Here is a 225,656-nt window from a genome sequence, read left to right on the forward strand (position 1 = left end):
CCTGATTCTGTCCGGGTTCCTGCATTTCCAGGAGGAAGTGGCGTACTTCGGTGAGCAGGTGTTGCCATTGGTCAGGGCGCTGGAGGCAGAGAAGGCAGAGGAGCAGGCTGTCGCCTGAACTGCACACTACTCAGGGGGCGCCGGCAAGCGGGCGATGAGGCCGGTAGTAACATCACATTTCCAGCGACAAGAATGCTCACACCGTCAGTATTGGCCCTGGCGGTCAAACCCGTTAAGGTGTCGCCCCCAGCAAGGAACGCCGCGACCCCAGGGAGTAGTTGATGTCGCTTTTCAATCGGGCCAGCCCGCCTTTCGGCCTGCGCAATGGCTGTACTTTCACACCTGCCCGAACGCTCGAACCGTTGCTCGACGGTTACTCTGAACTCCAACTCCCCGGCCCGGAAACAGTCTGCGCCTGTGGAGAGGTCGACCTTGGCCAGTCAGTACGCCTGTTGCGTTACTACCTGGACAACGAAGATTACTGGCTGCAAGTGCTGATGCACGGCAGCCAGCCGGGCGATATCGTGCTGTTCGGCTACCACAGTGCCATTGCCGTGCGCGACGATGCGCACCGGCAGTACCTGGTCGGCTGCCTGTCCAAGGTCGGCCTGCCGATCTATACCCATGAAGGCTGCCTTTACTCCCGCCAATGGGGCCAGGCCCAAGGGCAGGCTGAGCTGGTCCAGTTCCATGAGCAGGTGGTCAACCCGCAAGCCCGCTATGGGGTCCAGCACCTGTCGATGCTTTATGCCCGCGACACGGGCCTGCTCGACCGCCGCGAATTCCTGCTGTTTTCCCTCGAAGAAGATGAGCACGGCGCGCTCACCTTCACCACCTCGCTGGGCATCACCCTGTTCCCCACGGACTTCAACGTAACCTGACAAGGATTCACCATGCTCGACGCGCTTCGTCTGTCACTCAATGCTTCGGCGGTGACCGGCTTCATCCTCTATATCAGTGTGGCGCTGCTGTTGTTCTGGCTGTTCCAGTTCATCTACACACGCATTACGCCCCACCGCGAGTTTTCGCTGATCCGTGAAAACAATCCGGCGGCCGCCATCGCCCTGGGTGGCTCGCTGATCGGTTTCTCGCTGCCGGCCAGCAACATCATCGCCTACAGCGTGAGCATTCTCGACTTCGTTGCCTGGGTGGTGATCGCAGCCGTGGTGCAATTGCTTGCCTTTGGCCTCACCAGCCTGGTGCTGCGCGACCTGTCCAGGCGCATCGTCAAAGGCGAACTGGCTGCGGCCATTTACGCCGCCAGCGTGGCAATCAGCGTGGGCTTTCTCAATTCGGCCTGCATGACGCCGGCGGCCTGAAGTGCAAGGATTCCCGATGAAGCCACCTATTCGACGCAGCTCCGTCAAGTTGGTGCTGGCCGGCTCGCTGCCGCTGGCGCTGACCGCTTGCGGCCCGCAGGAAGAGCTGTACACGGTTACCCAGCAAAGCAATTACGACAGCGTGGCGGCCTGCGTGGCCGACAAGGTGCCCGAAGCCGCCTGCAACGATGCCTTCAAGCGGGCGCTGGCGGATTATCAGCGCAATGCGCCGACGTTCTTCACCAAGGCGGAGTGTGAGGCGCAGTTCACCCCGGACGGTTGCCAGATCACCGTCGGTGGCCGCTATATGCCGCGCATGAGTGGCTTCGAGTTGCAGACCAGCGCTGAGGTCACGCAGTCTCAGCTCGACGCAGGTTATGCCCAGGGCGGTGGCTACGGCCATGTGGCCACCGCCGCAGTGGCCGGCATGCTGCTTGCGCAGATGGGCAACAGCGCCGGCCGCCAATACAACGCGCAACCGTTGTATGCCTATCGCGACGGTGCAGGCCAGCGGCACGGTTTGCTTGGCCAGCGTTACGCTGCCACGGGCGGCGGCATTCAGCGAGTGAAGCAGGACGAAGAGACCAGCAGTTCTTCGAGTGGGGGCGGAGGTGGCTACGTCGGCTCAAGCCGCAATGAATCGCGTTCCGCGACCTCGGCCTCGGTCATACGCGGAGGCTTCGGTGGCCAGGCCACAGCGCGCAGCGGTTGGGGCGGCAGATCCGGCAGTTTCTTCGGGGGGTAGGCATGCGCAAGGTCGAACTGGCGGAGCGCCCCGATTGGCGCACGACAGCCCTGCGCGAGGGCTTTGCTTTTCACACTATCGACGGTGAGCGTTACTGGGACGAACGTGGTTACTACCAGTTCAGCGAGGCCCAGGTGGTGCAAGATCTGCATGCCCCGACCACAGAGCTGCACGCGATGTGCCTGGATGCGGTTGGGCGCATCGTAGAGAGCGAGGCACTGATGGCGCGCCTGGCGATTCCGCCAGCCTTCTTCGATCTGGTGCGTCGCTCATGGCAAGAGGGGCAGGCGCACCTCTACGGGCGCTTCGACTTCAGCTACGACGGCAACGGCCCGGCGAAGTTGATCGAGGCCAACTACGACACGCCCACCTCGCTGTATGAAGCGGCGGCGTTTCAGCTGATCTGGCTGGAGGAGCAGATCCAGAGGGGCGTTCTGCCCGCCGATGCGAGCCAGTTCAATACCCTGGCAGAGGACCTGGTGCAGGCATTTGCAGCGATGCCGGGGCATGGCGAGTTCCATTTCTCGACCATTTCCGGTTCGCTGGAGGACCGCGGCACCACCGACTTTCTGCGCAAGATGGCCGAGCATGCCGGCATCCGCACCCGGCATATCGACCTGGAGGACATCGGCCTGAACGGCGAGGGCCGCTTCGTCGACCTGCAGGGGCGGGCGATTGCGCGGTTGTTCAAGCTGCATGCCTGGGAGCACATCTTCCACGAGGACTTCGGCCAGGCGATTGCAGGTTGCGACACGCAGTTCGTCGAGCCACCCTGGAAGGCGTTGATTTCCAACAAAGGCATTCTGCCGTTGCTCTGGGAGTGGCATGAAGGCCATCCGAACCTGTTGCCGGCCTTTGTCGACGACAGCCCGCAGTTACCGGTGCCCAAGGGCTGGGTACGCAAGCCGTATTTCTCGCGGGAAGGGGCCAATGTGGATATCCGCACCGCCGAGGGGGAGCGGGTATTCGAGGACGGGCCATACGATGATGCGCCGTACATCCTGCAGGCGTTTGCACCACTGCCGAAGTTTGCTGACAGCTATACCCTGATCGGGTCCTGGGTGGTGGGGGGCAGGGCTTCGGGGATAGGCATCCGCGAAGATGATTCGCTGATTACCAAGGACAGTTCGCGGTTCTTGCCCCATGTGGTGATTGGCTGAAGGGCCTCTTCGCGGTTTGCCCGCGATGGGGCCAGCAAAACCAGCACAGGCCTTCAGGTCGGTTTCAGGATGCGCCTGGTCGCTCGCATACAACCCCCCGGCGCCACAAGTGCCATGCTTGTGGGATGCCCATGAGCCCAGTGCGCGCAGACGCACGGCCATCGGCAAGGAGGCCCCCGTGCCCACGCCACCGTGACGTGGCCGGTGTGCCGCAGCAGAACACGCCGGATACCTGCCCTCCATAACAATTCAGGCCGGGTCCGTGATGCCGAGGTCCGCTGTATGCCTGATGAACTGCTCCACCTGCCCGTTATCCAAAGCATCCTGAACCGTGACAAGGACACCCCCGGCGCGCTGTTGCCGATCCTTCACACCATCCAGGAAGCCATCGGCTTCATCCCCGAGGCCGCCGTCCCGGAAATTGCCCACGCCCTGAACCTCAGCCTGGCCGAGGTGCGCGGGGTGATCAGCTTCTATCACGACTTCCGCACCACACCGCCCGCCCGTCACACCTTGCGCCTGTGCCGCGCCGAATCGTGCCAGAGCCGTGGCAGCGAAGCCCTGGCCGCGCAACTGCGCGAACAGCTGGCGCTGGATGACCACGGCACCAGCGCCGACGGTGCCATCAGCCTGCGCCCGGTGTATTGCCTGGGTGCGTGTGCCTGTTCGCCGGCGCTGGAGCTGGACGGCCAGCTGCATGCACGGCTTACCCCCGAGTGCCTGCGGGCGCTGGTGAACGGTTGCCTGGAGGGCGAAACATGCTGAAGTTGTTCATCCCCTGTGATTCGGTGGCACGCGCGGTTGGTGCCGACCAGGTAGCCGCCGCCATCCTTTCGGAAGCCGAACGCCGCCAGCTGCCGGTCGAGATCCAGCGCACCAGCTCACGCGGGCTTTATTGGCTGGAGCCGCTGGTGGAGTGTGAAAGCACGCAAGGGCGCCAAGGTTTCGGCCCGGTCAGCCCGGCAGATGTACCGTCGCTGCTCGACGCGCTGGTCGGCCAACCCGGTGGTCATTCGCTGGCGCTGGGCCCGGTCGAAGAAATGGCTTACCTGAAAACCCAGCAACGCCTGTTGTTCGCCCGCGCCGGCATCACCCGCCCATTGTCGCTGGACGACTACCGTGCCCATGGCGGCTTCAAGGGCCTGGAAAATGCCGTGGCGCTGGACGGCGCCGCCGTGGTCGCCAGCGTGCTCGATTCCGGCCTGCGCGGTCGGGGTGGCGCGGCGTTCCCGGCGGGCATCAAGTGGCGCACCGTGCGCGACGCAAGGCCTGGGCAGAAGTACGTGGTGTGCAACGCAGACGAGGGCGATTCTGGCACCTTCGCCGACCGGATGCTGATGGAGGGCGACCCCTTCCTGCTGATCGAAGGCATGATCATCGCCGGCCTCGCCGTCGGGGCCGACCAAGGCTACATCTATGTGCGCTCGGAATACCCGGATGCCATCCGTGTGCTCAACCAGGCCAGCGCCATCGCCCGCGCCGCCGGGTACCTCGGCAGCGATGTGGCCGGCAGCGGCCAGGCCTTCGACCTGGAAGTACGGGTAGGTGCCGGTGCCTATATCTGCGGCGAGGAAACGGCGCTGCTCGAATCCATCGAAGGCAAGCGCGGCATCGTTCGCGCCAAGCCGCCACTGCCCGCGCTCGAAGGCCTGTTCGGCCTGCCGACACTGGTGCACAACGTGCTCACCCTGGCCTCGGTGCCGACCATCCTGGCCGAGGGCGCGGCGTTCTACCGCGATTTCGGCATGGGCCGTTCGCTCGGCACCATGCCGTTCCAGCTAGCCGGCAATATCCGCCACAGCGGCCTGGTGGAACGCGCCTTTGGCCTGACCCTGCGCGAGCTGGTGGAAGGCTACGGCGGCGGCACCGCCAGCGGTCGCCCGCTCAAGGCAGCCCAGGTCGGCGGGCCGCTCGGCGCCTGGGTACCGCCCAGCCACTTCGATACCCCGCTGGACTACGAGGCCTTCGCTGCCATGGGCGCGATGCTCGGCCACGGCGGCGTCGTGGTGGCTGACGACACGCTGAACATGGCCAGCATGGCGCGCTTCGCCTTGCAGTTCTGCGCCGAGGAATCCTGTGGCAAGTGCACCCCGTGCCGGATCGGCTCGACCCGCGGCATGGAGGTGGTCGACCGGCTGATCGCGACCAGCGACTTCAGCGAGCGCCATGACCAGGCCCTGCTGCTGCGCGACCTGTGCGACACCATGCAATACGGCTCGCTGTGCGCCATGGGCGGCATGACCGCCTACCCGGTGGCCAGCGCCCTCAAGTATTTCCCCGCCGATTTCGGGCTGACCACCACGGAGGCCGCGCAGTGATCAATTACTTCGACCCCGAAACCGATCTGGGCACGCCTGCCCGCGACAGCGACGTGCAGGTCAGCCTGAATATCGATGGCCGCAGCATCAGCGTGCCGGCCGGTACCTCGGTGATGCGCGCCGCCGCGCTGCTGGGCACCAGCATCCCCAAACTGTGCGCCACCGACAGCCTTGAGGCGTTCGGTTCGTGCCGCATGTGCATGGTGGAAATCGAAGGCATGCGTGGTTACCCGGCCTCGTGCACCACGCCGGTTGCCGAGGGCATGGTGGTGCGCACGCAAACCTCACGCCTGGCCGACCTGCGGCGCAATGTGATGGAACTGTATATCTCCGACCACCCGCTCGACTGCCTGACCTGCTCGGCCAACGGCAACTGCGAACTGCAGACCGTCGCGGGCCAGGTCGGCCTGCGCGAGGTGCGCTACGGCTACGATGGCGCCAACCACCTGGCAGAGAAAAAGGACACCTCCAACCCGTATTTCAACTACGAGCCGAGCAAGTGCATCGTCTGCAGCCGGTGCGTGCGTGCCTGCGAAGACATCCAGGGCACCTTCGCCCTGACCATCACCGGGCGCGGGTTCGATTCGCGGGTAGCGGCGGCCGGCGGCGACAACTTCCTCACTTCCGAATGCGTGTCGTGCGGCGCCTGCGTGCAGGCCTGCCCGACGGCGACGCTCACCGAAAAGAGCCTGGTCCAGCTGGGCCAGCCCGAGCGTGCGGTGATCACCACCTGCGCCTACTGCGGCGTAGGCTGCTCGTTCCGCGCCGAGATGAAGGGCGACCAGCTGGTGCGCATGGTCCCGGACAAGAACGGCGGCGCCAACCATGGCCACGCTTGCGTCAAGGGCCGCTTCGCCTGGGGCTATGCCACCCACCCCGACCGCATCACCAAACCGATGATCCGTAAACGCCTGGAAGACCCCTGGCAGGAAGTCAGCTGGGACGAGGCGGTGACCTACGCCGCCAGCGAGTTCCGCCGTATCCAGCTCAAGTACGGGCGCGACTCCATCGGCGGCATCACCTCCAGCCGCTGCACCAACGAAGAAGCCTACCTGGTACAGAAACTGGTGCGCACGGCGTTCGGCAACAACAACGTCGATACTTGCGCGCGGGTGTGCCATTCGCCTACGGGTTATGGCCTGAAGCAGACGCTCGGTGAGTCGGCAGGCACCCAGAGCTTCGACTCGGTGATGCAGGCTGACGTGATCCTGGTGATCGGCGCCAACCCTACCGACGCCCATCCGGTATTCGGCTCGCAGCTCAAGCGCCGTCTGCGCCAGGGCGCACGGTTGATCGTCATCGACCCACGGCGCATCGACCTGGTCGACTCGCCCCACGCCCGTGCCGACCTGCACCTGCAGCTGCGCCCCGGTACCAACGTGGCCATGCTCAACGCCCTGGCCCACGTGATCGTCAGTGAGGGCCTGCTGGCCCAGCGTTTCATCGACGCCCGTTGCGAAACCGAGGACTTCGCCCGCTGGCGCGATTTTGTCAGCCTGGCGGAAAACGCCCCGGAGGCCCTGGGGCCTGTATGCGGCGTGCCCGCCGAGCAGATCCGCGCCGCCGCCCGGCTGTACGCCACCGGCGGTAACGCGGCCATCTACTACGGGCTGGGTGTGACCGAGCACAGCCAGGGCAGTACCGCGGTGATGGGTATCGCCAACCTGGCCATGGCCACCGGCAACATCGGCCGCGAAGGGGTAGGGGTGAACCCGCTGCGCGGACAGAACAACGTGCAGGGCTCCTGCGACATGGGCTCGTTCCCCCACGAGCTGCCCGGCTACCGGCATATTTCCAACGAAGGCGTGCGCGCCGAGTTCGAGCAGGCCTGGGGCGTGACCCTGCAGCCCGACCCGGGCCTGCGCATCCCCAACATGTTCGAGGCGGCGCTGGACGGCAGTTTCAAGGCGCTGTACTGCCAGGGCGAGGACATCGCCCAGAGCGACCCCAACACCCAGCACGTCACCGCCGCCCTGCGGGCGATGGAGTGTGTGGTGGTGCAGGACATCTTCCTCAACGAGACGGCCAAGTTTGCCCACGTGTTCCTGCCGGGCAGCTCGTTCCTCGAGAAGGACGGTACCTTCACCAACGCCGAGCGGCGCATCTCGCGGGTGCGCAAGGTCATGGAGCCACTGGCCGGCAAGGCCGACTGGGAAGCCACCGTGGCCCTGGCCAACGCCCTGGGCTACCCGATGAGCTATCGCCACCCGGCCGAGATCATGGACGAGATCGCCCGCCTGACGCCGAGCTTCCACCGCGTCAGCTATGCCGAGATCGACCGCCACGGCAGCCTGCAGTGGCCCTGCAACGACGCCGCCCCGGACGGCACCCCGACCATGCACATCGACCAGTTCGTGCGTGGCAAGGGGCGCTTCATGCTGACCGGTTATGTGCCCACCGACGAGAAGGTCAACAGCCGCTTCCCGCTGCTGCTGACCACCGGGCGCATCCTCAGCCAGTACAACGTCGGCGCCCAGACCCGGCGTACCGGCAACACCGCCTGGCACGATGCCGACCGGCTGGAGATCCACCCCAGCGACGCCGAAAGCCGTGGCATCCGCGAGGGCGACTGGGTGGGTATCGGCAGCCGCGCGGGGCAGACCGTGTTGCGTGCCAGGGTCAGTGCGCGGGTGGCGCCGGGGGTGGTATACACCACCTTCCACTTCCCCGAGTCTGGCGCCAACGTGATCACCACCGACAACTCCGACTGGGCCACCAACTGCCCGGAGTACAAGGTCACGGCGGTAGAGGTGGTGAAAGTGTTCCACCCGTCGGAATGGCAGAAACGCTACCAGGACTTCAGTGACGAACAGCGGCGCCTGCTGAAGGAACGCCGCACTGCGGAGAGAGCCGAGGTGCGCCGATGAGCAGCGACAACCTGGTCAAGATGGCCAACCAGATCGCCCACTACTTCGACAGTGAGCCAAACCGGGCGCTGGCGGTGCAGGGGGTGAGGCAGCATCTGCAGAGCTTCTGGACACCGGCGATGCGCCGGCAGCTGGGGGAGTGGATTGCTGTCCATGGTCAGGAAGGGCTGGATGCCAAGGTGGTGGAGGCATTGGCCTAGCGCTCGCCTGTTCTGGCCCCTTCGCGGGCAAGTCGGGGCCGGAACAGGAAAATGAAATGTCCGTCATTTATGCAAGACGAATCCCCCCGCGATGCTACGCTCGCGGAAACACTCGTCACGGATATTTCCCATGGACATGAACTGGCACGAGGCCCTGCAAGAGAGCCTGAGCTGGCTCGCAATCGCCTCGTTCGTCACCCTCATCGGCTTTACCACCGCTGCCTGCCTGGCCGTGCGCTACACGCGCTGGGGCAGCCAGTTCTGGCAGCTGGCCGGGCCTTACTTCACCTTCCGCCGCAGTTGGCGCCCGCTGCTGGTGTTCGGCCTGCTGCTGGTGCTGACGCTGTTCTCGGTGCGCCTGAACGTGCTGTTCTCGTTCTGGTACAACGGCTTCTACAGTGCCCTGCAGGCCCTCGACCAGACTGCCTTCTGGTACCTGTTGGGGGTGTTCGCAGTGTTGGCCACCATCCACGTGTTGCGTTCGCTGTTCACCTTCTACGTGACCCAGGCCTTCAGCATCCAGTGGCGGGTGTGGCTGACCGAGCGCCTGACCGGGGACTGGATGAAAGGCGATGCCTACTACCGCGGCCGCTTCCTCGCCGAGCCGGTGGACAACCCCGACCAGCGTATCGAGCTGGACGTCAGCGCGTTCGTCAGCAACTCGGTGTCGCTGGCCTTGGGCGCGGTCAGCGCACTGGTTTCGCTGGTGGCCTTTACCGGCATCCTCTGGGGCCTTTCGGCGCCGCTGACGGTGGCGGGGTACGAGATTCCCCGGGCGATGGTGTTTGCGGTGTACGTTTATGTGCTGATCGCCACCTGGATTGCCTTCCGTCTCGGCCAGCCGTTGATCCGCCTGAATTTCCTCAACGAAAAACTCACGGCGAACTTCCGTTATGCGCTGATGCGCCTGCGCGAGAATGCCGAGAACATCGCCTTCTACCAGGGCGCGCCGGTCGAGCGGGCGACCTTGCTGGGGCGCTTCGGCGCGCTGATCGTCAACGTCTGGGCGCTGGTGTTCCGGAACCTGAAATTCAGCGGTTTCAACCTCGGCGTCAGCCAGGTAGCAGTAGTGTTCCCGTTCATCCTCCAGGCGCCGCGCTTCTTCAGCGGGGCGATCAAGCTGGGTGACGTGATGCAGACCTCCCAGGCGTTCGGCCAGGTGCAGGATTCGCTGTCGTTCTTCCGTGAGTCCTACGACACTTTCGCCCAGTACCGCGCCACCCTCGACCGTTTGACCGGTTTCCTCGACGCCAACGACCAGGCCAGCGCGCTGCCACGGGTGTTGACCGAAGACCAGCCACGGGCGCTGGACATCATTGGCCTGCAGGTGCTGCGCCCGGACGGCCATGCGCTGATCGCCGACCTCGACCTGCGCCTGCACGGCGGCCAGGCGCTGTTGATCAAAGGGCCGTCAGGCAGCGGCAAGACCACCTTGCTGCGCGCCTTGGCGGGCCTCTGGCCCTATGCCGAAGGCGAAGTCCGGCGGCCGTTGGGCACCCAGGCGTTGTTCCTGTCGCAACGGCCTTACCTGCCGCTGGGCGACCTGCGCACCGCCATCGCCTACCCGGCCGACAGCCAGCCGGCGGACGAAGCACGCATGCAGCAGGCCCTGCGCGAGGTCAACCTGGCGCACCTGGCCGAGCGGCTGGCGGTGACTTGCGACTGGTCGAACATTCTGTCGGTCGGTGAGCAGCAACGCCTGGCGTTTGCCCGGGTGCTGTTCAACCGGCCGCAGGTGGTGTTCCTCGATGAGTCCACCTCGGCGATGGATGAGGGGCTGGAGCATGCGATGTATGCGTTGTTGCGCAAAGAGATGCCCGAGACCTTGCTGGTAAGCGTGGGGCATCGCAGTACCTTGGCCGATTTCCATACCCACCGGCTGGAAGTGGACGGGCAGGGTGGCTGGTCGCTGCGCCAGCAGGAGGTCTTGGCTTAACCTTCAACAGCCCGGTTGCCAGTGCCGGCCGCTTCGCGGGCAAGCCCGCTCCTACAGGTTTTTCACAGCTGTTGAGAGCTGCGCACTACCTGTAGGAGCGGCCTTGCGTCGCGAAAGGGCCGCGCAGCGGCCCCAGATCAACCCGCCCAGGTCAGGCTGATCTGGCCTCTTCATGGGCAAGCCTGCTCCCACAAGGTCCTTCACAACGTTGTTGAGAGCTGCGCACTACCTGTAGGAGCGGCCTTGCGTCGCGAAAGGGCCGCGCAGCGGCCCCAGATCAACCGCCCAGGTCAGGCTGATCTGGCCTCTTCATGGGTAAGCCTGCTCTCACAAGGTTCTTCACAGTTGTTGAGAGCTGCGCAATACCTGTGGGAGCGGCCTTGTGTCGCGAAAGGGCCGCGCAGCGGCCCCAGATCAACCCACCTACCTGCAGCCAAGCTTTCAGGGCTGATGCTCGGCATCGAGCATCACAATCAGTTCAGCCCCTTCGTTTCGCACGTTCCCCACTTCCTTGCCCACCGCAAACCATTCGAACGCCTCCACCGGCAAGCACTGCTCCCGCGCCAGGCGTTCGGCCTCCTCGGCAGGTACCTCCGGGTCGATCCACGCCCGCGCATGTTCCGGGCTCAGCACCAGGGGCCGGCGGTCATGTATATCGACCATTCCCGCATCACTGGCGGCCGTGATGATCACGAAGCCGTCCCCTTCATTCGGCTCCAGCCCCGCATGCACCTCGGCCAGCGCCGCCATGAACATCGGCTCCTGGCTTTTCAGGCGAATGAACCACGGCTGCTTGCGCTTGGGATCGTGCGGGTCGGTCACCCATTCATACCAGCCGTCGGCCATCACCAAGGCCCGCCCTTGCGGCCACAGGGCCTTGAAGAACTTGCCGGTGGTCACCGTCTCGACCCGCGCGTTGATCGGTGCCGGCCGTTTGCCCGTGGCCCAGAACGGCGCCCACCCCCAATGGCAAGGGTCGATGCGCAGGCCATCGGTGGCGTGATGCAGGATCAGCACGCGGCTGCCGGGGGCGACGTTGTAGCGGCCGACCGGCACGTTGTCGTAGCCGCTGATCACGTCCTGCTCGGCGTCCAGTTCACGCAGGTAGTCGGCCAGGCCCTGGTACTGGGCGAAGCGTCCGCACATGGCATGTACCCCCACTTGTCGAAATATCCTACGGCGAAATTGACCGGATACTCGCTACGTCGTTTACTGTATATACATACAGTTTAATATCAAGGCCGTCTCATGACTTCCATCCTGGGTCCCATCACGGGCGGCAGTGCTGCCGTGCCGCGCTATCTGTTCCGCATCCCGGCGGGTTTTCCGTCGCCAGCCGCCGACCACATGGAGCAGCCTATTTCGCTGGACGAGCTGCTCAACCTGCGCGCACCGCATATCTATCTGGTCAGAATAGACGGCGACAGCATGCAAGGCGCCGGTATCTTCGATGGCGATCTGGTGCTGGTCGACCGCTCGATCGCGGCGCGCCATGGCCATATCGTGATTGCCGCCGTCAACGGCGAACCGTTGTGCAAGCGCCTGCAGCGGGTTGCCGGGCAAGTGCTGCTGCGCTCCGAGAACCCACGCTATGCGCCACGCTACATCATGGAGGGTGACGACTTCACGATCTGGGGCGTGGTGACCTTCAGCGTGCGCAGCCATGACCCGGCCGCCTGAACGGGCTCAGCGCAGCAGCGTCACGCCCAGCAACGTGGCACCGGCAAACCCCGCCCCGACCAGGAAGGTCGCCTGGAACCCGGCGCCATCCCACAACAGCCCGGCCACCACGCTGGCGGCCAGCAGCGCCACCCCCGTCAGCAGGTTGAACAGGCCGAATGCCGTGCCGCGCAGGTTGGCCGGCGCGCTGTCGGCGATCAGCGCAGCGAAGATGCCCTGGGTGAAGCCCAGGTGCAGGCCCCAGGCCGCCACGCCCAGTGCCAGCCCGGCCCAGCCCGGTGCCAGGGCCAGCAACAGGTCGGCGCCGATCAGCAGGCCCAGCCCCATCATCAGCACGCCACGGCGGCCCAGGTGGTCCGACAGCGCGCCGGCCGGGTAGGCCGACAGCGAGTAGGCCAAGGCCATGAGCACCAGTACCGCGGGTGCCCACAACGGCGCCAGTCCCATGTCCTGGGCGCGCAGCAGCAGGAACGCCTCGCTGAAACGGGCCAGGGTGAACACCATGGCCAGGCCGATCAGCCGCCAGTAGGCCGGCCCCAGGCGTGCCAGTTCATGCAGTGCCAGGGGCGAGCGCACTGGCCGCGCACCGGGCGCTACCTCAGGTTCGCGAACGAAGGCGATGAGAATGGCCACTGCGACGAACGCCGGGATCACCGCCACCCAGAACACCGTCTGGAAATGGCTCGCCGTCAGCCACATCAATGCCATCGCCAGCAACGGACCGAGGAAAGCGCCGACGGTGTCCAGTGCCTGGCGCAGGCCGAATGCCGCGCCGCGCAGTTCGGGCGGGGTCACATCGGCCACCAGCGCATCGCGGGGGGCGCCGCGGATGCCCTTGCCGATACGGTCGACGAAGCGTGCAGCCATCAGCCACTCCAGCCCGGAGGCCATGGGGAACACCGGCTTGGTCAACGCGCCCAGGCCATAGCCAAGCACCGTCAGCAGCTTGCGCTTGCCGAGGCGGTCGCTGAGCGCGCCGGAGAAGACCTTGGTGATCGACGCGGTGGCTTCGGCGATGCCCTCGATGACGCCGACGGCGACCACCGAAGTGCCGAGCACGGTGACCATGTACAGCGGCAGCAGGGCGTGGATCATCTCCGAGGAAATGTCCATGAACAGCGAGACGAAGCCCAGCGCCCAGACGCTGCGAGGGATCTTCGGCATGGCCTTGGCGGTGGCGGCTTGCTCGGTCTTTTCGGCGCTGCGCATCGGGAGCCTCGGCGGGGTTGTCACAGTTCGAAACTGTAGGAGCCTGTGCGCAGGATGCAAATCGGATGAGTGGCTGGAGGCATCGGCGGAGCGTTGTGGTTAACTGTATATAAATACAGTATTGTTGATGTCGCCCGATGAAACCCACACCTGTCTTTGCCCTGATCGACTGCAACAGTTTCTACGCCAGCTGCGAGCGGGTGTTTCGCCCCGACCTGCAGCGCACGCCCATTGTCGTGCTGAGCAACAACGACGGCTGCATCGTCGCCCGCAGCGCCGAGGCCAAGCCGTTGGTGAAAATGGGCCAGCCGTACTTCCAGGTGAAGGACCTGCTGCGGCGGCACGGGGTGGTGGCGTTTTCCTCCAACTATGCGTTGTACGGTGACATGAGCCAGCGGGTGATGACGGTGATCGAAGGCATGGTCCCGGCGCTTGAGGTGTATTCCATCGACGAGGCCTTCGCCGACCTGGCCGGCATGCCTGGCGACATGGAGCGCCTTGGCCGCGACATCCGCGCCCGGGTGCTCAAGTACACCGGCATTCCGGTTGGGGTTGGTATCGCGGGCACCAAGACCCTGGCCAAACTGGCCAATCACGCGGCCAAACGCTGGTCGGTGCAGAGCGGTTGGGTAGTCGATCTGCGCGACCCGCTGCGTTGCGAGCGGGTGCTGAAGCGCTGTGATGTGTCCGAGGTCTGGGGCATTGGCAAACGCCTGACCGCGCACCTGCAAGGGATGGGCATCCGCACCGCCTGGGACCTGTCCCGCGCCAACCCTGGCCTGCTGCGCAAGACGTTCAGCGTGGTGGTGGAAAAGACCGCCCGTGAACTGGCCGGCACGCCGTGCCTGCAACTGGAAGAAGTCGACCCGCCACGCCAGGAAATCTGTTGCAGCCGCATGTTCGGCCAGCGCCTGACCGAACTCGCGCCGCTCAAGGAAGCCGTGGCCACCTACGTGATGCGCGCGGCGCAAAAGCTGCGCAAGCAGCGCTCGCTGACGCAGCGGATGCGGGTGAGCATCCGCACCGGCATGTTCAACCCCGACGAGCCGCGCTACGCCAACGGCGTGGTCGTGCAGTTGCCATACCCAACCGATGACGAGCGGCTGCTGACACGCATGGCGCTGGAGGCGGTGGAGCGGGTATACCGCGAGGGGTTTCGCTACAGCAAGGCCGAGGTGCTGCTGATGGAGCTGTGCCAGCGAGGGGAAGTGACCGGTGATCTGTTTACGCCGACGCAGAGCGTGAAGGCCGAGCGGGTCATGCAGGTGATCGATGGCGTTAACGGGCGCTGGGGGAGGGGGACGCTACGCAGCGCGGCGGTGCCGGCGACGGCGCAGTGGGCGATGCGGCGGGAGTTGATGAGTGCGGGGTTTACCACGCAGATGGCAGGGTTGTGGCGGGTCAATCCTTGAGTCCGTTGGCTCTGCTACGCGGATCGAGTACTTCAGGCACTTTCACCTGGTGTATTGCGCCGTGGTGATCCGCTTTTACATCACGGGTGGGCTTCAGCAGTTCTTCGCCGATGTCGCGTTCGGCATCGCGTATCTTCAACTCATTCTCAGTAAGCGGCCCCGGCGGTCTCAAAGGCTCAACCGCACTGCCAGCGCCGCCAAGGTCACCAGCAGCACCGGCACCGTCAGCAGCACGCCGACCTTGAAGTAGTACCCCCAGCCAATCGTCACCCCCTTGCGCGCCAACACATGCAACCACAGCAAGGTCGCCAGGCTACCGATCGGGGTAATCTTCGGCCCCAGGTCGCAGCCGATCACGTTGGCGTAGATCATCGCCTCGCGGATCACGCCGTGCGCCTCGCTGGCCTGGATCGACAGCGCGCCGATCAGCACGCTGGGCAGGTTGTTCATCACCGAGGACAGCAGCGCGGCAATCAACCCGGTGCCCAGCGAGGCGGCCCACAGGCCATGCCCGGCAAGGCCGTTCAGCACGTGGGTCAGCGAGTCGGTCAGGCCGGCATTGCGCAGCCCATAGACCACCAGGTACATCCCCAGCGAAAACACCACGATGTGCCACGGCGCCTCGCGCAGTACGCGGCGGGTCATGATCACATGGCCGCGTGCAGCTACCGCGAACAGCACCAGCGCCCCGGCAGCGGACACGGCGCTGACCGGAATGCCCAGCGGCTCCAGCACGAACAGCCCGGCCAGCAAACCCACCAGCACCACCCAGCCGACGCGGAAAGTGGCGCGGTCGCGGATGGCCAGGGCCGGTAGTTTGAGATCTTCACAGGCGTAACAGGCGGGAATGTCGCGGCGAAAGTACAGCCACAGCACCAGCAGCGTGGCTGCCACCGCCACCAGGTTCACTGGCACCATCACCGCCGCATAGGCGTTGAAACCCAGGCTGAAGTAGTCCGCCGAAACGATGTTCACTAGGTTCGACACCACCAGCGGCAGGCTGGCGGTGTCGGCAATAAAACCGGCGCCCATGACGAAGGCGAGGGTCGCGGCGGAGGAGAAGCGCAGGGCCAGCAGCATCGACATGACGATGGGGGTGAGAATCAGCGCCGCCCCGTCATTGGCGAAAAGTGCCGACACCGCGGCCCCCAGCAGCACCATGAAAGCAAACAACCGGCGCCCGTCGCCACGCGCCCAGCGCGCCACATGCAGCGCTGCCCACTCGAAGAAACCCGCTTCATCCAGCAACAGGCTGATGACGATCAGGGCGATGAAGGTGGCGGTGGCATTCCAGATGATCGTCCACACGGTTGGGATGTCGTGCAACGAGACCACCCCGAACAACAGCGCCAGCACGGCGCCGAGGCTGGCGCTCCAGCCTACGCCGAGGCCTTTCGGCTGCCAGATGACCAGCGTCAGGGTGAACAGGAAGATCAGCGCGGCTGGGAGCATGCAGGTAGGGGCTCGAAGCAGATGGGAACAGTGCTGACTGTAGACGGCCTGGCACCACGCTGCCGGCCGGCGCGCGCTCGTGCAGGCGTTCGGTGTCGCGCCGCGCAGTCAGCGTGCCGGTGGGGTTGTTGGGGTTGCACAGATAGATCAGCCCAAGGGCGTTGTCGGCCGCCAGCATGGCATCGATGTCATGGGCATGGCGTGAATCCAGGGCCAGCCTCGAGCCACAGAACACCTGCACCTGCGACGATGCCAGGCCATTCGGTCATGAATCGATTTCCTTGTTGTCACGGGGTGCAGCAAGGAACGAGAGCCGGCGCTGTGAATTAACAGGGGCAACACGCCAAAAAGCGACCAGTGCAGGCTCTAATTCAAGACATTGCGCTGGCCGAGCCACGCTTCGAAATGGCCGAACGTGTCGATGGCGGCCTGTACCGTGGTGGCCTGTGCCGGCGCTGCCGCCGATGCCTGGCCAAGCCTTTCGAGGAAGCTTCGCCAGTAGCTGCCGGTCAGCTCGCCGTACACGTCGAGGAAGGCTGCACCGCTGTCGTGGCCGATGCCCAGGCGCTCGGCCATCGCTCGCTTGAGTACCTGGCCACCCAAGGTCGAGCCTTCCAGGACGTACATAACACCCAGCGCGCTGGCCTCGTCGCGGATGGCGGGCAGTGCCTGGCACAGTGGCAGGGCGCCAATGTCGGCTTCAGTCAGGTCCAGAGCCCGCAGATCGCGGGCCAAGGCCGCAGCCTTGCGGCGCTCTGGACCCTGATAGTCGCTCAGCTGATTTTCCAGAGGGGCATGAAAGCCATAGTAGGCCTGCAGCAGGCGACGGTAAGCCGCGCTATCGAAGCCAGGGCTGAAGAAGGGCAGGCGCGCCTCCAGCGCCTTGTGGCAGTCGCGGGTGCCTTCGCGCAGGGCGAGCAGCAAGGGGCTGGGTGTGGTGCTGGGCATCGGTCTGTCTCTGCTGGCATTTCGCCTGATTGGAGTGGCGATGCTAACCCGACGTTCCGCGTTGGCGTGACTTTGTTGCGGTAAAAATGCGCCTGGCGTGTTAAACCAGTCGGCCTGACTTTCTGTGAAGAACGCCCTGGTGAAAGCCGTACGCCTGACCTTGCTCTGCCACGCCCTGACCCAGGCCCAGAAAAGCGGGCGTCTGGCGCAGCCCGACGACGGCATTTTACCCTTGGCCGGGGAGCCTTTGGCGATCGCCCCCGGCACGCAGCTGCTGGCTGCGCCGGAGCGGCGTGCGGCACAGACGGCGGCGTGGCTTTCGTCGCAGGTGCAGAGCGAGCCGGCGTTGGCCGATTGCGCCCTCGGCCATTGGCAGGGTTTGCCGCTCAAGCAATTGCAGGCCGAACAGCCGCAGGCGTTGGCACAGTGGCTCAATGACCCATTCTGCGCGCCCCATGGCGGTGAGTCGTTCGCGCACGTGTGCGAACGCGTGGGGGTGTGGTTGATGGCCTTCGACAGGCCGGGGGAATGGCTGGCGGTGACTCACCCCTGGGTGATTCGCGCTGCGCTGGTGACGGTGCTGGAGTGCCCGCTGGCTGCCGCGCAGCGGATCGATGTGCTGCCGTTGTCGTGTATCGAGTTGAGCTTTACCGGGCAATGGCGCTTGCGTCTGGGCTGAGCAAGCGCCGTTTGCCGGGTCAGAATGCCAGCTTGTAGCCGATCAGCAGCAACATGGCCGCCAGGCAAGGGCGCAGCACGCGGTCGGAGATACGCCCGGTGAGGTGGCTGCCCATGTAGATGCCCGGCAGCGAGCCCAGCAGCAGGTAGCCCAGCAGCGACCAGTCCATGTTGCCCATGCCGGCGTGGCCGATACCGGCGACCAGGGTCAGGGGCACGGCGTGGGCGATTTCGGTACCGACCAGGCGGCGTGTGGCAAGGAACGGGTAGAGCAGGAACAGCGCCACGGTGCCCAATGCCCCAGCGCCGATCGACGTCAGGGTGACCATGACGCCCAGTACCACGCCGGTCAGCACGGTGAGGGTGTTCAGGCTGCGGTCGCTGAGGTGGTAGTGATCACCGGCGTGGCGGCTGGCAAACGCTTGCAGGCGCGACTTGAACAGGATCGCCAGCGCAGTGAGGATCAGCACCACCGCCAGGCCCTGCTTGATGATTGCGTTCAGCGCCGTGGTGTCGGTATGCAGGGTACTGAGGAACCACAGGGTGAGGGCTGCTGCCGGCACGCTGCCGAGGCTGAGCAGGCCGGTGATCTTCCAGTCGATGTTCTTCTGCCGGGCATGTACCCAGACGCCACTGCCCTTGGTGATGGCGGCATACAGCAGGTCGGTGCCCACGGCTGTTGCCGGGTTGATACCGAACCACAGCAGGATCGGGGTCATCAGCGAGCCGCCACCGACGCCGGTCATACCGACGATGAAGCCCACAACCAGTCCGGCAATGGTGAAACCGAAAGAACCTACATCCATACGCTACTCGACTGCCCAGCTTTGCCCGTTATCGGATGGGTGCCAGCATATAGGGAGTTTTTATAGCCAAATAGACTTGTTCGTTATTAGGTTATAACCGGCATCAGCGATCGGTCATCACCACCATCACATGGGCATCGCCGCCATCCTCGCTTTCCGAGAGGTAGATGTGCCCGACCTGGCTGTCGAAGTACGCCGTTTCCTGCGGGCCGATGCTGACGGCCTCGCCGGTTTCAAATTCAATACGTACCCGGCCGCTCAGCACCACCGCGAACTCCTGGCCCGGGTGGCGGATAAAATCGTCGAACTGGCCGCGTTCGCGAGCGATGATGCGGGCGTAGGCGGGAGTCATGCGCCGCTCCGGGAAGGCACCGGCGATCGGGTGGTAATCGTAGGTGCCTGTGGAATACCCGGCGGCAGCGGGCAACGAGTCGACCACCACGGTCACCGGCGCCGCGACGGCTTGCACCACTGGGCCGCTGGCGCGGAACAGATGGGCAATGTCGACATTCAGGGCGCGGGCGGCGGCAGCCAGTTTTTCGTAGCTCACCGAAACTTGCGCCAGCTCCATCTTCGACAACGTCGACACCGGCACGCCACTGAGCTCGGACAATTGCTTGAGGGTCATCTGGCGTGCCTTGCGCACCTGGCGCAGGCGTCCGCCGACTTCGGCGCGGTCTAGCAAGGGCAGGGCAGCAGGGCGGGCATCAGGCATTCGCGGGTCTCGGCATACGTCGTTGGTCGCGCATCTTACCTTGCGCGCTTGCATGTTTCGAAATTCTCATATATTAGAATTCTCATAAATGATAATTCTCGCAGCAGGAGCGTGCATGACCCAGATCTACGACACCCTGATCATCGGCGCCGGTATCGCTGGCGCCTCACTGGGCTATCGCCTGGCCAGTGAACGCCGCGTGCTGTTGCTCGAACGCGAATCGCAACCGGGCTACCACTCGACCGGGCGCTCGGCTGCGATGTTCATGGAGGCCTACGGTACCCCGCAGATCCAGGCCCTGACCCGTGCCAGCCGGGCCTTCTACGAAGCGCCGCCAGCCGGCTTCTGCGAGCACCCGCTGCTCGAACCGCGTGGCTGCCTGTATGTCGCCAGCCAAGAACAACGCGAACTGCTTGAGCAAACCCATGCGCAGAATCTGGCAAACGGCACTGCCGTCAGCCTGCTCGACCGCGACGCGGCGCTGGCGCTGGTCCCCAGCTTGAACGCCGACAGCCTGGCTGGCGCGGTGCATGAGCCGGGCGCCATGGACCTTGACGTGCATGCCCTGCATCAGGGCTTCTTGCGTGGCTACCGCGCCGCTGGTGGTGAATTGCGCTGCAACGCCGAACTGCTTCGGGCCCGCTACCTCGATGGCCTGTGGGATGTGGAGCTGGCCGATGGCAGCCATGTGCAGGCCAGCACCCTGGTCAATGCCGCCGGTGCCTGGGCTGACCGAGTGGCCGAGCAGTGTGGCGTGGCCTGCGTCGGCCTGCAGCCATGCCGGCGCAGTGCATTTACCTTTTCCGGCCCGGCCGACCAGGATTTTGCCCACTGGCCTGCGGTGATAGGCGTTGACGAGAGCTTCTATTTCAAGCCCGACGCCGGCCAGCTGCTGGGGTCACCGGCCAATGCCGACCCGGTCGAGCCCCAGGATGCCGCACCCGAGGAGTTCGATATCGCTTTGGGTATCTACAACATCGAGGCGATGACTTCGCTGTCCATTCGCCGCCCCAGCCATACCTGGGCGGGTTTGCGTTCATTCGTCGCCGACGGTGACCTGGTGATCGGCTTCGATCCCCGGATGGCAGCGTTCTTCTGGCTGGCGGCACAAGGTGGCTATGGTATCCAGTCGGCCGCCGGCGCTTCGCGCCTGGCTGCCGATCTACTGCTCGGGCAACCGCTGTGCCCGAGCCTGACCGCCCAGGGGGTGGCGCCCGAGCGCCTGTCCCCGGCACGTTTCCAGCAACCCTGAAAGGAGTTTGTCATGAGCAATCAGATCCAGCGTTTTCCCAGCAGCTTGCCGTTTCCGTTTTCCCGTGCGGTGAAGGCCGGCGGTTTCCTGTTCCTGTCTGGCCAGGTGCCGATGAGCACCGCTGGCGAGGTGGTGCGCGGTGACATCCAGGCCCAGACCCGTGCCGCCTGCGAGCGCATCGCCGAGAGCCTGGCGGCGTGTGGAGCGCGCTTCGACCAAGTGGTCAAGGTGACGGTGTGGCTGTCGTCCATGGACCACTTCGGCGGTTTCAACGAGGTTTACAAGGAGTTCTTCGGCGCCGCGCTGCCGGTGCGTTCGACCGTGGCTTCGGCGTTGGCACTGGGGGTGGACGTGGAGATCGAAGTGCAGGCGTTCGTCGGCGAAGGCTGAGCCAGCCGCGGTTCGCGGGCAAGGCCAGTGGGGCCACAACAACAATAACCAGAGGTTCACATGCAAGAGCAACTGAAGATCGCCGGGGCCTTCGTCGGCGTGATCGTGGGGGCGGGCTTTGCGTCCGGGCGGGAACTGCTGTTGTTCTTCGTCGATTTCGGCCTCTGGGGGCTGCTTGGCGCCCTGGTCAGCGCAGCGCTGTTCACCTTCCTCGGCATGGCCTTGGCCGGGTTGGGCAACCGCCAGCGCGCCACGTCGCACAAGGATGTGATCCAGGCCATTTGCGGGCGTCATCTGGGCCTGTTCGTCGACTGGCTGATCACCTTCTTCATGTTCGCCGTGACCGTGGTCATGCTGGCAGGGGGCGGTGCATTGCTGGAGCAGCAGTTCGCCATTCCGGCGCTGACCGGCAGCGTGCTGGTGACGCTGCTGGTGGTGGGTATCGTGTGCCTGGACGTGCGCAAGGTCATCGTTGCCATCGGCGCCATTGCCCCGTTGCTGATCCTGGTGGCGTCGGCGATTGCCCTGTACGCGGTGTTCACCCGCGGGCAGAGCCTTGCCGCGCTTGACCAGCTGGCCAGCCAGCAGCAGGCGGGCACCCGGCACTGGTTGCTGGGGGCGTTTCTGTATGTGTCCTACAACATTGTTGCCGGTGCACCGATCCTGGCGATCCTTGGTGGTTCGGCCAAGGGTGAGAAGGCCGCGGTGTGGGGCGGGCTGCTGGGTGGTGCCGCACTGGGCGGGCTGATGCTGGTGATGAGTGCCGGGCTGCTGTCGCGCCTGGACAGCGTTGCCGACTTGCCGATGCCGATGCTGTCGATTGCCAATGAAGTGTCGCCGCTGCTGGGCCTGGTGATGTGCCTGATCATCTTCGGCATGATCGTCAACACGGCGGTTGGCACCTTGTTCTCGTTCCTCTCGCGGCTGCTGCCAGCGGGCACGGCCAAGTTCCGCTGGGGCTCGGTGGTGACCGGAGCGGTGGCATTCGTCTGTAGCCTGGTGGGGTTCATCAGCCTGGTGGGCCAGGTGTATCCGCTGTTCGGCTATCTGGGCTTTGTGTTGATGGCAGCGGTGTTGCTGGCCTGGGTGCGGCGCGGCAGGAGCGCCAAGGCTGTGGTCGCGTAGTGCTGAGGGGCCTCGTCGGCAAGCGCGTGCTTGCCGACGAGGCGTGCTGCATCAGATGCGGAAGCTGCCCACCAGCTGCTTCAGGCGCCCGGCCTGCTGAGCCAGGGCATCACAATGCTGCAGGGTCTGGTTGAGGTTCTCTACCCCTTGCTGGTTCAGCGCGTTGATCTGGGTGATGTCCAGGTTCAGGCTCTCGACCACCGCGGTCTGCTCCTCGGTAGCGGTGGCCACCGACTGGTTCATGCCGTCGATTTCGCCAATGCGCTGGGTCACGCTGGCCAGGCGCTCGCCGGCCTGGTTGGCCACCTGCACGGTCTGTTCGCTGGAGACCTGGCTGGTGTTCATGGTGTGTACCGCCTCGCGCGAGCCAACCTGCAGGCTGGTGATCATGCGGTGGATCTCTTCAGCCGATTCCTGGGTCCGGTGTGCCAGGTTGCGCACCTCGTCGGCGACCACGGCAAAACCGCGCCCGGCTTCCCCGGCACGAGCGGCTTCGATGGCGGCGTTGAGTGCCAGCAGGTTGGTCTGCTGGGAGATACCCTTGATCACGTCGAGGATCTTGCCGATCTCGTCGGTGCTGGCATTGAGGGTTTCGATCTGTTCGCACGACTCGCTGATGCGCTGCGACAGCGCGGTCATGGCGCTGATCGCCTGCTCGACCACTTCACGGCCACCATGGGCCTGGTCGCTGGCACCGCTGGCGTGTTGCGAGGCATCGGCGGCATTGCGGGCGATCTCCTGGGTGGCGGCGCCCAGCTGGTTGATCGCCGCCGCCACGCTGTTGGTGCGCATGCTTTGTTCTTCGGAACCGATGATCGAGGCATTGGACGCACTGACCACTTTTTCCGACAGGTCGTGCACCAGGCGGGTGGCCGAGGACACTTCGCTGATGGAGGTGTGGATGCGTTCGACGAAGCGGTTGAACGAGCTGGCCAGTTCGCCGAATTCGTCCTTGTGCTGCACGTCGAGGCGGCGAGTCAGGTCGCCTTCACCTTCGGCGATGTCGCGCATGGCGCGGCCCATGGTGGTCAGCGGGCGCATCAGCACCGGAATCAGCAGGCCGAGCAGCACGGCAATGGCGGCCACGGCGATGAGCATGGCGATGATCGCCGAGGTGCGGAACTGGCTGAGTGCGGCGTAGGCCTTGTCCTTGTCGATCGACAGGCCGATGTACCACTGCGCCGACGGCAGGCCCGATACCGGGGCGAACGAGATCAGCCGTTCCTCGCCGTTGAGGGTGACATCCTGCATGCCGGCGGTCACGCGCAGGCCGCTGCCGGGGTAGATGTCCTTGAGGTTCTTCATCAGCTGGCCTTTGTCCGGGCTGACGATCACCTGGCCACTGCTGTCGGCGAGGAAGGCGTGGCCGATGCCGCCGAAGTCGACCGAGTTGATGATCTCGACCAAGGTGTCGAGGGTCAGGTCGCCGCCGACCACGCCGATCAGCTCGCCGCTGTGCTTGCTTTTAACCGGTACCGCGATGGTCACCATCAGGCCGCCGACTGCGCCCTGGTACGGGGCGGTGAGCACGGTCTGGCCAGCGCTGACCGCGCTGCCGTACCAAGGTCGCTGGCGCGGATCGTAACCGGCCGGCATCTGCGTGTCAGGGCGCTGGGTGAATACGCCGTTGGCTTGGCCCAGGTAGGTGAAAAGGAAATTTCGCGTGTAGGAAGGCTGCTCGATCAGCCCGCCGAGGGTCGCTCCTGCCCCTTGTTCGGCAATGTCCTGCGCCAGGTTTTCCAGCACCAGAATGCGCCCGCTCATCCAGTTCTGCACGCTGCTGGCGGTCAGCGCGCCGGCCTGTTGCACGGAAGACTCGATGTTCTGGCGAAGGGTATTGCGTTGCAGATAATCGTTGTAGAGCGTGAACAGCGCAAAGGCCAGCACCACGACACCGCAGGCGCTGAGGAGGATCTTGTGGCGAAATTTCAGGTTCATGTTTCGAGACCTTGAGCCATGGAGGGGAGGGCGCCGCGCGCTTGTGGCGCGATGGCGGGGCCTGTCTCCTGGCATATCGGCTCGGCCGATAAAAGGTTGAAACACTTACCTATTTTCTTTGGCCCAGGTCGACGGACGGCGGGCTAGCCAGCGGCCAGCAGGTCGATCAGCAAGCGTGTGCCCTGGCGCAGTGGTTGCTGCTTGCGCCAGAAGGCATGTATCGGCAGCTGCAGCTCGTTGCGGGTGTTGCGAAATTGCAGGCGCACCAGACGGCCGGCATCGACCAGTGGCGCCACGCGTGCCAGTGGCAAGTCACCCCAGCCAAGGCCGGCTTCGACCATCTGCAGGGCCAGGTCGAAACTGTCGGTGGACCAGTGCGTGGCGCCGATCAGCGGGCGAGGGTCGAGCAGCGGCAGGTCGCGGCTGCGCACCAGGATCTGGCGCACATTGACCAGGTCCTCGAGGTAGTGGATGCGGCCTTGGAGCAGGGCCGGGTGGGCCGGCGCCAAGGTGGCTACCAGCGACTCCATGCCGATGTGCTGGAAGCTGCGGCGGGCATCGACCTGCAAGCCGGCGAAGGCCAGGCACAGGTCTGCACGGCCGCTGTCGAGCAGGTGCAGGGCTTCTTCCTGAGGGGCACTGAGCAGCTGGATGTCGAGCAGCGGGTAGCGTGCGCCCAGGCTGGCAATGGCCGCCAGCAGCGGGCGATGGTCGATATCGGGGACCACGGCCAGGGTCAGGCTGCTTTCCAGGCCTTGGGACAGCTCCAGCGCGTGCACCTGCAGCAGGCCCAGCTGTTCGGCGATCAGCCGCGCATGGGGCTCGAGGGCCAGGGCCTGGGCGGTGGCGCGGACCTCGCGTGGGCCACGCTCGAACAGGCTGTAACCCAGTTCGGCTTCAAGGTTGCCGATGGCCATGCTGACCGCCGAGGGTACGCGCTGCAGGGCGCGGGCGGCGGCGGAAAACGAGCCGCGGTCGAGCACGGCGAGAAACAGCTGGATGTTGTCGCTGGAAAAATTCATGGCAGCCTCCTGTCAGCCAATCTGAAAGCTGCTGACTTTTTCTGTCAAGCAGATTGAATCATCCTTGCGCCTCATCGCATTTCGACACATGAGGTAACCCGTGCAGGGCGTCAAACGCAAACTGGTCTATGTGACCGCCTATGAACTGATCGGCCTGTGCATGTCGACGCTGGGGCTGGCCTATCTGTCGGACACACAGGCGTCGCACACCGGGCCGCTGGCGGTGATGATCACCACCATCGCCATGCTCTGGAACCTGATCTACAACAGCCTGTTCGAGTACTGGGAGAGCCGCCAGGCCAAGCGCGGGCGCAGCGTGGCGCGGCGGGTGGTGCATGCCGTCGGCTTTCAGCTGACCTTGGTGGTGTATCTGATTCCGCTGATCGCCTGGTGGCTGGACATGAGCCTGGTGGAGGCGTTTTTGGTGGACCTGGCGTTCATCGTTCTGATCCCGTGCTACACCTTCGCCTACAACTGGGCATTCGACCGGATCTTTGGTTTGCCGACTTCGGCAATGGCTGCTGCCTGAGGCGACCTGTCCTGGCCTCTTCGCGGGCTTGCCCGCGAAGAGGCCAGGGCAGTCTGCTACGGCAGGCGTATCAGCAAAGGCTCCTGGGGTGCTGGCGCTTGCCGCTGTTGGCTCTGCTGCAGCATGGATGGCTGTGGCGCGGTGGCCAGCAGGCTGTCTTCGACCTGCCCCGACAAGTAGTACACCCCCGCCAGCGCGCCGCTCTGGCGGTTCTCCATCAGCTCCTGCCATTCCTGGTTGAGCGCGACGTTGAGGATGACCCGCAACTGCTCGACCATCTGCGGCTGGTCACGGTTGTGGGTCATCATGCCGTAACCGGTCGCTGCAATCGAAATCATGGCCCCGGCCACCTTGCCCACGGCGCTGGCCACGGCGCTGGCGATGCCGCGCGGCGCCAGGGTGGCACCGAGTTTTTCGCTGGCATTGGTCGCCACGGACGACAAGCCCACGTCGGTTTTCCCCGGGCCTTTGCTGGCCTGCTTGTGCAAGTGCTCGCGCAACGCCAGCCAGGCTGGCTGCTGATCCAGTGACTTGGCGCGCAGCAATTGATACAGCGTGGCATTGCGGGCCTGCGGTGGCCCCAGGTTGATCGCCGGGATGCGGTTCAGGCGCTGGCTGAAGGCTTCGGGCGCGGCATTGTAGCGCTGGATGATGGCCGGCAGTTGCTGGCCGAGCAGTTGCACGTAAAGCTCACAGGCACGATCGCGGATGCCTTCGGGGTTGATCTGCTCGGCCACCGGTTCGATCACCCGCTCGTGATACTGCTCCTGCAGATACAGCGCCAGGCGCTTCTCAGCAGGTTCACGGCCTTCGCCGCTGTCGAGCTTGTACCAGGCCACCTTCATGGTCAGCCATTGCTGGGTCCAGTAGCCGGTGAACCAGGGGATGAAGTCGTTTTCGGTGCGCTGCTGCACCTGCTCCTTCCACACCCGCATCGAGCGCCGCGCATAGTCGTTGGCAGAGCCGGCGGCGCCGACCGACGCCTCGATCAGTTCCTGGTCGATGCGCTGCCAGGCCGCAGGATCGAGCACCGCCGGTGGCGGAGCGGCTGGTGGGCGTTTGCCGGCGCAGCCGGCGATGGCCAGCAAGAAGCACAGCAGGATCAACAGGCGTGGGCTCACTCGGCTGCCTCCCTTGAGGTAGAGGCTGGGTGGTTAACCGAGTATAGGGCGGTGCTGATGGGGCTGCCCTGCAGCCCATCGCTGGCAAGCCGGCTCAATCAAGGTCAAGCTTGTCTTCCAGGCGGTCCAGGTGTTCATGCATCAACGTCAGTGCCGCACCCGAGTCACCAGCCTCGACGGCATTGATGATCGCGGCGTGTTCTTCCCAGGCGCAGTGGTCGCAGCAAGGCGATTCATAACGGGCGATGATCAGCGAAGTCATCGGCACCAGGCCGTTGAGAAAGCGCGCCAGCGGCGCATTGGCCGCGACCTGGGCAAGTTTGAGGTGGAATTCGCCACCCAGTCGGATGGCGGCGCAGCGCTCGCCGCGTTCGTGGTGCTGGCGCTCGCGCTCGACCAGCTGGCGCAGCTGGCGGATCTGCGCTGGCCGGGCACGCTGGGCGGCCAGGCTGATCAGGGTGGTTTCGGCCAGGCGCCGGGCGCTGAGCACCTGGCGTGCCTGCTCAGGGTCGGGGGCGGCCAGGTGGGCGGTGTGGCTGGGGCGCTGCACCACCACTTGCTGGTCCGACAGGCGCCCGAGCACCCGGCGGATCACCGTGCGGCTCACCCCGAAGGCATTGCCCAGGGCCTGTTCGGGCAACAGGCTGCCCGGCGGCAGGCGCTGCTCGAGGATCGCGTCGAACAAGCGGGGGTAGATCTGCTCGGCCGAAAGGCGGGTCTCGCCGGCGGCGAGCAGGGCAGGCAGGCGGGGGGCGGCGTGGGCGCAGGCGGTCATGGTCGCTCTCCTGGTGTCATTGGCCGGGCTGGTCGTCCGGGATGTTGAGTTGAATGCCCATGCGCTGGCCCTCGGCGAGGATGTGCTGGCGCATCTGGGCGCTGGCCTGGGCGCTGTTGCGTTCGCGAATGGCGCGCACCACGGCTTCGTTTTCCTTGAGCCGCGCGGCCAGGTGCTCGGGTGAGTTGCGCAGCATGCTGGCGCTCTGCTTGAGGGCGTTGCCGGTCTGCTGCACCACGCTCTGGAAGATCGGGTTGGTGGTCAGGGCGAACAGTGCCTCGTGAAACGCAATGTAGGCCTTGACCCCGGCTTCGCTGTCATCGGCTTCCAGGGCCTCGCGCATGTCCATCAGGGTCAGGCGAAGCTGGCCGATGTCCTGGTTGTTGGCCGATTGCGCGACCAGGCCGACGATGAACGGTTCGAGGGTGTAGCGCAGCTCCAGCACATCGGCCAGGCTGGCCGCTGCGGTACTTTCGGTGGTGGGGTCCTGGGGCGCCGGCTCGGCGTCCAGCACCAGCACCCCCTTGCCCGGCAGCGCACGCACCAGGCCCAGGGTTTCCAGCACGGTCACGGCTTCGCGCAGGCTGGGGCGGCTGATGCCCAGTTGCTCGGCGAGTTCGCGCTGGCCGGGCAGCATGTCACCGGAGCGCCACTGGCCACGGGCCAAGGCCTGGCGCAGTTTTTCCACCACTGAGTTGACGACGGTCGATGAGCTGATCACGGTTTGCTCCTGGAAGGGCCGGCGTCAGCGCCGGCCACTTTGGCTCAGAATTCCTGTTGATGGGGGTTGGCTTGCTTGCGTGGCGCAGGGGCGAAGCCGGGTTTGCCATCGAGTACGTTCTGTGCACGTTCCAGATCGATGTCCTTTTCCCAGCGGGCAATGGCCACGGTGGCCACGCAGTTGCCGATCAGGTTGGTCAGTGCCCGGCCAATGCCCATGAACCAGTCCACCGCCAGCACCAGTACCAGGCCCACCACCGGGATCGCCGGCACGGCGGTCAGGGTCGCGGCGAGGATCACCAGCGCCGAGCCTGGGATGCCGTGAGCACCCTTGGAAGTCACCAGCGACACCAGCAGGATGGTCAGCAGGTCGGTCATTTCCAGTGGCGTGCCGGTGGCATTGGCGATGAACACGATGGCCAGGGTCAGGTAGATGGAGAAACCGTCGAGGTTGAACGAGTAGCCGGTGGGGATCACCAGGCCGACGGTGGAGCTGCCGATGCCCAGGTGTTCCAGCTTGCGCATGATCTGCGGCAGCACGGCGTCTGACGAAGCAGTACCGAGGACAATGGTCAGTTCTTCACGCAGGTACTTGATGAACGGCAGCAGTTTCAGGCCCGACACGCGCATCACGGTACCCAGTACGATCAGCACGAAGCCGGCGCAGGTCAGGTAGAACAGTGCTACCAGGCCACCCAGGTGCTGCAGCGATTCCAGGCCGTACTTGCTGGTGGTGAAGGCAATGGCACCGAACACACCGATCGGCGCCAGGCGCACGATCATGCCCATGATGCGGAAGATCACGTGGCTCAGCTCGTTGATCAGTCGCGAGATGCCAGCGGCCGATTCGCCCACCAGGTTCAGGGCGCTACCGAAGAGCACCGAGAACAGCAGCACCTGGAGAATGTTGTTGTCGGCGAAGGCACCGACCACCGAGGTCGGGATCAGGTCCATGAAGAACGCGGTGGCGCCATGGATATGCTGACCGCGCTCGGCCAGGCCGTTGGCGTCGGCAGTGGAGAGCTGGTCAAGGTGAATGTTGGCGCCGGTGCCGATGCCGCTGCTGAAGGCGAACACCAGGCCGATGACCAGGGCGATGGTGGTCAGTACTTCGAAGTAGATCACCGATTTAAGGCCGATGCGCCCGACCTTCTTCAGGTCGCCGGCGCCGGAAATGCCGCTGACCACCACGCAAAAGACGATCAGGCCGATGAGCATCTTGATCAGCTTGATGAAGCCATCGCCTAGGGGTTTGAGTTGCAGGGAGAGGTCGGGGAAGCTGAGGCCGCAGGCGATGCCGAGGGCAAGGCCGAGCACGACTTGCAGGAAGATCGAACGCGAGCACCATTTGAGCATGGGAGTGATCTCTGATCGGTGTCCTTGCTTCGGTGCCGCACGGGGCGAAAGAGCGCAGGACTTCATTATTGTTGTGGTCTTACCGGTTTGTTCAGTGCGGGATCATAAAACCGCGAAAAATCCTACATTGCAAGGGATTTTGGCCTTACCGGTCTGACCAGTTGTGGGGCATTTGCGCGGGCCAGGCTCTAGTTCGGTGCATGGGGGTAAACAGCGGCGCTTTCGCGGAGGGGAAATCAGGGCGCTGGCCGGCGCGAAGGGTGTCTTTGCAAGCAGCTTGCCAGAGGCAGGGGGCGGTCACTGCCCGAGCGGCGGGGCCATGTGCTTGACCGCAGCCAGTTCTGGGTGTGCCACCAGCTTGTCGATGTGCAGTGCGTCGTCGTTCATCCAGCTTTCGCTCAGCACCCGATAGTGCTCCATGTCGCGGCAGCGCAGGCGCAGGCTGTAGTCGAAGTGACCGCTGATCAGCTGGCACTCGTACACTTCCGGGCAGGCCAGCATGGTGGCTTCGAAGGCCTTCTGCGCGGCGCGCCCGCTCTGGTTGGACAGGGCCACCAGCACCAGCAGGGACAGCCCTGGGGCGAGTTTCTGCAGGTCGATGATCGCGCCGTAGCCGCGGATCACGCCACGTCGTTCAAGTTTGCGCACGCGCTCCAGGCAGGGGCGTGGCGTGAGGTGGACCAAGGTCGAGAGCTTTTCGAAGGTGATGCGGCCATCGTGGCGCAGCACCTCGAGAATGGCTTCATCGATGCGGTCCAGAGGTTGTGCATTGGCGTCCTTGGTGTCCATGCGCGGGGCTTCTTTCAAAAGTGGGCATGGACAGGGTAGGCGTAATCCGGGGCCGCTGCGCGGCCCCGGGGTTTATCAGGCGCAGGCAGTGTCTGCCTTGCGCATCGAGCGCACGCCAACCACGCGCGGTTGCAGCAGAGAGTAGAGGTCTTTCGGGTTCTCAAGCTTTGGCACCAGCGTTATGTCCTGGCCAATGCCCAGCATGCGCGCGGTGTCCAGCACATAGCGCAAGGCCGAGTAATCCTCCAAGGCAAATCCGACCGAGTCGAACAGGGTTACTTGCCCTGCATCCTCACGGCCTCGGACAAGCCCGGCGACCACCTGCCAGAACTCGACCACCGGCGAGTCGGCCGGCATCTGCTGGATCTCGCCTTCGACCCGGCTCTGTGGTTCGTATTCGACGATCACTCGCGCCTGTTCGACGATGTCACGGTGCAGTTCGGTCTTGCCCGGGCAATCGCCACCCACGGCGTTCAGGTGCATGCCCGGTTCGATCATTTCCGGCGTGAGAATGGTCGCGTAGGCCTTGTCTGCAGTGACCGTGGTGACGATATCGGCACCGCGCACCGCTTCGGCAACGGAGCTGGCAACGCTGAGTTTCAAGCCCGGGCGGCCGGCCAGGTTGGCCACCAGCTTGGCCGTGGCTGCCGGATCGATGTCATACAAGCGGATCTCGTCGATACCCAGCAGGGTGTTGAAGGCGATGGCCTGAAACTCGCTCTGCGAGCCGTTGCCGATCAGTGCCATGCAGCGGCTGTCTTCCCGTGCCAGGTAGCGGGCAGCCAGCGCCGAAGTGGCGGCGGTGCGAACCGCCGTGGTCAGGGTCATTTCGCTGAGCAGCAGCGGGGTGCCGGTGTCGACATCGGCCAGGGTGCCGAAGGCCATCACGGTGGGCAGGCCATGTTGGGTGTTCTTCGGATGGCCGTTGACGTACTTGAAGGCGTACAGGCTGGCGTCTGACACCGGCATCAGTTCGATGACCCCGCCGGGCGAGTGGTTGGCCATCCGTGCACATTTCTCGAAGGCCTGCCAGCGCAGGTAGTCCTGGCGGATGTACTCGGCCATCTCCACCAGGCAGGTGGGCAGGCCTTTGCGGTTGATCAGGCGGGCGAGGTCTTGCACATCGATATAGCGGGTCATGACAGGTCTCCTTGCGGCGACGCCTCCAGCGTGGGTTCTGGTGATATTGTCGGGCTTGGAGCGTGGCGATGCTGGCTGAAGCAGGGGCTGGCGGCAGCGGTAGCGGTTGATTTCGCGGCAGGCCACAGCCGAATCGGCTGTGCTCAAGTGCCGGAGCCGTGGCAGGCGGCAAGAAGGCTTGAGGCAAAAAAAACGGCACCTGCCAGAGGTGCCGTTTTCATGTCACGCGGTATTACTTGTGCAGCTCTTCGGCGGCATACAGCGTGTTCTCCAGCAGGCAGGCGCGGGTCATCGGCCCGACACCACCTGGAACCGGAGTGATCCAGCCGGCGCGCGGCAGGGCAGTTTCATAGACCACGTCGCCCACCAGCTTGCCATCTTCCTGGCGGTTGATGCCGACGTCGATGACGATGGCGCCTTCCTTGATCCACTCACCCTTGACCAGGCCCGGCTTGCCGGCGGCCACTACCACCAGGTCGGCGCGACCGACGTGGCCGGCCAGGTCCTTGGTGAAGCGGTGGCAGACGGTCACGGTGCAACCGCCCAGCAGCAGCTCCATGGCCATCGGGCGGCCGACGATGTTGGACGCGCCGACGATGACCGCGTTCATGCCGTACAGGTCCTGCCCGGTGCTTTCCAGCAGGGTCATGATGCCTTTTGGCGTGCACGGGCGCAGCAGCGGAATGCGCTGGGCCAGGCGGCCGATGTTGTACGGGTGGAAGCCGTCGACGTCTTTGTCGGGGCGGATGCGCTCGAGCAGCAGCGAGGCATCCAGGTGCGCTGGCAGCGGCAGCTGCAGCAGGATGCCATCGACGGCCGGGTCGTCGTTGAGGCGGTCGATCAGCTCGGTCAGCGCTTGCTGCGTGGTCTCGCTAGGCAGGTCGAATGCCTGGGAAATGAAGCCGACCTCTTCGCAGTCCTTGCGCTTGTGCGAGACATAGACTTGGGAGGCGGGGTCGGTGCCGACCAGGATCACCGCCAGGCCTGGCGTGCGCAGGCCTTGCTGGCGACGCTCCTCGACACGTTGAGCGATCTGCTTGCGCAGGTTGGCGGCGATCGCCTTGCCATCGATTAGGTGTGCAGTCATAGACGCGTGATTAACCATCGAGAAAGGAACAATAAAGAGGGCGCATTCTCGCACGACATCGTCCAAGGGCAAAGGCGGGTGGTCGGGCAAATCCCCTAACCCCTTAAATAATTTAAATTTTTTGGAGAAAGGTGTTGACGACCTCCGGGCTCGCCTATAAGATTCGCCGCACTTGTCGGGCACAGCCTAGCACTGGTTGGCGAAGTCGGGCAGAATGAGTGGTTTAGCAGTTACCTGTTAAGGCCTCGTTCGGTTAGGCTTCAAGCTTAAGCGCCCGTAGCTCAGCTGGATAGAGCATCCGCCTTCTAAGCGGATGGTCGCAGGTTCGAGTCCTGCCGGGTGCGCCATTTAGGCAGCTTGGGCAAACAAGTAAGGCTGTAATGCAATATGGTGGGCGTAGCTCAGTTGGTAGAGCGCTGGATTGTGATTCCAGTTGTCGTGGGTTCGATTCCCATCGTCCACCCCATATTCGACGAAGGCGCCTTTGATTGAATGATCTGGCGCCTTTGTTTTAAGCGTTACGCGGACGTGGTGAAATTGGTAGACACACTGGATTTAGGTTCCAGCGGCGCAAGCTGTAAGAGTTCGAGTCTCTTCGTCCGCACCATGCTTCTGTAAGTTGTATCGCAGCACTGCAACACCGCAATATGGTGGGCGTAGCTCAGTTGGTAGAGCGCTGGATTGTGATTCCAGTTGTCGTGGGTTCGATTCCCATCGTCCACCCCATATTTTTCAAAGGCGCCTTGATCGTGAGATCGGGCGCCTTTGTTGTTTCTGGCGTTGCATGTCTTGGGTCATGTGTCGCCATTGAGATCGAGCGCCCGCGCGGCGCATCGCGGATAAATCCGCTCCTACATTTGCTGCAATGTGGCCATGCCTGTGAGGTCATGGTTGTCAGCCTTGTTTGCAAGGATCGAGACATGCGCCAAGGCTGGCAACCATGGCGTGACAGGTTCGGCACGTTGCAACAAATGTAGGAGCGGATTTATCCGCGATGCGCCGCGCGGGCGGCGCTCGGTCTCGCAGGCGCTAAAAGGCTCAAGTCACAAACTTCACAGCCATCACTCATTTCCCCCTTGCAATACTCTGGTGACACCCCAATAAAAGCTGTTAGATTTCAGCCGGTTGAAACGCCGGCCCAGATTTGGCTGGCAGAGGAATGACCAATGATTGCAAAAGAAGCCCGCCAGGCCCTGGCGCTGCAGCGCTTCGCTGAAGCCAACCCGCAACTGCTCGAGGAAATTCGCGAGCTGGATGCGCGTGAGCAGGCCCAGCAGATCGAGTGGGCATTCGAGGATGCTGCCGATGAGCAAGGGATTCAGCCCTGGGAGCTGGCGTTGCAGTTGATCGCCGAAAGCCCCGAGCAGCTGCAGGCCATGCGCCTGGAGACCCATCGCGAGGTGGCTGAGGCGCTGGGTATGGAGTGGGAAGAGTACTGCCAGTTCAACGAGATCGACCCCGAATAAGGCGTCGTCGCTTTTGTACCGGCTGTTGTATCACAAGGTATTTCGGTTGCGTGCCGCCAGCGGGCGTTGCGCTGCCTTCTATATATAGAGGCCTGGCACTTCATTGTGCGGGCCATGCAAGTTAATCGACCGGCGAGGTATCCCGTCGTCCCGGGTGGGGTGACTTCTGGTGCGTGACTCACTAGAATGTTTGCCCTTGATTCTGGAGTCGGGCTATCGCCGGCTAACGTCTGTGCAACGAGGAATATCCATGCAAGTTTCTGTTGAAAACACTTCCGCTCTCGAGCGCCGCATGACCATCGCCGTTCCGGCCGAGCGCGTCGAGAACGAAGTCAACAAGCGTCTGCAACAGACTGCCAAGCGCGCCAAGGTCGCGGGCTTCCGTCCAGGCAAGGTGCCGATGAGCGTGATCCGTCAGCGTTTTGAAGCCGATGCCCGCCAAGAGGCTTTCGGTGACCTGGTCCAGGCTTCCTTCTACGAAGCCATCGTCGAGCAGAAGCTGAACCCGGCTGGCGCTCCGGCCGTTGAGCCGAAGTCCTTCGAGAAGGGCAAGGACCTGGAATTCGTTGCCATCTTCGAAGTGTTCCCGGAGTTCACCGTTGCCGGCTTCGACTCGATCAACGTCGAGCGCCTGAGCGCCGAAGTGGCTGACGCCGACCTGGACAACATGCTGGAAGTCCTGCGCAAGCAGAACACCCGCTTCGAGGCCGTCGAGCGCGCTGCGCAGAACGACGACCAGGTCAACATCGACTTCGTCGGCAAGGTCGACGGTGAAGTGTTCGCCGGTGGTTCCGCCAAGGGCACCCAGCTGGTACTGGGTTCCGGCCGCATGATCCCTGGCTTCGAAGACGGCCTGGTTGGCGCCAAGGCCGGTGAAGAGCGCGTTGTCAACGTGACCTTCCCTGAGGACTACCAGAACCTGGACCTGGCTGGCAAAGCCGCCGAGTTCACCATCACCGTCAACAGCGTTTCGGCACCTGCGCTGCCAGAGCTGAACGAAGAATTCTTCGCCCAGTTCGGCATCAAAGAGTCGACCCTGGAAGGCTTCCGCACCGAAGTTCGCAAGAACATGGAGCGTGAACTGCGCCAGGCGATCAAGACCAAGGTCAAGAACCAGGTCATGGACGGTCTGCTGGCCGCCAACCCGATCGAAGTGCCGAAGGCTCTGCTGGAAAACGAAGTCAACCGTCTGCGCGTGCAGGCTGTTCAGCAGTTCGGTGGCAACATCAAGCCTGAGCAACTGCCGGCCGAGCTGTTCGAAGAGCAAGCCAAGCGCCGTGTGGTGCTGGGCCTGATCGTCGCCGAAGTGGTCAAGCAGTTCGAGCTGAAGCCAGACGAAGGCAAGGTTCGCGAAATGATCGAAGAAATGGCTTCGGCTTACCAAGAGCCTGAGCAGGTCATCTCCTGGTACTACAAGAACGACCAGCAACTGAACGAAGTGCGTTCGGTTGTGCTGGAAGAACAAGTTGTAGATACTGTTCTGCAGAAAGCGACTGTGACCGACAAGTCGGTCTCGTACGAAGATGCCGTTAAGCCAGCACAGGCTCCTGCCGAAGCTGAGTAATACGGTTCTCTCGTAGGAAACCCCACAAGCCAGCCTTCGAGCTGGCTTGTGCGTTATCAAGCCATGACTATTTGGGAGTGAGCGCAGGACATGTCCCGCAATTCTTATATTCAGCAGAGCTCTGACATCCAGGCCGCAGGCGGCTTGGTCCCGATGGTTATCGAGCAGTCCGCCCGTGGCGAACGCGCCTATGACATCTACTCGCGCCTGTTGAAGGAGCGAGTGATCTTCCTGGTTGGCCCTGTAGAAGACTACATGGCCAACCTGGTAGTGGCGCAGATGCTTTTCCTTGAGGCGGAAAACCCGGACAAGGATATCCATCTTTACATCAACTCCCCAGGTGGTTCGGTGACGGCTGGCATGTCGATCTACGACACCATGCAGTTCATCAAGCCGGATGTGTCGACCATCTGCATCGGCCAGGCCTGCAGCATGGGTGCCTTCCTGTTGACCGCTGGTGCCAAGGGCAAGCGTCACTGCCTGCCTAACTCGCGGGTGATGATTCACCAGCCGCTGGGCGGCTTCCAGGGCCAGGCTACCGACATCCAGATCCACGCCCAGGAAATTCTCAGCATCAAGGCACGTCTCAACGAGCTGCTGGCCTACCACACCGGCCAGGACCTCGAGACCATCCAGCGTGATACTGAGCGTGACAACTTCATGAGCGCCTCGCGCGCGGCCGAGTACGGTCTGATCGACTCGGTATACGACAAGCGGCAACTGGCCTCCTGAACCCAGGTGCCAGAGCAGGTAGGTGCGCAAAGTGCCTACCTGCGGACTTGAAAAAGCCCGCAATTGCCTTCATCTTGTGTTGCAAGCCTACCGGATTGGATCGATCGAATGACTGACACCCGTAACGGCGAGGACAGCGGCAAATTGCTTTATTGCTCCTTCTGCGGCAAAAGCCAGCACGAAGTGCGCAAACTGATTGCCGGGCCCTCGGTATTTATCTGCGACGAGTGCGTCGACCTGTGCAACGACATCATCCGTGAGGAGGTGCAGGAAGCCCAGGCCGAGAGCAGTGCGCACAAATTGCCTTCGCCGAAAGAAATCAGCGGCATCCTGGACCAGTACGTCATTGGTCAGGAGCGCGCGAAGAAGGTGCTCGCGGTAGCGGTGTACAACCACTACAAGCGCCTGAATCAGCGTGACAAGAAGGGCGACGAAGTCGAACTCGGCAAAAGCAACATCCTGCTCATAGGGCCTACCGGCTCGGGCAAGACCCTGCTCGCCGAAACCCTTGCACGCCTGTTGAACGTACCGTTCACCATTGCGGACGCCACCACCCTGACCGAAGCCGGTTATGTGGGTGAGGACGTCGAGAACATCATTCAGAAACTGCTGCAGAAGTGCGACTACGACGTGGAAAAGGCCCAGATGGGCATTGTCTACATCGACGAGATCGACAAGATCTCGCGCAAGTCGGACAACCCGTCCATCACCCGTGACGTTTCGGGTGAGGGCGTGCAGCAGGCGCTGCTGAAGCTGATTGAAGGCACCGTCGCTTCGGTTCCGCCGCAGGGCGGCCGCAAGCACCCGCAACAGGAATTCCTGCAGGTCGATACCCGCAACATCCTGTTCATTTGCGGTGGCGCCTTCTCTGGCCTGGAAAAGGTCATACAGAACCGCTCCACCAAGGGTGGCATCGGTTTTGGCGCCGAAGTACGCAGCAAGGAAGAGGGCAAGAAGGTCGGTGAATCGCTGCGCGAAGTCGAGCCGGACGATCTGGTCAAGTTTGGCCTGATCCCTGAGTTCGTCGGCCGTCTGCCGGTGCTGGCGACCCTCGACGAGCTGGACGAGGCTGCGCTGATGCAGATCCTCACCGAGCCGAAGAATGCCCTGACCAAGCAGTACGCCAAGCTGTTCGAGATGGAAAGCGTGGACCTCGAGTTCCGCACCGACGCCCTCAAGGCCGTCGCGCGCAAGGCTCTGGAGCGCAAGACTGGCGCCCGTGGTCTGCGTTCGATCCTCGAAGGCGTGCTGCTCGACACCATGTACGAGATTCCTTCGCAGAAGGATGTCAGCAAGGTGGTGATCGACGAGAGCGTCATCGAAGGCACCTCGCAGCCGCTGATGATCTACGAGAACAGCGAGCCGCAAGCCAAGGCCGCGCCCGACGCCTGATTTCAGGTAAAAGCCGGTTGATGGCAGCAAGCAAGAAGGGGGCCTACGGGCCCCTTTCTGCTTTTCCTATGCAAGCGCTTGTAATTTCCCAAGCGTGCCCCCACATTAGGTCCAAGCATCATTTCCACCGGTTTCCGGCCATAAGGCCGCTGTAGAGGCGAAATCATGAAGACCACCCTCGACTTGCCTCTTTTGCCATTGCGCGATGTCGTCGTCTATCCGCACATGGTCATCCCACTGTTCGTGGGGCGTGAGAAGTCTATCGAAGCCCTAGAGGCCGCGATGACGGGCGAGAAGCAGATTCTGCTGCTGGCCCAGAAGAACCCGGCCGATGACGATCCAGGCGAAGATGCCCTGTATCGGGTCGGTACAGTCGCTACCGTATTGCAACTGCTGAAGCTGCCAGACGGCACTGTGAAGGTGCTGGTCGAGGGCGAGCAGCGCGGTGCGGTCGAGCGCTTCACCGAAGTAGAAGGGCACATCCGTGCCGAAGTTTCCCTGATCGACGAAACCGACGCCGCCGAGCGCGAGTCGGAAGTCTTCGTGCGTACGCTGCTGTCGCAATTCGAGCAGTACGTGCAGCTGGGCAAGAAAGTCCCGGCCGAAGTCCTGTCGTCGCTGAACAGCATCGAAGAGCCTGGGCGCCTGGTCGATACCATGGCCGCGCACATGGCGCTGAAGATCGAGCAGAAGCAGGAAATCCTCGAGATCGTCGATCTGGCGACCCGTGTCGAGCACGTGCTGGCACTGCTGGATGCCGAAATCGACCTGCTGCAGGTCGAAAAACGCATCCGTGGCCGAGTCAAGAAGCAGATGGAGCGCAGCCAGCGCGAGTACTACCTGAATGAGCAGATGAAGGCCATTCAGAAAGAGCTCGGCGATGGTGACGAAGGCCACAACGAAGTCGAAGAGCTGAAAAAGCGCATCGACGCGGCTGGCCTGCCGAAGGACGCCCTGGCCAAGGCCCAGGCCGAGCTGAACAAGCTCAAGCAGATGTCGCCGATGTCTGCCGAGGCTACTGTGGTGCGGTCCTACCTCGACTGGCTCGTGCAGGTGCCGTGGAAGGCCCAGAGCAAAGTGCGCCTGGACCTGACAAAGGCCGAAGAGATTCTCGATGCCGACCACTATGGCCTGGAAGAGGTCAAGGAGCGCATCCTTGAGTACCTCGCCGTGCAGAAGCGGGTGAAAAAGATCCGCGGCCCGGTACTGTGCCTGGTTGGCCCGCCTGGCGTGGGCAAGACCTCGCTGGCTGAGTCGATCGCTGCCGCGACCAACCGCAAGTTCGTGCGCATGGCCTTGGGTGGCGTGCGTGACGAGGCCGAGATTCGTGGTCACCGTCGCACCTACATCGGTTCGATGCCTGGCCGCCTGATCCAGAAAATGACCAAGGTGGGTGTACGCAACCCGCTGTTCCTGCTTGACGAGATCGACAAGATGGGCAGCGACATGCGGGGCGACCCGGCCTCGGCGCTGCTGGAAGTGCTCGACCCGGAGCAGAACCACAATTTCAACGACCACTACCTGGAAGTCGATTACGACCTCTCGGACGTGATGTTCCTGTGCACCTCGAACTCGATGAACATTCCGCCGGCGCTGCTCGACCGCATGGAAGTCATCCGCCTGCCGGGCTACACCGAGGACGAGAAGATCAACATTGCGGTCAAGTACCTGACGCCCAAGCAGGTCAAGGCCAACGGTTTGAAGGCCGAAGAGCTGGACATCGACGTCTCGGCGATTCGCGACATCATCCGTTATTACACCCGCGAAGCGGGTGTGCGTGGCCTGGAGCGCCAGATCGCCAAGGTCTGCCGCAAGGTGGTCAAGGAACATACCGGGCAGAAACAGGTCAAGGTCAAGGTTGCCAGCGAACAGCTCGAGCACCTGCTCGGCGTGCGCAAGTTCCGCTACGGCCTGGCCGAGCAGCAGGATCAGATCGGCCAGGTCACCGGCCTTGCCTGGACCCAGGTGGGCGGCGAGCTGCTGACCATCGAGTCGGTGGTCATCCCCGGCAAGGGCCAGCTGATCAAGACCGGCTCGCTGGGTGATGTCATGGTCGAATCGATCACTGCCGCACAGACCGTGGTCCGCAGTCGCGCGCGCAGCCTGGGGATTGCCGCCGACTTCCACGAGAAGCACGACGTGCATATCCACATGCCTGAAGGCGCCACGCCGAAGGACGGCCCAAGCGCCGGTATCGGCATGTGCACCGCCCTGGTGTCGGCGTTGACGCAAATTCCGGTACGTGCCGACGTGGCCATGACCGGTGAAATCACCCTGCGTGGCCAGGTATTGGCAATCGGCGGGTTGAAGGAAAAACTGCTGGCCGCACACCGTGGCGGGATCAAGACGGTGATCATTCCCGAGGAGAATGTTCGCGACTTGAAGGAAATTCCGGAAAATATCAAACAGGATCTGCAGATCAAACCGGTCAAATGGATTGACGAAGTCCTGCAAATTGCGCTGCAATACGCCCCGGAGCCCTTGCCAGATGTGGCTCCGGAGATTGTCGCGAAAGATGACAAGCGCGACGGCGATGCTAAGGAAAGAATCAGCACGCATTAGTAGTTTTTGGCCGGGGGGCTTTCCTTGACAGTTTTTTCGGGGCCTTGCTATAAAGCGGCACGCTATTGTCAAACTGCCACCCGGCACACGTTTCATAAGCTTTTCATTACATACTTAGAAACAAACTCAATAGAGAAAAAAGGGGACTTAGAGTGAACAAGTCGGAACTGATTGACGCTATCGCCGCATCTGCTGACATCCCGAAAGCTGTAGCCGGCCGCGCGCTGGATGCAGTCATTGAATCCGTTACCGGTGCCCTGAAGCAAGGTGACGATGTGGTACTGGTTGGCTTCGGTACCTTCTCGGTCAAGGAGCGCGCCGAGCGCACCGGCCGTAACCCACAAACCGGCAAGGCGATCAAGATCGAGGCTGCCAAGGTTCCAGGCTTCAAGGCTGGCAAAGGCCTGAAAGACGCCGTCAACTAAGTCGTCTCTTTCAGCCGGACCTGGCCTGGCCAGCTCCGAGCACGCTGACGGCGGGCCGCAAACGTTCCCGCCTGACACGTTTGCTAAGAAAAGGCGCATCCTCGGATGCGCCTTTCTTTTATCAGGATTCTACCCACGCTCCGCGGTTGTCGACGCAGTGGTACAGCCGTTTCTGGGGGACGCATGCTGCAAAATATCAGGGACAATTCACAAGGTTGGATTGCCAAGACCATCATTGGCCTCATCGTCATGTTGATGGCGTTGACCGGTTTCGAAGCCATTTTCAAAGCCGCCACCCACAGCCAGGACGCGGCCAAGGTAAACGGCAACACCATCAGCCAGAACGAGCTGAGCCAGGCCGCCGACATGCAGCGCCGCCAGCTGGTGCAACAGCTGGGCAAGGATTTTGACCCAGCGCTGCTGGATGAAAAGTTGCTGCGCGACGCTGCGCTCAAAGGCCTGATCGATCGCAAACTGCTGCTGCAGGGTGCCGAAGACGCCAAGTTCGCCTTCTCCGAAGCCGCGCTGGATCAAGTGATTCTGCAGACGCCGGAATTCCAGGTCGATGGCAAGTTCAGCGCCGATCGTTTCGACCAGGTCATCCGCCAGATGGGTTACGGCCGCATGCAGTTCCGCGACATGCTCGCGGAAGAGATGCTGATTGGCCAGCTGCGTACCGGTATTGCCGGCAGCAGCTTCGTCACCGATCAGCAGGTTGACGCCTTTGCCCGCCTGGAAAACCAGACCCGTGACTTCGCTTCCCTGACCTTCAAGGCCAACCCGGCAGCGGTCAAGGTCAGCGATGACGAGGTCAAGGCGCATTACGACCAGCACGCCAAGGAGTTCATGACTCCGGACCAGGTGGTCATCGACTACATCGAGCTGAAGAAGTCGGCGTTCTTCGACCAGGTCAAGGTCACCGACGAAGAGCTCAAGGCCCAGTACGAGAAGGAAGTCGCCAACCTCGCCGAGCAGCGCCATGCCGCGCATATCCTCATCGAGGTCAACGATAAGGTCACCGACGCTCAGGCCAAGGCCCGCGCCGAAGAGGTCGAACAGCGTCTGGCCAAGGGTGAAGATTTCGCCAAGCTGGCCAAGGAGTTCTCCCAGGATCCAGGTTCTGCCAGCAATGGTGGTGACCTCGGCTTCGCTGGCCCGGGCGTGTATGACCCAGCCTTCGAAGACGCCCTGTACAAGCTCAACGATGGCCAGGTATCGGCCCCGGTGCGCACCGAGTTCGGCTACCACCTGATCAAGCTGCTGGGCAAGCAGGCGCCGGAAGTGCCAAGCTTCGCCAGCCTGAAGGACAAGCTGACCCGCGACTTGAAGACCCCGCTGGTCGAGCAGCGTTACGTCGACGCCAGCAAGCAGCTGCAGGATGCTGCCTACGAGGCTTCCGACCTGGCGCAGCCAGCTCAGGACCTGAACCTCAAGGTGCAGACCTCCGCCCCGTTCGGCCGTGAAGGCGGCGAGGGCATTACGGCCAACCGTGGCGTGATCCAGGCCGCGTTCTCCGAAGAGGTGATGGATGAAGGTGCCAACAGCACCGCCATCGAGCTCGACCCGGAAACCACCGTGGTGCTGCGCGTCAAGGAGCACCGCAAGCCGGAGCAACTGCCGCTGCAGGCCGTGGCCAAGAACATCAGCGAACACCTGGCCAAGGAGAGGGCGACTGCCGAACTCAAGACCAAGGCGGACAAGCTGATCGCCGGTCTGCGTGACGGTTCCATCGCTGCCGCTGGTGCTCACGACGGTCAGGAGTGGAAGGCGCACGAGGCTGTGACCCGTGGTCAGGACGGTATCGACCCGGCCGAGCTGCAGGCGCTGTTCCGCCTGGCCAAGCCGCAAGCCAAGGACAAGCCGGTGTACGGCAGTGTGGTCCTGGCCGACGGCAGCCTGGTCGTGCTGCAGCTCAAAGGCGTCAATGAAGGCGCTGCCGCCAACGACGAGGAGAAGCAGCAGATCCGCCGCTACCTCGCATCGCGTGCTGGCCAGCAGGACTTCGCGGCCTACCGCAAGCAGCTGGAAGGCACTGCCGACATCACCCGCTACTGAGTGATGGACGCATGATGAAACAGGCCGCTTGATGCGGCCTGTTTCATTTCTGTCGTCTGCACCGGCCTCTTCGCGGCACTTCGGCACTCCGATAAACCCGTTCCCACAGGTACAGCGCAGGGCTCAAGTCCTGCACAGTACCTGTGGGAGCGGGTTTACCCGCGAAGAGGCTGGCACAGGCAGCCCAAAACCTAGCGTTTTTCGCCCTCGTAATTATCCAGCGTATCCCGCGCAATCTCCCGCCCCAAGGCAATCAGTTCCGGCGCCTTGTAGAACTCGAAAAACCGGCACACCCGCTTGGGCACGTTGATCAGCACATCCGGCGGATACCCGGCAATCTTGTACTGCGCCAGCGAAGTCTGCATCACCTCGAAGCTCTGGTTGATCAGGTCGAGCAGTGAAGCTGGGCCGACGTTGTCGATGATGAATGAGCCGGTCGCCGATTTCGGCGCACCTTCACGCTCGGGCGCCGCTGCGGGTTGCTGGGCCTCGGGATCGGCCGCGTCGGCCAACCACGGATTGGGCGGTGCAAGCCCTTCGGCGACGATCTCCTGCTCGATGCGAATCAGCTCCTCGGCCGGCTTGCGGCGAAACGGCAGCCGCGAGCCGAGTGAGCTAAGCAGGGCTTCGAAACGCATCTTGAATGCCGCCGGCCGTTCGATCACGGGTAACTGATACTGCTTCTGGTTGGTGCTGTTGAGATTGACCGCAATGATCAGGTCGCAGTGGCTGGAGACCACCGGCACGATCGGCAAGGGGTTGAGGATGCCACCATCGACCAGCATGCGATTGCCCTGCATCACCGGGGTGAACAAGCTGGGTATCGCCGCCGAAGCACGCATGGCCTGGTGCAGGCAGCCTTCCTGGAACCAGATTTCCTGCTGGTTGGTCAGGTCGGCGGCCACCGCCGTGTAGGGGATGCGCAGCTGTTCGATGTTGATCTCGCCAACGATCTTGCGAATCTGGCCGAACACCTTGTCGCCACGGATGGCACCGAGGCGGAAGCTGACATCGACCAGGCGCAGCACATCCAGATAGTCCAGGCTTTCGATCCAGTTGCGGTACTCGTCGAGTTTGCCGGCTGCGTAGATGCCGCCAATCACCGCACCCATGGAGCATCCAGCGACGCAGGCGATGTCGTAGCCGCGCCGTTCGATTTCCTCGATCACGCCGATATGGGCATACCCACGAGCGCCTCCTGATCCCAACACCAATGCCACGCGTTTGCTCATGAGCTTCCCCCGGCTTGTACAACCATGGTCCTACAATGCTCTCATTGCTGCCTGTGCTTCAATCCAGAGCGTGCTGAACTACTCTAAGCAAAGCATATCGAACCGGGCACTTTTCAGTTGCACGGGCGTCGAACAGCCACTCTTTTGACCTTTGAGGTATTACCGATGAAAGCCTGGATCTGCCTTCCACTGATCGCCCTGGCCCTTGCTGGCTGCGCGGGCAAGACGGCCTACCGTGACAGCTGCGCGACTCAGCTGGATGCCGCCTGGAAGGAGCTGGACCTGGCCAAGGCCGAAGGCTTCGCCGGTACCGTCAGCTATTCCAAGGCCCTGTCGCTGCTGACCGGTGCCAAGACCCAGCAGCAGTTCGAAGGGTACGAAGGGTGCACCCACAAATCCGAAAAGGCCCGTTTCTACATTCGTGAGTCGCGCGCCGGGCGCTGACCAAGGAGCGTCACATGTCCGCCATGCTCGATCATGTCGTTGCCCAGTTACTGGCCTTGCAGGTGCGTCTGCTGGCATGCCGCGAGCGCCTCGCCGCCGATACCGACAGCGAGGCGCTGCACGACCTGCGCACCAGCCTGCGGCGTCTTCGCAGCCTGCTGCGGCCATTGCAGGGGCTGCCTGGGGTCGAGCAACTGGAGGAGGCGGCCAAGTCATTGGGCACATTGACGACACCGCTGCGTGATCGTGAGGTGCTGGCAGCGGAGCTCATCGGGCGCGGCCATGCCCAGGCCGGGCAACGGCGCCTGGCAGGGCGTGACAGGACATTCGCCAGCATAGCCGCCAGCCCGCAGCTGACCCGGGTGCTGGCAATTGTCGATGCGTTCCCGCTGTTTCTGCGGGCAGCGGATCGCGAGGGGCTGGCCAGGTCGCTGGGCAAACGAATCGACAGGCGACTGGTCAAGCAGTGGCACAAGCTGCGTGAGGCTCTGGAGGACCCAGACCATGATCGCCATCGCTTGCGCCTGCTGATCAAGCGTGCGCGTTACGGCGATGAGGCCTATCCGCAGCTCGATCATGCCGGCAAGAAGCTGCAGCGCCTGCTGAAGAAGGCCCAGGGCGATCTGGGCGATTGGCACGACCGCTTGCAGTGGTTGCTGCAGGCCAAGGATCACCCTGACCTTGCGCCTTGCAAGGTCGACTGGGAGCAGGAGCTGCACGAGGCTGAGCGCCAGTCGGATGTCACCCTGGACGCGCTGCAGGCGGCGCTCAAGCGGCGTTAGCCCGGCAAATGACCGATTTGCGGGCTGATCGGCAGGGGTTTGCTGGCTAGTATTGGCGGACCTTTCGCTTTATAGCCAGGAGCCAGGAGCCGGCCGATGAATTTCAACCAGTTGCTCAACGCCGTGCGGGAAACTCCCGACGCAGTCAGCATTCCGCCCAGCTGGGCACAGGGGCGTGCCGTGTTCGGTGGCCTGATGGCGGCCATGGTTTACGAAAGCATGCGCCTGAAGCTCTCCGATGCTCGCCCGGTGCGTTCGCTGGCCATCAGCTTCGTCAGCCCGGCTGCAGCGGATGTGCCCATACGTTTCGAGGTCGAGGTGCTGCGTGAGGGCAAGGCGGTCAGCACACTGCTGGGTCGGGCCATTCAAGAGGGCCAGGTGGTGACGTTGGTGCAGGGCAATTTCGGTGCGGGCCGGCCATCGGTGGTCGATGTTGCGGCTGCGCCCGCGGCGGAAATGAAACCACTCGAGCACGCGGCGCCGGAGTTGCCTTACATCAAGGGCATTACCCCGGAGTTCATGCGCCATGTCGCTTTGCGTTGGGCGGTGGGAGGCCTGCCGTTCAGTGGCAATCAATCGCGCCATATGGGCGGCTGGGTGCGCTTGCGCGATGTTGCCGAAGAACAGGTCAACGAGGCGCACCTGCTGGCACTGGTAGATGCCTGGCCACCGAGCCTGATGCCGTTCCTCAAACAGCCGGCGGCGGGCAGTACGCTGACCTGGACCATCGAGTTCATCCAGCCGACGGCGCAGCTGTCGACGCTGGACTGGTGCCGCTACCGTGTCGAGACCGAGCACGCGCGCGATGGTTACGGGCATGCAGCCGCAGCGTTGTGGACAGCGGACGGTGAATTGCTGGCCTTGAGCCGCCAGACGGTCACAGTCTTCGCCTGAGCATCAATGCCGCTGCTTGTGCCGCTCGCGCCAGGCTTTCCACCAGGCGCCACTGAGGACAAAGCGCGGGAAGGTGATGAACTGTTCGGTCAGCAGCCGCTGCACGGCGTCCTTGCGGTTGGCAAACGGTTCGGGCTGTTCGGCTTCCAGACGGTGCCCGTGGCGCTGCAGGCCCAGGCCGGCAATCAGGGCAATGACGCCGACGGCAATCTGGCCCAGGTCCAGGGCGAACAGGCCTGACAGCACCAGCAACGCACCGAGGATGAACAGCGGCACGGCAATCAGGTGCAACACCAGGTTGGTCGGGTGCCGGTGATTGTGGTGGTAGCCACGCCATTGCCAGGCGTGCAGATTGGGTAGTCGCTTGCTCATGGGCATTTCCTCGCGGTCATGCCCAAAGCTTAGTGCGGCCCCGGGAGCGGGGCCAATCGAGGCTGGCTATGGCGACTATAGCTTGAGCTGGCCAATGGCTTTGCTCAGCGCGCCGGCAAGGGTTGCCAGTTCGGTACTGGTGGTGGCCGAGCCGACGGTCTGCTGCACGGTCTGTTCGGTGACATCGCGGATGCTCACCACCGCGCGGTTCATTTCTTCGGCTACCTGGCTTTGTTGCTCGGCAGCGACGGCAATCTGCGTGTTGCTCTCGCGCATCTGTGCGACCGCGCCGGTAATCTCGGCCAGCGCCGCACCGGCCTCCTGAGCCTGCCGCACACAGTCGTCGGCCTTGTACGAACTTTCCTGCATGAACTCCACGGCATCGCGTGTACCGGCCTGGAGATCGGCGACCATACGGGTGATTTCGTCGGTGGACGTTTGCACGCGCTTGGCCAGGTTGCGCACCTCGTCGGCGACCACGGCAAAACCACGGCCCAGGTCGCCCGCGCGGGCGGCTTCGATGGCGGCATTGAGTGCCAGCAGGTTGGTCTGCTCGGCAATGCTGTGGATGACTCCGACCACGCTGTTGATCTTCTGGCTGTCGTCGGCGAGCTGACGAATCATTTCGGCGGTTTGCTGTACGCCGCTGGAGAGCCCGGAGATGGAATCCTGTACCCGGCAGACCACTTCCTTGCCGCTGCCGGCGAGGGTGTCGGCGGTTTGCGACAAGTCGCGAGTGGCGCCGGCATGCTGGGCAATATGGTGCACGGTGGCGGACATTTCGTTGATCGCTGTGGCGGCCTGGTCGGTCTCGCTCTGTTGGCCGAGCATACCGTGGCGCACTTCGTTCATGCTCGCGGCCAGGCGCGCGGCGCCGGAGTCCAGTTGCGCAGCGGTGTGGGCTACGGTGCTGACCACGCGGTGGTAGGTAGCCTGCATGGCATTGAAGGCACCGGCCATCTGGCCGACTTCGTCGCCGCAGGCCAAGGGGACGCGGGCCGACAGGTCGCCGGTCTTTTCCACATGCAGCATCACGTCCTTGAGGGTATTGAGCTGGCTGAGCAGGAAGCGGATCAGTAACTGCGAGGCACCGAGCATCGCCAGCATCAGGATCAGCACGCAGAAGGCGTAGTTGCTGAAGCGGTCGAGGAACACCTGGCGCAGGCTGGGGGCGGCTGCCAGCACGGCCAGTTGCTGGTCGCCATGGCGAAGCACCTGTGCGCCGCGCAACGGGTTGTCGCCGAGGATCCAGGCTGCAGGCAAGGCAACCCAGCCTTGCCCGTTGGCCAGGGCTTCGAGGTTTTCACCCGCGTAAGTCGGGGTCTGGCCAGGTTGCCAGGCAATCAGGTTGGCCTGGTGGGGCAGGGGCTGCCCGGCGGGCCAGGCCGCCAGCAGTTCGGCCTGGGCTTGCGCCTGGGCCTGGGCGCCATCGGCGCGGGCGCGTTGCTCCAGGTGCACCGCATAAAGCACCAGCAGCAAGGTCGTGACAAAGGCCACCGCGTTGACGGCCCAGAATTTGTACTTCAGGGAAATATTGCTAAGCCAGGCACCCATGGGCAGGTCTTCTCTGAGTTGAGCGGAAACATTATTGGCAAGGTGCCATCATTGTGCCCACTCACACGAGAAACTCTCATGACATGCGTCAAGGAAGCTGGAAGAAGGCTCTGGCCGTATCGCTGGTGTGCCGGGCACACTGTTCGAGGCTTTCGTTGCGATGCAGTGCCACTTCGCGCAGCACCTCGGTCAGGAATGCCGGCTCGTTGCGGCCATTTTTCGGCTTCGGTCGCAGGCTGCGTGGCAGCAGGTACGGCGCGTCGCTCTCCAGCATCAGCCGGCCTTCGGCAATGTTGCTTACCAGTGGGTGCAAGTGGGTGCCACGACGCTCGTCGCAGATCCAGCCGGTGATGCCGATGTGCAGGTCCATGTCCAGGTAGGCGAACAAGGCTTCCCGTTCACCAGTGAAGCAATGCACCACGGCGGCTGGCAGGTGGTCGCGGTAGTCCTTGAGGATGGCCAGCAGGCGCTCACTGGCATCACGCTCGTGCAGAAACACCGGCAGGCGCAGTTCGGCCGCCAGGGCCAGCTGTGCTTCCAGGGCTTTTTCCTGCAGTGGGCGAGGGGAGAAGTCGCGGTTGAAGTCCAGCCCGCATTCGCCCACGGCACGTACCCGTGCCTCACCCAACAATTGGCGCAGTTGCCGCTCGCTGTTGCCATCCCATGACTTGGCATCGTGTGGGTGTACGCCGGCCGTGGCGAACAGGTGCTGGCCGTCGCCATCGAGCTGCTGGCACAGTTCCAGTGCCTGTTCGCTGACCTCCAGGCTGGTGCCAGTCAGGACCATCTGTAGTACGCCGGCCTCGATGGCGCGCTCGACGATGGCGGCCTGCTGGCCGTGGAAACTGCTGTTGGTCAGGTTGACGCCGATATCGATCAGTTGCATGGTGCTACCTCGTGCCGCGGGGCGGCCAGCATAGCAAAAAGCGTGATATTCGGAAAAAACCAAGAACTTCAGGCGTTTGCCGTGGTCTTTTGCCGTCATTTCTCAAGATCGCACGCTCCACCATGGCTGCCGCCCACCGACCACGGACACGATTTCGCATGCTGCGATACCTGCTGACCCTGTTGCTGATGCTTGGGCTGACCACGGTCGGCCCGGTCTACGCACGCCTGCCGGGGCCACAGCAGAACGTGCCAGCGAGCAAGGACCGTGACCTGCAGCAGATCCGCAGCAGCAAGGTGCTGCGCGTACTGGTCAACCAGAGCCGCAACAGTTCGGGCGAGATCAAGGGCGAGCCGGTGGGGATCGAGTATTACCGGCTGCGCGGGCTCGAGCATTACCTTAATGCCCGTGCCGGTGACGGTCAGCAAATCCGCTTGAAGATCATTCCGCGGGCCAAGGAGCAATTGCTGGGCGCCTTGCAGCGCGGTGAGGGTGACCTCGCCGCGCCAGGCGAGTTGCTCGACCCGGCGGTGACGGGCGGGGTCAACAGCAGTTCGCCGGTACTCGACCAAGTGCCGTTGCTGCTGGTCGGGCGCAAGGGCGAGCGCAGCTATACCCGCGCCGAGCAACTGTCGGGGCGTACGGTGGCATTGACCAGCGCGAGCGCGGCAGGGGCGGTGATCCAGCAGCTCAACCAGCAACTGGCGTTGCGCAAGCGGCCTCCGATCAAGGTCGAATGGGTCGATTCGACCCTGGCGGTGGAAGATGTGCTGGAGATGGTTCAGGCCGGCATCTATCCATTGACCATGGTAGAGCGCCCGATCGCCCAGCGCTGGGCCAGGGTCATGCCGAACCTGCGCCTGGACAACCGGGTGCAACTGGGGCAGGCACAGGCCATGCGCTGGTATGTGCGGCGTGATGCGACCCTGTTGCTGGCCACGGTGGACCGCTTTCTCCAGGGGTATAGAGCACCGGAAAACCAGGATGCAGCCTTCGAGCGCATCTACCGGCGCCAGTACCGCGTGCACAACCCCTTGGCGCGCAAGGACCGACAACGCCTGAATGCACTGCGCCCGGTGTTGCAGAAACATGGCGAGGCGCAGCAGATCGACTGGCTCAACCTGGCGGCCCTGGCCTTCAAGGAATCGACCCTGAACCCTGCGGCGCGTGGTAGCGGCGGGGCACACGGGCTGATGCAGATCACCCCATCGGCTGCGCAGCGGGTGGGGGTCAGCGATACCGGCTCGGTCGATGGCAATGTCCAGGCCAGTGCGCGCTACCTGGCGCTAATCCGTCGCAAGTTCTTTGCCAGCCCGCAAATCAACGAGCGCGAGCGCATGGCGTTTGTGCTGGCAGCCTACAACCTTGGCCCGGAGCGGGTTCAGGCCATGCGCGCCGAGGCCCGCAAACGCGGCCTCAATGGTAACCAGTGGTTCTTCCAGACCGAGCGCATCGCCATGGAGCAGGTCGGCATGGGGCCGGTCAACTTCGTTAACAGCGTCAACAAGTACTTCCTTGCGTTCAACCGCGAGCGCACAGCACTGGAGCGTGTGGTTACTCGCTGACAAATCAAATTTGTCGATTGTTATGTTGGGTTTTTTGCGGTTTTCATATCTATTGATTGGATTATGATGGCGCTCATCCCAACACAACATTCCGGTTTCAAGGACGCTTCGACATGAACAACGCAATCAACAAACTGTTCCACACCCACGCCGGCCTGGGCCTGAGCGTGATTCGCATCCTGGTCGGTGTGATCTTCATGGCGCATGGTGCGCAGAAACTCTTCGGCCTGTTCGGCGGCTACGGTCTGGAAGGCACCGGCCAATGGATGGAGAGTATCGGCCTGGCGCCGGGCTACCTGATGGCGCTGTTGTCCGGTAGCGCCGAGTTCTTTGGCGGCCTGGCCCTGGTGGTCGGCCTGCTGGCTCGCCCGGCAGCACTGGCACTGACGGTGACCCTGGTCGTGGCGATCTTCTCGGTACACATCAACAACGGCCTGTTCATGTCCAACAACGGTTATGAGTTCGCCCTGGCGCTGCTGGCCGGCACCGTGGCGGTACTGATCGAAGGCGCGGGCCGCTGGTCCCTCGACCGCCTGATCGCCCGCTGACAGGTCGCAAGCCGCAAGCTGCAAGCCCCAAGCCGAAACGCATTTCAGCTTGGGGCTTGCAGCTTGCGGCTTGTCGCTCTAGCATACCGCCTGCGCCGATTTAAACAGCTACTTGCGGGGCGCGGGACGGGCCCCTTTGTGGGTCGTCCGAAATACCGCTAAAGCGCTGGTTCGGTGACGCCTCCCACCGCTGCCCAGCGGGATTCGCGAGGCGGAGAGAAACTCCATGAGTTGCCCACGTACCAGTGTCTGTTTGAGCCCACTGCCTGCAAGCCAGGCTTCCCGCACACCGCGCATTCTGCTCGGTGGCCAGCATCAGCCCACTCTTTTGCGTCATCTTGAAGGCTTGTCGCGCCGCAAGGGGCAGGCCCGCGCCTTTCTCATCCAGTTCGCCGAAGATACCTGCCGCCTGGAACAGTTCGGCACTGACCGCTTCGACCTGGCAGTGATCCAGGCGCCAGTCGGCGAAGACGCGGCCGAAGTCATTGGCCAGCTTACCCGTATCGCGCGCCAGGGCCTGATCACTCGACGCTGAGGAGCGCGCTGTTGAGCACCAACATCATCACCACGGAAGGTCACGAGGCCCTTAAGAAGGAACTGGACCATCTGTGGCGGGTGTATCGCCCGGAAATTACCCAGAAGGTGACCTGGGCCGCTTCGCTTGGCGACCGCAGCGAGAATGCCGACTACCAATACAACAAGAAGCTGCTGCGCGAGATCGACCGCCGGGTCCGCTATCTGCGCAAGCGCCTTGAAGATGTGAAGGTGGTCGCCTATTCGCCGGAGCAGGAAGGCAAGGTGTTCTTCGGCGCCTGGGTCGAGATCGAGAACGATGACGGCGAGACCATGAAATTTCGCATTGTCGGGTATGACGAGATCTATGGCCGTAACGACTACATCTCGATCGACTCGCCGATGGCCCGGGCCCTGCTCAAGAAGCAGGAGGGTGATGAGGTGGTGGTGAATACACCAACCGGTCAAGCGACCTGGTATGTGAACAGCATCCACTACGGGCAATGACTGGATATTGCCCGTACTGGCCTCATTGCCGGCAATGAGGCCAGTATAGCGGTCGGTATCAACTCTCCCGCAGAACCGCCAAAGGGCTGGCATTCAGCGCGCGTCGCGTTCCCACTACACCAGCCCCGCCCACCAGCAGCGCCCCTACCAGCGGCAACACCAGCAACCACGGGTGCGGGCTCCACTGCAGGTCGAATGCAAAGCGATACAGCACCAGTGTGATCAGCTCGCAGCCCAGCGCCGCCAGGGCGCCACTGGCCGCCCCCAGCAAGCCGAATTCGATGCGCCGGGCCCTGACCAGCAAAGGCCGCGCAGCCCCCAATGCGCGCAGCAAGGCGCCTTGGCGAATCCGCTCGTCCAGTGTCGCCTGCAACCCGGCGAACAACACCGCAAGCCCCGCTGCCAGCACGAACAGCAATACATACTCGACCGCCAGGGTGACCTGGGCGAGGATGCTGCGTAGCTGTTCGAGCAGGGCATCGACCTGCAAGATGGTCACAGCCGGGAAAGCCCGCGACAGTGCAACCACGTCCAGGTCATGGCCTGGAGCCAGGTAGAAGCTGGTCAGGTAGGTGACTGGCAGCCCTTGCAGGGTGCCCGGCTGGAAGATCATGTAGAAGTTTGGCTGGAAGCTGTCCCAGTGCACGCTGCGCAGGCTGCTGACCCGTGCCTGGCGCTGCTCGCCGCCGATGTCGAAGGTCAGCAGGTCGCCCAGCTTCAGCTTGAGGCTGGCGGCCAACTCGGCCTCGACCGACACGCCGGGGATTTCATTGCTGGCAGGCAACGCTTGCCACCAGTTGCCCGCGCTCAGCGAGTTGCCCTCAGGCAGGTCGGCGGCCCAGGTCAGGCTGAGGTCGCGTTGCACCGCTCGCTCGCCGGCGGAATCCTTGCTGACGATTTGTTGCACCGGTTGATCGTTGATCTGAATCAGCCGGCCGGGCGTTACCGGGTAGAGCGGTGCCGAGCTGGCATTCACCTCGTGCAGGCGCTGGGCGAACGGTTCGCGGTCAGCGGGCAGGATATTCAGGGCAAAGTGGTTAGGCGCGTCCTTTGGCAGCTGTGCCTGCCAGGTGTCGAGCAGCTCTGCCCGTAGCAGTGCAACCAGGGCCATGGCCAGCAGGATCAGGCCGAAGGCCAGGGCTTGCCCGGCCGCTGCCATCGGGTGGCGCAGCAGCTGGCCAAGCCCCAGGCGCCAGGTCAGCGGTGCGCCGGCGAGTGCCTTGCGCAGGCTTTGCAGGCCGAGCAACAGCAGCCCGCCCAACAGCAGTGCAGCGATCAAACCGCCGCCCAGCAGGGCGAAAGTCAGTAACAGGTCAAGGCTCAGGCGCCACATGATCAGGCCCAGCGCGAGCAGGGCGGCGCCATAGACCAACCAACTGCTCGGGGGCACGGGTAGCAGATCGCGGCGCAGTACGCGCAGCGGTGGCACCTGGCCCAGAGCCGCGAGCGGCGGCAAGGCAAAACCGGCCAGGGCCACCAGGCCGGTGGCGACGCCGGCCACTGCGGGAAAAATGCCCCCGGCCGGCACCACGCTGGGTAGCAGGCCGTGCAGCAGGCGGAACAGCCCCAGTTGCGCCAGCCAGCCGAGCAGGGCGCCGGCCAGGGCGGCGACCAGGCCGAGCAGCGCCAGTTGCAGGCAGTACAAGCCCAGCGCCTGGTGCCGCGACAGCCCCAGGCAGCGCAGCAGGGCGCTCGCGTCCAGGCGGCGCGCAGCGTAGCGGCTGGCCGACAGCGCCACGGCCACGCCTGCCAGCAGCACTGCGACCAGGCTGGCCATGTTCAGGTAGCGCTCGGCTTTGCCCAAAGCGCCGCCGATCTGCCGGTTGCCATCGCGGGTGTCGAGCAGGCGCTGGCTGGCGGCGAGGTGTTTTTCCACGGCCTTGCGATATTGCCCGAGGGCTTCGGCATCGCCGCGCCACAGGTCACGGTAGGAAACCCGGCTGCCGGGCTGGATGACCCCGGTGGCCTGCAGGTCAGCCAGGTTCATCATCACGCGGGGAGTCAGGCTGTAGAAGTTGTTGGCACGGTCCGGCTCGTAGGTCAGCACGCGGCTCATGCGCAAGGTTTTCATGCCGACGTCGATGCTGTCGCCGACCTTCAGCCCCAGGGCTGCGAGCAGGCGCGGTTCGACCCAGGCCTCGCCAGGTGCCGGGCCGCCGCCTGGGGTTTCTTCGGTATAAGGTGCGGCGGCGCTGCGCACCTGGCCGCGCAGCGGGTAGGCACCGTCCACCGCCTTGATGCTCGATAGCTGGATGCCGGCATCGCCACCCACCACGCTGGTGAACTCCACGACCTGGGCGTGCCGCAGCCCCAGGGCCAGACCACTGCTGAGCTGCTCGTCACGGGCCGGTGCGCTGCCTTGCAGTACCAGGTCGGCGCCGAGGAATTCACTGGCACGCAGCTGCATCGCGCCATTCAGGCGGGCGCCGAAATAGCCGATCGCGGTACTTGCGGCAACCGCCACCAGCAGGGCAAAGAACAGTACGCGCACTTCGCTGGCGCGCAGGTCGCGCAGCAGCTGGCGCAAGGCCAGGCCGCACAGGCGGGACAGCGGCATATGCTTCATCAGGCCTCCACCGGTGCCACCAGGCGGCCGGCTTCCAGGCGGATCTGGCGCCGGCAGCGGCGGGCCAGGCGCTCATCATGGGTGACCAGCACCAGGGTGGTGCCGCGTTCCTTGTTCAATTCGAACAGCAGGTCGCTGATGCGCTCGCCGGTGTGGCTGTCGAGGTTGCCGGTGGGTTCGTCGGCGAACAGCACTGCCGGTTGTGCGGCGAAGGCGCGGGCGATGGCGACTCGTTGCTGCTCACCACCGGAAAGCTGCCGCGGAGTGTGGGTCAGGCGCTTGCCCAGGCCGACCCGCTCAAGCAGGGTACGGGCGTGCTCGCGGGCGTCGCGGCGCCCGTCCAGTTCCAACGGCAGCATCACGTTCTCCAGGGCGTTGAGGCTGTCGAGCAGCTGGAACGACTGGAAGACGAAGCCGACATGCTCGGCACGCACCCTGGCGCGCTGGTCCTCGTCCAGTGGGCCGAGGTCGTGCCCGGCGAGGATGACCTGGCCGGCACTGGGGCGGTCGAGGCCGGCGAGCAGGCCGAGGAGGGTCGACTTGCCCGAGCCCGAGGCGCCGACGATGGCCAGGCTGTCGCCCTGGGCCAGGTCGAGGGAGAGGGCATGCAGGATGGTCAGGTCACCTTCCGCACTAGGGACCACTTTGCTAAGGTTCTGAGCAACGAGAATGCTGGGGCCCATGGAGAATCCAATGCGAGTGTGGTGGTTGAGTGCCGGTCTGGCCCTGTATTGCCTGGCCCAGAGCGCGGCAGCGGGAACACTGCTGGTTGTCGGCGATAGTATCAGCGCCGGTGCTGGCCTGGATATCCGCCAGGGTTGGGTCTCTCTGTTGCAGACCCGGCTCAAGGACGAAGGTTTCGACGATCAGGTGGTCAATGCATCGATCAGTGGTGACACCAGTGCAGGTGGCCAGGCACGGCTACCGGCGCTGCTTGCAGCGCACAAGCCGAACCTGGTGGTGCTGGAGCTTGGGGGCAACGACGGCCTGCGCGGGCAGCCGCCACAGCAATTGCAACAAAATCTTGCCTCGATGATCGAGAGTGCCCGCCAGGCAGGCGCCAAGGTCGTGTTGCTGGGCATGCGCCTGCCGCCGAACTATGGCGTGCGTTACAACACTGCCTTCGCCAACGTCTACCAACAGCTGGCAATGGAAAAGCAGGTGGCGCTGGTGCCGTTTTTCCTCGAGGGGGTTGGCGGTGTGCCGGAGATGATGCAGGCCGATGGCATCCATCCGGCGCAAGGGGCCCAGCAGCGTTTGCTGGAAAATGCCTGGCCGGTGATAAAACCCTTGCTGTGACGCTTTAAACGGGGGCGGCTTTCGGCTAATGTTGCGCCCCCCGTTTCGAGAGCCCCCGATGCCGCGCCCTGCCTGGTCCTTGTTTGCATATCAACTGATCGAGCCCGATGAGCAGCTCGACCTGTTCGCTTGCCAGGAAATCCGCGTCCACCTTGTGGCCCGTCAGCTCGAACTCGGCGTGCCGGTCGACCGTACCTTGTGCGGCGGCCTGCTGCCTGCGCAACCGCGTTGGTCCGGTGTGCCCCGCACCATCTACCGTGACGGGCGCCTGTGCAACCTTTGTCGGGCGATTCTAGACGCTCAGCGCCGCGGCATGCGGCCGGTCTGGCCCGAGCTTTGAGGTAAACTTGCGGCGCGCAACTGCGCGCACCTTTCATCATCTGAAACGCTTGTAAGGCGCCAATGCCTCCCGCTTGCAGCGAGGCGGGTGTACAATCGTGCTTCTTGACCACCTTTCGAAGGATTTACCGGATGTTGCCGCGCTTTCCCGCCGTCACCCGTTGCCTGTCCCTGGCCGCCCTGCTGGTAGCGGGTCCCGCTGTTGCGCTGGAACTGCCATTGCCACCACCCGGTGAAGACGTCGTTGGCCAAGTCCAGACGATCAAGGCCAAGTACGAAGACACCTTCGCCGACATCGGCACCGCCAACGACCTCGGCTACCTGGAAATGATCGCCGCCAACCCGGGCGTCGACCCGTGGCTGCCAGGTGCCGGCACCGAGATCATCCTGCCGACCCGCTACATCCTGCCGCCGGGGCCGCGTGAAGGCATCGTCATCAACCTGGCCGAGTACCGCATGTACTACTACCCGAAAGGGCAGAACGTGGTGCACACCTTCCCACTGGGTATCGGCCGTGAGGGCTGGGGTTCGCCTGTCGCGATGACCAAGATCACCGCGAAGACTCCGAATCCGACCTGGACGCCTCCCGCATCCATTCGTGCCGAGCACGCCGCAGACGGTGACATCCTGCCGACCGTCGTACCTGCCGGCCCGGACAACCCGCTTGGGCCGTTCAAGTTCACCCTGGGTGTACCGGGCTACCTGATCCACGGTTCGAACAAGAAGTTCGGTATCGGCATGCGCACCAGCCATGGCTGTTTCCGCATGCTCAACAACAACGTGCTGGAACTGTCGAAGATGGTTCCGGTTGGGACGCCAGTGCGCATCATCAACGAGCCTTACAAGTTCGGCATCAGTGGTGGCAAGGTTTATCTGGAAGCGCACACGCCGCTTGATGATCACGGCAACCCTTCTGTGGTCGACAAGCATACGGCGGTCATCAATGCCTTGCTCAAGCGTGAAGACCTGGCCAACAACCTGCGCATGAACTGGGACATGGTGCGTGATGTGGTAGCTGCGGAAGACGGTATGCCAGTGGAGATTGCCGTGCCCGTCAATAACCAGGGTGCCGCGCCAATGGTTTCGAGCATTCCGCCCGAACTGCAGTAACGCGTTTGCAACACCCCGGGGCCCGCTCAGGTAACAGCCTGCTGCGGGCCTCTTCGTTTTCGGGGGAGGGCTTTCGTCCAGGCAATAAAAAAGCCGACCCACAAGTGGGTCGGCTTCATAACAATCCGTGAGGATTATTACTTGCGGCTGGCTTTGTCCAGCATACGCAGAGCGCGCTCGTTGGCTTCGTCAGCGGTCTGCTGAGCCTTCTGAGCGGCTGCCAGAGCGTCGTCAGCCTTACGGTAGGCTTCGTCTGCACGGGCTTGAGCGCGAGCTGCTGCGTCTTCAGTCGCAGTCAGACGAGCTTCGGTTTCTTTGGATACGCTGCTGCAACCGGTAGCCAGAACTGCGGCCAGAGCCAGAGCAGAGAATTTCAGAACGTTGTTCATCGTGTTCCCCTTCAAGGACTTTCTATTAAATAGCCATCTCTCGGAAAAGAGAAACTGGCCGGCGTACATAGTACCCATTACTTGTAGTAAGTAAACTGACAGAGCGCAAGAACTGCAAAAAAAATGTTGCCAGGGGTGATGCCGACAAGATTTGCGGGGGGATTGTGAAAAAACCGTGTAGCGGGCGCAAGCGATTGTAGTACAGGAACTTTTTTGTTGAACTAACGGTGACTTTAACTGTCCTTCAGCGTCTTAAGCACAACAACATCCGGTTGCTGTTGCGGGGCATGCCAGGGGCAGGTTCCGGTGCGGGTTCCTGCTACTTTTTAACGCTAGCCACCTTGAGCAATCCTGCCCTCGGCGCCTACTATTTGGGAGTGCCCGGCCCGGTCGAACGATTGCCGTCGGCTTATGGTCCAAGGGGCAAGAGGTGGCGTAGAGGTTCCTCCGCCGGATAAACCACATCGGTTAAGGTAAAGGGCTGCCAGAAAGGCCTGCGAGGAGTAGTGATGAGTGAAACGCTGACCATCCACCATGACCAGGCCGGTCATCAGTTCGAAACCAACGTGGACGGTCATCGTGCCTACCTGACGTACATGGACCTGGGCAAGCAGACGCTGGATATCTATCGCACTTTCGTGCCCAACGCCCTGCGTGGCCGCGGGATCGCAGCAGCGCTGACCGAGAAGGCCCTCGAGTACGCCGACCAGATGGGTTATACGGTGATCCCTTCCTGCTCGTACGTGGAGCGCTACATGGAGCGTCAGCAGCGCCACTCGAGCAAGGCTTGAACTTGTAAAAAGCGGGGCCGTTTCGCGCCCCTTCGCAGCATTGCCTGCGAAGGGGCGCGAAACGGCCCCGCTTTTTTGTATCAGCCGCGCTTGCGCTGTGGCAGCACATCCTTGAGCTTGGCGTGCATGCTGCGCAGGGTGTTTTCGGTGGCCGACCAGTCGATGCAGGCATCGGTAATCGACACGCCGTACTGCAGTTCTTCGAGGTTTTTCGGGATCGACTGGCAACCCCAGTTCAGGTGGCTTTCGACCATCAGGCCGATGATCGACTGGTTGCCTTCGAGGATCTGGTTGGCGACGTTCTCCATCACCAGCGGCTGCAGGGCCGGGTCCTTGTTGGAGTTGGCGTGGCTGCAGTCGACCATGATGTTGGCCTTGATCTTGGCCTTGGCCAGGTCCTGTTCGCATAGAGCGACACTGACCGAATCGTAGTTTGGCTTGCCGTTGCCGCCGCGCAGTACCACGTGGCCATACGGGTTGCCTTTGGTGGTGACGATCGATACGCCGCCTTCCTGGTTGATGCCGAGGAAGCGGTGCGGCTTGGACACCGACTGCAGGGCGTTGATGGCCACGGTCAGGCCGCCATCGGTGCCGTTCTTGAAGCCGACTGCCGAAGACAGGCCCGAGGCCATTTCGCGGTGAGTCTGCGATTCGGTGGTGCGGGCGCCGATGGCCGACCAGCTGATCAGGTCCTGCAGGTACTGCGGGGAGATCGGGTCGAGCGCTTCGGTGGCGGTCGGCAGGCCCATTTCGGCCAGGTCCAGCAGCAGTTGGCGGCCGATGTGCAGGCCATCCTGAATCTTGAACGAGTCATCCAGGTACGGGTCGTTGATCAGGCCTTTCCAGCCAACGGTGGTGCGTGGCTTTTCAAAGTACACACGCATGACCAGGTACAGCGTATCGGACACTTCTTCGGCCAGCACCTTGAGGCGCTCGGCGTATTCGTGGGCGGCCTTGATGTCATGGATGGAGCAGGGGCCGACCACCACGAACAGGCGATGGTCCTTGCCGTCGAGGATATTGCGCACCACTTCGCGGCCGGCAGTAACGGTCTGCAGGGCCTTGGCGCTGAGGGGGATTTCCTTCTTGAGCTGATCGGGGGTGATCAAGGTCTCGTTGGAGGCAACGTTAAGGTCGTCGATCGGTAAATCAGCCATCGTGTTACTCGTCAGGTCACGGGTGCCGGCCGCCAGCAATCCCCGTGCGGCCCAGCAGCAATAATGTTCGCAGCGGGGAGCCGAACCTTAGCGCGTTACAGGGGGCGCGACAATGGGATTTGGCGCGTGTTGGCACACTTGTGTATGCCTGGCTGGCCGTGAAGGTGTAAAAAAGCGGTTCAACCTGACCAGGAGATTTACATGGCTGCTCGCAACCCACGTATTGGCATCATCGGTAGCGGTGCTATCGGTGGCTTCTATGGACTGATGCTGGCGCGCGCCGGTTTCGATGTGCATTTCCTGTTGCGCAGCGAATATGACGTGGTGCGCGAGCAGGGCCTGAAGCTTGAGCATGCCGTGCATGGCGAGTTGCAGATACCGGTCAATGCCTACGCCAGCGCTGCCGACATGCCGCCCTGTGACTGGCTGCTGGTGGGTGCCAAGTCCACCAGCAATGCCGAGCTCGCACCGCTGATTGTCCAGGCCGCCGCTGCCGATGCCAAGGTGGTGCTGTTGCAGAATGGCCTCGGCGTGGAGGAGCAGTTAAGGGCCGTCTTGCCGGCCAATCTGCACCTGCTTGGCGGCCTGTGTTTCATCTGCGTCAATCGCCAGGCCCCCGGGGTGATTCGCCATCAGGCGCTGGGGGCGGTCAACCTCGGCTATCACAGCGGGCCAGCCGAAGCGGGCGGTGCGCAGATCGTCGAAGCCGGCGCCGAACTGTTCCGCGCTGCTGGCATCGACTCTCAGGCCATGGCCAATCTGGGTGAGGCCCGCTGGCAGAAGCTGGTGTGGAACGTGCCCTACAACGGCCTTTCGGTGTTGCTGGGGGCCAGTACCACGCCGCTGATGGCCGACGCCGACAGCCGTGAACTGATCCAGGCACTGATGGCTGAAGTGGTGCAGGGCGCCGCCGCGTGCGGGCATGAACTGCCGGCGGGCTACGCCGAGCACCTGTTCCGCATGACCGAGCAGATGCCCGATTACTGGCCGAGCATGTACCACGACCATGCCCAGCAACGCCCGCTGGAGCTGCAGGCGATCTATGCCGAGCCACTTGCGCGTGCGCAGGCGGCCGGTTGCAGCCTGCCGCGGATGCAGATGTTGCACCAGGCGCTGGCCTTCATCGATCGCGCCAACCGAGCCGGCTAACTCCTCTGCAGGCCGCGGCAGCAGTGCGCCGGACGGCAAAGCGCGTGTCTGGTGCGCTGCTAAGCTGAAGCTTGCTCTGCCGCAACGGCAGTCGAGGAGGTCGAATGATCCGCTCCATGCTGTACGCCACCGACCTCGGTGTCTATGCACCTTTTGTCATGCAGCACGCCCTGACCCTGGCTCGCGCCTTCAGCGCAGAGCTCTATGTGATTCACGCGGTCGAGCCCATGGGGCAGTTCGCCGAGTCCCTGCTGCAGAGTTACCTCGATGAGCAGACGCTGGATGAATTGCACAGCGAAGGCGTCAATACGGTGATGGCCAACATCGAACAGCGGGTGTTGGAAAACTTTCGTGACGAATTGGGCGAGGACGCAGACCTGGCACTGATCAAGGCGGTGCGGGTGCGTCAGGGTGATCCCGCCCAGGTCATCCTCGAGCAGGCGCAGCGGCTGAGCGTCGACCTGCTGATTTTCGGCAGCCACACTGCCGGCGCCGGGGTGGATGTGCCGATCGGGCGAACGGCGGTGCGCCTGCTGCAGCTGTCGCCGGTGCCGGTGTACATGGTGCCGCTCTCGCAGCACCTCGGGCGTAGGAAAACGTGAAGCTGGCAGTAGGCTATCTCGGAGGCGCGTGTAACAAAATAGTTCTAGTTTTATTTCGAGAACCACTAATATAGTTATATCTCGTCGCTGCCTGCTGCCGCTGACTTACCGCCGATTCGAGGGAAACCTATGAAGCTTCAACAACTGCGCTACATCTGGGAAGTAGCGCACCATGACCTCAACGTCTCCGCGACGGCGCAGAGTCTGTACACCTCCCAGCCGGGGATCAGCAAGCAGATCCGCCTGCTCGAAGACGAACTGGGTGTTGAAGTCTTTGCCCGAAGCGGCAAGCACCTGACCCGCGTTACCCCGGCTGGCGAGCGGATCATCAATACCGCTGGCGAGATCCTGCGCAAGGTCGAGAGCATCAAGCAGATCGCCCAGGAGTTCTCCAACGAGAAGAAGGGCACGCTGTCTATCGCCACCACCCACACCCAGGCTCGCTATGCGCTGCCACCGGTGATCAGCAGCTTCATCAAGCAGTACCCGGAAGTGGCCCTGCACATGCATCAGGGTTCGCCCATGCAGATCGCGGAAATGGCCGCCGACGGCACAGTCGATTTCGCCATCGCCACCGAGGCGCTGGAGCTGTTCGGCGACCTGATCATGATGCCGTGCTACAAGTGGAACCGTTGCGTGGTGGTGCCGCAAGGCCACCCGCTGACCAAGCTGCCGAAGCTGACCCTGGAAGCGGTTGCTGAATACCCGATCGTTACCTACGTGTTCGGCTTCACTGGCCGCTCTAAGCTGGACGAGGCCTTCAACCACCGTGGCCTGACGCCGAAAGTGGTGTTCACCGCCGCTGACGCCGACGTGATCAAGACTTATGTACGCCTGGGGCTGGGCGTGGGCATCGTGGCCAAGATGGCGGTCGACTCCAAGCTCGACAGCGACCTGGTGGCCCTGGATGCCAGTGAATTGTTCGAAGCCAGCATCACCAAGATCGGCTTCCGCCGTGGCACCTTCCTGCGAGGTTTCATGTGCGATTTCATCGAGAAGTTCGCACCGCACCTGACCCGTGAAGTGATGGCCAAGGCCATCCAGTGCCACAACAAGCAAGAGCTTGAAGAGCTGTTTGAAGGCGTCGAGCTGCCGGTGCATTGAGTGCAGCAACCCTGATGTACAGGTAAAGAAAAACCGGCCCTTGGGCCGGTTTTTCTTTACCTGCGGATCAGACCTTGCTGATCAGGTTGCCGGCGTGCAGCCCGCACTCCTTTTGGGTCGACTCTTCCCACCACCAGCGGCCTTCACGTTCGTGCTGGTTCGGCAGTACCGGGCGCGTGCAAGGTTCGCAGCCGATGCTGATGAAGCCGCGTTCATGCAGGCTGTTGTACGGCAGCTCGAGCATGCGGATGTAACCCCAGACTTCCTCGCTGGTCATCTGCGCCAGCGGGTTGAACTTGTAAAGGGTGCGCTCGGGCGTAGAGAAGGCGCCGTCGATTTCCAGCGCTGCCACCTGGCTGCGGGTGCCCGGGCTCTGGTCGCGACGTTGGCCGGTAGCCCAGGCGCTGACGGTGGCGAGCTTGCGCCGCAGTGGTTCGATCTTGCGGATACCGCAGCACTCACCGTGGCCGTCCTTGTAGAAGCTGAACAGGCCTTTTTCCTTGACGAACGGGTCGAGCTTGGCGCGGTCCGGGCTGAGGATTTCGATCGGCAGGTTGTAATGCTCGCGCACCTGGTCGATGAAACGGTAGGTCTCCGGGTGCAGGCGGCCAGTATCAAGGCTGAACACCTTGACCTGCTTGTTCAGCTTCCAGGCCATGTCGACCAGCACCACATCCTCGGCGCCGCTGAAGGAGATCCACAGGTCATCGCCAAAGTGCTCGAAGGCCAGCTTGAGGATGTCTTGCGGGGACTTGTTGGCATAGGTCGCGGCCAGGGCGGCGACGTCGAAGGGTTGGCTCATCAGGCGGTTTCCATCTTGGCTGTGGCGCTGTGCGCTCGTAATGGGGTGATGGTAACAAAAAATGGCGGAGTAGACGGGCTGATATCGGTGTCGCCCACAAAGCAGGCGACGCCGATCACAAGCCTTGCAAGGTCTCCATCAGCACCCGCACCTTGGCAATCGACTCTTCGTATTCAGCCTGCCAGTTCGAGTCGGCCACCACCGCGCCACCGCCCCAGCAACTGACCTGGCCATCCTTGACCAGCAGGCTGCGAATGGCGATGGAGCTGTCCATTTCGCCGCGCACGTCCACATACAGCAAAGAGCCGCAGTACAGCGCGCGGCGGGCAGGTTCCAGCTCGTCGATGATCTGCATGGCACGGATCTTCGGTGCACCGGTGATCGAGCCGCCGGGGAAACTGTCGCCGATCAGGTCCAGGGCGTCCTTGTCGCGGGCCAGCTGGCCAGTGATGCTGCTGACCAGATGGTGGACGTTGGGGTAGCTTTCCAGGCTGAACAGCTCTGGCACCTTCACCGAACCAATCTCGCAGGTGCGCCCCAGGTCGTTGCGTAGCAAGTCGACGATCATCAGGTTTTCCGAGCGGTCCTTGGGGCTGTGGCGCAGCTCTTCGGCATTGCGTGCGTCTTCGGCCGGGTCGGCCGAGCGCGGGCGGGTGCCCTTGATCGGGCGGGTTTCCACCTGGCCCTGGCTGACGCGGATGAAGCGCTCTGGCGAGAAGCTCAGCAGCGCGCTGCCGTCAGCCAGTTGCTGGTAGCCGGAGAACGGCGTCGGGCAGGCTTGGCGCAGGGCTTGGTAGGCGTGCCACGGGTCGCCCTGGCAAGGCGCGCGGAAGCGCTGGGTGAGGTTGATCTGGTAACAGTCGCCGGCCTGGATGTAGCGTTGTACCTGGTCGAAGGCGGCCTTGTACTGCGCCGGTTGCAAGTCGCCTTGCATGGGGGCGAGCAAGTGGAAGTCGCCGCAGCTCGAATTGTCGACAGATTCAAACAGGCTGATCAGGCGCTCGCGCTCATCATTGGCCAGGCTGGGGTGGAACACCAGCTGACTGGTACCAAGCTGGTGATCGCTGACCATCGCCCAGGCATACAGGCCCAGTTGCGCGTCGGGCAAACTCAGGTCGTCGCTCGACAGGTTGGGCAGCTGTTCCAGGCGTCGGCCGAAGTCATAGCTCAAGTAGCCAATCAGGCCGCCGGTAAAGGGTAGCTCGATGCCGGTGGGCAGCTGTGCTTCACCCAGTTGTGCAAGGCTGGCGCGCAGGCGTTGGAGGAAGGCGCGGCCGTCCTCGTCGGGCTGGGCCTGCAGGTGTTGCACGGGCCAGGCGCTGAGCAGGTCGAAGCGGCCACGCTCTGCGCCGGGGCGGGCACTGTCGAGCAGGATTGCGCCGGGGGCCTGGCGCAGGCGGGCGAAATAGGCAGCGGGAGCGGGCTGGTAGGGCAGGGGGTGGAGCGTACAGGTCGGCATCAGTGTGGACGGCGATGTAAAAGCGAGGAGGGCGATTGTAGACTTGTGTAGGAAAAGCGCCTAGCACTCGGCGCGACATTAAACATTGTCTGGGGCCGCTTTGCGGCCCTTTCCGACCGGTCCGGCGCCCCGGCAAGGCCGCTCCTACAGGGAGACGCGAAAACCTGTAGGAGCGGCCTTGCCGGGGCGCCGGACCGGTCGGAAAGGGCTGTGCAGCAGCCCCAAGGGGCTTAGCGCGGATGCACGTGCCCGAACAGGTTCTGGGTCACCCTCACTCGCTGTTCGGCATCCTCGGTGATCCCTTCCTTGGCCAGTGCCTCGATATGCGCTTCGATGGCATGGGTGCGCTGGGTCAGCCCGGTGTCATTGGCGATCTGGATGTTCAGGCCAGGCCGGGCGTTGAGTTCGAGAATCAGCGGTCCCTTGTCCTGGTCCAGCACCATGTCCACGCCGATGTAGCCCAGCCCGCACAGCTCGTAGCAGCCGGCGGCCAGTTTCATGAAACCGTCCCAGTTCGGCAGCTGCACGCCGTCCACCGCGTTGGTGGTGTCCGGGTGCTTGCTGATGATGTTGTTCAGCCAGGTGCCGCGCAGGGTCACGCCGGTGGCCAGGTCCACACCGACGCCGATGGCGCCCTGGTGCAGGTTGGCCTTGCCGCCGGACTGACGGGTCGGCAGGCGCAGCATGGCCATTACCGGGTAGCCCATCAGCACGATGATGCGAATGTCCGGCACGCCTTCGTAGCTGATGCTCTTGAAGATCTGGTCCGGGGTTACCCGGTACTCGATCAGCGCGCGGTCGCGGTGGCCGCCGAGCGAGTACAGCCCGGTGAGGATGCTCGACACCTGGTGCTCGATTTCCTCATGGCTGATGATCTTGCCCGACACGGTGCGGTAGCGGTCCTCGAAACGGTCGGCGATCACCAGGATGCCGTCACCGCCGGCGCCTTGCGCCGGCTTGATGACGAAGTCGTTGCGCCCGCCGATGATCTCGTGAAGCTTTTCGATCTGCTTCTCGGTCTCGATGATGCCGTACATCTCCGGCACATGGATGCCGGCGGCCAGGGCGCGCTCCTTGGTGATGATCTTGTCGTCGACGATCGGGTACAGGCTGCGCTTGTTGTACTTCAGCACATAGTCCGCGTTACGGCGGTTGATCCCCATGATGCCCCGGGCCTCCAGGGCTTTCCACGTCTTGATCAGGCCAAACATCAGGCGTCAGCCTTCTTCAGGAATGCCTTGAAGCGCACCAGCTCGGTCAGGCGGTAGCCGCGGTAGCGGCCCATCGCCAGCATGAAGCCCACCAGGATCAGCAGCACGGCCGGGAAGGTGAAGACGAAGTACACCAGCTCCGGCACCATCATAAGCAGGTGTGCCAGGGAGGCGGCGAACAGGGTGCCGATCGCCACTTTCATGGCATGGCCACCGCCGCGCTCTTCCCAGGTGATCGACAGGCGTTCGATGGTCATGGTCAGGATCACCATCGGGAACAGCGCCACCGACAGGCCGCGCTCCAGGCCCAGCTTGTGGCTGAACAGGCTGATGGCGGCAATCAATACCACGACGAAGGTCAGCACCACCGACAGGCGCGGCAGCATCTGCAGCTTCAGGTGTTCCAGGTACGAGCGTAGCGACAGGCCCAGTGCGGTGATCACCGTGAACAGCACGATGCCAAAGCCCAGCTGGGTCTCGCGGAAGGCCAGGGCGATCAGTACTGGGGTGAAGGTACCCAGGGTCTGGATGCCGATCAGGTTGCGCAGGATCAGGATCACCAGCACGCCGATCGGGATCATCACCATGATCATGAAGGTCTGCTGGGTCTGCAGCGGCAAGCCGTACAGCGAGTATTCGAGGAAGTCGGCGTCGGTGTTCTCGTCGGTCAGCTTCGCCAGGCGGATGGCGTTCATCTCGCTGTTGTTCATGCTGAAGGTGACGTTGGCCTTCTTGCCGCCATCGACGGTGATCAGGTTGTCGTCACCAGTCCACCACAGCAGGCGGTCGGCCGGCAGGCCCTGTTCGCCAGTGTCCGGGTTGAAGTACAGCCAGTCGTTGCCGTTGAAGCTGCGCAGCCACAGTTCAGGCGTTTGCGGGGTGTCGGCGACCAGGCGAATGGTGTGGACCTTTTCCATCGGCACGTGGGCGATCGACAGCAGCAGGTCGATGACCTGGGCCTTCTTCATCGGCGAGGTGTCGCCGGCCAGCAGTAGCTTGACGTTGTCGTCGTTGAGGTTGTTGACCCGCTTGATGGTCTCGCTGACAAAGGTCTCGACGTCGGCCGAGTGCTGGCGGATCGGTGCCATCAGGGCTTCGGCGGCGATTTTCTCCGGGCCGTCGATGGCCAGGCTGTCACGGAAGGTAGGGCCCTTGATGGCAGACTTTTCGTTGCTGTAGCGCTTGGTCAGCACCAGGCGGTAGTACAGGGTCTGGTTACCGCTGACGCGGCGCGCCGACCAGGTCACCTTGCGGTTGCCATCGGCACGGTTGACGCTCACCCCATAGTTGTTGGAGATGAAGCTCTCGTTGAGGCTGACGTAGTCACGGTTCAACGGTGGCACGAACATCTGGATCTTGACCGGGTCTTTGGAGCTGGCGACGAACTCGACCTTGGCGTCGATGTTCCACAGGTCGTCGGTTTCGTCTTCGGTCACCGGGATGCCGAGCACGAAGATCTGATAGGCCGTGACCGCCACGCCGAGCAACACCAGCACGGTGATCAGGACTTTCAGATGGAGGGTAAGAGAGCGCATCGGGATTACTCTGCTTTGGGAGCGTCGGTGGCACAGGCAGGTTTGCCGGCCGCGTATTTAAGGCTTGGGTCGACCAGCGCGTCGAAGTGCTTGAGCGCCTCGGAGCCGATCAGCAGCGGGAACTGGAAGGCGCTGCGGTCGGTGAGGTTGACTTCGATGGTGCGCCGGGCCTGGCCCATGCAGATTTCGAGTTCGATGACCGGGCGGGCGGTGTAGGCCTTGCCGGATTCCGCATCATAGTCGCCGGCGCGGCGCTTGATCTTGCTCACGCGTGCCAGGGGGCGTTCGATGGGGTGCGAATGGGCGGCGTCGATGGCCAGATAAAAGCGCACCCAGCTTTCGCCGTTGCGCTTGAAACGCTTGATGTCGCGGGCGCTGAGCGACGCGGTCTTGGCGCCGGTGTCGAGCTTGGCGGCCACTTCCAGGTCAAGGTCGCCGAGCCGGGCGTATTCGTTCAGACCGTACACGGTCTTGCCCGCCGCCTGGCCAAGGGCCGGCAGCAAGGTGAGGCATAACAGCAATAATACGGGTGTAAGTCTCATAATCCTGGCGCGGTGCTGAGCTGTGCAGGGTTCGGGGGCAAAGGTGACTGGCAACGACTGCGCAAGCTTCCTCGTTCATCTGTCAACAACATGAATTGATGACAAATACACTATCCATACTCCGTTGGAGGCGCGGCATTCTATCACGCCGACGTCTTGACGCCAGCGTGCCGCGATCTGACAACGCCATCACTGGGTAAGTTCGTTCTTAGACGATTGTCGACAATATTGATTTTGTCTTTGACTGCGAGCCTCTGATTCGCTAGTTTCTGCTCAAGCGATTAGCAAGGTGTCGACAATATGCTGGACCTCACCACCCCGAGCCCGGCCGAGGCAGACGAAACGGAAACCTTGTCCGAGAATGTCTTCCGGCGCATCCAGGCGGCAATCGTCAAGGGCGACATCGCCCCGGGCAGCAAGATCTCGGAACCTGAGCTGGCGCGCACCTATGGCATCAGCCGCGGCCCGTTGCGCGAGGCCATTCATCGGCTGGAGGGTCAGCGCCTGCTGGTGCGCGTGCCGCATGTCGGGGCGCGGGTGGTGTCGCTCAACCATGCCGAGTTGATCGAGCTGTACGAGATTCGCGAATCGCTGGAAGGCATGGCCTGCCGCCTTGCGGCCGAGCGCATGAGCCAGGCCGACATCGACGAGCTGCGCCGGGTGCTCGATACCCACGAGCGCGATGCCGCGTTCCAGGCCGGGCTGGGCTATTACCAGCAGGAAGGCGACTACGACTTCCACTACCGGATCATCCAGGGAAGCGGCAACCAGACCCTGGTCAAGATGCTCTGCGGCGAGCTGTACCAGCTGGTGCGCATGTACCGTATCCAGTTTTCCGCCACACCCAACCGGCCGCGCCAGGCCTTTGCCGAACACCACCGCATTCTCGATGCCATCGCCGACCGTGACGGCGAGCTGGCCGAACTCCTGATGCGCCGCCACATCGGCGCGTCCAAGCGCAACATCGAGCGTCACTACCTGGACGCCAACAACAACAGCCCACGAGGTGAGAAATGACTGTGAAGAGCACCCCCGGTCAGCGTTTCCGCGACGCCGTTGCCGCCGAACACCCCCTGCAAGTGGTCGGCGCGATCAACGCCAACCATGCACTGCTGGCCAAGCGTGCCGGTTTCAAGGCCATCTACCTGTCCGGTGGCGGTGTTGCCGCGGGCTCCCTGGGCCTGCCTGACCTGGGCATCAGTGGCCTGGATGACGTGCTGACCGATGTGCGCCGCATCACCGACGTCTGCGATGTGCCCTTGCTGGTGGATGTCGACACCGGTTTCGGCGCGTCGGCCTTCAACGTCGCCCGCACCGTGCGCTCGATGTGCAAGTTCGGCGCTGCGGCCATCCATATCGAGGACCAGGTCGGTGCCAAGCGCTGCGGCCATCGCCCGAACAAGGAAATCGTCACCCAGCAGGAGATGGTCGACCGTATCAAGGCCGCAGTGGATGCCCGCACCGATGACAGCTTCGTCATCATGGCGCGCACCGACGCCCTGGCGGTGGAAGGCCTGAACGCTGCCCTGGACCGGGCTGCCGCGTGCATCGAGGCTGGCGCCGACATGATCTTCCCGGAAGCCATCACCGAACTTTCGATGTACAAGACCTTCGCCGACCGGGTGCAGGCACCTATCCTGGCCAATATCACCGAGTTCGGCGCCACGCCGCTGTACACCACCGAAGAACTGGCCTCGGTCGATGTGTCGCTGGTGCTGTACCCGCTGTCGGCGTTCCGCGCCATGAACAAGGCCGCGGAGAACGTCTATACCGCACTGCGCCGCGACGGCACGCAGAAGAACGTGATCGACACCATGCAGACCCGCATGGAGCTCTACGATGCCATTGGTTACCACGCCTTCGAGCAAAGCCTCGACGCGTTGTTTGCCCAGAAGAAAGGTTGAATGTGTGCTGGCTTCTTCGCGGCTGAACCCGCTCCCAGAGGTAGCTTGTAGGAGCGGGTTTACCCGCGAAGAGGCCGGCCCAGGCAATCACCCGAATTAGCCAGATCGCTTCCTATAACAAGTTCAAGAAAGGAGAAACACCATGGCCGAAGCAAAAGTACTCAGTGGCGCTGGCCTGCGTGGCCAGGTGGCCGGCCAGACTGCACTGTCGACCGTGGGCCAGGCCGGTGCCGGGCTGACCTACCGTGGTTACGACGTCCGTGACCTGGCCGCCGGTGCCGAATTCGAAGAAGTCGCTTACCTGCTGCTGTATGGCGAACTGCCGAGCAAGGCGGAACTGGCCGATTACAAGCGCAAGCTCAAGGGCCTGCGTGACCTGCCGCAGGCGCTGAAGGAAGTGCTCGAGCGCATCCCGCGTGATGCCCACCCGATGGATGTGATGCGCACCGGTTGCTCGGTGCTGGGTACCCTGGAGCCGGAGCTGACCTTCGACGCCCAGCGTGAGAAAACCGACCGCCTGCTGGCGCTGTTCCCGGCGGTGATGTGCTACTGGTACCGCTTCACTCACCACGGCGTGCGCATCGACTGCACCAGCGACGAAGACACCCTCGGCGGCCACTTCCTGCACCTGCTGCACGGCAAGAAGCCGAGCGAGCTGCATGTCAAGGTGATGAACGTGTCGCTGATCCTCTACGCCGAGCACGAGTTCAACGCCTCGACCTTCACCGCGCGGGTCTGCGCCTCGACCCTGTCCGACCTGTATTCCTGCGTCACTGCCGCCATCGGCTCGCTGCGTGGCCCGCTGCACGGTGGTGCCAACGAAGCGGCGATGGAGCTGATCGAGCGCTTCCAGAGCCCGCAGGAAGCCACCGCCGAACTGCTGCGCATGCTTGAGCGCAAGGACAAGATCATGGGCTTCGGCCACGCGATCTACAAAGAGTCCGACCCGCGTAACGAGGTGATCAAGGGCTGGTCGAAGCAGCTTGCCGACCAGGTCGGTGACACGGTCCTGTACCCAGTTTCCGAAGCCATCGACAAGACCATGTGGGAGCAGAAGCGCCTGTTCCCCAACGCTGACTTCTACCATGCCTCGGCGTACCACTTCATGGGCATTCCGACCAAGCTGTTCACCCCGATTTTCGTTTGCTCGCGCCTGACCGGCTGGGCTGCGCATGTGTTCGAACAGCGCGCCAACAACCGCATCATCCGCCCGAGCGCCGAGTATGTCGGCGTCGAACAGCGCCAGTTCGTGCCAATCGAGCAGCGCTGAGTCAAAGACCGTTGGGGCTGCTGCGCAGCCCTTTCGCGACACAAGGCCGCTCCTACAGGGACGGTGTTGTACTTGTGGGAGCGGCCTTGTGTCGCGAAAGGGGCGCGCAGCGCCCCCAGGCCTGACCTGCTTACCGAATACCGTGACCGAGCCTGATAACGATATGAACACTGCATACCGCAAGAACCTGCCAGGCACCGCCCTGGACTATTTCGACGCCCGCGCCGCGGTCGAGGCAATCAAGCCCGGTGCCTACGACAGCCTGCCGTACACCTCTCGCGTGCTGGCCGAAAACCTCGTACGCCGTTGCGCCCCGGCGACCCTCGACGCCTCCCTGGGTCAGCTGATCGAGCGCAAGCGCGACCTCGACTTCCCATGGTTCCCGGCCCGCGTGGTGTGCCACGACATCCTCGGCCAGACCGCCTTGGTCGACCTTGCCGGCCTGCGTGATGCCATCGCCGACAAAGGCGGTGACCCGGCCGCAGTCAACCCGGTGGTGCCGGTGCAGCTGATCGTCGACCACTCCCTGGCTGTGGAATGCGGTGGTTTCGACCCGCAGGCGTTCGAGAAGAACCGCGCCATCGAAGACCGCCGTAACGAAGACCGCTTCCACTTCATCAACTGGACCAAGAAGGCGTTCAAGAACGTCGACGTGATCCAGCCCGGCAACGGCATCATGCACCAGATCAACCTGGAGAAGATGTCGCCGGTCATTCACAGCGACCGCGGCGTGGCCTACCCGGATACCTGCGTCGGCACCGACAGCCACACCCCGCATGTCGACGCGCTGGGCGTGATCGCCATTGGTGTCGGCGGCCTGGAAGCCGAAAACGTCATGCTCGGCCGTGCCTCGTGGATGCGCCTGCCGGAAATCGTCGGCGTCGAGCTGACCGGCAAGCTGGCGCCGAACATCACCGCCACCGACCTGGTACTGGCCCTCACCGAATTCCTGCGCAAGCAGAAAGTCGTTGGTGCCTACCTCGAGTTCCATGGCGAAGGGGCGCGCGCCCTGACCCTGGGCGACCGTGCCACCATTTCCAACATGGCGCCGGAATACGGCGCCACTGCGGCGATGTTCGCCATCGACCAGCAGACCATCGACTACCTCAAGCTGACCGGCCGCGATGACCAGCAGGTACAGCTGGTGGAGACCTACGCCAAGGTCGCCGGCCTGTGGGCTGACAGCCTGGCCAAGGCCGAGTACGAGCGCACCCTGAGCTTTGACCTGTCGAGCGTGGTGCGCAACATGGCCGGCCCGTCCAACCCGCATGCCCGCGTCGCTACCAGCGACCTGGCGGCCAAGGGCATCGCGGGCGCCTGGGAAGAAGTACCAGGCCAGATGCCCGACGGCGCAGTGATCATTGCCGCCATCACCAGTTGCACCAACACCAGCAACCCGCGCAACGTGATTGCCGCAGGCCTGCTGGCGCGCAACGCCAACAAGCTCGGCCTCAACCGCAAGCCGTGGGTCAAGTCATCGCTGGCGCCGGGCTCCAAGGCCGTGCAGCTGTACCTGGAAGAGGCAGGGCTGGAAAAGGAACTGGAGCAACTGGGCTTTGGCATCGTCGCCTTCGCCTGCACCACCTGCAACGGCATGTCGGGTGCGCTTGACCCGGTGATCCAGCAGGAAATCATCGACCGCGACCTGTACGCCACCGCCGTGCTGTCGGGTAACCGCAACTTCGACGGGCGCATCCACCCTTACGCCAAGCAGGCGTTCCTCGCGTCGCCGCCACTGGTGGTGGCCTACGCGATTGCCGGCACCATCCGCTTCGACATCGAGAAAGATGTGCTGGGCGTGGTCGACGGCAAGGAAATCCGCCTCAAGGACATCTGGCCGAGCGACGAGGAAATCGACGCGGTGGTGCGTGCGGCGGTCAAGCCGGAACAGTTCCGCAAGGTCTATATCCCGATGTTCGCCATCGAGGAAGACCGCGGGCCGAAAGTCGCGCCGCTGTACGACTGGCGCCCGATGAGCACCTATATCCGCCGCCCGCCTTACTGGGAAGGTGCCCTGGCCGGCGAACGTACCCTGCGTGGCATGCGCCCGCTGGCGGTGCTGCCGGACAACATCACCACCGACCACCTGTCGCCGTCCAACGCCATCCTGCTCGACAGCGCCGCAGGTGAGTACCTGGCGAAGATGGGCCTGCCCGAAGAGGACTTCAACTCCTATGCCACACACCGTGGCGACCACCTGACCGCCCAGCGCGCTACCTTCGCCAACCCCAAGTTGTTCAACGAAATGGTGCGCAAGGATGACGGCAGCGTGAAGCAGGGTTCGCTGGCGCGCATCGAGCCGGAAGGCAAGGTGACGCGCATGTGGGAGGCCATCGAGACCTACATGGAGCGCAAGCAGCCGCTGATCATCGTCGCCGGTGGCGACTATGGCCAGGGTTCGTCCCGCGACTGGGCGGCCAAAGGTGTGCGCCTGGCCGGTGTCGAAGCGATCGTCGCCGAAGGCTTCGAGCGCATTCACCGCACCAACCTGGTGGGCATGGGGGTGTTGCCGCTGGAGTTCAAGCCGGGCACCGACCGCAAGACCCTGGGCCTGGATGGCAGCGAGACTTATGACGTGCTCGGCGAGCGCAAGCCGCGGGCGACCCTGACCCTGGTGGTGACACGGCGCAATGGCGAGCGTGTGGAGGTGCCAGTGACCTGCCGCCTGGACACTGCCGAGGAAGTGTCGATCTACGAGGCGGGCGGGGTGCTGCAGCGCTTTGCCCAGGACTTCCTCGAAGCGACCGCTTGAACAGGACTTGAACATGGCACATGTAGCGCAAGTGAAAATTCCCGCCACCTACATCCGTGGCGGCACCAGCAAAGGCGTGTTCTTCCGCCTGCAGGACCTGCCGGAACCGGCTCAGGTCCCAGGCCCGGCGCGTGACGCGCTGCTGTTGCGGGTAATCGGCAGCCCCGACCCATATGCCAAGCAGATCGACGGCATGGGCGGCGCCACCTCGAGCACCAGCAAGACGGTCATCCTGTCGAAGAGCATCAAGCCCGGGCACGATGTCGACTACCTGTTCGGCCAGGTCGCCATCGACAAGGCCTTCGTCGACTGGAGCGGCAACTGCGGCAACCTTTCTGCTGCGGTCGGCTCGTTCGCCATCAGCAACGCCCTGGTCGACCCGGCGCGCATTCCGCGCAACGGCATGGCCACGGTGCGCATCTGGCAGGCCAACATCGGCAAGACCATCATTGCCCATGTACCGATCACCGAAGGTGAGGTGCAGGAAACCGGTGACTTCGAACTGGACGGGGTGACCTTCCCGGCCGCCGAAGTGCAGCTTGAGTTCCTCGACCCGGCCGCCGACGAGGATGGCGATGGCGGTGCGATGTTCCCCACCGGCAACCTGGTGGACGACCTGGAAGTGCCGGGTGTCGGTACCTTCAAGGCGACCTTGATCAATGCCGGTATCCCCACCGTGTTCGTCAATGCCGCCGACATCGGTTACACCGGCACTGAATTGCAGGACGCGATCAACGGCGACCCCCAGGCGCTGCTACGTTTCGAGACCATCCGCGCCTACGGCGCCGTGCGCATGGGCCTGATCGAGCATGTCGACCAGGCTGCCGGGCGTCAGCACACGCCGAAGGTGGCTTTCGTTGCGCCGCCGAGCACCTACACTGCGTCCAGTGGCAAGGCAGTTGCGGCCGGTGACATCGACCTGTTGGTGCGTGCGTTGTCCATGGGCAAGCTGCACCACGCGATGATGGGGACCGCTGCCGTGGCCATTGGTACCGCTGCAGCCATTCCGGGCACGCTGGTCAACCTCGCCGCGGGCGGGGGCGAGCGCAGTGCCGTGCGTTTTGGCCACCCGTCCGGCACCTTGCGGGTCGGGGCCGAGGCGCGCCAGGTGGATGGCGAGTGGACGGTGACCAAGGCAATCATGAGCCGCAGTGCTCGCGTGCTGATGGAGGGCTGGGTTCGCGTGCCTGGCGATAGCTTCTAACGCACCACTGGCGCTCGGCTTTCGTTAGCTGGGGCTGCTTTGCAGCCCTTTCGCGACGCGAGGCCGCTCCTACAGGAATACGCGGTCTCTTGTAGGGGCGGCCTTGGGTCGCGAAAGGGTCGCGAAGCGGCCCCGGCAATTCCGAAGGGAGCTGGCTATGAGCGCCAACGTGGACCTGAATGACCGCCCGGACTACGACCGGGTACTGCAAACCCTGGCCGACTACGCCCTCGGTTACCGGGTCGAATCCCCTGAAGCCCTGGATACCGCGCGCAACTGCCTGATGGACACCCTGGGCTGTGGCTTGCTGGCCCTGCGTTTCCCCGAATGCACCAAGCTCCTCGGTCCGCTGGTGGAAGGTACCGTAGTGCCCAATGGCGCGCGCGTTCCCGGTACCGCCTACCGCCTCGACCCGGTCAAGGCGGCCTGGGACATCGGCTGCACCGTGCGCTGGCTGGACTACAACGACACCTGGCTGGCCGCCGAATGGGCGCACCCTTCGGACAACCTTGGCGGCATCCTGGCGGTTGCCGATCACCTGTCGCAGAAGCGTGTGGCCAGTGGCGAAGCACCGCTGCTGATGCGTGACGTGCTCGAAGCCATGGTCATGGCCCATGAGATCCAGGGCGTGCTGGCACTGGAGAACTCGTTCAATCGCGTCGGCCTCGATCACGTGATACTGGTCAAGGTGGCCTCGACCGCCGTATGCGCCCGGCTGATGGGGGCTAATCGCGAACAGATGCTCTCGGCTCTTTCCCATGCATTCGTCGATGGCCAGGCATTGCGCACTTACCGCCATGCGCCCAATGCCGGCTCACGCAAGTCCTGGGCGGCGGGTGATGCCTCCAGCCGGGGCGTGCGCCTGGCTGATATCGCGCTGCGTGGCGAAATGGGCGTGCCAGGGGTGCTGACTGCGGCGCAGTGGGGTTTTCATGACGTCTCGTTCAGCCACACCAACAAGGACCTGGCGGTAAAACCTGCCGGCCAGTATGAACTGCGCCTGCCGCAACCCTTGGCCAGTTACGTGATGGAGAATGTGCTGTTCAAGGTCAGCTTTCCAGCCGAGTTCCACGCCCAGACGGCCTGCGAAGCGGCAGTGACCCTGCACCCGCTGGTGCGTAACCGCCTGCATGAAATCGACCGCATCGTCATCACCACCCAAGAGTCGGCGATCCGCATCATTTCCAAGCGTGGCCCGCTGGCCAATGCTGCCGACCGTGATCATTGCCTGCAATATATGGTGGCGGTGCCGCTGATCTTCGGCCACCTGGTGGCCGAGCATTATGAAGATGCCTTCCATGCCAATCACCCCAGCATCGATCGCCTGCGCGAGAAGATGGAGGTGGTCGAAGACCCGCGCTTTAGCCGTGAGTATCTGGAGCCGGACAAGCGCTCGATTGCCAATGCCGTGCAGGTGTTCTTCAAGGATGGCAGCAGTACCGAGCAGGTGCTGGTGGAGTACCCGATCGGGCATCGGCGGCGGCGCGAGGAGGGGATACCGCTGCTGGAGGCCAAGTTCAAGGGCAACCTGGCGACGCGCTTTGTGCGCCAGCGCTGCGAAGCGATTTTTGAACTCTGCAAGGACCAGCAAAGGCTGGAACAGATGGCCGTGCACAGGTTTGTCGATCTGTTCGTGATTTGAGTTTCCATTGCTGGCCTCTTCGCGGGTTTACCCGCGAAGAGGCCGGCACAGGCTGAAACAAGAAAGCCCCGGCATCGCTGCCGGGGCTTTCTTTTACTGCATGTAACTCAGCTTACGCCTGAACCACCGGGATCTTGGCGTTGGCAGCCGCTTCACGGAACTCGGCGATCTGGTCGAAGCTCAGGTAGCGGTAAACGTCGGCAGCCATGCTGTCGATGTCTTTCGCGTACTGCATGTACTCTTCGACGGTCGGCAGCTTGCCGATGATCGAAGCGACAGCAGCCAGCTCGGCCGAGGCCAGGTACACGTTGGTGGCGTCGCCCAGACGGTTCGGGAAGTTACGGGTCGAGGTGGAGACCACGGTCGAACCGGTCTGCACACGTGCCTGGTTACCCATGCACAGCGAGCAGCCTGGCATTTCCATGCGCGCACCGGCCTTGCCGTAGATGCCGTAGTAGCCTTCTTCGGTCAGCTGGTGGGCGTCCATCTTGGTTGGCGGGGCCAGCCACAGACGGGTCGGGATACCGCCCTTGACCTTGTCCAGCAGCTTGCCGGCAGCGCGGAAGTGACCGATGTTGGTCATGCACGAACCGATGAACACTTCGTCGATCTTCTCGCCCTGTACCGAGGACAGCAGGCGGGCATCGTCCGGGTCGTTCGGCGCGCAGAGCACAGGCTCCTTGACGTCGGCCAGGTCGATTTCGATGATTTCGGCGTATTCGGCATCGGCGTCGGCCGACAGCAGCTCAGGCTTGGCCAGCCAGGCTTCCATGGCCTGGGCGCGACGCTCCAGGGTGCGGGCATCGCCGTAGCCTTCGCCGATCATCCAGCGCAGCAGGGTGATGTTGGACTGCAGGTATTCGGCAATGGCCTTTTCCGGCAGCTTGATGGTGCAGCCAGCAGCGGAACGCTCAGCCGAGGCGTCGGACAGCTCGAAGGCTTGCTCGACGGTCAGTTCGTCCAGGCCTTCGATTTCCAGGATGCGGCCGGAGAAGGCGTTTTTCTTGCCTTTCTTCTCGACGGTCAGCAGGCCCTTCTGGATGGCGTAGTAAGGGATGGCGTGGACCAGGTCACGCAGGGTGATGCCTGGCTGCAGTTTGCCCTTGAAGCGCACCAGGATCGATTCTGGCATGTCCAGCGGCATGACGCCGGTGGCGGCGGCGAAGGCCACCAGGCCGGAACCGGCCGGGAACGAGATGCCGATCGGGAAGCGGGTGTGCGAGTCGCCACCGGTACCCACGGTGTCTGGCATCAGCATGCGGTTCAGCCAGCTGTGGATGATGCCGTCGCCTGGGCGCAGCGACACGCCGCCACGGGTGCGGATGAAGTCTGGCAGGGTGTGGTGGGTGGTGACGTCGATCGGCTTCGGATAAGCCGCGGTGTGGCAGAACGACTGCATCACCAGGTCAGCGGAGAAGCCCAGGCATGCCAGGTCTTTCAGCTCGTCACGGGTCATCGGGCCAGTGGTGTCCTGGGAACCGACGGTGGTCATCTTCGGCTCGCAGTAGGCACCTGGGCGTACGCCCTGGCCTTCAGGCATGCCGCAGGCACGGCCGACCATCTTCTGCGCCAGGGTGAAGCCCTTGCCGGTGTCGGCTGGCTGCTCTGGCTTCTTGAACAGGTCGGAAGCGCCCAGGCCCAGCTCGGCGCGGGCTTTTTCAGTCAGGCCACGGCCGACGATCAGCGGGATACGGCCGCCTGCGCGGACTTCGTCGAGCAGCACTTCGGTTTTCAGCGCGAAGCTGGTGACCAGCTCGTCGCTGCCGTGACGGCGCACTTCACCTTTGAATGGGTAAACGTCGATGACGTCGCCCATGGCCAGGTTGGTGCAGTCGAACTCGATCGGCAGGGCGCCGGCGTCTTCCATGGTGTTGTAGAAGATCGGGGCGATCTTGGTGCCGAAGCAGAAACCACCGGCGCGCTTGTTCGGCACGTACGGGATGTCGTCGCCGAAGAACCACAGCACCGAGTTGGTGGCGGATTTACGCGAGGAACCGGTACCGACCACGTCACCGACGTAGGCAACCGGGAAGCCCTTGGCCTTGACCGCTTCGATCTGCGCCAGCGGGCCGACCGAACCAGGCTGAGATGGCTCGATGCCGTCACGGGCCATTTTCAGCATCGCCAGGGCGTGCAGCGGGATGTCAGGGCGCGACCAGGCGTCCGGAGCAGGGGACAGGTCGTCGGTGTTGGTTTCGCCAGGCACCTTGAACACGGTCAGGGTGTACTTGTCGGCGATGGCCGGACGCGAGGTGAACCACTCGCCGGCAGCCCAGGAGTCCAGCACGGCCTTGGCGTGAACGTTGCCGGCCTTGGCTTTTTCGGCCACATCGTGGAAGGCATCGAACATCAGCAGGGTGTGCTTGAGCTGTTCGGCCGCGACGGCGCCCAGTTCGGCGTCGTCGAGCAGCGCGACCAGCGTCTCGATGTTGTAGCCGCCCTGCATGGTGCCCAGCAGTTCAGCAGCGTGCTTGCGGTCGATCAGTGGCGACTTGGCTTCGCCCTTGGCCACGGCGGAGAGGAAAGCGGCCTTGACGTAGGCAGCTTCGTCGACCCCTGGTGGAACGCGGTTGGTGATCAGGTCTACGAGGAAGGCTTCTTCGCCGGCCGGCGGGTTTTTCAGCAGCTCGACCAGGCCTGCAGTTTGTTCGGCGTTCAGCGGCTGGGGCACGATACCCAGGGCGGCACGCTCTTCGATGTGTTTGCGGTAGGCTTCAAGCACAGTTATTACCCTCATCAGTGGTCCCTAAAGGGAGTCCGGGACGCTCATCCAGCATTCAATGCACCCATGCGCTGCCACGGCTTTGTGGGCCGCCCAGCCAGAGTCGCAAAGAATCCTTACAGAAGCTGCTTTCAAAGTTTTACGCCTGCAGAACGGGAGCTGATGAGGGCTGGCGCGGGCATGCGAGGGGTGCATGGCCCGGGCCAACGCCGTTCTACCGGATGAACTGTGCTCGTGACGCTTTGAAAACAGCTTCCAACGGACATTGTTGCCTTGAAAAGGCGGGATGATTCTACGGCAAATTGTCGCGGAAGGTAAGGCGGCGATCATGACTTTAACGAGTGACCGTGGTTAGACAAAGGGCTAACATGGGCCCGTGTTCCACCGCCAAGCCGTTGTTTTTCCATGTCCAACCAGTCCATCAAGACCCCTTGCGTCGGCCTTTGCTCCACGGTGTATGGAGACACGGTGTGCCGTGGCTGCAAGCGTTTCCACCATGAAGTGATCCACTGGAACGGCTACGACGAGGCGCAGAAGCGCGCCGTGTGGCTGCGCCTGGAGCAGCTTTTGGCGCAGGTGATGATGGCCAAGCTGGAAGTGTTCGACAAAAATTTGCTGCGCCAGCAATTGCAGCAGCGCTCGATCCGCTTCGTCGAACAGCAGTCGGAATATTGCTGGGCGTATCAGCTGATCGCTCGCGGGGCGCGGATGATCCGCGATCTGGAGGCTTACGGCATGGCGCTGCTGCCGGAGTTTCGCGACTGGGAACTGCCGCAACTGCGCGATGCCATCGACCGCGAGTTTTTCCTGCTCTCCGAGGCCCATTACCAGCGTTACATCGCCCCGAGCTTCCTGCGCGATGCAGTGGGCGACGGGCAGGGCTGAGACCCTGCCCACAGCGGCGGATCAGTCGCCGGTGTATTCGCAACCGCTGGTGCAGGTTTCGTGAATGCGCACTTTGGACAGCTCCGGCATCAACGGCTTGACCTGGTCCCAGATCCACTTGGCGATCACTTCGCTGGTGGGGTTTTCCAGGCCTGGGATGTCGTTCAGGTAGTTGTGGTCCAACTGCTCGTAGATCGGCTTGAAGATCGCCTTGACCTCGGCGAAGTCACGAATCCAGCCGGTGTGCGGGTCCAGCGGGCCGGTCAGGTGCAGGCCGACCTTGAACGAGTGGCCATGCAGGCGGCCGCACTTGTGGCCTTCCGGAACGTGAGGGAGGCGGTGGGCCGATTCGAATGTGAACTCTTTGAAAATTTCCACGCGGTCATAACTCTGTGTGAATCAATAATGCGCGCAGTCTACCAGCATGGCCGCTACAAGGCTTGCAGGCGTTCGTGCAGCCGCCCGGTGGCAATCAGTTCCAGCAGCTCGTCGCCCAGCCGCTGGCTTTCGGCGATCGCCTGGTACCAGTAGCGCTTGCGGCTCGGCGCATCGCCCATGAAGCGCTTGAAGTCGTTACGGTCGGGCAGTTTGCCGTAGGGCAGGGCGGCCAGGTACTGCGGCGACGGAGTCATCAGCAGCACGTTCTGCAGGCGCGTGGCGTCCCCCTTGCGCCAGGGCAGTGCCTTGTCGAACCAGCCGGGCACCACCTTGTCGGTGAAGTGCGGGTACAGCACCAGGTCGTCACCGCGGTAGGGCAGGTCGAGGTGGTAGTCGAGCAGGCCGCCGTCGCGGTAAGTGCCGGCGCCCGCGCCGGGAATGTCGCGCACACCTTCCATCACCATCGGGATCGAGCCCGAGGCGAGCAGGGCGTGGCGCAGGTTGGCCAGGTCCAGCGGCAGGCAGCGCGAGGGAAAGTCGGTGAGGGCGTCAAGCGGCGGTGCACTGCGCGCATCGTGCAGGATGACGCGTTCGAAGTGCCGGGCCAGGCGCGCGCGCCCCAGCAGGTTGCTGGCGATCACCGAACCCAGGCCCATGCCCAGGCGGCCACGATGGTCGTGGGCAAGCTGACCGTGGCTTTTCACCACCAGGATGTTCAGGCGGTAGTGCGGGTTGGCGAGGATCTGGCCGTCGCGGCCCTGCAGCAGGTCGTCGAGCATGCGCTGGCAGCTGCGGCTGATCTCGGCGGGGGTAACACCCTTGGCGAAGTCCTGCTCGGTGTACAGCTCGCCCAGGCGGCGGATGCCGGCAACCGGGTCGTCGAGGCAGGCGCTGGCGAAGCGCCAGGAGCCGATCGAGGCGCCGATCAGTGCGCGTTGCCGCGGTGCCGCTGGCAGCCATTCACCGAACAGGGCCAGGTCCAGCCCCTGGATGCCCAGGGGCTTGGGCCCGCCCGCCGCACCTGGCAATACACCCACATCGGCCGCCTGCAGGCCACGTTCGCGAATTTGCTGCAGCGCGCGCTGGCCAGCCTTGAAGGTGAGTGCAGGGAATTTGATGTGAATGGCGCTCATGACGGATCTCGCAGGTAACAAGCGGGTCATTATAGGGGCTTGATACCACTACAGCTGCGCTATCATGGCGCCAGCTGTTTTCAGGTTGAATTAAGGACCACTGGTTAGTCTTAACCCCGTAGACAACTTGAACGTCGCTCAGGAGAGCCACCATGAAAACCTTGACTGCCCTGTTCACCGCCGCCGCCCTTGCCCTGGGCGCCAATGCTGCTTTCGCCAAGGACGTCCAGCCTGACGAAGTGGTCAAACTGGTCAACGCCAAGACCATCAAGTCGCTGGATGAACTCAAGGCCGCCGCCGTGGCCAAGCACCCAGGTGCCACCGTCACCGATTCGGAGCTGGAAAACGAATACGGTCGCTACATCTACAAGGTCGACCTGCGCGACACGCAGAACGTCGAGTGGGATGTCGACCTGGATGCCAAGACCGGTGAAGTGTTAAAGGACGAGCGGGACAGCTGATGATCCACTTACCCCGGCCGGCGCGGTATCTGGCGCTGTCGTTGCTGGCCGTGTGCTCGCTGGCTGTTGCCCGCGACCTGGACCAGGACCAGGCCCTGAAACTGCGCCAGAAGGGCATCATCCTGCCACTCGAGCAATTGTTGGCAACCGCCCTGGGGCGTTACCCCGGGGCGCGTTTGCTGGAGGCCGAACTGGAAGAAGACGACGGCCGCTACGAATATGAAGTCGAACTGCTGACCAAGGAAGGCGTGGTGCGCGAGATCAAGCTTGATGCCAGCAGTGGTGCCCTGCTCAAAGACGAGGAAGACGACTGACATGCGCCTGCTGCTTGTCGAAGACAACGTGCCCCTGGCCGACGAACTGACCACCAACCTGCAGCGCCAGGGGTATGCCGTGGACTGGTTGGCCGATGGCCGCGATGCGGTTTACCAGGGCCAGAGCGAACCCTACGACCTGATAATCCTCGATCTTGGCCTGCCAGGCTTGCCGGGCCTGGAGGTGCTGGCGCAGTGGCGTGCCGGCGGCCTGGCCACGCCGGTGCTGATCCTTACGGCGCGCGGGTCGTGGGCAGAGCGTATCGAAGGCCTGAAAGCTGGGGCCGACGATTACCTGAGCAAGCCTTTTCACCCCGAGGAACTGCAGCTGCGCATTCAGGCGTTGCTGCGCCGCGCCCGCGGGCTGGCCAACCAGCCAACCCTGGAAGCTGCAGGCCTGCACCTGGATGAAAGCCGCCAGTGCGTGAGCCGCGATGGCGTCGACATCCAGCTCACTGCCGCGGAATTTCGCCTGTTGCGCTACTTCATGCTGCATCCGCAGCAGATCCTGTCCAAGAGCCACCTGGCCGAGCACCTTTACGACGGCGAGACCGAGCGTGATTCCAATGTGCTGGAGGTGCACGTCAACCACCTGCGGCGCAAGCTTGGGCGCAGCGTCATCGAAACGCGTCGCGGGCAGGGGTACATCTATGCCGGGAGCACCGGGTGAAGTCCATCCAGGCGCGCCTGAGCCTGGGCCTGGTCGCCGTGCTGGTGATGGTCGGCGTGGTGCTCGCGCAGCTGACCCTGTGGCTGTTCGAGGCCGGTTTGCAGCGCTACCTGGAAAACGGCCTGCGCAAGGAAAGCGAGAACTTACTGGTGGCGTTGGTGCGTGGGCCGTCTGGCCTGCAGCTGGATGAACGGCGCATTTCCGCGGCTTACCAGCGGCCTTTCTCGGGCTACTACTTCCGTATCGACTTCGACCAGGGGACCTGGCGCTCGCGTTCGCTGTGGGACCTGGACATGCCCAAGCCGGCCGCGCCGGGGCTGTCCGATAGCCATGAGCTGGGCCCGGAAGGCCAGCAACTGCTGGCGTTGCGCGCCGATTACCGGCGCCTGGGCCAGAACATCTCGATCAGCGTGGCGCAAGACTATTCGCCAGTACGCGAGAGCTTTCGTCGGCTGCAGCAGATCGGCCTGGGCATGGGCCTGGTGGCGTTGCTGATCGTGCTGGTGCTGCAGCGCGTTACCGTGACCCGCTCGCTGCGCCCGCTGGAGCGCGCGCGTCAGCAGATCGCCCAACTACAGCAAGGCCAGCGCTCGCAGCTCGATGCCCAGGTGCCCAGTGAGCTGGCGCCGCTGGTGGGCCAGATCAACCACTTGCTCAGCCACACAGAAGACAGCCTGCGCCGTTCGCGCAATGCCTTGGGCAACCTCGGCCATGCGCTGAAGACTCCGCTGGCGGTGCTGCTCAGCCTGGCCTCCAGCGAGCGCTTGAAAGACTTGCCAGAGGTGCAGGCGCAGCTGCGTGAACAGCTGGAGCAGATCCAGCAGCGCCTGGCCCGCGAGCTGAATCGGGCGCGCCTGGCGGGCGATGCCTTGCCTGGGGCGCAGTTCGATTGTGATGCCGAACTGCCGGGCTTGCTTGCGACCTTGGGCATGATCCATGGCGAGGGCTTGCTGCTTGAGCGCGATGTGCCGCCAGGGCTGCTGTTGCCGTGGGATCGCGAAGACGTACTGGAGCTGCTCGGTAACCTGCTGGACAACGCTTGCAAGTGGGCCGACAGCGAAGTGCGGCTGGGGATTGTGCCGACAGCCGAGGGGTATCGGTTGTGGGTCGATGATGACGGCCCCGGTATTCCTGAGAGCCAGCGGCTGCAGGTGCTGGAACGCGGCTCGCGGCTTGATGAGCAGGTCGATGGGCATGGGCTGGGGCTGGGGATCGTGCGCGATATCGTCGAGGCCTGGGGTGGGCGGTTGGCATTGCTTGAGAGCACCTTGGGCGGGTTGCGGGTGAGCATCGAGCTACCGCGCAAGTCGAGGTAATGCTGGGGCCGGCACGCGGCCCTTTCGCGACACAAGGCCGCTCCTACAAGAGATTGCGTTCCCCTGTAGGGGCGGCCTTGTTTCGCGAATGGGGCGCAAAGCGCCCCCAACGGCCAGATCAGCACTGCAAAAAAATTGCAGTACAGCCGCATTTTTTTGAATTAGCCCAATCTTCCCCCGCCCGGCACAATCCCCCTCACGAAACCCTGCGGTTTCCATCTCTCCATGGACGGAGCCCCTTGTGGTATTGCATCCGCGATACAAGGCCCAGGCCACTTCGGCTGGGCTTTCTTTTTAATCAGAAAAACTACAGATCCCGATTACTCAAATGTCTGCCATGCGTTCCGAACGTCGTCTGCAGCGGCTGTTGCCAGCGCCCCTGAATATCCCCCCCAAAGAATGGTTGCGTGCCGGTATCGGCGCGTTGCTCGGCCTGTTCCTCGCCGGTTGGCTGACCAGCCTGGCCTATGGCCCGGGCATTGCCCTGCACCTGCTCGGCCCGTTGGCCGCTTCGGCGGTGCTGGTGTTTGCCGTGCACTCCGGGCCGTTGGCCCAGCCGTGGCCTGTGCTTGGCAGCTATGCCCTGGCCGGTGCGGTCGGCCTGGCCATGCGCCAGGGCTTCGGCCCCGAGCTGTGGGTGGCCGCCGCTGCCCTGGGCATCTCGATACTGGTGATGTGCCTGCTGCGCTGCCTGCACCCGCCGGGTGGTGGCGTGGCGGTGAGCGCGGTGCTGGCCGATTCTGGGCTGACGGCCATGGGTGATCACCTGCTGGAGCCGGTGTTGCTCAATGCGCTGATCCTGGTAAGCGTGGCGGTGATCTACAACCGCCTGACTGGTGTGCGCTACCCGAAAGGCGCATTGCCGCGCAAGGACCCGCACCACACCCACGACCCGCTGCCCAGCGAGCGCGTCGGCATCAGTGGCGCCGACCTGGATCAGGCGCTGGAAGAGTTGGGCGAATTTGTCGACGTCACCCGCGACGAACTGGAACGCATCATCCTCGCCACCGAGCACCACGCGCTGCAGCGCAGCCTCGGCGGCATCACGGCAGGGGCGGTGATGTCGCGTGATGTGCAGTTCGCTTCGCCCCAGACCACCCTGGAGCAGGCCTGGAATATGCTCGCCAGCCATCACCTGAAAACCTTGCCGGTGCTGCAGCAGGGCAAGCTGGTGGGTATCGTCAGCCTCAGCGACCTGGTCGGCCCGGCCATGCAGCGCGGCCAGTTCAGTTGGCGTGGCCTGTTCGGCCGCAAAGTGGTGCGCATGGAGCAGGTGATGAGCCGGCGGGTGGTCAGTGTCAGCAGCCAGCATCCGCTGGAGCGCCTGCTGCCGCTTCTCTGCGAGCAAGGCATGCACTGCCTACCGGTGCTTGACGGTGATCAGCTGGTGGGTGTGGTCACCCAGACCGACCTGGTCGCCGGCCTCAAGCGCCAGTTGCTCAGTGCCGCCGGCAGTGCGTCAGATAACCGGGTCCCAGCGTTGTGACCAATCGCTGGCGCCGGCTGCCACCAGCCGGCGCAGCACCGTGATGGCCTGTTGCAGGGCCTCGCTGTCGCGTTTGCGCGGGTACACCAGGTAGGTCGGGTAGGTGAATTCCGGCGCTTGTGGCACCCGCTCGAACACGCCGCTTTCCAGGTAGGCCTGAACCACACGGGTACGGAAATACCCGCTCCCCCCTTGGTCGAGGATGAACTGCAGGGCCAACGGGCCGAGGTTGAAACTCAGCGCCGGGCGCGCGCAGTCGGGCAGGGCGGCATCGTGCTGGCGGCGGAAGGCTTCACCCCAGTCGATGTAGATGTACGGCTCGGGTTGATCGACCCGGCGCACGCGGATCAGCTTTTCTTCCATCAACTGCTCCACCTGCAGCCCTGGGCCGTAGGTCGGCTGGTACACCAGTGCGGCGTCGAGCAGGCCCATCTCCACCTTGCGCAGCAACGACTCGCCATCGCTCACCTCGCTGCGGATGGCATGGCTGGGCAGCTCGCGGTGCAGGGCACTGACCCAGTCGAGCAACATCGGATTGCCCAGGCTCACTTCCGCGCCTACATGCAGCACCTGCTGGCAACCTTCGGGCAGTGGCAGGTCGCGGCGTGCCGCTTCCCAGGTTTGCACCAGCTGGTTGGCGTAGCTGACGAAGGCTTCGCCGTCACTGGTCAGGCTGGCACCGTTGCGGCTGCGCACGAAAAGCTGGCAGCCCAGTTGCTGCTCCAGGCGTTGCACGCGGGCGGTGATGGCGGTCTGTGACACGAACAGGCGTTCGGCGGCGGCGACCAGGCTGCCGCAACGCACGACTTCCAGAAAGGTTCGGGCCTGATCGATGTCCATGAGCTGCTCTGTGGCGTTAAGGGGCGCCTATTCTAAGGCCTTTGCACTGTTATGGGGCGCATAAGCGTTCTCTGCAAATGTGCATATGCGTTGTGACTTTAGTCCCATGGCGGGCCCGGCGTGGCGGGCCATACTCACTATTCGCCCTTCAATAACAACAAGTACCGGGTTGCCACCAACATGACTTATCAGCACAGCTACGCCCACTCCATTGCCGACCCTGCTGCCTTCTGGGCCGAACAGGCCGATCACTTGGCCTGGTACCGCAAACCTTCCCTGACCCTGCAGGAAAATGCCGACGGCACCCACCAGTGGTTTGCCGATGGCCGCCTGAACAGTTGCTACCTGGCCCTTGATAGGCAAATCGAACTGGGCCGTGGCGAGCAGACGGCGTTGCTCTACGACTCGCCCGTGACCGGCGTGCAGCAAGCTTTCACCTATAACCAGCTGCGTGACGAAGTAGCGCGCCTGGCCGGGTTGTTGCGCCAGTTGGGTGTGGGCAAAGGGGATGGCGTGATCATCTACATGCCGATGGTGCCACAGGCAGCCATGGCCATGCTTGCCTGTGCGCGGATCGGCGCCGTGCATTCGGTGGTATTCGGTGGCTTTGCCGCCAATGAACTGGCCCTGCGTATCGATGATGCGCGGCCAACGCTGCTGCTGACGGCATCCTGCGGCCTGGAATTCGACCGGGTGATCGAGTACAAGCCGCTGGTCGACCGTGCCCTGCAGGCCGCTCGCCATCAGCCTCGCCAGGTGCTGGTGCTGCAGAGGCCCCAGGCCCGCGCGCAGCTGCAACCAGGCCGTGATCTGGACTGGCAGCAGGCCTTGGTCGATGCCGAGCCGGTGGCACCCGTGGCGCTGGATGCCGGCGACCCGCTGTACATCATGTATACCTCCGGTACCACCGGCAAACCCAAGGGCATCGTCCGCGAAAATGGCGGCAACGCGGTCGCGCTTTGCTACGCGATGCGTCATATCTACGGCATGCAGGCTGGCGATGTGTGGTGGGGTATCTCCGATGTCGGCTGGGTGGTCGGCCATTCGCTGATCGTCTATGGGCCGCTGATGAGCGGCTGCACCACGGTGTTCTATGAGGGCAAGCCGATCCGCACGCCAGACGCTTCGGCGTACTGGCGGGTAGTCGAGCAGTACAAGGTCAATGCCTTGTTCTGCGCGCCCACCGCCATGCGTGCGATCCGCAAGGAAGACCCGGACGGCGAGCTGATCCGCAAGCATGACCTGAGCTCGCTGCGCCAGCTGTTCCTGGCCGGGGAAAAGCTCGATTCCAGTACCCATCAGTGGCTGGAGCGGGTGACTGGCAAACCGGTACACGACCATTGGTGGCAGACCGAAACCGGCTGGCCAGTGACCGCGCCTTGCGTGGGGCTGGAGGGCAGTGCGGCGCGGCCAGGTTCGAGCAACCGCGCGGTGCCGGGCTACCACGTACGTGTGCTGGATGATGACGGGCATCTACTCGGCCCAGACCAGCAAGGCGCCATCGTCATCGCCCTGCCGTTGCCGCCGGGGTGCAGCCAGACCTTGTGGGGCGACCATGAGCGTTACCTGCAGGCGTACCTGCAGACCTACCCGGGCTATTACCACACCGGTGACGGTGGTTATCTGGACGATGAAGGCTTTGTCTACATCATGGGCCGTACCGATGACGTGATAAACGTCTCCGGTCACCGCTTGTCCACGGGCGAGATGGAAGACCTGGTTGCACGTCACCCCGCAGTGGCCGAGTGTGCGGTGATTGGTGTGCATGACGAGATCAAGGGCCAGGTGCCGCTGGCGCTGGTGGTGCTCAAGGATGGCGAGGGTATTGCCGAGGCGCAGTTGCTGGTGGACCTGGTGGGCAGTGTGCGTGAGGAGATCGGTGCGCTGGCGTGCTTCAACCGGGTGCGACTGGTGAAGCGCTTGCCCAAGACTCGTTCGGGGAAAATCCTGCGGGCGGTGCTGCGCAAGATTGCCGATGGGCAGGCTTATGTGCCGCCTTCAACCCTGGATGACCCGGCGGTGCTGGGGGAAATCGAGGCGGTGCTGGCGGACCTGCCCAGGGCTGGCTGATGGGTTGACCTGGTCCGGCCTCTTCGGGGGCAAGCCCGCTTCTAGCGAGCGGGCTGTACACTCTGTGATGATTCGGACCTAAAGCGGATAGCGGGCAACGTACTCCCGCCCCCTTACCTCGATGACCTGCTGGCCTTCGTGCTCCAGCGTTAGCAGGGTATTGCTTTCTGGGAAATCAGGTGTCAGCAGCCAGCCTTGATTACCAAATGTGCTATCGACCTGGCCACTGTGGTTAAGGCGCAGAATTGCGACAGGCAATTCACCAGAGGGGTGGTGCGATTGAACAAAGCTAACGAGTACGCCTTCGTTATGGGGGGTGACAGCGATTGCTTTGGTGCGGTCGAAGTCGTCTCGAGCAAAAATGATTGCATTTCCGCCATTGAAACTTTGATCAGGACTGCCGTCCAGTTTCAGGCAGAACACAAATCCGCTATCTCCGGCGCTACCCACCACGTAAAGGCGGTCATCTACTTGTACTGCCGAATGAACGCTCAGATGAGCTATGTTCGGATGGCCCGGCAGGCGCTTGACTATCCATACACCCTGCTCGGCAAAGCTGGCAACTACAGCACCATGCTTGTCGCATGCACCCACCCATGCCTGCACATCATCGCCACCCACGCGATGCATGCCACAATAATAGAACCCCGCATGTTCAAGGCCCTCATAACGAGCAACCACTTCCAGGGTGAAAAGGTTACGGCCTTGCCAGTTGAAGAATCTGCGCATGCCTCCTTTGTTGAAAGAGGTATCTAGATTGCCTTGCATATCGAACTGCGCAAGGCCAGAGTTCACAGCCTGGCGAAGTTTTCCATCCGGAAATTGGGGGACGCTACCAGCATAGCCCTCGGATTTGTCAAGGCTTGCGTCCGTCGCTGCTGTGAGTGCGTCCGGCTCTGCCGGGTAACGGACCAGTTTGAATCCTTGCTTCCCAAAACTTCGGTCCAAAGCGCCAGAGTTCTTGTCCAGGCGGAAAATTGCAAAATGCTCGTTTATTCGAAGTGCAGCGCCGCAGACAATGTAATTATCGCTGATAACGAAGCACAGCCACCAGGCCGGTTCCCCAGGCATGGGGATCCGTACGGTGCCTAGATCTCCAAACGTATCGACCGCTTTGCCGTCAGGCGTGAGTTTGGTCAATACCATGATGTCGATGCCCTGGTCGTCGCGAGAGGCCCAGGAACTGTAGAAAAAACCGTCCACCAGATAGGGCGGGCGACTGATCGCCTCAGTTGGACGATCTCTAGGTAATTGCAGATAGATGCGGTTCCAGGAGTTTTGCTTGAGTTTCATGATGGGGGCCCTCTGTCTGTGAGCCTCCATAAAGAACCGAATGCGCGATACTGTCTGCTGGTAAAACTAACAGTTGACGACCAACAAAGCGCAAGAACTTCCGATCAGGTTGGGCCGAGCTGATGCAACTGCCCCAACCGGCTCCGGGTACGCATCAGGTCGGCCAGCGGCCCACCGAGGCTTTCTTCAAGCGGCCGCCGTCCGATCACGGTCACTTGCCGATCTTGGTCATACAGCACATCCACCAGGTTGACGAAGCGCTGCTGCGCCGCCAGCGAGCATTGCGCCAGATCATCCAGCCCATCGATGATCCACTCATCGTACTGCCCAGCCAGCACCAGGTAGTCGATCACTGCCGTGGCCTTTTCGCACAGGTCGTCAAAGGCCAGCACCACCCGCCGGCCATCGATGGCCAGGGCACGCAACGGGCGCTTGTTCACCCCCAGCACCACCGGCTGCTCATCCGGCACGTTCAGCGCCTGGCGCTGGGCCGCATTGCCCGGCCACACATAGTGCCCTTGGGTGAAACGCTGGTGCTCGCGGTTGGCCGGCAGGCTGCGAAAATCCGTGTCGCCGCCCACTTCGAGCACTTCCATCGAGCTGTTGATCAGGCGGATCACTGGCAGGAAGCGCTCGTGGTACAGCGGGTTGGGCAAAAGCCCTTCAGGTGCGTAGTTGGAAGTCACCAGAAGGAAGATGCCGCGGGCGAACAGGGCGTTGAACAACCGGGTCAGCAGCATGGCATCGCCGATGTCATGCACATGGAACTCGTCGAAGCACAGCACCTGGCAGTCGCCCAGCAGCTCATCGAGGGTCGCGCCCAGTGCATCGTCCAGCAGGCGGTGCTGGTGCATGCCTTGGTGCAGGCGGGCGAAAAAGTCGTGGAAGTGCAGGCGCCGCTTGGCCGCTACGGGTACCGCCTGGAAAAAGCCATCCAGCAACCAGCTCTTGCCACGGCCAACCGAGCCGTACAGGTAGAGGCTGCGAGGCTGGCCACCCTCCAGTTGTGCAAGCTGCGCGGCCATGCTGTCGATGACCCGGCGCTGGCCCTCGCTGAGCTGATAGCCGCGGCTGTGGGCCTTGTCCTCGAACCAGCTGAGCAGTTCGCTCTGGTTGGACGATGTGCCGCGCAAGCGCTGGCCAAGCTGGCGCAGCGGGGAAGGGATCCAGGCAGACAAAAGCTAAGCTCCTTGGGCAAAGGCAGGGCAGCGTGCAGCTTGCCCCAGGTGGGGCATTTTGACTAATAGATAAAGTGCCGGGCAATGATCGGCTGGCGAGATAGGTCGAGCGAACAGGCGTAGGCTGGAGGAGTGCAAAACAGAGGAGCAGCGGCCATGCTTGCCGATTTCGAGCTGGAGCGTTTCGTCGATTCACAGGACCGCGTTTACGACCAGGTCATGCAGGAGCTGCAGGCCGGGCGCAAGCGCAGCCACTGGATGTGGTACGTGTTCCCGCAGCTGGACGGCCTGGGCCACAGCATCATGGCCGAGCGCTATGCCTTGTCCGGCATCGACGAGGCGCGCGCCTACCTCGCTCATCCTGTGCTGGGGCCAAGGCTGGAAGCCTGTGTGACTGCCTTGGTGCAGCACAGCGACAAGAGCGCCCGTGAGGTCCTGGGCAGCCCCGACGATCTCAAGCTGCGCTCTTGCCTGACACTGTTCAGCCAGGCGGCGCCTGACCATCCGCTGTTCAAGCTTGGCCTGCTGCAGTTCTACGGCGGTGAACCGGACATGCGCACCTTGGCGCTGCTGGAGCGTTAGCTCAGGCCTTGCGCTCCAGTTGGCGCTCGATCATGTACTTCACGGCCAACCGGCGTTCCTTGAGATGGCGCAGGTCTTCGTCGACGAAATTGCCTGCCGAGATCGATTCGGCGGCCAGCACCTGGTTATCGATGTCCATGTACTCGTCGAGCAGGCGGTCGAGGGCCTTGTCCTGCTGGCGCCGCTGCTGGACGATTTCGCGCGGGTAGTGCAGGTCCTGGTAGAGGTCGTGAGAAACGGGCATGGGGTCCTCCTTGGTCAATGCAGTTCGTCTATCTGATTGGAAGGGAGGAATGCGATTGTGTTGAAGCGCAGCGCTGGAAAAACGACGGATGGTTGCCTTTAAGGCCCGTGAAAACCGCCCGCGAACACTAACTTGCTGTTTTAAGGCATTTTTTTTCACGTAGGGGGTTCACAGACCGAAACTTTGTTGTTAAAGTGCCGCGCATTCCAAGACAACAACCCAGTTGTCACCTAATTGGAATTGTCAGAGCAGCATCAGCTGCATCCGATACAGGGGCGTCGCCAAGCGGTAAGGCAGCAGGTTTTGATCCTGCCATGCGTTGGTTCGAATCCAGCCGCCCCTGCCATTTTCTCTCTTCAAATACAAAATTCCTTATTCAGTGCAGATGAACGTCGGCGCTGGAATTTGCCGTTTCTGTTTTCCTGCACTGGCCTCTTCGAGGCGTCGAACCGCCGCGAAGAGGCCGGTGCAGGCAACACAGGTCTAACCTGGCACCCGCAGCAGTTCATTCAACACCCTGGCCAGTTCATCCGCCTGCACCGGCTTCTGCACCACCAGGCTCCCTGGCAGTTCCAGCCCTTCCAACTCCGCATACCCGGTCAGAAACACCACCGGCAGCTGCGGATGTCGCTCGCGTGCCGCCAGGGCCAGCTGCCCGCCGTTGAATTCGGGCATGGCAAAGTCGGTCAGCAGCAGGTCGATACCGTCGTCCAGCAGTGCCAGCGCCTGCTCCCCACTGTGCGCCTGGCGTACCTGGTAGCCATACTGGCGCAGCACGTCACCGAGCATGTCGCGCACCAGATGGTCGTCATCCACCAGCAGTACCGTGCGGTCTCGGCCACTGTCATCGATCGAAAGGGTGGCAGTCGGCAGGACAGGGTCGACGGCCACTTCCTGCTTCACCGCTGGCAAGTACACCGCCACCTGGGTGCCATGCCCAGGCTCGGTATCGATGCGCACACCGCCGCCGGACTGCTTGGCGAAGCCGAACACCTGGGCCAGACCCAGGCCGGAGCCTTTGCCGATGTCCTTGGTGGTGAAGAACGGCTCGAACACCTTGGCCAGCACTTCTTCGCTCATGCCGCAGCCGGTGTCGCGGATGCTCAGCATCACGTACTCGCCCGGCTCCGGGTCTTCCGGGCGCTGTGGGCGGGCCTTGATCCGCGTGTTGCGGGTCGACAGGGTCAGCTGGCCGCCTTCTGGCATGGCGTCGCGGGCGTTGATCGCCAGGTTGAGGATGATCATCTCGGTCTGGGTCGGGTCGGTCAGCGCTTGCCACAGGCTGTGGTCCAGGTCCAGGCGCACCAGGATGTTGCCGCCGAGGGTGCGGCTCAACAGTTCCTCCAGGCCGGTAAGGGTGCGGTTCAGGTTCAGCGGCACCGGCTCCAGGCGCTGGCGGCGGGAGAAGGCGAGCAACTGCGAGGTCAGCTTGGCGCCGCGCTCACCGGCTTCGCGGATGTGCGTCAGGCGGCTGCGGGCCTTGTCCAGTTCACCCTTGGCCAGGTCGCGCTCAAGAAAGCTGGCGCCAGTGAGGATGACCGTGAGCAGGTTGTTGAAGTCGTGGGCGACGCCCGCAGTGAGCTGGCCGACGGCCTCCAGCCGCTGCATCTGCTGCAGCGCCGCCTCGATGCGTTCGCGCTCGGTGATCTGTTCGCGCAGGCGGGTGTTGGCTTCGGCAAGGCCGAGGGCGTTTTCCCGCTCGCTGGTGATGTCGCGCGCTACCACGTAGAGCAAGGTGTCTTCCGGCACCACCACCCAGGACAGCCAGCGCAACTGGCCGCTGGCATGCTGGATGCGGCCGACGAAGCGCGCGCTGCTACGGCCGTGGGCAAGGGCAGCCAGCTCGGTGAGCAGGGCTTCCTGGTCTGCCTCCGGCAGCAGGTGCAGCAGGGAAGTCTGGCTCAGGCGCTCGCGGGAAAATCCCAGGCTGGCTTCCCAAGCCGGGTTGAGGGCCACCGGGGTCAGGTCTTTGTTGAGCACCGCGAGCAAGTCCTGGGACAGCTCCCAGGCACGGTCGCGTTCACGGGTGCGGCGCTCGACCCGTTCGCCGAGCATTTCGTTGAGCTGCTTGAGCGCCTGGGTTGCCTGGCGCTGGGTATGGATGTCCTGCAGTACACCGGAAAACCGCGTGCACTGGCCGTCGACGAATTGGCACTGGCCGCTGCTGAGCAGCCAGCGCGGTTCCAGGCCTTTGGGTTGGGCGATGCGGAATTCGACCCGGTACAGGCCGTCGCTGTCCGGGCGCATGGCTTGTTCAACGGCATCGCGCACCTTGGGCTGGTCGTCGGGGTAGATGCCGGCATAAAACACCTGCAGGTCCATCTCGGTATCGACCGGCAGGCCGAACAAGGTCTTGCAGCGGTCGTCCCAGATCAGCTGGCCCTGTTGCGGGCGGAAGTCCCAGGTGCCCATGCCGGCGGCATCGATGGCAATGCGCGCGCGTGCTTCGACATCGGCCAGGGCTTCCTCCGCGCGGCGACGGCGCTGGCGCTCCTGCACTTCGGTGAGGGCCCGGCGCACGGCTTTGGGGAGCAGTGGCAGGTTTTTCTTCAGCACATAATCGGTGGCGCCCAGGCGGATCATTTCCACCGCATGTTCTTCGCCATAGATGCCCGAGAGGAAGATGAACGGCGTGTCGGGTGCCAGGCGCTGGGCGATGGCCAGCACATCGGTGCCGGACGAGCCGGGCAGCACGCAGTCGCACAGGATCAGGTCGAAGTCGGCCTGAAGCAGCGCGTGCTCGAACCCGACGTGGTCGAACACCAGCCGCGATTGCACCTGCAACCCACTGCGCTCGAGGCACATCAGGGTCAGCTCGGCGTCCATCGAGCTGTCTTCGACCATCAACAATTTCAGCGGTGTCGGCAACATCTTGGTGCAGGCCTCAGTTGCTGCCGCGCCGGTTCAGGCGCAGTGAGCCGGGTGGCGGCTCGTTGAGCACCGCCCAGAACACGCCCAGGTCGGAAATCGCCGCGACGAACTCCTTGAACTCCACGGGCTTGACCACGTAGGCATTGACCCCCAGCTCATAGGCGCGCAGCAGGTCTGGCTCTTCACGCGAAGAGGTCAGCATCACTGTCGGGATGCTGCGCAGCTCTGCGGTGGCGCGTACTTCCTTGAGCACTTCCAGGCCATCGACCTTGGGCAGTTTGAGGTCCAGCAGCAGGACCGCCGGGTTGCCATCGTCGCGATTGGCGTAAGCGTTGCGCCGCAGCAGGTAGTCGAGGGCGTCGGCGCCGTCACGCAAGACGATGACTTCGTTGGCCAACTGGCTGCGCTCCAGGGCCAGGAGCGTCAGCTCCAGGTCCCGGGGGTTGTCTTCGACCAGCAGGATGGGCTTGAGCATGGTAATACGGGTACCTCAGGTAGTTGCCGGGTGGCGCGGCAGAGTGAAGTGGAAGCTGGCGCCCTGATCGACCTGACCTTCGGCCCAGACCCGCCCGTCATGGCGCTCGATGATCCGCCGCACGCTGGCCAGGCCGATGCCGGTGCCTTCGAAGTCTTCCATGCGGTGCAGGCGCTGGAACACCCCGAACAGCTTGTTGGCGTAGGCCATGTCGAAGCCTACACCATTGTCGCGAATGTACACCTCGGTCTCGCCCTGGTGCTGGCGGGCGCGGATCGTGATGTGGGCGGGTTCACGGCCACGGGTGTATTTGATGGCATTGGCGATCAGGTTGTGCAAGGCCATGTTGATGAACGCCGGGTCGGCGATCACCTTGGGCAGCGGCGCGATGTTCCAGACGATTTCGCGGCCCTGGTAGTCGGGTGCCAGCTCCTGGCGGATGGCTTCGACCAGTGCGTTCAGGTCGACATCCGACAAGCGCAGCGCCGAGCGGCCCATCTGCGAAAAATTGAGCAGGTTGTCGACCAGGCTGCCTGCGAAGCTCGCGGCTTCTTCGATGTGCTGCAGGAAGCGCCGGCCGCGCTCGCTCAGGCCGTGGCCTTCGATTTCGCCCAGCAGCTCTGAGTAGCCAGCGATGTGCCGCAAGGGCGCACGCAGGTCGTGGGACACACTGTAGGAAAAGGCCTCAAGTTCCTTGTTCGAGCGGCGCAGCTCATTGGCCAGCTGCGCCAGTTCCTCAGCCTTGCGCAGGACGATGCCGAGCACCGCCGTGCGCAGTTCGAGCACGCCTTCGATGACCAGCGGGTCCCACGGCTCGCAATAGCCACTGACCTGCTCCTGCCAATGTTCGAAGCTGTGCCGCGGGTTGAGCGCGCCCTGGGGGCCGACTTCCTTGTCGGGTCGCCCGGCCCAGTTGACCGTGCGCACCTGTTCGGGGCGAAACCACAGCAGGTAGTGCGAATGGATTTGCGAGATGGCCACCGCCAGCACGCCGCCGGCATGGGCCGCGAGCTCTGGCAGCTCATCGATGTCACGGCGCAGGTTGTCGCTGTGGAACACCGTCTCATCGCCGCGCCGGGTCAGCCAGTGCACCAGTGCCGTGACTTGTGCGGCTGGTGGCGTCTGGCCGATCAGGTCGCAGCGCTCGGCAGAAATCACTGCTGCGCCGCTGGCGTTGGCGAACGCCAGCAGCACCTCGGGCAGGTCACGCAGGCCATCGCTGACGCTCTCGTGGTCGGCCATCGACGAGATCATGCGCACGATATGCTGGCGCAGGTCGAGCAGCTGGCGGGTCCTGGCGTGCGACTCGCGGCTTTCGATCTGCAGTGACAGCACGCTGGCCAGCAATTCGCAGGCGGTGCGGGTGCGCAGCTCGACCGCGCGCGGCTGGGCGTGGTGGCAGGAGATCAGGCCCCAGAGCTGCCCATCGACCACGATCGACAACGACATCGACGCCAGGGTGCCCATGTTGCGCATGTACTGCAGGTGCACTGGCGACACGCTGCGCAGGGCGGCGAAGCTCATGTCCAAGGGCTTGCCGGTGCGCGGGTTGGTCGCAGGCAGCAGCGGCGAGGCCTGGTAGTTGGCATCCTCGATCACGCGGATGCGGTTGACCCGGTACAGGTCGCGGGCCTGGCGCGGGATGTCCGAGGCCGGGAAGCACAGGCCAAGGTAGCGCGGGTAACCGGCGTCGGCGAGTTCGGCCAGCACCTGGCCATTGCCCTCGGCATCGAAGCGGTAGGCCTTGACCCGACCGAAGCCGGTGACGCGCTTGACCTGCACCACGCACTGCTGCAACAGCTCTTCCAGGCTGTCGGTGTTGTGCAGGCTGCTGACGAAACCGCGCACCAATGGGTAGTAGTCGCCCTGGTCGGCCAGGTCGGCGGGTGGGCGCAAGGGTTCGAATTCGGCGATCAGCACCTGGTCGTGGCGGTGGGTGAGCAGGCGCAGGGTGCCGGCGAAGGGGGCGCCTTGGCGCAAGCGCACGTCGCCGATATGAAACGGGAATGCCTCTTCGTCCGGCAGGCGTTCGAGCTGGGTGTGCAAGTCGAAGTTTTCGCTGACCACGTCGGCGAAGTTGCAGCCGATCAGCTCCCGCGCAGGCACGCCCAACCAGCGTTCGATGTTCTCGCTGGCCTGGAGGATGCGCAGGTCGCATTCATCCAGCACCAGCAGAAAGCCGTGCGGCTGAATGCTGCCGGGTATCTGGATCGGCTCCTGGGCGCAGCGCTCCACGGCTGCGGCGAGCGCGTTGTCTGCAGTCGTCAATGGAAACGCTCCTGTCGATTTTGTTCCATGCATGCCGCATGCATCTGATGCCGGCGATTGGCTGTCAGGCACCGTACCAGAATGTTGGCCGCTTTACCGGCCCATGGCCATTGGAGGCATGGGATGGCCAGGGGTTCGCCTGGGTTGAGAAATTTCTTGCCGGTTCGCTAGCGCTTTGTCGTTAGCCCAAAAGAATGGCATGCCGCCATCACGGTTCTGCCACCTGCTGCTACGCTCAAACTCACAGTAGAAGAACAAGGAACATCCAGTGACGGAACGCTTTGTGGCCGCGCTGTTTGGCCTATTGTTGAGCGGCAGTGCCGTAGCGGCGGACTTCCTGGTCGAGGTGCGGGTGCTGGTGCAGCGTGGCTGCATGCTGGTCACCCAGCCGCGTGACGCGGGCGCCCAGGCCCTGGGTCTTATCGACCTGGGCAGTGCCGCTCGTCTGGACGGCCTTGATGCGCCATTGAGTGGCGTATTGCTCAACAAGCGCCCACCACGCCTGGAATGCAACCCCGACACGCCTTATCAGGTGCGTGTCGACGGCGGCCAGCACGGTGGTGTCGGCGAATTGCGATTCCTCGCCAGTGAAGATGCCAAGGCCAGGCCGATCCCCTATCGCCTGTACCGCGATGCTGCCTGGCGCGAGCCGGTGGTCGTCGGTGAGCCCCATGCTGCACGCGTACCGGACAGCGGTTCGGTTGTACTGCCGCTGTACGCCCGTATCGACAAGCTGGCCTGGGTGCCACGGGCCGGGCAGTACGCCGATCTGCTGAAAATTACCGTCACCTGGTAGCGAGGCCGCCATGCACAAGGACGTCATGCCATGAACCGCACTTCGCTCCTGTTGCTCAGCCTTGGCCCACTGCTGTTGCCCAGCGGCGCGGTGCATGGCACCACCACCGGGTTCATCCAGGCGCGCCTGGTGATCAGCGCCGCCTGCCAGATCAACAGCGGCGACCAGCCGCCCGCCACCTTGGGCAACCCTGGCCTGATGGATTTTGGCCAGCGCGGCCCGAACTGGGATGCGCCGCTGCGCAGCCGGGTTGACGAGGCGGGCGGAGAAGGCAGCTTGCAGATCAGTTGCACGCCCGAGGTGCGGGCTTTCAATGTGCGCATCAATGGTGGCCTGAATGGCGACGATGGTGTGCGTCGGCTCAGCAATGGCCGCGAAATGATCCCCTATCAGCTGGCGGTCGACCCCGGTGGCAACAGCCGCTACGGCATCGGCCAGGCCCGTGCCTTCACCATCAGCAGCACCGAGCAGATCCCGATCCCCATCTACGGCGTAGTGGTGGCGCAACCGCGCTCGCTGCCGGCCGGGCTGTACCGCGACACCCTGAGAGTGACCCTGGACTGGTAAACGACGCAAGGAGACTCCGATGCGAACGACTTTCACCCGCTGCATGCTCGCCGGCTTCGGCCTGGCCATGGCAGTTCACGCCCAGGCCGCCACGGTGACCGGGAACATCACCTCGACCCTGACCCTGACCTCGGCTTGCCAGGTCAACGGCGCCGGCGGCACCACGGGGCTTAACTTCGGTAACCTGAATTTCGGTACCACCGATGCCCTGTTCACTACTGCCAACGCCCAAGTGCTGGGTGGTGGCGGCGGTGCCATGAGCATCCTGTGCTCGGCCGGCACGGTGCCGGTGATCAAGGTGCGTGCCGGGACCCATGATGGCCAGTCGAGCGGCGGCACCCGGGCCCTGGCCGATGGAGCCGGCAACTTCGTCCCGTACGACTTCTATACCGATGCAGGGCGAACCCAGTTGCTGGCGGTCGACGGCACTATCACCTTGCCAACCAGTACCGGCGTGGCGCAGACCGTCAACCTGTACGGCCAGGCGCGCGGCAAGGCGGGCCTGCCGGCAGGTACGTATACCGACACGGTTGCCGTCGAGCTGTCGTTCTGAGCCATGTGCGCCTGCATGCGCGCCTGGCTCGGCGGGTGTCTGGCGGGGGCCGGCATGTTGCTTGCCGCGCCTCTGGATGCGGCTACCAGCAGCACCTTCCAGGTGAGCGCACAGATCGTTGCCGGCTGCCTGGTGGTGGGTGGTGTGACCAGCTATGGCGTGCTCGATTTCGGCACCCAGTCGGCGCTGGCCACCAGCACCCTCAGTACCTCCCTGGGAGGGACCACGGTGACCTTCCAGTGCACGCCAGGGGTGGCCCTGAGCATGAGCCTGGACGGCGGCCAGAACAGCGCCAGTGGCACGCGCAACCTCAAGCGCACCGGCGGCACACAAGTGCTGGCCTACCAGTTGTACCGGGACGCGGCCTTCAGCCAGGCCCTGGGCATCGGCCAGAGCGTGACGGTGAGTTACACGGATGCCACAGCTATCAAATTGCCGGTGTATGGCCGTACCCAGTTGCCCGGCACCTTGCCGGCCGGGACCTACACCGATGTGGTGCAAGTATCGGTGACCTGGTGAACACATCAGCACCCAAGAAAAAGAAACCAAGGAGAGTGGCATGGGGGTAGGCGCGAAGTGGGCGCAGGGTCTGATCGGTTTGTTGCTATTGGCGAGCCTGCCGGTGAAGGCAGCCACTTCAGTGCTGATCTGGCCGATTGACCCGGTGCTGGAGGCCGACCAGAAGGCCGGCGCGCTGTGGCTGGAGAATCGCGGCTCGGCCCCGGCGAGCCTGCAGGTTCGAGTGTTTGCCTGGCGTCAGGGCGACTATCAGGAGCAGTACCAGGCCCAGCGCGAAATCATCGGTAGCCCGCCGGTGGCCAACATCCCCCCAGGTCAGAAGCAGCTGATCCGCCTGACCCGCACCGGCAGCTCGCCAGCCGGCCAGGAGCAGGCCTACCGGATCATCATCGATGAAATCCCTTCGCCCTTGCCGGCCGATGCTGGCAGCTCGGGTACCACGGCAGCGATCCGCCTGCAGATGCGCTATTCCGTGCCGCTGTTCGTCTACGGCGAGGGGCTGTGGGGCAAGGCCGACCCGGAAGGCAAGCGCAATGCCGCCGGGGTGGGCACGCCGCAGCTGAGCTGGCGCCCGGTGACGGTGCAGGGCAAACCCTATGTGGAAATGCGCAACACCGGCCCGGTGCATGCGCGCCTGACCGATGTGGTGGTGCAGCAGGGCGGCCAGGCCAAGCCTTTGGCCGAAGGCCTGCTCGGCTATGTATTGCCAGGTGCCAGCATGCGCTGGCCGGCGCCGGTGGCGCCAAGCGCTGGCAGCGTGATCAAGGGGAGGGTGAACGGCCAGGAAACGGCCGAAGCGATCCGGCAAGGGCAATGAGCCCGCCGCCGTATGAAGGGCAAGGGCCATGGAGGACCTGGCAATGGTCGGAATCCGTGTGTGAGATGGCTGTCGCGGGCTTCGCGCCGCTGGTGCCTGGGGCTGACCTTGTTCGGCCCCTGCCTTGCGCTGGCCGACGACCTGCCACCGCCGCCCGGCGAGTCCATGGCCATCGCCGACGCCACGCTGTACCTGGACCTGCTGGTGAACCAGATGCCCAGGGCTGAGCTGGTGCCGGTGCAGCAACGCGCCGGGCGCCTGTACCTGGACAACGACGTGCTGCGCAGCCTCGGCGTCAAGCTGCCGGGCGACCCGCAGGGTGAGGTGGCGCTGGACGATGTGGCGGGCCTGCATGCCGATTACGACAGCCAGAACCAGCGCCTGCTGCTGCAGGTGCCACCGGCCTGGCTGCCGGACCAGCAGGTCGGCGACCGCGGCCTGTACCCGGCCAGCGAGGCGCGCAGCAGCTTTGGCGCCTTGTTCAACTACGATCTGTACCTCAACGACACCGACGACGGCGGTTCCTACCTGGCCGCCTGGAACGAGCTGCGCCTGTTCGACAGCTGGGGCACGTTCTCGAGCACCGGCCAGTGGCGTCAGTCGTTCAATGGTGCGCAGGATGACAGCCGCCAGGGCTTCCTGCGCTACGACACCACCTGGCGCTTCACCGACGAACAACGCCTGCTGACCTACGAGGCCGGCGACTTCGTTACCGGGGCCTTGCCCTGGACCAGCTCGGTACGGGTTGGCGGCATTCAGCTGTCGCGAGACTTTGGCGCGCGCCCAGACCTGGTCACCTACCCCTTGCCGGCGTTTGCCGGTGAAGCGGCGGTGCCGACCTCGCTGGACCTGTTCATCAATGGCTACAAGTCCAGCACCACCGAATTGCAGCCAGGCCCGTACACCCTGACCAACGTACCGTTCATCAACGGTGCCGGCGAGGCAGTGGTGGTGACCACTGACGCCCTTGGCCGGCAGGTGTCCACCACCTTGCCGTTCTACGTCACCAGCAGCCTGCTGCAAAAAGGCCTGTCGGACTTCTCGGTGGCCGCCGGCAGCCTGCGTCGCGACTATGCCGTGGAAGACTTCGGCTACGGCACCGGTGTTGCCTCGGCTAGCCTGCGCCACGGCATCAGCGACAATTTCACCCTGGAAACCCATGCCGAGACCGCCGACTCGCTGCTGCTCGGTGGCCTGGGCGGCAACATGCGCGTGGGCACGTTCGGCGTGCTCAATGCGGCCTTGGCGCAGAGCCAGTTCGAAGGTGAGAAGGGCCACCAGGTCGCCCTCGGCTACCAGTACAACAGCCAGCGTTTCGGCTTCAACTATCAGCGCCTGCAACGCTACGGCGAGTATGCCGACCTTACCCGCGTCGACATACCCGACATGCAGCTGAGCCAGCGTAGCGAGCAGGTGACCCTCAGCGTCAACCTCAACCAGTACGGCAGCCTGGGCGCCGGCTATTTCGATGTTCGCGCCGGCGACGGCACGCGCACCCGGCTGATCAACCTGAGCTGGAGCAAGCCGCTGTGGGGTAACAGCAGCCTGTACCTGTCGGCCAACCGCGAGGTCGGCGACAGTCACTGGGCCGTGCAGGCGCAGGTGGTGATCCCGTTCGATTTCGGCAGCACCCTGGCGGTGAGCACCGAGCGCAGCAAGGACGGCGAGAGCCTGCAACGGGTCAACTACAGCCGCGCCGTACCAGTGGGCGGTGGCGTGGGCTACAACCTCGGCTATGCCAGCGGCAGCGACCGCGATGCCTATCGCCAGGCCGACGTCACCTGGCGCATGCAGTCGGTGCAGTTGCAGGCCGGCGTGTACGGCAGCAGCGGCGAGATGACCCGCTGGGCCGATGCCAGTGGTTCGCTGGTGTGGATGGATTCCGGCGTATACGCCGCCAACCGCATCGATGATGCCTTTGTGGTGGTCAGCACCAGCGGCTACGCCGACGTGCCGGTGCGCTACGAGAACCAGGAAATCGGCCGCACCGACCGCAGCGGTCACCTGTTGGTGCCGTACAGCAGCGGCTATTACCGCGGCAAGTACGAGATCGACCCGATGAACCTGCCGCCCGACGTGCTGGCCGCCGAAGTCGAGCAACGGGTGGCAGTGCGCCGTGGCAGCGGCTACCTGCTGGAATTCCCGCTCAAGCGGGTGCTGGCGGCGAGCATCGAGCTGGTCGATGGCAACCAGCAACCCTTGAAGCTCGGAAGCAAGGTCACCCACCAGGAAAGCGGCAGCCAGGCCGTGGTCGGTTGGGACGGCCTGGTTTACCTGGAGAACCTGTCGCCGCACAACCGCCTGCAGGTAATGCTGGAAGGAGGAGGGCAGTGCCTGGTCGAATTCGATTTGCCCGATACGCAAGGTACAGTCCCGCTGATCGGCCCGCTGGTGTGCCGATGAAGCGGCTATGGTGTGCGCTGTTGATGCTGCCTGCGGGTTCCGCCTGGGCATTGTGTTCGTCCGTGCCCACGTTGCCGGCGGCGTTCGGGACGATCAACTCGACCCTGGTACGTACCACTGTGCAGACCGCTTCGTCGACCAACTCGGGGCTGCAGTGCACGGGGTCCCTGCTGAGCCTGCTGACCTCTACCGACCACTTCAACGCCACCATCACCTCGGCCACGGGCACCAGCGGCCTGGTCGGCCCCACCGGCGACGTCATCGGCTACACCCTGTACGCCGATAACAGTACCAACTACCCGATCAGCCGCGGCGTGCAGTTCGACTTCGCCCGCAACGGCATCCTCGACCTGCTCGGCCTGCTGGGCGGCACCACGCCCAAGTCCGTGCCGCTTTACTTGCGCACCCAGGTCGGCAGCAACGTCGCGGCAGGTCTGTACCAGGAAAACCTCACGGTTGCCTGGAGCTGGAACTACTGCTCCGGCATCGGCGTTGGCGCCATCTGCCTGGGGCGTGACATCGGCTCAGGGACCCAGAACCTGACTGTCACCCTGACCGTGAGCAACGACTGCCAGATCACCACACCCAACATCAGCTTCGGCAGCGCGCCGGTGGTGGCCGGGTTCGGTACGGTAAGCCAGAGCGTGAGCCTGTCGTGCACCAAAGGCAGTGCCTATACGGTGGGCTTGAATGATGGGGAGAACGTATCGGGCGGGCGGCGACGGATGAAGTCCTCGGCGGGCAACTACCTGGCGTATGACATCTTCAAGAGCGCAGGGACTGTGCCCTGGGGGTCGCTGACTACCGCCCGGCGCTCGAGCAGCGATGCTGACGTGAACCCAGGCAACGGGACGGGGACGGGTAGCCAGATATTCAACTACAACGCCAAGGTCTATACCGACCAGACTACGCCGCCGGCGGCGAGTTACCTCGACAATGTGATTCTGGATGTGCAGTTCTGAAGGTGCAAACCTGTATCGGCCCCTTCGCGGGTAAACCCGCGAAGAGGCCAGGCCTGCTCAGCGCAGATCGCCAACCATTTTCAGCAAGGTCTCCAGCACCGCTCCGGCCAACGCCTTGGACCGCGCGCCCGACCATTCGGCCACCGGCTCCGGCGCATCGTCATGGTCCTTGAACGGCATCTCCAGCGTCAGCGACAGGCAGTCATACGCCATCCCCACCGCATTGCACGCCAGCGTGGTATTGGCCTGCCCCGGCTCGTCCCGGGTATAACCATGCACTGTCTGGAAGTCCTTGGTCACACTGCACAAGGTCGTGCGGAACTGCTCCTCCAGCTTGGCCAGCCGCGGCGTGTATCCCGGGTTGCCCTCACAGGCCGCCGTAAACACATGGGGAATTTCCTCGTCCCCGTGCACATCGATGAATGCATCCACCCCGTATTGCTTCATCTGCGCCTGGGCGAAGAACACCTCCGGGCTCAACTCGACACTGGCATCCTGCCAGGCCCGGTTCAGGTCCTTGCCCTTGAAGTTGGTGCGCAGGTGGCCAAGGAAGGCACCGTCCGGGTTCATGTTCGGGATCAGGTACAGGTCGGCCTTTTCCAGCAGTTCGCGAACCGTCGGGTCATTGGCTTGCAGCCGGTCGATCACCCCCTCCATGAACCATTCGGCCATGTGCTCGCCTGGGTGCTGCTGGGCAATCAGCCACAGCTTGCGCTTGCCTTCAGCGCCATCACCGGCACGCAGCAGCGGGATATCCCGGCCTTGCACGCTGCGCCCGTGGGCCAGCAGTTCGACACCCGGTATCTGCTGGGCACGCTCGATCAGCTGGTTATGGCGCGCACGCGGGTAGGGCTCGAAGTAGGCGAACCAGACCTGCGCCTGCTCGGCCTTGATCTCGAACGACAGCGCCTTGCCATCGAACTGGCTCGGCACGCGGAACCAGGTCTGCTGATCGTAGGAGGCCACGGCGTTGTAGCCGCTCCAGGCGTTTTTGTAGGAAGACTCGCTGGCGTTGTCCAGGCTGAAGCGATGGACCTGACCCGGCGTGAGGCCGCTGACCTTGAAGTGGAACCACTGGAAGTGGCCGCTATTTGTGTCCGGGCGAATGGCCAGGCGCACCTGGGCCGGGTTGCTGGCATCCAGTACCTGGATGTTGCCGGAATCGAAATCGCAGTCGATTTGCAGGGGGGACAGCGTCACGGTCATGGGCGGGCTCCTTGGGATTTGTTGTAGGGGTACTGTACACCGCTTGAGAGTGGGGCGTGTGGTTGAGAAGGGCAAGATCGCTTGTCTTGGTCGCGATGAGTAGTTGTTTTGTAACTTGAATAAACAAGTCTGGATGGGCTGAGGGGCACTTGGGATTTCATGGCACTCAGCAGTTGAATGCCGCGTTCTTCAGCTGCTCAAGGATTTGCTATGCCTGGTATGTATGGCGGGAGCCAAGCTCGCAAAACACTAGCGGTGAGTTTTCCTACAAGTTTTTGGGGGGGATTCCTTCAAGTATTCAGCTTGTGCATCTTGCGCTAGTGACTAATCATTGGTGCGTCGCCATGATGCGGCACTCAATGGAGGAAATGAAAGAAGTAAAACTGGAGCCTCGTAAGCTGGCCAATCTGGCTCATTTGGTAAAGAAGGCCTTATTGGTCTTTCAGGCTCATCACTAAGCGCAGAGCCTGCCTGCGCTTAGTCAGCCAGTGGAGGAGTAGATGATAAGTGAGGATTGTGTTTTACAGTGCTCGGCTCATCCTCTTTTATGCTGTTTCAGGCAAGCGTACCACTTTGTCGTAAGCGCGTTGTGGAACATCTTAAGCAAAACTGGCGTAGTAGGGTTTCATCTACTTTGCAACTGACTCTGAACGCTGTAAGGCGTACCGATATGCTCACGAATGCATCCTACTTTCGCCAGTTGAAAAATGAGGGTTGGCTCGATGAATAGACGAGACGTTTCGCAGTCCACTCGCTGTTATGTTTTATTGCTCCTCCTCATCAGTCTTCTGGGCGTGTTTCCGCTCGATGTGATTTTGCCCTCTGTGCCTTTGTTGGCCCAGGATTTTGGTGTCGATGCGCAGTACATTGCATATTCGATCAGCCTGTTCGCTGTCGGTGTCGCCATTTCGCAAACCATCATCGGTCCGCTTTCTGACCGGATGGGGCGAAAGCGTCTGCTGATTGCTGGTCTAGTGGTTTCCGCTGTAGGTGCGCTGGGGTGCATCCTCGCAACAAGCTACGAAGGCTTTATGACTTTCCGTCTTCTGCAGGCGGTGGGGTGCGGATGTTTTGTGCTTAGCCAGGCTCTTGTGCAGGATAAGTTCAATGGCCGTCAGCGCAATGCGATGCGTATCCTGATGACCAGTGCAAGTGGTTTATTTATTTCTTTGTCGCCTCTTGCAGGTAGCGTGCTCCAGCAGTATTTCGGGTGGGCAGGAAGCTTTCAGGCCTTTGTGGTGCTGGCCGTTGTAGTGCTGGTGCTTTCTATGAAGCTGCTACAAGAAAGACCGACAGCAAATAGCAGTGCAGGCGTATTAAGTAGCTATCAGGCATTGCTCAAGGATCGCGCTTTTCTCGTCAGCTCGCTATTTTCATGCTTGGCGTTCGCTTGCCATTTTTCATTTGTGGTTGTCTCCCCCTTGTTGCTCATCGAACAGCTGGGCCTGACGGAGTTCGCCTTCTCCATGGTCTTTCTCGGATATGGGCTGGCATATATGGTCGGCGGATTCATTGCCAGCTGGCTGAATGGCCGCATGGGGATGCAGGCGCAGGTTGCTTGGGGATTTGCACTCATCGGTCTGGCTGGGGTTGCTCTTTGCCTGGTTGTTACCGTGCATGAGCTTGAAGTTTTCAGCCTTCTGCTTCCATTGGTGCTCTGCACCATCGGTACAACCATTGTTCGGCCGGCTGCAACAACCCATGCACTGGGCCTGCACCCAGGGCGGGCAGGTGCAGCGGCTTCGCTCAACAATACGATCTTGTTTGCATTCGGTGGGGGCGCCAGCGTGCTGGTGGCTTCGATCAGCGGCAGCTTGCCGATGAGTCTGGCGCTGGGCTTTATTGCTTCCAGCATTACTGGCTGGTATTTGCTCGTCTATCTGAAAGGTTTGGAGCGTAAAGCGCGGGTGGCTGAAGCCCCGGTTGGTTTGTAACTCAGGCCCAATATCCAAACAACAGCAGCGCCGCCACACCCAATCCAACCGCCACCGAACACCCACCCACCGAAATCGCCGCACGCCCTTGCCGATACCAGCCATCGTGGCCCAGCTCTCGTGCTGGGGCGAGCAAGCTGCGCCAGCGCAGCTCGGTAGCATGAAACGCCTGCAAGTGCGCAGGTGCCGCATCCAGCCAACGGCGAAAATCGATGCGCTCGCACGACGTCACGTCGGGGCTCTGCAACCGCACATACCATTGCCCGGCCACACTGGCCAATGCATCCCCGCGTGGTTGCGCCACTTGCAGGGCTTGGTTCATGTTGCGTTCGATGCTGAGCAGCGGGAGGTCGAGGCGCTTGGCGATGCTGGCAAAGTCCAGCTGATCGAGGCGGTTGAGCAGGAACACTTGCTGTACGCGCCGGGGCAGGCGCTTGAGGGCGTACAGCAGCTCATTCTCGGCAGCATGCTCGCTGGCAGGCGTGGGATGCTCAAGGGGCAGCAGCAGACGGCTCATGGACAGCTCCTTGCTCTCGGGGGTAGGGGTGGGGGCATCGTCCTTGATGCAGAAACAGCGTAGTCAAAACGAGATTGATTCTCAAGTGCTGATTCCGCAAAGATTTGTAATGAGCGTTCACGCTCTGAAACACTTTTGCTATCATGCGCGCCATCAACGATCTTCATTAGCCTGAAGAGCCAAAAAAAAGACCCGGCAAAAAGCCGGGTCAAAAACCGTGATTAGCCTGATGAGGAGATAATCTGGAGCGACCTAAGCTCCGGGTTATCCAGCAGATCTTGCGATCAGCTGAGTGCAATAATAATAGTTATCATTTGCAAGTCAAATGAATTTTCATTTATCCGGTAAAAAAGTTTTACCGGTGCGCTTCCTTGTCCCGGCAATCGGGGCCTTTCGCCGGTAGCCGGCCATCACGTTCTCCCTTCTGCTTTTACCTACAGCCCGTTCTGCAGGGCGCGCCTGTGCTCCAGCAGGGCTCTGGCCATATCGATCATGTGCATCAGCGCGAACGTCAGCTCGCGGGTGCTGCCTTCCTGGTGGGTGGCGGTTTCGTGGGCGGTGGCGGCAGCACAGCGCAGCAGCTCGATGGCGTGGTCCTGGGCCTGCTCGGCGGTGACGCCGGCGTGCAAGGTCCAAATCTGAGTGTGCGCGGTGGGGCGCGTGGGGTTGGGGTTCAGGTAGTAGTCGAGGGCGCGGCGGGCCGCTTCGCTGTCTAAATCTGTTACGTCGTCTTTCGGTGGTTTCATCCTGATACCTGCTAGAGCCAGTAGGGAAAGGGTTCTGCTTGATAGTAATACCTGAAGTATTTTTGTGAACTTTAATAAATAATACAGAATGTTTATTGAGCGCCAGAAGGCAGTCCGTATCGTGCCAGCGATGAATATGGATAAATGGATTGCCCTCGTCCGTGACCGGATGGAGGAGTTAGGCCTCACTCAAGAGCAGCTTGCCGAGCGCGTTGGTGTGTCTCAAGGCAGCGTGGGCCATTGGGTGAACAAGCGGCGGCAGCCGAAGATCGAGTCGATGAATCGCACGTTTGTCGAGATTGGCATGCCCCACTACAGCGTCAGCCTGCAGCTGCGCATTCACGGTGAGGTTGGCGAGGAACGTGGCCTCTACGAAGTGGGTGACAGCGATGACGACCTGGACCTCATGCAATACATCGTGTGCTTCCGCTACCCGGTGCTGGCCTGGGATGAGCTGAGCGCTGCAGAAATTGCCGCGCCTGGCGTATTCGAGCAGACCGACTACCTGGCCCAGGGCAAGGCGTTCTGGCTGACCGTGGAAAATGATGCGATGAGCTCGGCCAGTGGCCGCAGTGTGCCGCAGGGCATGCGGGTCCTGGTGGACCCAGGGCTGGAGGTAGAGCCGGGGCGGCTGGTGATTGCCCGGCAGCCGGGCAAGACGGCGATTCTGCGTGAGCTGGCCGAGGAGGGTGGGCAACAGTACCTGAAGGCGCTGAACGGCAGTTATCCGACGCTGGTATGTGAAGCGGGTTGCGAGTTTCTCGGGGTAGTCGTGCGGGTTCACGGGACCTTCTAGATTGCCGGGGCTGCTGCGCAGCCCAATCGCGACACAAGGCCGCTCCTACAGGAAAATGCGGTCTCTTGTAGGAGCGGCCTTGCGTCGCGAAAGGGCCGCAAAGCGGCCCCAGATCCCTCACTCGGCCAGCTCAACCAGCACGGTACCCTCGCTGACCATATCCCCTTCCTGGCAAAACAAGGCCTTCACCGTCCCGGCATGGGGCGCACGAATGCTGTGCTCCATCTTCATCGCCTCCAGCACCACCAGTGCCGTTCCAGCCTCCACGACCTGCCCAGGCTCGACCATCACCCGCACGATGCTGCCGTTCATGGGCGCCCCCAGCCCGCCCTGATGGCTGTGGCTGGCCTCCGCCTCGGCGATCGGGTCGAAGGTTTCGACTGCGTGCATCTCACCATCCCAGCGCAGGAACAGCGTGCCACCGCGGCGCACCGCCAGATAACGGCGACGTATGCCGCCCTGGTCATGGCCCAGCTGTTCGCCATGCAGCTGCCAGTTCGAAGCAGCACTGCGCTCAAGGGCGACCGCCTGGCTTTCGCCACCACTCACCAGATGCAGACTGCTGCGTGCCGGCAACCCCAGGCGCAGGCCGTTGCGCTCGGCCCACGGCGAGCGGCTGTCGTCGGCACGCTGGTGCGGCGCCTCGCCTTGCAGCCAGGCTTCTGCTGCAGCTTCCCAGAAGCCCGCAGGCAAAGCCTGTGGTGGCGGCAACAGCGTGGCCTGATGGCGTGGAATGAACCCGGTATCCAGCTCGGCCGCGGCGAAGGCCGGGTGCGCGAGAATCCGGCGCAGGAAGGCGATGTTGGTCTTCAGCCCGCCAATGGCGAATTCGTCGAGCATCGCCAGCAGGCGCAGGCGTGCCTGCTCGCGGTCCTGGCCCCAGGCAATCAGCTTGCCGAGCATCGGGTCGTAGAAGGACGACACCTCGTCACCTTCGCTGACCCCGCTGTCCACCCGGCGGCCTTCACCCGGCGCCGATTCGCGGTACAGCACCAGCTTGCCAGTAGCCGGCAGGAATTCATTGGCCGGGTCCTCGGCATACAGCCGCACCTCGATGGCATGGCCGATCAGCGGCACCTGTTCCTGAGTGATCGGCAGCGGCTCGCCACAGGCCACGCGAATCTGCCAGGCCACCAGATCGAGGCCGGTGATGGCTTCGGTCACCGGGTGTTCGACCTGCAGGCGGGTGTTCATCTCCATGAAGAAGAACTCGCCACGGGCGTCGAGCAGAAACTCGACGGTGCCTGCACCGACATAGCCGATGGCCTGGGCCGCGCGTACCGCCGCCTCGCCCATGGCCCGGCGCAGCTCGGCCGACAGGCCTGGCGCTGGCGCTTCTTCCACCACCTTCTGGTGGCGGCGCTGGATCGAGCAATCGCGCTCGTTGAGGTACAGGCAGTTGCCGTGCTGGTCGGCGAACACCTGGATTTCCACATGGCGTGGCTTGAGCACGTACTTTTCCACCAGCATGCGTGCATCGCCGAACGATGACTGCGCCTCACGCTGAGCCGAGGCCAGGGCGTCGGCCAGCTGGCTTTCCTCCTCAACCACTTTCATGCCTTTGCCACCACCACCGGCGCTGGCCTTGAGCAGCACCGGGTAGCCAATGCGTTCGGCGGCGGCGCGGAAGGTGTCCAGGTCTTGCGCTTCGCCGTGGTAGCCGGGCACCAGCGGCACGCCGGCGTCTTCCATCAATGCCTTGGCTGCCGACTTGCTGCCCATGGCATCGATGGCGCTGGCCGGTGGGCCGAGGAAAATCAGCCCGGCTGCTTCGATGGCGCGGGCAAAGCCTGCGTTTTCGGAGAGGAAGCCATAGCCTGGGTGGATGGCCTGGGCACCGCTGGCTTTGGCCGCGGCGAGGATCTTGTCGACCACCAGATAGCTGTCGGCAGCCTTGCTGCCGCCCAGGTCGATGCGGATGTCGGCTTCGCGGCTGTGGCGGGCGTCACGGTCGGTAGCGCTGTGCACTGCGACAGTGGCCAGGCCCATGGCCTTGGCGGTGCGCATCACCCGGCAGGCGATTTCGCCACGGTTGGCGACCAGCAGGGTGGTCAAAGCGGGGCGGCTCATGGGCGCGGCTCCTTCTTGTCGTCGATTTGCCAGGCGGGGCGGCGCTTTTCCAGGAAGGCGCGCAGGCCCTCCTGGCCTTCGGCGCTGACGCGGATGCGGGCAATGGTGTTTTCACAGTAGCGGCGCAGGGCCGGGCTGAGTTCGCCGTCGTCCACTTCGCGCAGCAGGTCCTTGGTGGCGCGCAGCGCTTGCGGGCTGTTCTGCAGCATGTTGCTTACCCAGGCTTCTACCTGTGCGTCCAGTTCAGCGGCCGGGTACACCTCGGCCAGCAGGCCCAGCTCGCGGGCACGCACGCCGCTGAAACGCTCGGCGGTCAGGGCATAGCGGCGTGCGGCGCGTTCGCCGATGGCCTTGACCACGAACGGGCTGATCACCGCCGGCGCCAGGCCGATGCGCACTTCCGACAGGCACAGTTGAGCGTCTTCGGCGCCGATGGCCATGTCGCAGCAGCTGATCAGGCCCAGCGCGCCACCGAAGGCCGCGCCTTGCACCACGGCCAGGGTCGGCGCCTTCAGGCGGTGCAGGGCATACATCAGCTCGCCGAGTTCGCGGGCGTCATCGAGGTTGGTGTTGAAGTCCAGCTGCGCCGATTGCTGCATCCAGGCCAGGTCGGCGCCGGCGCTGAAGTGCCGGCCACGGCCGCGCAGCAGCAGAAAGCGCAGGCTGGTGTCTTCGGCCAGCTGGTCGAGGGCGACGATCAGCTCGCGGATCATCAGCGCGTTGAAGGCGTTGTTCTTGTCCTCGCGGCTGAGCCACAGGGTGGCGAAGCCGCGCGGGTCGCGGGTCACTTCGAGGGTGCTGAAATCGCTCATGGGTCACATCCGGAAAATGCCGAAGCGGCTCTGTTCGATCGGCGCATTCAGCGCGGCGGACAACGCCAGGCCGAGCACGTCGCGGGTCTGTGCCGGGTCGATGACACCGTCGTCCCACAGGCGGGCGCTGGAATAGTAAGGGTGACCCTGATGCTCGTACTGGTCGAGGATAGGCTGCTTGAGCCTGGCCTCGTCCTCGGCGCTGAAGGCCTGGCCGCTGCGCTCGCTCTGCTCGCGCTTGACCTGGGCCAGCACCCCGGCGGCCTGCTCGGCGCCCATCACGCCAATGCGTGCGTTGGGCCACATCCACAGGAAGCGCGGGTCGTAGGCACGGCCGCACATGCCGTAGTTGCCGGCGCCGAAGCTGCCGCCGATGATCACCGTGAACTTCGGCACCTGGGCACAGGCCACGGCGGTGACCAGCTTGGCGCCGTGCTTGGCGATGCCGCCTTCCTCGTACTTCTTGCCGACCATGAAGCCGGTGATGTTCTGCAGGAACAGCAGCGGGATACCGCGCTGGCAGGCCAGTTCGATGAAGTGCGCGCCTTTTTGCGCGGCTTCTGCGAAGAGGATGCCGTTGTTGGCCAGGATCGCCACCGGGTATCCGTGCAGGTGGGCGAAGCCGCAGACCAGGGTGGTGCCGAACAGCGCCTTGAACTCGTCGAACGCCGAGCCGTCGACCAGCCGCGCGATCACTTCGCGTACGTCGAATGGCTGCTTGGCATCGGCCGGGACCACGCCGTACAACTCGTCGGCAGAGTAAAGCGGCGCTACAGGTGCCTGGCGCTGCAGCTTGCCGAGCTTGTGCCAGTTGAGGTTGGCGACGCTGCGCCGGGCGATGGCCAGGGCGTGTTCGTCGTTGTCGGCGTAGTGGTCGGCGACGCCGCTGGTGCGGCAGTGCACATCGGCGCCGCCCAGGTCCTCGGCACTCACGACTTCACCGGTTGCTGCTTTCACCAGCGGCGGCCCGGCAAGGAAGATGGTCGCCTGCTGGCGCACCATGATCGCTTCGTCGGCCATGGCCGGCACGTAGGCACCGCCAGCGGTGCACGAGCCCATCACCACGGCGATCTGCGGGATGCCCAGTGCGCTCATGTTGGCCTGGTTGAAGAAGATCCGCCCGAAGTGCTCGCGGTCGGGGAACACCTCGTCCTGGCGCGGCAGGTTGGCGCCGCCGGAGTCCACCAGGTAGATGCATGGCAGGCGGTTCTGCAGGGCGATGGTCTGCGCGCGCAGGTGTTTCTTCACCGTCAGTGGGTAGTAGGAGCCGCCTTTGACCGTGGCGTCGTTGGCCACGATCATGCATTCCACGCCTTCGACGCGGCCGATGCCGGCGATCACGCCCGCGGCCGGTACGTCTTCGCCGTACACGTCATGGGCGGCCAGTTGGCCGATCTCCAGGAACGGCGAGCCTGGGTCGAGCAGGCGGTCGATGCGTTCGCGTGGCAGCAGCTTGCCACGCGAGGTGTGCCGCTCCTGGGCCTTGGGCCCGCCGCCCTGGGCCACCTGGGCGAGCAGGCCGCGCAGGGCCTGGACCTGTTCGAGCATGGCCGCGCTGTTGCCGGCGAACTCCGCCGAACGCGGGTTGATCTGGGTGTGCAAGGTAGCCATGTGCGCCCGTCCCCTGTGCTCAGCGGGTTTCGTTGAACAGTTCGCGACCGATCAGCATCCGGCGGATTTCGCTGGTGCCGGCACCGATCTCGTACAGCTTGGCGTCGCGCAGCAGGCGGCCAGCCGGGAATTCGTTGATGTAGCCGTTGCCGCCGAGAATCTGGATCGCTTCCAGGGCCATTTGGGTTGCGCGTTCGGCGGTGTACAGAATCACCCCGGCGGCGTCCTTGCGGGTGGTCTCGCCACGGTCGCAGGCCTGGGCCACGGCATACAGGTAGGCGCGGCTGGCGTTGAGCTGGGTGTACATGTCGGCGATCTTGCCCTGGATCAGCTGGAACTCGCCGATGCTCTGGCCGAACTGTTTGCGGTCGTGGATATAAGGCACCACCAGGTCCATGCAGCTTTGCATGATGCCGGTCGGGCCACCGGAGAGCACCACGCGCTCGTAGTCCAGGCCGCTCATCAGCACCCGTACGCCGCCGTTGAGCTGGCCGAGAATGTTTTCTGCCGGCACTTCGACGTCGTCGAAGAACAGCTCGCAGGTGTTGGAGCCGCGCATGCCCAGCTTGTCGAACTTGTTGCTGCGGCTGAAGCCTTTCCAGTCACGTTCGACGATGAACGCGGTGATGCCATGCGCGCCCTTGTCCAGGTCGGTCTTGGCGTAGATCACGTAGGTATTGGCGTCGGGGCCGTTGGTGATCCAGGTCTTGCTGCCGTTGAGCACATAGTGGTCGCCACGTTTCTCGGCGCGCAGCTTCATCGACACCACATCGGAACCGGCGTTGGGCTCGCTCATGGCCAGGGCACCAATGTGCTCGCCGCTGATCAGCTTGGGCAGGTACTTGAGCTTTTGCTCGTGAGTGCCGTTGCGGTTGATCTGGTTGACGCAGAGGTTGGAGTGCGCGCCGTAGGACAGGGCGACCGAGGCCGAGCCGCGGCTGATTTCTTCCATCGACACCACGTGGGCCAGGTAGCCCAGGCCGGCGCCGCCGTACTCTTCGGGCACGGTGATACCCAGCAGGCCCATGTCACCGAACTTGCGCCACATGTCGGCGGGGAACAGGTTGTCGTGGTCGATTTGCGCGGCGCGTGGGGCCAGCTCGGCAGCGACGAAGGTGCGCACCTGGTCACGGAGCATGTCGATGGTTTCGCCCAGGGCGAAGTTCAGAGAGGGGTAATGCATGGGGAGCACCTTCTTGTTCTTGAAATTGGGTTACACCGTAGCTCAAGGGCTCACCGCCGGCCCTGTGGGAGCGGGTTCACCCGCGAATGCTTCAGCAGGACCACCGTCATTGCCTGAATGATCGCATTCGCGGGTGAACCCGCTCCCACAGGGTCGGCGGTGCGCCGGCAAACCAGGTGTCGTTCATCACCTTTACGTTAACGTAAACCTGCCATCGGTCACTGTCAATCGGCTCATCACCTTTACGTAAACGTAAATCTGCGCCAGAGTATTCCCAGCTCGCTTCAGCCGTGCCCAGAACAACCACAAGAAGGGACACCCATGAGTCAACCAAGCTACACCCGCGGTCGCCAGGACCAACCGCTGCTGACCCAGACCATCGGCCAGGCCTTCGATGCCACCGTGGCCCGCTGCGCCGATGGCGAAGCGCTGGTGGTGCGCCACCAGGGCCTGCGCTACAGCTGGCGGCAGCTGGCCGAACAGGTCGACCTGCACGCCCGCGCCCTGATGGCCCTGGGCGTGAACACCGGCGACCGGGTCGGCATCTGGTCGCCCAATTGCGCCCAGTGGTGCATCCTGCAACTGGCCAGCGCCAAGGTCGGTGCGATCCTGGTCAACATCAACCCGGCCTACCGCATGGGTGAACTGGAGTACGTACTACGTCAGTCCAGTTGCCGCTGGCTGGTGTGTGCCGATGCCTTCAAGACTTCCGACTACCACGCCATGGTTCGGGAGCTGGCGCCAGAACTGGCCCACGCCGCGCCTGGTGAACTGGCCTGCGAGCGCCTGCCGGGCCTGCGCGGGGTGATCAGCCTGGCGGCCCAGCCGCCTGCCGGCTTCCTGCCTTGGCACACACTGGCCGAAAGGGCAGGGCAAGCTTCGGCAGAGGCCTACACGGCCCGGCAGCAAACCCTGCAGTTCGACCAGCCGGTTAACATCCAGTACACCTCCGGCACCACCGGCGCACCCAAGGGCGCCACACTCAGCCACTACAACATCCTCAACAACGGCTTCATGGTCGGTGAAAGCCTGGGCCTGAACGAGCGCGACCGCATGGTGATCCCGGTGCCGCTGTACCACTGCTTCGGCATGGTCATGGCCAACCTCGGCTGCATCACTCACGGCAGCACCATGGTCTACCCCAACGACGCCTTCGACGCCGAACTCACCCTGCGCGCCGTGGCCGAGGAGCGCGCCAGCATTCTCTATGGCGTGCCGACCATGTTCATCGCCATGCTCGATCACCCGTCACGGCAGCAGCTGGATCTTTCCACTTTGCGCAGCGGCATCATGGCCGGCGCCACCTGCCCGATCGAGGTGATGCGCCGGGTTATCGACCAGATGCACATGGCCGAGGTGCAGATCGCCTACGGCATGACCGAGACCAGTCCGGTATCCCTGCAGACCGGCCCGGATGACGAACTGGAACTGCGCGTGACCACGGTCGGCCGCACCCAGCCACAGCTGGAGACCAAGCTGGTGGACGCCGATGGCTGTATCGTTCCTCGCGGCGAGATCGGCGAACTGTGCACCCGTGGCTACAGCGTGATGCTCGGTTACTGGGACAACCTCCAGGCCACGGCGGACGCCATCGACCCGGCTGGCTGGATGCATTCGGGCGACCTGGCGGTGATGGATGAGCACGGCCATGTGCGCATCGTCGGGCGCAACAAGGACATGATCATTCGCGGTGGCGAGAACATCTATCCGCGTGAACTGGAGGAGTTTTTCTACACCCATCCGGCGGTAGCCGATGCGCAGGTGGTCGGTATTCCATGCAGCCGTTATGGCGAGGAAATCGTTGCCTGGATCAAGCTGCACCCAGGGCACAGTGCCACGGTTGAAGAGCTCCAGGGCTGGTGCAAGGCGCGCATTGCCCACTTCAAGGTGCCGCGGCATTTCCGTTTCGTCGACGAGTTTCCGATGACGGTGACGGGGAAGGTGCAGAAGTTCCGGATGAGGGAGATCAGTGTGGCGGAGATTGCAGTTGTGACCGCGTGAGGCTGGTAGGGCTTGTCGTGGGATGTTTGCTGTGGCCGAGATCGAGCGCCGCCCGCGCGGCGCTCGATTTTACAGGCGCTATACATTTCACGGCGAACCCACCGCGTCGCCCCCCAATCCCTGTTTCGACATTGGGTCTACCCTTAAGCCTTCACCGGTGGTTCTTCACTCGGCGGGTCACCCACCGTCGGCGGCATGGTTGGCTTGATCGGCAGCTCGTCCGGCTCTTGTTCCGGCACGGGCGGCGGCAGGCTCGGGTCGTCGATGTTGGGATCGGGGGTTTCCGGTGGAATGGGGATGTTCATGGCCTGACCTCGCACGGGTGGATTATTGAAGAGGTGCTGCAGGCTCTGACCGCTGGCAGCTGCCGTTCGCTCAATTTTTTTGAACCCCATGCCTGTGCCCGGCTCTGAACCCTTACCGCCAACAGCCTGAGGGAGCAAGGTCGATGACACGAAACGAGCCCTTTGAAAGCGTGCCCACGGCGAACGATCACCCGGACCAGGCCATCAGCCTGTCACAGGCGCTGCTGGCGCCGCGCATCGTGATCGAAGACACCCAACCCGTGCTCGAAGCCGGCACGTTCGCCGCCAAGGCCGTCAGCGGGCAACAGGTTGCGGTCAGCAGCAAGGTCTACAGCGATGGCCACGACCGCCTGGCGGTGATGCTCAACTGGCGGCAGGCCAACAGCCGGCGCTGGCACTGTGTGCCGATGCATTCGCCCGGCAATGACCTCTGGCTGGCCGAATTCACCCCGACTGAGCTGGGCCTGCACCTGTTCAGTATCGAGGCCTGGATCGACCCGTTTGCCACCTACTGCCACGACCTGGAGCGCAAGTACCACGCGGGCGTAGAGGTCAAGCTGGAGCTGGAAGAAGGCCGCTTGCTCCTGGGCCAAGGCGCAGAGCGTAGCGAGGGTGCCTTGCGCGAACAGATAGAAGGCTTGCAGGCACGCTTGCCGGGGCTTTCCCAGGATGACCAGGTGGCACTGCTGCTGGGCCCTGAAGCCACCCGGTTGATGACTGAGGCCGAGCACCGCAGCTACCTCACCCGCAGCATCGAATTCCCCCTCGACGTCGACCGCCCGGCCGCGCTGTTCGCCAGTTGGTACGAGCTGTTCCCGCGCTCGATCACCGACAGCCCCGAGCGCCATGGCACCTTCAATGACGTGCACGGGCGCCTGCCGATGATCCGCGACATGGGCTTCGACGTGCTCTACTTTCCGCCCATTCACCCGATTGGCAAAAAGCACCGCAAGGGCCGCAACAACGCCTTGCAGGCAGAGCCCAATGACCCGGGCAGCCCCTACGCCATCGGCAGCCCGGAAGGCGGGCATGACGCCATTCACCCAGAGCTGGGCACCCGTGAAGACTTCCGTCGGCTGGTGGCCGCTGCCGCCGAGCACGGCCTGGAAATCGCCCTGGACTTCGCCATCCAGTGCTCCCAGGACCACCCATGGTTGCAGGAGCACCCCGGCTGGTTCAGCTGGCGCCCCGACGGCACCATCCGTTACGCCGAGAACCCGCCGAAAAAGTACCAGGACATCGTCAACGTCGACTTCTATGCCGCCGAGGCTGTGCCGTCGCTGTGGCTGGCCCTGCGCGACGTGGTGGTGGGCTGGGTCGAGGAGGGCGTGAAGACGTTCCGCGTCGACAACCCGCACACCAAGCCGCTGCCGTTCTGGCAATGGCTGATCGCCAATGTGCGCAGCCAGCACCCCGAGGTGATCTTCCTCGCCGAGGCGTTCACCAAGCCAGCAATGATGGCTCGCCTGGGCAAGGTCGGTTATGCGCAGAGCTACACCTACTTCACCTGGCGCAACAGCAAGCAGGAGCTGCGCGAGTATTTCGAAGAACTCAACCAGCCACCGTGGAGCCAGTGCTACCGGCCGAACTTCTTCGTCAACACACCGGATATCAACCCCTATTTCCTGCAGACCTCGGGCCGCGCCGGGTTCCTCATCCGCGCCGCACTGGCGACCATGGGATCGGGGCTGTGGGGCATGTATTCGGGCTTTGAACTGTGCGAAGGCACGCCGCTGCCGGGCAAGGAGGAGTACCTGGATTCGGAGAAGTACGAAATTCGCCCGCGCGACTTCACCCAGCCTGGCAACATCATCGCCGAGATCGCCCAGCTCAACCGTATCCGCCGGCAGAACCGCGCCCTGCAAACACACCTTGGCGTGGCCTTCTTCAACTGCTGGAACGACAACATCCTGTATTTCGCCAAGCGCACGCCCGAGCGCGACAACTACATCCTGGTGGCCATCAGCCTCGACCCGCACAACGCGCAGGAGGCCAGCTTCGAGCTGCCCTTGTGGGAACTGGGGCTGGAGGACAATGCCGACACCCAGGGCGAGGACCTGATGACCGGCCACCGCTGGACCTGGCATGGCAAGACCCAGTGGATGCGCATCGAGCCCTGGCACCAGCCGTTCGGCATCTGGCGCATCGAAAAGGCTCATTAACGGCAGCTCGCTGTTTTCTTGTAGGCGCGGCCTTGTGTCGCGAAAGGGTCGCAGAGCGACCCCGGCAATCTTGTGTAACACGCAAACCCTGGGGCCGCTTCGCAGCCCTTTCGCGACACAAGGCCGCTCCCACAAGGAAACAGCGCTAGCCCAAGAAAGCTTTGAAAGGAGTCACCCATGGCCAAGCGTTCCCGCCCGGCAGCCTTCATCGATGACCCGCTGTGGTACAAGGACGCCGTGATCTACCAGCTGCACATCAAGTCGTTCTTCGATGCGAACAACGACGGCATCGGCGATTTCGCCGGCCTGATCAGCAAGCTCGACTACATCGCCGAGCTCGGCGTCAACACCCTCTGGCTTCTGCCGTTCTACCCCTCGCCACGCCGAGACGACGGCTACGACATCGCCGATTACAAGGCCGTGCACCCGGACTACGGCAGCATGGCCGATGCCCGTCGCTTCATTGCCGAGGCGCGCAAGCGCGGCCTGCGGGTGATCACCGAGCTGGTCATCAACCACACCAGCGACCAGCACCCGTGGTTCCAGCGCGCCCGCCACGCCAAGCGCGGCAGCAAGGCGCGGGACTTCTACGTGTGGTCGGACGATGACCAGAAGTACGACGGCACGCGGATCATCTTCCTCGACACCGAAAAGTCCAACTGGACCTGGGACGCGGTCGCCGGTCAGTACTTCTGGCACCGTTTCTACGCGCACCAGCCAGACCTCAACTTCGACAACCCGCAGGTGATGAAGGCGGTGATCGGCGTGATGCGCTTCTGGCTCGACCTGGGCGTCGACGGCCTGCGCCTGGACGCCATCCCGTACCTGATCGAGCGTGACGGCACCAACAACGAGAACTTGCCCGAGACCCACAGGGTACTCAAGGCGATCCGCGCCGAGATCGACGCCAACTACCCTGACCGCATGCTGCTGGCCGAAGCCAACCAGTGGCCCGAGGACACTCGCCCGTACTTTGGCGAAGGCGATGGCGACGAATGCCACATGGCCTTCCACTTCCCGCTGATGCCGCGCATGTACATGGCCCTGGCCATGGAAGACCGCTTCCCGATCACCGACATCCTGCGCCAGACCCCGGAAATCCCGGCCAACTGCCAGTGGGCGATCTTCCTGCGCAACCACGATGAGCTGACCCTGGAAATGGTCACCGACCGCGAGCGCGACTACCTGTGGAACTACTACGCCGAAGACCGCCGCGCCCGCATCAACCTCGGCATCCGCCGGCGCCTGGCGCCCTTGCTGCAACGTGATCGCCGGCGCATCGAGCTGCTAACCAGCCTGCTGCTGTCCATGCCCGGCACGCCCACCCTGTACTACGGCGACGAACTGGGCATGGGCGACAACATCTACCTCGGCGACCGCGACGGCGTGCGCACACCGATGCAGTGGTCGCCGGACCGCAACGGCGGTTTCTCCAGGGCAGACCCACAGCGCCTGGTGCTGCCGCCGATCATGGACCCGCTGTACGGCTACCAGACCGTCAACGTCGAAGCCCAGGCCCACGACCCGCACTCGCTGCTGAACTGGAACCGCCGCCTGCTGGCGGTGCGCAAGCAGCAGAAGGCTTTCGGCCGCGGCAGCCTGCGCACGCTGACGCCGAGCAACCGGCGCATCCTGGCGTATATCCGCGAGTACACCGACGCCGACGGCAATACCGAGGTGATCCTCTGCGTCGCCAACGTTTCCCGTGCCGCCCAGGCTGCCGAGCTCGAACTGTCGCAATACGCAGGCAAAGTGCCGGTGGAGATGCTCGGTGGCAGCGCCTTCCCACCGATCGGGCAGCTGCCGTTCCTGCTGACCTTGCCACCCTATGCCTTCTACTGGTTCCTGCTGGCTGCCCACGACCGCATGCCCAGCTGGCATATCCAAGCTACCGAGGGGTTGCCGGAATTGACCACTTTAGTGCTGCGCAAACGCATGGAAGAACTGCTCGAATCCCCTTCCAGCGGCACCCTTCACGGCACCATCCTGCCGCAGTACCTGCCCAAGCGTCGCTGGTTCGCCGGCAAGGAAAGCCCGATCGACCAGGTGCGGCTGCGTTATGGCGTGCGCTTCGGCACCGCCACCACACCGGTGCTGCTCAGCGAAATCGAAGTGCTCAGCGACGGCGTGGCCAACCAGTACCAGCTGCCGTTCGGCCTGTTGCCGGAAGATCAGATCAACACCGCGCTGCCGCAGCAACTGGCGCTGTCACGGGTACGCCGTGGCCGTCAGGTGGGGCTGATCACCGATGCCTTCGTCCTCGAACCGTTCATCCGTGCAGTGCTGCGCGCCTGCCAGGAGGGTATGCATCTGCCTTGCGGCAACGGCCAGGGCGAGCTGCACTTTGCCTGCACAGCGCAGCTGGCCGGCCTTGAACTGAACGAGGAAAGCGAAGTGCGCTACCTCAGCGCCGAACAGTCGAACAGCTCGGTAGTCATTGGCGACCGCGTGGTGCTCAAGCTGATTCGCCGGGTCAACCCGGGCATACACCCAGAGCTGGAAATGAGTGCGTACCTCACTGCCGCCGGGTTCGCCAACATCTCGCCGTTGCTGGCCTGGGTCAGCCGCGTAGATGAGCAGGGCGCGCCGCACCTGCTGATGATCGCCCAGGGTTACCTGAGCAACCAGGGCGATGCCTGGGCCTGGACCCAGAACACCCTGGAACGGGCCATTCGCGACGAGATGGAGCCGACCCGCGTCGACCCCGAAGCGCACACCGACGCGCTGGCCGAACTCAACGGCTTCGCCGCCTTGCTCGGCCAGCGCCTGGGCGAGATGCACCTGCTGCTGGCGGCACCGAGCAACGATGAAGCCTTCCAGCCACGCCCCAGCGACGGCAACGACAGCCAACGCTGGAGCGCGCAGATCAGTGCCGAACTGAACCACGCCCTCGACCTGCTGGCGCAGCACCGCGAACACCTCGACCCTGACAGCCAGGCCTTGGTGGACGACCTGCAACAGCAGCGTGACGGCCTTGCCCAGCATGTCGCCAGGCTCGCCGAACAGGCCCAGGGTGGCCTGCTGATGCGTGTGCATGGCGACTTGCATCTGGGGCAGGTCCTGGTGGTGCAGGGCGATGCCTACCTGATCGATTTCGAGGGCGAGCCATCCCGTCCACTGGACGAACGCCGGGCCAAGCACAGCCCGTACAAGGATGTCAGCGGCGTGTTGCGATCCTTCGACTATGCTGCTGCGATGATCTTGCGCAGCGCCTCTGCGGTCGACCTTTCCGGCCCGGCGCGCCAAGCCCGGCAACGTGTTGCCCGGCAGTACCTGCACCAGTCGCGGCATGCCTTCGTCGAAGCTTATGGCCTGGCCACCGCCGCCATGCCTCACGCCTGGCAACAGGCCGAAGGCGAGCGCGCTGCACTGGAGTTGTTCTGCCTGGAAAAAGCCGCCTACGAAATTACATACGAAGCCGAGAACCGTCCGAGTTGGCTGGCCGTGCCCTTGCATGGCCTGCATGGACTGATCAGTACCTGGGGAGAGTCATAGATGAATGCAACCACGCGTGAAAACGGCGGCCTTCGGCAACGGGACCTGGATGCCCTGGCCCGCGCCGAGCACGCCGATCCATTTGCCGTGCTGGGCCCCCATGCAGACGGGCAGGGCGGCTTGCTGGTGCGTGCCTACCTGCCCAATGCACTGAACGTGCGGGTGCTGGCGCGCCATGATGGGCGCATCCTCGCCGAAATGGTGCAGGGTAGCCTGCCCGGCCTGTTCAGCGCGCACCTCGATGAGGCGCAGCCATACCTGCTGCAGGTCGGCTGGGCCGGTGGTGAGCAAGTGACCGAAGACCCCTACAGCTTCGGCCCGCAACTGGGTGACATGGACCTCTACCTGTTCGCCGAAGGCAACCACCGAGACTTGTCCGGGCGTTTCGGCGCCCAGCCGACCCAGGTCGACGGTGTCGATGGCGTGTGCTTCTCGGTGTGGGCGCCGAATGCGCGCCGGGTGTCGGTGGTGGGTGACTTCAACAACTGGGACGGCCGCCGCCACCCCATGCGCCTGCGCCACAGTGCCGGGGTTTGGGAGCTGTTCGTGCCGCGCCTGGGCGTGGGTGAAACCTACAAGTTCGAAGTGCTTGGCAAGGACGGCATCCTGCCACTGAAGGCTGACCCGCTGGCCCGTGCCACCGAACTGCCGCCGAGTACCGCGTCGAAGGTCGCCGGTGAGCTAAGCCACGGCTGGCAGGACCACGACTGGATGGAGCACCGCGCCCAGCGCCATGCCTACAGCGCACCCTTGTCGATCTATGAGCTGCACCCGGGTTCCTGGCAATGCGAACTCGATGAGCTGGGCGAAGTGTCGCGCTACTACAACTGGCGCGAGCTGGCCGAGCGCCTGGTGCCTTATGTGCAGCAACTGGGCTTCACCCACATCGAACTGCTGCCGATCATGGAGCACCCGTTTGGCGGCTCCTGGGGCTATCAGCCGCTGTCGTTGTTCGCCCCGACTTCACGCTATGGCAGCGCCGAGGACTTCGCGTTCTTCGTCGATGCCTGCCACCAGGGTGGTATCGGTGTGATCCTCGACTGGGTGCCAGCGCATTTCCCCACCGACGAACATGGCCTGGCGCGTTTCGACGGCACCGCGCTGTACGAGTACGACAACCCGCTGGAAGGTTTCCACCAGGACTGGAACACGCTGATCTACAACCTCGGGCGCAACGAGGTGCGCGGTTTCATGCTGGCTTCGGCGCTGCACTGGCTCAAGCACTTCCATGTCGACGGCCTGCGCGTCGATGCGGTCGCCTCGATGCTGTACCGCGACTACTCGCGCAAGGCCGGCGAGTGGGTGCCCAACCGCCATGGCGGGCGCGAGAATCTTGAGGCCATCGACTTCATCCGCCACCTCAACGGCATCGCCGCCCACGAGGCGCCGGGGGCGCTGATCATCGCCGAGGAGTCCACCGCCTGGCCGGGGGTCAGCCAGCCGACCCAGCAAGGCGGCCTGGGCTTTGCCTACAAGTGGAACATGGGCTGGATGCACGACACCTTGCATTACATCCAGAACGATCCGGTGCACCGCACCTATCACCACAACGAGATGAGCTTCGGTCTGATCTACGCCTACTCCGAGCATTTCATCCTGCCGATCTCCCATGATGAAGTGGTGCACGGCAAGCATTCGTTGATCGACAAGATGCCCGGCGACCGCTGGCAGAAGTTCGCCAACCTGCGCGCCTACCTGACCTTCATGTGGACCCACCCGGGCAAGAAGCTGTTGTTCATGGGCTGCGAGTTCGGCCAGTGGCGCGAGTGGAACCATGACCACCAGCTGGACTGGTACCTGCTGCAGTACCCCGAGCACCAGGGTGTGCAGCGCCTGGTGGGCGACCTCAACCGCCTGTACCGCGAACTGCCGGCGCTGCACGAACAGGACTGCCAGCCCCAGGGCTTCCAGTGGCTGATCGGCGATGACGCGCATAACAGCGTGTATGCCTGGTTGCGCTGGAGCAGCCAGGGCGAGCCGCTGCTGGTGGTGGCCAACTTCACCCCGGTGCCGCGCGAGGGTTACCGGATTGGCGTGCCGTTCGGGGAGCGTTGGCAAGAGCTGCTGAACAGCGATGCCGAGCTGTATGCCGGCTCGAACGTGGGCAACCTGGGGGCGGTGGAGAGCGATGAGGTGGCCAGCCATGGGCAGCCACTGTCACTGGCGCTGAACCTGCCGCCGCTTGGGGTTCTGGTAATGAAACCGGCCTGAGATTGCTGGGGCTGCTTTGCAGCCCTTCGCGACACAAGGCCGCTCCTACAGGAAAGTGCGGTCTGTTGTGGGAGCGGCCTTGTGTCGCGAAAGGGCCGCAAAGCGGCCCCAGAAATGGCACAGGCGTTACCACCGCATCCGCACCCCAAGGCTGCCAATCAGCCCGTTGATGTCGTTGCCATCCACATCGCTGCTGTAATCGGCACTGACGAACAGCGCCACCGAAGGTGTCACCCGCGCCACCAACCCCAAGCCCAACTCCACCGTGGTCGAATAGCGCGAGCTGGAAATCTTGTCGACCTGGTCCAGCTTCACCTCGCTGGTGTCGTTGAAGTCGTACCACACGTTGGTCCGCACATAGGGTTCGATCGGCATGCCTTTCACCTCATAGCGCCCGGACAACTTGGCACCGACCCGGCCGCTCCAGCTGGGCTGGCTGTCGAAGGCCTGCAAGGTCTCCTCCTGTACCTGGCTGCCCGGGAAGAACTGCTGGTTGATCAACTGCGCCTGGGGTTCGATCACCCAGCCACCGCCCAGGCCGATCGGGTAACCGCCCTCCAGCGAAAAGGTCATCGCATGGCCACTGTCATCCAGGCGTTGGCCACTGTCGCCACGGCCCATCACCTCGATGCGCGAACCCATGGCCACGGCATCCAGGTGCCAGCCTTGCTCATGGGTCATGCTCCAGTACACCCCCAGGCTCTCGCCGCTGAGGTTTACCGCGTTGCGCTGCTTGTCCCCCAGCAACGGCCGCACGCCGTTGAAGCTGCTCTGCAGGTTGTTGTGCCCCACGAAGATCCCCGCTCGGTGCACGTTGCCACCGGCGGTTTCACGCACGAACAGGTCCGGGCCGATCATCAGTTGCTGGCTGGGCGCCTCCAGCTGGTCTGGTGCGCGCGCGCCAGGCTGCGGCGTGATGCCAGGAAAGAATTGTGCCCATTGGTTGCCCGCCAGGTCGGGCGCCATCGCGTTGTGCCGTTCGCCCATCTTCTCGCTGAAGGCGTTCAGCGTACCCAGGTTCAGGCCGCTGGCGCTGACCGGGTCGAGCGACAACGTCGGCACCGTTGCTTGCTGCAGGTAGCGGGGGGAGATTGGATCTTCCTGCAGTTCGAACGCGAAAGTTTCCACCGGGGTTGCCAGAAGCATCGACGTGGAAACCGCGTAGAAAATATGATCGAAGCGCAAGGGATTCGAGGTTCTTTTCATGGCGGATCTCCTCTGTTTTATTGTTGTAAAGCCCAAGGACCTGGCCTGTTGTCACGAGCTGTACGGCAAAAACAGAGGGCGACCCAAACCAGCACGCCAGCTTTCGCGAGCGCGCACAAAGGCGCGAGCTAGAGGCCCGGCGCGAGTTTTTACGTCTAGTGATATTGTTCAGCTAAGGAGAGACCGGCGCTTGCGTCAAGAAAGCGTGAAAGCTCCGTTCAAACGTCGTGGGTTGGGTTAACCCACTGTTTATCCGAGTTATTTAGTCGGGCATAGCGATGATCGCTATTTCTGCGGCACGGGCTATGCCGAATCATTGTTAAAGGCGTACCTCCACAGCCAGTGGCAAGTGGTCGGAAAGGTGCGTCCAAGGTTTGTGCCCCAGAATCTGCGGCGCATGGCTATCGGCGTTGCGCAGGTAGATGCGGTCCAGGCGCAGCAACGGCAGGCGGGCCGGGTAGGTGCGGGCGAGCAGGCCGTGGTGGCGCTCGAAGGCCTCGTGCAGGTCGCGCTGCAGGTGCAAGGTACGGTTGCCATGCTGCTGCCAGTCGTTGAAGTCGCCGGCAATGATCACCGGCGCATCGGCAGGCAGCGCGTCGAGCAGCTGGCGCAGCAGGTGCAGCTGTTTCTGCCGGTGGCTTTCCAGCAGCGACAGGTGCACGCAGATGGCATGCACCTTGTGCTGGCCGGGGACGTCGAGGATGCAGTGCAACAGGCCGCGCCGCTCGGGGCCGGTGATCGACACGTCGAGGTTGCGGTGCTCGATGATCGGGTATTTGGACAGCAGCGCATTGCCGTGGTGGCCGTCGGGGTAGACCGCGTTACGGCCGTAGGCAAAATCGCTCCACATGCTGTCGGCGAGAAATTCGTATTGCGAGGTCTGCGGCCAGCCTGGGTAGCGCGCGGCATGGCGGTCATGGCTGCCGAGCACTTCCTGGAGGAATACGATATCGGCCTGGGTGCTGCGCACCGCTTCGCGCAGCTCAGGCAGGATGAAGCGCCGGTTGAAGGCGGTGAAACCCTTGTGTGTGTTCACCGTCAGCACCCGCAGGCGTTTCACAGGTGGGGCCTGGCGGGTGCTGGTGAAACCCGGGCTGCCGGCTTCGAGGTTCACGCTCACTCCTCAAAAGTTGTCGCGGTCCTGTGGGAGCGGCCTTGTGTCGCGAAAGGGGCGCGAAGCGGCCCCAAGGTGTCAGCTTCGCAGCAGATATTGCCGGGGCTGCTGCGCAGCCCTTTCGCGACGCAAGGCCGCTCCCACAAGTGACCTTCTTCAATCGGACGGGTTCACTCTTCCTCGCGTTGCAACACCATCAGCAGCATCGAGCGCCCCTTCACCTCGAAGGTAGTGTCAAACTGCAGGTGCTGCCCTTTGCGCAGCTCCGGCCGGTCGGTGTCGACCAGGCAGCTCCAGTACTCGCCTTCAGGTACGGTCGGCAATTTGAACGGCACAATGTCATGGTGGGCATTGACGATCAGCAGCACCGTGGCCTCTGCACCCGGCCGCGCAATGCCACTGACCTGGGCGCGGCCATCGATCAGCATGCCCAGACAGCGCCCATGCGGGTCTTCCCACTGCTCGACGCTCATCTCGCTGCCATCTGGCGCCAGCCAGGTCACGTCCTTGACGCCGATCGCCTCGTTGTAGTCGCCGACCAGAAAACGCGAACGGCGCAGCACCGGGTAGGCCAGGCGCAGGCGAGTGAGGCGCTTGACGAAGGCCAGCAGCTCTTTGCCGTCCTGGTCCAGGTCCCAGTTGACCCAGCCGATCTCGCTGTCTTGGCAGTAGGCGTTGTTGTTGCCGTGCTGGGTGCGGCTGAATTCGTCACCGGCAACGATCATCGGTGTGCCTTGGGCGAGCAGCAGCGTGGCGAAATAGTTGCGCATCTGGCGCATGCGCAGGGCGTTGATCTGCGGGTCGTCGGTAGGGCCTTCCACGCCGCAGTTCCACGACAGGTTGTTGTCGGTGCCGTCCTGGTTGTTCTCGTCGTTGTCTTCGTTGTGCTTGCTGTTGTACGAGACCAGGTCGCGCAGGGTGAAACCATCGTGGGCGGTGATGAAGTTGACCGAGGAATACGGCCGGCGCCCGCGGTTGTTGAACATGTCGCCCGAGGCGGTCATGCGTGCGGCAAAGTCGGCCAACTGGCCCTCGTCGCCTTTCCAGAAGGCCCGGGCGGTATCGCGGAAGCGGTCGTTCCACTCAGCCCAGCCTGGCGCGAAGTTGCCCACCTGGTAGCCGCCTGGGCCGCAGTCCCAGGGCTCGGCAATCAGCTTGACCTGGCTGAGCATCGGGTCCTGGCGGCAGGCGACGAGGAAGCCATGGCGCTCGCTGTAGCCGTCGTGGTAACGCCCCAGGATGGTCGCCAGGTCGAAGCGGAAGCCATCGACGTGCATTTCGCCGGCCCAGTAGCGCAGCGAGTCGGTGACCAGCTGCAGCACGCACGGGTGGCTGAGGTCGAGGGTGTTGCCGGTGCCGGAATCGTTGATGTAGTAGCGTTTGTCGTCGGGCATCAGGCGGTAGTACGAAGCGTTGTCGATGCCGCGCATCGACAGGGTCGGGCCACGTTCGTTGCCTTCGGCGGTATGGTTGTAGACCACGTCGAGGATCACCTCAAGGCCCGCGTCGTGCAGGTGCGCGACCATTTCCTTGAACTCGGCGATCTTGCCGCTGGCGAGGTAGCGCGGGTGCGGCGCGAAGAAGGCGATGCTGTTGTAGCCCCAGTAGTTGTTCAGGCCCTTGTCCAGCAGGTGCTGGTCGTTGACGAAGGCGTGGATGGGCAACAGCTCGATGCTCGATACGCCCAGGTCCTTGATGTGCTTGAGCAGCTCGTCGTTGGCAAGGCCGGCGAAGGTGCCGCGCAGCTCTTCCGGCACCGCCGGGTGGCGCATGCTGATGCCGCGGGTGTGGGCTTCGTAGATGATCGTGCGCTCCCAGGGGATCAGCACACGCTGGTCGCGACCCCAGGTGAAGGCCGGGTCGATGACCTTGCATTTGGGCACGAAGGGCGCGCTGTCGCGCTCATCGAACGACAGGTCGCCGTCGGGGTGGCCGATGGTGTAGCCGAACAGCGCCTCGGACCATTTCAGGCTGCCGACCAGTTGCTTGGCATAGGGGTCGATCAGCAATTTGTTGGGGTTGAAGCGGTGGCCGTTTTCCGGCTCGTAGGGGCCATATACACGGTAGCCATAAACCAGCCCGGGATGAGCGTCGGGCAGGTAGCCGTGGTAGATCTCGTCGGTGTACTCGGGCAGTTCGATGCGTTCGATTTCCTGCTCGCCAGTAGAGTCGAACAGGCACAGTTCGACCTTGGTGGCGTTGGCCGAGAACAGGGCGAAGTTGACCCCCAGGCCGTCCCAGGTGGCGCCCAGGGGGAAGGGCATGCCCTCGCGGATGCGCGACGGGGCGACGGAGCGGGTTTTCTTGGGCGTGCGCGGGCTCATGGCTATCCTCGAAATGGCCGTTGTGGAGGGAAATCGCGGGGATCTGCACCGGCCTCTTCGCATCGAACCGCCGCGAAGAGGCCGGTGCAGGCTTACCCAGCCGTCGGCTTTTTCACTGCCCGAGGCTTCTTGGCAGCAACCGGCTTGCTGGCCCCAGGCAAGGCAGCCGCCTTCTGCTCGGCTGCTACCTTGGGCTTGGCCGGCGCCCGTTTGCGAGGCGCCGCCTTGGGTGCCAGCGCCTCAGCTTCGGCAAGCTTGCGGGCCATCTCCCAGTGGCGGTCTTCCTGGCCGGCGGGCTTACCTTCGGATTCCCAGATCTGGTAAGCGAATTCGCGGATTCGTTTTTCATCGACACTCATCATGACGCTCCTGATGCTCAAGATTGTTGTATCAGCAGGTTGACCGGAAACTCCGCCAGCAAGGCGCTCAACAGCAGCTCCCTAGAAGGGCTGACCGCAGCGCTGGAGAAAAGTCCAGTCGAGTTGGCAGGCGACAAGGCAAACGGCAGGATCACCCGGGTGTCGTCCCAGTTCTGCGCCGGGATCAACGGTGTAGTGGCGCCGCCGAGCAGGCCGCTGGCCAGGCGCGGGGCGACGACGATGGCGCGTTGCTCTTCACCCAGGCGGGCGAAGGCGATGACCTGATCGGCATGCCGGCCCTGCACGTTCAGTGGCAGGTAGGCACCCCGGCGAAATAGCTCGGCGTGGGCCTGGCGGCAGTCCAGCACCCGGGCGATCAGGGCCTGCTTGATGCGGCCGTCGCGCCAGTGCGCCAGCAGCTCGCCGGGTGCGCTGGCATCGTCCAGGGTGCGGCGCCTGCAAGCGTAGTCCACGGCGCGGCGGTTGTCCGGGTCGACCAGGCTGAAGTCCCAGTATTCGTTACCCTGGTACAGGTCGGGCACGCCAGGCACGGTCATGCGCAGCAGGCTCTGGACCAACCCGTTGAGGGCGCCGGGGCAGGCGATCAACTGCGCGGCATCGGCCAGCGACTGGCGCAACTGCTGGTTTTCCCGCTCCAGCAGCAGGCCGTCGACATAGGCCGCGCAGGCCGCTTCATAGGCTTCGTTCGGCGCGCTCCAGCTGCTGCGCAGCTTGGCTTCGCGCAGGGCCTTCTGTTGCCATTGGCGGATGCGTTCGGCGTACTGGCGCAGCGCATTGTCGTCGTGCAGGTCGAGGGTCAGTGGCCAGCTGCCCAGCAGCGTCTGCAACAGCAGCAGCTCGTCGCCAGGGCTTGGTGCCACCCCGTCGTCCAGCTGTTCGCGCAGCGGTGCAGTCAGCTCGCGCCAGTGCTCCACACGGCTGGCAAACCACGGCCCGCGCTCACTCAACACGGCCAGGCGTGCGCGGCTGTCTTCGCCTCGCTTGTGGTCGTGGGTGGCGGTGGCCAGCAAGTTATCGGGGAAGTCGCGTAGGCGGCGCTGGGCTTCGTTGTGGAAGTGTTCGGTGTCGGCGCTGAACCGCTCGGCCTCGAAGCCGACGTCATTGCGCGACAGCAGCCGCGCCGAGCGGTAGAACGCGGTGTCCTCCACGGCCTTGGCGGCGCTGGGCGCGGTGAGCTGCTGGAAGCGCACGCAGGCATGGCGCAGGTGCTTGCGTGGCCGGCCCGGGGGCATCTGCCGCCAGGGCTGGCCACCGAGCCATTGCTCGAGCTGGTCGAGCAGCGGCCAGTCGGCTTCGCCCAGGTCCTGGCGGGCATGGGCCAGGGCCTGCTGGAAGAACCGCTCATCTTCGGCCGGGCGCCCGCAGGCGTTGAAGTAGGTGCGGTACACCGGGTAATGCGCGACCAGTGCCTGCAACGCGCGGCGGATTGCGCCCAAGGTCAGGTCGCGGGTCATCAGGTCGTCGCGGGCCACCTGCAACAGCGCCTGGGCCACCGATTCGCAGTCGCCGGCCAGGCTGGCGTTGAGCACCAGGTGGCGCGCCAGGCGCACTTCCTCAGGGAAGTCGGGGCGCTCGCTGACCGTCGCCCACAACTCGGTCAAAGGTCCTTCGCCAGCGGGGTCGTGCTGCAGCAGCGAGACCTGGTTCATGAATTCGTAGCCGGTGGTGCCGTCGGTCAGCCAGTCGCGGTGCAGGTGTTCGTCGGCGCCGAGGATCTTTTCCACATAGATCGGGAAGTGTTCCAGGGCCGCATGCAACGGGCGTTTGGCGAGCAGGCTGTCGACCCGGCGGCGCAGCTTGCGGCAGTAGCCGCGCGGGTCGGCCAGCCCATCGATATGGTCGATGCGCAGGCCGTCCACCAGGCCGCGCTCAACCAGCTCGAACAGCTTGGCGTGGGTCGCCTCGAACACCACGGCACGCTCCACCCGCAGGCCGCCGAGTTCGTTGATGTCGAAGAAGCGCCGCCAGTTGATGTCATCGGCGGCGGTGCGCCAGCTGGCCAGGCGGTAGGTCTGGCGTTCCAGCAGCAGGTGCAGGCGCTTGAAGCCATTTTCGCTGCGGCTGTCGAAGGCGACCAGGGCCGATTGCAGGTCTGCGCCTTCACGCACCAGGCGCGCCAGTTCGGCGTGCAGGGGCAGGGCATCGGCCAAGGGCTCGGCGGCGTCGCGCAAGGCGGTGAAATGCTCCGCCAGGGCCTTGAGTGCGGGCTCGGGGCTTTGCGCAAGAATCCAGCCATAGTCCAGCGGGCAGATCGGGAAGCGGTGCTCATAGTGGGCGACTTGCAGCAAACCCGATTGCTGGTCGAATTGCAGCGGGACCTCGCCATTCTTCAGCGCCGCACCATAGTCGCTGCCGAGGAACGGCAACAGCAACTGGCCGGCCAGCAAGGGGTCGCTGGAGTGCCACTGGATGTCGAAGAACTCCGCATACGGGCTGCGCCGGCCCCAGGCCAACAAGCTCTGCCACCAGGGGTTGTCGGCGCCGCCCACGGCCATATGGTTGGACACAGTGTCGAGAATCAGCCCCATGCCATGCTGGCGAAGTGCGGCCACTAGCCGCTGCAGTGCCGCCTCGCCACCCAGCTCAGGGTTGACGCAGGTCGGGTCGACCACGTCGTAACCATGGCGCGAGCCGGCGCGGGCCTTGAGGATCGGCGAGGCATACAGGTGGCTGATGCCCAGCTGGGCGAAATACGGCACCAGCGGTACGGCGTCATCGAGGCTGAACTCGCGGTGAAATTGCAGGCGCAGGGTCGCGGTCAACGGCTTCATCGGTCACGCTCCCAGGCTTGCTCGCGGGCCTGGGCCAGCAGTTCAAGGCGCCGTGCGGCGTCTTCGTCATCCAGCAGCTCGCGCACCGGCGCGGCGAAGCGCCGGCGCCAGTTGGGGTGACCGCTGGTGGTGCCCGGCAGGTTGGGCTGTTCGTCGCTGCCGAGCAGGTCTTCCAGCGGGATCAGCACCAAGGGCGCGCGGGTATGGCCGACGTAGCGGATGGCGGCATCGATCAGCGCGTCGTCGTCTGCTTGTGCGCCATAGTTGGCTTCCAGGGTGCGGCGCAGGCCTTCGCGTTCCTTTTGCCGTTCGTGGCGCCAGTGCAATTCGGTGGCGGCGTCGATCAGTTGCAGGCGGTGGCTCCAGTCGATGTCGCGGCTTTGCAGCCAGCCGGCCAAAGGTGCCAGGTCGTGGGTGCCGGTGGTGGCGAGGGCGTCGTCGGGCCAGTCGAGGATCGGTTTGAAGTGGCCGGGCTGGGTTTGCTCGAAGGGCAGCACGCGCATGCCCAGCACGGCCTTGGCAGCCAGCTGCTCGCGCAGGCCTTCGGGCACGGTGCCGAGGTCTTCGCCGAGGATGATCGCCTGGTGGCGCACCGACTCCAGGGCCAGCAGGCGCAGCAGGTCTTCGAGCGGGTAGTTGAGGTAGGCGCCTTCGGCGGGCGTGCAGCCCCGCGGAATCAGCCACAACCGGCGCAGGCCCATCACATGGTCGATGCGCAGGCCGCCGGCATGGGCCAGGTTGGCCCGCAGCATCTCGATGAAGGCACGGTAGCCGTTGCGCTTGAGCCCCTCGGGGGAAAAGGCGCAGATGCCCCAGTCCTGCCCCGAGCGGTTGAGGATGTCGGGTGGTGCGCCGACCTTGAGGTTGGCCAGCAGCTCGTCCTGGCGGCTCCAGGCCTGGCTACCGGCGCCATCGGCGCCCACTGCCAGGTCGGCGATCAGGCCGACCGCCATGCCATTGCTGCATGCGGCGTGCTGGGCACGTTGCAGGCTGCGTTCGGTCAGCCACTGGCAGAACGCGTGGAACTCGACCTTGGCCGGGTAGGCGTTGGCGAAGGCCTCGACTTCCGGGTGGTACGGGTCGTGCCAGGCGCTGGGCCAGTTGCGCCAGTCGGCGCCCAGGCCATGTTCGACAGCTTGTGCCTGCAGCACTTCGAAGCGGCAGTGATGTTCCAGGGCCTGGCCGCGGGCCTCACGGAAGCTGTCGAAGTCCTTGCGCAGCGGGTGGTCGGCCTGGCTGAAATCCTGATACAGCGCTTCGAGCAGGCGCAAGCGGGCGTCGGCGGCGCGGGGCCAGTCCACCAGCGGGCGCTGCTCAAGGTCTTCGAGCACCTGCTCCAGGCCACACGCCTCGATCGCCAGGCGCACGGCGCGCTCGCCCAGCAGCGCGGCGGGGCTGGCGTACAGGGTGTTGAGCAGCAGGCGGCTGGACGGTGAGTAAGGGCTGTAGTGTTGCTGGTCGATGGCCGACAGGGCATGGATCGGGCTGATCGCCAGGGCATCGGCGCCGCGTTCGGCGGCGTTGCGTGCCAGCTGTTCCAGCGCCAGGCAGTCGCCAAAACCGCCATCACCGTGGCGGCGCAGGCTGTAGAGCTGCACGGCCAGGCCCCAGCAGCGTGGCGGGGGTTCGTCGACGGCGTCGGCCAGGCTGTGGCAGCGCGGCGGAGCCACGGCGAGGGTGAAGCTGCGGTCGTTGATCTGCAGCAGGTGATAGCCGACCGGCAGGCCGCCTGGCAGGTTGCCCTGGGCATCGAGGGTCAGGTATTGCAGGCGGTTGCTTTCCAGGGTGCAGCGCACTGCACTGCCGGGCGGGAAGTAGCGCTTCAGGGGCAGCGGCTGGTCAAGGTCGGCGGTGATCAGCGGGGGCAGGTGCTCGGCGTCTTCGGCGGCTTCCACAGCGCGCAGGCTGGCCTGGATGGCTGGCTCGTCGCTGGCGGGGTGGCCCAGGCCGTCGAGGACCTTGCGCAGTACCTCGTCGCTGACTTGCTGTGGCCGGTTGTTGGCGTCGATCCAGTCGCGGGCCAGCCCTACACGGGCGGCCAGTCGGTGCAAAGCGGTTTCGCTCATGGGCTCTCCTGGCCGGGGGCTAGCAGGCTGACCACACAGCTGTGGGCGGCCAGCGCGGTGTCGGGGTGGCGGGTGTCGCTGCTGTCGAACAGGCGCTGATCGGCGGCGGGCAGTTCGACCGCCTGGGGCGTGGCGGCCAGGTTCAGGTCGATGCGCAGGGTGCTGCCGTCACCCAGGCGCCAGCGCGCGGTCAGGGCGTGGTCGCCCAGCACCTCGGCGCCCAGTGCACGGCTGCCGGGCAGGTTGGGGATGACGTGGCGTTGGCGCAGGTCGAGCAGTTGGAGATAAAGCCCGTGCCAGCCGGCGATGACCTCCTTGTTTTGTGGCCGCGAAGCCTCGAAGGTCTGTTCGGCATTGGGGTCGGGTATGTGCTCGCGCTGCTCGGGGTCGGCGAATGCCTTGAAGTGGGCGAACTCGCCGCGCCGGCCCTCGCGCACGGCATCGGCCAGTTGGTCATGGAAATCGGTGAAGAACAGGAACGGCCGGCAGCTGCCATCGTCATCACCCATGAACAGCAGCGGGATCATCGGTGCCAGCAACAACAGGCCGGTGGCCGCACGCAAGGCTGCCGGCGGGCACAGGCGGGTCAGCCGCTCGCCCAGGGCGCGGTTGCCGATCTGGTCATGGTTCTGCAGGAACAGCACGAACGCGCTGGGCTCCAGGTGCCCGCTGGCTTCGCCGCGTGGCGTACCGTGGCGGTTGGCCTGGCCCTGGAACACGAAGCCTTCGGCCAGGCAGCGGGCCAGCTTGGCGATGGGTTTTTCCTGGTAGTCGGCGTAGTAGCCCTCGGTTTCCCCGGTCAGCAGCACGTGCAAGGCGTTGTGGCCATCGTCGTTCCACTGGGCATCGAAGCCCTGTTCGAGCAACGAGGCCTGGTTATGCTCGTTTTCCAGCACCAGCCATACATGCCGGCCAGGCTCGACGGCAGCACGTACCCGTTGCGCCAGCTCGACGAGGAAGTCGGGCTGGTCGATAGCGTGCACGGCATCCAGGCGCAGGCCATCGCAGCGGTAGTCGCACAGCCACATCAGGGCGTTCTGGATGAAGTACTCGCGTACCTCGCGGCGGCGAAAATCGATGGCCGCACCCCAGGGCGTCTGGCGGTCCTGGCGGAAAAACGGGCTGGCGTACTGGTGCAGGTAATTACCGTCCGGGCCGAAGTGGTTGTAGACCACATCGACCATTACCATCAGGCGTTGGCCGTGGGCGTGGTCGACCAGGGCGCAGAGCTGCTCGGGGCTGCCGTAGCTGTGCTGCGGCGCATAGGGCAGCACACCGTCGTAGCCCCAATTGCGTTCGCCGGGGAACTGGCCCAGCGGCATCAGCTCGATGGCACTGATGCCAAGCTCGGCCAGCCTCGGCAGATGCCGGGCGACGCCCTGGTAGCCTTCGAGCACCCCGACATGCAGCTCCTGGATCACAGCTTCGTGCCAAGGCCGGCCTTGCCAGGGGTGCTGCCAGGCGTAGGCGCCGGTATCCACCACCTGGCTTGGCCCGTGCACACCCTCGGGTTGGTAGCGCGACGCCGGGTCGGCGACCTGCAGCTTGCCGTCGATGCGGTAGTGATAGCGGTCGCCGGCCTGGCACGGGGCAACCCCCGTGTACCAGCCGTCGTCCTCTGCCAGCAGCTCGATGGCGGGCCGCTGCTCCAGTTCCAGGCTCACGCTGCGCGCATCTGGCGCCCACAGGGCGAAGCGCGCCGACGTGGCGTCCAGCAGGTGTGCGCCATGCCTGTGCATCTTCGAACCCCCGTTCAGTAGCTCAGTTGTGCCTGCTTGACCAGGTCCTCATAGAGGCGCGCGTAGGGTTCCACCGCCTGGCACCAGTTGAACGGCTGGGTCATCGACAGGCAACGCATGGCATTGAGCAGGTCCTTCTTGCGATAGATATAGAAGGCACGGCTCAGCGCTTCGCGGTAGCTCTCGACGGTCGACTCATCGAACAGGAAGCCAGTGACGCCGTTCTCGATGGTGTCGGCCAGGCCACCGGTATTGCGCGCCACCGGCAGCGAGCCAAAGCGCTGGGCGTACATCTGGCTCAGGCCGCAGGGCTCGTAGCGCGAGGGCATCAGCAGGAAGTCGCTGCCAGCGAACATGCGCCGGGCGTCGGTTTCGTTGAAGCCGATGCGTACCCCGATCCGCCCCGGGTGACGCAACGCCAGCTCGCGCATGGCCTGTTCTTCTTCCGGCTCGCCGCGGCCGATGATCGCGATCTGCCCGCCTTGTTCGACGATGTAGTCGGCAACGCCCAGGGTCAGGTCCAGGCCTTTCTGATAGACCAGCCGCGAGACCACGGCGAACAGTGGCCCTTCGGACGGTTCCAGTTCGAACAGTTTGCGCACTTCGGCGGTATTGCGTGCCTTGCCGTCCCAGTCGTTGATGCTGAAGTTGTGCTGCAGGTGTTTGTCGGTGGCCGAGTCCCAGCTCTCGTCGATGCCGTTGGGGATGCCGCCGAGCAGACCCTGCTGGGCCTTGCTGGCAAGGAAGCCATCAAGCCCGCAGCCGAATTCCGGGGTGGTGATTTCCTGGGCGTAGGTGGCGCTGACGGTGGTGATATGGCTGGAGTAGGCAAGGCCTGCCTTGAGGAATGACAGTTTGCCGTAGAACTCCATGCCTTCCTGTTGCATGGCATGCTCGGGGATCGCCAACTCGGGGCTGCAGCCACGGCTGTAGACGCCCTGATACGCCAGGTTGTGGATGGTGAACAGGGTCGGCGTGTTCAGCCCGCGCCAGTGCATGTAGGCCGGTGCCAGGCCTGCGGGCCAGTCGTGGGCGTGCACCACTTCGGGCTGCCAGTGGATTTTGCCTTCGCCGGCAGCGATCTCGGCTGCGGCCAGGCCCAGGCGGGCGAAACGAATGTGGTTGTCCGGCCAGTCGCGACCGTTGTTGGCACCATAGGGAGTGCCGTCGCGCTGGTACAGCTCCGGGCAGATCAGTACATAGATGACCAGGCCGTCGGCCATGTCCATGCGGCCGATCTTGCACGGTGGCAGGGCGGCATGGCCGCCGAGCTCACCGACGATATGAATGGGGTTGTCGCTTTCCATGACCTGGCGGTAGCCGGGGATCAGCACCCGTACGTCGTGCAGGTGCGCCAAGGCGCGTGGCAGTGCTGCCGAAACGTCACCCAGGCCACCGGTCTTGACCAGGTCGGCAATCTCGGATGTGACGAACAGGATCTTGCGCTTGTTCGGGTTGTGCTGGCGCTGGGCGCCGGGTGCCGTGCCTGTCTTGGCGAAGTCCGGGGTGAGCGGTTCGCGGTTGTCCGGTTTGAATGAATCTACGTGAGGCTCGACAGCGGCACTGATCATACTTCTCTCCGTCCCTATGTGTTGGCCGGGTGCTGGCACCCGTTGCTATATCTCGTGCTGGTTCTCTCTGGTTCTTTATTTGCGTAAAGCTATCCATGCCCCGAAGTCGTGCGCACAGGCACAACGCGATCAGCATTCCGGCCGAAGGCGATTGGACTGGTTGGGGTAGGCGGCCGTGCGAAGGAAGTCCTTTTGCGTCTGGCCTACTTACTTGCTGACCCGCCACCATTTCCAAAAGTTCGACTTTTTTACGTCGCTCTTCCTCTGAGCAAATGGCGGGCCGAAACCTGAGTGTAGGAGAGCCGGCGATAAAAAGGTGACCCACTGGTCACTTTCGTTATGACCCGAGATAGACGCAAACGTTGGCGTGTGTGACCGGATGTGAACTGCTACGAGAAGTGAGTGTTCGAGGGTGGGGCAAGGCTGATTTACGCGTGCGCCATCGGGTGGCTGGATAGTGTGCAGCGCACCATGATGGTGCGAAGATTCAGCAGTGTGGGAGCGCGAAGCTCCCACCGAGGGAGGGATGAATCAGAGGCTGACGTTTTTACCGTCGCTACGTGCCTGTTCCAGCAACATGTGCAACTGGGCGACCTGTTGGCGCAGCTGGTCACGTTCGTCCTTCAACTTGCGCAGCTCATCGCGGCGCACGGAGACATAGAGGGTCTGGGTTGGAGTAGCAGGCATCAAGGTACCCATGAGCACACCTCGCGGTTTTGGCTGGTGACAGTTAAAGCGTAGACGCTTCACGCGGCGCGCATTCTGAATTCTTTCGCCGCCCATGGGAACTTTTTTGTTTAACGTTGTCACGCCGTTCGTCGCTGAACCCTCGTGCGTCGTGCTGGACTAATCTGAAAAGTTGAACTGTGTTTGTCATCCATTTCGAAAGGGGAGCATCGGCTCATGCAATTGGGAATCGTCGGGCTGGGCCGCATGGGCGGCAATATCGCAAGGCGCCTGATGCGCGCCGGCCACCAAACCGTGGTGCACGACCGTAACCGTGATGCCGTCGATACCTTGCATCGCGAGGGCGCCCTGGGCGCCCATGACCTCGGCGCGCTGGTGCAGAAGCTCAAGGCGCCGCGCGCCGTGTGGGTGATGCTGCCGGCCGGCGAGCCAACCGAGCAGACCATCGCCCAACTGGCCGAGCTGCTGGAGCCGGGCGATGCGATCATCGACGGCGGCAATACCTTCTACAAGGACGACATGCGCCGCGCCGCCGAACTGGCCAGGCGCGGGCTGCATTACCTGGATGTCGGCACCTCTGGTGGCGTTTGGGGCCTGGACCGTGGCTACTGCATGATGATCGGCGGCGAGAAGGATGTGTTCGAGCGCCTGGAGCCTCTGTTCAAGGCACTGGCGCCAGGCGTTGGCGAGATTCCGCGCACCCATGGCCGCAGCGGTGAGCACCAGCGTGCCGAGCACGGCTACATCCATGCTGGCCCGCCCGGCGCCGGGCACTACGTGAAGATGGTGCACAACGGCATCGAATACGGCCTGATGCAGGCCTATGCCGAAGGTTTCGACCTGCTGCGCAGCAAAGGTGGCAACGAGCTGCCGGAAGACCAGCGCTTCGACCTTAACGTCGCCGAGATCGCCGAAGTGTGGCGCCGCGGCAGCGTGGTCACCTCGTGGCTACTCGACCTCACCGCCGATGCGCTGGTGGCCGACCCGCAGCTGGCGCAGTTCAGTGGCTCGGTGTCCGACAGTGGCGAAGGCCGCTGGACCATCGATGCCGCCGTCGAGCAGGCAGTGCCGGTTCCGGTGCTGTCCAGCGCGCTGTTCGCCCGCTTCCGCTCGCGTCAGCAGCAGGGCACCTACGGCGACAAGATCCTTTCGGCCATGCGCCTGGGCTTTGGTGGCCACGTCGAGAAAAAAGACTGATGAGCAAACAGACCATTCCTGCTGCTCCGCCCTGCACGCTGTTCCTGTTTGGCGCCAACGGTGACCTGGTCAAGCGCCTGCTGATGCCGGCGCTTTACAACCTCAGCCGCGACGGCTTGCTGGACCGCAACCTGCGCATTGTCGGCGTCGACCACAACCCGGCCACGGCCGATGAATTCGCCGGGCGCCTGCATGCCTTCATGCAGGAGCGCGACAAGGGCGGCGAGGGCGCAGCCAAGTGCCTGGACGAAAAGCTCTGGTCGCGTCTGGCCAAGCGCCTGGACTACCAGACCGGCGACTTCCTCGACCCTGCCACTTACGCGGCGCTGGCCAAGCGTATCGACAAAACCAGCCACGGTAACGCCATCTTCTACCTGGCCACCTCACCACGCTTCTTCCCGGAAGTGGCCCAGCGCCTGGGTGCGGCCGGGCTGCTCGACGAGTCGGCCGGTGGCTTCCGGCGCGTGGTGGTAGAGAAGCCCTTCGGCACCGACCTGGCCAGTGCCGAGGCGCTCAACGCCTGCCTGCTGAAGGTGATGAGCGAGCGGCAGATCTACCGCATCGACCACTACCTGGGTAAGGAGACGGTGCAGAACATTCTGGTCAGCCGCTTCTCCAACGGCCTGTTCGAGTCGTTCTGGAACAACCACTACATCGACCATGTGCAGATCACTGCCGCCGAGACGGTCGGTGTGGAAACCCGTGGTGCGTTCTACGACAACACCGGCGCGCTGCGCGACATGGTGCCCAACCACCTGTTCCAGCTGCTGGCGATGGTCGCCATGGAGCCGCCGGCAGCGTTCGGGGCCGACGCCGTGCGGGGCGAGAAGGCCAAGGTGATCGGTGCCATCCGCCCCTGGTCGGCGAAAATGGCCCTGAAGAACTCCGTGCGAGGCCAGTACACGGCCGGCCATCAGGGCCGCAAGCGCCTGCCGGGGTATCGCCAGGAAAACAACGTCGCAGCCGACAGCCAGACCGAAACCTATGTGGCGCTCAAGGTGATGATCGACAACTGGCGCTGGGCCGGGGTGCCGTTCTACCTGCGCACCGGCAAGCGCATGAGCGTGCGCGACACCGAGATCGCCATCTGCTTCAAGCCGGCGCCGTACGCGCAGTTTCGCGAATCGGAGCTGGAGCGGCCCAAGCCCAACTACCTGAAGATCCAGATCCAGCCAAACGAAGGCATGTGGTTCGACCTGCAGGCCAAGCGGCCGGGGCCGGAGCTGGTGATGGAGAACGTTGAGCTGGGCTTTGCCTACAAGGACTTCTTCAAGATGACCCCGGCCACCGGCTACGAAACGCTGATCTATGACTGCCTGACCGGCGACCAGACCCTGTTCCAGCGGGCCGACAACATCGAGAACGGCTGGCGCGCGGTGCAGCCGTTTCTCGATGCCTGGGCCCAGGTGGGCGAGGTGCATGAATACCCGGCAGGCGAGGATGGCCCCGAGGCTGGCAATGAATTGCTGACGCGGGACAAGCGAGAGTGGCACAAGCTGGGGTGACAGTTCTTTGTTGCCTGCTCGAACCGCCGCGAAGAGGCCCGAGCAGGCAACCTCAAAAAAGGAGGTGCAATGCCCGCCCATATCGAAGACTACGCCCTGCTCGGCAACTGCCGCAGCGCCGCCCTGGTCAGCCGTGACGGCTCGATCGACTGGCTGTGCCTGCCGCGTTTCGACGCCCCGGCCGTGTTCGCCGCACTGCTGGGCAACGAAGAGAACGGCCGCTGGCGCCTGGCCCCCAGCGACCCTGTCGAGCACACCAGCCGCCAGTACCTGGGCGACACGCTGGTGCTGGAAACCACCTGGGTCACCGCCAGCGGCCGCGCTCGCGTCCTCGACTTCATGCCACTGGACGAGGTCAATTCGGTGGTGCGCATCGTCGAGGGCCTGTCCGGCGAAACCAACTTCGAAATGGACCTGGTGCTGCGCTTCGACTACGGCCGCAGCGTGCCCTGGGTAGAGAAAATCGACCCGCTGACGCTCAGTGCGGTGGCCGGTCCCGATCGTGTGATCCTGCGTAGCAGCGTGGTGCCCCACGGCCTCGACCACCACACCGTCGCCCGCTTTCGCGTGGGTGCCGGTGAGCGCCAGATCTTCAGCCTGCGCCATCAGCCCTCGCACTTGCCGGTGCAGCCCGACTGCGACATCGACCAGGCGCTGCAACACACCCTCACGCACTGGCAGGCGTTCGCCGACCGTTGCCCTGAGGTCGGTCCCTACACCGGCCTGGTGCGCCGCTCGCTGCTCACCCTCAAGGCCATGACCTACGCACCTACGGGTGGCATCGTTGCGGCGGTCACTACCTCGCTGCCCGAACGCATTGGCCACGAACGCAACTGGGACTACCGCTTCTGCTGGCTGCGCGACGCCACCATGACCTTGCTGGCGTTCATGAACCTCGGCTACTTCGATGAAGCCCAGGCCTGGCGTGAATGGCTGTTGCGCTCGGTGGCCGGCAACCCCGAACAGATGCAGATCATGTACGGCCTGGCCGGCGAGCGTGACCTGCAGGAATACACCTTGCCGTGGCTGGCCGGCTACGAACATTCGCAGCCGGTGCGGGTCGGCAATGCGGCTGCCGAACAAGTGCAGCTGGACATATACGGCGAACTGGCCGACGCCATGAGCCAGGCGATCAAGGGCGGCCTGCCGCGCCACCCGCGAAGTGCGGCGATCTCCCGGTTGATCCTGCCCTACGTCGAGCGTATCTGGCGCGAGCCTGACGAAGGGCTTTGGGAAGTGCGCGGGGGCCGTCAGCATTTCGTCCATTCCAAGGTCATGGCCTGGGTTGCCTTCGACCGCGCGGCGGGGCTGGCTGACACCACAGAGGAAGGCCGCGAGCATGGCCGCCACTATCGGCAGGTGGCCGACGAGATTCATCGGGAGGTCTGCGCGCGCGGGCTCGATGCCAGCGGCCAGCACTTCGTCCAGGCCTATGGCTCGGCCGAGATGGACGCCAGCCTGTTGCAGATCGCCCTGACCGGCTTCCTGCCGGCCGAGGACCCGCGCTTTCAGCGCACCTTGGTACAGATCGAGCAACGCCTGCTGAAGAACGGCCTGCTGCTGCGCTATGACAGCGACAGCTGCAGCGACGGGCTGACGCCTGGGGAGGGCACGTTCCTGGTGTGCTCGTTCTGGCTGGCTGATGTGTATGTGCTGCTGGGGCGCGAGGCCGAGGCGCAGGCGCTGTACCAGCAGCTCACCGGCCTGTGCAATGACGTCGGCCTGCTGGCCGAGCAGTACGACCCTGCCGGCAAGCGCATGCTCGGCAATTTCCCCCAGGCGTTCAGCCATATCGGCATCATCAATACCGCGCTGAACCTGCACCGGGCACAGTGCCCGGTGCGCGACAGGGCAAGATGTGGGTGAGTGTCTAACCAGCGACGGAGTAGACTTAGCCAACCCCATTCGGCAAGGAGCACGCATGAGCGTTCGTGGCCATGATCGGCAGATCGACAATATCGAGTTCAACGTCAGCGACATCGCACGGAGCAAGGCTTTCTACGGCAGCGTGTTCGGCTGGCGCTTCACCGACTACGGGCCGACCTACACCGAGTTCAGCGATGGTCGCTTGACCGGCGGCTTCACCACCGGCGAAGCGGTACGGCCGGGTGGGCCATTGGTCATCCTGTATGCCGGCGACCTGGAGGGCACGCAACAGCGGCTCGAAGCGGCCGGGGCAACAATCAGCCGGGCGACTTTTGCCTTCCCGGGTGGCCGGCGCTTCCATTTCATCGACCCGGACGGGTATGAGCTGGCTGTATGGACGGCCCAAGCCTGATGGCCAACCACAAGATCGAAATCCGCCGTCGCAATATCGAGAAGATCCTGGTCGCCGCTGAAAAGGTGTTTGCCGAAAAGGGCTATGGCGCAACGTCCATGGGGGACATCGCCGAACAGGCCGAGCTGCCGCGTTCCAACCTGCATTATTACTTCAGCACCAAGGACGAGCTGTTCCGCGCCGTGTTGCAGGACCTGCTGGATGTGTGGAAGCAGGACGCGCTGTGCTTCGAGAACTTCGACGACCCGCGGGTGGTGTTGACCAGCTACATCCGCGCCAAGATGGGCCACTCACGTTCACGGCCGCTGGGCTCGAAGATCTGGGCCGAGGAAATGCTGCATGGGGCGCCGGTGCTGGGCGTGAACCTGGCCGAGAGCCTGGTGCCCTGGGCAAAGCTCAAGGAAGACAAGATCCGCCGCTGGGTGGCGGAGGGGCGCATTCTGCCGGTGGAGCCTTCGGCACTGCTTTACATGATCTGGGCGTCGACACAGCACTATGCCGACTTTGGCTACCAGGTGGCGTTGCTGAACGAAGGGCAGCCACTGTCCGACAGGGCGTTCGAGAGCGCCGTGCAGACAGTGACCAGTGTGATCCTGCGCGGGATCGGGCTGGAGCCATGACGCGGTCTTTGTGGGAGCGGCCTTGTGTCGCGAAAGGGCTGCGCAGCGGCCCCGGGATTTCAGCCTCGCAGCAGAGATTGCCGGGGCCGCTGCGCGGCCCTTTCGCGACACAAGGCCGCTCCCACAAGGCGGGCCAGGCCGTAATCTGCTTCAGCTGGCCTCGCGGTAGGGGTTGCGAGGGTCCTGGGTCCAGTTCAGGTAAGGCTTGCCGGTATCCTGCGCGACCATCTCGATGCAGTTCTCCACCGGGCAGGTGATCTGGCACAGGTTGCAGCCCACGCATTCGTCCTCGATCACGCTGTAGGCATGCGTCCCGTCAGCTTTCAGCGTGCTGGCAATCGCCTGGTGCGAGGTGTCTTCGCAGGCAATATGGCAACGCCCGCAACCAATGCACGCATCCTGGTCGATATGCGCCACCGACTTGTAGTTGATGTCCAGGTACTTCCAGTCGGTCGTGTGCCCCACCGCCTGCCCGCGGAACGCCTCGAGGTTGCGGTGCCCGTGCTGGTCCATCCAGCGCGCCAGGCCATCCTTCATGTCCTCGACGATGCGGAAGCCATGCAACATCGCCGCCGTGCATACCTGCACCGCACCGCTGCCCAGGGCGATGAACTCGGCGGCATCGCGCCAGTTGCCGATACCGCCAATGCCGCAGATCGGCAGCCCGCGGGTTTCCGGGTCGCGGGCGATTTCGGCGACCATGTTCAAGGCAATCGGCTTGACTGCCGAGCCGCAGTAACCGCCGTGGGTACTCTGATCGCCGACGATGGGGTGGGCAACCATGCGGTCCAGGTCGACGCTGGTGATCGAGTTGATGGTGTTGATCAGCGACACCGCATCCGCGCCGCCGCGATGGGCCGCACGGGCCGACTGGCGGATGTCGGTGATGTTCGGTGTGAGCTTGACGATCACCGGCAGCGAGCAATGCATCTTGCACCAGCGGGTGACCATCTCCACGTATTCCGGCACCTGGCCGACCGCCGCGCCCATGCCGCGCTCGGGCATGCCGTGCGGGCAGCCGAAGTTCAGCTCGATGCCATCGGCGCCGGTGGCTTCCACCAGCGGCAGGATGAACTTCCACGACTCCTCCACGCACGGCACCATCAGCGACACGATCAGTGCGCGGTCGGGCCAGTCCTTCTTCACCTGGGTGATTTCCCGCAGGTTGATCTCCAGCGAACGGTCAGTGATCAGCTCGATGTTGTTGATGCCCTGCACCTGGCGGTTGGGGCCAAAGTGCGCCGAGTAACGTGAAGACACGTTGACTGCTGCCGGGTCTTCGCCCAGGGTCTTCCAGACCACACCGCCCCAGCCGGCCTCGAAGGCGCGGACCACGTTGTAGGCCTTGTCGGTCGGTGGCGCAGAGGCCAGCCAGAAGGGGTTGGGTGCCTTGATGCCGGCAAATTCGATGGACAGGTCGGCCATTTACGCTGCCTCCACATTGAGCATGAGTTGGGCATGGATGGCTTCGGCGGCCAGCTTGCCGTGTTGCACGGCCTGGACGGTGAGGTCCTGGCCCAGCGCGGTGCAGTCGCCGCCGGCATAGACGCCGGCCAGGCTCGTGCGCATGTTGTCGTCGACGCGGATACGCTCGCCGTCGCGCGTCAGTTGCGCGGCGACGGGGTCGTTGAGGCTGGTGTCGTCGAAGCGTTGGCCGATGGCCTTGAAGATGGCGTCGGCGGCCAGCTCGTAGGTTTCACCGGTGTCACGCAGGCGGCCGTCGGCCAGCTCCGTGCGCATGAAACGCATGCCACGCACGCGGCCGTCGTCATCGAGCAGCACGGCGTCGGGGCGGGCCCAGGTGTGCAGGCGCACCTGGTTGGCCTTGGCGATGTCCTGCTCGTGGCCGGTGGCACCCATGTCGGCATGGCCGCGGCGATACACCAGGTTGACATCGCGGGCGCCCAGGCGGCTCATCTGCACGGCCATGTCGATGGCGGTGTTGCCGGCGCCGATCACCAGGCAGCGGTCGGCCAGTGGCAGTTGCGCAAGGTCGTCGGCCTGGCGCAGTTCGCGGATGTACGCGGTGGCGGCGAGCAGGCCGGGGGCTTCTTCATCGGCCAGGCCGAGCTGGCGCACGGCGTTCAGGCCCAGGCCGAGGAACACCGCGTCGTACTGGTCGCGCAACTCGCCCAGGCTCAGGTTGGCGCCCAGGCGCTGGCCGTGACGGACCTCGATACCACCGATACCGAGCAGGAATTCCACTTCGCGCTGGGCATAGTCGTCCACCAGCTTGTAGCGGGCAATGCCGTACTCGTTGAGGCCGCCTGCTTTGTCACAGGCTTCGAACACCACCACATCATGGCCGTGCATGGCCAGCCGATGGGCACAGGACAGCCCGGCCGGGCCAGCACCGACTACAGCGATGCGCTTGCCGGTGGCGGGGGAGCGCTTGAACGGGTGTTCGCTGAAATTGGCATTGTCCAGGGCGTAGCGCTGCAGCTGACCGATCAGCACGGGGGCGCACTCCTGGGCGTTGTTACGCACGCACGCTTGCTGGCAGAGAATCTCGGTAGGGCACACTCGGGCGCAACTGCCGCCGAGGATGTTGGCCGACAGGATGCGCTCGGCGGCGCCTTGCAGGTTCTCGTCGCTGATGCGGTGGATGAACGAGGGAATGTCGATTTCGCTCGGGCAGGCATTCACGCACGGGGCGTCGTAGCAGTACAGGCAGCGAGCGCTTTCGACGGCGGCCTGGCGGGCGGTGAGCGGCGGGGCCAGGTCGGTGAAACGCTCGGCCAATTGGTCGCTGCCGGCACGAGGGCGCGGCAAATGGTTCAGGGCATCGATCACGGTTGTAGCCTCTCTTTTCTTTTTGGTTGTGGCAGCCAACGGCAATACGGCGCCGCCCGGCCTCTGAGGGCCGGTACGGCAATGCGGGACAGGTCAGCGCTGAACGGGTGTCGGGCGCTGTTGCTCGGCGCGCCGGCCCAATACCTCGTACACCGAGGGGTAGGCTGGCCGCTCCACGTAACGACCGGCGCCAGGCTCGGCGCGAAGGTCGCCATCGGCCCAGAGCACCTTGCCCTGGCTGATGGTGTGGCTGGGGATGCCGCGCACGGTGCGGCCTTCGAAGATGTTGAAGTCGACCCGCTGGTGGTGGGTTTGGGCGGAGATGGTGCGTGTGCCCTGCGGGTCCCACAGCACCAGGTCGGCATCGGCGCCGACGCGGATGGCGCCCTTGCGCGGGAACAGGTTGAAGATCTTCGCGGTGTTGGTCGAGGTCAGCGCAACGAACTCGTGCATCGACAGGCGCCCGCTATTGACCCCGGCGTCCCACAGCACCGCCATGCGGTCCTCGATGCCCGCGGTGCCGTTGGGGATGCGGCTGAAGTCGTTACGGCCCATGGCTTTCTGCTCGGCACAGAAGCAGCAGTGGTCGGTGGCGGTGGTGTGCAGGTTGCCCGATTGCAGGCCGCGCCACAGTGCTTCCTGGTGTTCGCGCGGGCGGAACGGCGGGCTCATCACGTAGCCCGCAGCAGTCGCCCAGTCCGGGTTGCGGTAGACGCTGTCGTCGATCAGTAGATGGCCCGGCAGTACCTCGCCATACACCGGCTGGCCCTTGGCCCGGGCGTAGGTGATTTCGTCCAGCGCCTCACGGCTTGAGATATGCACTACGTACAGCGGCGTGCCGATGGTTTCGGCAATGCGGATGGCGCGGCTGGCGGCTTCGCCTTCGACTTGTGACGGGCGCGACAGCGGGTGCGCCTCCGGCCCGGTCAGGCCCTGGGCCAGCAGTTTCTGCTGCAGGTGGTAGACCAGCTCGCCGTTCTCGGCATGCACGGTGGGCACCGCACCCAGTTGCAGGCAGCGCTCGAAGCTGGCCACCAGGGTGTCGTCGGCCGCCATGATGGCGTTCTTGTAGGCCATGAAGTGCTTGAAACTGTTGACCCCGTGCTGGTTCACCAGCTCGCCCATTTCCTCGGCGACCTGTTCGCTCCACCAGGTGATGGCGACGTGGAAGCCGTAGTCGGACGCGCTCTTCTGTGCCCAGCCGCGCCAGGTGTGGAAGGCGTCCAGCAGCGACTGCTGCGGGTTGGGGATGACGAAGTCGATGATCGAGGTAGTGCCACCGGCCAGCCCTGCGGCGGTGCCGCTGAAGAAGTCCTCGCTGGCGACCGTGCCCATGAAGGGCAGCTGCATGTGGGTGTGCGGGTCGATGCCGCCGGGCATCAGGTACTGGCCGCTACCATCGAGGATCTGGCAATCGGTAGGGGCTTCGAGGTCTTTGCCGATGGCGCGGATCTGGCCATCGACACACAGGACATCGGCGGGATAGCTCTCTTCATGGGTAACCACGGTGGCGCCACGGATCAACAGGGACATGCCGTCTTCCTCGCAGGCTGACCGGTCTTTGCCGGTTCTTGAAATTGTTATGTGCCAGTGGCTGGAGGATGCGCGTTAATCCTGTCAGACCTGACAAGATTGGAATCTAGATGCAGATTCGGGATTGTTCAAGAAAATAATTTATATGCTTATTCGTTTAATAACTTATTGATATTTAACGAATAATTGTTGTGATCACCAAAATGGTGAGGCCTTTCACCATTTTGACGCACTTGACAAGAAGCCAAATTGGTCAAGATTTTCCATGCAAAATCAGCTGCTTGATTCCTGGCTTCGAGGCGCAGGCCGGGCCGATGAAAAACCAGGCTGCACCAGTTTGAAACCTGTTGCAGGGGCCAGGGCCGGCCCAAGGTGGCGCAAGCGGCTGGCGAGGGAATAACCGTGCCCGCGCCTGCCGCGCAACAATGCTTTGCAGATCAGTTGATTACCTCCGGTCGGCGGCGGCCGGCCGGGTAGGCGCAAGCCGACCCGGCACGCAATTTGAGTACGGCCACAACCGCCAGGCCGGACCGGAGGAGCAGTACTGGTGGTGTGTGTACTCCGGCCATCGCGTTAGCCCGATGAGCAAACAACTAGAAGAAATCTGGAGAAGGCCCCATGCAACAGAGCAGATCGGAAGTGATCGAGCAGGCAGGCCTGTTCGAGCTGTCCGCAGGCAGTGACGTCCTCGACAGCCCGCGCTACAACCACGACATCGCGCCGACCAAGGTGCACCAGCGCACCTGGAACAAATGGCACATCACCGCGCTGTGGGTGGGCATGTCCATCTGCGTGCCCACCTACACCCTCGGCGGCGTGCTCACGGCCTACTTCGGCCTGAGCGTGGGTGAGGCCCTGCTGGCGATTCTGCTGGCCAACCTCATCGTGCTCATCCCGCTGACCCTCAACGCCTTCCCCGGCACCAAGTACGGCATCCCGTTCCCGGTGCTGCTGCGCTCGTCGTTCGGCATCCTAGGCTCGAACGTGCCGTGTTTGATCCGTGCGGTGGTGGCCTGTGGCTGGTTCGGCATCCAGACCATGTTCGGCGGCCTGGCCATCCACCTGTTCCTCGGTTCGATCTTCGACGGTTGGAAATCGCTGGGGGGGACCGGTGAGGTGATCGGTTTCATGATTTTCTGGGCGCTGAACCTGTGGGTGGTGCTGCGCGGTGCCGAGTCGATCAAGTGGCTGGAGACGCTGTCGGCCCCGCTGCTGGTAGCGGTCGGCTTCGGCCTGTTGTTCTGGGCCTTACCGCACATGTCGATGACCGAGTTGCTGGCGCAGCCACCCAAGCGCCCGGAAGGTGCCAGCGTGGTCGGTTACTTCTGCGCAGGTCTCACGGCCATGGTGGGTTTCTGGGCCACCTTGTCGCTGAACATTCCCGACTTCAGCCGCTATGCCAAGAGCCAGAAGGACCAGATCCTCGGGCAGATTTTCGGCCTGCCGCTGACCATGTTCCTGTTCGCCTCGCTGGGCGTGATCATGACTGCGGCTTCCGCCTCGCTGGTGGGTGAGACGGTGTCCGACCCGGTCAGCCTGATCGGCAAGATCCACAGCCCAGGCTGGGTGGCGCTGGCCATGGCGCTGATCGTGATCGCCACGCTGTCGACCAATACCGCCGCCAATATCGTCTCGCCGACCAACGACTTCCAGAACATCGCCCCGCGCCTAATCGGGCGTACCCGCGCGGTGTGGCTGACCGGCCTGATCGGCCTTGCACTGATGGGGCACGAACTGCTGAAGAAGCTTGGCTGGATCGTTTCCGACCTGAGCCTGGAGAGCGTCTATTCCAACTGGTTGCTGGGCTACTCCAGCCTGCTCGGGCCGATCGCCGGGATCATGGTGGTGGACTACTTCCTGATCCGCCGCCAGCAACTGGACCTGGCCGGCCTGTACCGCGATGACGTGTACCCGGCGTGGAACCTGGCGGGTTTTGCCGCCTTCGCCTTGCCGGTGGCGCTGACCGTGCTGGCCATCGGCAACAGCAGTTTCAGCTGGTTCTACGACTATGGCTGGTTCACCGGGTCGCTGCTGGGTGGGGCGCTGTACTACGCCCTGGGTGGCGTGGCGGTGCGCGGGCCGGCGATCGCGCCAGTACAAACCAATAAAAATGCCTGAGGAGAAACACCATGAGCCAATCCCAGCATGTGCTGAAATCCACCGAGCGCCACGTCGACAGCGCACGCCTGTGGCAATCGCTGATGGAGCTTGCCCGCCTGGGCGCCACGGCCAAGGGGGGCGTCTGCCGGCTGGCGTTGACCGACCTCGACCGCCAGGCCCGCGACCTGTTCGTCGAGTGGTGCGAGGCCGCCGGCTGCAGCGTCAGCATCGATGCGGTGGGCAATATCTTCGCCCGTCGCCCTGGGCGTAACCCCAAGCTGCCACCGGTGATGACCGGCAGCCATATCGACACCCAGCCCACTGGCGGCAAGTTCGATGGCTGTTTCGGGGTCATGGCCGGGCTGGAGGTGCTGCGCACCCTCAACGACCTGGGCATCGAGACCGAGGCACCGCTGGAGGTGGTGGTGTGGACCAACGAAGAAGGCTCGCGTTTTGCCCCCTGCATGATGGGTTCAGGTGTATTCGCCGGCAAGTTCACCCTGGAAGAAACCCTGGCCAAGCGCGATGCCCAGGGCGTGTCGGTCGGCGAGGCGCTGAACGCCATCGGCTACGCCGGCCAGCGAGCGGTGCTTGGCCACCCGGTCGGTGCCTACTTTGAAGCGCATATCGAACAGGGGCCGATCCTGGAGGATCAGGCCAAGACCATCGGTGTAGTCCTTGGTGCACTGGGGCAGAAGTGGTTCGACCTGACCTTGCGCGGCGTCGAAGCCCACGCCGGCCCGACCCCGATGCACCTGCGCAAGGACGCCCTGGTGGGCGCCGCTGCCGTGGTCGAGGCGGTCAACCGCACCGCCCACGCGCATCAACCCCATGCCTGTGGCACGGTCGGCTGCCTGCAGGCTTACCCCGGTTCGCGCAACGTGATCCCGGGCGAGGTGCGCATGACCCTGGACTTCCGTCACCTGGAAGGCGATCAGCTGGAGGCGATGATCGCGCAAGTGCGTACGGTGATCGAAGCCACCTGTGCCAAGCATGGCCTGAGCCATGAACTGGTGCCCACAGCAGATTTCCCGGCGCTGTACTTCGACCGCGGTTGCGTCGAAGCCGTGCGCGAGTCGGCGCAGGCGTTGGGCCTGCCGCACATGGACATCGTCAGCGGGGCAGGGCATGACGCGATCTTCCTCGCCGAACTGGGGCCGGCGGGGATGATCTTCGTGCCTTGCGAGAATGGCATCAGCCACAACGAGATCGAGAACGCCACGCCGGAGGATCTGGCGGCGGGTTGCGCGGTCTTGCTGCGGGCCATGCTGGCGGCGTCGGAGGCGATCGCCAGCGGGCGCCTGGCGGCATGACGACGCGCTGCAGGGGCCGCAAAGCGGCCCCGGCAATCTCAAGTCGAGACGGCTACCAGTAACCCATCACGCCCGATGTGGTAACGCTGCAGGTCCTGCGCCAAAGTCAGGTGCCCGGTGTAATGGGCCAAAGCTTCAGCCCGCACATCATCAATGCACGGACTACGTTTCGGATCCCCTTGATATCGCGCACTGAAATGCGTCAGCACCAGATTGCGCACCCCCGCCGCTTCAGCGAACTGCGCGACCGCCGCCGCCGTGCTGTGGCCGAACGTATTGCCGCTGCGCTCGACGATAGGCTGGGTATAGGTCGCCTCATGCACCAGCACATCCACGTCCTTGGCGACCTCGGCGAGCAACGCCGGGTCGTCGTTGTCGCCACAGACGATCACTCGCCGCGGTGTCCGCGAGGGTTTCAGGTAATCACGCGGTTCAAGGTGCTGCCCGTCGTGCTCGACCACCAGCCCCTTGGCCAGGTCACCCCACAACGGCCCGCGCGGGATTCCTTCGACCTCCAGCCGCTGAATATCCAGGCGGGGTTCCGGGTTCAACTCGGTGAACACGAAGCCAACGCTCGGTACCCGATGCGACAGCTGCACGGTACTGACCTGGACGTTATCGCTCTGCCATTGCCCCAGGCTCTCGACCGGCAACAGGCGCAGTTCAAACGGCAGGTAGGTTTCACTGGCCGCCAGGCTCAGGCGCACCCAATCCTGCAGCGCGGCTGGCAGGATCAGGTCGAGCGGCTCGCTGCGCCCACCCATCCCGGCACTGGCCAGCAACCCCGGCAGGCCGAAGCAATGGTCGCCATGCACATGGGTGATGAAGATGCCGCGCAGATCGCGCACCGACAGCGAGCTGCGCAGCAACTGGTGCTGGGTGCCTTCGCCGCAATCGACCAGGTACCAGTGCTTGCCGCTGGCTTCGATGACGGCAGTGGCGCTGACATTACGGGCTTTGGTGGGCACCCCGGAGGAGGTGCCCAGAAACTGCAGGTCCACTTAAGGGCCTCCTGTGTGCGTTGAACCGCGATGTGCAATGAGGGCATGTTTCTGGTCATGCCTCACAACGACCTTCACCCCTGCTCGGAGCAAAGCTCGCGAGCGGTGTGCCACAGGTAGTGCAGATCGTCAGCCATGCGTTCTGCTGCCTGTTTCCTGCGCTGGGCATCGAGAAGGATCTCAAGGTGCTCGTCGCTCGGGTTTTTCATGTCCAGCTCGGTACAGTAGCGCCAGAACAGGCCATTGCTGGTGTTGCCATTATTTTGCACGGCCTCGCCCAGCGCCTTCAGGCGTGCGTGTTCATGGGGATGCGTTTCGCCATCGCAGCCGTAGCCCGTGTAGAAACGATGATTGAGCTCCAGATAGATCCACCCGGGCATGAACCCAAGTGAGTAGCTCAGGCCGTAGTACTTGTTGTTCTTGGCATTGCTGTAGTAGCGATCGATGACGGCAGCAGTGGGAACCTCGCAGGGCTCAGGCAGCTCGGGGTACTTGGCCTTCACTTGCTCGACCACGTCCAGCCACAGGGCCAGTTGCAGGTCTTTCACGGTTTCGACATAGGCCTTCTGCAGGTCTTTGACCAACAGCAGGTTGTTGTCCTTGAGCAAAGTCTGTTTGAGCGTGTCCATGTACTTTTGGCCTTGGTCCTTTGAAGTCAGTTTGCGAATCAGATCGATGTACTGCAGCAGGCTTTCACGCACCGCCGCCTCGCGTATCACCCAGGCTTGGCAGCGCTCCAGCCAGGCCAGGATGTCGCTGGAGTAGCTGACTCGAATGTATTCGATACCTTGGCAACTCTTGCTGTCTGCATCGTCACCGTCGAGGGTGAGGTACAGGGTATCAATTTGCTGGTAGCCCTCGGACCGCAGCGTTTTCACGTATCGGTAAAGCTGCTCGTGCTGGTCCTGCGCATAAATCTTGTTCTCGAGAATGATCGCCTGCTGCTTGTCGTTGCGGATCAGGATATCGATGTTGCGATACTCGACGTGAACCGAGGCATCGCGGCAATCGAAATGCTCCACGCCAATACCCTGTAAAAACGACTGCAAAAGCGAAGAACCTGCGTTGTGAGCGCTTTGTGGGTCCAACAGGAATGCCAGGAAACGAGAATGCAGGCGAACTTCGTCGCTGGCGCTGCGCAGCAAGGTGAAGAGGTTGAAGCTGGGAGGGCGATGGTGCTCGGCACGTAGCACCGCTGCGCGATTGATGAGATGAAGCAACTGAGCGTCTCCTTGTGCTCGCGATAGTAGCGATGATTCTATTGAGCCACTATCGCGCAGTACAAGCTGCTCGTTCAATTCATGGCAGCTATGGTTGGGCAGCGCTTTCGTCCCGCCAGATGAGCTTGCTGGTGTCATAGCCCTGCTTGCGGGCAATCGCCACAAGCTGGTCTCGCGTCTGGTCAGTGATTGCCGGTGTGCGTGACAGCAGCCACAGGTACTCGCGGTTGGGGTGGCCGACCAGTGCCACGCGGTAATCCTTGTCGTGGTACAGCACCCAGTACTCACCCTTGGTCAGGTCCGGCGCCAGGCGGCTGAACCAGTTGTCGAAGCGCACCCAGAGCTTGTCGGTCCTGCCCGGCACCTGGGCTTCGGCAATGCCGCGGGCTTCGTTCCATTGGCCGTCTTTTTCCTTGCAGCGGTTGGTCACGTCGATGCGGCCATCCTCGCGCAAACCGTAGTGCGCCTCGGACTGCACGCAATTGCGCTGGAAGAACATCGGCAGGCGTGCCAGTTCGTACCAGGTGCCCTGGTAGCGTTGCAGGTCGACCTGCTGTGTGGTGGGCGGTGTGTGGTGGTCGTCGTTGGAACCGACGCAGCCCATCAGGGCCAGGGTCATGCAGGAAAGCATCAGGGCCGTGCGCATCGCCATGGCAAACCTCCTGTCAGCGAATGTGGGGCTCACCTTGGTTTCGATGCGGGCACGGCGCAAAAGTTGTATCGGCTCTTCCTGGCTTGAGTTTTCTGGAGCCTGTGAGACCGAGCGCCGCCCGCGCGGCGCATCGCGGATGAATCCGCTCCTACAGTTTGTCGCAACGTGGCCATGCCTGTGGGGCCATGGTTGTCAGCCTTGTGTACAAGGCTCAAGTCATGCGCCCGAGCAGGCGACCATGGCGTAACAGGTTCGGCACGTTGCAGCAAACTGTAGGAGCGGATTCATCCGCGATGCGCCGCGCGGGCGGCGCTCGGTCTCACAGGCGCTGAACATGCCGAGGCGAGCCAACCGGCCTCACCCATTCTCCTGCGGTAAATCGAATGATCCCGTCGCAACTTCACCCGTCCGCACATAGCGGGCGATGATCACGCCCTTGGGCGTCACCTGGGAATGTTTCAGGTAGAAGGCCCCAGGCGCAGCATCGTCGCCGAACAGGCGCTTGCCATGGCCTAGCAACACAGGGTGAATGAGCAACTGAAGCTCATCGACCAGGCCGGCAGCCAACAGTTGTTGCACCAGGTCGGCACTGCCTTGGGTCAGCAGATCGGCGCCGTTCTGCTGCTTGAGGGCACGTACCGCCGCGACGATATCCGCGCCCAGTGCATGGCTGTTATGCCATTCGAGGCTGTCGGGGTCATGGGTGGCAACGTGCTTGGCCACGCTGTTGAACAGATTGGCGATGGAAAATTCCTCGGTATCGTCCTTCACCTTCGGCCAGTAGCCGGCAAAGATGTCGTAGGTCCGCCGCCCCAGCAGCAACTCGAAAGGCTGACTGAACAGCGCCTGCATGGCCTGGCCGAACACTTCCTCGGCATGGGGCACGAGCCAGCCGCCAAAGGTGAAACCGCCGCTGGTGTCTTCCTGAGGGCCGCCGGGGGCCTGCATGACACCGTCGAGGCTGACGAAGGCGGCTACGATGAGTTTGCGCATGGGGCTCTCCTGAAAGGCCTGAAGGGGGTGATGATTCACCTATGGTCGAACGGCGCACGGCGATTTCGACAGGGCATGCAGTCCCGTTTTTGGCACAAGTACGGCCACCTGCCTGGGTTACCATCCACGCTGTGAACCCTTTCCCCACAGGAGTGCCGCCCGTGACCGAGTACACCGCGTTCAAGGTCGAACTGACCGACAACATCGCCCATGTGCAGATCAACCGCCCGGAAAAGATCAACGCGATGAACGCGGCCTTCTGGGAGGAGATCGTCGATATCTTCCAGTGGATCGACGATACCGATGCCGTGCGCGCGGTGGTGATAAGCGGCGCTGGCAAGCACTTTTCCGCCGGTATCGATCTGATGATGCTGGCGTCGCTGGCCGGGCAGATGGGCAAGGATGTCGGCCGCAATGCACGCTTGCTGCGCAAGACCATCCAGCGCCTGCAGGCCTCCTTCAATGCCGTGGACAACTGCCGCAAGCCGGTGCTGGCGGCGGTGCAGGGTTACTGCATCGGCGGTGCCATCGACCTGATCTCCGCCTGCGACATGCGCTACTGCAGCCGCGATGCGCAGTTCTCGATCAAGGAAATCGACATGGGCATGGCCGCCGATGTCGGCACCTTGCAACGTTTGCCACGTATCATCGGCGACGGCATCATGCGTGAGCTGGCCTTCACCGGGCGCAATGTGGAAGCCGACGAGGCGCTGCGCATCGGCCTGGTCAACCGGGTCTATGATGATCAGGCCGCGCTGCTCGACGGGGTCTTTGCCATAGCCCGCGAGATTGCCGCAAAATCGCCGATCGCCGTGGCCGGCACCAAGGAAATGCTCAGCTACATGCGTGACCATCGCATCGACGATGGCCTGGATTACATCGCTACCTGGAATGCTGCGATGCTGCAGTCCGAAGACCTGCGCGTGGCCGTGGCGGCGCACATGAGCAAACAGAAACCGTCGTTCGCCGACTGACCGGGTTGGGGGGCGCGCAGTAAAGGAACCCCCGACATGTCAGCTCGCTGGACAACCGCAGTACTCGACCCGCAGATCACCGGGGGGCTGGCTGTGGCCCGCAGCCCGGAAGGGTTCCTGGTGGACGCCAACGGCGCGCTGTTCCCCCGCGACTGGCTCAAGCGCCAGGACCTGGACGTGCTGTGTGAGCACGGCATCGGTCATTTCGACGGCGAGCCCGTATTCCTGCTTGAGCTGCGCAACGCAGCCGAGCTGCCGGGCTGCAGCTGGCGCGGTCTGCGCGCGTTCATGCTGGAAGGCGACTTCGACACCTACAAAGTGCTTGGCTATGCCGCGCAGATCGGCACCTGGGCCCGCGAGCACCGCTTCTGTGGCAGCTGCGGCCAGGCGATGGCGCAAATCCGCTGGGAGCGCGCGATGTACTGCCAGCCCTGCGACCTGCGCAGCTACCCGCGCATTTCGCCGAGCATGATCGTGCTGGTGACCCGTGGCGACGAGATCCTGCTGGCCCGTTCGCCGCGCTTCGTCACGGGTGTGTACAGCACCTTGGCGGGCTTTGCCGAGCCGGGCGAGTCGGCCGAGGACTGCCTGGTGCGCGAGGTGCGCGAAGAGGTGGCGGTGGAGGTAAAGAACATCCAGTACGTCGGCAGCCAGTGCTGGCCGTTCCCGCACTCGATGATGCTGGGCTTCCATGCCGAATATGCCGGTGGCGAGATCGTCATGCAGCCGGACGAGATCGAAGATGCCAAATGGTTCAGCGTGCACGACCTGCCGCCGCTGCCGGCCGGGCGGTCCATTGCCCGGTACTTGATTGATCTTTATGTCGCCAGGCGTTTATGCCTGCCCGAACCAGTGCTGCCACGCTAGTCGGACGGTCAGCGCCAGCACCACGGTGATGAACACCGGGCGGATGAACTTGCTGCCGCCACTGATCGCCGTGCGTGCGCCGAAGAAGGCGCCGACCATCACCGACAGGCCCATGCACAGGCCGACGATGTAATCCACCTGCCCTGAAATGATGAACACCGTCAGCGCCGCGATGTTGCTGACGAAGTTCATGCTGCGCGCCACGCCGCTGGCGCGGACCAGGTCGATGGGGTAGAGCAGCAGCGTGCTCACGGTCCAGAATGCACCGGTGCCGGGGCCGGCCATGCCGTCGTAGAAGCCGAGGGTGAAGCCTTGGGGGAGCTGCCATTTCTTCTTGATTGGCGCATCGGCATCCAGCGGCGCCTTGGGCGTGCCGCCGAACAGCAGGTAGATACCACAGGCGAAGACGATCACCGGCAGCATCTTGTTCAGCCACTCGGCCGGCATGTAGTGAGCCACCACTGCACCGATCGAGGCGCCAACCAGCGTGGCGAACAGGGCCGGTCGCCATTGCGCCGGGTGGAACAGCTTGCGCTTGTAGTAGGTGAAGCCGGCGGTGGCCGAGCCGAAGGTCGAGCTGAGTTTGTTGGTGCCCAGCACCAGGTGCGGCGGCATGCCGGCGGTGAGCAGCGCCGGGGTGGTCAGCAGGCCGCCGCCACCGGCGATGGCATCGATGAAGCCGGCGACGAAGGCGACCAGGGCGAGGATCAGCAGGGTGAGCGGTTCTACGGTGAGTTCGAAGGGCATGGGTGTCTGGCAGGCAGAGGGCAGGGCGTGCGGCAAATGGCCGCGCTAGATGGGAGACATGGTAATCCTGGGCGCAAACGGTTGCCAGTGCCGGCCCTTTCGCGACGTCGAACCGCCGCGAAAGGGCCAGTACAGGCAATCACATCAACTCTGGATGAACGCCAGCAAATCCGCGTTGATCACATCGGCATGGGTGGTCGGCATGCCATGCGGGTAGCCCTTGTAAGTCTTCAACGTGCCATTGGGCAGCAACTTTGCCGACAACGGTCCGGAGTTCTCATAAGGCACGATTTGGTCGTCATCGCCATGCATTACCATCACCGGCTGCTTGATCCCCTTTAGGTCCTCGGTGAAGTCGGTCTGCGAGAACGCCACGATGCCATCGTAATGCGCCTTGGCGCTGCCGATCATGCCCTGGCGCCACCAATTGCCGATGATGCCTTCCGAGGCTTGAACGCCCGGCCTGTTGTAGCCATAGAACGGCCCGCTCGGCACATCGCGATAGAACTGCGCACGGTTGCTGGCGACCTGGGCCTGAAAGTTGTCGAATACCGACTTCGGCAGGCCGCCGGGGTTGGCGGGTGTCTGTACCATCAGCGGTGGCACGGCGGCGATCAGCACGGCCTTGGCCACCGGGTCACCGGGGTGGCGCGCCATGTAGCGCACCACTTCGCCGCCACCGGTGGAGTGGCCCACATGTACTGCGCCCTGGGTGCCGAGGTGTTCGACCACGGCCGCCACATCGTCGGCATAGTGGTCCATGTCGTGGCCATCCGGCACCTGGCTGGAGCGCCCGTGGCCACGGCGGTCATGGGCGACCACGCGAAAGCCCTTGCCCAGGAAGAACAGCATCTGCGCGTCCCAGTCGTCGGCACTGAGCGGCCAGCCGTGGTGGAAGTGGATGACCGGCGCATCGCGCGGGCCCCAGTCCTTGTAGAAGATCTGAACGCCATCCTTCGTGGTTACGTAGCTCATGGTCGTGTCTCCTCAGTGCAGGAACCGAAGTGAGCTATTGAGAATAGGAGGGATTCCGTTCGGCATCGGGATTTGTTGTGCCAGGACTGGCCTCTTCGAGGCGTCGAACCGCCGCGAAGAAGCCATCACCTGTGTCACATGAACCAGCGGTATTCCCGCGCACTGACCTCCTGCATGAACGCCAGATGGTCCTGGCGCTTGTTCTCGCAATACACCATCACGAACTCTTCCCCCAGCCCCTCGTTCACCGCCGGGTGGCTGCGCATGGCCGCGACCGCGCCGAGCATGTCCTTGGGGAAATCGATGCCGCTGCTGCGATCTTCGTTCAGCGGCGCAATCGGTTCCTGCCCGGCATCCAGGCCATGCTCCATGCCACACAGGATCGCCGCCAGCACCAGGTACGGGTTGGCATCCGCCCCCGCCAGCCGATGCTCGATACGCAGGTTGCGCGCATCCGACTCAGGAATGCGAATGCACGCATCGCGGTCTTCAAACCCCCAGCTTGCTCGGCTGGCAGCGTTGACCATGGCGCCATAGCGGCGGAATGCATTGTGGTTGGCCGAAAAGATCGGCATGCAGTGCGGCAGCAGCGCGAGGCAGCCGGCCACGGCATGGCGTAGCGGGCGTTGCTGGTCGGCAGCCAGCAGGTTGTTGCCGGCCTGGTCGTAAAGGCTTACATGCACATGCATGCCGCTGCCCGGTGCCTGCAGGTAAGGCTTGCTCATGAACGAGGCGCGCAGCCCATGCTTGAGCGCGACACCCCGGGTGCTGCGGCAGAACAGGGCGGCCCAGTCGGCGGCTTGCAGGCCATCGTTGCAGTGGCCGAAGTTGATCTCGAACTGGCCGGGGCCCAGTTCGGCCGTGATGACGTTGGCATCCACCCCTTGCGCATTGGCGGTTTCAACCATGTCGTGGAGCACATCGCTGAACCGCGACAGCCGTTCGATGTGCATGTTGGGCTGGTCGTCCGGGTCATCGCTGAGCGGGTCGCGGGGGAACTGCGGCAGGCCTTGCTTGAGCGCCCGGTCGAACAGGTAGAACTCCAGCTCGAACGCCACCACCGGGCGAATGCCGCGGCGCTCGAGCCGCTGCAGCACCCGGGCGAGCACCTCGCGGGGTTCGAATTCGATCGGCGCGGCGGTGCCGTCGGAGCTGATCAGCATCTGCCCCAGCGGCTCGCGCTCCCAGCTCACCGGCTTGAGCGTGCCAGGGATCAGGCGGCGGATGGCATCCGGGTCGCCGTCGTTGAAGCAATAGTCGCCAATCGGGAACAGTCCACCTTGTACGCCCAACAGTACGCAGTTCTGCGGCAGTTTCAGCGGGCTGCCGGCGGCGACTTTTTCCAGCATGTCGATGGGGTAGCGTTTGCCATAGAAGTGCCCGGGGATGTCCAGGCTGAGCAGGTCGACATGGCTGACCTCGGGGTAGCGGGCACGGAATGCGCGAACTTCACTGAGCAGATCGGGAAAGCCTGTTGTTAGGGTCATGCTGTGCTCTCATCGGAATACCCAGAGGATGCGTGTCGTCTGGTTGGTCAGGTTGGCGTAGCGAAAGTGGCGGTTGGGCGGCAGCTGAAAGCTGTCGTTGGGCGCGAGGGTCACGGCTTGTTCATCGTCAGCGAGCCAGAGGGTCAGTTCACCCTCCAGAACGAAACCGCCTTGCTCGGAACTGTCGTCCAGGTGCCCCTCGCCACTGCTGGCGCCGGGCGCCAGGTGGCTTTCGAGCATGGCGAAACGGCCGTTGAGCGTGGGTGACACCAATACGTCGCTGATACCCCCGGCGTAGTAGATCGTGCGCCGCTCGCCGGGGCGGGTGACCCAGTCCAGCGCGGGTGGCTGGCTGGCCTGGTAGAAGTAGGTGGTCGGCACCTGCAAGGCTTCGCTTATGGCCGTGAGGTCGGCCACGGTCGGTTGCGACAGACCGCGCTCGACCTGGGACAGAAAGCCCAGCGAGCGCCTGACCTTGCCCGCCAGCTCATCGAGGGTCAGCCCGCGGTGCTTGCGCAGGTCGCGGATCAGCAGGGCCAGGCCCTGGGCGTCTTCAGACATGGTCGCGCATCCTGTACCAGGCCTTTGCCGCCGCCTCCAGCGGTGCGGCCAGCAGATCACCGCCCGGGAAGCGGCCGTTGTCGATGCCCTGGTACAAGGCCAGCAGGTCGTCGTCGCCGAGGATTGCATCGCTCACCGCCCGCGCGGCGGCCAGGGTCGGTAGCACACCGTGGCCGGAGAAACCTTGCAGCCAGTAGCGCTGCCCCGCGCGGCCGACGTCCGGGGTGCGCTGGATGCTGCAGTCGATATGGCCGCCCCAGGCATAGTCGATGGCCACCCCGGCCAGTTGCGGGAACACCCGTTCCAGGTAGGGGCGGGTGGCGCTGGCGACATCCTTGGGGATGCCACCCAGGTAGGTGCAGCCGCCACCGAACAACAGGCGGTGGTCGGGGGTGAGGCGGAAATAGTCGGGTACGAACTGGTTGTCGATCACGCAGCTGTTGCGCGGCAGCAGCGAGCGGGCGAACTCGGCATCCAGCGGCGCGGTGGCCACCTGGTACGAGCCGACTGGCAGCAGCCGGCGCGACAGGCCGCGGTCGAGGCGGTCGATGTAGGCGTTGCAGGCCAGTACCAGTACGTCGCAGCGCACCTCGCCCTGTTCGGTGCGGGCCACGTAGCCGTTGGCGCTGGGCTGGTAGTCGAGAACCTGGCTCTGCTCGAAGATGCGCCCGCCATGGGCTTCGATAATGGCCGCCAGGCCCTGGGCCAGTTTCAGCGGGTTGAGGTGCGCGCCCTTGGCGTCGTACAGCGCGGCCTGGTAGCGCGGGCTGTCGATCCATTGTGGCAGCTCGTCGCGGCCGATCAGGCGCAGGGCGTCGTAGCCCCATTTGTGTTCGGCATCATGCAGGACTTCTTCGAGCATTTTTACCCGCCGTGGCAGCACCGCGGTCCACAGGCTGCCGAGCCGGTAGTCGATGTCGAAGCCATGGCGCAGGGGCAGCTCGCGCATCTCGTCGGCGGCCCAGCACATGCTGCCCCACAGGCGCCGGGTGCGTTCCACGCCCAAGGCTTTTTCCAAGGGCGGCATGTCGCATGACCACCCCAGCAGCGCCTGGCCACCGTTGCGCCCGGAGGCGGCCCAGGCGACCCGGCTGGCTTCCAGCAGGGTCACGCGTTTGCCGGCCAGGGTCAGGCGCAGGGCAGTGTGCAGGCCGCTGAAGCCTGCGCCGATGATCAGCACCTCGGTATCGTGCGGGCCTTGCAGGGTAGGGCGCAGGGGGATGCTGGCGGGGTAGGTCTGGGCGTAGTAGCTGGCGACGTGCTGGGCGGATTGCTTGAACATGCAGTGGCCTCGTGAAATTTATTGTGATTATTTTCATGAAAATCTAGCATGGAATTTTCATGGCGCCAGGGCCGTTCGTCTTCCTGTGGGGTTGGTTATATGATCCGGGGGCCGCTTTGCAGCCCATTCGCGACACAAGGCCGCTCCTACAGGAATCCGCGATCTGCTGTAGGAGCGGCCTTGTGTCGCGAGTGGGCTGCGTAGCAGCCCCCAAGGCCCTGACAGGAACAACAATGCGCCGCCTGCCTTCCCTGACCGCCCTGCGCACTTTCGAATGCGCCGCCCGCCATGGCCATTTCGGCCGCGCCGCTGCCGAGCTGTGCGTCACCGACAGCGCCGTCAGCCACCAGATTCGCCAGCTAGAGGATCAACTTGGCGTTGCCCTGTTCGAACGCGTGGGCCGCCAGGTACGCCCCAGTGCCGAGGCCGAGCGACTGCTGCATCACCTGCAACAGGCCTTCGAGCTGATCGGCAAGGCTTGCGACGAGCTGCGCGACCCGGCCTCGCAAGCGGTGCTGAGGGTGGCGGTAACGGCGGAGCTTGCGCAAAAATGGCTGGTCGCGCGCCTGGCCGACTTCAGCAGCCGTTACCCGCACATCACCCTGCACCTGCACGATCAGCCGATCGATGCCGGCGCTCCGGCGCTGGACGTCGACCTTGCCATCACCTACGGCACCAGCGCCCTGGACGCCAGCACCCACTTCGTCCGGCCGCTGCCGCTGCTGCAGTTCTTCCCCGTATGCAGCCCCGGGCTGTTCAACCAGGGCGGCCTCAAGCGCCCGCGTGACCTGGTGCGCCATTGCCTGCTGCACGACGACCAGGACGGCCGCACCTGGACCACCTGGCTGGCCACCCACGCCGAAGACGCGCTGCCTACCCGCCAGCTGTACTTCCCCCATGCCGCGCTGGCGCTGGAGGCGGCGTTGCTGGGGCAGGGCGTGGCGATGGGCGACAACCTGACCTGCCAGGCCGACCTGCAGAGCGGCCGGCTGGTGCGCCCGTTCAGTGCCAGTGTGACGGCCCAGGGGCAGTACGCGCTGGTGTGCGAACGCTTGCGCCTGGAGCGGGCGCCGGTGGCCGACTTCATCGAATGGTTCATCGAACAGCTGGGCGATAGCTGAATTCAATTCAGCTATCGCTGAGTTTTCATCGTTGGATGCCTGATGCCGGGCGGCGTAGCGTGCAGCCATCACTCACCGACACGAGGTTGACCCATGGCACGTTCGCTCACCACCACCCCCAAGGCCGATGGTTTCCGCCTGCCCGGCGAATTCGAGCGCAAGGCCGGTTGCTGGCTTGGCTGGCCAGAGCGCCCGGATGTCTGGCGCAATGGCGCCAAGCCTGCGCAAAAGGTCTGGGTCGAGATCGTCACGGCCATCGCTTCCAGCGAGCCGGTCACGGTCTGCGCCTCGGCTGCCCAGTACGCCAACGCCCGGCGCCTGCTGCCGCCGCAGGTACGCGTGGTGGAAATGACCTGCAACGACACCTGGTTCCGCGACAGCGGTGCCTGCTTCGTGGTCAATGACAACAGTGGCGAAGTGCGTGGCGTCGACTTCGAGTTCAACGCCTACGGCGGGCTCGATGGCGGCCTCTACTACCCGTGGGACAAGGACGACCAGATCGCGCAGAAGATCCTCGAAATCGAAGGCCTGGACCGCTATCGCGCGCCATTGATCGCCGAACTTGGCGGCATCCAGAGTGACGGCCAGGGTAGCCTGCTGACCACCGAGCAGTGCCTGCTCAACCGCAACCGCAACGCCCATCTGGGCAAGGCCGAGGTGACGCGTCGCCTTGAAGACTACCTGGGTGCCGAACAGGTGATCTGGCTGCCGCGTGGCTGCAAGTTCGACGAGACCGACGGCCACGTCGACGACCTGGCCTGCTTCGTGCGCCCCGGTGAAGTGGTGCTGCAGTGGACCGACAACCGTGACGACCCGCAGTGGGAAATCTACCAGGAGGCTTACGAAATCCTGCGCAGCACCCGCGATGCGCGTGGCCGTGAGCTGAAGGTGCACAAGCTGCCGCAACCCGATGTGCTGGAATGGACTGCCGAAGAAGCGGCCGGGCTCGATCAGGTCGACGGTACCCACCTGCGCGAAGCCGGCACGCGCATCTGTGCTTCGTACATCAACTACTACGCGGGCAACTCGGCCATCGTCGTGCCGCTGTTTGGCGACCGCAATGACGCCGTTGCCCAGGCGACCCTGGCGGAGCTGTTCCCCGGCCACCGCATCATTGGCATCGAGAACTCCCGCGAGATCCTGCTCGGTGGTGGCAATGTCGCCTGCATCACCATGCCGCAGTACGCCGGAGGCCGCTGATGAAACGGCGCGCACTGGCCATTGCGGTCGCCCTGGGCTGCGCGGTGTCGGTGGCTCAGGCGGCCGACGCACAACAGCCGACCGTCAACCTGTACATCTGGGGCGAATACCTGGCCCCCGATACCTTGACCCGGTTCGAGCAGGAAACCGGCATACGTGTGGTCGCCGATCACTTCGACTCGCTGGAAACCGCCGAGACCAAGCTGTTGACCGGTGGCAGTGGCTACGACGTGGTGCTCACTGCCGGTCAGCACCTGAGCCGGGCCATTGCCAGCGGTGCCCTGCAACCGCTGGACAAAGCCCGGCTGCCGCACCTGGCTGGGGTGGGTGAAGAGTTTCGCCAGCATATGGCCCTGTTCGACCCGGGCAACCGCTATGCCGGGACCTATGCCTGGGGCACGACCGGGGTGGGTTACCAGCAGCAAGCGGTGACGGCGCGCATGGGCGATGCACCGCTGGACAGTTGGGCGATGCTGTTCGACCCGCAGGTGGTGGCGAAATTTGCCGATTGCGGGGTGAGCCTGCTCAACGACCCCAACGAGGTGTTTGCTGCGGTGATGCGCTACTTGGGCCTGGACATCAACCAGCAGCGCCTTGAAGACCTGAAGGCGGCGGAGGTGCAGCTGCGCAAGGTGCGCCCGTACATTCGCTACTTCGACAATGATCGCAACATCAACGACCTGGCCAATGGCGAAACCTGCGTGGCGATGTCGTGGAACGGTAACGTGGCCATCGCCGAGGGGCAGGCGCAGCAGGCGGGCAAGGCGTTTGCGCTGGACTACAGCATTCCGAAGGAGGGCACGTTGATCTGGCTGGACGCGCTGGTGGTGCCCAAGGATGCGCCGCACCCGGATGCTGCGTGGCAACTGGTGGATTACCTGATGCGCCCGGATGTGATCGCGCCGATTACCGACACCATCCATTACGCCAATGCGATCACGGCGGCGGATGGGCTGGTGGATGCGCAGATCCGCAATGCACCGGGGACCTACCCACCGGCTGAGGTGCGGGCGCGGTTGTATGGCAAGAATGACAATGGCAAAGCGTTCAATCGGGAGCTTACCCGGGCTTTCAGCCGGTTGAAGAGTGGTGCCTAGCCTGGGAGTTGTGTTGCCTGTACCGGCCTCTTCGCGGCTGAAGCCGCTCCTACAAGGGTTGCACCGCCCTCTGTAGGAGCGGCTTCAGCCGCGAAGAGTATTGGCAACTCATCAACTGGAGGTCTTGCGCCGAGGTTGCCTTGGCTTGCTGGCAGCTGGTTTCCCTTCAGCGGCCTTGCCTTTGCCGGTACTGCGCCGCTTCTTCTTCCACGGCGCCGCCTTGCCCACCGCCGGCCCGGTAATGGTCATGCGCATCCCCCGGCAACGTTCCACCAGCTTGCCCATCCACGCTGACTGGCGAGCGACGAACTCTTCCAGGCTCATCTCGCCGCTTTGCACCATGTCCAGTGCCTGCTCCCAGATTGCCGTGGTGCCGGGGTCGGCAATCGCGCGGGGCACGGCGTCGATCAGGCTGAAGGCGGCCGGGGTGGCAGACAGGGCCTTGCCGTTCTTCACCAGGTAGCCGCGGTCGAGCAGGCCCTGGATGATGCTGGCGCGGGTCGCTTCGGTCCCGATGCCGGTGGTTTCCTTAAGCTTTTGCTTGAGCCGCGGGTCGTCCACCAGCTTGGCGACGTTCTTCATGGCCTTGATCAGGTCGCCTTCGGTGAAAGGCTTGGGCGGCTGGGTCCACAAGTCCTTGAGCTGCAAACCGTGCACGTTGCAGTCCTGGCCTTCATGAAGGGCCGGCAGCACCTGAGCTGGCTGGGCTTCGCGGCCCTTGGCCGGGGTCAGCGCCTCGGGCAGGGCGCGACGCCAGCCGGGCTCGACGATCTGTTTGCCGACAGCGCGCAGGGCATGGCCAGCGCAGTCGAATTCGGCCTGGGTACGGTCGTACTCGTGGTTGGGCAGGAACTGCGCCAGGTAGCGTGCACGGATCAGCGTGTAGACCGCCTTGTGCTTGGCGGGCAGGCGTGCCGGGTCGCTGGCTGCGGCGGTGGGGATGATGCCGTGGTGGGCGCTGACCTTGGCGTCGTTCCACGCGCGTGAGCGGCGCTGGGGCTGCAGGTGCGCTTGCAGCGGCGCCAGGCTGGCATCGGCACGCTGCAGCGCGGCGAGAACGGCTGGAGCCTCGCCATGCTGGCTGACCGGCAGGTAGCCACAATCGCTGCGCGGGTAGGTGATCAGCTTGTGGGTCTCATACAGCGCCTGGGCGATGTCGAGGGTTTCCTGGGCGCCGAGGCCGAACTTTTTCGAGCACAGTTCCTGCAAGGTGCCGAGGTCGAAGGGCAGCGGTGCGGCCTCGCGCACGCGCTCGGTGGCAACCTTGAGTACCCGCGCCGTACCGGCATTGTTCATGTCTGCAGCGGCCTGCCGGGCCAGTGCCTGGTTGAGGCAGCGGCCCTGGTCGTCGCAGGTGTCATCCGGTGCGCGCCATTGCGCATTGAAGGTTTGCCCGGCGTGTTCGAGCTGTACATCAATGGCCCAGAAAGGCACGGGCACGAAATCGGCGATGCTGCGGTCACGGTCCACCACCAGGCGCAGGGTCGGGGTCTGCACCCGCCCCACCGGCAGCACGCCCTGGTAGCCGGATTGGCGGCCAAGCAGGGTGAACAGCCGGCTCATGTTCATGCCGATCAGCCAGTCGGCGCGGGAGCGGCCCAGTGCCGAGTGGTAGAGGTTGAAGGTTTCCTGGCCGGGCAGCAGGCGCGCCAGGGCCTTGCGGATCGAGGCGTCGTCCAGGGCCGACAACCACAGGCGCTGGATCGGGCCGCGGTAGCGGCAGTGCTCGACCAGCTCACGGGCGATCATCTCGCCTTCGCGGTCGGCGTCGGTGGCGATCACCAGCTCGCGGGCTTCCCCAAGCAGGCGCTTGACCGCCTTGAACTGGCTGGCGGTCTTGGGCTTGACCAGCATCTTCCACTTTTCCGGGATGATTGGCAGGTCGGCGAGGTTCCAACGCTTGTAGCGGTCGTCGTAACTGTCGGGCGGGGCGGTTTCCAGCAGGTGGCCGATGCACCAGGTCACGCAGACGTCGGAGCCTTGCCAGCAGCCGTCGGCCTTGCGGTTGGCACCGAGCACCTTGGCGATGTCTTTGGCCTGGGAGGGTTTTTCGCAGAGGAACAGGCGCATGGCCGGGAACGCTTCATCGGGGGTGATGGGCACTAGGATGCGCAAGCGGGGGCGCGGAGGCAAGTTTTATCTGGATGGATGTACAGGTTTCTTGTTGCCTGAAATTTGCGCGGTGCCTGTGTGGGAGCGGCCTTGCGTCGCGAAAGGGCTGCGAAGCAGCCCCGGCAATCTGTGCCAGCACAGAGATCTTGGGGCCGCTACGCGCCCCTTTCGCGACGCAAGGCCGCTCCCACAAGAGCTGGGATCAGGCGCGCGAGTCGCGCACCATGTCCACGTGCGGGATGCCGGCTTCGAGGAATTCCTCGCTGACTACGCGAAAGCCCAGGCGCTCGTAGAACGGCGTGGCATGCACCTGGGCACTGAGCGTCTGCTGCTTGAGGTCACGGTTCTGCGCTTCGGCGATGACCGCCTGCATCAGCGCGTCACCGACCTTCAGCCCACGCCAGTCCTTGAGCACCGAGATGCGGCCGATGGTGCCATCGGTCAGCAGGCGTGCGGTGCCGATCGGGTAGTCACCCTCCAGGGCCAGGAAGTGCACGGCATCCTGGTCCTCGGAGTCGAACTCCAGTTCCGGCGGAATGTGCTGTTCGGCGACAAACACGGCGGTACGGATGCGGTGGATATCGGCGTTGTCTTTGTGCCAGTCGGCGAGGCGAACGCTGATCTTATTCATTGGCGAATCCCAGGCTCCCTTGTTTGATCAACTGCTGGATGAGCATAAGGCCATCTTCGTCCTGCAGCCACTGCTCAAGGTTGTCGATGTGTAACGCGTCGGCCGAGCACACCAGTTTCAGCAGCTCGCGCAGTTTGGCCGGCAGCGGGCAGCTGCGGCCGCTGGCGAACAGCATCAGGTCGTCATTGAGCTCGGACCAGGCCATGCGAGCGCTTGGGTTGCGGATCAGGATGGCGCCGTCTTCCAGGGCTTCGATCAGCTCTTGCTCGTCCAGCTCTTCACCGGTGACCTGCTCCGGGTAGCGCGGCTCGGTCATGAACTGGCCGAACCAGGTCAGCAGCAGGTCCTTGTCGTTGGTGTGCTTGTCGATCAGCGCCTTGAGGCGGTCGAGGGCGTCGTGCTGGATCTGGTGCGGGTCGCTGGCAGGCTGCGCGTCGGCGTCGCTGTAACGCTCCTCTTCCGGCAGGAACTGGCCGAGGAAGTCGGTGAAGTGGGTCAGCACTTCGGCGGCACTTGGGGCGCGGAAGCCGACCGAGTAGGTCAGGCAGTTGTCCACGGCGACGCCGTAATGGGCCAGGCGCGGTGGCAGGTAGAGCATGTCGCCCGGTTCCAGGGTCCATTCGCCGCTCTGTTCGAATTCGGCGAGGATGCGCAGGTCGGCGTGCTCCAGCAGCGGGCTGTCGCTGTTGCACATCTGGCCGATCTTCCAGTTGCGCTCGCCGTGGCCTTGCAGCAGGAACACGTCGTAATTGTCGAAATGCGGGCCGACGCTGCCGCCAGGGGTGGCGAAGCTGATCATCACGTCATCGATACGCCAGCTTGGCAGGAAGCGGAAATGCTCCAGCAGTTCGGCAACTTCCGGGACGAACTGGTCGACGGCCTGCACCAGCAGGGTCCAGTCCTGCTCCGGCAGCTCGGCGAAGGTGTCTTCGGTGAACGGGCCGCGGCGCAGCTCCCACGGGTGGGCGCCGTGCTCGAGGACGATGCGCGACTCGACTTCTTCTTCCAGGGCCAGGCCGGCCAGTTCGTCGGGGTCGATCGGGCTTTGGAAGTCCGGGAAGGCCTGGCGCACCAGCAGTGGCTTCTTCTGCCAGTAGTCGCGCATGAATTCGCGGGCCGAGATGCCGCCGAGCAGCTGCAGTGGAGTATCAGGATTCATGTTCAACCTATTGAAAAAACGTAATTTTCGTCCGGGAATAAAAACGCCCGGCTATGCCGGGCGTTGAACGCGACGGTCAGCTTAGATGCGTTTGGCCTGGGCTGCCGCGTTACCGATGTAGGTAGCAGGGGTCAGCAGCTTCAGTTCGGCCTTGGCGTCGGCAGGCATGTCGAGGCCGTCGATGAAGGTCAGCAGCGCTTCTGGGGTGATGCCCTTGCCACGGGTCAACTCCTTGAGCTTCTCGTAGGGGTTCTCGATGTTGAAGCGGCGCATCACGGTCTGGATCGGCTCTGCGAGCACTTCCCAGCAGGCGTCCAGGTCGGCGGCGATGCGGGCCTGGTTGACTTCCAGCTTGCCGATGCCTTTCAGGCTGGCTTCGTAGGCGATGACGCTGTGGGCGAAGCCCACGCCCAGGTTGCGCAGCACGGTGGAGTCGGTCAGGTCACGCTGCCAGCGCGAGATCGGCAGCTTGCTGGCCAGGTGCTGGAACAGTGCGTTGGCGATGCCCAGGTTGCCTTCGGAGTTCTCGAAGTCGATCGGGTTGACCTTGTGCGGCATGGTCGACGAGCCGATTTCGCCGGCCACGGTCTTCTGCTTGAAGTAGCCCAGCGAGATGTAGCCCCAGACGTCGCGGTCGAAGTCGATGAGGATGGTGTTGAAACGGGCGATCGCGTCGAACAGCTCGGCGATGTAGTCGTGCGGTTCGATCTGGGTGGTGTACGGGTTGAACTGCAGGCCCAGTTCGTCTTCGATGAAGGCGCGGGCGTTTGCTTCCCAGTCGATCTGCGAGTAGGCCGACAGGTGGGCGTTGTAGTTGCCCACGGCGCCGTTGATCTTGCCCAGCAGCGGTACGGCGGCAACCTGGGCGATCTGGCGCTCCAGGCGGTACACGACGTTGGCCAGCTCTTTGCCCAGGGTAGTCGGCGAAGCCGGCTGGCCGTGGGTGCGCGACAGCATCGGCACGTCGGCGTGGGCGTGGGCCAGGGCGCGGATGGCGTCGGCGATCTGGCGCATCAGCGGCAGCAGCACGTCGTCACGGCCAGCGCGCAGCATCAGCGCGTGGGACAGGTTGTTGATGTCCTCGCTGGTGCAGGCGAAGTGGATGAACTCGCTGACCTTGGCCAGCTCAGGCAGCTTGGCGGCCTGCTCCTTGAGGAGGTATTCGATCGCCTTGACGTCGTGGTTGGTGGTGCGCTCGATTTCCTTGACGCGTTCGGCGTGCTCGAGCTTGAAGTCGGTGGCCAGGCTGTCCAGCAGGGCATTGGCTTCGGCGGAGAACGCCGGCACTTCGCCGATCTGCGGGTGGGCGGCCAGGCGCTGCAGCCAGCGCACTTCGACCAGGGCGCGGAAACGGATCAGGCCGAATTCGCTGAAAATGGGGCGCAAGGCCTGGGTTTTGCCGGCGTAACGGCCGTCTACAGGGGAAACCGCAGTGAGCGAAGAAAGCTGCATGGGGTGTTCTCGGACAGTCAGGCTTTTGGAAGGGCGCATATCATACATGAAAATTGCGCCCAGGTCGGGTGGCTGACCAAAGGTCAGCCCTGAAAAGCATGCGGTAGTGCCTTTGTGGGAGCGGCCTTGTGTCGCGAAAGGGCCGCATCGCGGCCCCGGGGGCTCAAGCCTGGCTCAAGATCGCCGGGGGCTGCTGCGCAGCCCTTTCGCGACACAAGGCCGCTCCCACAGGCCGCTCCCACAGGGTTGGGTGTCGCCTGTCAGGATGGCGAACGCATCATGTCGTACAGTTCGTTGAGCAGCTTGCGCCGGCTGAACACCAGCTGCCAGCGGTGCCCGCCCAGCTGGCGCCACAGGCGCGCGGCGCGGATGCCGGCCAGCAACAGGGCGCGGATCTTCGAGGCGTTGCTGGCCTGCTGCAGGAAGCGCATGTCGCCATGCACCTGGATGCGCTGGCGCAAAGTGCTCAGGGTGTCCTGGTACAAGGCTCCGCTGGAAGCAATGACGTTTTCGTGAACCAGGCCGAAATGGTCGGCCTGGGACTGGATCTGTGGCAGGCGGTTGCCGATGGTGTCGAGCAGGTCGCCGCGCTTGTTCAGCTGGCGCTCCAGGCCGAGCATCGACAGGGCGTAGCGCAGTGGCTCGCGCTGCAGGCTGCTGGGGTCGCGCTCCAGGGCGCCGACCAGGGCACGATAGCCGTCGCGCAGGTTGAGGTCGTCGCCGCCGAACACCTCCAGGGTGTCCTTGGGGTCACGTACCAGCAGGCTGCCGAGCATGCAGCCGATATTGGCTTCGCTGGCCTGACCAGTGCGGGCGATGCGGTCGACCAGCACGGCGGCCTGGAACACGCCGCCCAGGGCAATCAGCTGCTCCTGCAGGTTGCTCATGCGCGCGGGCTCCACGGCTCGGCGGTTTCGATCACGCCGCCGCCCAGGCACACCTCGCCGTCATAAAACACCACCGACTGGCCCGGGGTCACGGCGCGCTGCGGCTCGTCGAACACGGCACGGTAGCCGGTCTCGGTCAGCTCCAGGGTGCACTGCTGGTCGCTTTGGCGGTAGCGCACCTTGGCCGTCAGCCGGCGCGGGCTGCTCAGGTCGATCGGGTTGACCCAGAAGATTTCCGAGGCGAGCAGGGCGCGGGAGAACAGCCAAGGGTGTTCGTTGCCCTGGCCGACCACCAGCACGTTGCGGGTCAGGTCCTTGTGCAGCACGTACCACGGCTCGTCACCGGCGTCCTTCAGGCCGCCAATACCCAGCCCCTGGCGCTGGCCGATGGTGTGGTACATCAGGCCGTGGTGGCGGCCGATCACTTCGCCGTCAGTGGTCTCGATGTTGCCAGGCTGGGCTGGCAGGTATTGCTTGAGGAAGTCGCTGAAGCGGCGCTCGCCGATGAAGCAGATGCCGGTGGAATCTTTCTTCTTGGCGGTGGCCAGGCCGTGTTTTTCGGCGATGGCACGAACTTCGGGCTTTTCCAGTTCGCCGACCGGGAACAGGGTGCGGGCAATTTCCTTGCCGCCGACGGCGTGCAGGAAGTAGCTCTGGTCCTTGTTCGGGTCCAGGCCCTTGAGCAGTTCGGTAAGCGCGCCGGTGTCGCGACGGCGCACGTAGTGGCCGGTGGCGATCAGGTCGGCACCCAGCGACAGGGCGTAGTCGAGGAACGCCTTGAACTTGATTTCGCGGTTGCAGAGGATGTCCGGGTTGGGCGTGCGGCCGGCCTTGTATTCTTCGAGGAAGTGCTCGAACACGTTGTCCCAGTACTCGGCGGCGAAGTTGGCGGTGTGCAGCTTGATGCCGATGCGGTCGCATACGGCCTGGGCGTCGGCCAGGTCTTCACGGGCGGTGCAGTATTCGGTGCCGTCGTCTTCTTCCCAGTTCTTCATGAACAGCCCTTCCACCTGGTAGCCCTGTTCCATGAGCAGAAGGGCGGAGACGGAAGAGTCCACGCCGCCGGACATGCCGACGATGACGCGGGTCTTGGCGGGGTCTTTGAGTGCTGGGCTGGTCATGGGTACCGGTGTGTATCAAGGGGGAAAAACGCCGATTCTATCAAAACCGGCGCGGCGCGTCAGTCACGCAGCAGTTCGAGGCTGTGCAAGGGGCCTGCGAGGTAGTCGTCCAGGCAGCGTGGCACCAGCTCGCTGCGCCAGCGGGCGGGGTCGGCCAGCAGTTCGTCGCGGGTCAGCCACACGGCGCGGACGATGTCGCTGTCCAGGGCCAGGTCGGCATGCTGGCGCACGGGGCGGGCGGCGAAGCAGATGCGCTGGTAGGTCACGCCGTTGCTTGGGGCGGTGTACAGGTAGATGCCGACCACGCCGGTGAGTTCGACTTCCCAGGCGGTTTCCTCGAGGGTTTCGCGCAGGGCGGCCTGGGGCAGGGTTTCGTTGGGTTCGAGGTGGCCGGCGGGCTGGTTGAAGACGTGCTGGCCGGCTTTGAATTCCTCGACGAAAAGGAACTTGCCTTCGTGTTCGACAATGGTGGCGACGGTGATGTGGGGTTGCCAGGTCATGTGCGATTCCTACGGTTGGCGCGGGCCTTGTAGGAGCGGCCTTGTGTCGCGAAAGGGCTGCGAAGCGGCCCCAGGTTTCCAGCTTCGTAGCGGAAATTGCCGGGGTCGCGTTGCGGCCCTTTCGCGACACAAGGCCGCTCCTGCAAATGCCCGTATCTGCTCTACAGAAAGCACAAACCCCGGTGCGTGGCCGGGGTTTGTGCTGTTACTTCAAGCGAACCTTACAGGGCGGCAATGGCGCTGTTCAGGGTCTGGCTTGGGCGCATCACCTTGGCGGTCAGCGCGGCATCCGGGGCGTAGTAGCCACCGATGTCGGCTGGCTTGCCCTGAACGGCGTTGAGCTCGGCGACGATGGTCTCCTCGTTCTCGCTCAGGGTCTTGGCCAGTGGGGCGAAGCGTGCCTGCAGGGCGGCATCGTCGCTCTGGGCAGCCAGGGCCTGGGCCCAGTACAGGGTCAGGTAGAAGTGGCTACCGCGGTTGTCGATACCACCGACTTTGCGCGAAGGCGACTTGTTGGTGTCGAGGAACTTGCCGGTGGCCTGGTCCAGGGTGTTGGCCAGGACCTTGGCGCGCGGGTTGTCGTAGGTGTTGCCCAGGTGCTCCAGGGAAGCGGCCAGGGCCAGGAATTCACCCAGCGAGTCCCAACGCAGGAAGTTCTCTTCAACCAGCTGCTGCACGTGCTTCGGTGCCGAACCGCCGGCGCCGGTCTCGAACAGGCCACCGCCGTTCATCAGCGGCACGATCGACAGCATCTTGGCGCTGGTGCCCAGTTCCATGATCGGGAACAGGTCGGTCAGGTAGTCGCGCAGCACGTTGCCGGTCACCGAGATGGTGTCCTTGCCTTCGCGGATGCGGGCCAGGGAGAACTTGATGGCGTCGACCGGCGCCAGAACACGGATGTCCAGGCCAGCGGTGTCGTGATCCTTCAGGTACTTCTGCACCTTCTCGATCATCACGCCGTCGTGGGCGCGGGCCGGGTCCAGCCAGAACACCGCCGGGGTGTTGCTCAGGCGGGCACGGTTGACGGCCAGCTTGACCCAGTCCTGGATCGGCGCGTCTTTGGTCTGGCACATGCGGAAGATGTCACCGGCTTCGACGTTCTGCTCCAGAACGACCTTGCCCTGGCCATCGACCACGCGTACCACGCCGTCGGCCTGGATCTGGAAGGTCTTGTCGTGGGAGCCGTACTCTTCGGCTTTCTGAGCCATCAGGCCGACGTTTGGCACGCTGCCCATGGTGGTCGGGTCGAAGGCGCCGTTGGCCTTGCAGTCTTCGATGGTGGCCTGGTAGATGCCGGCGTAGCAACGATCCGGGATGATCGCCTTGGCATCCTGCAGTTCACCGGCAGTGTTCCACATCTTGCCCGAGTCACGGATCATCGCTGGCATCGAGGCGTCGACGATGACGTCGCTCGGCACGTGCAGGTTGGTGATGCCCTTGTCGGAGTTGACCATGGCCAGGGCTGGACGCTGGGCGTACAGGGCCTGGATATCGGCTTCGATCTCGGCCTGCTTGTCGGCTGGCAGGTCCTTGATGCGGGCGTACAGGTCGCCGATGCCGTTGTTGGCGTTGAAGCCTACTTCAGCCAGGGCTGCAGCGTGCTTGGCCAGTACGTCGTTGTAGAACTCTTCGACGATGACGCCGAACATGATTGGGTCGGAAACCTTCATCATGGTGGCTTTCAGGTGCACCGACAGCAGCACGCCGGAGGCCTTGGCATCGGCGATCTGCTCGGCGATGAAGGCTTTCAGGGCCTTGCGGCTCATGGTGGCGCAGTCGACGATTTCGGCGGCTTTTACGGCGGTCTTGGCTTTCAGCACGGTGGTGCTGCCATCTTTGCCGACCAGCTCGATGCGCAGGCTGTCGTCAGCCTCGATCAGCGCGGCTTTTTCGCTGCCGTAGAAGTCGCCGTTGTTCATGTGGGCAACGTGCGACTGCGAGTCGGCGGCCCAGGCGCCCATCTTGTGCGGGTGCTTGCGGGCGTAGTTCTTGACCGACAGTGGCGCGCGGCGGTCGGAGTTGCCTTCGCGCAGCACCGGGTTCACGGCGGAGCCCTTGATGCGGTCGTAGCGGGCGCGGGATTCTTTCTCGGCCTCGGTGGACGGCTCGTCGGCGTAGTCAGGGATGTTGAAGCCTTTGCCTTGCAGTTCCTTGATCGCGGCCTTGAGCTGCGGTACCGAGGCGCTGATGTTCGGCAGCTTGATGATGTTGGCTTCAGGGGTGGTAGCCAGCTGGCCCAGTTCCGCCAGGTGATCGCCTACTTGCTTCTCTGCGCCCAGTTGCTCCGGGAAGGCGGCAAGGATACGGCCAGCCAGGGAGATGTCGCGAGTTTCGACGGCGATGTCAGCCGAAGCGGTGAAGGCTTCGACGATCGGCAGCAGCGAGTAGGTGGCGAGGGCGGGGGCTTCGTCGGTGAAGGTATAGATGATCTTGGAACGGGTGGGCATGCGGGTTAACTCTCTGTGTGCTGAGCGTGCTCGAGTCTCGTGTTGCGCAGGGTAGGCGCATCGCCCTGGCAACGCCATGAGCGGAAAGTCGAGAGGCTGCGAGCTGTGATGGTGGATGCATCAGTCGAGCGTCAATGCTGAGCTGCGGTAACAACCCAGGCTTTTCGGCCATTCATGGCCAAGGGCGGTCCGCATTTTCCTGGGATTCGCCCCGATGACCCTTCGGTCGCGGCGGAGTATACCAAACCATTCGGGCTATTCAGCAAGGCGAAGTGACATCGGCGCCATTTATAAGACCAAAGACGTAGGGGCAATGTGGTGGATTGCCGCACCGCTTGCAGGTCGACAGATGTGGTTTAGGCTCATTGGATCGCAGGATGTCCAATCACACCCGACAGCGGAGTAGTGCAAGCATGGGATACCAGAAAATCAAGGTTCCGACCGACGGCGCCAAGATCACCGTCAATGCAGACCATTCGCTCAACGTTCCTGACAACCCGATCATTCCTTATATCGAAGGCGACGGGATTGGCGTCGATGTTTCACCGGTGATGATCAAGGTGGTCGATGCCGCTGTGCAGAAGGCCTACGGCGGCAAGCGCAAGATCGCCTGGATGGAAGTGTATGCCGGCGAGAAGGCTACCCAGGTGTACGACCAGGACACCTGGCTGCCCCAAGAAACCCTGGATGCGGTCAAAGACTACGTGGTTTCGATCAAAGGCCCGTTGACCACCCCGGTCGGCGGTGGTATCCGCTCGCTCAACGTGGCCCTGCGCCAGCAGCTCGACCTGTATGTATGCCTGCGCCCGGTGCTGTGGTTCGAGGGCGTGCCAAGCCCGGTGAAGAAGCCCGGCGACGTCGACATGGTGATCTTCCGTGAGAACTCCGAGGACATCTATGCCGGTATCGAGTGGAAGGCCGGCTCGCCAGAAGCTAACAAGGTGATCAAGTTCCTCAAGGAGGAAATGGGCGTCACCAAGATCCGCTTCGACCAGGACTGCGGCATCGGCGTCAAGCCGGTTTCGAAAGAAGGCACCAAGCGCCTGGTGCGCAAGGCGCTGCAGTACGTGGTGGACAACGACCGCGAGTCGCTGACCCTGGTGCACAAGGGCAACATCATGAAATTCACCGAGGGTGCTTTCAAGGACTGGGGCTATGAAGTGGCCCGTGACGAGTTCGGCGCCGAACTGCTCGATGGCGGCCCGTGGATGAAGTTCAAGAACCCCAAGAGCGGCCGCGAGGTGATCGTCAAGGACGCCATCGCCGACGCCATGCTCCAGCAGATCCTGCTGCGCCCGGCCGAGTACGACGTGATCGCCACGCTCAACCTCAACGGTGACTACCTGTCCGACGCCCTGGCGGCGGAAGTGGGCGGCATCGGCATCGCGCCGGGCGCCAACCTGTCCGACACCGTGGCCATGTTCGAGGCCACCCACGGCACCGCGCCGAAGTATGCCGGGCAGGACAAGGTCAACCCGGGTTCGGTGATTCTTTCGGCGGAAATGATGCTGCGCCACATGGGCTGGACCGAGGCGGCCGACCTGATCATCAAGGGCACCAATGGCGCGATTGCGGCCAAGACCGTGACCTATGACTTCGAGCGGCTGATGGACGGTGCCAAGCTGGTGGGCAGCTCAGGCTTTGGCGATGAAATGATCAAGCATATGTAAGACAATTGAAAACCGGCCGCTTCCAGACAAGGAAGCGGCCGGCTTTTTCGTATACCGGCAGAGAGCAGGGGTGGTCAGGCTTGTGCGGTTTCACCCTCGGACTGGCCTACAGCGTTGGCGGCTGATGCCGCAGCTGTTGCGGCGTCCATTATCTTGATCGCATGCAGGCCTTTGGGGCCCTGGATGATCTCGAATTCCACGGACTGGCCTGCCTTGAGAGTCTTGTAGCCGTCCATCTGGATCGCGGAATAGTGCGCGAACAGATCGTCGGTTTTACCCTCTTCGTTGATGAATCCGTAGCCCTTGGCATTGTTGAACCACTTGACTTTACCGCTTGCCATCCCTATGTCCCTCTGCAAAGGACTCCATCACTGGAGTATCATCCACTTCATCCGCATACGAACCATGCGAAAAATCTGGTTGACTGCGCGGATCTTTATCGACCACGGTGGGTTCTTATTGGTTGTAACACCGTTTTGCCGATAGTCAAGGTCAGGTGGCGCGTGCGCCAGCGGCCGCAAATGCAGTCAACCCACAACCTTAACCTGTCGATCATGATGAATTTCTTTCCATGCATGCACCCAGTGAGATTCGACTAACATTCAATCAGGATCGCCCGCAATCGAATGAGGACGACGGCTCAGGGCTTGCGGTACAGGAAGCCAAGCCGATCCTGCAGGCGCCACCGATGTACAAGGTGGTTTTGTTCAACGATGACTACACGCCGATGGATTTCGTCGTCGAAGTGCTCGAAACGTTCTTCAGTCTGAACCGCGAGCTGGCGACCAAGATCATGCTGACCGTCCATACCGAGGGGCGGGCAGTGTGCGGATTGTTTACCCGTGACATCGCCGAAACAAAGGCCATGCAGGTCAACCAATACGCCAGGGAAAGCCAGCATCCGCTACTCTGTGAAATCGAGAAGGACGGTTAATCGCCGACCACTTGGGTATGAGGTGAAGCTATGTTAAACCGCGAGCTCGAAGTCACCCTCAATCTTGCCTTCAAGGAGGCCCGTTCGAAACGTCATGAATTCATGACCGTCGAACATCTGCTGCTGGCACTCCTTGACAATGAGGCTGCTGCGACCGTTCTGCGCGCCTGTGGCGCCAATCTCGACAAACTCAAGCACGACCTGCAAGAGTTCATCGACTCCACTACACCCCTGATCCCCGTCAACGACGAAGACCGCGAAACCCAGCCGACCCTGGGCTTCCAGCGTGTGCTGCAGCGTGCCGTGTTCCACGTGCAGAGTTCCGGCAAGCGCGAAGTCACCGGTGCCAATGTGCTGGTGGCGATCTTCAGCGAACAGGAAAGCCAGGCCGTGTTCCTGCTCAAGCAGCAGAGCGTGGCCCGTATCGACGTGGTCAACTACATCGCCCACGGCATCTCCAAGGTGCCGGGCCATGGTTCGCATGCCGAAAGCGACCAGGAAATGCAGGACGAAGAGGGTGGCGAAACCTCCTCTTCGAGCAACCCGCTGGATGCCTACGCCAGCAACCTGAACGAACTGGCCCGTGCCGGGCGTATCGACCCGCTGGTGGGTCGCGAGCAGGAAGTCGAGCGTGTGGCGCAGATTCTGGCCCGCCGTCGCAAGAACAACCCGCTGCTGGTCGGTGAGGCTGGCGTCGGCAAGACCGCCATCGCCGAAGGCCTGGCCAAGCGTATCGTCGACGGCCAGGTGCCTGATCTGCTGGCGCAGAGCGTGGTCTACTCGCTGGACCTCGGTGCGCTGCTGGCCGGTACCAAGTACCGCGGTGATTTCGAAAAGCGCTTCAAGGCGCTGCTCGGTGAGCTGAAGAAGCGCCCGCAAGCGATTCTGTTCATCGATGAAATCCACACCATCATCGGAGCCGGTGCGGCGTCGGGTGGGGTGATGGATGCGTCCAACCTGCTCAAGCCGCTGCTGTCCTCCGGTGAAATCCGTTGCATCGGTTCGACCACCTTCCAGGAGTTCCGCGGCATCTTCGAGAAAGACCGTGCCTTGGCGCGGCGCTTCCAGAAGGTCGATGTCAGCGAGCCTTCGGTCGAAGACACCGTGGGCATCCTGCGTGGCCTGAAAGGCCGCTTCGAGAGCCACCACAACATCGAGTACAGCGACGAAGCCCTGCGCGCCGCCGCCGAACTGGCCTCACGTTACATCAATGACCGGCACATGCCGGACAAGGCCATCGATGTGATCGACGAGGCGGGTGCCTATCAGCGCCTGCAGCCTGAAGCGAACCGGGTCAAGCGCATCGATGTGCCCCAGGTCGAGGACATTGTCGCCAAGATCGCGCGCATTCCGCCGAAGCATGTCACCAGTTCCGACAAGGAACTGCTGCGCAACCTCGAGCGTGACCTGAAGCTGACCGTGTTCGGCCAGGATCAGGCCATTGATTCGCTGGCCACCGCCATCAAGCTGTCCCGGGCCGGCCTCAAATCACCGGACAAGCCGGTCGGCTCTTTCCTGTTCGCCGGCCCGACCGGTGTGGGCAAGACCGAGGCTGCGCGGCAGCTGGCCAAGGCGCTGGGCGTAGAGCTGGTGCGCTTCGACATGTCCGAGTACATGGAGCGCCACACCGTATCGCGCCTGATCGGTGCGCCTCCTGGCTATGTTGGTTTCGACCAGGGCGGTTTGCTGACCGAAGCGATCACCAAGCAACCGCACTGCGTACTGCTGCTCGATGAAATCGAGAAGGCCCACCCGGAAGTCTTCAACCTGCTGCTGCAGGTGATGGACCACGGTACCCTGACCGACAACAACGGGCGCAAGGCCGACTTCCGCAACGTGATCCTGATCATGACCACCAACGCCGGTGCTGAAACCGCCGCGCGGGCCTCGATCGGCTTCACCCATCAGGACCACGCGTCCGATGCCATGGAAGTCATCCGCAAAAGCTTCACGCCGGAGTTCCGCAACCGTCTGGACACCATTATCCAGTTTGGCCGCCTGAGCACCGAGACGATCAAGAGCATCGTCGACAAGTTCCTCATCGAACTGCAGGCGCAGCTGGAGGACAAGCGTGTGCTGCTGGAAGTCAGCGATGCCGCCCGCGGTTGGTTGGCGGTTTCCGGCTACGACGTGCAGATGGGCGCACGGCCGATGGCCCGGCTTATCCAGGACAAGATCAAGCGGCCGTTGGCCGAGGAGATCCTGTTTGGCGAGCTGGCCGAGCACGGTGGTGTGGTGCATGTCGACCTGCGCGATGGCGAACTGGTGTTCGACTTCGAGACCACGGCTGAGGTGGCTTGATAGTGGGGCCGCTTTGCGGCCCATCGCGGCTAAAGCCGCTCCTACAGGGAATTGTGTTTCCCTGTAGGAGCGGCTTTAGCCGCGATGCGGTTTCAGCAGGCACAAAAAAGCCCGGCACATGCCGGGCTTTTTCATGGCTGGAGCTTAGCGCGCGCGGTAGGTGATGCGGCCCTTGCTCAGGTCGTAAGGCGTCAGCTCGACGCGGACCTTGTCGCCAGTGAGAATACGGATGTAGTTCTTGCGCATCTTTCCGGAGATGTGCGCGGTTACGACGTGCCCGTTTTCCAACTCCACGCGGAACATGGTGTTGGGCAGGGTGTCGACGACAGTACCTTCCATTTCGAAGCTGTCTTCTTTCGACATGCAGTAGAGCCCTCGGATCCAGTGTTGGCCCGACGCATAACCGCACCGGGCAAAAAAGTGGCGTGGATTATGCCGGAAAACTGCGTGTCAAGCCAATGCTTTCAGTTGAGGGTGACCCAGCGCTGGTTAATCAACAACTCGATAGGTCGATACTGCGTCTTGTAGTTCATCTTCTTGCAGTTCTTTATCCAGTAACCCAGGTAGACCGCCTCCAGGTCCTGGCGCAGGGCTTCGGTGATCTGCCAGAGAATGGCAAAACGCCCCAGGCTGCGCCGTTCTTCGTCGGGCTCGTAGAAGGTGTATACCGCCGACAGGCCGTTGGGCAGCAGGTCGCATACTGCAACCGCCAGCAGGCGGCCTTCCAGGCGGAACTCGTAGAACCAGCAGAACGGCAGGTCGCGGACCAGGAAGGTGGAGAACTGGTCGCGGCTCGGCGGGTACATGTCGCCATCGGCGTGGCGGGTCTCGATGTAGCGCCGATACAGGTCGAAATATTCTTCCTTGAACGCCGGGCGAGCGGCCGTCACGGTCAGGTCAGCGTTGCGCTTGAGGATGCGCCGCTGCTGGCGGTTGGGAATGAAGCGCGCGGCGGGGATGCGCGCCGGCACGCAGGCATTGCAGTTCTGGCAATGCGGGCGGTACAGGTGGTCGCCACTGCGGCGAAAGCCCATTTCCGACAGGTCGGCATACACCTGCACGTCCATCGGCTGGCTGGGGTCGAGGAACAGCGTGGTGGCCTGTTCGTCCGGCAGGTAGCTGCAGGAGTGGGGCTGAGTGGCATAGAACTTCAACCGCGCCAACTCTGTCATGATCAACCCCTCGGTGAGACTTTGCTTTAAGTGTAAGCCAGCTCGCAGAACTCGCCTAGCGAACCCAGGTGGCACTGTTGGGCTGATCGAGGTGGCGCGCCAGGTAGTCGGCGAAGCTGGCGCGGCTGATGGCGCGGGCCCCAAGGCTGTGCAGGTGGTTGGTCGGCATCTGGCAGTCGATCAGCACGAAGCCGGCTTGGCGCAGATGCTCGACCAGCGTCACGAAGCCGACCTTGGAGGCGTTGTCGGCGCGGCTGAACATCGATTCACCAAAGAACAGCTGGCCGATGGCCAGGCCGTACAGGCCGCCGACCAGCTCGCCGCCCTCGCGCACTTCCACCGAATGGGCGATGCCGCGGCGGTGCAGCTCGCAGTAGGCATCGCGCATGGTATCGGTGATCCAGGTGCCGTCGGCATAGTCGCGCGGGGCCGCGCAGGCGGCGATCACTGCGGGGAAGTCACTGTCGAAGGTGACCTGGTAGCGGCCCTGGCGCATCAGCTTGGCCAGCGAGCGTGAGACATGCAGCTCGTCCGGGAGCAGCACCGTGCGCGGGTCGGGTGACCACCAAAGGATCGGCTGGCCGTCCTGGTACCAGGGGAAGCAGCCATGCCGGTAGGCTTGCTCCAGGCGCTCGGGGCTCAGGTCGCCGCCAGCGGCGAGCAGGCCGTTGGGGTCGTGCAGGGCCTTTTCCAGGGGCGGGAAGGTCAGCGAGTCGCGGGTCAGCCAGGTGAGCATGGTCTATCGTGCGGTGGGGGAGGGGAGAGGGCAGCATGGCGCGCAGGGCTTGCGGGGTCAATGCTGGCAGGGTCAGAAGCAATTGGCGGGCAGCAGAATAGGCAATTTCCTACACATTCATGAAACCATAGGCACCATCCGCTACATTTGCTGTCACACCTGTGCAAAAACACAGCATAAGCCTTTGTCACAAAAGAAAATGCGTGCTCAAATTGCACCTATACGAAAGTCGCCCCCACTCAAGCTCCATACGGCGCGCCGTCATGGCGGCTGGCGGGCAGTAATGTTAAAAGTAGTGGTTCATTGGCCAGACGCCGGCCGATCACTACTGGACGCGCAGCACGCGCAGGAATAGACGCGTTTTGAAGAAATCCACCGCAACTCCAGCTCCTTTGCCTGTGCCCCTGTGGCGACAGCAGCTGCATTACCGCCTCAAGGAAGGTGCGTTGATCGCTGTCGGCGCCCTGTGCCTGTACCTGTGGATGGCACTGCTGACCTACGACACGTCGGACCCAGGCTTCAGCCACACCAGCAACATCGACCAGGTGCAGAATGCCGCCGGGCGTGCCGGCGCGTACTTCGCCGACATCCTGTTCATGGTGCTGGGCTATTTCGCCTACATCTTCCCGCTGCTGCTGGCGATCAAGACCTGGCAGATCTTCCGCGAACGCCACCAGCCGTGGCAGTGGAGCGGCTGGCTGTTCTCCTGGCGCCTCATCGGCCTGGTGTTCCTGGTGCTGTCGGGCGCGGCCCTGGCGCATATCCACTTCCACCCGCCGGCGAGCCTGCCGTTTTCCGCGGGTGGTGCGCTGGGCGAAAGCCTTGGCGACCTGGCGCGCAACCTGCTGAACGTGCAGGGCAGCACGCTGATGTTCATTGCCCTGTTCCTGTTCGGCCTGACGGTATTCACCGACCTGTCGTGGTTCAAGGTGATGGACATGACCGGCAAGATCACCCTCGACCTGTTCGAGCTGGTGCAGGGCGCGGCCAGCCGCTGGTGGGAAGCGCGCAACGAGCGCAAACGCCTGGAAGCGCAACTGCGTGAAGTTGACGAGCCGGCCTTCGACCTGGGGCCGAAGGCCACCGACAAGCGCGAGCCGGCCAAACCGGCGCTGCGCGAGCGCATTTTCAAGCGCGAAGAAGCACCGGCCCAGCCCGCCGAACCCCGTGAGCCTACCCTTGCCCGTGAGCCTGCCCGTGAGCCGGTAGTGCCTCGCGAGCCGACCCTCGCCCGCGAGCCTGTAGTGCCGCGTGAGCCTGTGGTCCCCCGCCAGCAACCCGCAGCGGTGCCGACCATCGTGCCACCGGCCGCAGAGCGTGCGCCGGAGCCGAGCAAGCGAGTGATGAAGGAAAAACAGGCGCCGCTGTTCGTCGACAGCGCCGTGGAAGGCACCTTGCCGTCGATTTCCATCCTCGATCCGGCCGAGCAGAAGAAGATCGAGTACTCGCCAGAGTCCCTGGCCGGGGTCGGCCAGTTGCTGGAAATCAAGCTCAAGGAATTCGGCGTTGAAGTCTCGGTGGACTCCATCCACCCGGGCCCGGTGATTACCCGTTACGAAATCCAGCCGGCCGCTGGCGTCAAGGTCAGCCGTATCGCCAACCTGGCCAAGGACCTGGCGCGTTCGCTGGCAGTGACCAGTGTGCGGGTGGTCGAAGTGATCCCCGGCAAGACCACCGTAGGTATCGAGATCCCCAACGAAAACCGGCAGATGGTGCGCTTCTCGGAAGTGCTCGCCACGCCGCAGTACGACGAGCAGAAATCGCCGGTCACCCTGGCCCTGGGCCACGACATTGGCGGCAAGCCGGTGATCACCGACCTGGCCAAGATGCCGCACCTGCTGGTGGCCGGTACTACCGGTTCCGGTAAGTCGGTAGGTGTGAACGCGATGATCCTGTCGATCCTGTTCAAGTCCAGCCCGGAAGACGCGCGGCTGATCATGATCGACCCGAAAATGCTCGAACTGTCGATCTACGAAGGCATCCCGCACCTGCTGTGCCCGGTGGTCACCGACATGAAGGACGCCGCCAACGCCCTGCGCTGGAGCGTGGCCGAGATGGAGCGGCGCTACAAGCTGATGGCGGCCATGGGCGTGCGTAACCTGGCCGGCTTCAACCGCAAGGTCAAGGACGCCCAGGAAGCCGGCGAGATCATCCATGACCCGCTGTACCGCCGCGAAAGCATGGATGATGAGCCGCCTGCGCTGAAGACCCTGCCGACCATCGTCGTGGTGGTCGACGAATTCGCCGACATGATGATGATCGTCGGCAAGAAGGTCGAAGAGCTGATCGCCCGTATCGCCCAGAAGGCGCGGGCCGCCGGTATTCACTTGATCCTCGCTACCCAGCGCCCGTCGGTGGACGTGATCACCGGCCTGATCAAGGCCAACATCCCGACCCGCATGGCGTTCCAGGTGTCGAGCAAGATCGACTCGCGGACCATCATCGACCAGGGCGGCGCCGAACAGCTGCTTGGCCATGGTGACATGCTGTACATGCCACCGGGCACCAGCCTGCCGATCCGTGTGCACGGTGCGTTCGTCTCCGACGATGAAGTGCACCGCACGGTCGAGGCCTGGAAGCTGCGTGGCGCACCGGACTACAACGACGACATCCTCAACGGCGTCGAAGAGGCCGGTAGCGGCTTTGATGGCGGCGGTGGCGGTGGCGATGGTGACGATGCCGAAACCGATGCCCTGTATGATGAGGCCGTGCAGTTCGTGCTGGAAAGCCGCCGTGCTTCCATCTCGGCCGTGCAGCGCAAGCTGAAGATCGGCTACAACCGCGCTGCGCGGATGATCGAGTCGATGGAAATGGCCGGCGTGGTCACCCCGATGAACAGCAACGGCTCGCGGGAAGTGATTGCCCCGGGTGGCCCGCGCGACTGAAGAACACCTTGCCGGGCACCAACGGTGGCGCCCGGCCTTTTCAATGCTCAATGAGGATTCCCATGCGCGCGATTCGCATGCTGTTGGTTTCTGCCCTGACCCTGGGCTCGGTTACTGCTTATGCCGGTGAGCAAGACGTACAACGCCTGACCCAGCTGTTGGAAAAGTCCCAGACCATCGAGGCCAACTTCTCCCAGCTGACCCTGGACGCCGGCGGCACCAGCCTGCAGGAAACGTCCGGCAAGATGACCGTTAAGCGCCCAGGCCTGTTCTACTGGCACACCAATGCGCCGCAGGAGCAGGTGGTGGTGTCCGATGGCAAGAACGTCACCCTGTGGGACCCGGACCTGGAGCAGGCGACCATCAAGAAGCTTGACCAGCGCCTGAACCAGACCCCGGCACTGCTGCTGTCCGGTGACGTGTCGAAGATCAGCCAGAGCTTCGACATCACCTCCAAGGAGCAGGGCGAGGTGATGGACTTCACCCTCAAGCCCAAGACCAAGGACACCTTGTTCGACTCGCTGCGCGTGTCGTTCCGCAGGGGCCTGATCAATGACATGCAGCTGGTCGACAGTGTCGGCCAGCGCACCAACATCCTGTTCAATGGCGTCAAGGCCAACCAGGCGGTGCCGGACAGCCAGTTCAAGTTCGACATCCCCAAGGGCGCCGACGTCATCAAGGAGTAAGCAGAGCTCGCCATGGACCTGTTTCGAAGCGAACCCGTCGCCCAGCCTCTGGCCGCCCGCCTGCGCCCGTCCAACCTGGACGAGTACGTCGGCCAGGAGCACCTGTTGGCGCGTGGCAAACCGCTGCGCGAGGCGCTGGAGCAGGGTGCGCTGCACTCGATGATCTTCTGGGGGCCGCCGGGGGTGGGCAAGACCACCCTCGCGCGGTTGCTGGCGCAGTTCTGCGATGCGCACTTCGAGACGGTGTCGGCGGTGCTGGCCGGGGTCAAGGAGATCCGCCAGGCAGTCGAAGTAGCCAAGCAGCAGGCCGGCCAGTATGGCCGGCGCACCATCCTGTTCGTCGACGAAGTGCACCGCTTCAACAAGTCCCAGCAGGATGCCTTCCTGCCTTATGTGGAAGACGGCACCCTGCTGTTCATTGGTGCCACTACCGAGAACCCGTCGTTCGAACTGAACAATGCGTTGCTGTCGCGGGCGCGGGTGTACGTGCTCAAGAGCCTCGACGAAGCGGCGCTGCGCAAGCTGGTCAATCGCGCGCTGACTGAAGAGCGCGGGCTGGGCAAGCGTAACCTGCGGGTCGGTGACGACGCCTTCAAGATGCTCATGGCCGCCGCCGATGGCGATGGCCGGCGCATGCTCAACTTCCTCGAGAACGCCTCGGACCTGGCCGAAGATGGCAGCGAGATCGACGTCGAGATGCTGCAAAGCCTGCTCGGCGACAGCCGCCGCCGCTTCGACAAGGGGGGCGAAGCGTTCTACGACCAGATTTCTGCGCTGCACAAGTCAGTGCGCGGCTCCAACCCGGATGGCGCCCTGTATTGGTTCGCCCGCATGCTCGACGGCGGCTGCGACCCGCTGTACATCGCCCGCCGCGTGGTGCGCATGGCCAGCGAGGACATCGGCAACGCCGACCCGCGCGCCCTGAGCCTGTGCCTGGCCGCCTGGGACGTGCAGGAGCGCCTGGGCAGCCCGGAGGGCGAGCTGGCGGTGGCCCAGGCCATCACCTACATCGCCTGTGCGCCGAAAAGCAATGCAGTGTACGTGGGCTTCAAGACCGCGTTGCGCGAAGCGGCCGAACATGGCTCGCTGGAAGTGCCGCTGCACCTGCGCAATGCCCCGACCAAGCTGATGAAGCAACTCGGTTATGGCGAAGAGTACCGCTACGCCCATGACGAGCCCGATGCCTATGCGGCCGGCGAGGACTACTTCCCTGAAGAGCTGGAACCGCGCCAGTACTACCAGCCCGTGCCGCGAGGCCTGGAACTGAAGATCGGCGAGAAGCTGCGCCACTTGGCCGAGCTCGACCGCAACAGCCCCCGTCAGCGGAGAAAACCGTGATTGCACTGATTGCCGCGGTCAGCGCGGGCGGTATTGCCGGGACCTTGTTGCGCTTCGCTACCGCGAACTGGGTCGCGGCCCACTGGCCACGGCACTTCTATGTCGGTACGCTGGCGGTCAACCTGGTTGGCTGCCTGCTGATCGGCCTGCTCTATGGCCTGTTCCTGCACAAGCCGCTGGCGCCAGTCGAACTGCGCGCCGGCCTGATCGTCGGCTTCCTCGGCGGCCTGACGACGTTTTCCTCCTTTTCGCTCGATACCGTGCGCCTGATCGAAAGTGGGCAAGTGCCCCTCGCCTTGGGCTATACCAGTATCAGCGTGGTGGGCGGGCTCCTGGCCACCTGGGCCGGCCTGTCCCTGACCCGTTTCTGAACCAACACCTACACATAACGAGAGAACGATATGCTCGATTCCAAACTGTTACGCGGCCAACTTCAGGAAGTGGCGGATCGCCTGGCCTCCCGTGGCTTCAGCCTGGATGTCGCGCGCATCGAATCACTGGAAGAGCGCCGCAAGGCGGTGCAGACCCGCACCGAGCAGCTGCAGGCCGAGCGTAACGCCCGTTCCAAGTCGATCGGCCAGGCCAAGGCCAAGGGCGAAGACATCGCCCCGCTGATGGCAGACGTCGAGCGCATGGCCAACGAACTGGCCGCTGGCAAGAGTGAACTGGACGGTATCCAGGCCGAACTGGATGGCATCCTGCTGACCATCCCCAACCTGCCGGACGCCAGTGTACCGGTCGGTGCCAGCGAAGACGACAACGTCGAAGTGCGCCGCTGGGGCACGCCGGCTAGCTTCGATTTCGAGATCAAGGACCACGTCGCCCTGGGTGAAATCAGCGGTGGCCTGGACTTCGAAGCCGCGGCCAAGCTTTCTGGCGCGCGCTTTGCCGTGCTGCGTGGGCCAATCGCCCGCCTGCACCGCGCCCTGGCGCAGTTCATGATCAACCTGCACACCGGCGAGCACGGTTACGAAGAGCACTACACCCCTTATCTGGTGCAGGCACCGGCCCTGCAGGGCACCGGCCAGCTGCCGAAGTTCGAGGAAGACCTGTTCAAGATCACCCGCGAAGGCGAAGCCGACTTCTACCTGATCCCGACTGCCGAAGTTTCGCTGACCAACCTGGTCGCCGAGCAGATCCTCGATGCCAAGCAACTGCCACTCAAGCTGGTCGCCCACACCCCATGCTTCCGCAGCGAAGCCGGTGCGTCGGGCCGTGACACCCGCGGCATGATCCGCCAGCACCAGTTCGACAAGGTCGAGATGGTCCAGGTGGTCGAGCCGTCCAAGTCGATGGAAGCCCTGGAAGGCCTGACTGCCAACGCCGAGCGCGTGCTGCAGCTGCTGGAACTGCCATATCGCGTACTGGCCCTGTGCACCGGCGACATGGGCTTCGGCGCCGTGAAGACCTACGACCTCGAAGTGTGGGTGCCGAGCCAGGACAAGTACCGCGAGATCAGCTCCTGCTCCAACTGCGGTGACTTCCAGGCGCGCCGCATGCAGGCCCGCTGGCGCAACCCGGAAACCGGCAAGCCGGAGCTGGTGCATACCCTCAATGGCTCCGGCCTGGCCGTAGGCCGTACCCTGGTGGCCGTGCTGGAAAACTACCAGCAGGCTGACGGCTCGATCCGCGTACCGGACGTGCTGAAGCCGTACATGGGCGGCGTCGAGGTCATCCGATAAATGGATTACCTGCCGCTGTTCCACAAGCTGCAGGGCGGCCGGGTACTGGTCGTCGGTGGCGGTGAGATCGCCCTGCGCAAGGCGCGCCTGCTGGCCGATGCCGGCGCCGTGCTGCGCGTGGTGGCGCCGGACATCGACGGCCAGCTGGCCGCGTTGGCCCGGGAAGGTAGCGGTGAGGTGCTGGTGCGTGGCTATCAGGCGGCCGACCTGGTCGGCTGCCGGCTGGTGATCGCGGCCACCGACGATCCTGGGCTCAACGCCCAGGTGTCGGCCGATGCGCAGGCGCTGAGCCTGCCGGTCAACGTGGTGGATGCGCCGGCCCTGTGCACGGTGATCTTCCCGGCGATCGTCGACCGTTCACCCTTGGTGATCGCGGTGTCCAGTGGCGGCGACGCCCCGGTGCTGGCGCGGTTGATCCGCGCCAAGCTGGAGGCCTGGATCCCGTCGGCCTATGGCGAACTGGCCGGGCTGGCTGCGCGCTTCCGGCACAAGGTCAAAGCCTTGTACCCGGACGTCAATCAACGCCGCGGGTTCTGGGAAACGGTCTTCCAAGGGCCGATTGCCGAGCGCCAGCTGGCCGGGCAGGGCGCCGAGGCCGAACGCCTGTTGCAGGCGATGGTCGAGGGTGCTCCAGTGCAGCAGGGTGGCGAGGTTTATCTGGTAGGTGCTGGGCCGGGTGATCCGGACTTGCTGACCTTCCGTGCCTTGCGCCTGATGCAGCAGGCCGATGTGGTGCTGTACGACCGCCTGGTGGCACCGGCCATCATCGAGATGTGCCGGCGTGATGCCGAGCGTATCTACGTCGGCAAGCGCCGCGCCGACCATGCCGTGCCGCAGGACCAGATCAACCGCCTGCTGGTCGACCTCGCCCAGCAGGGCAAGCGTGTATTGCGCCTCAAGGGCGGCGACCCGTTCATCTTTGGCCGGGGTGGCGAAGAGATCGAAGAGCTGGCCGAGCAAGGTATCCCGTTCCAGGTGGTGCCGGGCATTACCGCGGCCAGTGGGTGTTCCGCTTATGGCGGTATTCCGTTGACTCACCGCGACTATGCCCAGTCGGTGCGCTTCGTCACCGGGCACCTCAAGGATGGCACCAGCAATCTGCCTTGGCATGACCTGGTGGCGCCGGCCCAGACCCTGGTGTTCTACATGGGGCTGGTGGGGTTGCCGACCATCTGTGCTGAGCTGATTCGCCATGGGCGGGCGGCCAGTACACCAGCGGCCTTGGTGCAGCAGGGGACTACGCGCAATCAGCGGGTGTTTACCGGTACGTTGGCGGACCTGCCGCAGCTGGTGGCCGAGCATGAAGTGCATGCGCCGACCCTGGTGATTGTCGGGGAAGTGGTGCAACTGCGCGAGAAGCTGGCCTGGTTTGAAGGTTCTCAGAACAGCTGAAATCGTCGGGGCTGCAAAGCAGCCCCGGCAATCTCAAGCTAGAACAGCGGCACCGAATAGCTCACCGTCAGCCGGTTCTGATCCTGATTCCATTCACTGGGCACCCCACTGCGCAGCATGCCGTTGCGCCAGCTAAAGCCCAGCCCCTTGAACGCCCCACTCTGCACCACATAGTCCAGGGCGATGTCACGCTCCCATTCCTTCTCGTCTCCCCCGGACGCCATGCGGATGTTCGTGCCCTTCAGGTACGCCACCGAAGCCACCAGCCCCGGTACGCCCAACGCTGCAAAGTTGTAGCTGTATTGGCCGAAGGTGGTGCGCTCGCCCGCACGGGTGAAGCTGGTCACCAGGCGGTCGGTGAACAGGTAGATGCTCGACCCGGCGGCACCTTCACCGGTATTGCCCTGGTTCAGTTGGACGAAGTTGCCACTGTCGGACACCCGCTGGTGGCCGAGCAGCACGGCGTGGCCGCCGATGGCGTAGGTGAACATGGCACTCCAGGTGTCGTTGTCGATCTTGCCCGGCGTATCACCCAGGCCACTGACCTGGTAGCCCGCCGCGCGGCCGCTGGCCGAGTCGTTGCGCCCGTCGGCATCGGTCTTGAAGTAGCGCAGGTCGGTGGTCAGCGACTGGTCGTCGGCCAGCGCCCAGGTGTGCACCAGGCCGGCAAAGTGCTGGATGTAGTAGTCCTGCAGTTGCGCTGCGTAGTACTGCAGCTTTAGGTCGCGGGTCAGCTGGTAGTCCGCGCCGGCGAAAAGGAATTCGTTGCTCTGGCGGGTGCCGCCCGCTACGGCCAGGCCTGAGCGGTTGGTCGAACTGCGGCCTGTAGTGTGCTCCAGGCGACCACCGATCAAGGTCAGGCCATCAATTTCTTTCGAGCTGATCATGCCGCCTTCGAAGGTTTGCGGCAGCACCCGGCCGTCGTTGGCCACCAGGATTGGCAGCTTCGGCTGCAACGTGCCGTAGCGCGCTTCGGTCTGCGAAAAACGCAGTTTGCCGGTCAGCCCCAGCCGGCTCCACTCGTCCACGGCGCTGCCATCACTGTCGTCGGGGATCATCGAGCTGCCGCGGTGGTTGCCGGCGCCACCGTCCAGGCGCACGCCGAGCATGCCCAGGGCGTCGAGGCCAAAGCCGACGGTACCGTCGGTGAAGCCGGACTTGTAGTCGAACACGAAGCCTTGGGCCCATTCGGCGGTCTTGCTCTGCCCGGCTGACCCTGGGCGGTCGCGGAAGTCGTTGTTGAAGTAGTAGTTGCGCAGGTTGAGGTTGGCCTTGCCATCCTCGATGAAGGCGGCCTGGGCTGCGGGCAGTGCGAAGGTGCTGGCGGTGAGCAGGTACAGGTGCGCGCGTGGCTTTCTTGTCATTGTTGTTTTCCTGAAGGCGAAAGGGCGCCCGAAACGTCCGGGCGCAAAGGGCGTGGTGCAGCGGTGGGTCAGTCGGGCAGCCATTCCTGCAGGGTCAGCTCGACCGTGATGAACGACAGGTTGCGGCCACGCTGCAGGCGGCCGGCGAAGATGTTGCCGTCGGCATCGGCAAGTACGGCCTGCAGGCGGCTCTGCCCGGCGATGACCTCGCCGCTGAGGCTGAGGATCTCGATGCCCGGGCCCGGCACGTGGATATCCTGCATGCCCTGGCGGCCAAGGTAGTGCAGCGCGCCGTCGATCAGGCTGCCGAGGCCGCCACGGACCACGGCGCAGTTGATGCCGTGGCTGGCACAGAGCGCCTCGGCGCTGTCGATGATGTCTTCGTTGGGCTTGAGCCGGGCAACCACCAGGCGGCCCAGCTGGCCGCTCTGCACGTGCGACTCGGCGCTGTGTGGAGCAAGGGTCATGAGGCCTCCTTGAGCACGGGGTGCAACAGGTTGAACTGGGTTTCGGCATCCGGCTGCACCTGGTAGGCCACCTGGTCGAACAGGCACAGGCGCAGCACCAGCGGCTCGCTGCCGACGATCAGCCGGTTGAGCACCAGGTGGCCGCCGTGCTGCTGCCCGTCGCGGTCGATGAAGCCTGCGTGGCAGTGCAGTAGCGGCGCGCCGCTGGCATCGCGGCCAACGGTGAGAGCGCCGCTGATGAAGGTGATGTAGCCGTCCAGCACCACTGGCTGGCCATAGTCGTAGGGGCGCTGGCTATCGCGGGTGGTGACCATGCGGTGGTAGCTCAGGTGCGCCGCGCCGCCACAGAGGATGCGCCCCACCGCGCTCTGGTAGCGGCAACCGTGCAGCACGGCCAGCAGGCCTTCGGCGACATTGCAGGCCAGCGGCAGCTCGACGCGCAGTTCCTGGCCATGCGCCACTTCGCAGTCGAGCAGGCGCGGCTGCTGCGGCAGGCCGCCATGGATGAAGTGGCGCACGCCGCCATGGGTTTCGAAGTGCGGTGTCATGCCGGCTGCTCCTGGCCCGCTTCAAGCAGTGCACGGATGTGCTTCTTGACGATCTTGCCGTAGCCGGACTTCGGCATTTCGTGCCAGCGCACAAAGCGCTTGGGCCACTTGTAACGCGCCAGGCGCGGTTCAAGGTGAGCCAGCAGCTGTTCGTCGCTGACCTCGGCGGTGGTGACGATCACCGCGCAGCCACACTCGCCCCATTTCTCGTCGGGCATGCCCAGCACCGCTACCTCGTTGACTGCCGGGTGGGTCAGCAGCGCTTCTTCGATCTCCCGTGGGTACACGTTGGAGCCGCCGGAGATGTACATGTCCGATGCGCGGCCGGTGATGAACAGGTAACCCTGGTCGTCGACATGGCCGAGGTCACCCGTGTGGAACCAGCCATGGCGGAAGCAGGCTGCGTTGGCTTCGGGGTTGTTGTAGTAGCCGGCGAACACCGCCGGGCCGCGCACGCAGATTTCGCCGTCGCTGCCGCTGGGCAACTCGGTGCCGTGCTCGTCGAGGATCGCCACCTGCATGCCAGTGCGCGGGTAGCCACAGGAGCCGACCTTGGCCTGCGGGCCGTCCTCGGCGTCGTGGCAGTCGGCCGGCAGCACGGTGATGTTGCCGGTCACCTCGCCGAGGCCGTAATACTGCACCAGCACCTTGCCCAGGGTGCGCAGGGCATGGCACTGGTCGGCGCGGTACATCGGCGCGCCGGCATAGATCACGTAGCGCAGGCTGCTGTGGTCATAGCGGTCCACGGCCGGGTCTTCGGTGAGCATTTTGACGATGGTCGGCACCGTAAACAGGTTGTCGATGCGATGCTCCTGCACCAGCCGCCAGGCTTCGTCGCAGTCCAGCCGCTCGCCGGCCGGCAGCACGCAGGCTGCGCCGCGGGCGACGTTGACCAGGGCGTGGATGCCAGCGCCGTGGGACAGCGGGGCGAGCACCAGCGAGCGCGACTGCTGGCTCAGGCCGGGCATCAGGTCGGCCAGGTGGTTGTTGACCACGAAGGCCATCTGGCCGTGGGTGAGCACACCGGCCTTGGGGTGGCCGGTGGTGCCAGAGGTGTAGAAGAACCACAGCGGGTCGTGATAGTGCACCTCGGCCGGGCGGAAGGCCGTTTGCAGCGGCGCGCCCTCATCGAGCAAGGCGTCGTAGCCCAGCTCGCCGCTACGTGGGCTGCCGATGGCGATGACCGTCTGCAAGGCAGGGGAGGCCGAGCGCACGGCGTCGACGTAATGACCGAAGCCTTCGTCATAGAGCATCGCCACTGCGCCGCTGGAGCTTCCCAGGTACGCGGCCTCCGGCGGGGTGATGCGCACGTTGGTCGGCACCCAGACCATGCCAAGGCGAAACGCCACCCAGGCACTTTCGAACAGTTGCAGGTTGTTGCGCGCATGCACCAGCAGCCGGTCGCCCTTGCCCAGGCCCCGTGCACGCAGGGCGGCGGCGACGCTGTCGACGCGTTGCAGCAGCTGGCGCCACGACACCTGCTGCTCGCCGCGGATGAAACCCGGCTGCTCGGGCAGGCGTCGGGCCACCTGGGCCAGCAGCTCACCGAGGTTCATCACGTTGTCGATACCGGTCATAGCACGGCCTCCAGGATGCTCACGTAGTTGGTGACGGCCGCGCCGCCCATGTTGAAGACCCCTGCGCGGTCGGCGCGGGGCAGTTGCATGTCACCGGCCTGGCCGCTGAGCTGCATGGCCGCCATCACGTGCATCGACACGCCGGTGGCGCCGATCGGGTGGCCCTTGGACTTGAGCCCACCGGACGGGTTGATGGGCAGGCGGCCATCCTTGCGGCTGATGCCCTCGGCGATCACCCGTGCGCCCTGGCCGCGCTCGGCCAGGCCCATGGCCTCGTATTCGAGCAGCTCGGCGATGGTGAAGCAGTCGTGGGTTTCCACCAGGGACAGGTCATCAAGGGTCAGCCGTGCCTGGGTCAGCGCCTGCTGCCAGGCCCGCGCCGCGCCTTCGAACACCGTGGGGTCGCGGCGCGACAGCGGCAGGTAGTCGTTGACCTGCACCGCCGCGCGAAAGCGCACCGCCGGGCCATCGCCGCTGTGCTGGTCGGCACGGCTGATCACCAGTGCTGCGGCGCCGTCGCTGATCAGCGAGCAGTCGCTGCGCTTGAGCGGGCCGGCGACGAAGGGGTTTTTCTCCGAGGGCGTGCGGCAGAACTCGAAGCCGACGTCGCGGCGCATGTGGGCGTACGGGTTGAGGGCGCCGTTGGCGTGGTTCTTGGCGGCGATCATCGCCAGAGCGTCGGACTGGTCGCCATAACGCTCGAAGTAAGCGCTGGCGATGTTGCCGAACACCCCGGCAAAGCCGCTTTCGATATCTGCCTCCTCACGGGCGTAGCAGCACTTGAGCAGGATCTTGCCGACCTCGGCGGTGGGCAGGCTGTTCATCTTCTCGAAACCGACCACCAGTGCATGCCGGGACTGGCCGCTGAGCACTGCCTGCAAGGCCGAGTGGATGGCTGCGGAGCCGGTGGAACAGGCGTTTTCCACCCGCACCGCCGGGGTGAAGCGCAGGGCCGGGATATGGTTGGCGAGCAGCGCGGAGGGGAAGTCCTGGTACAGGAACCCGGCGTTGAAATGGCCGACATGTACCGAGTCGATCTGTTCTGGATCAAGCCTGGCGTGGGCCAGCGCGCCGAGGGCGGCGTCGGCCAGCATGCGCTCGGGGTCGATGTCGGGAAACTTGCCGAAAGGGGCATGGTGCCAGCCGCTGATCAGGGGTGAATCCATGAGGTGAGTCCTCGCTCGATGGGTTTGCGAGGTCGATGGCAAGAACGGTGCCAGCCCCTTGGCAAGGCGTCTGGGGCGTGCTTTTGTGGCCGTTGGCGAGGGTGTCGGCAGGTAGCAGGTGGGTGCTACAGGTGTCGCCCTGATGGCCTGGGCGACAGGCCAGGGAGACACCTGTTACATCCCGAGGGGCGCTACCGGCGCCGCATTACAAATTGATACAACGCCGCCTGCTCTGGCAGATGCCTTGTGAAACAGTGGCTTAGGCCCTGACCAAGGCTGGTGTGAGCGCCGTTTCGCCCAGCCAGCCAAGGGTGGCACCCCTATTGCTATGTCACTGTCACCATCGCCTTATCCCACTCGATCAATAAGAACAAATAGGTCAGGAGAGCTTCATGAGCGATTTCACCCGCCGTTCCTTCATCAAGACGGCCTCCATGGCATCGGCCGCGGTCGCCGCCGCCGGCCTGGGCCTGTACAGCAGCAACACGCGCGCTGCCGATTTCAAACTCAAGTTCGCCAACAACCTGCCCATCAGCCACCCGATGAACGTGCGCGCCCGGGCCATGGCCAAGGCGATCAAGGAAGAAACCAACGGCGCGCTGACCGTGCAGGTGTTCCCCAGCAGCCAGCTGGGCAGCGACACCGACACCCTTGCCCAGGTGCGCTCCGGTGCGGTGGACCTGTTCTCGTTGTCGCCGGTGATCCTCGGCACCATGGTGCCGTCGGTGCAGATCAGCGCCGTGGGCTTTGCCTTCAAGGACTACCAGCAGGTGTGGAGTGCCATGGACGGCGCGCTCGGCGAGCATGTGCGCGGCGAAATCGCCAAGACCGGCACGCTGTTCGCCTTCGACCGCATGTGGGACAACGGCTTTCGCGTCACCACCACCAGCACCCGGCCGGTGGCCAGCCCCGACGACCTGCGCGGCATGAAGCTGCGGGTACCGCCGAGCCCGATCATCATGTCGATCTTCCGCGCCCTGGAAGCGGCGCCAACGAGCATCAACTTCGCCGAAGTGTATTCGGCGCTGCAGACGCGCATCGTCGAAGGCCAGGAGAACCCCATGACCCTGGTGTCCTCGGCCAAGCTGTACGAGGTGCAGAAATACTGCTCGCTGACCAACCATGTGTGGGACGGCTTCTGGATGCTCGGCAACAGCGCCTCGTTCGCCCGGCTGCCGGCGGACATGCAGGCGATTCTGCGCAAGCATATCGACGCGGCGGTGATGGGCCAGCGCGAAGACCTTGCCAAGCTCGAAGGCAGCACCCGCGATACATTGAAGGGGCAGGGCCTGGAGCTGGTGGAAGCGCCGGCCGATGCCTTCCGCGACAAGCTGCGCAGCGCCAACTACTACGCCGACTGGCACGACAAGTTCGGCGAGCAGGCCTGGGCCATCCTCGAGCAGTATTCCGGGAAGCTGGCATGATGCGCGCCCCAGCGCTACCGGCCTCCACCGTTTCGCAGCGCCTGCCGGCCCGGGTGCTGATCTGCCTCAACAGCTGGGCCATGCGCCTGGTAGGCGTGATTGCGGTCGCCTTGATGGTGATCGAGACCTTCGTGCTGCTGGCGGGGGTAATTGCCCGCTACGTGTTGCACAGCCCGCTGATCTGGTCCGACGAGCTGGCTTCGTCGCTGTTCATCTGGCTGGCGATGTTCGGCGCGGTGCTGGCGCTGGACCGAGGCGAGCACATGCGCATGTCGGCGCTGGTGAACAAGCTGCCCGACGCCTGGCGTGGTTTCAGCGAGACGCTGTCGGCACTGATCGTCTGCCTGTTCGTGGCCATGATCATCTCGCCGGCCATGCAGCACTCCCACGAGCAGATGTGGATCACCACCCCGGCGCTAGGCATCCCCGATGGCGTGCGCGCGGCGGCCTTGCCGGTGGGCGCGGTGCTGATGCTGCTGGCGGCGGTGGCGCGCATGGCGCGCTACTCCACGGTGCGCCAGTTCATGGCCGGGCTGGCCGTGGTCGGCACGGTGGCGGCGGCATTGTGGCTGGCGCAGCCGCTGCTGGCGGCCATGGGCAACTACAACCTGGTGGTGTTCTTCCTGGTGCTCCTGGGCGCCTGTGTGTTCGGCGGCATCCCCATCGCCTTCGCCTTCGGCACCGCGACCATGGCCTACCTGGCGCTGGCGACCCATGCGCCGCTGTCGATCGTGGTCGGGCGCATGGATGAAGGCATGTCGCACATGGTACTGCTGGCCGTGCCGTTGTTCGTGTTGCTGGGCGTGGTGCTGCAGCTGTCGGGCATGGCGCGCACGCTGATCGACTTCATGGCCTCGCTGCTCGGCCATGTGCGCGGCGGCCTGCAATACGTGCTGCTGGGGGCGATGTTCTTGGTGTCGGGGATCTCCGGCTCCAAGGTCGCCGACATGGCCGCCGTGGCCCCGGCGCTGTTCCCGGAAATGAAACGCCGTGGTTCCAAGCCTGAAGAGCTGGCGGCGCTGCTGTCGGCCACCGGGGCGATGACAGAGACCATTCCGCCGAGCCTGGTGCTGATCACCATCGGCGCGGTGTGCAGCGTCTCGATCACCGCGCTGTTCATCGGCGGGCTGATGCCGGCGGTGGTGGCGACCCTGGCCATTGCGGTGGTGTGCTGGTGGCGCTCGCGCAAGGATGAACGCCCGGCCATCGAGCGTGCACCGCTGTCGCGGGTGGCCAAGACCTTCCTGGTCGCCTTGCCGGCGCTGGCGCTGCCGCTGCTGATTCGCGTGGCGGTGCTGGAAGGGGCGGCCACTGCCACCGAGGTATCGACCATCGGCGTGGCCTACGTGGTGCTGGTGGGCCTGGTGATGCACCTGTTCATGCGCCATATCGAATGGCGCCGGCTGTACCCGATGCTGCTGGAAGCGGCGGCGCTGTCGGGGGCGATCCTGCTGATCATCGGCATGGCTTCGTCGATGGCCTGGGCGCTGACCCAATCGGGTTTCTCGCAGTCGCTGGTGGAGCTGATCGAGGACATTCCCGGCGGCGTCATCGGCTTCATGGTGGTGACCATCCTCACCTTCCTGATCCTCGGCAGTGTGCTTGAGGGCATCCCCGCCATCGTGCTGTTCGGCCCGTTGATGTTCCCTTTGGCCGAGCTGCTCGGCATTCATCCGGTGCACTACGCCATGGTGGTGATCCTGGCCATGGGCGTGGGGCTGTTCGCACCGCCGCTGGGGGTGGGCTTCTATGCCGCCTGCGCGATCAGCAAGACCTCTTCCGACCACGTTATCCGCCGCGTCTGGGGTTACCTCGGCGCGCTGCTGGTGGCGCTGGCGATCGTTGCCTGTTTCCCGTGGATTTCCATCGGTTTCCTCTGAGAGAGCCCTGACATGAGCCAAGCTGCGAAAACGACTTTGCCTGTATCCGCCCACGGACGCGTGGCCCTGGTGACCGGTGCCGCCATGGGCATCGGCGCGGCCATTGCCGAACGCCTGGGGCATGACGGCCACACAGTGGTGGTGGCCGACATCAACCTCAAGGCCGCCGAGGAGATGGTCGCCGGCCTGCAAGCCCAAGGTATCGATGCCCTGGCACTGGCCATCGACATTGGTGATGCGGCGTCGATCAGCGCGCTGTTCGACACCCTGCGCGAGCGCTGCGGGCGTTGCGATGTGCTGGTCAACAACGCCGGCATCGCCCGCACCCAAGCGTTCCTAGACACCGAACTGGAGGGCTGGCAGCGGCTGATGAACGTCAACCTCACCGGCACCTTGCTGTGCAGCCAGCAGGCGGCGCAGCTGATGCGCGAGCAGGGCTGGGGGCGGATCATCAACGTCGCCTCGATCAGCGGCATGCGCGCCAGCATGGGGCGCACTGCTTATGGCACGTCGAAGGCGGCGGTGATCGGCCTGACCCGGCAGATGGCCATCGAGCTGGCCGAGCATGGCATTACCGTCAACGGTATCGCCCCAGGGCCTGTGGACACGCCACTGACGCGCACCTTGCACTCGGCGGCGACCCGCGAGTCGTACGCCCGGGCGGTGCCGTTGCGGCGTTACGGCACGCCGGCGGAGATGGCCGGGGCGGTCGCGTTTCTGGCGTCGGAGGATGCGTCGTACATCAGCGGGCATGTGATCCCGGTGGACGGCGGGTTCATGGCGTCCGGGATTCTGGAGATCTGATTCGCTGGTTTCGCGCAGATCCAAAGGCTGGCGCGGTCCTTGTGGGAGCGGGCTTGCCCGCGAAGCAGGCGACGCCGTGGATGGCACGGGCTCCGCCCGTGTTCGCGGGCAAGCCCGCTCCCACAGGGACCGCGTCAGTTTTTGGAAATTGGGCAAGACAGTGCCGCCCAGAGTATGGGGGTCAGTCTTCAGTCTGGCGCCGCGCCTCGTCTTCCCGCGTCGCCTGCTCGCCGGCTTGCAGCGCGGTTTCGACGAAGGTGGCGATGCACGGGTTGTGGTTGTCGGCCTTCCACACCGCCACCACCTCGATCACCGGGGCTTCGCGCAAGGGCCGGAAACTGGTGCTGGCCAGGCGCATGTTGCGCATCGAACGCGGCACGATGGCCACCCCCAGGCCTTCGCCGACCAGGTTGACGATGGTCTGCTGCATGTTGATCTCCAGGCCGATGTTTGGTGTTACCCCGTGCTGCAGGCAGTAGCTGCAGATCATGTCGTGCAGGGCAGGGGCGATGCGCCGGGGCACGATGATGAAAGTCTCGTCGGCCAGTTCGCGCGGCTCCACCAGCGCCTGCCCGGCCAGGCGGTGGCCGGGGGGCAGCACCAGGGTCATTTCCTCGCGGTACAGCGTGACCGTCTCAAGGCCCGTGCAATCCTGCGGGCGGTACATGATCGCCACATCCTTGTTGCCGCTGCTGATGTCCTGGGCCAGGTCCAGCGGCAAGGTTTCAGTGAGCTTGAGGTCCACCTGCGGATACAGCGCAGCATAGCGCCGGGTAATGGCCGGGGTGATGCTGTAGGCCGTGGACATCATGAACCCCACCGACAATTCGCCCGCCGCCCCCCGCGCCGCAGCCAGGGCATTGCGCTTGGCCTGTTCAAAGGCGGCGAACACCGTGCCGGTGTCGAGGTAGAAGCGCTGGCCGGCCTCGGTCAGTTCCACCCGCCGGCGCGAACGGTCGAACAGCTTGACCCCCAACTCTTCCTCCAGCAACGCGATCTGCCGTGACAGCGGCGGTTGGGAGATGTGCAGGCGCTCGGCGGCACGGCCGAAGTGCAGGGTTTCGGCCAGGGTGCGGAAGTAATGAAGGTGGCGCAGTTCGATCATGATGCTCTCAAAGGTATCAGTCGATGCTTGATTATGTATTGGAAAATATAACTGCGCCTCCCTAATGTGAACCTGCAACACCCCTTCGGCCCCGGCGGCGCCACAAGCGCCGCCCGCCGGCATAGTCACAAGCTATAGAACAAGAAAAAGGTGACGCTAATGACCGCTTTGACCGACCCTGTTCGCCCTTGCCTGCCCGCTGTTCCCGAATGCGATATCGCCCATGACAGCGACCCGCTGGTGCGCCAGGCCTTCCGCCGTGCGCTGCGCCTGATGGAGCGTGGCATCGCCGTGTTGATCCGCGGCGAGACCGGCACTGGCAAGGAGATCCTCGCCCGCGCCCTGCATGCCCACAGCCAGCGCCGCGCCGCCCAGCTGGTGGCGCTGAACTGCGCGTCCATCCCCGAGACGCTGATCGAAAGCGAGCTGTTCGGCTACAGCCGTGGCGCCTTCTCCGGTGCACTGCCGGGGGGCAAGAAGGGCAAGGTGCAGCAGGCCGACGGCGGCACGCTGTTTCTCGATGAAATCGGCGACATGCCGTTCGAGCAGCAGACCCGTCTGCTGCGGGTAATTGCCGAACGCGAAGTGACCCCGCTGGGCGCCGAGCGCAGCGTGCCGGTGAACTTCGCGCTGGTTTGCGCCACGCACCAGGACCTGGCGGCGCGGGTGGCCGATGGCAGCTTCCGTGAAGACTTGTTCTATCGCATCGCCACCGGCGTGGTGGAGCTGCCGCCGCTGCGCGAGCGCAACGACCGCGGCGAGCTGCTGTGCAACATGGTCGCCTACGAGCTGCCAGGCTGCGACCCACGCCAGGTGCTGAGCGAAGTCTGGGCGCTGCTGCTGGCGCACCCGTGGCCCGGGAATCTGCGCCAGATGCGCGCGGTAGTACGCTACGCCTGCGCGGTGATGGAAGGCGCGCGCATCCAGCGCTGCGACCTGCCGCTGGACTTCCTCGGCCAGTGCCAGGCGCCGCGCCCGCTGCCGGCCAACATCACCCCGATCCGCCGCCCGGCGCAGCAGGGCGATGAGCGCGCCGACGTGCTCGACACCCTGCAGTCATGCCGCTGGAACATGTCTGCCGCCGCCCGCGAGCTGGGTATCTGCCGGCCCTCGCTGTACCGGGTGATGCGCCGGCTGGACATCCCGCCGCTCAAGGAGCAGCTGGCACTGGGTGCCTGCGGTAGCGCCTGAGCCCGTTCTTGTTTGCACATACGACCAACGCCCTTTGCCATGCAGAGGGCGCGCCTGGCTACGGCCTTTTGAAGGGATAACCACCATGAGCAACACTGCCGTGCACGCTGCATTGAACTTCACCCTGGCCGGGCGCACCGCGTTGGTCACCGGCGCCGCCCGAGGTATCGGCCACGCGATTGCCGCGGCGCTGGGGTATGGCGGGGCGCGGGTCGCCCTGTGCGACCTGGACCCGGACGCGGCCGAACTGGCTGCTGCACGCTTGCGCGAGCAGGGCGTCGAGGCGATTGGCGTGGGGGTGGATGTGGCCGACGAGGCGCAGGTGCAGGCGATGGTCGAGCAGGTGGAGGCGCAGCTGGGTGGCGTCGACATCCTGGTCAACAACGCCGGGATCGTCTCCACTGCACCGCTGCTGGAACTGACCACGGCGGAGTGGAACCGGGTGATGGCCATCGACCTCAACAGCGTGTTCTTCTGCGCCAAGGCCGTGCTGCCGGGCATGATGGCGCGGCGTGGCGGGCGCATCATCAATATCGCCTCGGTGGCCGGCAAGCGTGGCGGCGGGTTGTTGGGCAACAGTTGCTACGCGGCGGCCAAGGGCGCGGTGATCGCCCTGACCAAGGGCCTGGCGCGCGAGGCGGGGCCTTACGACATCACGGTCAATGCCGTGTCGCCCGCATTGACCGATACCGAGATGACCAGCGTGCTGGCGCCGCAGGCCAGGGCTCAGGTGCTGGCACAGATGCCGCTGGGGCGGGCCGGAACACCGCGGGACATTGCGGCGGCGGTGTGCTTCCTGGCGTCGGCTGAGGCGGGGTTCGTGACCGGGGAAATCATGGATGTGGATGGTGGCTTCATGCGTGACTGATAGAGCGTCGGGGCTGCAGCGCAGCCCCGGCCATCTCAAGCCTGCCAGATCCCTTTGCCCGCCAGCCGCTCCCGGTCATGGGGCTGGTTGAAGTCCTGCAGCGGGCCCTTGGGCACGATGCCGTTCGGGTTGATGGTCTTGTGGCTCATGTAATAGTGCTTCTGGATGTGTTCCATGTTCACGGTGCTGGCCACACCCGGCCACTGGTACAGCTCACGCAGCCAGTTGGACAGGTTGTGGTAGTCGCTCAGGCGGCGCAGGTTGCACTTGAAGTGGCCGTGGTACACCGCATCGAAACGCACCAGGGTGGTGAACAGGCGCACATCGGCCTCGGTCAGGTACTCGCCGGCCAGGTAGCGATTGCGGCCCAGCAGGTCTTCCAGGTGGTCCAGTTCGTTGAACACCTCATCGAAGGCGGCCTCGTAGGCATCCTGTGTGGTGGCGAAGCCTGCGCGGTACACGCCGTTGTTCACAGCCGGGTAGATACGTTCGTTCAACGCTTCGATGGCCGGGCGCAGCGGCTTGGGATACAGGTCCAGCGTATTGCCGGTCAGCTCGTTGAACGCGCTGTTGAAGATGCGGATGATCTCTGACGACTCGTTGTTGACGATGCGCTTCTCTTGCTTGTCCCACAGCACGGGCACGGTCACGCGACCGGTGTAGTGCGGGTCGTCCTGGGTATAGCGCTGATGCAGGTACTGCAGGGCGTCGAGGTGGTCGCCGCTGGAGCCTTGCTGCTGGTCGAAGGTCCAGCCATGGTCCTGCATCAGCCAGCTGACCACCGACACATCGATCAGTGGCTCAAGGCCTTTGAGCGCGCGCAAGATCAGGGTGCGATGGGCCCATGGGCAGGCCAGCGAAACGTACAGGTGATAGCGACCGGCTTCGGGGGCGGGCAGTTGGTTGCGACGCTGGGCGTTTTCGCGTTTGAAGGTGCCGTCCTTGCCGTTTTCATACCACTGGTCGTGCCAGCGACCGTCGATCAAAAGGCCCATGATGAGCTCCTCGGAAACAAAATTGTTTGTCGTTGGAGCCCAGTCTAGGGGAAATCGTTCGAACAACTAGCGCAAAGAATGCCCCCTAAATATCTAGTTATTCGATTGGTTTCGTGCGGCCCAATAGCCACGTGCGGTGGTGAAAGCCTGTTCGCGATCCTGCCCCAGAGCACGCAGCGCCAGGGCCATGGTCGCCACCACGGCCATTTCGCCGTAGCTGTCTTCTGCCTCGCCGCGCCAAACTGCCAGCAGCTGCTCGGGCTGCAGGCTCGGGGGTTTCACGTGGCGGCGTTCGCTGAGCGCCGGCCACTCCTCATCCCAGGCTTCGCCTGCACGGGTGCCGTAGAGGTGGCTGATGACATCGGGATTGACCTCGATCTCGCCGCCATCGCCCTTGATCACCACGGCATGGTCGCCGAGCAGGCGGCTGGCTTCACGGTGCACGGCCTGGTAGCCGGGGTGGAAGATGCTCTGCAGGCCGCAACGCGCACTCAGCGGATTGAGTACCCGCGCCAGGGAATGGATGGGCGAGCGCAGGCCCAGGGTGTTGCGCAGGTCGATCATCCGCTGCAGTTGCGGCGCCCAGTCGTGCAGCGGGGCAAACGCCAGGCGCTGCTGGTCGAGGGCCTGGCTGACCGCAGCCCAGTCGCGGCACAGCGGGATTTCCAACAGAGCCAGCAGTTGCTCGGTATACATGCGCCCGGCGGTGTGCGCGCCACCGCCGTGCATGAGGATACGCACGCCATTGGCAGCCAGGCACTTGGCACTGAGCAGGTACCAGGGCAGGTGGCGCTTCTTGCCGGCGTAGGTCGGCCAGTCGATGTCCACAGCGATGCGCGGTGCCTGCAGGTGCGCGCGCAGGGCTTCGGTGAAGCCGGCGAGCTCTTCGGCGCTTTCTTCCTTGTGCCGCAACAGCATCAGGAAGGCACCCAGCTGGGTATCTTCGACCTTGCCTTCGAGCAGCAGGGTCATGGCGGCGCGGGCTTCCTCACGGGTCAGGCCGCGGGCGCCGCGTTTGCCTTTGCCAAGGATGCGCACGAATTCGGCGAACGGGTGTTCAGCCGGGGTTTCCAGGGTCAGCGGGCGGGCGTCGGTCATATGCAATTGGTCGGCTTGGGCAGGCCCGCCAGCTTGGCGGCGAGTTTGGCGGGGGTGCCGTTGAACAGGCGGTTGAGGTGCGGGCTGTTGCCCTTTTCCGTGCCCAGCTTGAGCGCGGTGTACTTGATCAGCGGGCGGGTGGCCGGCGACAGCTGGTACTCATCGTAGAACTGGCGCAGCAGTTCGAGGATTTCCCAGTGGTCGGCGGTCAGGGCGATGCTTTCGCGCTCGGCCAGGGCCTCGGCGACGGGGTGCGACCAGTCTTGCAGGTCGACCAGGAAGCCGTCCTTGTCCAGGGCGATGGCGCGCTCGCCAACGTTCAGCGTACTCATAGCCAGCTGTTGACCTTGTCGTAGTGCAGTGACAGCTCGACGAAGGCCTGGTAGTCCACGGCCTTGGCCAGCGTGCTGCTGATGGCACGGGCCTGCAGGTCTTCGTCGAGGGCGAACAGGCGTTGTGCCAGGTTGGCAGCCTGCAGCTGGCGCTGGGCGTCGCTGCCGTCGCGCAGGGCATAGACCGCATCGCCGCACAGCAGCACGCCGTCTTCAGCGCCCAGCAGGCGCAGGCAGCTGTCCATGCGCTCGTCGCCGAACGGGGAGTGGGATAACACGTGAAGGGTTGGCATCAGAGCGTCACCACTTGGTCGAAACGGGCAATCAGGGCTTGCAGGGCTGTATCGTCCAGCACCTCCACCGGCAGCTCCAGGCTATCGGCGGCCAGGCCACGGCGCGCCAGGCTGTGCTGGCAGGCGAACAGCTCCTCGACGCCGAACATCGGCAGCGCCTGCAGGTTGGCGGCGAGATTCTTCTGCTGCACGGCGGCCGGTTGCTGGCCGGGTGCCAGTTGGAATACGCCGTCATCAAGGAACAGCATGGCCAGCGGCAAGTCGAACGCGCCACCGGCCAAGGCGATATCCAGCGCTTCGCGGGCGGACGGGCCGTTCCATGGTGCCTGGCGGCTGATGATCAACATCGATTTGGCCATTTCAGTCGCCTCCGAAGCAGACCAGGCGGTCGGCAGTTTGCGCGGCTTCATGCAGCTGGCCGAGGCCAGACAGCTCCCACGGCTTGGGCAGGTTTACCGCCGGGCGCTGGTAGCGGCTGGCTTCGGCTTCATCGAGCACGCCACGGCGCAGCGCGGCGGCGATGCACACCACCGCGTCGAGCCGGTTGATGTCGATGAATGCACGCCACTGGGCGGCGATGTCCTGTTCATCCTGGGGGGCGACCACGTTGGCCGAGGCGCTGTGCACCCCGTCCTGATAGAAGAACAGCCGGGCAATCTCATGCCCGCCAGCCAGCACCGCCTCGGCGAAGCGCAAGGCGCGGCGCGAGGAGGGCGCATGGGCCGGGGAAAAAACCGCGATAGCGAATTTCATGGATAACTCGTGCAAAGGAATGCCGCCATGATAAAGCAAAAAAGCCCGACCCCGCTTGTACCTGGCGGGGCGGGCTTTCTATATATCTGAAAAGGCTGGCGCGATCCCTGTGGGAGCTGGCTTACCGACGATGGGCCGCATGGTGGCCCCGTGGCCCTAACAGACGAGCACAGGAATCAAGCCTGTTCCTTGCTCTCCGGCAGGAACCAGTTCAACACCAGGGCGCAGATACCACCGGTAGCCACACCCGATTCCAGCACATTGCGGATTGCCGCCGGCATGTGCGCGAGGAACTCCGGCACCTGTGCCACACCCAGGCCCAACGCCAGCGACACGGCGATGATCAGCAGGGCACGGCGGTCGAGGCGGGTACTGGCCAGAATGTTGATGCCCGACGCGGCAACCGCACCGAACATGACCATGGCCGCGCCACCCAGCACCGGCTCAGGCACTGCCTGAATCACACCGGCCACGCTCGGGAACAGGCCCAGCAGCACCAGCATCACGGCAATCCAGATGCCGATGTGGCGGCTGGCAATACCGGTCAGCTGAATCACGCCGTTGTTCTGGGCGAAGATCGAGCTGGGGAAAGTGTTGAACAGGCCAGCCAGCAGCGAGTTGGCACCGTTGACCAGCACGCCGCCCTTGATGCGCGACATCCACAGCGGGCCTTCGACCGGCTGGCGCGAGACCTTGCTGGTGGCGGTGACGTCACCAATGGCTTCCAGCGAAGTCACCAGGTAGATCACCAGCATCGGGATGAACAGCGCCCACGAGAAGCCCAGACCGAAGTGCAGCGGCGTTGGTACCTGGAACAGTGCGGCCTCGTGCATGCCGGTGAAGTCCAGGCGGCCGAGGTAGCCAGCCAGGGCATAGCCGACCGCCAGGGCGATGACGATCGCGCAGCTGCGCATCCACACTACCGGGATGCGGTTGAGGATCACGATCACCGCCAGCACAGCGCCCGATAGCAGCAGGTTTTCGCCGTTGGCAAAGGTGCCATTGGCCATGGCGCCGAAGCCGCCACCCATGCTGATCAGGCCGACCTTGATCAGGGTCAGGCCGATCATCAGCACGACGATACCGGTCACCAGCGGGGTGATCAGGCGTTTGACGAAGGGCAAGATGCGCGACACGCCCATTTCGACAAAGGAACCGGCAATCACCACGCCGAAGATCGCCGCCATCACGCTTTCGACCGGCGTGCCTTGCTTGACCATCAGTGCACCGCCGGCAATCAGCGGCCCGACGAAGTTGAAGCTGGTGCCCTGGACGATCAGCAGCCCGGCACCGAACGGGCCGAAGCGCTTGCACTGGACGAAGGTGGCAATACCGGAGATCACCAGCGACATGGAGACGATGAGGTTGGTATCGCGAGCCGAAACGCCCAGCGCCTGGCAGATGAGCAGGCCTGGGGTGACGATCGGCACGATGATCGCCAACAGGTGCTGCAGCGCCGCCAGCAGGCCGATCAACAGACGTGGCTTGTCCTCAAGGCCAAGTACCAGTTCGTTGGCAGGCGCCGCCGCGCCTGGGCTGTGTTCGTGTGAGCTCATCGGTGAAGCTGCCCCGGAAGAAAAAAGGAGCGCATTCTACGGGCAGAAGTGCGATTGCGGTAGGGGAATGCACGATGGCGGCATGATCGGCGACCATTTGCATGGTTTTCTGACTTTTAGGTCAGTGTTTGTGAGGTCGGCGGGGTGGGTTTGGGTTTTTTGGTGGGGCGTAAATCGAGCGCCGCGCGGGCGGCGCTCGATCTCACAGGCGCCAAACCTCTCAAGGCCAGCACCTCGCACCCCACCACATTTCCATCACGCAAAGAAAAGCCCGCCGAAGCGGGCTTTCTCAAGCAGCAATCAATCAGTCATCACGACCCATGATGCCAAACAGCTGCAGCAAGCTGATGAACAGGTTGTAGATCGACACATACAGGCTGATGGTCGCCATGATGTAGTTACGCTCACCCCCATGAATGATCGCGCTGGTCTGGAACAGAATGCAGACCGAAGAGAACAGCACGAAGCCAGCGCTAATTGCCAGTTGCAGGCCGCTGATCTGGAAGAAGAAGCTGGCAACCACCGCGCCCAGCAGAACAAAGAAGCCAGCGGTGATGAAGCCGCTGAGGAAGCTCATGTCCTTGCGGGTGATCAGCACATAGGCCGACAGACCACCGAACACCAGCGCGGTCATGGCAAATGCCGAGCTGACCACCTCGGCGCCACCGGCCATGCCCAGGTAGCGGTTGAGGATCGGGCCGAGAATGAAGCCCATGAAGCCGGTGAGGGCAAAGGTGGACACCAGGCCCCAGACCGAATCACGCAGTTTGGCGGTGAGGAAGAACAGACCGTAGAAGCCGATCAGCACGACGAACACGTTCGGGTAACCGACACGCATCTGCTGGGCGACGAAGGCCATGACACCGCTGAAGGCGAGGGTGAGTGCCAGCAGGCTGTACGTGTTGCGCAGGACCTTGCTGACCTCCTGCTGCTCGGCCTGCTGGCCGTGGTGTACGGCATAATCCTGTTCGCGCATGGCGACACTCCTTATGGATCCGTGGTTTGAGACGTTCAGATGCAAGCAGTCTAACAGAGCCTCCGCAACCCGCGACACAGAGAGTTTGACAGCGTGTTTCATTACGGTATTATGGCGGCCGCAAAACGAGCTGGAAGCGTGGCCGAGTGGTTTAAGGCAACGGTCTTGAAAACCGTCGATGGGCAACTATCCTAGAGTTCGAATCTCTACGCTTCCGCCATACAAGTGCTTGATTTCATTGATGTTTACCTTAGGCGACCTCTCAAAAGGGAACGTTTTGGGAACATTTTGGGAATCGAAGGCAAAAAAAGGGGCCATCACGGCCCCTTTTTTTATGCGTTTCAGCTCAACTTGAGCGCCTGGTTCAACAATCCCACCACGTCCGGGCCGTCCTGGCTGATCCACTTCGCATAGTGCCTGAAGATCATGGCCGTCGAGGTGTGCCCCATCTGATCCGCAATCCACTCTGGCGTGGCCAGTCCGCTGCTCAGCATCTGGCTGGCGAAGGTGTGCCTGCAGGTGTTCGGACCGCGCTGGCGAACGCCGGCCTTCTCCAGGTGGCCGATCCACCAACCATGCCGCAACACGTCCGAGGATCGATACGGTTCACCCGTGGCAGTGTTGTGGAAGACAAACCGAACCCGCTGCTCACGAATCGTCCGGTTGTCCCGCTCTACCACCTGGATCACTTCCGCCGGAAGTTGCCTCGTGAATCGCTCTTGCGCCTGCAGCGCACAAAGGGCAGGTGCGAGCAGCTTCACCTTGCGCGTTGACCGGCGTGTCTTGGTCACTTTGTATTGCCCGGCGACTCGCGCGCGGCGGATCTCCACGGTGCCGGCGGCCAGGTCGACGTCCTCCCAGGCCAAGGCAATAGCCTCGCTTACCCGTGGGCCGGACCAGATCATGTACTGCGACAGGTTGATCTCCTGCTGCCGCTCGGTTGGGTGCGTGAGAATCGCGTTGATCTCCTCCCGGGTGAATGGATCGGGATCATCAGCATCCGGCAGTGAGATGGTGATGCCGTCGGTGGGATCAAACGCCGAACGGTTCCGAGTGCGGTACAGCCGGAAGATCTGCCGCAGGTGGCTGACGATCTCCCGCACGGTCTTGTTGTGCAGCTCGGGCATCAGTACGGACTGAACCCAGTGCTGAATGTCCAGGTGATCGATCCGGTCAGCCTGCATCGCCCCCCAGCGCGGCCGGATGTGCTTTTCGGTACGACTGCGGTACATGGCGAACCCGCTGGCCGCCATCTGGTTACGTTTGATCTCAAGCCAGAGATCGATGTAGTGGCCCAGCGAATTGGTCTTGATCCGGGGGGAGTTGGGAAAATGGCGGGCGTAGTCGAACGTCCCGGCCTCGATCTCGTAGTTGATGATCCCGACCAAGCGCTCGGCGTTGGCCAGGTTGGCGGCTGATGCGCTGCCGGGGATTGTCTCCCTGCACAGTTCGCCTTGGTAACGGAAATACACGCGGATGTGGTTGCCGCGTACTTCGACTCCATCTGCCATTGAATTTCACTCTAAAACAGAGAAACGGCCCAGAGTATGGGCCGTTTCAAGAGGATGGCCCGTTTTCATGGCCTAGAAGATTGCGCGTCAGTTCTTGGCGTCGGCCCTGGAAAGCTGCGCTACTGCGTTGCGCACTGCGCGGTGGTCGCTGGGGGTACGGCTGGTGTGCACAGTTGGCCGGCCTGGCTTGGTCAGCCGTAGGTGGCCGCCTCTGGTGATACTGATGCTCCAGCCATGATTTTTCGCGTAACCGATGACCACTTCCAGTCGTTTGCCGAATCGGCCAAGAGGCGCGGTCGCGCTCACGAGGACGCTTCTTGGTTGGCCGTCCCGGGGTGGGTGAATCGCGCCCCGGGACGGCCCGCACTGGCCTGTTGGACCAGGAGGTCGGGTGCCAGGCCGAGCTTAATGACTAGTGCCTTCACCGCGGCCTCAGCACTGATCGTGCTGCTGGCCGTCGGCTTAAGTCGCTCGGCCTTGGCGATATAGCTGCCGGCGCTCAAGCGAGCATGGATAGCGACCGCGCCAACGGTGCCTGTGGTAGCCTTGGCGCCGCCAGCTTCGGGGGGTTGTGATTGCATGTTGCTTCTCCTTAGGGTTGGTTCGGCCCCGGGGAGTTGCCGCTCCCAGGGGCCTTCCTTCACTTCGTCACACGCCGGCCGCAATGGCCTGCATGTCCTTCTCGATTTCCCTCAGCACCTCATCCCGATCACTTGCATAGGCGAATGGCTGCGCCGAACCCGGCCGAGTGATGGGAAAACGGGATTGAGGCAATCGGCACTCGGCCACGGTGTAGCCGCTGTCGTTCACCCAGCACCGCGGGATGACCCTGCCATCCGCACCACGCTTGGCCTTCCACTTCATCCCCAGTACTCGCGCACCTGGTTGAAGATCATCTGCCCGCGCGGCAAATACTCATGCACCTCCAGTTCCGGCGAGTTGTCCAGGCGCAGCACGGCCATACAGTCATCGAACAGCCCAGCGTCCAGGCTGCGCAGGTCGGTCAGTTGGAAGGGATAGGCCTGGGCGTTGTACAGGCCAAGCAGGAAGCGGCCAATCACCCGGCTCTGGCCGGACTCGCGCAGCGCAACGGGAACCAGGCGAGCCAAAGCCTTGGTGCCGGCCTCACGGATCGCTGGCCGCTCGTCCTGGTAGCGCACCAGGGCATCGAACAGTTCGTCTCGATCTGCTGCTGTGATGTTTTGCATGTTGCTTCTCCTTGGGGTTATACCCGGCGTTGCCGCGCCGGGCTGAATCAGCTGGCCTTGAAGGTCCAGCACTTGACAGTGGTGGGTCGCAGGTTCACGGCCGTGGTGCGGTTGTTGAATGCCGCACGCACGGCGCTGTCGACGGCGTGGTTGTTGCTGACGAAGGGGCGCGATTTGCTATTGCGCAGTAGGTTGCGCAGCGTGGTAGCGTCGGCCACTTTCTGCTTGTGCTCGGCGGCGCGCTCGCAGAACTCGTTGAGGTGGATGGCGATCAGTTCGGCGTTCTTGCTGTGGTCCACCACCGGCTCATCGCTGAGCGACTCCAGGTAGTCAAACACCTCCCAAAACTCAGCCACTTCCTTTGGGTCGGCGTTCACCGCGTGCTGGCGGCCGATGGCCATGGCGTGAAGCTCGCGCTGGGTGACTTCGTGCTGGCTGTCGCTCATGGGCACCACGACTCGCAGCGCATCGACCAGGGCCATCATCTGGGCGTGGTTCTTGATGATCCGCTCAATACGGATCTCGCGTTGTTCGCGCAGGGCTTGTTCGTGCACCTTCGCCTGGGTGCGGAAGGTCTCCATGGGCACCACCAGTACCCGCGCGGCGACTTTCCCGGCGCGAATCGCGCCTTCTTCTTGCCGAAACGGTGCGGCTGATCGATCAGGCGCTCCCAGAATCCGCCGTGTTCCAGAGTGAAACGTACGGTGGCGCTGCCAATGCCAAGAAGGCGGTCCCAGTAATTGTCTTGCGTGTATGAACCCTTCAACAGCTCCAGGTCGAAACCGCGCGCATCCTTCAGGTATGAGTCAGCAGGCGCATGCGGCGTCTCTACAGAGGTTGGATAGCGCTTGCTGTAGTCGTCGAACAGGTCGTCGTACAGCTCTTTCACATGCCACTGCTTGCCGCATTTGCTTTCCCGCCCGCACTTGATGAACCAGGGTTCGTCCTGGCGGGAGTACAGCTCCCTTTTGCCACAGCTCGGGCACGTGCCCTTGCGCAGGTACTTTGTGCCGCTGATTGGCTTCAGCCCGTAGTCATCCTGCAGGCGCCGCAGGACATCGGCGCGCAGTCTTTCTTCCATCGGCTTGCGGTTCACTGCACACGCTCCCCATGGCCCGTCAGCTGCTTCTGCAGCTCGCGGCGCGTGCGGCTGATGCCAAGCAGGTGCGGGATGTCCCGCACCACATGGGGGGCGCGCATGCCAGCGGGCACGTTGCGGTAGCGGTCCGAGTACCAGACCTCCGCCATAGTGGTGTCGAACTGGGCGTTGAGCCACAGCAGGTACTGCCTGGCCAGCTGCTCGTCGAACATCAGTGAATGGTGATTTTGCTCATTTCTGCCACCAATTGAGTGCAGTTGCCGAGCAGCCAGATAGCGGTTATGCGCCGCCAGGATGGCCTTGGCTTCTTCCTGCTAGATCACGCCATCTTCCAGGGCCTTGTGGATGATCTGATCGACGATGCCGCGCTTGGCCGCGGTGTTCACCGCACGGCTGTACAAGTCGACGTTGTCCAGTGTGTCTGGGTGGGCCAGCGGTACAAACATGCCGCCGTACAGGTGGGCGATGAACTCCGGCAGTAGGGTCGTACCGGCATCCGTCTCCAACAGGTGGATCTGGTCATAGGTAAGGGGCCGGCTGCCGGCGTTTTCGTAGACGTGGTTATCGAACCGCTTCAACTCGTAGCCGAGCCGTGCCGCCGCGCTTTCGCGACCGCCAGGGAAGGCGCAGATCACTGCGCTGACCACCTGGCGAAGGGTTTCTAGAACTGGACGCTTCATGTTCTGGTTTCTTCCTTGAGCTAGGCGGCCTAGCTTGTGGCTTCGGTGTTCTTGATACCGAGAAGCACGGCGGCGCGGTGTGCTTCGCCGCGTGAACATTTCTTCTGGCCGTTCAACACGGCGTAGACGGTGGAGGGATGAAGGCCGTTCTGGATGGCGAAATCCTTGGCAGTGACTCCTTGCATCTCCAGGCGTTGTCTAGCGGCCTGGCACGCTTGCTCGGGTGCGTAGGTGGCGTGCATAGTTCAAATTCGTGTGATTTCGTGTGATGACGTAGTGATATTGGTTCAATTATTTGAACCTGCCAATGCTTGAGGTTCAAAAAAATGACCATCGGCGATCGGCTGAAGGAAGAAAGGTCGCGCCTGGGCCTCAGTCAGACTGACTTGGCGGCGGTAGGTGGTGTGGGTAAAACCACACAGATCAACTATGAGAAGGGCTCGGGAAGCCCAGATGCGCGCTACCTCGCAGCAGCTGCTGATCGAGGGGTAGATATCCTGTACGTCGTTACGGGGGTGCGGCGGCCTGCCCATGCTGACCAACTGAGCCCGGAGGGAGCAGAACTGTTGCACTTAGCTCAGAAGATCAATGGCTCTGACTTGGCCATCTTGGTGCGTATGGCTTCGGCGTTTGCGGTGGCGAACGAGCGGGCTTGAAGTTGGATTAACCTCTTGCCGCTGTTGGCAAGGGCACGCACGGACGCGGTGAGCTGGCCATGGTGGCCAGTGTTTGTCGAGGATGATGGAAATGGATGGAATAGTTGGGTTGGTTTCGCTGGTTGTGTTCGTCGGGATCTGGTGGTGGCTTGTGAAGCTGCTGCGCAAGAGCGGACGCGGATTCATAGTCCGTCACTTACTCGGTTGCACGGCCGGTTGGATGGCATCACTGCTGGTGGCTGGCATTGCGGTGTCCACCGGGATCGTTGGGCCCAAAACGGCAGAAGTGGCCGGTACTACTCAGGCGATAAAGCCCGGGTACGAATACGAGATTGTGAAAGATGAATCTCGTGAAGGGCGGCCGCGGAAAGTCGAAGTACTGCTATCGCGACGGCTGACTGACGCGGAGTTAGCTGAGGTCTCGAAAAAGATTCGTGATGACTCTGATGTAGGTGCTGATAAGACGTACATCGGATTTCGTGTCCGTGGGCAGACATTTGGTAGCTATTGGGCGAATGCCAGCTTTGAGCCTCAGTACCAAGGCAATGTTATTGCGCTGAGTGCGGCGGATTATGAAACGCTCACGAGTCGGGATCTTTCCAACTATCAGACCGCCCAAGGTGTCTGGCTGCGGGATGGGGCCATGGGCCATCTGATGGTGCTCTATACCATGAACGGCAAGTACTTTATTGATTCGGTTTTTGCCGACGGCGGAAAGAATAGTGACGAATATCTGGCCAAGCGACTGCCAGATGGATCGCTCCGACTACAGACGCCAAATAACGATTTTAGTGAGTACTATGTTATGAGTGCTGACGGTATCTTGCGGGGCTGGGGGGAGAATGGTGTCTATATGACGCTGCTGCCGAAAAGTCCTACGACAAATGGCGAGGATTCCCACAAGGGAACTTAAGAAAGTCCAAAGGAAGGGCTGGTGGCACGCATAAACGTGCTGACAATGCGGGACTCCCGGTCGTCTCAATTGGCATCGTCGGTGCCAGGCGACTGTTTAAGGAGCCAAAGTACGCATTATGGAAAATCTTACACAGTTGGAGCGCGAATTCATTGACATGCTGCGGCGGCTTACGGATCAGCAACACAATGACCTGCTGCGAATGCTGTTTGTTATGTTGAGGTCTAAAGTGTAATTTCTTTGGTGCCTCATCTGTTGGTGGGGCGTCGCTAATATAAGTTTAGGGGCTGTTGTATGGTTGGAGAAACGCTGCGAATAAGCAATATGTCGAAAAGTCATTTGCAGGAGCTGTGGAGGCGAAGTGATTCGGAAGAATTAAATAAGCTCCTTTTGTCAAGCAGCTCGAAAGAAGTTACAACGTTTTTTTCCAGAATTCCTGAAAATGGTACGCGGTCGGTTTTAGATGGTTTGGATGAGGTTACTGCGGAATTTGTGCTCAGGGTGATGAACCCGAGTCGATTGAATTCGGTTTTGCTGCTTGCGAGCACATCATTCCTGAAACGTCTGCCGACCTTGATAACAAAAAGTTTACTTTGCGATATTTTATCAAGGATCAGCCCGGATACACGAAATCAGATCTTGCAGTCAGTGCCAGTCAAAGACAGGATGATTATACAAGAAAAGATAAGTGCGAGAACTGTTGAATCTAAGATGCTTGATGAAATTATGTCTGATGAGCACTCTACCCTGCTTGAAAGAGATGCTATGGCTCGCTTTAAAGAGATTCGAGAGCGAGAGCGATTTTTAGAGCAACGGCAAAGAGCTCGTGAAGAGCAAATGCTAGAGCACTTCGAAAGTCTGAGGCATCAAATCGTAGAGGCGGAAAAGGAAGTATCTTCTAGGCAGGCACGAATTAAAGGGCTTGAAGCAAGCTATGCGAAGCGAGAGTCTGAATTAAAGGAAAATATACGTTTGCTGCAGGAAGAGCATCAAAAGCAAGTGCAAGAGAGGATTGAGGTAAAAGTCCCTGCTTTTGTAAAGTCCGCACTAGAAGCTCTAGAAGATAAAGAAGAGTCATTCGCTACTAAGGCGAGGATATGGAATTGGCAAGGTCATGTGGCAGTGATTTTGGCGATTATTGCTGCAATTGTTGGATTTTGGTACGGTGCCGATGTTTTTAAGGATGCTTCTAAAGAAAATATAAACTGGTTCTTCTTTTGTTTTGTTCTGCTGAAAGGGCTTGTGATAATTTCACTTTTTGCAGCGTGGGCAAAGCATTCATATACAGTGGCCAGTGCCTATGTGCATGAGTCGTTAAAGAGGTCTGATAGGATGCATGCTATCAATTTTGGTAAGTTGTATCTTGAGGTGTATGGAAATGATGTTAGTCAGATGGACATGAAGGCTGTGTTCGAAAATTGGAACTTGGATAGTGATAGCGCTTTCACGAGAGTTAAGACCGCTGATTTACAACCTAAAGTTTTGGAGCAGTTGACAAAGTTTGTTGACTCAGTGTCTAGAGGGTCGCAGGCAAAGAATGATTCTGTTAAGTGATTAGAGGTAGCCTGGCATAGGTGCCAGGCTTCACGTGAGATTAGTGTTGGCTTCCATGCGACTCCATTCCCTGTTCAGAGCTCGCCGGGCATTTCTTTCATTAACATAGACGCGCCTCAACCGCCTTGGCTTGGTCTGATCGCCGGCCGTGACTGACTTTTCCTTCCCCGTGCCCTTGTCGCGGTAGAACGCAATGACCCCCGTGTACTTGATCTTGCCGCGCACGCCGTCCTCAAGCAGGCTTTCGACTGTGTCCTCTGGCAGCTTGCTTTCCAGCTCCAGGCTCATGGTGTAGCCGGCGTCAGCCGTTAGACTGTGCTGGATGTTCCCGCCGTACCAGATGATTTCATCAATCTCCGACTTCATCCCCTGGCCCGCATCGCTCCAACCCAGCCACAGGCGCACCACGGCACCGCGCGGCGGGATTACCAGCAGCCCGTCGTGGTCGCTGAGGGTCAGATCAAGCTGGTCTGCTTCGAGGCCACGGATGTCGGTGAGCTGCAGGCTCATCAGGCGAGGGCTGATCAGCTGAGCGATGTCGCTGCCGTTGATGGTGATGCGGAATGCCGGCACCGGATACGCGGCATCGCGCTGAAGCCCGTCGTAGGTGTTGCGCAGGAAGCCGGTGACCTTGGCGATGGAGGGTTCAATCACAGCAGCTACCTCAGGATGTTTACACCGCCCGCTATGCCGGCGCCAAGCATGTCGATGCCTTCAATGATGTCGCGCACCAGGGAGGGGTGCATGGGCTTGTCCATCGCCCACATGTGCGCCTCGGCCAAGCGCAACGCGCTGGCCCGGACGTTCAAGCCCCACAGGCTGTTGAGTCGTCAGGCTTTCGAGCAGATCGTCATGGACCTGGGCTGGTCGGGGAACTTGTACTTGGAAAACGCGACAACATGCTGCGCGACACCCTTGGGCTCCGGCCGTGCCTGGCGAAGTACATGCGGCGGGGCTCCGATCTGGAGACCTACTACCAGGTGCGCGGCTGGCGGGACGAATACGAATTCCGCGCCGGCAGCATTTGCCACCTGCGCATAGCTGACATCAACCAGGAGGTCTACGGCCTACCGGAGTGGTTGCCGGCCCTCTAGGCCGCGTTACTCAACGAGTCGGCCACACTGTTCCGGCGCAAGTACTACCAGAACGGTAGCCACGCTGGGTTCATTCTCTACATGACCGACGCAGCCCAGAACGAAGACTTCGTCGACGACCTACGCAAGGCGATGAAGAGCAGCAAGGGGCCGGGCAACTTTCGCAACCTGTTCATGTACGCGCCCAACGGCAAGAAGGACGGCATCCAACTCATCCCGATCAGCGAGGTGGCGGCGAAGGAGGACTTCGGTGCGATCAAAAACATCAGCCGCGACGACCAGCTGGCCATGCTGCGGATCCCACCGCAGCTAATGGGCGTTGTGCCGCAGAACTCTGGTGGCTTCGGTTCGGTGCGTGAGGCTTCCCTGGTGTGGGCGGTGAACGAGCTGGAGCCCGAGCAAGCTAGGCTGTTGCAGATCAATGAATGGCTGGGGGAAGAAGTGATCCGTTTCGCTCCATATGAAGCGCCAACCGGCAAGCCAATTTGACGTACCCCAAAAGGAAAAGCCGGGAAAAGCCGTCTTAATGGCTCAAGAGGTCGTCCGTTTTGACTCATGGTTATGAAAGATCTCGTTGAACTAAATAGGCGTATTTATACGGGGAGGTGGGACGTTTTATTCCTTGGAATCCAAAGTCTCCCACGATCTTGAACTGACTCAGGAGTGCGGCTCCGGCTGCCGCGAGACTCGATGTAGTCGCGGAGAGTGCGAGGGGAGTTTTTGCTAGGAAGTCATACATGGCAGTAGCGGCACCCGTTGCCTTTGCAATATCAAGATTCACGGATGCGTGAGTGTTGGCAAGTTTGACCGGGAATTGCCATTCCTTAGTTGTTTTGACAAGGTCGCTGCAAGCCGCGTCTACCTCTTTTAAAGTCCTGTTTAGTTCGTCAATGCTGTCCGGTGCTGAGGCTACCTTGTGACTTAGGAGCTCGAAGTGATCACGAAATGCCAGTAACTCATCTCTGCGTTTTGCTTTGAATTCTAAGATTTCGTTTAGTGGTACAGTTTCGCCTGGTACTGGGATGGCGTTAAGAAGTTGGATCATAGTTCCGTTATTTGTGCCTAGCTTATCGGAGACTATTGAGTTTTTTCCGCCGGAAATAGACCAGACCCCTCGCTCGGCTTTTTCTAGCTCCGTGAGCGCTGCTAATTGCGCATTGACTAGAAGATCTTCCATTACTATGCGGCCAGAGGTTACAAATCGTGGTTTGTGCAAAATGCCGGAATTTTCTAGGTAATCCACGTCAGAGGAACCGCCGAATCCAACTATGTTGTTTTCTGGAAGCGCCAGTCGATCCCAGTACATGAGTGATGAACGCAGGTCCTGTAAATCCAATGGGCTGGAAGTGACTATTGTCGTGCCACGCACAATTAATGGATTTGAAATTATCAAGCCTCGCATTTTGCTTGGCTTTCCATAATTCGGATCGGTGAGCTTACGTTGCCTTGCTTGTCCCATACATTTCACCCATTACGTCAATTGTGATTGCTGATTGGCTAGTTTGGATCTAATGAAGTCACCAAAGCTACCGTCATTCCATTCGCTGAGGTCAATAATCTTCCCTGCATGGCGGAAGTCTTTTGTATTTAGCGTAACAACGGTGATTTCCATTGACCATTCCCCGTAATCAACATCGGTTTGGTTTTTTAGCAATCCGCTACCTTGGCGCTTGGTCCCGGACTCACCTCCCACTTTTTTGTGTTTAGTGTCATCGTTGGCAAAATCACGACCTTCGACACTAGTCATGTACCCGCCGCCAACCACATTTCCGTCGGGCATCATATCGCCGAGCCCAGCACATTGATTGCAGTCCGACCCGAGATCTCCGAGGACTAGCCACTGGGCAGGCTTCATATCCACAGCTTTCATCTGTTCCCGAATGTAATTTCCTGTGGCCCGCGCCTCAGATCGCTCGTGATCTTCTGATGGGATTTCTAGCGAGCCATTTAGGCTGATATTGAACTCTAGGTCCGTAGCCTGCTCCTCACGTAGATCGACCCCCCTACGCATCAGCTCATCCCAAGCGCAGTTGTCAATTAGCACTGTTGATTTGGTAGCCACAACCCCTCCCGTTTATTCAACAGCTTTTTTGGACTTTGCGGTTTTCTGCGTTGAAAGCACAAAATACCTACTAGTCAACTTTGCGGTCCAGGGCTCAGCGCCGCAGTCCAGCCTATTACGAACTATCCCGAATCGTGCGAAGGATGGCAATCGACCTCCCGGCTGCCCAATCCCACACCTGGCGCGCGCCCTCGTCCCCCCGCCACGCCTGCGGGCTAAATGTGTTGGATATTCCGCATGCCTGCAGCTCTGTCAGAAGAGCGCAGTCATTGGGCTGCATTGCCGGATGAGGGAGGGGCGCAATTCTGCAAAACCCTGCGAGCAGTGCTGATCGCAGGGCGCTGCCATGTGAATGGTTAACTCCACTCGAGACTTACGTTGGAAAAGCCGCGGCTGCTCAGTTCATCCAGGATGTCCTCAATCGTGGCCTCGGTGAGCGTTAGAGCCATGACGGATTTTTTGGTTACACCTTCTTCGGTGCCATCGTCTTCTTCCTCGAAATCCTCGTCATCAAACAGAACCTTATTAAGCTCCTGCCAGGTGCTCATTGTCGGACGCGACTCACCTCGTTCGTAACGGCCGGGCATGACGTGAGAGATGCCTGCTTTCTCAGCGAGCTCCTTGTGATTGAGCCCTGCCTCCTTGCGTGCGTTTTTCAGTGCGTGTCTAAAGTTCGAGCTTTTAGGGTTGGGTAGCATCTGTGTGCGCTCAGTCTATGGTGTTGAGCCGTCAGGTTACACGCGTCACGAAACTGATTCAAGTATCTCGGAAATCGATATGAACGCTATTTTGTGTACATTTTTGTGTGGCTATAGAGGTGGCTGATGGCACGTTGCGCCTTCGAGAATTTCCCAATTTTCAAGGCCTCCACCAAAAAAGGTAATTTCGGTCAGGAGGGGTATCGAGTAGTGCTGTAGGCCTTGCGGCACATGGCTTTGAGCGATTACCTCGAAAGGTAATCAGGGGTAAGGGTAAAGGTAATTTTTTCTTAAGTAGCTGATTTTAAAGGGTTTGATATTTTTGGCTTCCAACCCTGCCTTGAGGTAATCCAATTACCTTTCAATTACCAAAAAATTACCTTTTTCAAAATCGCTGTAGCCCTTTATCTACGTGGCCTCTAGAGCTTTTTCAAGACCCGATTACCAAAATTACCATTTTTCGATGGGTCAACCTGAAACGGCGTTTCCCCTACTAGGGAGGTCCTGGCGAGGTGACGTACACATCCACTCTGGGAACACTCTGGGAACAAAACCACTCGCAAACGCGCTCTGCACCCCACGGAAATCAAGGCCTCCAGCCCGGCCGACTCCGTTTTGTTGAGTTCGAATCTCTACGCTTCCGCCATATTCAAAGCCCTGATTATTCAGGGCTTTTTGCGTTTTTGGGGCTTAGAAAATCTGCCCATGGGAACACCTTTGGGAATGGTTGGTTTCGGCAGTAAGTACCTACCTGCCTTGCAGTCCGGATAGCCACAAGAGTTCTCCAGCTGGTTCGTTCGCCCCCAACCCCGCGCCCTCAAATCCCCCCAGCCTGGTGCATACAGGTGTTCAGGTCTTCAAGAAACGCCCGCAAAATCGGCGGCGGTGTCACGCCGCGCCGGGTGATCACGTCGAAGGGCGAGGTGAGGTCCAGGGTATTCGCACCCAGCCGGCGCATTTCGCCGGTCTTGACCCACTGCTCGGCAAAATGCACCGGCAGAAACCCGATATAAGCACCGGAAATGATCAGGATCGCGGCCGCCTCGATGTTCTCCACGGTCGCGGCGGCCTTGGTGATGCCCAGTTGCTCCAGGTCGTATTGCTGCATGTAGCCGCGCACCACGATATGGCACTGGCGGACCTCTTCAAGCAGCCGGCCGTTCGCCGCCTTGCTGGCGTACAACGGATGGCGTCGGCCGCAGTAGAGCCCCAGGGCTTCGTCGTACAGCGGCAAGTACGAAAGCCCCGGCACGCGCAGCGGAAAATGACCGATGGCCAGGTGCAGCCGGCTGTCCAGTACACGCTCTTCCAGCTCCGCCGGGGCGCCGATGTAGATGTGCAGGTGGGCATCGTGCCCGCGTGAAACAAAGCGCTGGGTGGTGCGCGGCAGAGGCGAGGCATTGTCGGTCAGGGTGGAGTCGATGATGCCCAGGTTGAGCTTGCCGCTGATGTGCTGCTTGAGCACGTCGGCATCCAGGCAAAAACTTTCCACGGCGCTGAGCAGGCGCAAGGTCGCTTCGTGGATGGCCACACCCTGTTCGGTCAGGCGAAAGCCACTGCGCCCGCGCTGGCACAGCTTGACCCCAAGGCGGGTTTCCAGGTGGGTCATCTGTTCGCTGATGGTCGACTGGCCGGCGTTGAGGGCGGCCTGCGCGGCGGAAAAGCCACCGCACCTGACGATGGTGGTGAATACCCTGAGGAGCTTCAGATCGACGTCGTGGAGCTGGATCACTGGGGCCTCCTGGCGGTGCGTCACATCGCGCTGGCTGATATGAGCGTCCGGCCATTGTTTTTTTTCAAGCTAACCACGGCCCTGTGATCACTGCAATGCCTGGCACCTGGAAATGCCTGCCGGTGCACGCCTGGCATTTTGCTGGGCTGCTGGCAGGGGGGCGGATACTTCGGGCTGACCGATGTATGCATCTGCACTTGCGCATTTTTCCCGCGTTGGCCTGCCGCCATAGTGGCTGCAACGGCGGTCGAGCAGTCGCCCCGTCTCCTGACCAGAACAATAAGTGGAGAAACCCGAACATGGCAAAGCACGGTTATGAATCCGGCCGCCTGAACCTGCCCTTCGTAGGGCATTGCACCTTCGCCAAGTCACCTATCTGCACCGACTGGAATGCCATCGACGCCGATGTGGCGATCCTCGGCGCGCCCAACGACATGGGGACCCAATGGCGGTCTGGCGCACGTTTCGGACCGCGCGGTATCCGCGAGGCATCGACCCTGTTCTCGTTCGGCCATGCGGGCGCTTACGACTTCGAAGATGATGCCACCTACCTGACCGACGACCAGTTGCGCATGGTCGATGTCGGCGATGCCGATATCGTGCACACCGACATGGCCACCAGCAATGCCAACATCGAGTCGGCGGTGCGCCAAATCCTCGCGGCGGGTGCCATGCCGATCGTGCTGGGCGGCGACCATTCGATCCACGCGCCGGTCATCAAGGCATTCGAGGGGCGAGGGCCGATCCACATCGTGCACTTCGATGCCCACCTGGATTTCGTCGACGAGCGCCATGGCGTGCGCTACGGCCACGGCAGCCCCCTGCGCCGCGCCTCGGAGCTGGACCACATCGTCGGCATGACCCAGATGGGCATCCGCAACGTGTCGTCCTCCAACCGCGACGACTACGATGCCGCCCGCGAAGCCGGTTCGCAGATTCTCTCGGTACGCGACGTGCGTCGCCTGGGCTGCGAGGGCGTGCTGGCGAAGATCCCCGAAGGCCGTGACTACTACATCACCATCGACATCGACGGCTTCGACCCGTCCATCGCACCGGGCACCGGTACCCCGAGCCATGGCGGGTTCTTCTACTACGAAGTGCTGGAGATCATCCAGGCGCTGGCCCGGCGCAGCCAGGGGCGGATCGTCGGCATGGACCTGGTGGAAGTGGCCCCGGCTTACGACCCGGCAGGCGTGACCTCGATCCTCGCCGCGCAATTGCTGATGAACAGCATCGGCTTCATCTTCCACGCGCGTGCCAACGCTCGCTGAACCGGAGACTGTACCGTGGACAACAAGGTAAAAGCCTACCTGCAGGCCTTCGGTGTTTCCGAGGCCACCCAGCGTTTTCTCTCCAAGCCCCAGCGCATGTTCATTGGCGGTGCCTGGCTTGAGGCCAGTGACGGTGCCAGCGCCGAGGTCATCGAACCGTCCACCGAGGGCGTGCTGACGCGCATCCCGATGGGCACCCAGGACGACCTGGACCGTGCGGTGCGCGCTGCCCGTGCGCAATTCGATGGCGGCCCGTGGAGCCAGCTCAAGCCCCTGGAGCGCGAGCGCCTGATTCATCGCCTGGCTGACCTGGTCGAGGCCAATGGCGACGAGCTGGCGCAGATCGAGTCGATCGACATGGGCAAGTCGGTCGCCCAGGCCCGGGCCGTGGATATCCAGGGCACCGTCGATACGCTACGTTATTTCGCCGGCTGGGCCAGC

The 225,656-nt window shown here is 63.4% G+C and carries 202 protein-coding genes, 6 tRNA genes and 4 pseudogenes (2 of these 212 cut by a window edge); 103 read left to right on the top strand and 109 right to left on the bottom strand.

Features of this window, described 5'->3' with window-relative positions; all coding sequences use genetic code 11:
- From sfnG to BUQ73_RS06920, 10 genes are all read left to right on the top strand, one after another.
- A protein-coding gene (sfnG, locus tag BUQ73_RS06875; RefSeq protein WP_079227177.1) for a dimethylsulfone monooxygenase SfnG crosses the window boundary here: on the top strand, positions 1-118 show its end. Its footprint begins 977 nt before the window's first position; the window shows 118 of its 1,095 coding nt (coding positions 978-1,095); its start codon lies beyond the left edge, outside the window; the stop codon is at positions 116-118.
- 163 nt (positions 119-281) lie between these two features.
- Complete coding sequence (locus tag BUQ73_RS06880; RefSeq protein ID WP_079227178.1) at positions 282-881, top strand: DUF2491 family protein; 600 nt, start codon at positions 282-284, stop codon at positions 879-881.
- A 12-nt stretch (positions 882-893) separates the two neighbouring features.
- Positions 894-1,319 carry a DUF350 domain-containing protein gene (locus BUQ73_RS06885; protein ID WP_027919591.1) on the top strand — a complete coding sequence of 142 codons (426 nt, stop codon included), beginning with the start codon at positions 894-896 and terminating at the stop codon, positions 1,317-1,319.
- A gap of 16 nt (positions 1,320-1,335) precedes the next feature.
- A complete protein-coding gene (locus BUQ73_RS06890) occupies positions 1,336-2,064 on the top strand; it encodes a DUF1190 domain-containing protein (RefSeq protein ID WP_079227179.1) in 729 nt (242 codons plus the stop codon).
- Positions 2,065-2,066: 2 nt separating this feature from the next.
- Positions 2,067-3,224, top strand: a complete 1,158-nt coding sequence (locus BUQ73_RS06895) for a glutathionylspermidine synthase family protein (RefSeq protein ID WP_079227180.1) — start codon at positions 2,067-2,069, stop codon at positions 3,222-3,224.
- A gap of 282 nt (positions 3,225-3,506) precedes the next feature.
- Complete coding sequence (locus BUQ73_RS06900; RefSeq protein WP_079227181.1) at positions 3,507-3,989, top strand: formate dehydrogenase subunit gamma; 483 nt, start codon at positions 3,507-3,509, stop codon at positions 3,987-3,989.
- Positions 3,983-5,542 carry a formate dehydrogenase beta subunit gene (locus BUQ73_RS06905; RefSeq protein WP_079227182.1) on the top strand — a complete coding sequence of 520 codons (1,560 nt, stop codon included), beginning with the start codon at positions 3,983-3,985 and terminating at the stop codon, positions 5,540-5,542. The genes BUQ73_RS06900 and BUQ73_RS06905 overlap by 7 nt, the downstream gene beginning before the upstream one ends.
- Positions 5,539-8,409, top strand: coding sequence for a formate dehydrogenase subunit alpha (fdhF, locus tag BUQ73_RS06910; RefSeq protein WP_079227183.1), 2,871 nt, complete (start codon positions 5,539-5,541; stop codon positions 8,407-8,409). The genes BUQ73_RS06905 and fdhF overlap by 4 nt, the downstream gene beginning before the upstream one ends.
- Complete coding sequence (locus BUQ73_RS06915) at positions 8,406-8,609, top strand: formate dehydrogenase subunit delta (protein ID WP_079227184.1); 204 nt, start codon at positions 8,406-8,408, stop codon at positions 8,607-8,609. Before fdhF ends, BUQ73_RS06915 begins: the two co-directional genes overlap by 4 nt.
- 130 nt (positions 8,610-8,739) lie before the next feature.
- A complete protein-coding gene (locus tag BUQ73_RS06920) occupies positions 8,740-10,545 on the top strand; it encodes an ABC transporter ATP-binding protein/permease (protein WP_079227185.1) in 1,806 nt (601 codons plus the stop codon).
- Between the two features lie 441 nt (positions 10,546-10,986).
- Here the strand turns inward: BUQ73_RS06920 and BUQ73_RS06925 are convergent, their stop codons facing one another.
- Positions 10,987-11,691 (bottom strand): SOS response-associated peptidase family protein, encoded by a 705-nt coding sequence (locus BUQ73_RS06925; RefSeq protein ID WP_079227186.1) that lies wholly within the window; start codon positions 11,689-11,691, stop codon positions 10,987-10,989.
- Positions 11,692-11,793: 102 nt separating this feature from the next.
- Between BUQ73_RS06925 and BUQ73_RS06930 the strand changes: the two genes are divergently transcribed.
- On the top strand, positions 11,794-12,225 hold the full coding sequence (locus BUQ73_RS06930) for a LexA family protein (RefSeq protein ID WP_079227187.1): 432 nt from the start codon (positions 11,794-11,796) through the stop codon (positions 12,223-12,225).
- Between the two features lie 6 nt (positions 12,226-12,231).
- Here the strand turns inward: BUQ73_RS06930 and BUQ73_RS06935 are convergent, their stop codons facing one another.
- A complete protein-coding gene (locus BUQ73_RS06935) occupies positions 12,232-13,434 on the bottom strand; it encodes an MFS transporter (RefSeq protein WP_027919601.1) in 1,203 nt (400 codons plus the stop codon).
- A 137-nt stretch (positions 13,435-13,571) separates the two neighbouring features.
- Here BUQ73_RS06935 and BUQ73_RS06940 point away from each other — a divergent pair, with 137 nt between their 5' ends.
- Positions 13,572-14,846 (top strand): Y-family DNA polymerase, encoded by a 1,275-nt coding sequence (locus tag BUQ73_RS06940; RefSeq protein ID WP_079227188.1) that lies wholly within the window; start codon positions 13,572-13,574, stop codon positions 14,844-14,846.
- Here the strand turns inward: BUQ73_RS06940 and BUQ73_RS28380 are convergent.
- The 3 genes from BUQ73_RS28380 to BUQ73_RS06950 form a co-directional block, all read right to left on the bottom strand.
- Positions 14,836-14,985, bottom strand: a complete 150-nt coding sequence (locus BUQ73_RS28380) for a hypothetical protein (protein ID WP_161492832.1) — start codon at positions 14,983-14,985, stop codon at positions 14,836-14,838. The two genes, BUQ73_RS06940 and BUQ73_RS28380, sit on opposite strands and share 11 nt — an antisense overlap.
- Positions 14,986-15,014: 29 nt before the next feature.
- The gene (locus BUQ73_RS06945) at positions 15,015-16,298 is read right to left on the bottom strand and encodes an arsenic transporter (protein WP_079227189.1); all 1,284 of its coding nucleotides are present in this window, start codon (positions 16,296-16,298) and stop codon (positions 15,015-15,017) included.
- Positions 16,299-16,664: 366 nt separating this feature from the next.
- Positions 16,665-17,246: a biliverdin-producing heme oxygenase gene (locus BUQ73_RS06950; protein WP_079227190.1), complete on the bottom strand. Its 582-nt coding sequence runs from the start codon at positions 17,244-17,246 to the stop codon at positions 16,665-16,667.
- Between the two features lie 139 nt (positions 17,247-17,385).
- Here BUQ73_RS06950 and BUQ73_RS06955 point away from each other — a divergent pair, with 139 nt between their 5' ends.
- Positions 17,386-17,925: a histidine phosphatase family protein gene (locus tag BUQ73_RS06955; RefSeq protein ID WP_079230496.1), complete on the top strand. Its 540-nt coding sequence runs from the start codon at positions 17,386-17,388 to the stop codon at positions 17,923-17,925.
- Between the two features lie 19 nt (positions 17,926-17,944).
- Here BUQ73_RS06955 and BUQ73_RS06960 read toward each other — a convergent pair whose 3' ends face one another.
- Positions 17,945-18,730: a sulfite exporter TauE/SafE family protein gene (locus BUQ73_RS06960; protein WP_079227191.1), complete on the bottom strand. Its 786-nt coding sequence runs from the start codon at positions 18,728-18,730 to the stop codon at positions 17,945-17,947.
- A 103-nt stretch (positions 18,731-18,833) separates the two neighbouring features.
- Positions 18,834-19,445 (bottom strand): helix-turn-helix domain-containing protein, encoded by a 612-nt coding sequence (locus BUQ73_RS06965; RefSeq protein ID WP_079227192.1) that lies wholly within the window; start codon positions 19,443-19,445, stop codon positions 18,834-18,836.
- A 115-nt stretch (positions 19,446-19,560) separates the two neighbouring features.
- Between BUQ73_RS06965 and BUQ73_RS06970 the strand changes: the two genes are divergently transcribed.
- Genes BUQ73_RS06970 through BUQ73_RS06980 form a run of 3 tightly spaced genes read left to right on the top strand, consistent with a single transcriptional unit; the run spans position 19,561 to position 22,212 of the window.
- Positions 19,561-20,697, top strand: a complete 1,137-nt coding sequence (locus BUQ73_RS06970) for an NAD(P)/FAD-dependent oxidoreductase (RefSeq protein WP_079227193.1) — start codon at positions 19,561-19,563, stop codon at positions 20,695-20,697.
- 12 nt (positions 20,698-20,709) lie between these two features.
- Positions 20,710-21,087 (top strand): RidA family protein, encoded by a 378-nt coding sequence (locus BUQ73_RS06975; protein WP_079227194.1) that lies wholly within the window; start codon positions 20,710-20,712, stop codon positions 21,085-21,087.
- Between the two features lie 60 nt (positions 21,088-21,147).
- Positions 21,148-22,212: a hypothetical protein gene (locus tag BUQ73_RS06980; RefSeq protein ID WP_079227195.1), complete on the top strand. Its 1,065-nt coding sequence runs from the start codon at positions 21,148-21,150 to the stop codon at positions 22,210-22,212.
- Between the two features lie 51 nt (positions 22,213-22,263).
- On the opposite strand, the gene BUQ73_RS28905 is transcribed toward BUQ73_RS06980, so the two are convergent.
- The 3 genes and pseudogenes from BUQ73_RS28905 to BUQ73_RS06990 all read right to left on the bottom strand — a co-directional run bounded on the left by BUQ73_RS28905 (position 22,264) and on the right by BUQ73_RS06990 (position 25,172).
- Positions 22,264-23,004 carry a methyl-accepting chemotaxis protein gene (locus BUQ73_RS28905; RefSeq protein ID WP_416171818.1) on the bottom strand — a complete coding sequence of 247 codons (741 nt, stop codon included), beginning with the start codon at positions 23,002-23,004 and terminating at the stop codon, positions 22,264-22,266.
- A gap of 165 nt (positions 23,005-23,169) precedes the next feature.
- A pseudogene (gene mcpA / locus BUQ73_RS28910) lies at positions 23,170-24,225 on the bottom strand (methyl-accepting chemotaxis protein McpA); the annotation flags it as partial.
- 68 nt (positions 24,226-24,293) lie between these two features.
- Complete coding sequence (locus BUQ73_RS06990) at positions 24,294-25,172, bottom strand: LysR family transcriptional regulator (protein ID WP_079227197.1); 879 nt, start codon at positions 25,170-25,172, stop codon at positions 24,294-24,296.
- A 100-nt stretch (positions 25,173-25,272) separates the two neighbouring features.
- Here BUQ73_RS06990 and BUQ73_RS06995 point away from each other — a divergent pair, with 100 nt between their 5' ends.
- Entirely contained in the window at positions 25,273-25,701 is a 429-nt protein-coding gene (locus tag BUQ73_RS06995) for a PACE efflux transporter (protein WP_079227198.1), read from the top strand.
- A 56-nt stretch (positions 25,702-25,757) separates the two neighbouring features.
- Here BUQ73_RS06995 and BUQ73_RS07000 read toward each other — a convergent pair whose 3' ends face one another.
- From BUQ73_RS07000 to folD, 7 genes are all read right to left on the bottom strand, one after another.
- Positions 25,758-26,822, bottom strand: coding sequence for a hypothetical protein (locus BUQ73_RS07000; RefSeq protein WP_079227199.1), 1,065 nt, complete (start codon positions 26,820-26,822; stop codon positions 25,758-25,760).
- Positions 26,823-26,916: 94 nt separating this feature from the next.
- Positions 26,917-27,597: a GntR family transcriptional regulator gene (locus tag BUQ73_RS07005; RefSeq protein ID WP_079227200.1), complete on the bottom strand. Its 681-nt coding sequence runs from the start codon at positions 27,595-27,597 to the stop codon at positions 26,917-26,919.
- Positions 27,598-27,613: 16 nt separating this feature from the next.
- A complete protein-coding gene (locus tag BUQ73_RS07010; protein ID WP_079227201.1) occupies positions 27,614-28,318 on the bottom strand; it encodes a FadR/GntR family transcriptional regulator in 705 nt (234 codons plus the stop codon).
- Between the two features lie 44 nt (positions 28,319-28,362).
- Positions 28,363-29,673 (bottom strand): C4-dicarboxylate transporter DctA, encoded by a 1,311-nt coding sequence (locus BUQ73_RS07015; RefSeq protein ID WP_079227202.1) that lies wholly within the window; start codon positions 29,671-29,673, stop codon positions 28,363-28,365.
- Positions 29,674-29,970: 297 nt separating this feature from the next.
- Positions 29,971-30,462, bottom strand: coding sequence for an Lrp/AsnC family transcriptional regulator (locus BUQ73_RS07020; RefSeq protein ID WP_079227203.1), 492 nt, complete (start codon positions 30,460-30,462; stop codon positions 29,971-29,973).
- 75 nt (positions 30,463-30,537) lie between these two features.
- On the bottom strand, positions 30,538-31,602 hold the full coding sequence (locus BUQ73_RS07025; RefSeq protein ID WP_079227204.1) for an ornithine cyclodeaminase: 1,065 nt from the start codon (positions 31,600-31,602) through the stop codon (positions 30,538-30,540).
- Positions 31,603-31,834: 232 nt separating this feature from the next.
- Complete coding sequence (gene folD, locus BUQ73_RS07030) at positions 31,835-32,689, bottom strand: bifunctional methylenetetrahydrofolate dehydrogenase/methenyltetrahydrofolate cyclohydrolase FolD (RefSeq protein WP_054883547.1); 855 nt, start codon at positions 32,687-32,689, stop codon at positions 31,835-31,837.
- 270 nt (positions 32,690-32,959) lie between these two features.
- Between folD and BUQ73_RS07035 the strand changes: the two genes are divergently transcribed.
- From BUQ73_RS07035 to BUQ73_RS07085, 11 genes are all read left to right on the top strand, one after another.
- A tRNA-Arg gene (locus BUQ73_RS07035) sits at positions 32,960-33,036 on the top strand.
- A gap of 43 nt (positions 33,037-33,079) precedes the next feature.
- Positions 33,080-33,155, top strand: a tRNA-His gene (locus BUQ73_RS07040).
- 56 nt (positions 33,156-33,211) lie between these two features.
- Positions 33,212-33,296: transfer RNA gene (locus BUQ73_RS07045), tRNA-Leu, on the top strand.
- A gap of 43 nt (positions 33,297-33,339) precedes the next feature.
- Positions 33,340-33,415, top strand: a tRNA-His gene (locus BUQ73_RS07050).
- A gap of 440 nt (positions 33,416-33,855) precedes the next feature.
- Complete coding sequence (locus BUQ73_RS07055) at positions 33,856-34,155, top strand: DUF6388 family protein (protein WP_079227205.1); 300 nt, start codon at positions 33,856-33,858, stop codon at positions 34,153-34,155.
- Between the two features lie 250 nt (positions 34,156-34,405).
- The gene (tig, locus tag BUQ73_RS07060; RefSeq protein WP_060483907.1) at positions 34,406-35,719 is read left to right on the top strand and encodes a trigger factor; all 1,314 of its coding nucleotides are present in this window, start codon (positions 34,406-34,408) and stop codon (positions 35,717-35,719) included.
- Between the two features lie 90 nt (positions 35,720-35,809).
- Positions 35,810-36,451 carry an ATP-dependent Clp endopeptidase proteolytic subunit ClpP gene (clpP, locus tag BUQ73_RS07065; protein WP_012271562.1) on the top strand — a complete coding sequence of 214 codons (642 nt, stop codon included), beginning with the start codon at positions 35,810-35,812 and terminating at the stop codon, positions 36,449-36,451.
- 108 nt (positions 36,452-36,559) lie between these two features.
- Positions 36,560-37,843 carry an ATP-dependent Clp protease ATP-binding subunit ClpX gene (gene clpX, locus BUQ73_RS07070; protein WP_016394423.1) on the top strand — a complete coding sequence of 428 codons (1,284 nt, stop codon included), beginning with the start codon at positions 36,560-36,562 and terminating at the stop codon, positions 37,841-37,843.
- A 165-nt stretch (positions 37,844-38,008) separates the two neighbouring features.
- Positions 38,009-40,405, top strand: coding sequence for an endopeptidase La (lon, locus tag BUQ73_RS07075; RefSeq protein ID WP_079227206.1), 2,397 nt, complete (start codon positions 38,009-38,011; stop codon positions 40,403-40,405).
- A 152-nt stretch (positions 40,406-40,557) separates the two neighbouring features.
- Positions 40,558-40,830, top strand: coding sequence for a nucleoid-associated protein HU-beta (hupB, locus tag BUQ73_RS07080; protein WP_003250246.1), 273 nt, complete (start codon positions 40,558-40,560; stop codon positions 40,828-40,830).
- Between the two features lie 183 nt (positions 40,831-41,013).
- On the top strand, positions 41,014-42,885 hold the full coding sequence (locus BUQ73_RS07085; protein WP_079227207.1) for a SurA N-terminal domain-containing protein: 1,872 nt from the start codon (positions 41,014-41,016) through the stop codon (positions 42,883-42,885).
- A gap of 191 nt (positions 42,886-43,076) precedes the next feature.
- Here the strand turns inward: BUQ73_RS07085 and BUQ73_RS07090 are convergent, their stop codons facing one another.
- Positions 43,077-44,117: a patatin-like phospholipase family protein gene (locus BUQ73_RS07090; protein ID WP_079227208.1), complete on the bottom strand. Its 1,041-nt coding sequence runs from the start codon at positions 44,115-44,117 to the stop codon at positions 43,077-43,079.
- A gap of 165 nt (positions 44,118-44,282) precedes the next feature.
- Here BUQ73_RS07090 and BUQ73_RS07095 point away from each other — a divergent pair, with 165 nt between their 5' ends.
- The 3 genes from BUQ73_RS07095 (at position 44,283) to BUQ73_RS07105 (ending at position 46,237) form a co-directional block, all read left to right on the top strand.
- On the top strand, positions 44,283-44,561 hold the full coding sequence (locus tag BUQ73_RS07095; RefSeq protein WP_027919623.1) for a hypothetical protein: 279 nt from the start codon (positions 44,283-44,285) through the stop codon (positions 44,559-44,561).
- Positions 44,562-44,575: 14 nt separating this feature from the next.
- Positions 44,576-45,343, top strand: coding sequence for a CHAD domain-containing protein (locus tag BUQ73_RS07100; protein WP_079227209.1), 768 nt, complete (start codon positions 44,576-44,578; stop codon positions 45,341-45,343).
- Between the two features lie 96 nt (positions 45,344-45,439).
- Complete coding sequence (locus BUQ73_RS07105; RefSeq protein ID WP_079227210.1) at positions 45,440-46,237, top strand: acyl-CoA thioesterase; 798 nt, start codon at positions 45,440-45,442, stop codon at positions 46,235-46,237.
- Positions 46,238-46,240: 3 nt separating this feature from the next.
- Here BUQ73_RS07105 and BUQ73_RS07110 read toward each other — a convergent pair whose 3' ends face one another.
- From BUQ73_RS07110 to BUQ73_RS07120, 3 genes are all read right to left on the bottom strand, one after another.
- The gene (locus tag BUQ73_RS07110; protein ID WP_079227211.1) at positions 46,241-46,609 is read right to left on the bottom strand and encodes an Mpo1-like protein; all 369 of its coding nucleotides are present in this window, start codon (positions 46,607-46,609) and stop codon (positions 46,241-46,243) included.
- A gap of 75 nt (positions 46,610-46,684) precedes the next feature.
- Positions 46,685-48,163, bottom strand: coding sequence for a methyl-accepting chemotaxis protein (locus BUQ73_RS07115; RefSeq protein WP_079227212.1), 1,479 nt, complete (start codon positions 48,161-48,163; stop codon positions 46,685-46,687).
- Between the two features lie 88 nt (positions 48,164-48,251).
- Complete coding sequence (locus BUQ73_RS07120) at positions 48,252-49,049, bottom strand: TatD family hydrolase (protein ID WP_079227213.1); 798 nt, start codon at positions 49,047-49,049, stop codon at positions 48,252-48,254.
- 158 nt (positions 49,050-49,207) lie between these two features.
- Here BUQ73_RS07120 and BUQ73_RS07125 point away from each other — a divergent pair, with 158 nt between their 5' ends.
- From BUQ73_RS07125 to greB, 4 genes are all read left to right on the top strand, one after another.
- The gene (locus tag BUQ73_RS07125; RefSeq protein ID WP_079227214.1) at positions 49,208-50,614 is read left to right on the top strand and encodes a transglycosylase SLT domain-containing protein; all 1,407 of its coding nucleotides are present in this window, start codon (positions 49,208-49,210) and stop codon (positions 50,612-50,614) included.
- A 113-nt stretch (positions 50,615-50,727) separates the two neighbouring features.
- Positions 50,728-51,162: a DoxX family protein gene (locus BUQ73_RS07130; RefSeq protein ID WP_060483900.1), complete on the top strand. Its 435-nt coding sequence runs from the start codon at positions 50,728-50,730 to the stop codon at positions 51,160-51,162.
- Positions 51,163-51,388: 226 nt separating this feature from the next.
- Positions 51,389-51,697: a hypothetical protein gene (locus BUQ73_RS07135; protein ID WP_079227215.1), complete on the top strand. Its 309-nt coding sequence runs from the start codon at positions 51,389-51,391 to the stop codon at positions 51,695-51,697.
- Positions 51,698-51,708: 11 nt separating this feature from the next.
- Positions 51,709-52,182: a transcription elongation factor GreB gene (gene greB / locus BUQ73_RS07140; RefSeq protein WP_079227216.1), complete on the top strand. Its 474-nt coding sequence runs from the start codon at positions 51,709-51,711 to the stop codon at positions 52,180-52,182.
- A gap of 58 nt (positions 52,183-52,240) precedes the next feature.
- On the opposite strand, the gene BUQ73_RS07145 is transcribed toward greB, so the two are convergent.
- Positions 52,241-54,748, bottom strand: a complete 2,508-nt coding sequence (locus tag BUQ73_RS07145) for an ABC transporter permease (protein ID WP_079227217.1) — start codon at positions 54,746-54,748, stop codon at positions 52,241-52,243.
- Positions 54,748-55,431 carry an ABC transporter ATP-binding protein gene (locus BUQ73_RS07150; protein ID WP_079227218.1) on the bottom strand — a complete coding sequence of 228 codons (684 nt, stop codon included), beginning with the start codon at positions 55,429-55,431 and terminating at the stop codon, positions 54,748-54,750. Before BUQ73_RS07150 ends, BUQ73_RS07145 begins: the two co-directional genes overlap by 1 nt.
- Before the next feature lie 10 nt (positions 55,432-55,441).
- On the opposite strand from BUQ73_RS07150, the gene BUQ73_RS07155 reads away from it, so the two are divergent.
- The 3 genes from BUQ73_RS07155 to BUQ73_RS07165 all read left to right on the top strand — a co-directional run bounded on the left by BUQ73_RS07155 (position 55,442) and on the right by BUQ73_RS07165 (position 57,496).
- Positions 55,442-56,047 carry an arylesterase gene (locus BUQ73_RS07155; RefSeq protein WP_079227219.1) on the top strand — a complete coding sequence of 202 codons (606 nt, stop codon included), beginning with the start codon at positions 55,442-55,444 and terminating at the stop codon, positions 56,045-56,047.
- 58 nt (positions 56,048-56,105) lie between these two features.
- Positions 56,106-56,387: a hypothetical protein gene (locus BUQ73_RS07160; RefSeq protein ID WP_079227220.1), complete on the top strand. Its 282-nt coding sequence runs from the start codon at positions 56,106-56,108 to the stop codon at positions 56,385-56,387.
- 131 nt (positions 56,388-56,518) lie between these two features.
- Entirely contained in the window at positions 56,519-57,496 is a 978-nt protein-coding gene (locus BUQ73_RS07165) for a L,D-transpeptidase family protein (RefSeq protein WP_079227221.1), read from the top strand.
- Between the two features lie 137 nt (positions 57,497-57,633).
- Here BUQ73_RS07165 and oprI read toward each other — a convergent pair whose 3' ends face one another.
- Entirely contained in the window at positions 57,634-57,885 is a 252-nt protein-coding gene (gene oprI / locus BUQ73_RS07170) for an outer membrane lipoprotei OprI (RefSeq protein ID WP_003259780.1), read from the bottom strand.
- Positions 57,886-58,394: 509 nt separating this feature from the next.
- Here oprI and BUQ73_RS07175 point away from each other — a divergent pair.
- Complete coding sequence (locus BUQ73_RS07175; protein ID WP_027919638.1) at positions 58,395-58,676, top strand: GNAT family N-acetyltransferase; 282 nt, start codon at positions 58,395-58,397, stop codon at positions 58,674-58,676.
- Between the two features lie 80 nt (positions 58,677-58,756).
- Here the strand turns inward: BUQ73_RS07175 and BUQ73_RS07180 are convergent, their stop codons facing one another.
- Positions 58,757-59,833: a 3-deoxy-7-phosphoheptulonate synthase gene (locus BUQ73_RS07180; protein ID WP_027919639.1), complete on the bottom strand. Its 1,077-nt coding sequence runs from the start codon at positions 59,831-59,833 to the stop codon at positions 58,757-58,759.
- A gap of 201 nt (positions 59,834-60,034) precedes the next feature.
- Here BUQ73_RS07180 and BUQ73_RS07185 point away from each other — a divergent pair, with 201 nt between their 5' ends.
- The 3 genes from BUQ73_RS07185 (at position 60,035) to cysB (ending at position 62,688) form a co-directional block, all read left to right on the top strand.
- On the top strand, positions 60,035-60,982 hold the full coding sequence (locus BUQ73_RS07185; protein ID WP_079227222.1) for a putative 2-dehydropantoate 2-reductase: 948 nt from the start codon (positions 60,035-60,037) through the stop codon (positions 60,980-60,982).
- A gap of 104 nt (positions 60,983-61,086) precedes the next feature.
- A complete protein-coding gene (locus BUQ73_RS07190) occupies positions 61,087-61,584 on the top strand; it encodes a universal stress protein (protein WP_079227223.1) in 498 nt (165 codons plus the stop codon).
- 129 nt (positions 61,585-61,713) lie between these two features.
- On the top strand, positions 61,714-62,688 hold the full coding sequence (gene cysB / locus BUQ73_RS07195) for an HTH-type transcriptional regulator CysB (RefSeq protein ID WP_027919642.1): 975 nt from the start codon (positions 61,714-61,716) through the stop codon (positions 62,686-62,688).
- Positions 62,689-62,755: 67 nt separating this feature from the next.
- Here the strand turns inward: cysB and BUQ73_RS07200 are convergent, their stop codons facing one another.
- From BUQ73_RS07200 to BUQ73_RS07220, 5 genes are all read right to left on the bottom strand, one after another.
- Positions 62,756-63,490 carry a phosphoadenylyl-sulfate reductase gene (locus BUQ73_RS07200; protein ID WP_079227224.1) on the bottom strand — a complete coding sequence of 245 codons (735 nt, stop codon included), beginning with the start codon at positions 63,488-63,490 and terminating at the stop codon, positions 62,756-62,758.
- Positions 63,491-63,605: 115 nt separating this feature from the next.
- Positions 63,606-64,949, bottom strand: coding sequence for an aminodeoxychorismate synthase component I (gene pabB / locus BUQ73_RS07205; RefSeq protein ID WP_079227225.1), 1,344 nt, complete (start codon positions 64,947-64,949; stop codon positions 63,606-63,608).
- A 230-nt stretch (positions 64,950-65,179) separates the two neighbouring features.
- Positions 65,180-66,160, bottom strand: a complete 981-nt coding sequence (locus tag BUQ73_RS07210) for an alpha-L-glutamate ligase-like protein (RefSeq protein WP_079227226.1) — start codon at positions 66,158-66,160, stop codon at positions 65,180-65,182.
- A complete protein-coding gene (locus BUQ73_RS07215) occupies positions 66,160-67,695 on the bottom strand; it encodes an inactive transglutaminase family protein (protein WP_027919646.1) in 1,536 nt (511 codons plus the stop codon). The genes BUQ73_RS07210 and BUQ73_RS07215 overlap by 1 nt, the downstream gene beginning before the upstream one ends.
- 5 nt (positions 67,696-67,700) lie before the next feature.
- Complete coding sequence (locus tag BUQ73_RS07220; RefSeq protein ID WP_027919647.1) at positions 67,701-68,237, bottom strand: ATP-dependent zinc protease; 537 nt, start codon at positions 68,235-68,237, stop codon at positions 67,701-67,703.
- A gap of 300 nt (positions 68,238-68,537) precedes the next feature.
- On the opposite strand from BUQ73_RS07220, the gene BUQ73_RS07225 reads away from it, so the two are divergent.
- The 6 genes from BUQ73_RS07225 (at position 68,538) to prpD (ending at position 77,009) form a co-directional block, all read left to right on the top strand.
- Entirely contained in the window at positions 68,538-69,254 is a 717-nt protein-coding gene (locus BUQ73_RS07225) for a GntR family transcriptional regulator (protein ID WP_060483893.1), read from the top strand.
- Positions 69,251-70,141 (top strand): methylisocitrate lyase, encoded by an 891-nt coding sequence (gene prpB, locus BUQ73_RS07230; RefSeq protein WP_027919649.1) that lies wholly within the window; start codon positions 69,251-69,253, stop codon positions 70,139-70,141. Before BUQ73_RS07225 ends, prpB begins: the two co-directional genes overlap by 4 nt.
- Positions 70,142-70,283: 142 nt before the next feature.
- Positions 70,284-71,411 carry a 2-methylcitrate synthase gene (prpC, locus tag BUQ73_RS07235; RefSeq protein ID WP_060483892.1) on the top strand — a complete coding sequence of 376 codons (1,128 nt, stop codon included), beginning with the start codon at positions 70,284-70,286 and terminating at the stop codon, positions 71,409-71,411.
- Between the two features lie 163 nt (positions 71,412-71,574).
- On the top strand, positions 71,575-74,163 hold the full coding sequence (gene acnD / locus BUQ73_RS07240) for a Fe/S-dependent 2-methylisocitrate dehydratase AcnD (RefSeq protein WP_079227227.1): 2,589 nt from the start codon (positions 71,575-71,577) through the stop codon (positions 74,161-74,163).
- A 13-nt stretch (positions 74,164-74,176) separates the two neighbouring features.
- On the top strand, positions 74,177-75,367 hold the full coding sequence (prpF, locus tag BUQ73_RS07245; RefSeq protein WP_079227228.1) for a 2-methylaconitate cis-trans isomerase PrpF: 1,191 nt from the start codon (positions 74,177-74,179) through the stop codon (positions 75,365-75,367).
- A gap of 157 nt (positions 75,368-75,524) precedes the next feature.
- Positions 75,525-77,009: a 2-methylcitrate dehydratase gene (gene prpD, locus BUQ73_RS07250; RefSeq protein ID WP_079227229.1), complete on the top strand. Its 1,485-nt coding sequence runs from the start codon at positions 75,525-75,527 to the stop codon at positions 77,007-77,009.
- Between the two features lie 112 nt (positions 77,010-77,121).
- On the opposite strand, the gene acnB is transcribed toward prpD, so the two are convergent.
- Entirely contained in the window at positions 77,122-79,731 is a 2,610-nt protein-coding gene (acnB, locus tag BUQ73_RS07255; protein WP_079227230.1) for a bifunctional aconitate hydratase 2/2-methylisocitrate dehydratase, read from the bottom strand.
- Between the two features lie 405 nt (positions 79,732-80,136).
- Between acnB and BUQ73_RS07260 the strand changes: the two genes are divergently transcribed.
- Entirely contained in the window at positions 80,137-80,616 is a 480-nt protein-coding gene (locus BUQ73_RS07260; RefSeq protein ID WP_079227231.1) for a DUF1289 domain-containing protein, read from the top strand.
- A gap of 21 nt (positions 80,617-80,637) precedes the next feature.
- Here BUQ73_RS07260 and queD read toward each other — a convergent pair whose 3' ends face one another.
- Together queD and BUQ73_RS07270 are read right to left on the bottom strand one after the other, a co-directional pair.
- Positions 80,638-80,994, bottom strand: coding sequence for a 6-carboxytetrahydropterin synthase QueD (gene queD / locus BUQ73_RS07265; RefSeq protein WP_012271598.1), 357 nt, complete (start codon positions 80,992-80,994; stop codon positions 80,638-80,640).
- A 53-nt stretch (positions 80,995-81,047) separates the two neighbouring features.
- A complete protein-coding gene (locus BUQ73_RS07270) occupies positions 81,048-82,127 on the bottom strand; it encodes a patatin-like phospholipase family protein (RefSeq protein WP_027919656.1) in 1,080 nt (359 codons plus the stop codon).
- Positions 82,128-82,279: 152 nt separating this feature from the next.
- On the opposite strand from BUQ73_RS07270, the gene BUQ73_RS07275 reads away from it, so the two are divergent.
- The 5 genes from BUQ73_RS07275 (at position 82,280) to BUQ73_RS07295 (ending at position 86,374) form a co-directional block, all read left to right on the top strand.
- Positions 82,280-82,588, top strand: coding sequence for a PepSY domain-containing protein (locus tag BUQ73_RS07275; protein WP_027919657.1), 309 nt, complete (start codon positions 82,280-82,282; stop codon positions 82,586-82,588).
- Positions 82,588-82,902, top strand: a complete 315-nt coding sequence (locus BUQ73_RS07280) for a PepSY domain-containing protein (RefSeq protein WP_079227232.1) — start codon at positions 82,588-82,590, stop codon at positions 82,900-82,902. The genes BUQ73_RS07275 and BUQ73_RS07280 overlap by 1 nt, the downstream gene beginning before the upstream one ends.
- Position 82,903: 1 nt before the next feature.
- The gene (locus BUQ73_RS07285) at positions 82,904-83,572 is read left to right on the top strand and encodes a response regulator transcription factor (RefSeq protein WP_079227233.1); all 669 of its coding nucleotides are present in this window, start codon (positions 82,904-82,906) and stop codon (positions 83,570-83,572) included.
- Positions 83,569-84,888, top strand: coding sequence for a sensor histidine kinase (locus BUQ73_RS07290; RefSeq protein WP_079227234.1), 1,320 nt, complete (start codon positions 83,569-83,571; stop codon positions 84,886-84,888). Before BUQ73_RS07285 ends, BUQ73_RS07290 begins: the two co-directional genes overlap by 4 nt.
- Before the next feature lie 328 nt (positions 84,889-85,216).
- Positions 85,217-86,374, top strand: a complete 1,158-nt coding sequence (locus BUQ73_RS07295) for an HPP family protein (RefSeq protein WP_079227235.1) — start codon at positions 85,217-85,219, stop codon at positions 86,372-86,374.
- Here the strand turns inward: BUQ73_RS07295 and BUQ73_RS07300 are convergent.
- A complete protein-coding gene (locus BUQ73_RS07300; protein ID WP_079227236.1) occupies positions 86,348-87,214 on the bottom strand; it encodes a LysR family transcriptional regulator in 867 nt (288 codons plus the stop codon). The two genes, BUQ73_RS07295 and BUQ73_RS07300, sit on opposite strands and share 27 nt — an antisense overlap.
- A gap of 180 nt (positions 87,215-87,394) precedes the next feature.
- On the opposite strand from BUQ73_RS07300, the gene BUQ73_RS07305 reads away from it, so the two are divergent.
- A complete protein-coding gene (locus tag BUQ73_RS07305; protein WP_079230497.1) occupies positions 87,395-89,284 on the top strand; it encodes a propionyl-CoA synthetase in 1,890 nt (629 codons plus the stop codon).
- Between the two features lie 78 nt (positions 89,285-89,362).
- Here the strand turns inward: BUQ73_RS07305 and BUQ73_RS07310 are convergent, their stop codons facing one another.
- Positions 89,363-90,577: a hypothetical protein gene (locus BUQ73_RS07310; protein ID WP_079227237.1), complete on the bottom strand. Its 1,215-nt coding sequence runs from the start codon at positions 90,575-90,577 to the stop codon at positions 89,363-89,365.
- A gap of 104 nt (positions 90,578-90,681) precedes the next feature.
- Positions 90,682-91,755, bottom strand: coding sequence for a cell division protein ZapE (gene zapE, locus BUQ73_RS07315; RefSeq protein WP_079227238.1), 1,074 nt, complete (start codon positions 91,753-91,755; stop codon positions 90,682-90,684).
- Positions 91,756-91,911: 156 nt separating this feature from the next.
- On the opposite strand from zapE, the gene BUQ73_RS07320 reads away from it, so the two are divergent.
- Positions 91,912-92,337 carry a DUF1810 domain-containing protein gene (locus BUQ73_RS07320; RefSeq protein WP_079227239.1) on the top strand — a complete coding sequence of 142 codons (426 nt, stop codon included), beginning with the start codon at positions 91,912-91,914 and terminating at the stop codon, positions 92,335-92,337.
- 1 nt (position 92,338) lies between these two features.
- Here BUQ73_RS07320 and BUQ73_RS07325 read toward each other — a convergent pair whose 3' ends face one another.
- Positions 92,339-92,581, bottom strand: coding sequence for a hypothetical protein (locus BUQ73_RS07325; protein ID WP_012271609.1), 243 nt, complete (start codon positions 92,579-92,581; stop codon positions 92,339-92,341).
- 271 nt (positions 92,582-92,852) lie between these two features.
- On the opposite strand from BUQ73_RS07325, the gene BUQ73_RS07330 reads away from it, so the two are divergent.
- Positions 92,853-92,927 (top strand) — tRNA-Gln (locus tag BUQ73_RS07330).
- A 137-nt stretch (positions 92,928-93,064) separates the two neighbouring features.
- On the opposite strand, the gene BUQ73_RS07335 is transcribed toward BUQ73_RS07330, so the two are convergent.
- Genes BUQ73_RS07335 through BUQ73_RS07345 form a run of 3 tightly spaced genes read right to left on the bottom strand, consistent with a single transcriptional unit; the run spans position 93,065 to position 98,228 of the window.
- Positions 93,065-95,452: a hybrid sensor histidine kinase/response regulator gene (locus BUQ73_RS07335; RefSeq protein WP_079227240.1), complete on the bottom strand. Its 2,388-nt coding sequence runs from the start codon at positions 95,450-95,452 to the stop codon at positions 93,065-93,067.
- A gap of 13 nt (positions 95,453-95,465) precedes the next feature.
- Entirely contained in the window at positions 95,466-95,927 is a 462-nt protein-coding gene (locus tag BUQ73_RS07340; RefSeq protein WP_079227241.1) for a response regulator, read from the bottom strand.
- Positions 95,928-95,942: 15 nt separating this feature from the next.
- Complete coding sequence (locus BUQ73_RS07345) at positions 95,943-98,228, bottom strand: ATP-binding protein (RefSeq protein WP_079227242.1); 2,286 nt, start codon at positions 98,226-98,228, stop codon at positions 95,943-95,945.
- A gap of 235 nt (positions 98,229-98,463) precedes the next feature.
- Here BUQ73_RS07345 and BUQ73_RS07350 point away from each other — a divergent pair, with 235 nt between their 5' ends.
- The 7 genes from BUQ73_RS07350 to BUQ73_RS07380 all read left to right on the top strand — a co-directional run bounded on the left by BUQ73_RS07350 (position 98,464) and on the right by BUQ73_RS07380 (position 104,812).
- Complete coding sequence (locus BUQ73_RS07350) at positions 98,464-98,991, top strand: spore coat U domain-containing protein (protein ID WP_079227243.1); 528 nt, start codon at positions 98,464-98,466, stop codon at positions 98,989-98,991.
- A gap of 30 nt (positions 98,992-99,021) precedes the next feature.
- The gene (locus BUQ73_RS07355) at positions 99,022-99,558 is read left to right on the top strand and encodes a spore coat U domain-containing protein (RefSeq protein ID WP_079227244.1); all 537 of its coding nucleotides are present in this window, start codon (positions 99,022-99,024) and stop codon (positions 99,556-99,558) included.
- Positions 99,559-99,577: 19 nt separating this feature from the next.
- A complete protein-coding gene (locus BUQ73_RS07360; RefSeq protein WP_079227245.1) occupies positions 99,578-100,111 on the top strand; it encodes a spore coat U domain-containing protein in 534 nt (177 codons plus the stop codon).
- 15 nt (positions 100,112-100,126) lie between these two features.
- The gene (locus BUQ73_RS07365; protein ID WP_079227246.1) at positions 100,127-100,630 is read left to right on the top strand and encodes a spore coat U domain-containing protein; all 504 of its coding nucleotides are present in this window, start codon (positions 100,127-100,129) and stop codon (positions 100,628-100,630) included.
- Between the two features lie 40 nt (positions 100,631-100,670).
- On the top strand, positions 100,671-101,447 hold the full coding sequence (locus BUQ73_RS07370; RefSeq protein ID WP_079227247.1) for a molecular chaperone: 777 nt from the start codon (positions 100,671-100,673) through the stop codon (positions 101,445-101,447).
- A 165-nt stretch (positions 101,448-101,612) separates the two neighbouring features.
- Positions 101,613-103,850: a fimbria/pilus outer membrane usher protein gene (locus BUQ73_RS07375; RefSeq protein ID WP_416171819.1), complete on the top strand. Its 2,238-nt coding sequence runs from the start codon at positions 101,613-101,615 to the stop codon at positions 103,848-103,850.
- Positions 103,847-104,812, top strand: a complete 966-nt coding sequence (locus BUQ73_RS07380; RefSeq protein WP_079227249.1) for a spore coat U domain-containing protein — start codon at positions 103,847-103,849, stop codon at positions 104,810-104,812. The genes BUQ73_RS07375 and BUQ73_RS07380 overlap by 4 nt, the downstream gene beginning before the upstream one ends.
- A 57-nt stretch (positions 104,813-104,869) precedes the next feature.
- Here the strand turns inward: BUQ73_RS07380 and BUQ73_RS07385 are convergent, their stop codons facing one another.
- Positions 104,870-106,018, bottom strand: a complete 1,149-nt coding sequence (locus BUQ73_RS07385; RefSeq protein WP_079227250.1) for a M14-type cytosolic carboxypeptidase — start codon at positions 106,016-106,018, stop codon at positions 104,870-104,872.
- Positions 106,019-106,740: 722 nt separating this feature from the next.
- Between BUQ73_RS07385 and BUQ73_RS07390 the strand changes: the two genes are divergently transcribed.
- Complete coding sequence (locus tag BUQ73_RS07390) at positions 106,741-107,952, top strand: MFS transporter (protein ID WP_079227251.1); 1,212 nt, start codon at positions 106,741-106,743, stop codon at positions 107,950-107,952.
- A gap of 1 nt (position 107,953) precedes the next feature.
- Here the strand turns inward: BUQ73_RS07390 and BUQ73_RS07395 are convergent, their stop codons facing one another.
- Together BUQ73_RS07395 and BUQ73_RS07400 are read right to left on the bottom strand one after the other, a co-directional pair.
- Positions 107,954-108,469, bottom strand: coding sequence for a DUF4880 domain-containing protein (locus tag BUQ73_RS07395; protein WP_079227252.1), 516 nt, complete (start codon positions 108,467-108,469; stop codon positions 107,954-107,956).
- Positions 108,470-108,903: 434 nt separating this feature from the next.
- Complete coding sequence (locus BUQ73_RS07400; RefSeq protein WP_079227253.1) at positions 108,904-109,215, bottom strand: DUF6124 family protein; 312 nt, start codon at positions 109,213-109,215, stop codon at positions 108,904-108,906.
- 88 nt (positions 109,216-109,303) lie between these two features.
- Between BUQ73_RS07400 and BUQ73_RS07405 the strand changes: the two genes are divergently transcribed.
- Positions 109,304-110,011 carry a LexA family transcriptional regulator gene (locus BUQ73_RS07405; protein WP_079227254.1) on the top strand — a complete coding sequence of 236 codons (708 nt, stop codon included), beginning with the start codon at positions 109,304-109,306 and terminating at the stop codon, positions 110,009-110,011.
- A 117-nt stretch (positions 110,012-110,128) separates the two neighbouring features.
- On the opposite strand, the gene BUQ73_RS07410 is transcribed toward BUQ73_RS07405, so the two are convergent.
- The 4 genes from BUQ73_RS07410 to BUQ73_RS07425 are packed head-to-tail and all read right to left on the bottom strand — an operon-like array spanning position 110,129 to position 115,687.
- Positions 110,129-112,081, bottom strand: coding sequence for an acetyl-CoA carboxylase biotin carboxylase subunit (locus BUQ73_RS07410; RefSeq protein ID WP_079227255.1), 1,953 nt, complete (start codon positions 112,079-112,081; stop codon positions 110,129-110,131).
- Positions 112,078-112,893 (bottom strand): gamma-carboxygeranoyl-CoA hydratase, encoded by an 816-nt coding sequence (locus BUQ73_RS07415; RefSeq protein WP_079227256.1) that lies wholly within the window; start codon positions 112,891-112,893, stop codon positions 112,078-112,080. Before BUQ73_RS07415 ends, BUQ73_RS07410 begins: the two co-directional genes overlap by 4 nt.
- A gap of 3 nt (positions 112,894-112,896) precedes the next feature.
- Positions 112,897-114,504 carry a carboxyl transferase domain-containing protein gene (locus tag BUQ73_RS07420; RefSeq protein ID WP_079227257.1) on the bottom strand — a complete coding sequence of 536 codons (1,608 nt, stop codon included), beginning with the start codon at positions 114,502-114,504 and terminating at the stop codon, positions 112,897-112,899.
- A 19-nt stretch (positions 114,505-114,523) separates the two neighbouring features.
- Positions 114,524-115,687, bottom strand: a complete 1,164-nt coding sequence (locus tag BUQ73_RS07425; RefSeq protein ID WP_079227258.1) for an isovaleryl-CoA dehydrogenase — start codon at positions 115,685-115,687, stop codon at positions 114,524-114,526.
- Between the two features lie 321 nt (positions 115,688-116,008).
- Between BUQ73_RS07425 and BUQ73_RS07430 the strand changes: the two genes are divergently transcribed.
- On the top strand, positions 116,009-117,688 hold the full coding sequence (locus BUQ73_RS07430; RefSeq protein ID WP_079227259.1) for an AMP-binding protein: 1,680 nt from the start codon (positions 116,009-116,011) through the stop codon (positions 117,686-117,688).
- A gap of 143 nt (positions 117,689-117,831) precedes the next feature.
- Here the strand turns inward: BUQ73_RS07430 and BUQ73_RS28470 are convergent, their stop codons facing one another.
- A complete protein-coding gene (locus BUQ73_RS28470; RefSeq protein WP_192858691.1) occupies positions 117,832-117,993 on the bottom strand; it encodes a hypothetical protein in 162 nt (53 codons plus the stop codon).
- A gap of 143 nt (positions 117,994-118,136) precedes the next feature.
- Between BUQ73_RS28470 and BUQ73_RS07440 the strand changes: the two genes are divergently transcribed.
- The 3 genes from BUQ73_RS07440 to glgB all read left to right on the top strand — a co-directional run bounded on the left by BUQ73_RS07440 (position 118,137) and on the right by glgB (position 125,861).
- On the top strand, positions 118,137-120,155 hold the full coding sequence (locus BUQ73_RS07440; protein WP_079227261.1) for an alpha-1,4-glucan--maltose-1-phosphate maltosyltransferase: 2,019 nt from the start codon (positions 118,137-118,139) through the stop codon (positions 120,153-120,155).
- A 177-nt stretch (positions 120,156-120,332) separates the two neighbouring features.
- A complete protein-coding gene (treS, locus tag BUQ73_RS07445) occupies positions 120,333-123,650 on the top strand; it encodes a maltose alpha-D-glucosyltransferase (RefSeq protein ID WP_079227262.1) in 3,318 nt (1,105 codons plus the stop codon).
- The gene (gene glgB, locus BUQ73_RS07450; protein WP_079227263.1) at positions 123,651-125,861 is read left to right on the top strand and encodes a 1,4-alpha-glucan branching protein GlgB; all 2,211 of its coding nucleotides are present in this window, start codon (positions 123,651-123,653) and stop codon (positions 125,859-125,861) included.
- Positions 125,862-125,987: 126 nt separating this feature from the next.
- Here glgB and BUQ73_RS07455 read toward each other — a convergent pair whose 3' ends face one another.
- The 9 genes from BUQ73_RS07455 to BUQ73_RS28475 all read right to left on the bottom strand — a co-directional run bounded on the left by BUQ73_RS07455 (position 125,988) and on the right by BUQ73_RS28475 (position 139,731).
- Entirely contained in the window at positions 125,988-127,067 is a 1,080-nt protein-coding gene (locus BUQ73_RS07455) for an autotransporter outer membrane beta-barrel domain-containing protein (RefSeq protein ID WP_079227264.1), read from the bottom strand.
- A 319-nt stretch (positions 127,068-127,386) separates the two neighbouring features.
- Positions 127,387-128,181 carry an endonuclease/exonuclease/phosphatase family protein gene (locus BUQ73_RS07460; RefSeq protein ID WP_079227265.1) on the bottom strand — a complete coding sequence of 265 codons (795 nt, stop codon included), beginning with the start codon at positions 128,179-128,181 and terminating at the stop codon, positions 127,387-127,389.
- Between the two features lie 170 nt (positions 128,182-128,351).
- A complete protein-coding gene (glgX, locus tag BUQ73_RS07465; RefSeq protein ID WP_079227266.1) occupies positions 128,352-130,505 on the bottom strand; it encodes a glycogen debranching protein GlgX in 2,154 nt (717 codons plus the stop codon).
- 92 nt (positions 130,506-130,597) lie between these two features.
- A complete protein-coding gene (locus tag BUQ73_RS07470; RefSeq protein WP_079227267.1) occupies positions 130,598-130,867 on the bottom strand; it encodes a DUF2934 domain-containing protein in 270 nt (89 codons plus the stop codon).
- 14 nt (positions 130,868-130,881) lie between these two features.
- A complete protein-coding gene (locus BUQ73_RS07475) occupies positions 130,882-133,656 on the bottom strand; it encodes a malto-oligosyltrehalose synthase (protein WP_079227268.1) in 2,775 nt (924 codons plus the stop codon).
- Positions 133,653-135,722, bottom strand: coding sequence for a 4-alpha-glucanotransferase (malQ, locus tag BUQ73_RS07480; protein WP_079227269.1), 2,070 nt, complete (start codon positions 135,720-135,722; stop codon positions 133,653-133,655). Before malQ ends, BUQ73_RS07475 begins: the two co-directional genes overlap by 4 nt.
- A complete protein-coding gene (treZ, locus tag BUQ73_RS07485; protein WP_079227270.1) occupies positions 135,719-137,461 on the bottom strand; it encodes a malto-oligosyltrehalose trehalohydrolase in 1,743 nt (580 codons plus the stop codon). The genes malQ and treZ overlap by 4 nt, the downstream gene beginning before the upstream one ends.
- 14 nt (positions 137,462-137,475) lie before the next feature.
- Positions 137,476-139,032: a glycogen synthase GlgA gene (gene glgA / locus BUQ73_RS07490; RefSeq protein WP_079227271.1), complete on the bottom strand. Its 1,557-nt coding sequence runs from the start codon at positions 139,030-139,032 to the stop codon at positions 137,476-137,478.
- A gap of 531 nt (positions 139,033-139,563) precedes the next feature.
- A complete protein-coding gene (locus BUQ73_RS28475) occupies positions 139,564-139,731 on the bottom strand; it encodes a DUF6026 family protein (RefSeq protein WP_178092352.1) in 168 nt (55 codons plus the stop codon).
- A 204-nt stretch (positions 139,732-139,935) separates the two neighbouring features.
- On the opposite strand from BUQ73_RS28475, the gene gnd reads away from it, so the two are divergent.
- From gnd to BUQ73_RS07515, 5 genes are all read left to right on the top strand, one after another.
- Positions 139,936-140,916: a phosphogluconate dehydrogenase (NAD(+)-dependent, decarboxylating) gene (gene gnd, locus BUQ73_RS07495; protein ID WP_079227272.1), complete on the top strand. Its 981-nt coding sequence runs from the start codon at positions 139,936-139,938 to the stop codon at positions 140,914-140,916.
- Positions 140,916-142,421, top strand: coding sequence for a glucose-6-phosphate dehydrogenase (zwf, locus tag BUQ73_RS07500; RefSeq protein WP_079227273.1), 1,506 nt, complete (start codon positions 140,916-140,918; stop codon positions 142,419-142,421). The genes gnd and zwf overlap by 1 nt, the downstream gene beginning before the upstream one ends.
- Positions 142,422-142,490: 69 nt before the next feature.
- Entirely contained in the window at positions 142,491-144,287 is a 1,797-nt protein-coding gene (locus BUQ73_RS07505; protein WP_079227274.1) for a glycoside hydrolase family 15 protein, read from the top strand.
- A gap of 55 nt (positions 144,288-144,342) precedes the next feature.
- Positions 144,343-144,699 (top strand): VOC family protein, encoded by a 357-nt coding sequence (locus BUQ73_RS07510; protein ID WP_079227275.1) that lies wholly within the window; start codon positions 144,343-144,345, stop codon positions 144,697-144,699.
- On the top strand, positions 144,699-145,319 hold the full coding sequence (locus BUQ73_RS07515; protein WP_079230498.1) for a TetR/AcrR family transcriptional regulator: 621 nt from the start codon (positions 144,699-144,701) through the stop codon (positions 145,317-145,319). The genes BUQ73_RS07510 and BUQ73_RS07515 overlap by 1 nt, the downstream gene beginning before the upstream one ends.
- A 150-nt stretch (positions 145,320-145,469) precedes the next feature.
- Here the strand turns inward: BUQ73_RS07515 and preA are convergent, their stop codons facing one another.
- From preA to hydA, 3 genes are all read right to left on the bottom strand, one after another.
- Positions 145,470-146,744, bottom strand: coding sequence for an NAD-dependent dihydropyrimidine dehydrogenase subunit PreA (gene preA, locus BUQ73_RS07520; RefSeq protein WP_079227276.1), 1,275 nt, complete (start codon positions 146,742-146,744; stop codon positions 145,470-145,472).
- Positions 146,745-148,112: an NAD(P)-dependent oxidoreductase gene (locus tag BUQ73_RS07525; protein ID WP_079227277.1), complete on the bottom strand. Its 1,368-nt coding sequence runs from the start codon at positions 148,110-148,112 to the stop codon at positions 146,745-146,747.
- Positions 148,113-148,205: 93 nt separating this feature from the next.
- Positions 148,206-149,645, bottom strand: coding sequence for a dihydropyrimidinase (hydA, locus tag BUQ73_RS07530; RefSeq protein ID WP_027919704.1), 1,440 nt, complete (start codon positions 149,643-149,645; stop codon positions 148,206-148,208).
- A gap of 618 nt (positions 149,646-150,263) precedes the next feature.
- Between hydA and BUQ73_RS07535 the strand changes: the two genes are divergently transcribed.
- Positions 150,264-151,763, top strand: a complete 1,500-nt coding sequence (locus BUQ73_RS07535; protein WP_079227278.1) for an NCS1 family nucleobase:cation symporter-1 — start codon at positions 150,264-150,266, stop codon at positions 151,761-151,763.
- Between the two features lie 11 nt (positions 151,764-151,774).
- Positions 151,775-153,058 carry a Zn-dependent hydrolase gene (locus BUQ73_RS07540; protein WP_079227279.1) on the top strand — a complete coding sequence of 428 codons (1,284 nt, stop codon included), beginning with the start codon at positions 151,775-151,777 and terminating at the stop codon, positions 153,056-153,058.
- A 38-nt stretch (positions 153,059-153,096) separates the two neighbouring features.
- Here the strand turns inward: BUQ73_RS07540 and BUQ73_RS07545 are convergent, their stop codons facing one another.
- The 4 genes from BUQ73_RS07545 to BUQ73_RS07560 form a co-directional block, all read right to left on the bottom strand.
- Positions 153,097-154,059 (bottom strand): ribonuclease Z, encoded by a 963-nt coding sequence (locus BUQ73_RS07545; protein WP_079227280.1) that lies wholly within the window; start codon positions 154,057-154,059, stop codon positions 153,097-153,099.
- A gap of 74 nt (positions 154,060-154,133) precedes the next feature.
- Positions 154,134-155,417: a PD-(D/E)XK nuclease family protein gene (locus BUQ73_RS07550; RefSeq protein WP_079227281.1), complete on the bottom strand. Its 1,284-nt coding sequence runs from the start codon at positions 155,415-155,417 to the stop codon at positions 154,134-154,136.
- Positions 155,368-155,931: a lipocalin family protein gene (locus tag BUQ73_RS07555; protein ID WP_079227282.1), complete on the bottom strand. Its 564-nt coding sequence runs from the start codon at positions 155,929-155,931 to the stop codon at positions 155,368-155,370. The genes BUQ73_RS07550 and BUQ73_RS07555 overlap by 50 nt, the downstream gene beginning before the upstream one ends.
- A gap of 357 nt (positions 155,932-156,288) precedes the next feature.
- Positions 156,289-156,924: a dihydrofolate reductase family protein gene (locus BUQ73_RS07560; RefSeq protein WP_079227283.1), complete on the bottom strand. Its 636-nt coding sequence runs from the start codon at positions 156,922-156,924 to the stop codon at positions 156,289-156,291.
- 161 nt (positions 156,925-157,085) lie between these two features.
- Between BUQ73_RS07560 and BUQ73_RS07565 the strand changes: the two genes are divergently transcribed.
- Positions 157,086-157,898 (top strand): crotonase/enoyl-CoA hydratase family protein, encoded by an 813-nt coding sequence (locus BUQ73_RS07565; protein ID WP_027919710.1) that lies wholly within the window; start codon positions 157,086-157,088, stop codon positions 157,896-157,898.
- 36 nt (positions 157,899-157,934) lie between these two features.
- On the top strand, positions 157,935-158,765 hold the full coding sequence (gene nudC, locus BUQ73_RS07570) for an NAD(+) diphosphatase (RefSeq protein ID WP_079227284.1): 831 nt from the start codon (positions 157,935-157,937) through the stop codon (positions 158,763-158,765).
- Here nudC and BUQ73_RS07575 read toward each other — a convergent pair.
- The 5 genes from BUQ73_RS07575 to BUQ73_RS07595 form a co-directional block, all read right to left on the bottom strand.
- Positions 158,733-159,512, bottom strand: coding sequence for a TSUP family transporter (locus BUQ73_RS07575; RefSeq protein ID WP_079227285.1), 780 nt, complete (start codon positions 159,510-159,512; stop codon positions 158,733-158,735). The genes nudC and BUQ73_RS07575 overlap by 33 nt on opposite strands.
- Positions 159,513-159,656: 144 nt before the next feature.
- A complete protein-coding gene (locus BUQ73_RS07580) occupies positions 159,657-160,487 on the bottom strand; it encodes an alpha/beta fold hydrolase (RefSeq protein WP_079227286.1) in 831 nt (276 codons plus the stop codon).
- Between the two features lie 134 nt (positions 160,488-160,621).
- On the bottom strand, positions 160,622-161,974 hold the full coding sequence (locus BUQ73_RS07585) for a glutamine synthetase family protein (RefSeq protein ID WP_079227287.1): 1,353 nt from the start codon (positions 161,972-161,974) through the stop codon (positions 160,622-160,624).
- Between the two features lie 9 nt (positions 161,975-161,983).
- On the bottom strand, positions 161,984-162,535 hold the full coding sequence (locus BUQ73_RS07590) for a helix-turn-helix domain-containing protein (RefSeq protein WP_079227288.1): 552 nt from the start codon (positions 162,533-162,535) through the stop codon (positions 161,984-161,986).
- Positions 162,528-163,817, bottom strand: coding sequence for an NAD(P)/FAD-dependent oxidoreductase (locus BUQ73_RS07595; protein WP_079227289.1), 1,290 nt, complete (start codon positions 163,815-163,817; stop codon positions 162,528-162,530). The genes BUQ73_RS07590 and BUQ73_RS07595 overlap by 8 nt, the downstream gene beginning before the upstream one ends.
- Positions 163,818-164,050: 233 nt before the next feature.
- Between BUQ73_RS07595 and BUQ73_RS07600 the strand changes: the two genes are divergently transcribed.
- The 3 genes from BUQ73_RS07600 (at position 164,051) to BUQ73_RS07610 (ending at position 167,235) form a co-directional block, all read left to right on the top strand.
- Positions 164,051-164,938, top strand: a complete 888-nt coding sequence (locus BUQ73_RS07600; RefSeq protein WP_079227290.1) for a LysR substrate-binding domain-containing protein — start codon at positions 164,051-164,053, stop codon at positions 164,936-164,938.
- Positions 164,939-165,031: 93 nt separating this feature from the next.
- Positions 165,032-166,138, top strand: coding sequence for an agmatine deiminase (gene aguA / locus BUQ73_RS07605; protein WP_079227291.1), 1,107 nt, complete (start codon positions 165,032-165,034; stop codon positions 166,136-166,138).
- A complete protein-coding gene (locus BUQ73_RS07610) occupies positions 166,138-167,235 on the top strand; it encodes an extracellular solute-binding protein (protein WP_079227292.1) in 1,098 nt (365 codons plus the stop codon). The genes aguA and BUQ73_RS07610 overlap by 1 nt, the downstream gene beginning before the upstream one ends.
- Positions 167,236-167,346: 111 nt before the next feature.
- Here BUQ73_RS07610 and BUQ73_RS07615 read toward each other — a convergent pair whose 3' ends face one another.
- The 8 genes from BUQ73_RS07615 to BUQ73_RS07650 all read right to left on the bottom strand — a co-directional run bounded on the left by BUQ73_RS07615 (position 167,347) and on the right by BUQ73_RS07650 (position 177,544).
- Positions 167,347-169,305, bottom strand: a complete 1,959-nt coding sequence (locus BUQ73_RS07615; protein ID WP_079230499.1) for a DNA topoisomerase III — start codon at positions 169,303-169,305, stop codon at positions 167,347-167,349.
- 244 nt (positions 169,306-169,549) lie between these two features.
- Positions 169,550-169,978, bottom strand: a complete 429-nt coding sequence (locus BUQ73_RS07620; protein ID WP_027919720.1) for a GNAT family N-acetyltransferase — start codon at positions 169,976-169,978, stop codon at positions 169,550-169,552.
- Complete coding sequence (locus tag BUQ73_RS07625; RefSeq protein ID WP_060485528.1) at positions 169,971-171,137, bottom strand: cupin domain-containing protein; 1,167 nt, start codon at positions 171,135-171,137, stop codon at positions 169,971-169,973. Before BUQ73_RS07625 ends, BUQ73_RS07620 begins: the two co-directional genes overlap by 8 nt.
- 81 nt (positions 171,138-171,218) lie before the next feature.
- Entirely contained in the window at positions 171,219-172,589 is a 1,371-nt protein-coding gene (gene purB / locus BUQ73_RS07630) for an adenylosuccinate lyase (protein ID WP_033696417.1), read from the bottom strand.
- 260 nt (positions 172,590-172,849) lie between these two features.
- Positions 172,850-173,476 carry a high frequency lysogenization protein HflD gene (gene hflD, locus BUQ73_RS07635; RefSeq protein WP_027919723.1) on the bottom strand — a complete coding sequence of 209 codons (627 nt, stop codon included), beginning with the start codon at positions 173,474-173,476 and terminating at the stop codon, positions 172,850-172,852.
- Complete coding sequence (gene mnmA / locus BUQ73_RS07640) at positions 173,473-174,597, bottom strand: tRNA 2-thiouridine(34) synthase MnmA (RefSeq protein WP_027919724.1); 1,125 nt, start codon at positions 174,595-174,597, stop codon at positions 173,473-173,475. The genes hflD and mnmA overlap by 4 nt, the downstream gene beginning before the upstream one ends.
- Before the next feature lie 59 nt (positions 174,598-174,656).
- A complete protein-coding gene (locus BUQ73_RS07645; RefSeq protein ID WP_060485527.1) occupies positions 174,657-175,097 on the bottom strand; it encodes an NUDIX hydrolase in 441 nt (146 codons plus the stop codon).
- A gap of 221 nt (positions 175,098-175,318) precedes the next feature.
- Positions 175,319-177,544, bottom strand: coding sequence for an NADP-dependent isocitrate dehydrogenase (locus tag BUQ73_RS07650; protein WP_079227293.1), 2,226 nt, complete (start codon positions 177,542-177,544; stop codon positions 175,319-175,321).
- 413 nt (positions 177,545-177,957) lie between these two features.
- Here BUQ73_RS07650 and icd point away from each other — a divergent pair, with 413 nt between their 5' ends.
- Positions 177,958-179,214: an NADP-dependent isocitrate dehydrogenase gene (icd, locus tag BUQ73_RS07655; RefSeq protein ID WP_079227294.1), complete on the top strand. Its 1,257-nt coding sequence runs from the start codon at positions 177,958-177,960 to the stop codon at positions 179,212-179,214.
- Positions 179,215-179,288: 74 nt separating this feature from the next.
- Here the strand turns inward: icd and cspD are convergent, their stop codons facing one another.
- Positions 179,289-179,555 carry a cold shock domain-containing protein CspD gene (gene cspD / locus BUQ73_RS07660; RefSeq protein ID WP_027919728.1) on the bottom strand — a complete coding sequence of 89 codons (267 nt, stop codon included), beginning with the start codon at positions 179,553-179,555 and terminating at the stop codon, positions 179,289-179,291.
- Between the two features lie 230 nt (positions 179,556-179,785).
- On the opposite strand from cspD, the gene clpS reads away from it, so the two are divergent.
- Both clpS and clpA read left to right on the top strand, forming a co-directional pair.
- A complete protein-coding gene (clpS, locus tag BUQ73_RS07665; protein WP_003251220.1) occupies positions 179,786-180,148 on the top strand; it encodes an ATP-dependent Clp protease adapter ClpS in 363 nt (120 codons plus the stop codon).
- A gap of 30 nt (positions 180,149-180,178) precedes the next feature.
- Positions 180,179-182,449 (top strand): ATP-dependent Clp protease ATP-binding subunit ClpA, encoded by a 2,271-nt coding sequence (clpA, locus tag BUQ73_RS07670; protein WP_079227295.1) that lies wholly within the window; start codon positions 180,179-180,181, stop codon positions 182,447-182,449.
- Positions 182,450-182,593: 144 nt separating this feature from the next.
- On the opposite strand, the gene infA is transcribed toward clpA, so the two are convergent.
- From infA to aat, 3 genes are all read right to left on the bottom strand, one after another.
- On the bottom strand, positions 182,594-182,812 hold the full coding sequence (gene infA, locus BUQ73_RS07675; RefSeq protein ID WP_002553999.1) for a translation initiation factor IF-1: 219 nt from the start codon (positions 182,810-182,812) through the stop codon (positions 182,594-182,596).
- 101 nt (positions 182,813-182,913) lie between these two features.
- Entirely contained in the window at positions 182,914-183,621 is a 708-nt protein-coding gene (locus BUQ73_RS07680; protein ID WP_079227296.1) for an arginyltransferase, read from the bottom strand.
- Between the two features lie 55 nt (positions 183,622-183,676).
- The gene (gene aat, locus BUQ73_RS07685) at positions 183,677-184,357 is read right to left on the bottom strand and encodes a leucyl/phenylalanyl-tRNA--protein transferase (RefSeq protein WP_079227297.1); all 681 of its coding nucleotides are present in this window, start codon (positions 184,355-184,357) and stop codon (positions 183,677-183,679) included.
- 302 nt (positions 184,358-184,659) lie between these two features.
- Here aat and BUQ73_RS07690 point away from each other — a divergent pair, with 302 nt between their 5' ends.
- From BUQ73_RS07690 to cysG, 6 genes are all read left to right on the top strand, one after another.
- Positions 184,660-187,242: a DNA translocase FtsK gene (locus tag BUQ73_RS07690; RefSeq protein WP_416171820.1), complete on the top strand. Its 2,583-nt coding sequence runs from the start codon at positions 184,660-184,662 to the stop codon at positions 187,240-187,242.
- Between the two features lie 62 nt (positions 187,243-187,304).
- Positions 187,305-187,928 carry an outer membrane lipoprotein chaperone LolA gene (gene lolA, locus BUQ73_RS07695; RefSeq protein ID WP_027919733.1) on the top strand — a complete coding sequence of 208 codons (624 nt, stop codon included), beginning with the start codon at positions 187,305-187,307 and terminating at the stop codon, positions 187,926-187,928.
- Positions 187,929-187,940: 12 nt separating this feature from the next.
- A complete protein-coding gene (locus tag BUQ73_RS07700) occupies positions 187,941-189,266 on the top strand; it encodes a replication-associated recombination protein A (RefSeq protein WP_079227299.1) in 1,326 nt (441 codons plus the stop codon).
- A complete protein-coding gene (gene crcB / locus BUQ73_RS07705) occupies positions 189,263-189,637 on the top strand; it encodes a fluoride efflux transporter CrcB (protein ID WP_079227300.1) in 375 nt (124 codons plus the stop codon). Before BUQ73_RS07700 ends, crcB begins: the two co-directional genes overlap by 4 nt.
- A gap of 30 nt (positions 189,638-189,667) precedes the next feature.
- Positions 189,668-190,948 carry a serine--tRNA ligase gene (gene serS / locus BUQ73_RS07710; RefSeq protein WP_060485524.1) on the top strand — a complete coding sequence of 427 codons (1,281 nt, stop codon included), beginning with the start codon at positions 189,668-189,670 and terminating at the stop codon, positions 190,946-190,948.
- Positions 190,949-192,340 carry a siroheme synthase CysG gene (gene cysG / locus BUQ73_RS07715; RefSeq protein ID WP_079227301.1) on the top strand — a complete coding sequence of 464 codons (1,392 nt, stop codon included), beginning with the start codon at positions 190,949-190,951 and terminating at the stop codon, positions 192,338-192,340.
- A gap of 38 nt (positions 192,341-192,378) precedes the next feature.
- Here the strand turns inward: cysG and BUQ73_RS07720 are convergent, their stop codons facing one another.
- From BUQ73_RS07720 to BUQ73_RS07740, 5 genes are all read right to left on the bottom strand, one after another.
- The gene (locus BUQ73_RS07720; RefSeq protein WP_079227302.1) at positions 192,379-193,704 is read right to left on the bottom strand and encodes an OprD family porin; all 1,326 of its coding nucleotides are present in this window, start codon (positions 193,702-193,704) and stop codon (positions 192,379-192,381) included.
- Positions 193,705-193,772: 68 nt separating this feature from the next.
- A complete protein-coding gene (locus tag BUQ73_RS07725; RefSeq protein WP_079227303.1) occupies positions 193,773-194,171 on the bottom strand; it encodes a PPC domain-containing DNA-binding protein in 399 nt (132 codons plus the stop codon).
- Positions 194,168-194,719, bottom strand: coding sequence for a hypothetical protein (locus BUQ73_RS07730; protein WP_079227304.1), 552 nt, complete (start codon positions 194,717-194,719; stop codon positions 194,168-194,170). The genes BUQ73_RS07725 and BUQ73_RS07730 overlap by 4 nt, the downstream gene beginning before the upstream one ends.
- Entirely contained in the window at positions 194,716-196,296 is a 1,581-nt protein-coding gene (locus tag BUQ73_RS07735; protein WP_079227305.1) for an acyl-CoA synthetase, read from the bottom strand. The genes BUQ73_RS07730 and BUQ73_RS07735 overlap by 4 nt, the downstream gene beginning before the upstream one ends.
- Positions 196,293-197,462 carry an acetyl-CoA acetyltransferase gene (locus BUQ73_RS07740; RefSeq protein WP_079227306.1) on the bottom strand — a complete coding sequence of 390 codons (1,170 nt, stop codon included), beginning with the start codon at positions 197,460-197,462 and terminating at the stop codon, positions 196,293-196,295. The genes BUQ73_RS07735 and BUQ73_RS07740 overlap by 4 nt, the downstream gene beginning before the upstream one ends.
- Positions 197,463-197,854: 392 nt before the next feature.
- Here BUQ73_RS07740 and BUQ73_RS07745 point away from each other — a divergent pair, with 392 nt between their 5' ends.
- Genes BUQ73_RS07745 through BUQ73_RS07755 form a run of 3 tightly spaced genes read left to right on the top strand, consistent with a single transcriptional unit; the run spans position 197,855 to position 201,570 of the window.
- A complete protein-coding gene (locus BUQ73_RS07745; RefSeq protein WP_079227307.1) occupies positions 197,855-198,886 on the top strand; it encodes a TRAP transporter substrate-binding protein in 1,032 nt (343 codons plus the stop codon).
- Positions 198,883-200,766 carry a TRAP transporter large permease subunit gene (locus BUQ73_RS07750; protein ID WP_079227308.1) on the top strand — a complete coding sequence of 628 codons (1,884 nt, stop codon included), beginning with the start codon at positions 198,883-198,885 and terminating at the stop codon, positions 200,764-200,766. The genes BUQ73_RS07745 and BUQ73_RS07750 overlap by 4 nt, the downstream gene beginning before the upstream one ends.
- A gap of 12 nt (positions 200,767-200,778) precedes the next feature.
- On the top strand, positions 200,779-201,570 hold the full coding sequence (locus BUQ73_RS07755; RefSeq protein ID WP_079227309.1) for an SDR family NAD(P)-dependent oxidoreductase: 792 nt from the start codon (positions 200,779-200,781) through the stop codon (positions 201,568-201,570).
- 181 nt (positions 201,571-201,751) lie between these two features.
- On the opposite strand, the gene BUQ73_RS07760 is transcribed toward BUQ73_RS07755, so the two are convergent.
- On the bottom strand, positions 201,752-202,675 hold the full coding sequence (locus BUQ73_RS07760) for a LysR family transcriptional regulator (RefSeq protein ID WP_079227310.1): 924 nt from the start codon (positions 202,673-202,675) through the stop codon (positions 201,752-201,754).
- Positions 202,676-202,834: 159 nt separating this feature from the next.
- On the opposite strand from BUQ73_RS07760, the gene BUQ73_RS07765 reads away from it, so the two are divergent.
- Positions 202,835-203,866 (top strand): sigma-54-dependent Fis family transcriptional regulator, encoded by a 1,032-nt coding sequence (locus BUQ73_RS07765; RefSeq protein ID WP_079227311.1) that lies wholly within the window; start codon positions 202,835-202,837, stop codon positions 203,864-203,866.
- Between the two features lie 85 nt (positions 203,867-203,951).
- Positions 203,952-204,734 (top strand): SDR family NAD(P)-dependent oxidoreductase, encoded by a 783-nt coding sequence (locus tag BUQ73_RS07770; RefSeq protein ID WP_079227312.1) that lies wholly within the window; start codon positions 203,952-203,954, stop codon positions 204,732-204,734.
- A 35-nt stretch (positions 204,735-204,769) separates the two neighbouring features.
- On the opposite strand, the gene BUQ73_RS07775 is transcribed toward BUQ73_RS07770, so the two are convergent.
- The 8 genes from BUQ73_RS07775 to BUQ73_RS07810 all read right to left on the bottom strand — a co-directional run bounded on the left by BUQ73_RS07775 (position 204,770) and on the right by BUQ73_RS07810 (position 210,737).
- Positions 204,770-205,729, bottom strand: a complete 960-nt coding sequence (locus BUQ73_RS07775) for a glutathione S-transferase family protein (protein ID WP_079227313.1) — start codon at positions 205,727-205,729, stop codon at positions 204,770-204,772.
- Positions 205,730-205,822: 93 nt separating this feature from the next.
- Entirely contained in the window at positions 205,823-206,827 is a 1,005-nt protein-coding gene (locus BUQ73_RS07780) for a glycosyl transferase family protein (protein WP_079227314.1), read from the bottom strand.
- A complete protein-coding gene (locus BUQ73_RS07785; protein ID WP_027919749.1) occupies positions 206,824-207,159 on the bottom strand; it encodes a TusE/DsrC/DsvC family sulfur relay protein in 336 nt (111 codons plus the stop codon). The genes BUQ73_RS07780 and BUQ73_RS07785 overlap by 4 nt, the downstream gene beginning before the upstream one ends.
- A complete protein-coding gene (tusB, locus tag BUQ73_RS07790) occupies positions 207,156-207,452 on the bottom strand; it encodes a sulfurtransferase complex subunit TusB (RefSeq protein WP_079227315.1) in 297 nt (98 codons plus the stop codon). The genes BUQ73_RS07785 and tusB overlap by 4 nt, the downstream gene beginning before the upstream one ends.
- Entirely contained in the window at positions 207,452-207,811 is a 360-nt protein-coding gene (gene tusC, locus BUQ73_RS07795) for a sulfurtransferase complex subunit TusC (RefSeq protein ID WP_079227316.1), read from the bottom strand. The genes tusB and tusC overlap by 1 nt, the downstream gene beginning before the upstream one ends.
- Before the next feature lies 1 nt (position 207,812).
- On the bottom strand, positions 207,813-208,205 hold the full coding sequence (gene tusD / locus BUQ73_RS07800) for a sulfurtransferase complex subunit TusD (protein WP_079227317.1): 393 nt from the start codon (positions 208,203-208,205) through the stop codon (positions 207,813-207,815).
- A gap of 176 nt (positions 208,206-208,381) precedes the next feature.
- Entirely contained in the window at positions 208,382-209,761 is a 1,380-nt protein-coding gene (locus BUQ73_RS07805; protein WP_079227318.1) for a nucleobase:cation symporter-2 family protein, read from the bottom strand.
- Positions 209,762-210,065: 304 nt separating this feature from the next.
- The gene (locus tag BUQ73_RS07810) at positions 210,066-210,737 is read right to left on the bottom strand and encodes a Bax inhibitor-1/YccA family protein (protein ID WP_027919754.1); all 672 of its coding nucleotides are present in this window, start codon (positions 210,735-210,737) and stop codon (positions 210,066-210,068) included.
- A gap of 132 nt (positions 210,738-210,869) precedes the next feature.
- On the opposite strand from BUQ73_RS07810, the gene BUQ73_RS07815 reads away from it, so the two are divergent.
- Positions 210,870-210,957 (top strand) — tRNA-Ser (locus tag BUQ73_RS07815).
- A gap of 121 nt (positions 210,958-211,078) precedes the next feature.
- Here BUQ73_RS07815 and BUQ73_RS07820 read toward each other — a convergent pair.
- The 9 genes and pseudogenes from BUQ73_RS07820 to BUQ73_RS07860 form a co-directional block, all read right to left on the bottom strand.
- On the bottom strand, positions 211,079-212,248 hold the full coding sequence (locus BUQ73_RS07820; protein WP_079227319.1) for an Arm DNA-binding domain-containing protein: 1,170 nt from the start codon (positions 212,246-212,248) through the stop codon (positions 211,079-211,081).
- 302 nt (positions 212,249-212,550) lie between these two features.
- Complete coding sequence (locus tag BUQ73_RS07830) at positions 212,551-212,829, bottom strand: hypothetical protein (protein ID WP_079227321.1); 279 nt, start codon at positions 212,827-212,829, stop codon at positions 212,551-212,553.
- A gap of 67 nt (positions 212,830-212,896) precedes the next feature.
- Entirely contained in the window at positions 212,897-213,112 is a 216-nt protein-coding gene (locus BUQ73_RS07835; protein WP_079227322.1) for a hypothetical protein, read from the bottom strand.
- Positions 213,109-213,456, bottom strand: a complete 348-nt coding sequence (locus BUQ73_RS07840) for a hypothetical protein (protein ID WP_079227323.1) — start codon at positions 213,454-213,456, stop codon at positions 213,109-213,111. Before BUQ73_RS07840 ends, BUQ73_RS07835 begins: the two co-directional genes overlap by 4 nt.
- Before the next feature lie 47 nt (positions 213,457-213,503).
- Positions 213,504-214,037 carry a hypothetical protein gene (locus tag BUQ73_RS28580; RefSeq protein ID WP_237772748.1) on the bottom strand — a complete coding sequence of 178 codons (534 nt, stop codon included), beginning with the start codon at positions 214,035-214,037 and terminating at the stop codon, positions 213,504-213,506.
- Positions 214,037-214,537: pseudogene (locus BUQ73_RS28585) on the bottom strand (bifunctional DNA primase/helicase); the annotation flags it as partial. The pseudogene BUQ73_RS28585 and the gene BUQ73_RS28580, both read right to left, overlap by 1 nt.
- Positions 214,538-214,548: 11 nt before the next feature.
- Positions 214,549-214,767 (bottom strand): hypothetical protein, encoded by a 219-nt coding sequence (locus BUQ73_RS07850; protein WP_237772749.1) that lies wholly within the window; start codon positions 214,765-214,767, stop codon positions 214,549-214,551.
- 105 nt (positions 214,768-214,872) lie between these two features.
- Positions 214,873-215,235, bottom strand: a pseudogene (locus tag BUQ73_RS07855) (YmfL family putative regulatory protein); the annotation flags it as partial.
- Positions 215,236-215,264: 29 nt separating this feature from the next.
- Positions 215,265-215,477 carry a DNA-binding protein gene (locus BUQ73_RS07860; protein WP_079227324.1) on the bottom strand — a complete coding sequence of 71 codons (213 nt, stop codon included), beginning with the start codon at positions 215,475-215,477 and terminating at the stop codon, positions 215,265-215,267.
- Between the two features lie 84 nt (positions 215,478-215,561).
- On the opposite strand from BUQ73_RS07860, the gene BUQ73_RS07865 reads away from it, so the two are divergent.
- The 3 genes from BUQ73_RS07865 (at position 215,562) to BUQ73_RS27895 (ending at position 218,358) form a co-directional block, all read left to right on the top strand.
- On the top strand, positions 215,562-215,891 hold the full coding sequence (locus BUQ73_RS07865) for a helix-turn-helix domain-containing protein (protein WP_079227325.1): 330 nt from the start codon (positions 215,562-215,564) through the stop codon (positions 215,889-215,891).
- 91 nt (positions 215,892-215,982) lie between these two features.
- On the top strand, positions 215,983-216,804 hold the full coding sequence (locus tag BUQ73_RS07870; RefSeq protein WP_079227326.1) for a zinc ribbon domain-containing protein: 822 nt from the start codon (positions 215,983-215,985) through the stop codon (positions 216,802-216,804).
- Between the two features lie 294 nt (positions 216,805-217,098).
- Positions 217,099-218,358 (top strand): hypothetical protein, encoded by a 1,260-nt coding sequence (locus BUQ73_RS27895; RefSeq protein WP_152031513.1) that lies wholly within the window; start codon positions 217,099-217,101, stop codon positions 218,356-218,358.
- Between the two features lie 30 nt (positions 218,359-218,388).
- On the opposite strand, the gene BUQ73_RS07880 is transcribed toward BUQ73_RS27895, so the two are convergent.
- Positions 218,389-219,012 (bottom strand): hypothetical protein, encoded by a 624-nt coding sequence (locus tag BUQ73_RS07880; protein ID WP_079227328.1) that lies wholly within the window; start codon positions 219,010-219,012, stop codon positions 218,389-218,391.
- Positions 219,013-219,138: 126 nt separating this feature from the next.
- Between BUQ73_RS07880 and BUQ73_RS07885 the strand changes: the two are divergent.
- Positions 219,139-219,941, top strand: a pseudogene (locus BUQ73_RS07885) (phage portal protein); the annotation flags it as partial.
- A gap of 70 nt (positions 219,942-220,011) precedes the next feature.
- On the opposite strand, the gene BUQ73_RS27900 reads toward BUQ73_RS07885, so the two are convergent.
- The 4 genes from BUQ73_RS27900 to BUQ73_RS07900 all read right to left on the bottom strand — a co-directional run bounded on the left by BUQ73_RS27900 (position 220,012) and on the right by BUQ73_RS07900 (position 223,944).
- Positions 220,012-220,911, bottom strand: a complete 900-nt coding sequence (locus BUQ73_RS27900) for a DUF6236 family protein (protein ID WP_152031514.1) — start codon at positions 220,909-220,911, stop codon at positions 220,012-220,014.
- 12 nt (positions 220,912-220,923) lie between these two features.
- A complete protein-coding gene (locus BUQ73_RS07890; RefSeq protein ID WP_152031515.1) occupies positions 220,924-221,514 on the bottom strand; it encodes a hypothetical protein in 591 nt (196 codons plus the stop codon).
- A 356-nt stretch (positions 221,515-221,870) separates the two neighbouring features.
- Positions 221,871-222,212, bottom strand: a complete 342-nt coding sequence (locus tag BUQ73_RS07895; protein ID WP_079227330.1) for a helix-turn-helix domain-containing protein — start codon at positions 222,210-222,212, stop codon at positions 221,871-221,873.
- Positions 222,213-223,029: 817 nt separating this feature from the next.
- On the bottom strand, positions 223,030-223,944 hold the full coding sequence (locus BUQ73_RS07900) for a LysR family transcriptional regulator (RefSeq protein ID WP_079227331.1): 915 nt from the start codon (positions 223,942-223,944) through the stop codon (positions 223,030-223,032).
- Between the two features lie 299 nt (positions 223,945-224,243).
- Between BUQ73_RS07900 and speB the strand changes: the two genes are divergently transcribed.
- Positions 224,244-225,215, top strand: coding sequence for an agmatinase (speB, locus tag BUQ73_RS07905; RefSeq protein ID WP_027596333.1), 972 nt, complete (start codon positions 224,244-224,246; stop codon positions 225,213-225,215).
- A 15-nt stretch (positions 225,216-225,230) separates the two neighbouring features.
- On the top strand, positions 225,231-225,656 hold the start of the coding sequence (locus BUQ73_RS07910; protein ID WP_079227332.1) for an aldehyde dehydrogenase family protein. It continues 1,083 nt past the right edge of the window; 426 of the gene's 1,509 nt are visible here — the first part of the coding sequence; its start codon is at positions 225,231-225,233; its stop codon lies beyond the right edge, outside the window.

The sequence above is a fragment of the Pseudomonas putida genome, assembly GCF_002025705.1.
Lineage (GTDB): Bacteria > Pseudomonadota > Gammaproteobacteria > Pseudomonadales > Pseudomonadaceae > Aquipseudomonas > Aquipseudomonas putida_J.

Bases quoted from the DNA above. Each gene is read 5' to 3' on its own strand.
- BUQ73_RS07600 (WP_079227290.1), top strand. From the start codon at position 164,051: ATGCGCCGCCTGCCTTCCCTGACCGCCCTGCGCACTTTCGAATGCGCC.
- BUQ73_RS07515 (WP_079230498.1), top strand. From the start codon at position 144,699: ATGGCCAACCACAAGATCGAAATCCGCCGTCGCAATATCGAGAAGATC.
- purB (WP_033696417.1), bottom strand. From the start codon at position 172,589: ATGCAGCTTTCTTCGCTCACTGCGGTTTCCCCTGTAGACGGCCGTTAC.
- BUQ73_RS07510 (WP_079227275.1), top strand. From the start codon at position 144,343: ATGAGCGTTCGTGGCCATGATCGGCAGATCGACAATATCGAGTTCAAC.
- BUQ73_RS07335 (WP_079227240.1), bottom strand. From the start codon at position 95,452: ATGTTGCCGACACCGCTGAAATTGTTGATGGTCGAAGACAGCTCGATG.
- clpS (WP_003251220.1), top strand. From the start codon at position 179,786: ATGCATGCACCCAGTGAGATTCGACTAACATTCAATCAGGATCGCCCG.
- infA (WP_002553999.1), bottom strand. From the start codon at position 182,812: ATGTCGAAAGAAGACAGCTTCGAAATGGAAGGTACTGTCGTCGACACC.
- BUQ73_RS07405 (WP_079227254.1), top strand. From the start codon at position 109,304: ATGTTTATTGAGCGCCAGAAGGCAGTCCGTATCGTGCCAGCGATGAAT.
- BUQ73_RS07345 (WP_079227242.1), bottom strand. From the start codon at position 98,228: ATGCATGGAACAAAATCGACAGGAGCGTTTCCATTGACGACTGCAGAC.
- BUQ73_RS07820 (WP_079227319.1), bottom strand. From the start codon at position 212,248: ATGGCAGATGGAGTCGAAGTACGCGGCAACCACATCCGCGTGTATTTC.
- BUQ73_RS07410 (WP_079227255.1), bottom strand. From the start codon at position 112,081: ATGAGCCGCCCCGCTTTGACCACCCTGCTGGTCGCCAACCGTGGCGAA.
- BUQ73_RS07680 (WP_079227296.1), bottom strand. From the start codon at position 183,621: ATGACAGAGTTGGCGCGGTTGAAGTTCTATGCCACTCAGCCCCACTCC.
- BUQ73_RS07210 (WP_079227226.1), bottom strand. From the start codon at position 66,160: ATGTTTGGCCTGATCAAGACGTGGAAAGCCCTGGAGGCCCGGGGCATC.
- BUQ73_RS07365 (WP_079227246.1), top strand. From the start codon at position 100,127: ATGCGCGCCTGGCTCGGCGGGTGTCTGGCGGGGGCCGGCATGTTGCTT.
- BUQ73_RS07090 (WP_079227208.1), bottom strand. From the start codon at position 44,117: ATGAGCAAACGCGTGGCATTGGTGTTGGGATCAGGAGGCGCTCGTGGG.
- zwf (WP_079227273.1), top strand. From the start codon at position 140,916: ATGAGCAAACAGACCATTCCTGCTGCTCCGCCCTGCACGCTGTTCCTG.
- BUQ73_RS07740 (WP_079227306.1), bottom strand. From the start codon at position 197,462: ATGGATTCACCCCTGATCAGCGGCTGGCACCATGCCCCTTTCGGCAAG.
- preA (WP_079227276.1), bottom strand. From the start codon at position 146,744: ATGGCCGACCTGTCCATCGAATTTGCCGGCATCAAGGCACCCAACCCC.
- BUQ73_RS07420 (WP_079227257.1), bottom strand. From the start codon at position 114,504: ATGGCTACCTTGCACACCCAGATCAACCCGCGTTCGGCGGAGTTCGCC.
- BUQ73_RS27900 (WP_152031514.1), bottom strand. From the start codon at position 220,911: ATGGGACAAGCAAGGCAACGTAAGCTCACCGATCCGAATTATGGAAAG.
- speB (WP_027596333.1), top strand. From the start codon at position 224,244: ATGGCAAAGCACGGTTATGAATCCGGCCGCCTGAACCTGCCCTTCGTA.
- tusC (WP_079227316.1), bottom strand. From the start codon at position 207,811: ATGGCCAAATCGATGTTGATCATCAGCCGCCAGGCACCATGGAACGGC.
- malQ (WP_079227269.1), bottom strand. From the start codon at position 135,722: ATGAGCGAAACCGCTTTGCACCGACTGGCCGCCCGTGTAGGGCTGGCC.
- prpB (WP_027919649.1), top strand. From the start codon at position 69,251: ATGACTGTGAAGAGCACCCCCGGTCAGCGTTTCCGCGACGCCGTTGCC.
- BUQ73_RS07190 (WP_079227223.1), top strand. From the start codon at position 61,087: ATGATCCGCTCCATGCTGTACGCCACCGACCTCGGTGTCTATGCACCT.
- BUQ73_RS07375 (WP_416171819.1), top strand. From the start codon at position 101,613: ATGGCCATCGCCGACGCCACGCTGTACCTGGACCTGCTGGTGAACCAG.
- BUQ73_RS07735 (WP_079227305.1), bottom strand. From the start codon at position 196,296: ATGACCGGTATCGACAACGTGATGAACCTCGGTGAGCTGCTGGCCCAG.
- BUQ73_RS06920 (WP_079227185.1), top strand. From the start codon at position 8,740: ATGGACATGAACTGGCACGAGGCCCTGCAAGAGAGCCTGAGCTGGCTC.
- BUQ73_RS07475 (WP_079227268.1), bottom strand. From the start codon at position 133,656: ATGAAGCCGTTGACCGCGACCCTGCGCCTGCAATTTCACCGCGAGTTC.
- BUQ73_RS07430 (WP_079227259.1), top strand. From the start codon at position 116,009: ATGAGTCAACCAAGCTACACCCGCGGTCGCCAGGACCAACCGCTGCTG.
- BUQ73_RS07725 (WP_079227303.1), bottom strand. From the start codon at position 194,171: ATGACCCTTGCTCCACACAGCGCCGAGTCGCACGTGCAGAGCGGCCAG.
- BUQ73_RS07835 (WP_079227322.1), bottom strand. From the start codon at position 213,112: ATGAAGTGGAAGGCCAAGCGTGGTGCGGATGGCAGGGTCATCCCGCGG.
- BUQ73_RS07780 (WP_079227314.1), bottom strand. From the start codon at position 206,827: ATGACCGACGCCCGCCCGCTGACCCTGGAAACCCCGGCTGAACACCCG.
- BUQ73_RS07620 (WP_027919720.1), bottom strand. From the start codon at position 169,978: ATGAATAAGATCAGCGTTCGCCTCGCCGACTGGCACAAAGACAACGCC.
- BUQ73_RS06930 (WP_079227187.1), top strand. From the start codon at position 11,794: ATGACTTCCATCCTGGGTCCCATCACGGGCGGCAGTGCTGCCGTGCCG.
- BUQ73_RS06975 (WP_079227194.1), top strand. From the start codon at position 20,710: ATGAGCAATCAGATCCAGCGTTTTCCCAGCAGCTTGCCGTTTCCGTTT.
- BUQ73_RS07830 (WP_079227321.1), bottom strand. From the start codon at position 212,829: ATGCAATCACAACCCCCCGAAGCTGGCGGCGCCAAGGCTACCACAGGC.
- BUQ73_RS06885 (WP_027919591.1), top strand. From the start codon at position 894: ATGCTCGACGCGCTTCGTCTGTCACTCAATGCTTCGGCGGTGACCGGC.
- BUQ73_RS07260 (WP_079227231.1), top strand. From the start codon at position 80,137: ATGTCCAACCAGTCCATCAAGACCCCTTGCGTCGGCCTTTGCTCCACG.
- BUQ73_RS07425 (WP_079227258.1), bottom strand. From the start codon at position 115,687: ATGCATTACCCCTCTCTGAACTTCGCCCTGGGCGAAACCATCGACATG.
- BUQ73_RS07785 (WP_027919749.1), bottom strand. From the start codon at position 207,159: ATGAGTACGCTGAACGTTGGCGAGCGCGCCATCGCCCTGGACAAGGAC.
- BUQ73_RS07125 (WP_079227214.1), top strand. From the start codon at position 49,208: ATGCTGCGATACCTGCTGACCCTGTTGCTGATGCTTGGGCTGACCACG.
- BUQ73_RS28475 (WP_178092352.1), bottom strand. From the start codon at position 139,731: ATGGGTACCTTGATGCCTGCTACTCCAACCCAGACCCTCTATGTCTCC.
- BUQ73_RS07540 (WP_079227279.1), top strand. From the start codon at position 151,775: ATGAGCCAATCCCAGCATGTGCTGAAATCCACCGAGCGCCACGTCGAC.
- BUQ73_RS07765 (WP_079227311.1), top strand. From the start codon at position 202,835: ATGACCGCTTTGACCGACCCTGTTCGCCCTTGCCTGCCCGCTGTTCCC.
- hflD (WP_027919723.1), bottom strand. From the start codon at position 173,476: ATGAGCAACCTGCAGGAGCAGCTGATTGCCCTGGGCGGCGTGTTCCAG.
- clpP (WP_012271562.1), top strand. From the start codon at position 35,810: ATGTCCCGCAATTCTTATATTCAGCAGAGCTCTGACATCCAGGCCGCA.
- aat (WP_079227297.1), bottom strand. From the start codon at position 184,357: ATGCTCACCTGGCTGACCCGCGACTCGCTGACCTTCCCGCCCCTGGAA.
- BUQ73_RS07415 (WP_079227256.1), bottom strand. From the start codon at position 112,893: ATGAGCGATTTCAGCACCCTCGAAGTGACCCGCGACCCGCGCGGCTTC.
- BUQ73_RS07110 (WP_079227211.1), bottom strand. From the start codon at position 46,609: ATGAGCAAGCGACTACCCAATCTGCACGCCTGGCAATGGCGTGGCTAC.
- BUQ73_RS07370 (WP_079227247.1), top strand. From the start codon at position 100,671: ATGGGGGTAGGCGCGAAGTGGGCGCAGGGTCTGATCGGTTTGTTGCTA.
- BUQ73_RS07755 (WP_079227309.1), top strand. From the start codon at position 200,779: ATGAGCCAAGCTGCGAAAACGACTTTGCCTGTATCCGCCCACGGACGC.
- BUQ73_RS07120 (WP_079227213.1), bottom strand. From the start codon at position 49,049: ATGCAACTGATCGATATCGGCGTCAACCTGACCAACAGCAGTTTCCAC.
- BUQ73_RS07025 (WP_079227204.1), bottom strand. From the start codon at position 31,602: ATGACCCGCTATATCGATGTGCAAGACCTCGCCCGCCTGATCAACCGC.
- BUQ73_RS07720 (WP_079227302.1), bottom strand. From the start codon at position 193,704: ATGACAAGAAAGCCACGCGCGCACCTGTACCTGCTCACCGCCAGCACC.
- BUQ73_RS06990 (WP_079227197.1), bottom strand. From the start codon at position 25,172: ATGAATTTTTCCAGCGACAACATCCAGCTGTTTCTCGCCGTGCTCGAC.
- BUQ73_RS07385 (WP_079227250.1), bottom strand. From the start codon at position 106,018: ATGACCGTGACGCTGTCCCCCCTGCAAATCGACTGCGATTTCGATTCC.
- BUQ73_RS06945 (WP_079227189.1), bottom strand. From the start codon at position 16,298: ATGCTCCCAGCCGCGCTGATCTTCCTGTTCACCCTGACGCTGGTCATC.
- glgA (WP_079227271.1), bottom strand. From the start codon at position 139,032: ATGATCAGTGCCGCTGTCGAGCCTCACGTAGATTCATTCAAACCGGAC.
- clpA (WP_079227295.1), top strand. From the start codon at position 180,179: ATGTTAAACCGCGAGCTCGAAGTCACCCTCAATCTTGCCTTCAAGGAG.
- lon (WP_079227206.1), top strand. From the start codon at position 38,009: ATGAAGACCACCCTCGACTTGCCTCTTTTGCCATTGCGCGATGTCGTC.
- BUQ73_RS07360 (WP_079227245.1), top strand. From the start codon at position 99,578: ATGCGAACGACTTTCACCCGCTGCATGCTCGCCGGCTTCGGCCTGGCC.
- BUQ73_RS07895 (WP_079227330.1), bottom strand. From the start codon at position 222,212: ATGCTACCCAACCCTAAAAGCTCGAACTTTAGACACGCACTGAAAAAC.
- BUQ73_RS07645 (WP_060485527.1), bottom strand. From the start codon at position 175,097: ATGACCTGGCAACCCCACATCACCGTCGCCACCATTGTCGAACACGAA.
- BUQ73_RS07185 (WP_079227222.1), top strand. From the start codon at position 60,035: ATGGCTGCTCGCAACCCACGTATTGGCATCATCGGTAGCGGTGCTATC.
- tusB (WP_079227315.1), bottom strand. From the start codon at position 207,452: ATGCCAACCCTTCACGTGTTATCCCACTCCCCGTTCGGCGACGAGCGC.
- BUQ73_RS07310 (WP_079227237.1), bottom strand. From the start codon at position 90,577: ATGAAACTCAAGCAAAACTCCTGGAACCGCATCTATCTGCAATTACCT.
- treZ (WP_079227270.1), bottom strand. From the start codon at position 137,461: ATGCACAGGCATGGCGCACACCTGCTGGACGCCACGTCGGCGCGCTTC.
- BUQ73_RS07155 (WP_079227219.1), top strand. From the start codon at position 55,442: ATGCGAGTGTGGTGGTTGAGTGCCGGTCTGGCCCTGTATTGCCTGGCC.
- BUQ73_RS07105 (WP_079227210.1), top strand. From the start codon at position 45,440: ATGAATTTCAACCAGTTGCTCAACGCCGTGCGGGAAACTCCCGACGCA.
- BUQ73_RS06965 (WP_079227192.1), bottom strand. From the start codon at position 19,445: ATGCCTGATGCCCGCCCTGCTGCCCTGCCCTTGCTAGACCGCGCCGAA.
- BUQ73_RS07750 (WP_079227308.1), top strand. From the start codon at position 198,883: ATGATGCGCGCCCCAGCGCTACCGGCCTCCACCGTTTCGCAGCGCCTG.
- folD (WP_054883547.1), bottom strand. From the start codon at position 32,689: ATGACTGCACACCTAATCGATGGCAAGGCGATCGCCGCCAACCTGCGC.
- BUQ73_RS06960 (WP_079227191.1), bottom strand. From the start codon at position 18,730: ATGGATGTAGGTTCTTTCGGTTTCACCATTGCCGGACTGGTTGTGGGC.
- BUQ73_RS07560 (WP_079227283.1), bottom strand. From the start codon at position 156,924: ATGCGCAAACTCATCGTAGCCGCCTTCGTCAGCCTCGACGGTGTCATG.
- glgB (WP_079227263.1), top strand. From the start codon at position 123,651: ATGAATGCAACCACGCGTGAAAACGGCGGCCTTCGGCAACGGGACCTG.
- BUQ73_RS07700 (WP_079227299.1), top strand. From the start codon at position 187,941: ATGGACCTGTTTCGAAGCGAACCCGTCGCCCAGCCTCTGGCCGCCCGC.
- BUQ73_RS07865 (WP_079227325.1), top strand. From the start codon at position 215,562: ATGACCATCGGCGATCGGCTGAAGGAAGAAAGGTCGCGCCTGGGCCTC.
- clpX (WP_016394423.1), top strand. From the start codon at position 36,560: ATGACTGACACCCGTAACGGCGAGGACAGCGGCAAATTGCTTTATTGC.
- oprI (WP_003259780.1), bottom strand. From the start codon at position 57,885: ATGAACAACGTTCTGAAATTCTCTGCTCTGGCTCTGGCCGCAGTTCTG.
- BUQ73_RS07220 (WP_027919647.1), bottom strand. From the start codon at position 68,237: ATGAGACTTACACCCGTATTATTGCTGTTATGCCTCACCTTGCTGCCG.
- BUQ73_RS07745 (WP_079227307.1), top strand. From the start codon at position 197,855: ATGAGCGATTTCACCCGCCGTTCCTTCATCAAGACGGCCTCCATGGCA.
- BUQ73_RS07555 (WP_079227282.1), bottom strand. From the start codon at position 155,931: ATGGCGATGCGCACGGCCCTGATGCTTTCCTGCATGACCCTGGCCCTG.
- BUQ73_RS07650 (WP_079227293.1), bottom strand. From the start codon at position 177,544: ATGCCCACCCGTTCCAAGATCATCTATACCTTCACCGACGAAGCCCCC.
- BUQ73_RS06905 (WP_079227182.1), top strand. From the start codon at position 3,983: ATGCTGAAGTTGTTCATCCCCTGTGATTCGGTGGCACGCGCGGTTGGT.
- BUQ73_RS07200 (WP_079227224.1), bottom strand. From the start codon at position 63,490: ATGAGCCAACCCTTCGACGTCGCCGCCCTGGCCGCGACCTATGCCAAC.
- BUQ73_RS28905 (WP_416171818.1), bottom strand. From the start codon at position 23,004: ATGCGCACCAACAGCGTGGCGGCGGCGATCAACCAGCTGGGCGCCGCC.
- pabB (WP_079227225.1), bottom strand. From the start codon at position 64,949: ATGCCGACCTGTACGCTCCACCCCCTGCCCTACCAGCCCGCTCCCGCT.
- BUQ73_RS06900 (WP_079227181.1), top strand. From the start codon at position 3,507: ATGCCTGATGAACTGCTCCACCTGCCCGTTATCCAAAGCATCCTGAAC.
- aguA (WP_079227291.1), top strand. From the start codon at position 165,032: ATGGCACGTTCGCTCACCACCACCCCCAAGGCCGATGGTTTCCGCCTG.
- cysG (WP_079227301.1), top strand. From the start codon at position 190,949: ATGGATTACCTGCCGCTGTTCCACAAGCTGCAGGGCGGCCGGGTACTG.
- BUQ73_RS07180 (WP_027919639.1), bottom strand. From the start codon at position 59,833: ATGGCTGATTTACCGATCGACGACCTTAACGTTGCCTCCAACGAGACC.
- BUQ73_RS07395 (WP_079227252.1), bottom strand. From the start codon at position 108,469: ATGAGCCGTCTGCTGCTGCCCCTTGAGCATCCCACGCCTGCCAGCGAG.
- BUQ73_RS07320 (WP_079227239.1), top strand. From the start codon at position 91,912: ATGCTTGCCGATTTCGAGCTGGAGCGTTTCGTCGATTCACAGGACCGC.
- BUQ73_RS07270 (WP_027919656.1), bottom strand. From the start codon at position 82,127: ATGAGCGCCATTCACATCAAATTCCCTGCACTCACCTTCAAGGCTGGC.
- BUQ73_RS07610 (WP_079227292.1), top strand. From the start codon at position 166,138: ATGAAACGGCGCGCACTGGCCATTGCGGTCGCCCTGGGCTGCGCGGTG.
- BUQ73_RS07085 (WP_079227207.1), top strand. From the start codon at position 41,014: ATGCTGCAAAATATCAGGGACAATTCACAAGGTTGGATTGCCAAGACC.
- tusD (WP_079227317.1), bottom strand. From the start codon at position 208,205: ATGAAATTCGCTATCGCGGTTTTTTCCCCGGCCCATGCGCCCTCCTCG.
- BUQ73_RS06935 (WP_027919601.1), bottom strand. From the start codon at position 13,434: ATGCGCAGCGCCGAAAAGACCGAGCAAGCCGCCACCGCCAAGGCCATG.
- BUQ73_RS07015 (WP_079227202.1), bottom strand. From the start codon at position 29,673: ATGCTCAAATGGTGCTCGCGTTCGATCTTCCTGCAAGTCGTGCTCGGC.
- mnmA (WP_027919724.1), bottom strand. From the start codon at position 174,597: ATGACCAGCCCAGCACTCAAAGACCCCGCCAAGACCCGCGTCATCGTC.
- BUQ73_RS07150 (WP_079227218.1), bottom strand. From the start codon at position 55,431: ATGGGCCCCAGCATTCTCGTTGCTCAGAACCTTAGCAAAGTGGTCCCT.
- BUQ73_RS06895 (WP_079227180.1), top strand. From the start codon at position 2,067: ATGCGCAAGGTCGAACTGGCGGAGCGCCCCGATTGGCGCACGACAGCC.
- treS (WP_079227262.1), top strand. From the start codon at position 120,333: ATGGCCAAGCGTTCCCGCCCGGCAGCCTTCATCGATGACCCGCTGTGG.
- glgX (WP_079227266.1), bottom strand. From the start codon at position 130,505: ATGAGCCCGCGCACGCCCAAGAAAACCCGCTCCGTCGCCCCGTCGCGC.
- BUQ73_RS07840 (WP_079227323.1), bottom strand. From the start codon at position 213,456: ATGCAAAACATCACAGCAGCAGATCGAGACGAACTGTTCGATGCCCTG.
- BUQ73_RS06950 (WP_079227190.1), bottom strand. From the start codon at position 17,246: ATGCCCAGCACCACACCCAGCCCCTTGCTGCTCGCCCTGCGCGAAGGC.
- BUQ73_RS07615 (WP_079230499.1), bottom strand. From the start codon at position 169,305: ATGCGCCTGTTCCTCTGCGAAAAACCCTCCCAGGCCAAAGACATCGCC.
- acnD (WP_079227227.1), top strand. From the start codon at position 71,575: ATGAACACTGCATACCGCAAGAACCTGCCAGGCACCGCCCTGGACTAT.
- lolA (WP_027919733.1), top strand. From the start codon at position 187,305: ATGCGCGCGATTCGCATGCTGTTGGTTTCTGCCCTGACCCTGGGCTCG.
- BUQ73_RS07760 (WP_079227310.1), bottom strand. From the start codon at position 202,675: ATGATCGAACTGCGCCACCTTCATTACTTCCGCACCCTGGCCGAAACC.
- BUQ73_RS07160 (WP_079227220.1), top strand. From the start codon at position 56,106: ATGCCGCGCCCTGCCTGGTCCTTGTTTGCATATCAACTGATCGAGCCC.
- BUQ73_RS07300 (WP_079227236.1), bottom strand. From the start codon at position 87,214: ATGGACATCGATCAGGCCCGAACCTTTCTGGAAGTCGTGCGTTGCGGC.
- BUQ73_RS07390 (WP_079227251.1), top strand. From the start codon at position 106,741: ATGAATAGACGAGACGTTTCGCAGTCCACTCGCTGTTATGTTTTATTG.
- BUQ73_RS07115 (WP_079227212.1), bottom strand. From the start codon at position 48,163: ATGGGTGCCTGGCTTAGCAATATTTCCCTGAAGTACAAATTCTGGGCC.
- BUQ73_RS07100 (WP_079227209.1), top strand. From the start codon at position 44,576: ATGTCCGCCATGCTCGATCATGTCGTTGCCCAGTTACTGGCCTTGCAG.
- prpC (WP_060483892.1), top strand. From the start codon at position 70,284: ATGGCCGAAGCAAAAGTACTCAGTGGCGCTGGCCTGCGTGGCCAGGTG.
- BUQ73_RS07440 (WP_079227261.1), top strand. From the start codon at position 118,137: ATGACACGAAACGAGCCCTTTGAAAGCGTGCCCACGGCGAACGATCAC.
- BUQ73_RS07550 (WP_079227281.1), bottom strand. From the start codon at position 155,417: ATGACACCAGCAAGCTCATCTGGCGGGACGAAAGCGCTGCCCAACCAT.
- BUQ73_RS07145 (WP_079227217.1), bottom strand. From the start codon at position 54,748: ATGAAGCATATGCCGCTGTCCCGCCTGTGCGGCCTGGCCTTGCGCCAG.
- BUQ73_RS07135 (WP_079227215.1), top strand. From the start codon at position 51,389: ATGAGTTGCCCACGTACCAGTGTCTGTTTGAGCCCACTGCCTGCAAGC.
- BUQ73_RS07285 (WP_079227233.1), top strand. From the start codon at position 82,904: ATGCGCCTGCTGCTTGTCGAAGACAACGTGCCCCTGGCCGACGAACTG.
- BUQ73_RS07810 (WP_027919754.1), bottom strand. From the start codon at position 210,737: ATGCGCGAACAGGATTATGCCGTACACCACGGCCAGCAGGCCGAGCAG.
- BUQ73_RS07165 (WP_079227221.1), top strand. From the start codon at position 56,519: ATGTTGCCGCGCTTTCCCGCCGTCACCCGTTGCCTGTCCCTGGCCGCC.
- BUQ73_RS07215 (WP_027919646.1), bottom strand. From the start codon at position 67,695: ATGCGCTCTCTTACCCTCCATCTGAAAGTCCTGATCACCGTGCTGGTG.
- BUQ73_RS07590 (WP_079227288.1), bottom strand. From the start codon at position 162,535: ATGTCTGAAGACGCCCAGGGCCTGGCCCTGCTGATCCGCGACCTGCGC.
- BUQ73_RS07505 (WP_079227274.1), top strand. From the start codon at position 142,491: ATGCCCGCCCATATCGAAGACTACGCCCTGCTCGGCAACTGCCGCAGC.
- BUQ73_RS07275 (WP_027919657.1), top strand. From the start codon at position 82,280: ATGAAAACCTTGACTGCCCTGTTCACCGCCGCCGCCCTTGCCCTGGGC.
- BUQ73_RS06890 (WP_079227179.1), top strand. From the start codon at position 1,336: ATGAAGCCACCTATTCGACGCAGCTCCGTCAAGTTGGTGCTGGCCGGC.
- BUQ73_RS07585 (WP_079227287.1), bottom strand. From the start codon at position 161,974: ATGACCCTAACAACAGGCTTTCCCGATCTGCTCAGTGAAGTTCGCGCA.
- cspD (WP_027919728.1), bottom strand. From the start codon at position 179,555: ATGGCAAGCGGTAAAGTCAAGTGGTTCAACAATGCCAAGGGCTACGGA.
- BUQ73_RS07625 (WP_060485528.1), bottom strand. From the start codon at position 171,137: ATGAATCCTGATACTCCACTGCAGCTGCTCGGCGGCATCTCGGCCCGC.
- BUQ73_RS06915 (WP_079227184.1), top strand. From the start codon at position 8,406: ATGAGCAGCGACAACCTGGTCAAGATGGCCAACCAGATCGCCCACTAC.
- BUQ73_RS07775 (WP_079227313.1), bottom strand. From the start codon at position 205,729: ATGGGCCTTTTGATCGACGGTCGCTGGCACGACCAGTGGTATGAAAAC.
- BUQ73_RS07470 (WP_079227267.1), bottom strand. From the start codon at position 130,867: ATGATGAGTGTCGATGAAAAACGAATCCGCGAATTCGCTTACCAGATC.
- BUQ73_RS07005 (WP_079227200.1), bottom strand. From the start codon at position 27,597: ATGACCGCCTGCGCCCACGCCGCCCCCCGCCTGCCTGCCCTGCTCGCC.
- BUQ73_RS06880 (WP_079227178.1), top strand. From the start codon at position 282: ATGTCGCTTTTCAATCGGGCCAGCCCGCCTTTCGGCCTGCGCAATGGC.
- BUQ73_RS27895 (WP_152031513.1), top strand. From the start codon at position 217,099: ATGGTTGGAGAAACGCTGCGAATAAGCAATATGTCGAAAAGTCATTTG.
- BUQ73_RS07225 (WP_060483893.1), top strand. From the start codon at position 68,538: ATGCTGGACCTCACCACCCCGAGCCCGGCCGAGGCAGACGAAACGGAA.
- gnd (WP_079227272.1), top strand. From the start codon at position 139,936: ATGCAATTGGGAATCGTCGGGCTGGGCCGCATGGGCGGCAATATCGCA.
- BUQ73_RS07400 (WP_079227253.1), bottom strand. From the start codon at position 109,215: ATGAAACCACCGAAAGACGACGTAACAGATTTAGACAGCGAAGCGGCC.
- BUQ73_RS07355 (WP_079227244.1), top strand. From the start codon at position 99,022: ATGAACCGCACTTCGCTCCTGTTGCTCAGCCTTGGCCCACTGCTGTTG.
- BUQ73_RS07340 (WP_079227241.1), bottom strand. From the start codon at position 95,927: ATGCTCAAGCCCATCCTGCTGGTCGAAGACAACCCCCGGGACCTGGAG.
- BUQ73_RS07595 (WP_079227289.1), bottom strand. From the start codon at position 163,817: ATGTTCAAGCAATCCGCCCAGCACGTCGCCAGCTACTACGCCCAGACC.
- BUQ73_RS07280 (WP_079227232.1), top strand. From the start codon at position 82,588: ATGATCCACTTACCCCGGCCGGCGCGGTATCTGGCGCTGTCGTTGCTG.
- nudC (WP_079227284.1), top strand. From the start codon at position 157,935: ATGTCAGCTCGCTGGACAACCGCAGTACTCGACCCGCAGATCACCGGG.
- BUQ73_RS28470 (WP_192858691.1), bottom strand. From the start codon at position 117,993: ATGAACATCCCCATTCCACCGGAAACCCCCGATCCCAACATCGACGAC.
- BUQ73_RS07175 (WP_027919638.1), top strand. From the start codon at position 58,395: ATGAGTGAAACGCTGACCATCCACCATGACCAGGCCGGTCATCAGTTC.
- BUQ73_RS07455 (WP_079227264.1), bottom strand. From the start codon at position 127,067: ATGAAAAGAACCTCGAATCCCTTGCGCTTCGATCATATTTTCTACGCG.
- BUQ73_RS07020 (WP_079227203.1), bottom strand. From the start codon at position 30,462: ATGGACACCAAGGACGCCAATGCACAACCTCTGGACCGCATCGATGAA.
- BUQ73_RS07850 (WP_237772749.1), bottom strand. From the start codon at position 214,767: ATGTTCGACGAGCAGCTGGCCAGGCAGTACCTGCTGTGGCTCAACGCC.
- BUQ73_RS07770 (WP_079227312.1), top strand. From the start codon at position 203,952: ATGAGCAACACTGCCGTGCACGCTGCATTGAACTTCACCCTGGCCGGG.
- BUQ73_RS06970 (WP_079227193.1), top strand. From the start codon at position 19,561: ATGACCCAGATCTACGACACCCTGATCATCGGCGCCGGTATCGCTGGC.
- BUQ73_RS06925 (WP_079227186.1), bottom strand. From the start codon at position 11,691: ATGTGCGGACGCTTCGCCCAGTACCAGGGCCTGGCCGACTACCTGCGT.
- BUQ73_RS07870 (WP_079227326.1), top strand. From the start codon at position 215,983: ATGGATGGAATAGTTGGGTTGGTTTCGCTGGTTGTGTTCGTCGGGATC.
- prpF (WP_079227228.1), top strand. From the start codon at position 74,177: ATGGCACATGTAGCGCAAGTGAAAATTCCCGCCACCTACATCCGTGGC.
- BUQ73_RS07095 (WP_027919623.1), top strand. From the start codon at position 44,283: ATGAAAGCCTGGATCTGCCTTCCACTGATCGCCCTGGCCCTTGCTGGC.
- BUQ73_RS07535 (WP_079227278.1), top strand. From the start codon at position 150,264: ATGCAACAGAGCAGATCGGAAGTGATCGAGCAGGCAGGCCTGTTCGAG.
- tig (WP_060483907.1), top strand. From the start codon at position 34,406: ATGCAAGTTTCTGTTGAAAACACTTCCGCTCTCGAGCGCCGCATGACC.
- serS (WP_060485524.1), top strand. From the start codon at position 189,668: ATGCTCGATTCCAAACTGTTACGCGGCCAACTTCAGGAAGTGGCGGAT.
- BUQ73_RS07575 (WP_079227285.1), bottom strand. From the start codon at position 159,512: ATGCCCTTCGAACTCACCGTAGAACCGCTCACCCTGCTGATCCTCGCC.
- prpD (WP_079227229.1), top strand. From the start codon at position 75,525: ATGAGCGCCAACGTGGACCTGAATGACCGCCCGGACTACGACCGGGTA.
- BUQ73_RS07055 (WP_079227205.1), top strand. From the start codon at position 33,856: ATGATTGCAAAAGAAGCCCGCCAGGCCCTGGCGCTGCAGCGCTTCGCT.
- BUQ73_RS07305 (WP_079230497.1), top strand. From the start codon at position 87,395: ATGACTTATCAGCACAGCTACGCCCACTCCATTGCCGACCCTGCTGCC.
- BUQ73_RS07860 (WP_079227324.1), bottom strand. From the start codon at position 215,477: ATGCACGCCACCTACGCACCCGAGCAAGCGTGCCAGGCCGCTAGACAA.
- BUQ73_RS07580 (WP_079227286.1), bottom strand. From the start codon at position 160,487: ATGAGCTACGTAACCACGAAGGATGGCGTTCAGATCTTCTACAAGGAC.
- hydA (WP_027919704.1), bottom strand. From the start codon at position 149,645: ATGTCCCTGTTGATCCGTGGCGCCACCGTGGTTACCCATGAAGAGAGC.
- BUQ73_RS07295 (WP_079227235.1), top strand. From the start codon at position 85,217: ATGTCTGCCATGCGTTCCGAACGTCGTCTGCAGCGGCTGTTGCCAGCG.
- icd (WP_079227294.1), top strand. From the start codon at position 177,958: ATGGGATACCAGAAAATCAAGGTTCCGACCGACGGCGCCAAGATCACC.
- BUQ73_RS06940 (WP_079227188.1), top strand. From the start codon at position 13,572: ATGAAACCCACACCTGTCTTTGCCCTGATCGACTGCAACAGTTTCTAC.
- BUQ73_RS07380 (WP_079227249.1), top strand. From the start codon at position 103,847: ATGAAGCGGCTATGGTGTGCGCTGTTGATGCTGCCTGCGGGTTCCGCC.
- BUQ73_RS07730 (WP_079227304.1), bottom strand. From the start codon at position 194,719: ATGACACCGCACTTCGAAACCCATGGCGGCGTGCGCCACTTCATCCAT.
- BUQ73_RS07325 (WP_012271609.1), bottom strand. From the start codon at position 92,581: ATGCCCGTTTCTCACGACCTCTACCAGGACCTGCACTACCCGCGCGAA.
- BUQ73_RS28580 (WP_237772748.1), bottom strand. From the start codon at position 214,037: ATGGAGACCTTCCGCACCCAGGCGAAGGTGCACGAACAAGCCCTGCGC.
- BUQ73_RS07805 (WP_079227318.1), bottom strand. From the start codon at position 209,761: ATGAGCTCACACGAACACAGCCCAGGCGCGGCGGCGCCTGCCAACGAA.
- BUQ73_RS07130 (WP_060483900.1), top strand. From the start codon at position 50,728: ATGAACAACGCAATCAACAAACTGTTCCACACCCACGCCGGCCTGGGC.
- cysB (WP_027919642.1), top strand. From the start codon at position 61,714: ATGAAGCTTCAACAACTGCGCTACATCTGGGAAGTAGCGCACCATGAC.
- BUQ73_RS06980 (WP_079227195.1), top strand. From the start codon at position 21,148: ATGCAAGAGCAACTGAAGATCGCCGGGGCCTTCGTCGGCGTGATCGTG.